Annotated in this window: 165 protein-coding genes, 1 tRNA gene and 1 pseudogene; 83 read left to right on the top strand and 84 right to left on the bottom strand. The window is 67.3% G+C overall.

Annotated elements, in window-relative coordinates; translation table 11 throughout:
- From LC490_RS20225 to LC490_RS20205, 5 genes are all read right to left on the bottom strand, one after another.
- Positions 1-605, bottom strand: a 605-nt coding sequence (locus LC490_RS20225; RefSeq protein ID WP_223621368.1) for a condensation domain-containing protein, incomplete at its 3' end; no start/stop codon positions are given.
- A 660-nt stretch (positions 606-1,265) separates the two neighbouring features.
- On the bottom strand, positions 1,266-2,267 hold the full coding sequence (locus LC490_RS20220; protein ID WP_223621367.1) for a sulfate ABC transporter substrate-binding protein: 1,002 nt from the start codon (positions 2,265-2,267) through the stop codon (positions 1,266-1,268).
- A gap of 79 nt (positions 2,268-2,346) precedes the next feature.
- Entirely contained in the window at positions 2,347-3,807 is a 1,461-nt protein-coding gene (locus LC490_RS20215) for a porin (protein WP_223621366.1), read from the bottom strand.
- Between the two features lie 142 nt (positions 3,808-3,949).
- Positions 3,950-4,264, bottom strand: a complete 315-nt coding sequence (locus tag LC490_RS24615) for a DUF2292 domain-containing protein (protein ID WP_031371272.1) — start codon at positions 4,262-4,264, stop codon at positions 3,950-3,952.
- A complete protein-coding gene (locus tag LC490_RS20205) occupies positions 4,261-4,725 on the bottom strand; it encodes an Rrf2 family transcriptional regulator (protein WP_031371271.1) in 465 nt (154 codons plus the stop codon). The genes LC490_RS24615 and LC490_RS20205 overlap by 4 nt, the downstream gene beginning before the upstream one ends.
- A 458-nt stretch (positions 4,726-5,183) precedes the next feature.
- Here LC490_RS20205 and LC490_RS20200 point away from each other — a divergent pair, with 458 nt between their 5' ends.
- A complete protein-coding gene (locus LC490_RS20200; protein WP_223621365.1) occupies positions 5,184-6,050 on the top strand; it encodes an ABC transporter permease in 867 nt (288 codons plus the stop codon).
- Positions 6,047-7,609 carry an ABC transporter ATP-binding protein gene (locus tag LC490_RS20195; RefSeq protein WP_223621364.1) on the top strand — a complete coding sequence of 521 codons (1,563 nt, stop codon included), beginning with the start codon at positions 6,047-6,049 and terminating at the stop codon, positions 7,607-7,609. Before LC490_RS20200 ends, LC490_RS20195 begins: the two co-directional genes overlap by 4 nt.
- A gap of 199 nt (positions 7,610-7,808) precedes the next feature.
- Here LC490_RS20195 and LC490_RS20190 read toward each other — a convergent pair whose 3' ends face one another.
- The 3 genes from LC490_RS20190 to LC490_RS20180 form a co-directional block, all read right to left on the bottom strand.
- Entirely contained in the window at positions 7,809-8,057 is a 249-nt protein-coding gene (locus tag LC490_RS20190; RefSeq protein WP_031371268.1) for a hypothetical protein, read from the bottom strand.
- Between the two features lie 193 nt (positions 8,058-8,250).
- Positions 8,251-9,252, bottom strand: coding sequence for a pteridine-dependent deoxygenase (locus LC490_RS20185; RefSeq protein WP_223621374.1), 1,002 nt, complete (start codon positions 9,250-9,252; stop codon positions 8,251-8,253).
- Positions 9,253-9,266: 14 nt separating this feature from the next.
- The gene (locus tag LC490_RS20180) at positions 9,267-10,667 is read right to left on the bottom strand and encodes an NAD(P)/FAD-dependent oxidoreductase (RefSeq protein WP_223621363.1); all 1,401 of its coding nucleotides are present in this window, start codon (positions 10,665-10,667) and stop codon (positions 9,267-9,269) included.
- Positions 10,668-10,896: 229 nt separating this feature from the next.
- Here LC490_RS20180 and LC490_RS20175 point away from each other — a divergent pair, with 229 nt between their 5' ends.
- The 9 genes from LC490_RS20175 (at position 10,897) to fabG (ending at position 18,297) form a co-directional block, all read left to right on the top strand.
- Positions 10,897-11,166 (top strand): phosphopantetheine-binding protein, encoded by a 270-nt coding sequence (locus LC490_RS20175; protein ID WP_031371265.1) that lies wholly within the window; start codon positions 10,897-10,899, stop codon positions 11,164-11,166.
- 59 nt (positions 11,167-11,225) lie between these two features.
- Positions 11,226-11,927, top strand: a complete 702-nt coding sequence (locus tag LC490_RS20170) for a ketosynthase (RefSeq protein WP_223621362.1) — start codon at positions 11,226-11,228, stop codon at positions 11,925-11,927.
- 163 nt (positions 11,928-12,090) lie between these two features.
- Positions 12,091-12,396: a dehydratase gene (locus LC490_RS20165; protein WP_031371263.1), complete on the top strand. Its 306-nt coding sequence runs from the start codon at positions 12,091-12,093 to the stop codon at positions 12,394-12,396.
- Positions 12,393-13,370 carry an acyltransferase gene (locus LC490_RS20160; protein ID WP_031371262.1) on the top strand — a complete coding sequence of 326 codons (978 nt, stop codon included), beginning with the start codon at positions 12,393-12,395 and terminating at the stop codon, positions 13,368-13,370. The genes LC490_RS20165 and LC490_RS20160 overlap by 4 nt, the downstream gene beginning before the upstream one ends.
- The gene (locus LC490_RS20155; protein WP_305067588.1) at positions 13,285-14,019 is read left to right on the top strand and encodes a LolA-related protein; all 735 of its coding nucleotides are present in this window, start codon (positions 13,285-13,287) and stop codon (positions 14,017-14,019) included. The genes LC490_RS20160 and LC490_RS20155 overlap by 86 nt, the downstream gene beginning before the upstream one ends.
- The gene (locus LC490_RS20150) at positions 14,019-16,361 is read left to right on the top strand and encodes an MMPL family transporter (RefSeq protein ID WP_031371260.1); all 2,343 of its coding nucleotides are present in this window, start codon (positions 14,019-14,021) and stop codon (positions 16,359-16,361) included. Before LC490_RS20155 ends, LC490_RS20150 begins: the two co-directional genes overlap by 1 nt.
- Entirely contained in the window at positions 16,348-16,779 is a 432-nt protein-coding gene (locus LC490_RS20145; RefSeq protein ID WP_031371259.1) for a phosphotransferase, read from the top strand. The genes LC490_RS20150 and LC490_RS20145 overlap by 14 nt, the downstream gene beginning before the upstream one ends.
- A gap of 149 nt (positions 16,780-16,928) precedes the next feature.
- On the top strand, positions 16,929-17,438 hold the full coding sequence (locus LC490_RS20140; RefSeq protein ID WP_223621361.1) for a hypothetical protein: 510 nt from the start codon (positions 16,929-16,931) through the stop codon (positions 17,436-17,438).
- 118 nt (positions 17,439-17,556) lie between these two features.
- The gene (fabG, locus tag LC490_RS20135) at positions 17,557-18,297 is read left to right on the top strand and encodes a 3-oxoacyl-ACP reductase FabG (protein WP_031371257.1); all 741 of its coding nucleotides are present in this window, start codon (positions 17,557-17,559) and stop codon (positions 18,295-18,297) included.
- 99 nt (positions 18,298-18,396) lie between these two features.
- Here the strand turns inward: fabG and LC490_RS20130 are convergent, their stop codons facing one another.
- Positions 18,397-19,650, bottom strand: coding sequence for a hypothetical protein (locus tag LC490_RS20130; protein ID WP_152566141.1), 1,254 nt, complete (start codon positions 19,648-19,650; stop codon positions 18,397-18,399).
- 408 nt (positions 19,651-20,058) lie between these two features.
- Here LC490_RS20130 and LC490_RS20125 point away from each other — a divergent pair, with 408 nt between their 5' ends.
- A complete protein-coding gene (locus tag LC490_RS20125; RefSeq protein ID WP_223621360.1) occupies positions 20,059-20,538 on the top strand; it encodes a hypothetical protein in 480 nt (159 codons plus the stop codon).
- Between the two features lie 420 nt (positions 20,539-20,958).
- On the opposite strand, the gene LC490_RS20120 is transcribed toward LC490_RS20125, so the two are convergent.
- The 3 genes from LC490_RS20120 to LC490_RS20110 are packed head-to-tail and all read right to left on the bottom strand — an operon-like array spanning position 20,959 to position 23,871.
- Complete coding sequence (locus LC490_RS20120; RefSeq protein ID WP_081930681.1) at positions 20,959-21,849, bottom strand: glycosyltransferase family 2 protein; 891 nt, start codon at positions 21,847-21,849, stop codon at positions 20,959-20,961.
- Positions 21,842-22,630 carry a beta-ketoacyl synthase chain length factor gene (locus LC490_RS20115; RefSeq protein WP_223621373.1) on the bottom strand — a complete coding sequence of 263 codons (789 nt, stop codon included), beginning with the start codon at positions 22,628-22,630 and terminating at the stop codon, positions 21,842-21,844. Before LC490_RS20115 ends, LC490_RS20120 begins: the two co-directional genes overlap by 8 nt.
- Before the next feature lie 38 nt (positions 22,631-22,668).
- A complete protein-coding gene (locus LC490_RS20110; RefSeq protein WP_223621372.1) occupies positions 22,669-23,871 on the bottom strand; it encodes a beta-ketoacyl-[acyl-carrier-protein] synthase family protein in 1,203 nt (400 codons plus the stop codon).
- A 278-nt stretch (positions 23,872-24,149) separates the two neighbouring features.
- Here LC490_RS20110 and LC490_RS20105 point away from each other — a divergent pair, with 278 nt between their 5' ends.
- Positions 24,150-24,833, top strand: a complete 684-nt coding sequence (locus LC490_RS20105; protein WP_036148235.1) for a YdcF family protein — start codon at positions 24,150-24,152, stop codon at positions 24,831-24,833.
- A 230-nt stretch (positions 24,834-25,063) separates the two neighbouring features.
- Here LC490_RS20105 and LC490_RS20100 read toward each other — a convergent pair whose 3' ends face one another.
- Positions 25,064-25,771 carry an XRE family transcriptional regulator gene (locus LC490_RS20100; protein WP_081930678.1) on the bottom strand — a complete coding sequence of 236 codons (708 nt, stop codon included), beginning with the start codon at positions 25,769-25,771 and terminating at the stop codon, positions 25,064-25,066.
- Between the two features lie 513 nt (positions 25,772-26,284).
- Positions 26,285-26,854 carry a hypothetical protein gene (locus tag LC490_RS20095; RefSeq protein ID WP_223621359.1) on the bottom strand — a complete coding sequence of 190 codons (570 nt, stop codon included), beginning with the start codon at positions 26,852-26,854 and terminating at the stop codon, positions 26,285-26,287.
- Here LC490_RS20095 and LC490_RS20090 point away from each other — a divergent pair.
- Entirely contained in the window at positions 26,847-28,844 is a 1,998-nt protein-coding gene (locus LC490_RS20090; protein WP_223621358.1) for a serine hydrolase domain-containing protein, read from the top strand. The genes LC490_RS20095 and LC490_RS20090 overlap by 8 nt on opposite strands.
- Before the next feature lie 107 nt (positions 28,845-28,951).
- On the opposite strand, the gene LC490_RS20085 is transcribed toward LC490_RS20090, so the two are convergent.
- From LC490_RS20085 to LC490_RS20070, 4 genes are all read right to left on the bottom strand, one after another.
- Positions 28,952-30,781, bottom strand: a complete 1,830-nt coding sequence (locus tag LC490_RS20085) for a DUF885 domain-containing protein (RefSeq protein ID WP_223621357.1) — start codon at positions 30,779-30,781, stop codon at positions 28,952-28,954.
- Positions 30,782-30,956: 175 nt separating this feature from the next.
- Positions 30,957-31,373 carry a cytochrome c oxidase assembly factor Coa1 family protein gene (locus LC490_RS20080; protein ID WP_031371246.1) on the bottom strand — a complete coding sequence of 139 codons (417 nt, stop codon included), beginning with the start codon at positions 31,371-31,373 and terminating at the stop codon, positions 30,957-30,959.
- A gap of 33 nt (positions 31,374-31,406) precedes the next feature.
- A complete protein-coding gene (locus LC490_RS20075; protein WP_343223028.1) occupies positions 31,407-33,572 on the bottom strand; it encodes a S9 family peptidase in 2,166 nt (721 codons plus the stop codon).
- Positions 33,573-33,717: 145 nt separating this feature from the next.
- On the bottom strand, positions 33,718-34,428 hold the full coding sequence (locus tag LC490_RS20070; RefSeq protein ID WP_223621355.1) for a glutathione binding-like protein: 711 nt from the start codon (positions 34,426-34,428) through the stop codon (positions 33,718-33,720).
- Positions 34,429-34,634: 206 nt separating this feature from the next.
- On the opposite strand from LC490_RS20070, the gene LC490_RS20065 reads away from it, so the two are divergent.
- Positions 34,635-35,279, top strand: coding sequence for a TIGR00645 family protein (locus LC490_RS20065; RefSeq protein WP_031371243.1), 645 nt, complete (start codon positions 34,635-34,637; stop codon positions 35,277-35,279).
- Between the two features lie 25 nt (positions 35,280-35,304).
- On the opposite strand, the gene LC490_RS20060 is transcribed toward LC490_RS20065, so the two are convergent.
- The gene (locus LC490_RS20060) at positions 35,305-36,312 is read right to left on the bottom strand and encodes a hypothetical protein (RefSeq protein ID WP_223621354.1); all 1,008 of its coding nucleotides are present in this window, start codon (positions 36,310-36,312) and stop codon (positions 35,305-35,307) included.
- 64 nt (positions 36,313-36,376) lie between these two features.
- Between LC490_RS20060 and uvrD the strand changes: the two genes are divergently transcribed.
- Complete coding sequence (uvrD, locus tag LC490_RS20055; RefSeq protein WP_223621353.1) at positions 36,377-38,557, top strand: DNA helicase II; 2,181 nt, start codon at positions 36,377-36,379, stop codon at positions 38,555-38,557.
- A gap of 339 nt (positions 38,558-38,896) precedes the next feature.
- Positions 38,897-39,316: a hypothetical protein gene (locus LC490_RS20050; RefSeq protein WP_152566139.1), complete on the top strand. Its 420-nt coding sequence runs from the start codon at positions 38,897-38,899 to the stop codon at positions 39,314-39,316.
- Positions 39,317-39,428: 112 nt separating this feature from the next.
- Here the strand turns inward: LC490_RS20050 and LC490_RS20045 are convergent, their stop codons facing one another.
- Positions 39,429-40,025 carry a hypothetical protein gene (locus tag LC490_RS20045; RefSeq protein ID WP_223621352.1) on the bottom strand — a complete coding sequence of 199 codons (597 nt, stop codon included), beginning with the start codon at positions 40,023-40,025 and terminating at the stop codon, positions 39,429-39,431.
- A gap of 185 nt (positions 40,026-40,210) precedes the next feature.
- On the opposite strand from LC490_RS20045, the gene LC490_RS20040 reads away from it, so the two are divergent.
- Positions 40,211-42,295 carry a S9 family peptidase gene (locus LC490_RS20040; RefSeq protein ID WP_223621351.1) on the top strand — a complete coding sequence of 695 codons (2,085 nt, stop codon included), beginning with the start codon at positions 40,211-40,213 and terminating at the stop codon, positions 42,293-42,295.
- Between the two features lie 283 nt (positions 42,296-42,578).
- Here the strand turns inward: LC490_RS20040 and LC490_RS20035 are convergent, their stop codons facing one another.
- Together LC490_RS20035 and LC490_RS20030 are read right to left on the bottom strand one after the other, a co-directional pair.
- The gene (locus LC490_RS20035) at positions 42,579-43,004 is read right to left on the bottom strand and encodes a GNAT family N-acetyltransferase (RefSeq protein ID WP_031371237.1); all 426 of its coding nucleotides are present in this window, start codon (positions 43,002-43,004) and stop codon (positions 42,579-42,581) included.
- A 158-nt stretch (positions 43,005-43,162) separates the two neighbouring features.
- Positions 43,163-43,495: a DUF2782 domain-containing protein gene (locus LC490_RS20030; RefSeq protein ID WP_051884641.1), complete on the bottom strand. Its 333-nt coding sequence runs from the start codon at positions 43,493-43,495 to the stop codon at positions 43,163-43,165.
- 109 nt (positions 43,496-43,604) lie between these two features.
- On the opposite strand from LC490_RS20030, the gene polA reads away from it, so the two are divergent.
- A complete protein-coding gene (polA, locus tag LC490_RS20025; protein WP_223621350.1) occupies positions 43,605-46,376 on the top strand; it encodes a DNA polymerase I in 2,772 nt (923 codons plus the stop codon).
- 377 nt (positions 46,377-46,753) lie between these two features.
- Here polA and LC490_RS20020 read toward each other — a convergent pair whose 3' ends face one another.
- Complete coding sequence (locus LC490_RS20020) at positions 46,754-48,736, bottom strand: TonB-dependent receptor (protein WP_223621349.1); 1,983 nt, start codon at positions 48,734-48,736, stop codon at positions 46,754-46,756.
- A 267-nt stretch (positions 48,737-49,003) separates the two neighbouring features.
- On the opposite strand from LC490_RS20020, the gene LC490_RS20015 reads away from it, so the two are divergent.
- Positions 49,004-49,492, top strand: coding sequence for a YetF domain-containing protein (locus LC490_RS20015; protein ID WP_031371234.1), 489 nt, complete (start codon positions 49,004-49,006; stop codon positions 49,490-49,492).
- 55 nt (positions 49,493-49,547) lie between these two features.
- On the opposite strand, the gene hemF is transcribed toward LC490_RS20015, so the two are convergent.
- Both hemF and LC490_RS20005 read right to left on the bottom strand, forming a co-directional pair.
- Entirely contained in the window at positions 49,548-50,459 is a 912-nt protein-coding gene (gene hemF, locus LC490_RS20010; protein WP_223621348.1) for an oxygen-dependent coproporphyrinogen oxidase, read from the bottom strand.
- A 136-nt stretch (positions 50,460-50,595) separates the two neighbouring features.
- A complete protein-coding gene (locus LC490_RS20005; protein WP_223621347.1) occupies positions 50,596-52,986 on the bottom strand; it encodes a S9 family peptidase in 2,391 nt (796 codons plus the stop codon).
- 570 nt (positions 52,987-53,556) lie between these two features.
- Between LC490_RS20005 and LC490_RS20000 the strand changes: the two genes are divergently transcribed.
- From LC490_RS20000 to LC490_RS19985, 4 genes are all read left to right on the top strand, one after another.
- On the top strand, positions 53,557-54,957 hold the full coding sequence (locus LC490_RS20000; RefSeq protein ID WP_223621346.1) for a cytochrome ubiquinol oxidase subunit I: 1,401 nt from the start codon (positions 53,557-53,559) through the stop codon (positions 54,955-54,957).
- 63 nt (positions 54,958-55,020) lie between these two features.
- Positions 55,021-56,025 (top strand): cytochrome d ubiquinol oxidase subunit II, encoded by a 1,005-nt coding sequence (gene cydB, locus LC490_RS19995; protein ID WP_031371230.1) that lies wholly within the window; start codon positions 55,021-55,023, stop codon positions 56,023-56,025.
- Between the two features lie 207 nt (positions 56,026-56,232).
- Positions 56,233-56,490 carry a YcgL domain-containing protein gene (locus LC490_RS19990; RefSeq protein ID WP_031371229.1) on the top strand — a complete coding sequence of 86 codons (258 nt, stop codon included), beginning with the start codon at positions 56,233-56,235 and terminating at the stop codon, positions 56,488-56,490.
- On the top strand, positions 56,483-59,824 hold the full coding sequence (locus tag LC490_RS19985; protein WP_223621345.1) for an ankyrin repeat domain-containing protein: 3,342 nt from the start codon (positions 56,483-56,485) through the stop codon (positions 59,822-59,824). Before LC490_RS19990 ends, LC490_RS19985 begins: the two co-directional genes overlap by 8 nt.
- A 1,221-nt stretch (positions 59,825-61,045) precedes the next feature.
- Here LC490_RS19985 and LC490_RS19980 read toward each other — a convergent pair.
- On the bottom strand, positions 61,046-62,878 hold the full coding sequence (locus LC490_RS19980) for a monovalent cation:proton antiporter-2 (CPA2) family protein (RefSeq protein ID WP_223621344.1): 1,833 nt from the start codon (positions 62,876-62,878) through the stop codon (positions 61,046-61,048).
- A 439-nt stretch (positions 62,879-63,317) separates the two neighbouring features.
- Here LC490_RS19980 and LC490_RS19975 point away from each other — a divergent pair, with 439 nt between their 5' ends.
- The gene (locus tag LC490_RS19975; protein ID WP_223621343.1) at positions 63,318-63,458 is read left to right on the top strand and encodes a hypothetical protein; all 141 of its coding nucleotides are present in this window, start codon (positions 63,318-63,320) and stop codon (positions 63,456-63,458) included.
- Between the two features lie 250 nt (positions 63,459-63,708).
- A complete protein-coding gene (locus LC490_RS19970; protein ID WP_223621342.1) occupies positions 63,709-65,505 on the top strand; it encodes an XVIPCD domain-containing protein in 1,797 nt (598 codons plus the stop codon).
- A gap of 264 nt (positions 65,506-65,769) precedes the next feature.
- Here LC490_RS19970 and rho read toward each other — a convergent pair whose 3' ends face one another.
- Together rho and trxA are read right to left on the bottom strand one after the other, a co-directional pair.
- Entirely contained in the window at positions 65,770-67,539 is a 1,770-nt protein-coding gene (gene rho / locus LC490_RS19965; RefSeq protein WP_031373277.1) for a transcription termination factor Rho, read from the bottom strand.
- 271 nt (positions 67,540-67,810) lie between these two features.
- Complete coding sequence (gene trxA / locus LC490_RS19960) at positions 67,811-68,143, bottom strand: thioredoxin (protein ID WP_031373276.1); 333 nt, start codon at positions 68,141-68,143, stop codon at positions 67,811-67,813.
- A 256-nt stretch (positions 68,144-68,399) separates the two neighbouring features.
- Between trxA and rhlB the strand changes: the two genes are divergently transcribed.
- Positions 68,400-70,190 (top strand): ATP-dependent RNA helicase RhlB, encoded by a 1,791-nt coding sequence (gene rhlB / locus LC490_RS19955; protein ID WP_223621341.1) that lies wholly within the window; start codon positions 68,400-68,402, stop codon positions 70,188-70,190.
- Positions 70,191-70,285: 95 nt separating this feature from the next.
- On the opposite strand, the gene LC490_RS19950 is transcribed toward rhlB, so the two are convergent.
- Positions 70,286-70,720, bottom strand: coding sequence for a hypothetical protein (locus LC490_RS19950; protein ID WP_031373274.1), 435 nt, complete (start codon positions 70,718-70,720; stop codon positions 70,286-70,288).
- A 288-nt stretch (positions 70,721-71,008) separates the two neighbouring features.
- Between LC490_RS19950 and ftsE the strand changes: the two genes are divergently transcribed.
- The 4 genes from ftsE to ung all read left to right on the top strand — a co-directional run bounded on the left by ftsE (position 71,009) and on the right by ung (position 74,412).
- Entirely contained in the window at positions 71,009-71,695 is a 687-nt protein-coding gene (ftsE, locus tag LC490_RS19945) for a cell division ATP-binding protein FtsE (protein ID WP_223621340.1), read from the top strand.
- The gene (ftsX, locus tag LC490_RS19940; protein ID WP_223621339.1) at positions 71,692-72,705 is read left to right on the top strand and encodes a permease-like cell division protein FtsX; all 1,014 of its coding nucleotides are present in this window, start codon (positions 71,692-71,694) and stop codon (positions 72,703-72,705) included. Before ftsE ends, ftsX begins: the two co-directional genes overlap by 4 nt.
- A gap of 154 nt (positions 72,706-72,859) precedes the next feature.
- On the top strand, positions 72,860-73,711 hold the full coding sequence (locus LC490_RS19935) for a response regulator (protein ID WP_031373271.1): 852 nt from the start codon (positions 72,860-72,862) through the stop codon (positions 73,709-73,711).
- The gene (gene ung / locus LC490_RS19930) at positions 73,708-74,412 is read left to right on the top strand and encodes a uracil-DNA glycosylase (protein ID WP_223621338.1); all 705 of its coding nucleotides are present in this window, start codon (positions 73,708-73,710) and stop codon (positions 74,410-74,412) included. Before LC490_RS19935 ends, ung begins: the two co-directional genes overlap by 4 nt.
- A gap of 343 nt (positions 74,413-74,755) precedes the next feature.
- Here ung and LC490_RS19925 read toward each other — a convergent pair whose 3' ends face one another.
- On the bottom strand, positions 74,756-75,619 hold the full coding sequence (locus tag LC490_RS19925) for a LysR family transcriptional regulator (RefSeq protein WP_223621337.1): 864 nt from the start codon (positions 75,617-75,619) through the stop codon (positions 74,756-74,758).
- A 131-nt stretch (positions 75,620-75,750) separates the two neighbouring features.
- Between LC490_RS19925 and LC490_RS19920 the strand changes: the two genes are divergently transcribed.
- Entirely contained in the window at positions 75,751-76,158 is a 408-nt protein-coding gene (locus LC490_RS19920; protein ID WP_223621336.1) for a 4-oxalocrotonate tautomerase family protein, read from the top strand.
- 36 nt (positions 76,159-76,194) lie between these two features.
- On the opposite strand, the gene gcvA is transcribed toward LC490_RS19920, so the two are convergent.
- Entirely contained in the window at positions 76,195-77,097 is a 903-nt protein-coding gene (gcvA, locus tag LC490_RS19915; RefSeq protein WP_223621335.1) for a transcriptional regulator GcvA, read from the bottom strand.
- Between the two features lie 138 nt (positions 77,098-77,235).
- Here gcvA and LC490_RS19910 point away from each other — a divergent pair, with 138 nt between their 5' ends.
- From LC490_RS19910 to LC490_RS19895, 4 genes are all read left to right on the top strand, one after another.
- Positions 77,236-77,928: an NAD(P)H-dependent oxidoreductase gene (locus LC490_RS19910; protein WP_223621334.1), complete on the top strand. Its 693-nt coding sequence runs from the start codon at positions 77,236-77,238 to the stop codon at positions 77,926-77,928.
- Between the two features lie 139 nt (positions 77,929-78,067).
- The gene (locus LC490_RS19905) at positions 78,068-78,844 is read left to right on the top strand and encodes a HipA family kinase (RefSeq protein WP_031373265.1); all 777 of its coding nucleotides are present in this window, start codon (positions 78,068-78,070) and stop codon (positions 78,842-78,844) included.
- Entirely contained in the window at positions 78,822-79,223 is a 402-nt protein-coding gene (locus LC490_RS19900; RefSeq protein ID WP_031373264.1) for a DUF3037 domain-containing protein, read from the top strand. Before LC490_RS19905 ends, LC490_RS19900 begins: the two co-directional genes overlap by 23 nt.
- 108 nt (positions 79,224-79,331) lie before the next feature.
- On the top strand, positions 79,332-80,237 hold the full coding sequence (locus LC490_RS19895) for an EcsC family protein (protein WP_223621332.1): 906 nt from the start codon (positions 79,332-79,334) through the stop codon (positions 80,235-80,237).
- Between the two features lie 278 nt (positions 80,238-80,515).
- Here the strand turns inward: LC490_RS19895 and LC490_RS19890 are convergent, their stop codons facing one another.
- Both LC490_RS19890 and LC490_RS19885 read right to left on the bottom strand, forming a co-directional pair.
- Positions 80,516-81,835, bottom strand: a complete 1,320-nt coding sequence (locus tag LC490_RS19890) for a HAMP domain-containing sensor histidine kinase (protein WP_223621331.1) — start codon at positions 81,833-81,835, stop codon at positions 80,516-80,518.
- Positions 81,819-82,526: a response regulator transcription factor gene (locus LC490_RS19885; RefSeq protein ID WP_031373261.1), complete on the bottom strand. Its 708-nt coding sequence runs from the start codon at positions 82,524-82,526 to the stop codon at positions 81,819-81,821. The genes LC490_RS19890 and LC490_RS19885 overlap by 17 nt, the downstream gene beginning before the upstream one ends.
- Before the next feature lie 391 nt (positions 82,527-82,917).
- On the opposite strand from LC490_RS19885, the gene LC490_RS19880 reads away from it, so the two are divergent.
- Positions 82,918-83,697 carry a phosphatase PAP2 family protein gene (locus LC490_RS19880; protein ID WP_223621330.1) on the top strand — a complete coding sequence of 260 codons (780 nt, stop codon included), beginning with the start codon at positions 82,918-82,920 and terminating at the stop codon, positions 83,695-83,697.
- Positions 83,694-85,367 carry a phosphoethanolamine--lipid A transferase gene (locus LC490_RS19875; RefSeq protein ID WP_223621329.1) on the top strand — a complete coding sequence of 558 codons (1,674 nt, stop codon included), beginning with the start codon at positions 83,694-83,696 and terminating at the stop codon, positions 85,365-85,367. The genes LC490_RS19880 and LC490_RS19875 overlap by 4 nt, the downstream gene beginning before the upstream one ends.
- Positions 85,368-85,391: 24 nt before the next feature.
- Here LC490_RS19875 and LC490_RS19870 read toward each other — a convergent pair whose 3' ends face one another.
- From LC490_RS19870 to LC490_RS19860, 3 genes are all read right to left on the bottom strand, one after another.
- Positions 85,392-86,660, bottom strand: coding sequence for a patatin-like phospholipase family protein (locus LC490_RS19870; RefSeq protein ID WP_223621328.1), 1,269 nt, complete (start codon positions 86,658-86,660; stop codon positions 85,392-85,394).
- A gap of 269 nt (positions 86,661-86,929) precedes the next feature.
- The gene (locus LC490_RS24610; RefSeq protein ID WP_051885250.1) at positions 86,930-88,282 is read right to left on the bottom strand and encodes a glycosyltransferase; all 1,353 of its coding nucleotides are present in this window, start codon (positions 88,280-88,282) and stop codon (positions 86,930-86,932) included.
- 10 nt (positions 88,283-88,292) lie between these two features.
- Positions 88,293-92,309 (bottom strand): non-ribosomal peptide synthetase, encoded by a 4,017-nt coding sequence (locus tag LC490_RS19860; protein WP_223621327.1) that lies wholly within the window; start codon positions 92,307-92,309, stop codon positions 88,293-88,295.
- Between the two features lie 772 nt (positions 92,310-93,081).
- On the opposite strand from LC490_RS19860, the gene LC490_RS19855 reads away from it, so the two are divergent.
- Entirely contained in the window at positions 93,082-93,705 is a 624-nt protein-coding gene (locus tag LC490_RS19855) for a TetR/AcrR family transcriptional regulator (RefSeq protein WP_051885249.1), read from the top strand.
- Between the two features lie 21 nt (positions 93,706-93,726).
- On the opposite strand, the gene LC490_RS19850 is transcribed toward LC490_RS19855, so the two are convergent.
- From LC490_RS19850 to LC490_RS19835, 4 genes are all read right to left on the bottom strand, one after another.
- Positions 93,727-94,170 (bottom strand): hypothetical protein, encoded by a 444-nt coding sequence (locus tag LC490_RS19850; protein ID WP_223621326.1) that lies wholly within the window; start codon positions 94,168-94,170, stop codon positions 93,727-93,729.
- Between the two features lie 102 nt (positions 94,171-94,272).
- Positions 94,273-95,649 carry an ATP-binding protein gene (locus LC490_RS19845; protein ID WP_223621325.1) on the bottom strand — a complete coding sequence of 459 codons (1,377 nt, stop codon included), beginning with the start codon at positions 95,647-95,649 and terminating at the stop codon, positions 94,273-94,275.
- A complete protein-coding gene (locus LC490_RS19840) occupies positions 95,650-96,348 on the bottom strand; it encodes a response regulator (RefSeq protein WP_031373252.1) in 699 nt (232 codons plus the stop codon). It lies immediately after the preceding gene.
- A gap of 557 nt (positions 96,349-96,905) precedes the next feature.
- Complete coding sequence (locus LC490_RS19835; protein WP_223621324.1) at positions 96,906-97,889, bottom strand: alpha/beta hydrolase; 984 nt, start codon at positions 97,887-97,889, stop codon at positions 96,906-96,908.
- A 142-nt stretch (positions 97,890-98,031) separates the two neighbouring features.
- Between LC490_RS19835 and LC490_RS19830 the strand changes: the two genes are divergently transcribed.
- From LC490_RS19830 to LC490_RS19820, 3 genes are all read left to right on the top strand, one after another.
- A complete protein-coding gene (locus LC490_RS19830) occupies positions 98,032-98,874 on the top strand; it encodes a helix-turn-helix transcriptional regulator (RefSeq protein WP_051885252.1) in 843 nt (280 codons plus the stop codon).
- A 117-nt stretch (positions 98,875-98,991) separates the two neighbouring features.
- Complete coding sequence (locus LC490_RS19825) at positions 98,992-99,447, top strand: SRPBCC family protein (RefSeq protein WP_223621323.1); 456 nt, start codon at positions 98,992-98,994, stop codon at positions 99,445-99,447.
- The gene (locus LC490_RS19820; protein WP_223621322.1) at positions 99,437-99,796 is read left to right on the top strand and encodes a metalloregulator ArsR/SmtB family transcription factor; all 360 of its coding nucleotides are present in this window, start codon (positions 99,437-99,439) and stop codon (positions 99,794-99,796) included. Before LC490_RS19825 ends, LC490_RS19820 begins: the two co-directional genes overlap by 11 nt.
- Before the next feature lie 47 nt (positions 99,797-99,843).
- Here LC490_RS19820 and LC490_RS19815 read toward each other — a convergent pair whose 3' ends face one another.
- From LC490_RS19815 to LC490_RS19805, 3 genes are read right to left on the bottom strand one after another with little or no spacing between them, the layout of a single operon-like run.
- A complete protein-coding gene (locus LC490_RS19815) occupies positions 99,844-100,317 on the bottom strand; it encodes a cupin domain-containing protein (protein WP_081931146.1) in 474 nt (157 codons plus the stop codon).
- A 45-nt stretch (positions 100,318-100,362) separates the two neighbouring features.
- Complete coding sequence (locus LC490_RS19810; RefSeq protein ID WP_223621321.1) at positions 100,363-101,169, bottom strand: MBL fold metallo-hydrolase; 807 nt, start codon at positions 101,167-101,169, stop codon at positions 100,363-100,365.
- 41 nt (positions 101,170-101,210) lie between these two features.
- Positions 101,211-101,915: a glutathione binding-like protein gene (locus LC490_RS19805; protein WP_223621320.1), complete on the bottom strand. Its 705-nt coding sequence runs from the start codon at positions 101,913-101,915 to the stop codon at positions 101,211-101,213.
- A 107-nt stretch (positions 101,916-102,022) separates the two neighbouring features.
- Between LC490_RS19805 and LC490_RS19800 the strand changes: the two genes are divergently transcribed.
- Positions 102,023-103,486, top strand: a complete 1,464-nt coding sequence (locus tag LC490_RS19800; RefSeq protein WP_223621319.1) for a PLP-dependent aminotransferase family protein — start codon at positions 102,023-102,025, stop codon at positions 103,484-103,486.
- Positions 103,487-103,493: 7 nt separating this feature from the next.
- On the opposite strand, the gene LC490_RS19795 is transcribed toward LC490_RS19800, so the two are convergent.
- Positions 103,494-103,940 carry a hypothetical protein gene (locus tag LC490_RS19795; protein WP_223621318.1) on the bottom strand — a complete coding sequence of 149 codons (447 nt, stop codon included), beginning with the start codon at positions 103,938-103,940 and terminating at the stop codon, positions 103,494-103,496.
- Between the two features lie 458 nt (positions 103,941-104,398).
- Between LC490_RS19795 and rpoH the strand changes: the two genes are divergently transcribed.
- The gene (gene rpoH / locus LC490_RS19790; RefSeq protein ID WP_031373242.1) at positions 104,399-105,277 is read left to right on the top strand and encodes an RNA polymerase sigma factor RpoH; all 879 of its coding nucleotides are present in this window, start codon (positions 104,399-104,401) and stop codon (positions 105,275-105,277) included.
- Between the two features lie 164 nt (positions 105,278-105,441).
- Positions 105,442-105,909 carry a DUF1203 domain-containing protein gene (locus tag LC490_RS19785; RefSeq protein ID WP_223621317.1) on the top strand — a complete coding sequence of 156 codons (468 nt, stop codon included), beginning with the start codon at positions 105,442-105,444 and terminating at the stop codon, positions 105,907-105,909.
- Between the two features lie 120 nt (positions 105,910-106,029).
- On the opposite strand, the gene LC490_RS19780 is transcribed toward LC490_RS19785, so the two are convergent.
- Complete coding sequence (locus LC490_RS19780) at positions 106,030-107,310, bottom strand: NAD(P)/FAD-dependent oxidoreductase (RefSeq protein WP_223621316.1); 1,281 nt, start codon at positions 107,308-107,310, stop codon at positions 106,030-106,032.
- 16 nt (positions 107,311-107,326) lie between these two features.
- Complete coding sequence (gene tal / locus LC490_RS19775; RefSeq protein ID WP_223621315.1) at positions 107,327-108,277, bottom strand: transaldolase; 951 nt, start codon at positions 108,275-108,277, stop codon at positions 107,327-107,329.
- Between the two features lie 171 nt (positions 108,278-108,448).
- On the opposite strand from tal, the gene LC490_RS19770 reads away from it, so the two are divergent.
- Positions 108,449-109,321 (top strand): NYN domain-containing protein, encoded by an 873-nt coding sequence (locus tag LC490_RS19770; RefSeq protein ID WP_223621314.1) that lies wholly within the window; start codon positions 108,449-108,451, stop codon positions 109,319-109,321.
- Positions 109,322-110,084: 763 nt separating this feature from the next.
- Here the strand turns inward: LC490_RS19770 and LC490_RS19765 are convergent.
- Positions 110,085-112,337 (bottom strand): primosomal protein N', encoded by a 2,253-nt coding sequence (locus LC490_RS19765; protein WP_223621313.1) that lies wholly within the window; start codon positions 112,335-112,337, stop codon positions 110,085-110,087.
- 542 nt (positions 112,338-112,879) lie between these two features.
- Between LC490_RS19765 and LC490_RS19760 the strand changes: the two genes are divergently transcribed.
- The 3 genes from LC490_RS19760 to LC490_RS19750 all read left to right on the top strand — a co-directional run bounded on the left by LC490_RS19760 (position 112,880) and on the right by LC490_RS19750 (position 114,855).
- Positions 112,880-113,812 carry a hypothetical protein gene (locus LC490_RS19760; RefSeq protein WP_051885000.1) on the top strand — a complete coding sequence of 311 codons (933 nt, stop codon included), beginning with the start codon at positions 112,880-112,882 and terminating at the stop codon, positions 113,810-113,812.
- The gene (locus tag LC490_RS19755) at positions 113,799-114,443 is read left to right on the top strand and encodes a DUF3106 domain-containing protein (protein WP_031372115.1); all 645 of its coding nucleotides are present in this window, start codon (positions 113,799-113,801) and stop codon (positions 114,441-114,443) included. The genes LC490_RS19760 and LC490_RS19755 overlap by 14 nt, the downstream gene beginning before the upstream one ends.
- A 94-nt stretch (positions 114,444-114,537) precedes the next feature.
- On the top strand, positions 114,538-114,855 hold the full coding sequence (locus tag LC490_RS19750) for an antibiotic biosynthesis monooxygenase family protein (RefSeq protein WP_223621312.1): 318 nt from the start codon (positions 114,538-114,540) through the stop codon (positions 114,853-114,855).
- 54 nt (positions 114,856-114,909) lie between these two features.
- Here the strand turns inward: LC490_RS19750 and LC490_RS19745 are convergent, their stop codons facing one another.
- Together LC490_RS19745 and LC490_RS19740 are read right to left on the bottom strand one after the other, a co-directional pair.
- Positions 114,910-115,239 (bottom strand): DUF4286 family protein, encoded by a 330-nt coding sequence (locus LC490_RS19745; RefSeq protein ID WP_161786116.1) that lies wholly within the window; start codon positions 115,237-115,239, stop codon positions 114,910-114,912.
- Complete coding sequence (locus LC490_RS19740) at positions 115,236-116,714, bottom strand: DUF3667 domain-containing protein (protein ID WP_223621311.1); 1,479 nt, start codon at positions 116,712-116,714, stop codon at positions 115,236-115,238. The genes LC490_RS19745 and LC490_RS19740 overlap by 4 nt, the downstream gene beginning before the upstream one ends.
- 121 nt (positions 116,715-116,835) lie before the next feature.
- On the opposite strand from LC490_RS19740, the gene LC490_RS19735 reads away from it, so the two are divergent.
- Positions 116,836-118,266, top strand: coding sequence for an MATE family efflux transporter (locus LC490_RS19735; RefSeq protein ID WP_081930882.1), 1,431 nt, complete (start codon positions 116,836-116,838; stop codon positions 118,264-118,266).
- Positions 118,267-118,378: 112 nt separating this feature from the next.
- Entirely contained in the window at positions 118,379-120,265 is a 1,887-nt protein-coding gene (sppA, locus tag LC490_RS19730) for a signal peptide peptidase SppA (RefSeq protein WP_031372119.1), read from the top strand.
- A 75-nt stretch (positions 120,266-120,340) separates the two neighbouring features.
- Here the strand turns inward: sppA and LC490_RS19725 are convergent, their stop codons facing one another.
- A complete protein-coding gene (locus tag LC490_RS19725; protein WP_223621310.1) occupies positions 120,341-120,577 on the bottom strand; it encodes a hypothetical protein in 237 nt (78 codons plus the stop codon).
- Between the two features lie 84 nt (positions 120,578-120,661).
- Between LC490_RS19725 and LC490_RS19720 the strand changes: the two genes are divergently transcribed.
- Together LC490_RS19720 and LC490_RS19715 are read left to right on the top strand one after the other, a co-directional pair.
- Positions 120,662-121,438, top strand: coding sequence for an SDR family oxidoreductase (locus tag LC490_RS19720; RefSeq protein ID WP_031372121.1), 777 nt, complete (start codon positions 120,662-120,664; stop codon positions 121,436-121,438).
- A gap of 110 nt (positions 121,439-121,548) precedes the next feature.
- Positions 121,549-121,872, top strand: a complete 324-nt coding sequence (locus tag LC490_RS19715) for a YbaY family lipoprotein (protein ID WP_031372122.1) — start codon at positions 121,549-121,551, stop codon at positions 121,870-121,872.
- Here the strand turns inward: LC490_RS19715 and LC490_RS19710 are convergent.
- The 12 genes from LC490_RS19710 to LC490_RS19650 form a co-directional block, all read right to left on the bottom strand.
- On the bottom strand, positions 121,815-122,813 hold the full coding sequence (locus LC490_RS19710) for an MvdC/MvdD family ATP grasp protein (RefSeq protein WP_051885004.1): 999 nt from the start codon (positions 122,811-122,813) through the stop codon (positions 121,815-121,817). The two genes, LC490_RS19715 and LC490_RS19710, sit on opposite strands and share 58 nt — an antisense overlap.
- Before the next feature lie 15 nt (positions 122,814-122,828).
- Positions 122,829-124,088, bottom strand: coding sequence for a Dot/Icm T4SS effector Zinc-dependent metalloprotease LegP (gene legP / locus LC490_RS19705; RefSeq protein WP_051885005.1), 1,260 nt, complete (start codon positions 124,086-124,088; stop codon positions 122,829-122,831).
- Between the two features lie 500 nt (positions 124,089-124,588).
- Positions 124,589-125,251, bottom strand: coding sequence for a DUF4124 domain-containing protein (locus LC490_RS19700; RefSeq protein WP_223621309.1), 663 nt, complete (start codon positions 125,249-125,251; stop codon positions 124,589-124,591).
- Entirely contained in the window at positions 125,251-126,027 is a 777-nt protein-coding gene (locus LC490_RS19695; RefSeq protein WP_031372126.1) for a DUF4124 domain-containing protein, read from the bottom strand. Before LC490_RS19695 ends, LC490_RS19700 begins: the two co-directional genes overlap by 1 nt.
- 159 nt (positions 126,028-126,186) lie before the next feature.
- Complete coding sequence (locus tag LC490_RS19690) at positions 126,187-126,753, bottom strand: Sua5/YciO/YrdC/YwlC family protein (RefSeq protein WP_223621308.1); 567 nt, start codon at positions 126,751-126,753, stop codon at positions 126,187-126,189.
- 131 nt (positions 126,754-126,884) lie between these two features.
- Positions 126,885-127,886: a lytic polysaccharide monooxygenase gene (locus LC490_RS19685; protein WP_223621307.1), complete on the bottom strand. Its 1,002-nt coding sequence runs from the start codon at positions 127,884-127,886 to the stop codon at positions 126,885-126,887.
- Positions 127,887-128,101: 215 nt separating this feature from the next.
- Positions 128,102-130,630, bottom strand: a complete 2,529-nt coding sequence (locus LC490_RS19680) for a DNA topoisomerase I (protein WP_031372129.1) — start codon at positions 130,628-130,630, stop codon at positions 128,102-128,104.
- A gap of 239 nt (positions 130,631-130,869) precedes the next feature.
- Positions 130,870-131,910, bottom strand: coding sequence for an RDD family protein (locus LC490_RS19675; RefSeq protein WP_223621306.1), 1,041 nt, complete (start codon positions 131,908-131,910; stop codon positions 130,870-130,872).
- Positions 131,911-131,984: 74 nt separating this feature from the next.
- Positions 131,985-132,752, bottom strand: coding sequence for a pilin (locus tag LC490_RS24520; RefSeq protein WP_305067587.1), 768 nt, complete (start codon positions 132,750-132,752; stop codon positions 131,985-131,987).
- A 261-nt stretch (positions 132,753-133,013) separates the two neighbouring features.
- Positions 133,014-133,502, bottom strand: a complete 489-nt coding sequence (locus LC490_RS19660; RefSeq protein WP_031372132.1) for a DUF494 family protein — start codon at positions 133,500-133,502, stop codon at positions 133,014-133,016.
- Between the two features lie 101 nt (positions 133,503-133,603).
- Positions 133,604-134,794, bottom strand: coding sequence for a DNA-processing protein DprA (dprA, locus tag LC490_RS19655; protein WP_223621305.1), 1,191 nt, complete (start codon positions 134,792-134,794; stop codon positions 133,604-133,606).
- A 101-nt stretch (positions 134,795-134,895) separates the two neighbouring features.
- Positions 134,896-136,047: a LysM domain-containing protein gene (locus LC490_RS19650; RefSeq protein WP_031372134.1), complete on the bottom strand. Its 1,152-nt coding sequence runs from the start codon at positions 136,045-136,047 to the stop codon at positions 134,896-134,898.
- A 158-nt stretch (positions 136,048-136,205) separates the two neighbouring features.
- Here LC490_RS19650 and def point away from each other — a divergent pair, with 158 nt between their 5' ends.
- The 5 genes from def to LC490_RS24605 all read left to right on the top strand — a co-directional run bounded on the left by def (position 136,206) and on the right by LC490_RS24605 (position 142,318).
- The gene (gene def / locus LC490_RS19645; protein WP_223621304.1) at positions 136,206-136,718 is read left to right on the top strand and encodes a peptide deformylase; all 513 of its coding nucleotides are present in this window, start codon (positions 136,206-136,208) and stop codon (positions 136,716-136,718) included.
- Positions 136,719-136,877: 159 nt separating this feature from the next.
- Positions 136,878-137,801, top strand: a complete 924-nt coding sequence (fmt, locus tag LC490_RS19640) for a methionyl-tRNA formyltransferase (RefSeq protein ID WP_223621303.1) — start codon at positions 136,878-136,880, stop codon at positions 137,799-137,801.
- A gap of 44 nt (positions 137,802-137,845) precedes the next feature.
- On the top strand, positions 137,846-139,159 hold the full coding sequence (gene rsmB, locus LC490_RS19635) for a 16S rRNA (cytosine(967)-C(5))-methyltransferase RsmB (protein ID WP_223621370.1): 1,314 nt from the start codon (positions 137,846-137,848) through the stop codon (positions 139,157-139,159).
- 120 nt (positions 139,160-139,279) lie between these two features.
- The gene (locus LC490_RS19630; protein WP_223621302.1) at positions 139,280-141,034 is read left to right on the top strand and encodes a glycosyltransferase family 39 protein; all 1,755 of its coding nucleotides are present in this window, start codon (positions 139,280-139,282) and stop codon (positions 141,032-141,034) included.
- 3 nt (positions 141,035-141,037) lie between these two features.
- Positions 141,038-142,318, top strand: a complete 1,281-nt coding sequence (locus LC490_RS24605) for an O-antigen ligase family protein (protein WP_223621301.1) — start codon at positions 141,038-141,040, stop codon at positions 142,316-142,318.
- Between the two features lie 11 nt (positions 142,319-142,329).
- On the opposite strand, the gene LC490_RS19620 is transcribed toward LC490_RS24605, so the two are convergent.
- Entirely contained in the window at positions 142,330-143,154 is an 825-nt protein-coding gene (locus LC490_RS19620; RefSeq protein WP_031372140.1) for a glycosyltransferase family 2 protein, read from the bottom strand.
- Between the two features lie 167 nt (positions 143,155-143,321).
- On the opposite strand from LC490_RS19620, the gene LC490_RS19615 reads away from it, so the two are divergent.
- A complete protein-coding gene (locus tag LC490_RS19615) occupies positions 143,322-144,392 on the top strand; it encodes a CDP-glycerol glycerophosphotransferase family protein (RefSeq protein WP_223621300.1) in 1,071 nt (356 codons plus the stop codon).
- A gap of 10 nt (positions 144,393-144,402) precedes the next feature.
- On the opposite strand, the gene LC490_RS19610 is transcribed toward LC490_RS19615, so the two are convergent.
- From LC490_RS19610 to LC490_RS19595, 4 genes are read right to left on the bottom strand one after another with little or no spacing between them, the layout of a single operon-like run.
- The gene (locus LC490_RS19610; RefSeq protein ID WP_223621299.1) at positions 144,403-145,914 is read right to left on the bottom strand and encodes a PH domain-containing protein; all 1,512 of its coding nucleotides are present in this window, start codon (positions 145,912-145,914) and stop codon (positions 144,403-144,405) included.
- Positions 145,914-146,489: a PH domain-containing protein gene (locus LC490_RS19605; protein ID WP_223621298.1), complete on the bottom strand. Its 576-nt coding sequence runs from the start codon at positions 146,487-146,489 to the stop codon at positions 145,914-145,916. The genes LC490_RS19610 and LC490_RS19605 overlap by 1 nt, the downstream gene beginning before the upstream one ends.
- Entirely contained in the window at positions 146,489-147,928 is a 1,440-nt protein-coding gene (locus tag LC490_RS19600) for a hypothetical protein (RefSeq protein ID WP_223621297.1), read from the bottom strand. Before LC490_RS19600 ends, LC490_RS19605 begins: the two co-directional genes overlap by 1 nt.
- Positions 147,929-147,961: 33 nt before the next feature.
- A complete protein-coding gene (locus tag LC490_RS19595; protein WP_223621296.1) occupies positions 147,962-148,882 on the bottom strand; it encodes a lauroyl acyltransferase in 921 nt (306 codons plus the stop codon).
- 154 nt (positions 148,883-149,036) lie between these two features.
- Here LC490_RS19595 and dtd point away from each other — a divergent pair, with 154 nt between their 5' ends.
- On the top strand, positions 149,037-149,477 hold the full coding sequence (gene dtd, locus LC490_RS19590) for a D-aminoacyl-tRNA deacylase (protein WP_057916320.1): 441 nt from the start codon (positions 149,037-149,039) through the stop codon (positions 149,475-149,477).
- A 71-nt stretch (positions 149,478-149,548) separates the two neighbouring features.
- Complete coding sequence (gene rpoD / locus LC490_RS19585; RefSeq protein WP_031372147.1) at positions 149,549-151,414, top strand: RNA polymerase sigma factor RpoD; 1,866 nt, start codon at positions 149,549-149,551, stop codon at positions 151,412-151,414.
- Between the two features lie 280 nt (positions 151,415-151,694).
- Here rpoD and LC490_RS19580 read toward each other — a convergent pair whose 3' ends face one another.
- From LC490_RS19580 to LC490_RS19560, 5 genes are all read right to left on the bottom strand, one after another.
- Positions 151,695-152,060 (bottom strand): nuclear transport factor 2 family protein, encoded by a 366-nt coding sequence (locus LC490_RS19580; protein WP_031372148.1) that lies wholly within the window; start codon positions 152,058-152,060, stop codon positions 151,695-151,697.
- Between the two features lie 850 nt (positions 152,061-152,910).
- Positions 152,911-154,125 (bottom strand): AGE family epimerase/isomerase, encoded by a 1,215-nt coding sequence (locus LC490_RS19575; RefSeq protein WP_031372149.1) that lies wholly within the window; start codon positions 154,123-154,125, stop codon positions 152,911-152,913.
- Positions 154,122-155,132 carry a carbohydrate kinase gene (locus tag LC490_RS19570; RefSeq protein ID WP_051885011.1) on the bottom strand — a complete coding sequence of 337 codons (1,011 nt, stop codon included), beginning with the start codon at positions 155,130-155,132 and terminating at the stop codon, positions 154,122-154,124. Before LC490_RS19570 ends, LC490_RS19575 begins: the two co-directional genes overlap by 4 nt.
- Positions 155,132-156,430, bottom strand: a complete 1,299-nt coding sequence (gene fucP, locus LC490_RS19565) for an L-fucose:H+ symporter permease (RefSeq protein WP_031372151.1) — start codon at positions 156,428-156,430, stop codon at positions 155,132-155,134. Before fucP ends, LC490_RS19570 begins: the two co-directional genes overlap by 1 nt.
- Positions 156,427-157,479 carry a LacI family DNA-binding transcriptional regulator gene (locus tag LC490_RS19560; protein ID WP_031372152.1) on the bottom strand — a complete coding sequence of 351 codons (1,053 nt, stop codon included), beginning with the start codon at positions 157,477-157,479 and terminating at the stop codon, positions 156,427-156,429. Before LC490_RS19560 ends, fucP begins: the two co-directional genes overlap by 4 nt.
- 239 nt (positions 157,480-157,718) lie before the next feature.
- Here LC490_RS19560 and LC490_RS19555 point away from each other — a divergent pair, with 239 nt between their 5' ends.
- The gene (locus LC490_RS19555) at positions 157,719-160,100 is read left to right on the top strand and encodes a GH92 family glycosyl hydrolase (protein ID WP_223621295.1); all 2,382 of its coding nucleotides are present in this window, start codon (positions 157,719-157,721) and stop codon (positions 160,098-160,100) included.
- A gap of 248 nt (positions 160,101-160,348) precedes the next feature.
- A tRNA-Ile gene (locus tag LC490_RS19550) sits at positions 160,349-160,424 on the top strand.
- A gap of 549 nt (positions 160,425-160,973) precedes the next feature.
- On the opposite strand, the gene LC490_RS19545 is transcribed toward LC490_RS19550, so the two are convergent.
- Together LC490_RS19545 and LC490_RS19540 are read right to left on the bottom strand one after the other, a co-directional pair.
- Positions 160,974-161,420: a hypothetical protein gene (locus LC490_RS19545; RefSeq protein WP_223621294.1), complete on the bottom strand. Its 447-nt coding sequence runs from the start codon at positions 161,418-161,420 to the stop codon at positions 160,974-160,976.
- Between the two features lie 561 nt (positions 161,421-161,981).
- Positions 161,982-162,344: a hypothetical protein gene (locus LC490_RS19540; protein WP_223621293.1), complete on the bottom strand. Its 363-nt coding sequence runs from the start codon at positions 162,342-162,344 to the stop codon at positions 161,982-161,984.
- 919 nt (positions 162,345-163,263) lie between these two features.
- Between LC490_RS19540 and LC490_RS19535 the strand changes: the two genes are divergently transcribed.
- From LC490_RS19535 to LC490_RS19525, 3 genes are all read left to right on the top strand, one after another.
- The gene (locus LC490_RS19535; protein ID WP_031370198.1) at positions 163,264-163,686 is read left to right on the top strand and encodes a hypothetical protein; all 423 of its coding nucleotides are present in this window, start codon (positions 163,264-163,266) and stop codon (positions 163,684-163,686) included.
- Positions 163,687-163,806: 120 nt separating this feature from the next.
- Positions 163,807-165,579 carry a hypothetical protein gene (locus LC490_RS19530; protein ID WP_223621292.1) on the top strand — a complete coding sequence of 591 codons (1,773 nt, stop codon included), beginning with the start codon at positions 163,807-163,809 and terminating at the stop codon, positions 165,577-165,579.
- Positions 165,580-165,794: 215 nt separating this feature from the next.
- Complete coding sequence (locus tag LC490_RS19525; protein WP_223621291.1) at positions 165,795-166,376, top strand: hypothetical protein; 582 nt, start codon at positions 165,795-165,797, stop codon at positions 166,374-166,376.
- Between the two features lie 26 nt (positions 166,377-166,402).
- On the opposite strand, the gene LC490_RS19520 is transcribed toward LC490_RS19525, so the two are convergent.
- Positions 166,403-167,029 (bottom strand): HAD-IA family hydrolase, encoded by a 627-nt coding sequence (locus tag LC490_RS19520; protein WP_223621290.1) that lies wholly within the window; start codon positions 167,027-167,029, stop codon positions 166,403-166,405.
- 265 nt (positions 167,030-167,294) lie between these two features.
- On the opposite strand from LC490_RS19520, the gene LC490_RS19515 reads away from it, so the two are divergent.
- The 7 genes from LC490_RS19515 to LC490_RS19485 all read left to right on the top strand — a co-directional run bounded on the left by LC490_RS19515 (position 167,295) and on the right by LC490_RS19485 (position 174,248).
- Complete coding sequence (locus LC490_RS19515; RefSeq protein ID WP_081930524.1) at positions 167,295-167,537, top strand: YegP family protein; 243 nt, start codon at positions 167,295-167,297, stop codon at positions 167,535-167,537.
- A gap of 58 nt (positions 167,538-167,595) precedes the next feature.
- On the top strand, positions 167,596-168,195 hold the full coding sequence (locus LC490_RS19510; RefSeq protein ID WP_223621289.1) for a hypothetical protein: 600 nt from the start codon (positions 167,596-167,598) through the stop codon (positions 168,193-168,195).
- 306 nt (positions 168,196-168,501) lie between these two features.
- Positions 168,502-169,782, top strand: coding sequence for a urate hydroxylase PuuD (locus LC490_RS19505; protein WP_223621288.1), 1,281 nt, complete (start codon positions 168,502-168,504; stop codon positions 169,780-169,782).
- The gene (locus LC490_RS19500) at positions 169,772-170,731 is read left to right on the top strand and encodes an aromatic ring-hydroxylating dioxygenase subunit alpha (protein ID WP_081930523.1); all 960 of its coding nucleotides are present in this window, start codon (positions 169,772-169,774) and stop codon (positions 170,729-170,731) included. Before LC490_RS19505 ends, LC490_RS19500 begins: the two co-directional genes overlap by 11 nt.
- A gap of 106 nt (positions 170,732-170,837) precedes the next feature.
- Positions 170,838-171,839, top strand: a complete 1,002-nt coding sequence (locus tag LC490_RS19495) for a urate hydroxylase PuuD (protein WP_223621287.1) — start codon at positions 170,838-170,840, stop codon at positions 171,837-171,839.
- 59 nt (positions 171,840-171,898) lie between these two features.
- Positions 171,899-173,200, top strand: a complete 1,302-nt coding sequence (locus LC490_RS19490) for an MFS transporter (protein ID WP_255611031.1) — start codon at positions 171,899-171,901, stop codon at positions 173,198-173,200.
- 61 nt (positions 173,201-173,261) lie between these two features.
- The gene (locus LC490_RS19485) at positions 173,262-174,248 is read left to right on the top strand and encodes a Rieske 2Fe-2S domain-containing protein (protein WP_036147804.1); all 987 of its coding nucleotides are present in this window, start codon (positions 173,262-173,264) and stop codon (positions 174,246-174,248) included.
- A 180-nt stretch (positions 174,249-174,428) separates the two neighbouring features.
- On the opposite strand, the gene LC490_RS19480 is transcribed toward LC490_RS19485, so the two are convergent.
- Positions 174,429-174,848, bottom strand: coding sequence for an H-NS histone family protein (locus LC490_RS19480; RefSeq protein ID WP_223621285.1), 420 nt, complete (start codon positions 174,846-174,848; stop codon positions 174,429-174,431).
- Between the two features lie 671 nt (positions 174,849-175,519).
- On the opposite strand from LC490_RS19480, the gene LC490_RS19475 reads away from it, so the two are divergent.
- Positions 175,520-175,915 (top strand): hypothetical protein, encoded by a 396-nt coding sequence (locus tag LC490_RS19475; protein WP_223621284.1) that lies wholly within the window; start codon positions 175,520-175,522, stop codon positions 175,913-175,915.
- 543 nt (positions 175,916-176,458) lie between these two features.
- On the opposite strand, the gene LC490_RS19470 is transcribed toward LC490_RS19475, so the two are convergent.
- Together LC490_RS19470 and LC490_RS19465 are read right to left on the bottom strand one after the other, a co-directional pair.
- A complete protein-coding gene (locus tag LC490_RS19470; protein ID WP_223621283.1) occupies positions 176,459-176,803 on the bottom strand; it encodes a 5-carboxymethyl-2-hydroxymuconate Delta-isomerase in 345 nt (114 codons plus the stop codon).
- A 64-nt stretch (positions 176,804-176,867) separates the two neighbouring features.
- Positions 176,868-177,362, bottom strand: a complete 495-nt coding sequence (locus LC490_RS19465; RefSeq protein WP_031370187.1) for a lipocalin-like domain-containing protein — start codon at positions 177,360-177,362, stop codon at positions 176,868-176,870.
- A 110-nt stretch (positions 177,363-177,472) separates the two neighbouring features.
- Here LC490_RS19465 and LC490_RS19460 point away from each other — a divergent pair, with 110 nt between their 5' ends.
- Positions 177,473-178,312: a LysR family transcriptional regulator gene (locus tag LC490_RS19460; RefSeq protein ID WP_031370186.1), complete on the top strand. Its 840-nt coding sequence runs from the start codon at positions 177,473-177,475 to the stop codon at positions 178,310-178,312.
- A 232-nt stretch (positions 178,313-178,544) separates the two neighbouring features.
- Here LC490_RS19460 and LC490_RS19455 read toward each other — a convergent pair whose 3' ends face one another.
- Positions 178,545-180,773 (bottom strand): S8 family serine peptidase, encoded by a 2,229-nt coding sequence (locus LC490_RS19455; protein WP_223621282.1) that lies wholly within the window; start codon positions 180,771-180,773, stop codon positions 178,545-178,547.
- Positions 180,774-181,451: 678 nt separating this feature from the next.
- Here LC490_RS19455 and LC490_RS19450 point away from each other — a divergent pair.
- Positions 181,452-182,660 (top strand): urate hydroxylase PuuD, encoded by a 1,209-nt coding sequence (locus tag LC490_RS19450; protein ID WP_223621281.1) that lies wholly within the window; start codon positions 181,452-181,454, stop codon positions 182,658-182,660.
- A 134-nt stretch (positions 182,661-182,794) separates the two neighbouring features.
- The gene (locus LC490_RS19445; RefSeq protein ID WP_223621280.1) at positions 182,795-183,835 is read left to right on the top strand and encodes a hypothetical protein; all 1,041 of its coding nucleotides are present in this window, start codon (positions 182,795-182,797) and stop codon (positions 183,833-183,835) included.
- Between the two features lie 193 nt (positions 183,836-184,028).
- Here the strand turns inward: LC490_RS19445 and LC490_RS19440 are convergent, their stop codons facing one another.
- Entirely contained in the window at positions 184,029-184,556 is a 528-nt protein-coding gene (locus LC490_RS19440) for a hypothetical protein (protein ID WP_152566020.1), read from the bottom strand.
- Positions 184,557-184,994: 438 nt separating this feature from the next.
- Between LC490_RS19440 and LC490_RS19435 the strand changes: the two genes are divergently transcribed.
- The 4 genes from LC490_RS19435 to LC490_RS19420 all read left to right on the top strand — a co-directional run bounded on the left by LC490_RS19435 (position 184,995) and on the right by LC490_RS19420 (position 190,997).
- On the top strand, positions 184,995-185,345 hold the full coding sequence (locus tag LC490_RS19435; protein ID WP_031370181.1) for a hypothetical protein: 351 nt from the start codon (positions 184,995-184,997) through the stop codon (positions 185,343-185,345).
- A 359-nt stretch (positions 185,346-185,704) separates the two neighbouring features.
- Positions 185,705-186,940: a WG repeat-containing protein gene (locus LC490_RS19430; protein ID WP_223621279.1), complete on the top strand. Its 1,236-nt coding sequence runs from the start codon at positions 185,705-185,707 to the stop codon at positions 186,938-186,940.
- 306 nt (positions 186,941-187,246) lie between these two features.
- The gene (locus LC490_RS19425) at positions 187,247-187,387 is read left to right on the top strand and encodes a hypothetical protein (protein ID WP_223621278.1); all 141 of its coding nucleotides are present in this window, start codon (positions 187,247-187,249) and stop codon (positions 187,385-187,387) included.
- Between the two features lie 763 nt (positions 187,388-188,150).
- On the top strand, positions 188,151-190,997 hold the full coding sequence (locus LC490_RS19420) for a pre-peptidase C-terminal domain-containing protein (RefSeq protein ID WP_081930520.1): 2,847 nt from the start codon (positions 188,151-188,153) through the stop codon (positions 190,995-190,997).
- 257 nt (positions 190,998-191,254) lie between these two features.
- On the opposite strand, the gene LC490_RS19415 is transcribed toward LC490_RS19420, so the two are convergent.
- From LC490_RS19415 to LC490_RS19400, 4 genes are all read right to left on the bottom strand, one after another.
- A complete protein-coding gene (locus LC490_RS19415; protein ID WP_223621277.1) occupies positions 191,255-191,851 on the bottom strand; it encodes a hypothetical protein in 597 nt (198 codons plus the stop codon).
- A 115-nt stretch (positions 191,852-191,966) separates the two neighbouring features.
- Positions 191,967-192,476, bottom strand: a complete 510-nt coding sequence (locus LC490_RS19410) for a hypothetical protein (RefSeq protein ID WP_223621276.1) — start codon at positions 192,474-192,476, stop codon at positions 191,967-191,969.
- Between the two features lie 57 nt (positions 192,477-192,533).
- The gene (locus LC490_RS19405; RefSeq protein ID WP_223621275.1) at positions 192,534-195,389 is read right to left on the bottom strand and encodes a hypothetical protein; all 2,856 of its coding nucleotides are present in this window, start codon (positions 195,387-195,389) and stop codon (positions 192,534-192,536) included.
- A gap of 754 nt (positions 195,390-196,143) precedes the next feature.
- Positions 196,144-197,337: an XVIPCD domain-containing protein gene (locus LC490_RS19400; protein WP_223621274.1), complete on the bottom strand. Its 1,194-nt coding sequence runs from the start codon at positions 197,335-197,337 to the stop codon at positions 196,144-196,146.
- A 746-nt stretch (positions 197,338-198,083) separates the two neighbouring features.
- Here LC490_RS19400 and LC490_RS19395 point away from each other — a divergent pair.
- Both LC490_RS19395 and LC490_RS19390 read left to right on the top strand, forming a co-directional pair.
- Positions 198,084-198,587 (top strand): MepB family protein, encoded by a 504-nt coding sequence (locus LC490_RS19395; protein ID WP_223621273.1) that lies wholly within the window; start codon positions 198,084-198,086, stop codon positions 198,585-198,587.
- A gap of 1,571 nt (positions 198,588-200,158) precedes the next feature.
- Positions 200,159-204,074, top strand: a pseudogene (locus LC490_RS19390) (DUF11 domain-containing protein); the annotation flags it as partial.

Genomic DNA, 204,074 nt, shown 5'->3' with positions numbered 1-204,074 from the left:
AAGGCGTCGCGCCAGGCGCTGCGCGCCGCGGCCGCATCGCGCGAGGTCAGCCAACGCATGTAGTCGCGGTAGGGCGTGACCCGCGGCAGCGCCTGCGCGTCGGCGCCGTTGCGGTACAGCGCGAACAACTCTTGCAGCAGGATCGGCGAAGACCAGCCGTCGAGCAGGATGTGATGGCTGGTGAACACCAGGTAATGCCGCGTCGCCGACTCGCGCACCAGCACGAAGCGCAGCAACGGGGCACGGGTCAGTTCGAAGCGTTGCTGTTGGTCGTCGGCGATCGTCTGGGCCAGCGCATCGGCACGCTCATCCTCAGGCAAACCACTGATATCGATCGCGCGCCAGGGCAGCTCGACCTCGCGCTGGATGACCTGCACCGGCTCCTTGATCTTGTGATGAACGAAGGCCGCGCGCAGGCTGGCGTGGCGCCGCAACAGCGCTTGCGCCGCCGCTTGCAGCGCCGCTGCGTCGAGCGCACCGTCGAGCGCGAACACCATTTGCACGACATAGCTGTCCTGCACCTCGTGGTCGTAGAGGGCGTGGAACAGGAAGCCGTGCTGCAACGGCGACAGCGGCAGCAGGTCTTCGATCTGGGCGTTGCGCATGGAGCGGTTCCAGGATGAGAGCCCGCGCAGCGCTCGGCATGCGCAGGGGGCAGCCGATGCGGCGATGGGCGAGCGATGAAGTCGCGTGCCGCGATCGGAGCGGCGAGCACCGAACCGCGGCAGGTATCGCAAGCCGCGATGCGGACGCCCCTGCTCGTCGCATGAGCCGCGTCGATGACGAAACGATGACGGCGCGGCTTGCCATAACGCGACCGGCCGCACAGGCTCGTTGCGATGCGCCGCGAGTATGCAACGCGTCGTTGACGCGTCCATGTCCCTATCCGCGCGTAAACGGATAACTGTGATGGCCGCGGGACTCCATGCTTCGAATCCGACACGGAAGTGCCCGGCGCATCGCGTCGGCAATCGCAGAAACGCTGCTTCAGAGCCGGCCTCGCGAGGCTAGGGTCGGTCTCGCATTCGCACGCGATCGCCGCTCTCGTGATCGCGGACACGCGAACGATGCGTGCATTGCCGCAGTCTCGGATGCAGGCGCGACGTCAGCCGACGGGCTGCCGCGCAGCCGGTCCAGTGCGTTCATGGATCGCACAAATGAAAGAGCCGCGGCACCGTTCGGTGTCGCGGCTCGTGCCGGCGTCGCGATGCGCGAGGCCGGCCGCCTGCCCTTTGCGAGGGCAAGCCATGTCCCGTCGGTACGGTTTACTTCGGCAGATAGATCTTGTCGAAGAAGCCGCCGTCGGAGAAATGCGCGGCCTGGGCTTTCTTCCAACCGCCGAACGCGCCGTCGATGGTGACCTGCTTGACCGCAGGGAACTTGGCGAGCTCGGCGACCGGCACCTTGTCCGGCTCGGCCGGGCGGTAGCCGTGCTTGGCGGCCAGGCGTTGGCCTTCGGGGGTGTACAGGAAGCGCAGATAGGCCTCGGCCTGCTTGCGGGTGCCGTGCTTGTCGATGTTTTTGTCGACCCAGGCCACCGGCGGTTCGGCCTTGATGCTCAGGCTCGGCACGACGATCTCGTACTTGCCGCGGTTGGCCGGCTGCTCCAAGGTCAACAAGGCCTCGTTCTCCCAGGCCAGCAATACGTCGCCGATGCCGCGATCGACGAAGGTCGTGGTCGAGCCGCGCGCACCGGTGTCGAGCACCGGTACGTTCTTGAACAACTGGGTGAGGTAGTCGACGACTTTGTCGCCATCGCGATATTTGGTCGAGGCCCAGGCCCAGGCGGCCAGGTAATTCCAGCGCGCACCGCCGGAGGTCTTCGGGTTCGGGGTGATCACGCCGAGGCCGGCCTGGGTCAGGTCGCCCCAGTCCTTGATGCGCTTCGGGTTGCCCTTGCGCACCAGGAACACGATGGTCGAGGTGTAAGGCGAGCTCTGGTGCGGCAGACGCGTCTGCCAATTGGCCGGCAACTGCTTGGCGTTGGCGATGGTGTCGATGTCGCCGGCCAACGCCAGGGTCACCACGTCGGCTTCGAGGCCATCGACGACCGAGCGCGCCTGCTTGCCCGAGCCGCCGTGCGAGGCGCGCAGGTTGAGGGTCTCGCCGGTTTGCTGTTTCCACTGCGCGGCGAAGACCTGGTTGACCTCGGCGTAGAACTCGCGGGTGGGGTCGTAGGACACGTTGAGCAATTCGACGTCTTTGGCCGATGCGCAGGCGGCGGAGAGGGCCAGGCCGAGCAACATCAGGCGGAGGGTGGTTTTCATCGGTAAGTCCTGTGCGTGGGGCGAACTGGGGCTGATTGGGTGTGGGATGGTCGAAAGCGGGGTCTTGCGATCGCCGGCGTCAGAAGGCGAGTTGGGCGCGGGTGAAGAAGGCCTTTTCGTCTTCCCTGTCGCGGCCGGCGGCGGCCCCGCCGTCGAATTCGGTCTGGGTGTAGTTGGCGACCAGCTTGAGGTTGCCGGTCAGGTACCAATTCAGGCCCAGGCCCCACGAACGCGCCGCGGCGGCGACGGCGTTGCGATCGGCGAAGCGCGGGAAAGCGGCGTCGTCGATCTCCAGGCGCCCGTAGCGTGCGACCAGTTCGAACGCGCCCCAGCCTGCACCACCGACCGTAAACGGATGGTTAGGCCGGGCCACGCCCTTGTAGCCGGCGTCCTCGCCGGTCAGCACGTAGCCGGTGGTGACTTGCCAGGCGCGATGGTCGAGTTCGTTGGCGAACGCACCGACGCGCACCTCCTGGCTGGAGCTGACGTACTCGCCGAGCACGCTGAAGGCGTTGCGGTAGTACCAGGCCTGCGGCGACCAACGCGTGTGTGCGCCGTCGGCGAGCGCGGTACCGCGGTAGTTGAAGAACTGCGTCTGCCCCGGGGTGCGGTAGCGCGGCAGGAAGTTATTGCCGCTGCCCTGCTTGTCGCCGCGGCTGCCGGACAGGCCGAAGCCCAGGCCGGAGAGTGCGTTGCTGTCGTTCTTCCACGGTTCGAAGAACAGGCGTGCGGCGAGTTCGAAGTCGTTGTCGGGGTTCACCGTCGGGCTGTCGCGGCCGTCGACCGCGCCGTTGTAGACGCCGAGCGCGTACGACACCGTCGACTGCGCGAACTCGCCTTGCAACTGCACGCCGAGGTCGCGGTTGGGCGTGAGTTCCGAAGCCAGGCCGAGTTCGATCAAGGCGGTCGAACCGCTGGACTGCAGGCGTTCCAGCCCGACCGGGCTCTTGAACTTGCCGATGCGCACGGTCGCGCGCGGGTCGAACTTCAGATCCAGGTAAGCGTCGGCGATGGTCGCGCTGTCGCCGGCGAATTCCGGGGTCAGGCGGAAGCCGACCAGCGAACCCCAACTGCCTTCGATGGTCGGCATGATCCGGCGGAACAGAAACGTGTCGTTCTGCGGCACCGTGTCGTCGCCGATGAAGAAGCGGCCATCGGCCTGGACCAGCGCCTTGAACTTCAGTTCGACGTCGCCCGGCGGCGGCGATTTCACCGCCAGCCCCTTGCTCGCGCTGAGCGTCACCGTCGGCGTGCTCGCGGCCTTGGCCGCGCTTTCCTCGGCTTGCAGTTCCAGGCGGCGTTCGATCACCCGCAGGCGTTGATCGAGATCGCTCAGGTTGCCGCTGTCGGCGGCGGCGCCGGCGACGGCCTCGCCGCCGCCCAGGCGTCGTTCGATCTCGCGCAGACGCTGGGCCAGCTCTTCGACCGTGGGCGGAGCGGTTTGCGCCTGGGCCGGCAAGGCGAGCGCACACGCCAGCGCGCCCCACAGCCAAGGGGTCGCGGTAGGCGTTGCGTTCGCAAGTCGAACCCGGGTTTGCATGTTGTGCTCCTTCAGCGGTGACTGGACAGTCGGCGGGCCCATCGATCGGGCCGATAGCGGGTGGGTGGAGGTCGAGCGGCCGCGGCGACGGCGGCGGAGATGGATTAGCGGCGTCGACAGCGCGTGCCGGTGGCTGCGCGGCTCATGGACGCGGGGCCCGTGTCGGCGCCACCGGCAGGCGTTGGCTGCGGGTGATCTGGACGATGCGCGAGCTGTGCACGACGACTTCGATCTGGCCCTGGCCGAGTTCGCGCACCGCGGTCAGCAACTGGTACTCGCTGTCGCTGAGGTTGACGATGTTGATCTCGGGTTCGACGGTCGGTGCCGGCCGGTCGGCGGCGGCATCGGCCCGGCGCGCGGCGGCGCGTTCGGGCTGGCGCTGATCGTGCTGGCGCGGTTCGGCCGGCGTGCGGACCCGGCGGCCGGCGCCGCGCTCGCCCGGCACATGCCGGCTCACGGGCCGTCTCCGGCCAGCGCGGCCAAGCTCGAACCGGGCGCCAGGGCCAGCTCGTGCAGGCTGCGCCGGTCGAGTACGTCGGAGATCGCGTCGCGCGCCTCGCGCATCAGCGAACGCAGACTGCAGGCGTCGGGGTCGGGACAGTCGGAGCAGGGCTGGTAGGCGCTGACGCTGGCGCAACGCACCGGCGCGAGCGGCCCGTCGATGGCGCGGATCAGGTCGCCGATCATGATCTGGTCGGCCGGGCGGGCCAGGGCGTGGCCGCCTTTCTGGCCGCGCCGGCTGTCGATGAAACCGGCCTGGCGCAGATCGACCAGGATGGTCTCGAGGAACTTGCCGGGTGCGCGGCTGTGTTCGGCGATCGTGCGCGCCTGCAGCCGTCCGCCCCGGAGCCGGCCGCCGTCGGCACGCGCCAGCGCGCACATCGCGCGCAGTGCGTACTTGGCCTTCATCGTCAGCATTTCCCATTCACCATGTAGGGAATGTGGCCGCGACCGGTGGCCTAGGGGAAAAGGTATTGCCTCATCTGCTTATGACCTGGGGCTATGTGGGGCCGCGAGGGGGAACAGAGCTAAAGGCAAATCCCCCCCTACCCCCCTTTTCCAAAGGGGGGGCATGCTTCGGCCGGATACGGACGATCCGAGGGGCGCGGCCGATCTGGGGCGCGCAGATGATTCGCCCCCTTTGCAAAAGGGGGCTGGCGCCTGCGTTGCATAGCGAAACTAGGTTGCGGCTGCGCCGGGGGATTTACGGGCAGGTCGCGGTGATCCGGTCGAAACGGGAGCAAGGCTAAAGGCAAATTCCCCTTAACCCCCTTTTTCAAAGTGGGGAATGGAGTAGGTCGATAGGAAGTAAGGCGCGGGCACATCGCCGCTCTCGCCGGACCCGCTCGCCCGCGAAGCCGTTAGGATGAGCGCCCATGCGTTCTCTCGCCTCGCTTCCGCCGCTCGCCCGCACCTGCTTGCTGGTGCTCGCCGCGCTCGCCGCCGCCTGCTGGCTCGCGCCGGCGCTGGGTCGCTACGGGCCGATCCTGCCCGACTGGGACGCGCTGTCGGTGCGGCCGGGCACGGCCGGGCACTGGTTCGGCACGGACGCGATCGGCCGCGACGTGTTCGCGCGCACGCTGGCCGGCGGCCGCCTCTCGCTCGGCATCGGCTTGCTCGCCAGCGTGGTTGCCCTGGTCATCGGCCTGGGCTACGGCGCCATCGCCGGGCTCGCCGGCGGCCGCGTCGAGCGCGCGATGCTGCGGGTGCTCGATGTGTTCTCGGCGCTGCCGTTCCTGCTGGTGGTGATCTTGTTGCTGACCTTGTTCGAGCGCTCGCTGTTGCTGCTGCTCGCGGCGATCGGCGGGTATGTCTGGATCGACCTGGCGCGGGTGATGCGCGCCGAGGCCGCGCGCCTGCGCGAGGCGCCGTTCGTGCTCGCCGCGCAAGCGGCCGGGGCGAGTTTCGGCCAGCGCCTGCGCTGGCATGTGCTGCCGAATCTGTTGCCGCTGGCGTTCGTGTATCTCGGTTTGATTTTGCCGCAGGCGATCCTGGTCGAAAGCTTCCTCGGCTTCCTCGGCCTGTCGATCGACGAGCCCTCGTCGAGTTGGGGCGGCCTGCTCGCCGAAGGCGTGCAGGAGCTCGACAGCGCACCGTGGACCTTGTTGTTCCCGGCCGGGTTCCTGGTCGCGACCCTGGCGGCGTTCCAGTTTCTCGGCGACGGCCTGCGCGATTGGCTCGACGTGCGCGGCGACGCCCGCGACGGCGACGGCGGCGCCAAGGTCGGGGCGGCGGCCGCATGAGCGCGTTGTTGCGTTTGCAGGCGCTGACGGTGGCGACGCGCGCGCGCGGCTTGCTCGGGCCGCTCGATCTGCAACTGCACGCCGGCGAATGCCTCGGCGTGGTCGGCGAAAGCGGCAGCGGCAAGAGCCTGACCGCGCTCGCGCTGCTCGGCCTGTTGCCGCCGGAGCTGCGCGGCGAAGGGCGCCTGCAGGTCGACGGCGAAAGCATCGCCCTCGGCGGCGCCGCGCACGCGCGCCTGCGCGGCCGCAGCCTGGCCTGGGTGCCGCAGGACCCGCTTGCGGCCCTGCATCCGCTGCGTCGCGTCGGTGCGCAACTCGACGAAACCCTGCGCGCGGTCTGCGGCTTGTCGGCGGCGGCCGCGCGCGAACGTGCGCTGGCCTTGTTCGAGCGCGTGCAATTGCCGGACCCGGCGAACGCGCTGCGGCGCTATCCGCACCAGTTTTCCGGCGGCCAGCGCCAGCGCATCGCGATCGCTTTGGCCTTGGCGACCCAGCCGCGGGTGTTGATCGCCGACGAACCGACCTCGGCCTTGGATGCGCGTATCGCCCGCGACATCCTCGACCTGCTCGACCGCCTGCGTCGCGAGGATCGCCTGGCGTTGTTGCTGATCAGTCACGACTTGCCGCTGGTCGGCGCCTACGCGCAGCAATTGCTGGTGCTGCAGCGCGGTGCGGTGGTCGAACGCGGCGACACCGCCGCGGTGTTCGCCGCGCCGACCCAGGCCTACACGCGCGAGCTGCTCGCCGCCGACCGCATCGAGGCTTTACCGGAGCGTGCGTCGGAAGAGCCGGTGTTGCTGCGCGGCGAAGGCCTGCGCATGCGCTATCCGCGTGCCGCGCACAGCGCGCTCGACGGTGTCGACATCGAGCTGCGCCGCGGCGAGGGCCTGGCCCTGGTCGGCGAGAGCGGCAGCGGCAAGAGCACGCTCGGCCGCGTGTTGCTGCGCCTGTTGCGCGGCGCGCAGGGCCGGGTGTCGATCGACGGCACCGATCTCGGCGGTCTCGACGCGCGCGCCTTGCGCCGCTTGCGCGCACGCACCGGGGTGGTGTTCCAGGACCCCTACGCCTCGCTCGATCCGCGCCTGCGCATCGGCGAGATCGTGGCCGAACCATTGCGCATCCACGCTCGCGGCGATGCCGCCGCGCGTCGCCGTCATGCCGCCGCATTGATGCAGGCGGTCGGGCTGGACGAGGCCATGCTGGATCGTTATCCGCACCAGTTCTCCGGCGGCCAGCGCCAGCGCATCGCGATCGCGCGCGCACTGGCGACCGATCCCGACCTGTTGGTCTGCGACGAAGCGGTGTCGGCCCTGGACGCGCATCACCGCGCGGCGATTTTGGCTCTGCTCGCGCGGCTCAAGCGCGAACGCGGCCTGGCCTTGTTGTTCGTGACTCACGACCTCGCCGCGGCGGCGGCGGTGGCCGAACGCATCGCCGTGCTCGAAGCCGGCCGCATCGTCGAGACCGGGCCGACCGCGCAGGTGCTGCGCGCGCCGCAACACGCGCACACGCAGGCCTTGCTCGCCGCGCGTCCGAAAACCGCGCTCGACCAGGCCTGAGCCCGAGCTTCGCGCTCACGAACCGTCCGAACCGGATTTCGGCCCGGAGCATCGATAGCGCAGGATCGGGCGCGACGATCGCGCCGCTGCATCGCCGTATCGGGCTGAGCGGCGCGGTCGCGGCTCAGCGAACGGATTCGAATGCGGTCGCCGCTCAGGCGATCGCTCTCGAATGAAGCCTCCGCTCAGGCGGTTGCGCTCAGACGATGCCGCCGCCGATGCCAAGGCGGACCACGCCGACCACGATCACGATGGCGTTGAGCAGCAGGCCGGTCTTGGCGCGGCCGTTCTTTTCCGAACTCGTGAACAGCACTCCGATCGCGGCGATGATCGCGCCGACCGCGGCGAACGGGATCAGGAACCAGTTGCCCCAGCCCAGCAGCGGGATCAGGGCGAGGATCATCCACAGCAGCGCGACGATGCCCCAGAGCAGGCTGATCAATCCCATCGTGTCGTACTCCGCAGTCGGCCCGTTTGGCCACATGCGCAACGTAGCGTCTGGCGGGGCGATTTCAAGTGCCACAGGTGGCCGGGACCGATGGGCGTCGGCGCGAATTCAGGCGCAAACGGCGCCCTGAGGCGCCGCTGCATCGAGGTGGCCATGCCGTGAACGAGCCCGACGGCGCTTGCACGGCGGCGCGTCAGCCGTGCGAGCCGTCGATCTCCACGCGCAGTTCGTAGCGGCAGATCGCCGCGTGCAGCAGGATGCGCGGCACCCGATCGCCGAAGCGGCGGTCGAGCGCGGCGGCGACGTTGTCGATCTCCTCGACGTCGCGCACGTACACCTTCAGGCAGGAGCCGCCGCCGAACGCGCTCGACAGCTGCGGCTGGCGCTGGCGGGCGACGCCGAGCAGGCTGTCGAAGTTGGCCAGGGTTTCGTCGAGCTGGGCCAGCACCGAATCGGCATGCTTGGACTCGTGCCCGACCACCGCCGCGGTGCCCGACAACAGCAGCGGCATCGCCGCCGGCTGCGGCGGCAGCATGGCGCGGGCGAAGCTCGGCGGCTGCGGGCCGTACTGGCGCGGGTAGCGATAGGCGCTGACCTGGCGCGGGTTTTCCAGCGGCGTGCCGGGCGTGCGCGAGGCCAGCCAATACACCTGCAAGCGGCGCGCGCCGTCGACGCGGCCGATCGCGGTCGCCGCCGGCAGGCGCGCGATGTCGAAATCGCCCAGGCCCTTGGCGCGGCCGACGCAGAACACGCGGTAGCGCTCTTCGTCGCCGTGGCCGAGGGTGATGCCGTCGAGGTAGTTCCAGATCCGCAACAAATGCGGATAGCCGCGCGCTTGCGTGAAGGCGAGCAACTTGCGGTACAGGTATTCGGCGGCGCGCGCGATCTCGCCGTTGGTGGCTTCGCCCGGCAGCGGTTCGGGCTCGTCGAATTCGATCACGCCGAACTGCAGCGCGCCGTCTTCCGACCAGGCCAGGTCGCCGTCGCGGCCCTTGATCACCGGGCCGCGGCCGCGCCAGCGCTCCAGGCGCCGGTCGCCGAACGGTTCCAGGGCCACGCGCAGATAACGCGGGTCGTCGTGCTGCGGCGCCTGCGCGCCGAAGCCGAATACCGCCAGGGTGTCGTCCTGGGCGAGCAACTCGGCCGGCGTGGCCGCGACGTAGTCGACCTGCAGTTGCGGCGGCATCGCCAACATGGCTTCGGCCGCGCTCACGGATTGCCCCGTTGCAGGGTGTCGCCGCGGAAATCGACGCCGACCTGGCGCTTGCGCCGCCACCAGCCGCGCAGCGCCTGCGGCGCCATGCGCAGCGCCGTCATCGCATAGACGAAGCGGAACACGCGCAGGCGGCGCAGCACCTCGCGGTTGTCGAACACGTCGCCGGCCAGCATCGAGATCACCGCTTGCTCGATCTGCCAATAGTTGCGCGGGGCGTTGAACAGCTCGCGCATCACCGGCGTGGTGAAGCGATAGATGAACCATTGGAAATGACGCAGGCCGCGCTTGAGGCGTTTGACCATCGCCGCCTGCAGTTCGGTCTCGCGCGCCGGCTCGCGCAGGGCGCCGTCGACCACCGAGGCGGCTTGTTCGCCGCTGTTCATGCCGAGGTAGACGCCGGAGGAGAACACCGGATCGACGAAGGCGTAGGCGTCGCCGACCATGACCCAGCCCGGGCCGGTCATGCGCGAGCAGGTGTAGGAATAGTTGCCGGTCACATGGACGTCGCCGCAGCGCTGTGCGCCCTGCATGCGCCGCCATACCGACGGCTCGGACTCCAGCGTCTGCATCAGGAAGCCTTCGCTGTCGCCGCGGCGTTGCTTGAGGTATTCGGGGAAACACACCGCGCCGACGCTCATGACGTCGCGCTGCAGCGGGATCAGCCACATCCAGCCGTGGGCGAAACGCTGCACGGTGATGTTGCCGGCGTCCTCGCCGTCGCGGCGCTGCACGCCGGTGAAGTGGCTGAAGATCGCCGCCGACTGGTGCAGCTGATTCTTCTGCTTGAGCTTGAGCTGGCCGCCGAGGAAGGTGTCGCGGCCGCTGCCGTCGACGAGGTAGCGCGGGCGCACCCGCAGCTCGCGGCCGTCGTCGCCGCGGGCGTGAACCATCGCCGGGCGGCCGTCGGCGCCGAACTCGATCTTCTCGACCTTGACCCGTTCGCGGGCGTCGACGCCGTTGGCCTGGGCGTGGCGGAACAGCAGTTCGTCGAATTCCTCGCGCTTGACCTGGAAGGCGTAGCCGTAGACCGGGTTGAGCGCGCGCTCGAAGCGGAAGGTGTTGTAGCGCTCGGCGTCGATCGGGAACTCGGCGCCGGGCTTGTGGATGCCGATCGCGCGCACCTGTTCGAGCACGCCGAGGCGTTCGAGGATGGCCAGGTTCATCGGCAGCAGCGACTCGCCGATGTGGAAGCGCGGGTGGCTGCCTTTTTCCAGCAGCAACACCTTCCAGCCCTTGCGGGCGAGCAGGGTCGCCGCGGTGGTGCCGGCCGGGCCGCCGCCGATCACCAGGACATCGGTGTCGATGGTCTGTGCGGCGTGGGAGGGGCTGGCCGTGCTGGAAGCAGCGGTGGCCGTCGGTGCGGCCGCGTCGGGCGCGGAGTCGGGCGGATTCATGCGCAAATGATAGCCTGCCGCCTCGGCCCGCTGCGCAGCGGCGGCGGGGCGCCGGCGTCGTCGCGCCGCTTCCGCACATTGCCTCAAGTGCCTGATAACGCAGGTCCGCCGCAGGCCGAAGCGGCTGCCGGGTGGGGCCGAACAGCGGGCTCGCCGCACCCGGCGGTTGCGCCTGCGGCGCCGATGGCGGATCGTTGCGCCCCTTGTCCCACCGTGACCGGATCGCCCGATGTCTGAACAAAGCCCCGCCGAACGCGAACTGGCGCAGCTGCTGGTCGAGAGCCTGAACCTGGAAGACGTGGCACCGGAGCAGATCGATCCGGAAGCGGCGCTGTTCAACGAAGGTCTCGGCCTGGATTCGATCGACGCACTGGAACTCGCCCTGGCGATCACCAAGCGCTACGGCTTCCAACTGCGCTCCGACAGCGACGAGAACCGCCGCATCTTCGCTTCGCTGCGTGCGCTGTCGGCGCATATCGAGCAGCAGCGGGCCGCCTGAACGCCGGCGGCCGGCGCGGTGTCGAACCGCCGGTGCATGCGCCCGTTCCCGGAGCCGACGTGAACCCTCCTTCGTCCAGCGCCCTCGCGCGCCTGTTGCTGGCGATCGCCTACCCGGTGCTGGCGCATTGGGCCAGCCACGACGGCGGCGGCGCGCTGGCGGCATTGGCCCTGGCCGACCTGGTCGTGTTCGTGACCATCGACGGCTTGCTGGGCCTGCGCTGGCGTGCCTGGGCGGCGACCGTGGTCCTGCTCGCGGCCCTGGCCGCGTCGGCCTTCACCCCCTACGCGCAGATGTTGTTGCTGGCGCCGCCGATGCTGTTCAACGGCTGGCTGGCGTGGTGGTTCGGGCGCAGCCTGCGCGCGCCGCGCGAGGCCCTGATCACGCGCATCGTCGCGGCCCTGCACGAAGGCCCGGTGTCGGCCTTGTCGCCCGAGCTGTATCGCTATACCCGCCGCCTGACCGCGCTGTGGGCGGTGGTGTTGACGGTGCTGGCGCTGGTCAACGGCGCCCTGGCGATGATCGCCGTGCCCGACGGCGTGCTGGCGCGCCTGGGACAGGTGCCGCCGGTCGCGATCAGCCAGGAGCAATGGTCCTGGTTCGCCAACCTGATCAACTACGGCATCGTCGGCGGCATGTTCGCCGGCGAATACCTGGTGCGGCAGCGCCGTTTCCCGGTGCGCCCGGAGAGCGGCTTCTTCGACTTCATGCACCGCATGGCCAAGCTCGGCCCGGGCTTCTGGCGCGAGCTGTTCTCCTGAACGGAGCCGTTGGCCGATACCGCGCAGGCGCTGCGTTTGGGCACCGTCGCACACTGCGAATTCCAGTAATTCAAGGGCCGCCGTCGCATTTCGACGCCCCGCTGAATGCGCGTGCTTTATCCTGTGACCCTCGCCGCAACCGCCGACCCCGCCGCCCGCCTGTATGCCGTTCTCGATCCCGTCCGATCATCCCTGCCTGCCCGGCCATTTCCCGGGGCGCCCGCTGGTGCCTGGCGTGGTCCTGCTGGAGCAGGTGATCGCCGCGGTCGAAGCCGCGCACGGGCCGCTGAACGGATTGCGTCTGCCGCAGGTGAAGTTCTTGCAGCCCTTGTTGCCGGAGCAATCGGCGCAGGTCGAACTGGACGCGCTGGGCGCGGCGCGTTGGCGCTTTCGCGTGCGCCGCGGCGACGACCTGCTCGCCAGCGGCGAAGTCGTCGCCGATCTGCCCATCACCGAGGCTTCGGCATGAGCGGCGAGCACTGGAAGCAACGCCCCGAAGGCGGCGGCCGCCTCGCCTTCCGCCTGATCGGCTTCATCGCCCGTCGCGGCGGGCGCTCGATCGCGCGCCTGACCCTGTATCCGATCGTCGCCTACTTCCTGATCGTGCGCGGCCCGGAGCGGCGCGCCTCGCGCGACTATCTGGCGCGGGTGCTCGACCGTCCGCCGCGCTTGCTCGACATCGCCCGCCACATCCACACCTTCGCCGCGACCATCCTCGATCGCCTGTACATGCTCAGCGGCCGCATGGCGCCGTTCGACGTGCGCGTGGATGGCCTGGACAAGCTCGAACCCTATCTCGACCGCGGCCAAGGCCTGCTGCTGTTCGGCTCGCACCTGGGCAGCTTCGAGGCCTTGCGGGTGCTGTCGCGCAGTCGGCCCGGCCTGAAGCTGCGGGTGGTGTTCGACCGCGGCCATAACCCGGCCCTGACCGAGATGCTCGACGCGCTGGATCCGCAGATCGCGCGCACCGTCATCGATGCCGGCCAGGACGGCCCCTCGATCGTGTTCGCGATCAAGCAGGCCACCGACGAAGGCGCGATCGTCGCCTTGCTGGTCGACCGCGCCGCGCCGCACGAGCCGCATACCACCGCCTCCTTCCTCGGCGCGCCGGCCGAGTTCCCGAGCGCGCCGTGGCTGATCGCGGCGGCACTGAAAGTGCCGGTGGTGCTGGCCTTCGGCCTGTACCGTGGGGGGGCGCGCTACGACCTGGTGTTCGAGACGTTCAGCGAGGGTGTGGCGATCGAGCGGCATAACCGCCCGGCGATCCTTGCCGCACTGGTCCAGCGTTACGCCGAGCGCCTGCAGGCCCAAGCCCGCAGCGCTCCCTACAACTGGTTCAACTTCTACGATTTCTGGCATGCCGATGACGCTGATCAAGCCTTGCACGTGGACCCTGGCGCTGATGCTCGGCGCCGGGTCGCTGCGCGCCGCTCCGGTTACTGAGGCCGCCGCCCAGGGCGTGCCGGCCGGGGCATCGGCCGCCGAAGCCGCGGTCGCGGCCGATCCCGACTGGATCCTGCCGCGCCTGGCGCAGCCGGTCCCGGCCCGCACCGACTTCGTCGAAGTGCGCGGCTCGGCCCTGCTCAAGGCGCCGTTGCGCCTGTCCGGCGAGTACCGTCGTCCCGACGCGACCACCCTGGTGCGCGAAGTGCGCGCGCCCTACGCCGAGACCACCAGCATCCGCACCGGCGCCAAGCCCGGCCAGGGCGAGGTCGCCATCGTCCGCCCCGGCAAGCCGCCCAGGCGTTTCTCGCTGGCGCGCGCGCCCGAGCTGGTCGCCTTGCAGGCCAGCTTCGGCGCCTTGCTCGGCGGCGACCGCGCCTTGCTCGAACAGCATTACCGGCTGGTCGCCGAGGGCACACGCCGGCAGTGGACGATCAGCCTGATCCCGAAGGACGCCAGTCTGGCCGCACGCGTGCGCGAGATCGTCCTGCTCGGCCGCGACGATGAGCTGCGTTGCATCGAGACCCGGCCGGCGCGCGGCAACGAGCAACAGCGCACCTTGTTGGCCAGCGCCGCGCGCGCCGCCGCCGGCGTCGCCGACGCGAGCCAGTTGGCGGCGCTGTGCCGCGGCCACGGCGCGGCGCGTTGATGACGCCCGCGCGCCGTCTCGCCCTCGCCCTGCTGTGGCTGGCCCTGCTCGCGGTCGCCGGCTGGGCGATCGGCAGCCGCCTGCAGCTCAGCGGCGATCTGCGCCGCTTCATGCCGAGCGCGCAGACGCCGGCGCAGAAACTGCTGATCGACGAACTCGGCGAAGGCCCGGGCTCGCGTCTGTTGTTGTTGGCGATCGAAGGCGATGAGCCGGCCACTCTCGCCGCGCAATCGGCGGCGATGCGCGAACGCCTGACGGCGCAGCCGCAGTTCAAGCTGGTCGCCAACGGCGCCGGGCAGGGGCTGGAGGCGGTGCCGGAACGCCTGCGTCCGTACCGCTATCTGCTGACGCCGAGCTTCGACGAACAGCCGCTCGACAGCGCCTATTTGCGCGAGCAACTCGACAGCCGCGTGCAGGACCTCGGCTCGCCGGCCGGCGAGCTGATCGAGCCGCTGCTGCCGAGCGATCCCACCCTGGAGATGCTGCGCCTGGCCGAGGCCTGGCAGCCGGCGCAGGCGCCGCAGACCGAGCACGGCGTGTGGTTCGACCGCGCCGGCAAGCAGGCCTTGCTGGCGATCGAGACGCGCGCGGCCGGCTTCGACCCGACCGGCCAGCAAGGCGCGCTCGATGCGATCCAGGCCGCGTTCGCGCAAGCGCGCGGCGCCAGCCCGGCGCGGCTGACGATCAGCGGCCCGGGTGCGTTCTCGGTCGAAATCGGTGGCCGCACCCAACGCGAAGCGAGCCTGATCGGCACCATCGACAGCCTGGTGTTCGTACTGTTGCTGTGGCTGGCCTACCGCAGTTGGAAGGCGCCGCTGCTCGGCGGCCTGCCGCTGGCGACCGCGGGCCTGGCCGGGCTCGGTGCAGTCGCCGCACTCTTCGACGGCGTGCACGGCATCACCGTCGCCTTCGGTTTCACTTTGATCGGCGTGGTCCAGGACTATCCGATCCATTTGTTCAGTCATCAACGCCCCGGCCTGTCGCCGTGGGCGAGCGCGCGCAGCCTGTGGCCGACGCTCGGCACCGGCGTGACCTCGACCTGCATCGCCTACCTGACCTTCTTCGTCTCCGGCGTCGACGGCCTGCAGCAACTCGCGGTGTTCACCATCGTCGGCCTCGCCACCGCGGCGCTCGCCACGCGTTTCGTGCTGCCGGCGCTGATCGATCCGGCGCCGCGCGACGCCGCCGGCTCGCCGGCGCTGGCGCGGCTGTGGACGCGGCTGGCGCGCTGGCCGCGGCTCGGCGTGGCCGGCGTGTCGCTGATCGCCGCGCTGGCCTTGGCGGTGATCCTGTTCGTGCCGGGCGCGTTCTGGCAGAACGACCTGGCCAAGCTGACCCCGGTGCCGCCGGCCGCGCTCGCCCGCGACGCGCAGTTGCGCGACGAACTCGGCGCGCCCGACGTGCGCTACGTCATCGCCATCGAGGGCCGCGATGCCGAGGCCGCTTTGCAGTCCTCGGAAGCCTTGTTGACCGAGCTGCCGGCGCTGCGCCGGCGCGGCGCGATCGCCGGCTACGACCTCGCCGCGCGTTATCTGCCGAGCGCGAAGACCCAGCGCGAACGTCAGCAGCGCCTGCCCGATGCGGCGAGCCTGCGCACGGCGCTCGACACCGCCGTCGCGGCGACGCCATTCCGCAGCGATGCCTTCGCCGATTTCCTCGCCGACGTCGAACGCGCGCGGCAGGCGCCGCCGCTGACCCCGCGCGACCTCGCCGGCACGCCGCTCGCGGTCAGCGTCGAGGGCCTGCTGCTGCAACGCGGCGACCACGCCACCGCGCTGGTGTCGTTGACCGGGCTCAACGATCCGGCCGCGGTCGCGAGCGTGGTGCGCCGTCACGGCGGCCAGTTGCTCGATCTCAAGCAGGCTTCCGAATCGCTGGTCGCCGACTACCGCGGCCGCGTGCTGATGGCCTTGGGCCTGGCCGGCGTGCTGCTCGCGGCGGCGGTATGGGTGGCCCTGCGCTCGCCGCGGCGGGTGCTGCGCGTGCTGGCGCCGATGGCCTTGAGCAGCCTGCTGATCCTGGCGGTGCTGCGCGGCCTGGGCATCGAACTCAACCTGTTCCATCTGGTCTCGCTGATCCTCGCCGCCGGCCTGGGCCTGGATTACGCGCTGTTCTTCGATCATGCCGGCGACGACCGCGCCGAACAGCTGCGCACCCTGCACGCGGTGATCGTGTGCAGCCTGACCACGCTGCTGGTGTTCGCGTTGCTGGGCCTGTCGTCGATTCCGGTGTTGCGCGCGATCGGCAGCACGGTCGCGCTCGGCGTCGTTTTCAACTTCGTGCTGGCCTTGTTGATCGTGCGCGAACCGGCGGCGATGGAGGCCGGCGATGCGCACGCGTGAGGCCATCGCCGCGCTGATCCCGCACCAGGGCCTGATGTGCCTGTGGCAAGAAGTCGTCGAATGGGACGAGGAGCGCATCGTGCTGCGCACGAACGGGCATCGCGACCCCGCCCATCCGCTGCGTCGCGACGGGCGCCTGCACGCTGTGCATCTGTGCGAATACGGCGCACAGACCATGGCCGTGCACGGCGGTTTGCTCGCGCGCCGTGACGGCGGCGTGGCCAAGCCCGGCGTGCTGGTGGCGCTGCGCGGCGTGCAGTTGCACCTGGCGCGTTTCGACGACCTGCCCGGCGCGATCGAAGGCCGCGCGCACAAGCTGATCGACACCGGCCAGAGCTGGCAGTACGAGTTCGAGCTGCACCACGCCGGCGTGCCGATCGCGCAGGGGCGTGCCGCGGTGATGGCGCGGCCGGACTGAGTCCGCGCCATTGAATCCGCTCCACTGAGTCCGCGCTACCGAATCTGCGCTGCGGCGCATCGCGCCGTCTGCATTCACACCCTGCCGGCGCCGGCGTTTCCTAGTGCAGATGCGGCGGCCGTGCCGCATCGCGCCCGGGAGCGTCGCGCATGTCGCTGCAGTTCCATTTCGAGGACCTTGGCCCGCATCGCGCCATCGACGAGGGCCGCATCGGCCATCGCTTGCGCCTGCGCATCGCCCTCGGCCGCCGCGAAGGCGCGCGCCTGCACTGGCTCGAACGTTGCGACCGGCCCTACGACGAAGACATGCCGGCCGATACCTGGGTCGATATGTTCCGCATCGCCGGCGGGCGTTCGGCGATCTTCGCGCAATGGCTCGGCACCGCTACCGACGAAGGCCGGATCGAACTCGATTTCGACGCGCTAGCGACGATGCGGTTGGCGCCGGATGCGCAGCGCACCCTGGAATGGTGGGTGGTTGCCGTCGACGGCGAGGACGAGGACGGCGACGAGCGCGCCTGGGCGGTCTGGCGCGGCGAGCAACGCCTGCGTTGCGACGGGCAGGGGCAGGCGATCGAGCACAGCCTGGTGCAGATCGACAACCTGCACGGCCGCGAGGGCGACCCGCCGTACCCGGACGGTTTCCGCGTTTCGACCTGAGCCGGAAGCCGTGCCACAGACCGGCTGGCCAGGAGCGGCGACTCCCCGCTCCGCCGCGTGGCTTTCGCCACGGCGGCGGGGCGGGGACAATCGGGCTTTGCCGCTCGGAGTCGTCCGCATGTCCATCTCGCACCCTTCGCCGCGCCGCGCCCTCGTCACCGGCGGCAGCGGCGACCTCGGCCAGGCGATCTGTCTCGCACTGGCGGCGGCCGGTTGGCAGGTGATCGTGCACGCCAACCACAACCTCGAACGCGCCCAGGCAGTGGTCGCGCAGATCGAGGCGGCCGGCGGCCAGGCCTCGGCGATCGCCTTCGACGTCGCCGACGACCAGGCGGCGCGCACCGCGCTGGAAGGCCTGCTCGAAGCCGGGCCGATCCAGGGCGTGATCAACAACGCCGGCATCCACGACGACGCGCCGATGGCCGGTATGAGCCTGGCGCAGTGGAAGCGGGTGATCGACGTGTCGCTGCACGGCTTCTTCCACGTCACCCAACCGCTGTTGTTGCCGATGGCGCGCACGCGCTGGGGGCGCATCGTCAACGTGTCTTCGGTGGCGGCGGTGCTCGGCAACCGCGGCCAGACCAACTACGCCGCGGCCAAGGCGGCGCTGCACGGCGCCTCCAAATCGCTGGCGCGTGAGATGGCCAGCCGCGGCATCACCGTCAACGTGGTCGCGCCCGGCGTCATCGAAGGGCGCATGGCCGACGGCACGTTCACTGCGGAGGCGATCAAGCAGATGGTCCCGGCCGGCCGTGCCGGCCGCGCCGATGAAGTCGCCGCGTTGGTCGCGTTCCTGTGTTCGGATGCGGCCGGCTACATCAACGGCCAGGTGATCGGGATTAATGGCGGCATGGGCTGAAGCCTGCGGCATGGGCTGAAGCGTGCGGCATGGGCTGAGGCGTGCCGGTGGTTCGGACCGCTTGCGATCCGAACCCGGGTTGCGATCGAAACGCTGCGATCAAAACCCGTTCTGCCAGCTCACGCTGAGGTTGCTGAGGTACAAGGTGTAGTCGCGGTTGGAGGTGGTCGACGGTGCGATGTAGTAACCGGTCTTGTTCGGAAAGCCGCCGATGCCGCCGGGATACTGGTTGACGGCGTTGAAGGTCTGGCCCTGGATCGAGGCCAGGGTGTAGCCGTCGAGCACCGAGTACTGGATCGTGCCCGCGTCGGAGACCTTGATCACCACGCGATACGGATGATGGTTCTCCATCGGGATCGGCGCGAAGTATTTGCCGTTCGGATCGGCCGTGCGGGCCGGACAGGTCGACGCCAGGAAACCGCCGTAGCCCGCGGGCGTGCCCGGCGCGAGCCAGAAGCCTTCGACCTGCGACACGCCGTCGCCGCACATCTGCGACTGCCCCAGGGTGATGCCGAGACCTTCGAGAGTGATCTGATCGGTGCCGACGGTGAGCCCGCCGTGCACGCCGATGACGATGTGCTCGTCGGAGCCGATGAAGAAGTCCGGCGACCACACGTCGAACTGGATTTTCTGCACGTTGCTGCCGGCCGGCTTGACCGTGCTGGATACGCCGCGATAACCATAGAAGTTGTTGCGGTAGTGCGGTTCGCGGCCCGGATGCTGCGGGTTGGAACAGAAGTTCGGTGTGCTGACCGGATCGCAGCGGCGCGCCACGACGGCGCCGCCTGGCAGGGCGGGATAGCCGCTGAGAACGGTGCCGTTGGGTTGCAACAACGCGCTCTGCGACGGGACGTAACCCTGCACGCGATCGTAGCCCCAGCCCTGCTGTACCAGCGCCTGGCGTTCGGCCTCGCTGGTCACGTATTTGTGCATCAGATCGCCGTTGCCGTAGTTGTAGTTGAGCCGATGCACCGGCAGCGAGCCGGGCACTTGCTGGGTGTAGATATAGCCCTCGATGCCTTCGTAGACGAAGCCGTTGTTGAGGACGTAGCTGATCTCTTCCGGGAACTGGTCGGTCAGATAAATGTGGTCGTTCTGCGGCGATCCCTTCCAGTAGCGCCTGAGCGCAACGGTGGACGGCTGCGGGGTCTTCTCGACGTAGGTGAACACGCTCGGTCCCTGATAGCCGGCGGCGCCGTAGGCCTCGTAGTAATTGAGCGTGTAGAAGTAATCGGTGATGGTCGGGTTGTAGGTTTGGTACAGCGGGTAGTAGGCCGGGGGCGGCGCGTAGATCGCTGCGGTGGCCGGCGCGCAGGCCAGCAGGGACAGCAGCAATGCATTCCTGATACGCATGGTTCACTCCATTGAGACGCGTGGGATATCGATGAGTGCGGACCAAGGCGCCGTACGCCGTCGGTAAGCGGGCGGCGCTCGATGGTGAGGGCGGCTGGCGCAAGAGGCTGGCCGTCGACGATCGCTGGGCCGATGAGGCGCGCCCGGGCTCGCGCGCGCATCAGATCACGCTCGCAGCGGAACGTGGGTGACAGGCGTCCGGATGCGGACAAGATTTACCCGGGCGGCGGTTCGGGCGGCGGCGCGCTCGCCGATGCGAGGCTCGTTCCGGCGCGGTCGAGTACGGCCCGGCAGCGTCGCGGCCCGGTCGTCGCCGGCCGGCGACCGCTCACCGGGCGCTCACCCGATGCCGGGCCGGCGGGCGTAGCATGAGCCGATCCGCCGCGAAGGCCGTACGGGAGACCTCCGATGTCGCGCACCCTGTTCATCGCTTTGTTCGCGCTCGCCCTGTCGGCCTGCGCCAGTTCCCACGTGATCACCGGGCGGCCGCGCCCGCCGGTGCCGGTGTCGCAGGTGCGGGTGTATTTCGCGCCGCCGCCTAGCCGCTACGAGGAGATCGCCCTACTCGAAAGCAACAGCGGCGCGTTCACCTACGGCGAGCAGAACAAGATGGATTCGGTGGTCGGCAAGCTGCGCGCCGAAGCGGCCAAGCTCGGCGCCAACGGCGTGTTGTTCCAGGGCACCCAGGACGGTTACGGCGGCAGCGGAGTCAGCGTCGGTGCCGGCGGCGGCAGTTTCGGCGGGCGCCACTACAGCGGTGGCGGCGTGGGGGTCAGCATCAGCCCTCGGCAGAAGTTCGCGCGCGGCGTGGCGATCTACGTGCTGAATCCGCCGCCGATGAACGACCCGGGTCCGCAGGCGCCGCCACTCGATCCGCCGCGCAACTGAGGGCGGCGCGAGGCGTTCTCACCGCGCCTCCAGTCGTCATCCCCGCCTTCGCGGGAATAACGTTCGGGTAGACGACTCGGCTCGATTACTCGACAAACCTGCGCCGGCCGAGATCTCTCAGATCGCGCAAGTCAGCTTTAGCGCGCCCTGCAGCCGGGACTAAGACAGCCAGCAATCGTCATCCCCGCGAAGGCGGGGATCCAGGGCCATTCGGGCGAGAACGCTTGAGGTCTCTGGATCCCCGCCTTCGCGGGGATGACATCGGGTGGGCGACGCGGCTCGGTCACTCAGTGAGCCCGCCACCGCCGCGATCTGCCCGAACGCGGTCGCGGCTTGCGCCGCTCCTACCCTGGATTGTCGGGGCTGAGGCATCGAAGCTTCGCCCGGTGCCTGCGAAGGCGTTGCCGCATCAGCGCAACATCAACGCGTATGCGTCTGCGCCTTGTGCGCGGCCTCGCCGGAAAACTCGCCGCTCGGGTCGTCGATCAACGGCGGGTTGGCGCGGATGCTGCGATAGACCGCGGGGATGCCGCCGCGACGTAGGCATTGGCCGACGATGTGGCTGGTGATGCGGGTGAAATCGCGCAAGGGTTTGAAATGGCTGGCGCGGAATTCTTCCTGCGAGTCTTCGTTCTGGTAGCGCGATTCGATCGGCACCGAGACGCAGCGCGTGCCCAGTTGCTGCGCCGCCGACATCAGGATCTGCGCCTCGAACACGAAGTCTTCGCCGGGTACGTCGTCGAGGGCGATCACCGCGGCCGGGTACAGGCGCTGGCCGCTCTGGCTGTCGGCGATCTGGTAGCCGGTGCCCCAGGCCACGCCCCAGTCGCCGAAGTTGTTCGCAAGGCGCCGATAGGTCGGCTGCGAGGCGCGCTTGCGCAGGCGCGCGCCGATCACGATGTGGCCGGGATGACGGTTGGCGCTGTCGATCAGGCGCGGGATGTCTTCGGCGGCGTGCTGGCCGTCGCCGTCCATGGTCAGCACGGCGAGAAAACCGCGGCGCAGGGCTTCGGCGAAGCCGTCGCGCAGGCTGGCGCCCTTGCCCTGGCGTTGCGCATGGCGCAGCAAGGTCACCGGCAGGTCGGCGATGCGTTCGGCGGTGCCGTCGTCGGAGCCGTCGTCGATGACGATCACGTGCGCGCACTGGGCCAGCGCGCCTTCGACCACGCCGCGGATGCGCAGCGCCTCGTTGAGCGCCGGAATGATCACCGCGACGTTATCGCGATCCAGGCGCAGCGGACGGGTCCTGTGCGCGGTTGCCTTACCTGGCGTCTGGCCGTCGCGTCCTGGCGAAACGGGTCTTTCAGTCATGGACGAGCTCCACCCGCAGGGTTCGGCCGCCACCGGCCGGTAATGCGAGCCGATCATGGCCCGAGGCCAAGGCGTCGAACAAGGGCAGCATCGCGGCGCTGGCGTTGCCGGTTTCGCGGCGAGACAGCTTGCCTTCGAGCGGCGACGGCGGCTCGTCGCCGAGCCAGGCGCGCAACAGCGGGCCGGTCGCGCGGCGATCGGTCGGCGCGCGCGCGAGCACCAGCGCCGCACCGAGCAGGCCGTCGCTGCCCCACATCGTCTGCAGCGGGCCGGTCGCGGCACCGTCGTAGCCGACCAGCAGCACCGCCTCGTCGCCGGCGGCGATCTGGGCCAGCGCTTCGATCAGGCCCTGGGCGAAGCTGGCGTCGAGCGCGCTCAGCGCGGTCGCCGGCTGCATCGCGCCGGCGCCGATGGTCCAGTAGCCGGCGGCGGCGTTGTGCACCGAATTGTGGAAGCGGGTCGGCGAGATCGTGCGCGGTTCGCGGGCTAGGGTGGCGCACATGTAGTCGGTGATCGCCATGTCGCCGTGGCAGGACACGAATACCGACGGCAGGCCGGCCGGATCGCGGTTCGCGGCCTGGCAGGCGGCGAGTGCGACTTCGAGCGCCACCGCCACCGTTTCCGGTGCGCGCCGGCGTTCGTTCGGCGCCAGCAATTGCGGCGACGGCCGCGACGGCGCGTCGGCGGGGAGATCGCCGTGCACGGCGTAGGCGCGCGCGGCTTCCCACGAGGGCAGGCCGCGGCTCCAGTAGCCGACGCTTTCGACGACGGCGGTGAGCACCGGCGAGCGTGTCGCCGGTTGGGCGAAGTCGGAGGCGGTCATGGGCGCGCGAACACCAGCGAGCAGTTGTTGCCGCCGAAGCCGAAGGAATTGTTCATGGCATAACGGATCCGGGTGTCGGCCGAATCGAAGCGGATCTGCGGGCCGTTGGCCGGGTCGGGCAGCACGCTGTTGAGCGTGCCCGGCAGATGCTCGCGTTCGAGTGCGAGCAAGGCGAACGCCGACTCGACGATGCCGGCGGCGCCGAGCGTATGCCCGGTCCAGCCTTTGGTCGAGGAGGCGTGCAGGGTGGCGGGGAACAGCGCGGCGATCGCCAGCGCCTCGATCTTGTCGTTGGCCGGGGTGGCGGTGCCGTGCAGGTTCAGATAACCGACCTCGGCCGCGTCGATGCCGGCGCGGGTCATCGCATCGCCCATCGCCAGGCGCGCGCCCAGGCCTTCGGGATGCGGCGAGGACATGTGGTGGGCATCGCTGGATTCGCCGTAGCCGCGCAGTTCCAGTGCGGCGCGTTCGCCGGCGTCGAGGCGTTCGAGCACGGCGTATCCGCCGGCTTCGCCGAGCGACAGCCCGATGCGTTCGGCATCGAAGGGGCGGCAGGGTGCGTTGGAGACCAGTTGCAGCGAGTTGAAGCCGAACAACACGCTGCCGCACAGGGTGTCGACGCCGCCGACCAGGGCCGCGTCGGCGACGCCCGCGGCGATCAGGCGCGCGGCCTGGGCGAACACCTTGGCGCTCGACGAGCAGGCGGTGGCGACGGTCACGCAGGGGCCGCGCAGGCCGGTCGCGGCGGCGACGAAGGCGCCGAGCGAGTGCGGCGTATGCAGGGTCGGCCGGGCCAGGTCTTCGGGGAATTCGCGTCCGTCGTTGCGCAGGCGGCTATAGGCCTCTTCGGTCGCGCCGATGCTCGAGGTCGAAGTGCCGAGGATCACCGCGACCCGCTCGGCGCCATAGCGCGCGACCACCGCGTCCAGCGCCGCGCGCACGCCGTCGTGCTGCAGGCTAAGCCAGGCCAGGCGGTTGTTGCGGCACTCCCACTGGCTCAGCTCGGCCGGCAGGGCGGCCTGTTCGAGCCCGTCGACGCGGCCGATCCAGCAATCCAGCGGCGCCTCGCCGGCGGCGAGCGGGGCGAAATCGTTGCGCCGCAGGCCGCTGCGCCGTTCGCGCAAGGCGCTCGCCTGGGCGTCCAGGCCGCGGCCGAGTGCGGTGGTCGCGGTGTAGGCGCGGATCGCCAGCGGCGGCATCGGTAAAGGTGGGGACGTCACGTAGTCGGTAGAATCGCGCGGTGGGGAACGCCCGCAGTATAGCGAGGGGCGCTCGGGCACCGCCGGGGCCGGGCCGCACGGGCCAGGGCGGCGGCCGCAGGCGCTGCGAGGCTGAATGCTTCATGCGCGGGCGATCGAATACGTCTGCGCCGGAGGCTGTGCCGCGGCGTCGTGCTTGCGCTCGCCGCGCTGCGCCCTCATACCGCTGTCGTACCGCCGTCCCCGTTTTCCTTCCCATGCAGGTCGCGCCCGCTTCCATGTCCAATCGCCTCGGCCACCGCCTGTCCCTGTTGGGCGATCGCGACGTGCTGCATGTGGCCGTGGTCGCCTCGGCCGCGTGCGTGCTCAGCGCCGGGCTGGTCTATGTCGGTTATTTCGTGCACGTGCTGCGGGTCGCGCGCAATGCGCCCTGCCAGCCCGAACGCGGCGAATGCGTGTTGTTGTTCGGCAAGCATGCGCCGGGTGGGCGCCTGGACCAGGACTTCGAGGCGCGCCTGGATCGCGCGGTGTCGCTGTGGCGCGAACGTCCGCCGCGCAACGTCGTGTTGCTCGGCGGCGGCGCCGCCAACGAACCCAGCGAAGCCGAGCTCGCGCGTCACGGCTTGCTCGCGCGCGGCTTCGCTTCGGATGCGCCGATGCAACTGGAATCGGAATCGCGCGACACCTTGCAGAACCTGCGCAATGCTCGGGCGATGCTCGGCGAGGGCATGCGCTCGCGCGTTACCCTGCTGAGCAGCCGCTACCACCTCGCGCGTTGCGCCTTGTTCGCGCGCCAGCTCGGTTACGACTGGGAGCTGTGCGCCGCCGAGCCGCGCCTGAACCTGAGCCCGCGCATGCTGTGGCGCCTGGCCGGCGAAGCGGCCTACGTGTGCATGAGCGACATCGGCGCGCGCTGGGCGCGGCTGACCGGCAACCGGCGCATGCTCGCTCGCGTCAGCTGAAGCGACCGGGCCGCGCGCATCCGGCGCGCCGGCTTCGAGCGGGTTGGGTCCGGGCCGGCTTGGTCCGGGCCCGCTTGGTCCGGGCGGGGTGGGCCGGGCAGTTTCGCAATGGGAAAATCCGACGTCGTGACCGGCGTTTGCGGCCCATGTGACCGTTATCCGCAGTTGCCTGGACGAAAGGCCCTTGCGCGCGAGCGTTCGCCGCCGGGGCCATGCCCTATCCGCAGCGCTCAGAGGCTGGCGCTGCGCCGGATTTTAGGCGGCCGCGCAGCGGACACGCGGATCGGCTCGGACGCGATCTTGCGCGACAGCGCTTCGCGCAAATGCGCTTCGTTGCCCGAACACACTGCGAGCACGCGGCACGGACTCGCCGATGCGGCGATGTAGGCATGGCCCATCGCGCTGTCGAAATAGATCGAATCGCCGACGTCCAGGCGCGCCGGCGCATACAGCTCGCTGTGCAGTTCGATCGTGCCTTCCAGGACCAGGGCGAACTCTTCGCCGGTGTGGCGGATCAGGTCGCCGAACTCTTCCAGCGAACGCGCGTGGACCTCGGCGATGATCGGCACCAGGCGCTTGTTGAGCAGCTCCGAGGCCGGATAGAAGTGGTGGTAGTGCTCGGTGCGGATCGCATAGCCCTCGCCGGCGCGGGTGATGCTGCGGCGCCCGCTGAAGTTTTCGTTGACGCCCGCCGGCGGCGACGAGAACAACTCGCCGATGTCGACTTCCAGGCCTTGGGCGATGCGCGTGAGCTTGTCGAAACTCAGCGACATCTTGCCGTTCTCGATCTTCGACAAGGTCGAAATCGGCAGGCCGGTGCGCGCGCCGATCTCGGCCAGGGTCCAGCCCCGCTGACGACGCAGCATCCGCAGCGCGATCCCGGGATTCGGGACCGCGGGTGCGGCCGTGGTTACGTTCTGGCTGCGCTTGGCGGGCATGAAGGCGGCCGAGAGGGGTCACGGACGACTCTAGGCGGCCCCCCGGGCCTTGCCAAGCCGCGAAAGCCAACCGTTGTTTACTTATTGAAAGTAATTTGCCGATTCGGAAAAACGATCCCGGAATCCGGCAGCCGGTCGAAGCAGGCCCGGGCCGTTGCTGCCGCTGCGGTAAGCGGCCGCCGAATCGGCCATGCCGGGCGGATTCGGGTGCGACCACCGTCGCGGTTTCCGGCACTCGCAAGACCTGCACATCATCGATGGCGGCGTTGGCGCGCCGACCGACGAATCTCGCGGCCGAGCGCCTCCTCCTTCAACCGTCCGAGCGACCCTCCCGTTCAAGCGCGCGACTCCCCAGACGATCCCCCTTTGAAGGGGGTAGGGGGATTTGCTCCAGCTCCTGCGCGAATGAACCCCGGGCCCGAACGCGTACACTCGCCGCGAACGTCCGCGCCTGGAGCGACCGGCAACGCATGCCGGCGGAATACCCGGCGACGGTGCAGCTGCTTTCGGGGGTTAGATGAAGTCCAAGCGTTCGATGCGCGGCATCGCGATGTCCGGCGTCGCGGTGATGATGTTGGCCGGTTCCCTGTGGGCGCAGTCGCCGCCGCCGGCCGAGGCTGCGATCGGCGCCTCGCCTCGACCGGACCAGCCCGAGGCGGTCAAGCCGGAGCCGACCCAAACCCCGCCCAAACCCGCGCCGGCCAAAGCCGAGCCCGCGAAAGCCGAGCCGGTCAAAGCCGCGCCGGTCAAAGCCGCGCCGACTCCGGCGCCCATGCCGACCCCGGTCAAGCCGGCCGCGTCGTTGGCGTTTCCGGCCACTACCCGTGCCTTGCCGCTGTCGAACGCGGCACCCGCGATCGACGCCGGGCAAGCTGCGCCCACAAGCACGGCCCTGCCTACGCGCGTTTCGCCGGTGCCTTCGAAGCTGCCGGCGAAGACGCCGGCCGCCGCCGACACCGATGTGGCAGCCATCGCGGTGAAGGCTGCGCCGGCCAAGCCGGCCGTCGCAAGCAAACCGGCGCAGCCGGTCGCGGCTGCCGCAGCGAACGCGAACGCACCGGCCAGCTTCGCGCCCTTGCCCACACCCCTGCCGGACGCGATCGCCGATGCCGTCGACCCAGCGCCGGTGGCGCAGGCGACGGCGGCCGCCGGCTACCCGGTCGAAGCCTCGCTCGTTCGCGATAACGAAGCATTGAGCGAAATCCTGGTCGAGCCCGGCGCGGCCGCACCGATCCCGATGCTCAGCGCGCCGGATCTGGAGGCCTATGTCGACGGCCTGGTGCCGCTGGCGATCGCGCGCGGCGGACTCGCCGGCGCGGTCGTGGTGGTGGTTCGCGACGGCCAGGTGCTGTTGGCGAAAGGCTATGGCTACGCCGATGTGGAAAAGCGCAAACCGATGGACGCCGCGCGTACCCTGGTGCGTCCGGGTTCGATCTCCAAGTTGTTCGTCTGGACCGCGGCGATGCAGTTGGTCGAGCAGGGCAAGCTCGACCTCGACGCCGACGTCAACCGCTACCTCGACTTCAAGATCCGCGACTACGCCGGCCAGCCGGCGACGATGCGCCAACTGATGACCCACACCGCGGGTTTCGAGGAATCGGCCAAGCATCTGTTCGCCGCCGACGAATCGCGCCTGCTGCCGCTCGAGCGCTATCTAAAACAGGTGCAGCCCGAGCGCGTGTATGCGCCAGGCAAGGTGCCGGCGTATTCCAACTACGGCGCCGCGCTCGCCGCCTACATCGTCCAGCGCATCAGCAAGCAGCCTTTCGACGACTACATCGAAGCCAACGTGCTGACGCCGCTGCGCATGCGCCAGTCGAGCTTCCGCCAGCCGCTGCCGAAGGGCCTGGCCGGCGATATGGCCAAGAGCTACAGCAGCGCAGGCGGCGCACCGATTCCGTTCGAACTGGTCAACCCGGCGCCGGCCGGCAGCCTGTCGGCGACCGGCCTGGACATGGCGCGTTTCATGATCGCGCAGCTCGACGAGCGCGGTGCCGGCGCTGTAAGGATCTTGCAACCGCACAGCCTGCAGACCCTGCATGCGACCGCGTCGCGGCCGATCCCGGGCCTGGATGCGATGGCGCTGGGGTTCTTCCGTCGCGACACGCGCGGGCCGGTGGTGATCGGCCACGGCGGCGCGACCGAAGCCTTCCAGAGCAATCTGGTGTTGCTGCCGGCGCACGGGCTCGGCTTGTTCGTGTCCGCCGACGGTCCCGGCAGCGCCGGGCGCGCGCTGCATCGCGACCTGATCAAGGGCGTGATCCAGCGCTATTTCCCGGTGCGCGCGGCGCAGCAGCCGACTCTGCCGACGGCGCGCCTGCACGCCGAGCAACTCGTCGGCCGTTACGAGAACAGCCGAGCTTCGAGCAGCAACTTCCTTGGCATCGCGCGACTGCTAGGCAGCGCCAAGATCGAGGTCAACGACGACGACACTCTGAGCGTGTCGGCATTCCGCACGCCCGACGGCCGGCCCAAGCGTTGGCGCGAAGTCGAACCCTATGTGTGGCGCGAGGTCGGCGGCGACAGCCTGCTCGCGGCCAAGCTCGACGGCAACCAGGTGATCGCGGTCAGCAGCGACGACGTGCCGGCGGCGATGTGGCTGCAGCCGGTGCCCGGCTGGCGTTCGCCGGGCTGGATGCTGCCGCTGCTGTGCCTTGCGCTCGCGGTGCAGGCGTTGGCGGTGTTGCTGTGGCCGGTCGCGGCCTTGGTGCGCCGCCACACCCAACGGCGATTGCTGTTGAGCGAACGCGATCGCCGCCTGCGCCTGCTGAGTTTCCTCGGCCCGATCGGCAATCTGGTCCTGGCCCTGCTGTGGCTGTGGATCATCACCCGCATCGACGCGTCGGTGCGCATGCTCGACGGCGCGCTCGATCCGTGGGTTCGCGTCGCCCAGTTGCTGGGGCTGGCGAGCGTGGCGACCGCGGTGGTCGCCGTGCTCAACGCGCGCGCGGTGTGGCGTTCGTCGCCGCAGCGTCTGCGCCGCGTCTGCGCGATCGCGGTCGCCGCGGCCTGCGTGGCGATGGTCTGGTACGTGTTCGCGCTGCGGACGATGAGCTGGTCGCTGGTGTATTGAATCGCGGCGGCGAGCACCGGTTGAAACGACGAGGCCGCGGAGCGATCCGCGGCCTCGTCGTTTGTTGCGAAGGCGACCGGTGCAGCGCCGGATAACGCGGTTTCGCCTCAGCGCTTGTCTTTCTGCGCCGGCACGAAGTCTTCGCGCACCGCCTTGCCGAGCAAGTCCGGCGGCAGCAGGCCCTGGTCGAGCAGGTAGTTGTTGAACTTGAGCCGGTCGAAGCGATCGCCGAGCGCCAGTTCGGTTTCCATGCGCAGTTCCAGGATGCGGCTGTAGCCGTAGAAATAGCTGCCGGCCTGGCCCGGCGCGCGGAACATGTAGCGGTCGAGTTCCTGCTTGGTCATCGCTTCCGACAGGCCGACCTGTTCGGACAGCACGCGGCCGGCGCTGGCGCGGTCGGTGAGGCCGAGGTTGAGCATCGGGTCGAGGATCGCGCGCGCTGCGCGCAGCAGGCGGAACTGCAGCGCGATCAACTGCCCGTCGAGCGGCTCGTACGGCACCATCTCGGCTTCGGCGTACAGCGCCCAGCCTTCGACGTTGACCGAGTTGAAGGCGAACATCGAACGCGCCAGCGAGATGCCGCGTTCGACCATGGCGGTGAACTGCAGCTCATGGCCCGGGCGGCCCTCATGCGCGGACAGGGTCCAGGCCACCGACTCGTAGTTGAAGTCGTCGTACTGCAGGGACTTGCCGTCCGGGCTCGGCACCGACAGCGGCAGCACGAACTGGCCTTGCTGACCGGTATTGCCGACCAACGGCGCCGGCAGGAAGTGCGGCGCCGGCTGCGCCGCTGACTCGGCCTCGCTGCCCAGGCGCATCACCATCGGCCGCTGCGGCACGTCGACGATCTGCTGCTTGCGGATGATCGGGTCGATCGCGTCGATGACCTTGCGGTAGCGCGGTTCGAGCTGATCGTTGGGGATGGTGTCGCGCTTGAGCGCGCGCATCACCTGCACATAGTCCTGCGGGTCGGCGACCTTGAGGCCCTTGGCCTGTGCCACCAGCGGCGCGAGCTGGGCCATCGCCGCCCGCGTTTCCATGAACTCGACCTGGGCGCGGCGGATCAGCAATTGCGGATCGACGTCGATGCCGAATTGCTTGAGCGAGTAGGCGTACAACTCGGGCGGCAGGCGCGCGTCGCTGCGCGCCTTCGGCAACACCGTGCTGCGGGTCCACTGGCCGTATTCGCGCAACTGGGTTTCCATCGCCTTCAGCGCCGGCTCGGCGCCTTTGATCTGGTACTTCTCGAACAGCTTGCGGATGCCGGCGGCGTAGGTATCGACGTTGCCGAGCGCCTGCTCGACTTCGAGCTTGGTCGGCTGCAATAGATTCGTGTCGCCGAGGCGCTCCTCGTAGCGCTGGCGCGCGAGCACGGTCAGCGGTTCGCTGCCCGGCGCCAGGCCGACATAGGCGTTCAGGCGCGCGAGCGCGCTGGCGCGGCGCTCGGCCGGCGCCTGGTCGGACAGCAACGCCTGCATGCCCGAGAACACCGTTTGCGGCGCGTCGAACCACGGCAGCACCAGGCGCTCGTTGAGCGCGCTGCCTTCGATGTTGTTCTCGGCGGCCTGGATCATGATCTGCAGGTCCTGGCGCACGTCGGCGTTGCGCTCGACTTCGAGCTTGCCCTGCAGTCCGCGCTTGGCCTCGGCCATCGCCGCGCGGAAGCGCTTGCCGACCTCGGGCTTGAGGTCGCTGACCTTGTCGTCGTAGCCGGGCACGCCGAAGAACGACATCTGCTCGGGCGCGAATTGTCCCTGCGCCTGGATCAGGATCTTGGCGTATTCGTTGCTCTGCGCGACCCAGGCCGGTACCGGCTTGGCCGCGGTTTGCGGCGCGGAGGCCGGGACCGGCTTGGCTGCGCCTTGCGGGGCGGAGCCGGCGAAGGCGAGAGTGGGCGCGGACAGCGCCAGGGCGACGGCGAGAACGAGCGGCTTCATGAGGTGGCTCACTGGGTTGAAGCGGCCAGCATCGGCGCGACGGCCCCCGGAGCCAAGCGCCGAAGGTCATGCGGCGCGCGAATGCCTTGAACGAGGCATCTCGAATGCAGCGCCTTGCGAGGGGCTCGGCATCGAAGCGCCGCCGCGCGATGGCGGCGGCACTTCGACACGGCGGTCACAGCAGATCGATCGAGGTCTTGTTCGCGTCGAGGTTCACGCGCATCACTTCATAGCGCCAGGCGCCCTGCTCGTTGACGGCTTCGATCTGAACATCGCCCTTGCCCTTCGGGCCTTGCACGAAGATGAACAGCTTGGCCACGCCCTGATCCTTCGGCTCGACCGCGCCGAGCACGAACCTGTCCTCGAGCGGTTCGCCGAGCGCGGCTTTCACCTCGGGATTCGCACGGGCCCGCTCCATCGCCTCCATGAAGGGCGGCGTGTACCTCATCGAATCCATGACCGAATACGTCATCCATGCGCCGATCGCCACGCTCAGCGTAAACAACACGCCCAAGGCCAGCAGCAGGGTCAGGATCCAGTGACGCTGTACCCAGGGCTTGCGGTAGGGCGCGGCGGGGCGGGAGGCATTCATGGCAGGGCATCCATTCGGTGGGCGTCAGTGCGCTCAGGGCTTGAGGCAGCGATCGAAGAAATCTTCGGTAAGGCGCAGGCGGTGCAGGTTGTCGCGGCCGCGCAGGCCGTGCTTGGCGCCCGGGTAGGTCATCAATTCGAACGGCTGGCCGCGTTGTTGCAGGGCGCTCATCAGCACGGTCGAGTTGGTGAACAAGACGTTGTCGTCGGCCATGCCGTGGATCAGCAGCAGCTTCGAGGTCAGGCCGTCGATGTGTTCGAGCACGCGGCCCTCGCGATAGCCTTCGACGTTGCCCTTCGGCAGGCCCATGTAGCGCTCGGTGTAGTGAGTGTCGTACAGGCCCCAGTCGGTGACCGGTGCGCCGGCGACGCCGCAGGCGTAGCGGTCGCTGGCCTTGGCCAGCAGCATCAGGGTCATGTAGCCGCCGTTCGACCAACCGTAGACGCCGATCTTGTTGCCGTCGACCCAAGGCTGCGACTTCAACCAGTCGACGCCCTTGAGCTGATCGGCGACCTCCACGGTCCCCTGCTTGCCGTACAGTGCGCCGCCGAAGGCCGCGCCGCGCCGCGGCGTGCCGCGGTTGTCGATCGAGAACACCACGTAGCCGCGCTGGGCCAGGTACTGGTTGAAGTCCGGCGACCAGGCGCGCTTGACCGTCTGGGTGGCCGGGCCACCGTAGACGTAGACCACCACCGGATAGCGCTTGCCCGGGTCGAACCCGGTCGGCTTGATCAGGCTGTAATGCAGGGCCGTCTTGCCGTCGGCGGCGGGAATCGTGCCGTATTCGATCGGGCGCTGCGCGGCGCGGTAGGGCGCGAACGGATGCGCAGCGTCGTCGAGGTTATTGTCGATCAGCGCGGCGATACGGGTGCCGTCGTTGCGGTACAGCTCCAGTTGCGGCGGCGTCTGCGGGTTCGACCAGGCGTCGACGTAGACATTGGCCTTATGGGCGAAGCTGGCCGAGTGATAGCCATCGGTCTTGGACAGGCGTTCGATCGGGCCGCCGGCGAGGGCGACGCGATAGACCTGGCTGTCGAGCGGCGAGTCCTTGCCGGCGGCGAAATAGACTTGGCCGGCGTCTTCGTCGACCGCGAGCACGCTGTCGACCGGCCAGTCGCCCGAGGTCAGCGCGGTCGCCTTGCCGTCGTCGCTCAGCAGATACAGGTGCTCGTAGCCGCTGCGTTCGCTGTTCCACAGCAGGCGGCCGTCCTTGAGGAAGCGCAGGTCGTTGTGCAGCGGCACCCAGGTCTTGGAGCGCTCGCTGACCAGGGTGCGCTGTTTGCCGTCGCCGAGGTCGGTTTCGATCAACTCCAGCAGGTGCTGGTCGCGCGACTGGCGTTGGAAGGTCAGGTGCTGGGCATCGCGCCAATCGACGCGGGCCAGGTAGATGTCCGGGTTCTTGCCGAGGTCGATCTCGCGCGGCGCGGCCTGGCTTCCGATCGCGGCGACCAGCAGGCGCACGCCGACGTTGGCGTCGCCGGCGGCCGGGTAGCGTTGCTCGACCACGTCGGTGCGATCGGGATACACCTCGTAACGCTTCTGCACCGGCACCGGCGATTCGTCGATGCGCGCATAGGCGATGGCGCTGTCGTCGGGCGCCCACCAGTAACCGGTGTGGCGGTCCATTTCCTCGTCGGCGACGAATTCGGCGACGCCGTTGCCGATGGTGTCGCTGCCGTCGCGGGTGAGCTGGCTCGCCTTGCCGTCGGCCAGGTCGATCACCCACAGGTTGCGGTCACGGACGAAGCTGACGTAGCCGCCCTTCGGCGACAGCTTGGGGTCGGTGGCGAAGCCTTCGCCGTGGGTGAGCTTGCGCACCGCGGCCTTGCCCGACTTGCCCAGGTCGTACAGATACAGCTCGCCGCCGAGCGGGAACAGCAGGCGCTTGCCGTCCGGCGACCACTGGTAGTCGACGATGCCCGACAGCGCGGCGATGCGCTGGCGTTCGCGGCGCGCCTTCTCGGCGTCGCTGAGCACTTCCGCGCCCGGCAGCACGTCGTCGGAATCGACCAGCAATTCGGTCTTGCCGCTGGCGATGTCGTAGGCCCACAGATCGAGGCGGTTCTTGTCGCGCTGCTTGCCACGCAGGAAGCCGACCTTGCTGCCGTCGGGCGCGATCTTCGGCTTGACCAGGCTCGGCCCCGACAAGGGCGCATCGCCGGTCAAGGCTTCCAGGGTCAGCTGGCCCGGCGCCGGCACGCTGTGCGCAGCATCGGGCGTGGCGGCGAGGGCGAAGCTGGGCGTGGCGATGATCGACATGGCGAGCAGGCAGAAAGCGAGGCGGCGGGGCAGGCGGTTGTTCATGCGGGCGATGGTTCCGGAGCGTGGCCTCGACGGCGAGGCATCAGGTGATGGGGGCCGGCGTGCCGAACAGATGGCGGCGCATCTCGTCGGTCATCGTACGGTCGGCACGGTAGGCCTTGCCCATCTCGTAGACGCGCCCGAACGCCGGCCGCGACGACAGCGCGTCGTGCCAGCGCTGCACGTTCGGATAACGGCTCAGGTCGACGTAATGCCATTCGTGCTCGCGGGTCCAGGGGTAACAGGCGAAATCGGCGATGCTGAGTGTATCGGCGGCGACGAACTCGCGCCCGGCCAGGCGCCGGTCGAGCACGCCGTACAGGCGCTCGGTCTCGCGCTGGTAGCGGTCGATCGCGTAGGGCACCTTTTCCGGCGCATAGCGGTTGAAGTGATGGTTCTGGCCCAGCATGGGGCCGTAGCCGCCGACCTGCCAGAACAGCCATTCCTCCACTTCGACCCGGCCGCGCAGGTCCTGGGGCAGGAACAAACCGGTCTTGGCCGCCAGATACTGCAAGATCGCGCCGGACTCGAACACGCTGATCGGCGTGCCGCCATCCGCCGGGGCATGGTCGACGATCGCCGGCATGCGGTTGTTCGGCGAGATGCGCAGGAACTCGGGCTTGAACTGGTCGCCGGCGCCGATGTCGACCGGCTTGATCGCATAGTCGAGCCCGGCCCCGGCCTGCTGGGCCTCTTCCAGGAACAGGGTGATCTTGTGGCCGTTCGGGGTCGGCCAGTAATAAAGGTCGATCATCGGCAACTCCGCGTCGAAAGGCCGCAGTGTAAGCGTGGCCCCGCGGCCGCGGCGGCCTTGCCGATGGAATGGCGTGTGCCGGCCGCGCCCAGTCGCGGCAAGGCCTGCGCCCACTGCAGCTGAACCCTCGGGCCGGCCCGACGTGGCGGCGTCATCCGCGCCCGGCTACTCTTGGCCCCCTATATCGCATCAGTTACGGGCTTCGCATGACCGATCCAAAGAGCAACCGCCTCAATCCCCTGCCGGCGCTGATCTTCAGCTCGCGCTGGCTGCAGCTGCCGCTCTATCTGGGCCTGATCGTCGCCCAGGGCGTGTACGTCTTCCAGTTCGTCAAGGAACTGATCCACCTGGTCCACGACGCGGCGACGCTGACCGAGCAGGGGATCATGCTGATCGTGCTAGGCCTGATCGACGTGGTGATGATCTCCAACCTGCTGGTGATGGTGATCGTCGGCGGCTACGAGACCTTCGTATCGCGCCTGCGCCTGGAAGGGCATCCCGACCAACCGGAATGGCTGAGCCACGTCAATGCGAGCGTGCTCAAGGTCAAGTTGGCGATGGCGATCATCGGCATCTCCTCGATCCATCTGCTCAAGACCTTCATCGGTGCCGGCAGCCTCGGCCTGCCCTTGTGCGGCACGCCCGAAGCCTTCGCAGCCGCGCAGGCCGCCGCGCTCGCGACCGCCAACGGCGTGGCCAACGCGACCGCGCGTTGCTCGGACCTGACCTCCGAAGGCGTGATGTGGCAGGCGCTGATCCACTTCCTGTTCATCGTCTCGGCGATCGGCATCGCCTGGACCGACAAGCTCATGAGCACCACGGTGCAGAAGCCGGGCAAGTCCGCGCACTGAGCCCGGCGACGACGCGGCCGCCCGCTCAGCGCGCGGCGGCCGCTCGCGGTTGCATGATCGCGCGCCGCAGCCGCACCGCGTCGGCGCGATCGGAAAAACGCAGGCGGCCGTCCTGTTTGTCCAGCCCGAGCGCGCGATACGCGTTCTGTGTCGGTGGGAACTCGCGCATCGCCGCATAACGGCGGAACTGCGCCGTGAACACTTTGCCGCCGCCGAGCCGGTCGAGTTCGGCGACGAATTCTTCCGGCGTGGCCTCGCTGTTGCTGCCCAGGCAACAGCGCGAATAGCGCGACAGCACCGTATCCAGGTCGAGGCGGCGTTCGCGCCGCAGCGCCAGGTCGGCTTCGAGCCAGAACATCGCCCCGCCCCAATAGATGCGCATGGTGCTGGCGCGGCTCCAGCCGATCTCGCCCAGCGGCATGCCGGCACCGCTGTTGCGGCCGCGCGCGAAGCCGGCATCGAGCCGGCGCCAGGCTTCGTCGCCGTCGAGCTGGCCGGCGCGGGCGCGCAACACGTTCTGGTAATAGCTCGCCAAGCCCTCGGCGAGCCAGCGGCCGTCTTCGCCGAGATAAGGATGGAACAGGTGCGAGAGCTCGTGCACGGCGGTCCAGTCGTCGCGCAGCTCGTCGATGCCGGCGTCCGGGCGCACGTACAGCAGCACCGAGACGCCGTCGTCGCGCCGGGTCTGGCCCCAGGGCACCGGGCTGGGATCGCCTCGGCGGCCGCTCTGGCCGGGGCTGCCTCGACCCGTGCCGCGACTTTGCCGGATCAGCACTTTGGCCTCTCGCAGCGGCAGGCGGCCGTAGGCGGTCAGGGCGGCGTCGGCGCATTCGGCGATCCAGCGCTGAAGCTCGTCGACGCGCTCGCGGTCGGCCACGCCCTCGACGATCACCCGCAGGCGCGCATCGCCGACGCGGATCACCCGTTCATTGTCTTGAGCAACGTCTTGAGCAACGGCCGGCGCCGCGCCCGTCCCGCAAGCGAGCAGGGCGCAGACGAGCAGGGTCGGCAACGACGGCAGGCGGGCGGCCATGGCCTGCATTGGAACGCGATGCGCTGCGAAGGTTCCCGAATCCATCGCAGCTACAATAGCCGGCATGGACGTATCGCATTTGCTCGACGCACTCAATCCCGCCCAGCGCGAAGCCGTTTCGGCACCTCCCGGTCATTACCTCGTGCTCGCCGGCGCCGGCAGCGGCAAGACCCGCGTGCTGACCCACCGCATCGCCTGGATCAACGAAGTCTTCGGCGTGCCGACCCACGGCATCCTCGCGGTGACCTTCACCAACAAGGCCGCCGGCGAAATGCGCGGGCGCGTCGATGCGCAGTTGCGCCACGGCGCGCGCGGCATGTGGATCGGCACCTTCCACGGCCTGGCCCACCGCCTGCTGCGCCTGCACTGGCAGGAGGCCAAACTGCCGGAAGGCTTCCAGGTGCTCGACAGCGACGACCAACTGCGTCTGGTCAAGCGCGTGGTGCAGGCGCTGGAGCTCGACGAGACCCGCTTCCCGCCGCGCCAGATCGTGTGGTGGATCAACGCCCAGAAGGACGAAGGCCGGCGGCCGCGCAACATCCAGCCGGCCGGCGACGAGTGGGCCGACGTGATGCTGCGCTGCTACGAGGCCTACCAGGAGCGCTGCGAACGCGCGGGCCTGGTCGACTTCGCCGAACTGCTGCTGCGCGCGCACGAACTGCTGCGCGACAACGCCGCGCTGCTCGCGCATTACCGCAACCGTTTCCGCGAGATCCTGGTCGACGAGTTCCAGGACACCAACGCGATCCAGTACGCTTTCGTGCGCGTGCTCGCGGGCGACTCCGGCCGCGTGTTCGTGGTCGGCGACGACGACCAGGCCATCTACGGCTGGCGCGGCGCCAAGGTCGAGAACGTGCAGCGCTTCCTGCGCGATTTCCCCGGCGCCAGCACCATCCGCCTGGAACAGAACTACCGCTCCAGCGCCAACATCCTCGACGCCGCCAACGCGGTCATCGCCCACAACCCCGACCGCCTCGGCAAGAAGCTGTGGACCGACACCGGCCACGGCGAAGCGATCGACCTGTACGCGGCCTACAACGAGATGGACGAGGCGCGCTTCGTGGTCGAGCGCCTGCGCCAGTGGGTGCGCGACGGGGGCAGCTACGGCGACGTCGCCGTGCTCTACCGCAGCAACGCGCAATCGCGCGCCTACGAAGAAGCCCTGCTGTCCGAACAAGTGCCGTACCGGGTCTACGGCGGCCAGCGCTTCTTCGAGCGCGCCGAAATCAAGGACACCCTGGCTTATCTGCGCATGATCGCCAACCGCGCCGACGACGCGGCGTTCGAGCGCGCGGTCAACACGCCGACCCGCGGCATCGGCGAGCGCACCCTCGACGAGGTGCGCAAGCGCGCCCGAGCCGATGCGGTCTCGTTGTGGGAGGCGGCGCGGCGGATCTCGCAGGAGACCGGGCTCGCCGCGCGCGCCCGCAACGCCCTGGCCGGGTTCGCGCTGTTGATCGACACGCTCGAAAGCGATGTGGTCGAGATGCCGCTGCCGGAGAAGATCGATCACATCCTGCAGCGTTCGGGTCTGCGCGAGCACTACGCCAACGAATCGCGCGGCCAGCTCGATTCGCGCACCGACAACCTCGACGAACTGGTCTCGGTGGCCTCGCGCTTCACCCGCACCGACGAAGACGAAGCCGCGGCGATGCCGGAGCTGATCGCTTTCCTCAGCTACGCCGCGCTCGAGGCCGGCGAAGGCCAGGCCCAGGCCGGCGAGGACGGCGTGCAGTTGATGACCCTGCACAGCGCCAAGGGCCTGGAGTTTCCGTTGGTGTTCCTCGGCGGCCTGGAAGAAGGCCTGTTCCCGAGCGGGCGTTCGACCGAGGAGTCCGGCCGCTTGGAGGAAGAGCGCCGCCTGGCCTATGTCGGCATCACCCGTGCACGCGAGAAGCTGGTGCTCAGCTATGCCGAGACCCGGCGTATCCACGGCATGGACATGTTCGGGGTGCCCTCGCGCTTCCTGCGCGAGATTCCGCCGGCCCTGCTCAACGAAGTGCGGCCGAAGGTGCAGGTGTCGCGCCCGGTGTACGGCGCCGGCCCGCGCCGTGCCGACTACGGCCATGCCGCGATCGAGGCGCCGCCGGTCAAGCTCGGCTCGCAGGTGCGCCATGCCAACTTCGGCACCGGCACGGTGACCGACTACGAAGGCACCGGCACGCATGCGCGGGTGCAGGTCAACTTCGACGACGCCGGCAGCAAGTGGCTGGTGTTGGCCTATGCGAACCTGCAGCCACTCTAGCTAAACGTTCGACGCGCCAATAAAGAAGCGAGACTCTCTCAGGCCGCATCCCCACGATGAGTTGCCGGCCCGGAGTCTTCGTTTCGGCGCAGCCGAATACCCAGGGCTTCACCGAGGCATTACTCTGAAGTCTCTGGATCCCCGCTTTCGAGGGGATGACGGCAGGCAAGATCGCCGCGATTCCTTCAGATCGTCATCCCCGCGAAGGTGGGGATCCAGGGGTTTCCGCCGAATGACTCCGAAGTCTTTGCGCCCCCGCCAGGGCGTACAGTTCGGATGCGGGGATGACGGTTCAAAGCCACCGTCCATCGAACCAACGCTCAAGCAATGGAGTGCACGATGAAAAGAAACACAGTCGGATTTCTGCTGAGCCTGTCGGCGCTGTCGATCGCGGTGTTCGTATTCCGCGACATCTATCTGTTCTCCAAGGTCTCGATCCGACCGGACTGGGCGCAGTTCCTGCCTACTTGGCTGGGCGTGTCGGATTTCATCGGCCTACTGTGTCTGGCGCCTGCGGCTCTGATGCCAGAGCGTCTGAAGTCGGTCGCGGCGGCGCTGGCGAAGTGCGTCTTTCTGGCGCCGCTACCGGTCTTGATCGTTTACTCGAACGATCACGCCCATTCCGGCCTGTGGATGAATCTGCTGTTCAACTACGGCTGGGTCGGCCTGCATTGCCTGATCCCGGCGGTGATGCTGTTCGTCGTCCGCGGTATCGTCGACGGCGCGCGTGCGCTGGCGAAGCGAGCGTCCAGCCGCTGAGCGGAATCTCCGCAGCTCCGTTCCCCCTTTGAAGAGGGGGGCAGGGGGAGTGCTCTCGCGACGGCATCCGGTCGGCGATCGTCGGCCTGGTTCCGCTTAGCCTCGCGCCGCTTCAGCGCGTGGCGTCGCCTGGGACCGCACGTGGCCCGTCGGCGAGCTTGAACGATTTCAGCAGCAGGTCGAAACCGGGCTGGGTCTGCGGCAGATCTTCGTCGGCGCTCTGGGTGATCAGGAACGCGGTGCGGTGGGCGCCGGTGATCTTGCGGTACTCGCGCCGGTGCGGGACCTTCACTCCGCCCATGCTCAGCGTGTAGTGCTCGCGGATCGTGCCCTCGGCGAAGGCCGAGCGGTCGAAGCGGCTGTGTCCATTCATCGCCGATGGCGTCGCCTTGTCGGCCTCAGCGGAGAAGTCGCGGGCGAAGTCCTCCAGTTCGGCGGTCGTGTCGGCCTGCACGATGGCGACGAACATCGCCGCGCCCGGGCTCTCCACGATCATGTAGTGGACGGCGTCGACGCGCTTGTCCTCGGCCATGCTCCAGTTGCCGGGGATGCTCATGTGCACGCCGAGGCGGTCGTAGCTGAGCGGTCGCGAGACGTCGGCGGCGGGTTCGCCGCAGGCGCACAACGCGACGGCGCAGGCGCCGGCCAGCCACCCACGGTATGAGCACCAGCGGGACAACAACGAATGCAGCGCGGATTCGCGAGCCATCGACATCTTCCCTGAGTGTCGCCACCCCTGTGGACACGGCGCTCACCCTAGCAGTTCGCCGCCGATTCCTCGCCTGCCGTTGGTCTTGCGACGCAGGGCCCGGCGGACACGACCAACGACACTGGGAGGCGGCGGCGATGCCGGCCTAGGCTGCGGTTCATTCGTCTATCGAAAGGGGCCCGCCGATGTCCTTGCGTTTCGTCCTTGCCGCCGCGCTTGCCATCGGCGCGCTGCCGGCCACCGCCGCCGACCTGCACGCTGACCCGCGCAATCTGCAACCGACCGATCTGTTCGATCTGGAGTGGGCCGATCAACCCGCACTGTCGCCCGACGGGCGCCGCATCGTCTATCAGCGCAAGTTCTTCGACCGGATGAAGGACCGCCGCCGCAGCAATTTGTGGCTGGTCGATGCCGGCAGCGGCCAGCAGCGGCCGCTGACCAGCGGCGCGGCCAGCGACGGTGCCGCGGTGTGGTCGCCTTCGGGCGATCGCATCGCCTGGGTGTCCGATCGCGACGGTTCGACCCAGGTCTGGGTGCGCTGGATGGACAGCGGCCAGCAATCGCCGATCAGCCGCCTCAGCGAAGGCCCGAGCGGTTTGACCTGGTCGCCGGACGGGCGCTGGCTGGCCTTCACCATGCACGTCGCCGCCGACACCACGCCGCTGGCGAAGTTGCCGGCCAAGCCCAAGGGTGCGGAGTGGGCCGAGGACGTCAAGCTCATCGACAAGATGAACTACCGCGCCGACGGCGCGGGTTACCTCAAGCCCGGCTACGAGCATGTGTTCGTGATGCCGGCCGACGGCGGCACGCCGCGCCAGGTCACCCAGGGCGATTTCCAGCACGGCTCGACCCTGGCCTGGAGCCACGACGGCCGCTCGCTGTTCGTCGAGTCCAATCGCCGCGACGATTACGAGTACCACCCGATCGAGAGCGAGATCTACCGCATCGACGTCGCCACCGGCGCCGCGGTCGCGCTGACCGATCGCACAGGGCCCGACCGCGCGCCGGTGTTGTCGCCGGACGGGCGCAAGATCGCCTACCTCGGCTACGACGACCGCAAGCGCAGTTATCAGATCGCGCACCTGTACGTGCTCGATCTCGACAGCGGCGTTTCGCGCGCTTTGACCGAGGGCTTCGACTACGACATCGAAAGCCCGCAGTGGGACCGCAACGGCCGCGGGCTTTACTTCGGTTACGACCGCGACGGCGTCAGCCGCCTGGGCTGGATCGCCGCGAGCGGCGGCAAGGTCGAACCGGTGACCGGCGACGTCGGCGGCACGGCGGTCGGCCGGCCCTATCCCGGCGGCAGTTTCTCGGTCGCCGCCGGCCGCGTCGCCTACACCCACGGCACCGCCGCGCGCATGGCCGACGTGGCGGTGGTCGAACGCGGCGCCAAGCCGCGCGTGCTGACCGAGCTCAACGCCGACTCGCTGGCGCGCAAGCGTCTGGGCGAAGTCGAGACCCTGTGGACGAAGTCTTCGGCCGACGGGCTCGATGTGCAGGGCTGGATCGTCAAGCCGCCGCAGTTCCAGCCGGGCAAGCGCTATCCGCTGCTGCTGGAGATCCACGGCGGCCCGTATCAGAACTACGGCCCGCGCTTCGCCGTCGAAACCCAACTGTATGCCGCCGCCGGCTACGTCGTGCTGTACGTCAATCCGCGCGGCAGCACCAGCTACGGCCAGGCCTTCGCCGACCACATCCACCAGAATTATCCGAGCCACGACTACGACGACCTGATGAGCGCGGTCGACGCGACCATCGCCAAGGGCTATGTCGACCCGCAGCAGTTGTTCGTGACCGGCGGTTCCGGCGGCGGCGTGCTGACCGCGTGGATCGTCGGCCACACCGACCGTTTCCGCGCCGCCGTGGTCGCCAAGCCGGTGATCAACTGGACCAGCTTCGCCCTGACCTCCGACGGGCCGTCCTACGTCACCCAGCATTGGTTCCCGAGCGGGCCGTGGGAGGCGCAGGAGCTGTACTGGAGGCTGTCGCCGCTGGCCCACGTCGGCAAGGTCGTCACCCCGACCATGCTGATCACCGGCGAGAACGACTACCGCACGCCGATCTCCGAGACCGAGCAGTACTACACGGCGCTGAAGCTGCGTCGCATCGACAGCGCGATGATCCGCATCCCCGGGGCGTCGCACGGCATCGGTGCGCGCCCGAGCGAGACCTTGGCGCAGGTGCTCAACACCCTGGAGTGGTTCGAGCGCTATCGCAACAAAGCGGCGGCCGATCCCGCCGCAGGTTCAGCCGGAAACGGCCGCTAAGATTCCACCCTCATGCTATTCCCCCCTTTGCAAAAGGGGGGAAGGGGGGATTTGCTTCTACCGGCAAGTTCGACCATTCAGTGCATCCGAAGCAAATCCCCCACGCTACGATTCGCATCGGCCCAGCCGATTGCGCCGGGCGTCTGCCCCCTTCTTCAAAGGGGGCAGAAGTTCGCGATGGCGTTGGTAGGACAGCCTCGTCGCCGCCTAAACCTTTGTGCAACTTCACGGGACGCAGTCGAAAAGGCAGTGTCGCCGCCCCCATATTTCGTGCAGGCTGGGTTCAATCCAGCTTCACGCCGAAATGGAAGGCCTCGATGCGCAGCCGCTCGCGCAGGTAGAAGGCGTGCGCGTCCTGGCGATGGGTGCCGGAATCCAGTTGCAGGCGCGCGCAGCCCAGGCGCTTGGCCTCGGCCTTGAGCCAGTCCAGCATGGTCTTGCCGTAGCCGCGGCTGCGCACGGCCTGGTCGGTGATCAGGTCGTCGACGTAGACGTGCAGCCCGACTGCGAGCATCTCCATCACTCGCCAACAGGCGAAGGCGCGCGGCACCCCCTGTTCGTCGTAGAGCACCGTGGCGCGACAGCCCTCGGCGATCTGGCGGTGCATCTGGGCGACGAAGCCGGCCTCGTCGAAGTGCGGGCGCAGTTGCGAGACCAGCGGCCAGACGGCGCGAAGCTCGGTGTCTCCGACGATGGTTCGAATGTCCATGGGTTCGGGGGCGAGGAGTCAGAAGTGAGGAGTTAGACGGGAGAATTGAGGGCAAGCTTCGGCTCGCGCGCATTCCCCACGCCTCGGCGCAGGTTGGAACGACCGCTGAGGATGGAGACGAGGCTTTGCTCACTCCTCGCCACTCGCTCCTCAGCCGGTCACCAACTGAAGAGCTTGTAGTACACCGGCGAGACCGTGCCTTCGCCCTTGCTGGTGTCGAGGCGGCCGTCGCCGTCGTTGTCGACCAGGTAATAGGTCGGGCCGCGGGTGGGGGTGACCTTGACCGCGCGCAGCTGTCCGGCGATGCGGTATTCCTCGATCACGTCGCCGTTCTCGACGGTGCGGGTGCGGACATCGGCCCCCTGCAGGGCGGCGGTCGGGTCGTCGTTGGCGCCCCCGGTCGTGGCGCAGGCGGCGAGCAGGATGGCGATCAGGGAAGGGACGAGCAGGCCGGCGGCTTTGCGGGCCGGCGAGGCGGTGGGGGCGCGCATGGCGGTTCTCCGTGTCTCAGGCCGACAGCATACGCTGCGCGCCCGTTAAGCCGCTGCATCCGCGGTCACGGTCGCAGCCCCGGCGATGGGGCAGCGTAGAATCGCCGGCATGAAAAGACTCGTCCTGATCGATGGTTCCAGCTACCTCTACCGCGCCTTCCATGCGCTGCCGCCGCTGAGCAACGACGCCGGCGAACCCACCGGCGCATTGTTCGGCGTGGTCAACATGCTGCGCTCGACCTTGAACGAACGGCCCGACTACGTGGCCTTCGTCGTCGACGCGCCGGGTAAGACTTTCCGCGACGACCTCGACCCGCAGTACAAGGCCAACCGCCCGCCGATGCCGGACGACCTGCGCGCTCAGGTGCTGCCGATGTGCGCGATCGTCGAAGCGCTGGGCCTGCCGATCCTGCGCGTCGACGGGGTCGAGGCCGACGACGTGATCGGCACGCTGGCGCTGCAGGCCGCGAACGCAGGCATCGACGTGACCATCTCGACCGGCGACAAGGACTTCGCCCAACTGGTGCGCCCGGGCGTGTCCCTGGTCAACACCATGAGCGGCAGCCGCATGGATTCGGACGAGGCGGTGTTCGCCAAGTTCGGCGTGCAGCCCAACCAGATCATCGACCTGCTCTCGCTGATGGGCGACAGCGTCGACAACGTCCCCGGCGTCGACAAATGCGGGCCCAAGACCGCGGCCAAGTGGCTCGGCGAGTACGGCACCCTGGAAAACGTCATCGCCCACGTCGGCGACATCAAGGGCAAGATCGGCGACAACCTACGCGCCGCGCTCGGCCGTCTGCCGCTCAACCGCCAGCTGACCACGATCAAGACCGACGTCGCACTCGACCGCAGCCCCGAGCAGCTGGCCCTGCGCGAGCGCGATGCCGAGGCGCTGCGCACCTTGTATGCGCGTTACGGCTTCAAGCAGGCGCTGCGCGAGCTCGAAGGCGGCGCCAATGCGGCCGCCAACGAACTCGCCGCCGACCGCGCCGGCTTGCGCGCGACCGCGGCGGGCCACGCGCGCGCCTCGGCGAGCGCTGAGAATCCGGATGCGGCCCTGTCGGCCAAGGGCGAGTACGAGGCGGTGACCACCCAAGCGCAGCTCGACGCGCTGATCGCGGCCCTGCAGTCGGCCGACGAGTTCGCCTTCGACAGCGAGACCGATTCGCTCGACCCGATGCGCGCCAACCTGGTCGGCCTGAGCTTCGCCACCGAGACCGGCCGCGCGGTCTACATCCCGCTCGGCCACGACTACCCCGGCGCGCCGGCCCAGCTCGACCGCGCCGCGGTGCTCGACGCGCTGCGGCCTGTGCTGACCGATCCGGCGCGGCGCAAGCTCGGCCAGCACGGCAAGTACGACCTGCACATCCTGCGCCGGCACGGCATCGACTTGCTCGGCTATGCCGACGACACCATGCTCGAGAGCTTCGTCTACAACGCCACCGCCAGCCGCCACGACATGGATTCGCTGGCCAAGCGTTACCTCGGCTACGACACCATCAAATATGCCGACGTCGCCGGCAAGGGCGCCAAGGCGATCGCGTTCTCGCAGGTCGCCATCGACGACGCCACCCGCTATGCCGCCGAGGACGCCGACGTGACTCTGCGTCTGCACCGCGTGCTCGGCGCGCGCCTCGCCGCCGAACCGGAGCTCGAACGCGTCTACCGCGAAATCGAAATGCCGCTGGTGCCGGTGCTCGAACGCATCGAGGCCAACGGCGTGATGATCGACGGCGACGAACTGCGCCGGCAATCGCAGGACCTCGGCAAGCGCATGCTCGACGCGCAGATCAAGGCCACCGAGCTGGCCGGGCGCACCTTCAACCTGGATTCGCCGAAGCAGTTGCAGGCCTTGTTGTTCGACGAGTTGAAGCTGCCGGTGCTGGTGAAGACGCCGACCGGGCAGCCGAGCACGAACGAAGAGGCGCTCGAAGCGATCGCCGACCAGCACGAGCTGCCGCGGGTGATCCTCGAATACCGCGGCCTGGCGAAACTGCGCAGCACCTACACCGACAAGCTGTCGGAGATGGTCAACCCGGACACCGGGCGCGTGCACACCAGCTATCACCAGGCCGGCGCCGCGACCGGGCGCCTGGCGTCGAGCGACCCGAACCTGCAGAACATCCCGATCCGCACCGACGACGGCCGCCGCATCCGCCGCGCCTTCGTCGCGCCCGAAGGCCGGCGCCTGGTCGCCTGCGACTATTCGCAGATCGAGCTGCGCATCATGGCGCACCTGTCCGAGGACGTCGGCCTGGTGCGCGCGTTCGAGTCCGGCGCCGACGTGCACCGCGCGACCGCGGCCGAAGTGTTCGGCAAGAAATCGCTCGACGAGGTCAGCGGCAACGAACGCCGCGCCGCCAAGGCGATCAACTTCGGCCTGATGTACGGCATGAGCGCGTTCGGTCTGGCGCGCCAGCTCGGCATCGGCCGCGGCGAAGCGCAGGATTACATCGCCCTGTATTTCAGCCGCTATCCCGGCGTGCGCGACTTCATGGAGCGCACCCGCCAGGATGCGCGCGATCGCGGCTACGTCGAGACGGTGTTCGGTCGGCGCCTGTATCTGGAGAACATCAAGGCCACCAACCAGGGCTTGCGCGCGGGCGCCGAACGCGCGGCGATCAATGCGCCGATGCAGGGCACCGCGGCCGACATCATCAAGCGAGCGATGATCGACATCGACGCCTGGTTGGCGTCGCATGCCTCCCGCGCGAAGATGATCCTGCAGGTGCACGACGAACTGGTATTCGAAGTCGAAGCCGATTTCGTCGATACCCTGGTCGGCGAGGCTTCACGCCGGATGGCGGGGGCGGCCAGCCTGAGGGTGCCGTTGGTCGTCGACAGCGGGGTCGGAATTAATTGGGACGAAGCGCATTGATTATGCGGAAACCATTGATTTTGCTGGAATTGGTTTAATGAATCAGTCCTGAATCCAACAATTTATTAACTCCCATCTTCACGAACTATCCATGTGCGGGATGGTCATATAGGTCGCGACAGATGCAACGTCTGTCGCTGATCTCTCCCTCCCCTGGAGTGATCCCCCGGAGCGAACGACCCCTCCCCAGGTCACGCTCCACCAGCCCCGCCGGCCCCCCCTGCCTGCGGGGCTTTTTATTTGCGCGACAGAAAGTTTACTGAACACGCTTAACGTAGGCCAGGCCTGCGTTTCGCGGGCGACGCCAGGCGTCGTCGCTATCTGCGCTATTAATCACCGATGCGTATGCAGCGCGCCGCCTCGGAATCGATGCATCCTCAGAATCGATACGTCAGCGACAACGACAGTTCGCGACCCGGCGACGGGAAACCGATATAACTTTTCGAACCGGCCTGATAACCGTAAGTGCCGTGGTCGTAATAAAAACGATCGAACAGATTGTTGACCGCCGCGCCGAGTTTCAGGCGATCGTCGCCGAGCAGATTCCAGTTCGCCATCAGGTCGACCACGGCGTAGCCCGGCTTGTCGGGCGCATCGGCGGCGATGCTGTTGCGTTCGTCCTCGACCAGGCGCGCGCGCACCGCGTAGTCGGCCTGTCCGGACGCGGGCTGCCAGTCGTAGCGCGCGGTCCAGGTGCGGCCGATGCTGGTGCCCAGGCCGAGGTCCGCATCGTTGAGCGGGCGGTCCTCGAAGCTGTTGTCCGACTGCCACACGCCGACGCTCACGCCCATGCGCTGCCAGCGCTTGCCGATCTCGGCCTCGTAGCCTTCGACCTTGGCGTCGCCGATATTCTCCCAATAGCCCCAGGCGGCCTGGCCCGAATACACCGCCGAGATGTAGTGCTCGATGTTCTGGCGGAAGGCGGTGGCGCGGGCGAAGTAACCGTTGCGCTCCCAGGACACGCCGAATTCGAGGTTGTCGGCGCGTTCGCCTTCGAGATCGCCGCGGTGGGTGTAGAGCGCGCTGAAGAAGGCTTCGCGGATGGTCACGCCGCGGAAGGCTTCCGAATAGGCCAGGCGGAAGGTCAACGGCTCGATCGGCGTCCACGCGATCGACAGGTTCGGGCTGAGCTTGTCTGCGTCGTTGGCGGCGCCGGCGCTGACGCCGGACACGCCCCTGTGGCGGTAATCGTCGTAACGCAGACCGGCCGAGAGCTTCCATTGCGGCGACACGTCCCAGTCGCCCTGGGCGTAGGCGCCGAACACGCGCGCGGTCTGTTCGGTGCGGCCCCAGAACGGCGGCGGCGTGGCCTGCTGGCGCGCATGCAGGCGGTCGCTGCGGTAGTCCAGGCCGTAGGTCAGCGATAACGACTGCCACAGCGCGGTGTTGCGCAGGTCCAGGCCGGTGCTGGTCTGTTCGCCGGCGCTGTAGAGCAGGCCGGTGGTGTTGCGGCGGTTCTGGTATTCGCTGCGGGTGCGGTAGGCGTTGATGCGCAGGTTCAGTGCGTCGCTGTCGGGGTCGTAACGGTGCTCGTAGGACACCGTGTCGCGGCGCATCTGGTGATCCGACAGGACGAAACGACCGCTGAAGTTGGTCATGTGCGGGCGTTCGTAATACGTGCCGGTGTCGTCGAGGTGTTCGGCCGACAGGTCGAAGCTGTGCGCATCGAACAGGCCGCTGAGCTTGAACTGGGCGCGTTCGTGCCGGTAGGCGGTCGGCTTGACCCGGTCGCCGTGGCCGTCGTCGTAATCGCCGCCGTCCTGATAGACGTAGGTGGCGAGCACGCCGAGCCCGTCGGACAGGCGGCCGTAGCCGGCCAGCACGCCCTTGTAGCTGTTGCCGCCGTTGAGGCCGGCCGCGGCCTTGACCAGGAAGCCCGCGTCCTGGCCGGGGCGCAGCAGGTCGAAGGCGTCGCGGGTGCGCACGCGCAACGCGCCGGTCAGCGCGCCGGCGCCGCTGGTGGCCGCACCGGCGCCGGCATCGAGTTCGATCGACTTGATGAACTCCGGCTCGATCTGCACCCGGGTCTGGTGGTGATACAACTCGGCCGGCTCCTGTGCGCCGTCGATGGTGACGTTGAGCATGGTGTCTTCGAAGCCGCGCACGTAGATCTTCTGCGCGACCGGCGAGCCGCCGCCGACGGCGACGCCGGATTCGTTCGACAACAGGTCGCTGAGGTCGGAGGCCTGGCTCAGCTCGATCTCGCCGCGGTCGAGATCGAAATTGCCCGGCTCGCGTTCGGCGACCACGGTGATCGAGTCCAGGGTGCGCGCCGCGTCGCCGCTCTCGGCGGCATGGGCGAGCGGGGCGCAGGCCAACAGGGCCAGACCGGACAGCAGACGCGAAGACGGAGCGGACATGAGGCGGCGTTCCTTCGGATAGGCGCGCAAACGCCTGCGGCCGGAACGGCGCAGGCGGACGCTGGATAGGGAAGGCTTCGCGCTGGCTGGAGAACCCCGGGCGGGCGAAGCCTGTGCATTCTGCGGTCCCTGTCCCCAGGATGCAAATGCGAATCATGATCAACAAGTGTGGATTCGCGCCGGCTGTCGCGCCCTGTCGCCGGCGATGACGCCCGATGCACGGCCGGTCGGGCCACAATCGGCCCTCGCCTTGCCGGAGCCGAGTTCATGACCGACGCCTTCGATCTGTCGATGCCCTGGTGGCAATACCTGGTGCGCGCCTGCATCGTCTATTTCGTCTTGCTGGCCATGATCCGGCTGTCGGGCAAACGCACGATGGGCCAGTTCACCTCGTTCGACATGCTGCTGATCGTGTTGCTCGGCAATGCCGTGCAGAACGCCTTGCTCGGCACCGACACCTCGGTCGGCGGCGGCCTGATCCTGGCGGCGACCTTGATGCTGTTGAACTGGGGCGTGGGCTATATCGCCTCGCGCAACGACCGCATCGAGCGCGTGCTCGAAGGCGTGCCGGTGGTGCTCGCGCGCGACGGCCACGTGTTCCGCGACGTGCTGCGCCGCGAACTGGTCAGCCGCGCGGATTTCGACAAGGCGATGCGCGAGAACGATTGCGCGCAGATCGACGACATCGCGGTGGCGATGCTGGAGACCAACGGCCACATCACGATTTTGAAGCGAGGAACGAGTAACCAGTTGTGAGTAGTTGGTAGAGGCGAGAGTGCGGCGGTTTTACTCGCTCCTCACTCCTTTGCGCTCACTCCTCGCTCCCAAGCCAATCGCGCGGCACCAGATACGCGGCCAGCCGCGCTTCGTCGCTCTCGGCTTCCGGCGTGTAGCCGTATTCCCAACGCACCAGCGGCGGCAGGCTCATCAGGATCGACTCGGTGCGTCCGCCCGACTGCAGGCCGAACAGGGTGCCGCGGTCGAACACCAGGTTGAATTCGACGTAGCGGCCGCGGCGATACAGCTGGAACTGCCGCTCGCGCTCGCCGTAGGGCATGTCCTTGCGGCGTTCGACCAGCGGCAGGTAGGCGTCGAGGAAACCGTCGCCGACGGCGCGCTGATAGGCGAAGTCGCGTTCGAAGTCGCCGTGCAGGTCGTCGAAGAACAAGCCGCCGACGCCGCGGGTCTCGTTGCGGTGCTTGAGGAAGAAATACTCGTCGCACCAGCGTTTGTGTGCCCGATAGCGTTCGTCGCCGCCGAACGGCTCGCATAGTTCGCGTGCGGTGCGATGCCAGTGGCGCACGTCTTCGTCGAAGGGATAGAACGGGGTCAGGTCGAAACCGCCGCCGAACCACCAGGCCACGGTCTCGCCGTCGCGCATGGCGCGGAAGTGGCGCACGTTGGCGTGGGTGGTCGGCAGATAGGGGTTGTGCGGGTGGAACACCAGCGACACCCCGACCGCACGCCACGAGGCGCCGGCGAGCTCGGGGCGCGCCGCGGTCGCCGACGGCGGCAGGGTGGTGCCGGAGACGTCGGAGAAGCCGATCCCGGCCTGCTCGAAGACCTTGCCGCCGCGCAGGATACGGGTGCGTCCGCCGCCGCCCTCGGCGCGTTGCCACAGGTCCTCGGCGAAGCGCGCGCCGCCGTCGGCTTGTTCGATGGCGGCGCACAGGCGGTCCTGCAGGCCGGAGAGATACTCGCGTACGCGGTCGAAATCGTTCATGGGCCCATTGTAGTGGGCCCGGGCGCGATGAGCCTTGGACAGATTGCCCGAGGCTGCGAGCCGGCCATTGGCCGTGACGGTCGGATGCGGCCGCCGGCGCGGGCGCGGGTCGTGGCGACGACCCGCGCCGGCCGCGCTACTTCAAGGTGCGATTGAACAGCTCGTGGATGCGGCGGTACTCGTCGTACCACGAGTCGGCGCGCACGAAGCTGTGGCGCTCCATCGGGTAGGGCGCGAGTTCCCACTTGTCCTTGCGCAGCTCGATCAGGCGCTGGCTCAGCATCACCGAGTCCTTGAAGAACACGTTGTCGTCGATCATGCCGTGGGCGATCAGCAGGTGATCCTTGAGGCCGCTGGCGTATTCGATCGGCGAGGACTTCTTGTACGCCTCCGGGTCGAGCTCGGGCGTGTTGAGGATGTTCGAGGTGTATTCGTGGTTGTACTGCGACCAGTCGGCGACCGGGCGCAGTGCGGCGCCGGCCTTGAAGGTGCCGGGTTCGCGGAACAGGGCCATGAAGGTCATGAAGCCGCCGTAGGAGCCGCCGTAGATGCCGGCGCGGTCGCGGTCGCCCTGCTTGTTGGCGACCAGCCATTCCAGGCCGTCCAGATAATCCTCGAGTTCCGGGTGGCCCATCTGCCGGTAGATCGCGGTGCGCCAGTCGCGGCCGTAGCCTTCGGAGGCGCGGTAGTCGAGATCGAGCACGACATAGCCTTCCTGGACCAGCAGGTTGTGGAACATCTGCTCGCGGAAGTAGTTTGGGTAGCGCGCGCTGACGTTCTGCAGGTAGCCGGCGCCGTGCACGAACATCACGATCGGGTACTTCTTGCCCGGCTCGTAACTCTTCGGCCCGTAGAATTTGCCCCAGACGGTGCCGGCGCCGTGCTTGGACGGCACCTGCACGTACTCGGGCTGGATCCATTCGCGTTCGCGGAAGCCCGGCTTGCGCGTGTCGGTCAGGGCGACGGTGTTCTCGCCGCTGCTGTCGACCACGGCGAGCTGCGGCGGGGTGTAGCTGTCGGAATGGCGCACCAGCACCTTGCGGCCGTCGGGCGAGAGCATGAAGTTTTCGACGCCGTCGAGCGCGGTCACTTCGCGCACCGCGCCGCCGTTGCGGTCGACCGCGCAGACTTCGTAGTCGCCCGGCCACTTGCGGTTGCACAGGAAGAAGAAGGTCTTGCCGTCGGCGCTCAATTCCGGCTCGGAGACTTCCCAGCGGCCGGAGGTGATCGCGCGCGGCGCGCCGCCGCCGCTGGCGACGTACAGGTGCGAGTAGCCGCTCTGTTCCGACAGCAGCCACAGCTCGCCGTCGCCCTTGCCGGTGTCGGGCAGCCAGCCGAAATCGTTGAAGTTCCAGCCGATCCAGGCCGCATCGGTGAGGCGGTGGCAGGGCTGCAGCGCGGCCTTGCCGAGGTCGACCGAGGCCAGCCAGCGGTCCTTGTTGTCGATCGCGCGCACCAGCACCGCGGCCTGGCGGCCGTCGTCGCTCCAGCGGATCGAGACGCCGCTGCCGTCGCCGTCGGTCTCGATGCGGACCGGGCGCTCGCCCTTCAGCGGGTCCTTCTTGGCGGCCTTGCGCAGCGCCGCGAGCGGGTCCTCGCCGATGCCGGGCAGGCCGCCGAACTTGAGTTCGCTGGCCTTGGCGTTGGCGACGTCGACCAGCCACAGCTTCTGCGGCAGCGGTTCGTTGCGGCCGACGCGGGTGCGCACTTCCTCGAATTCCTCGTAGCCCGACTCGGTCACGTACTTGGGCATCTTGCCGGCGGCGCCGGCATCGCCCTTCTTGGCCTGGGTGACGACGAGCAGCCAGCGCGCATCGGGCGACAGCGCGCTGTCGACGATCTCGACGTCGTCGCCGAGATAGGTCGGCTTCGGCGCGCGGCTGCCGTCGCTGCGGCGCCAGGCGTCGTCCTGCTCGCGCGCGGCTTCGCGCTGGGCGCGGTCCTCGCGCAGGGTCTGCAGCATGGCGAGCTGGCGTTCGCGCAGGTCGTCGGCTTTCGGCGCCTTGGCCGGGTCGTTCTCGGCACGGACCTGGGCGGCCTGGCTGAGGCCCTGGCCGGCACGCCACTGGTACCACTGGTTGTCGACGCGGAATACCAGGTTGCCGTCGCGGCTCCACTGCGGCCGCGACTCGGTGTCGTTGCTGCGGGTGACCTGGGTCAGCGCGCCGCTGCGCAGGTCGCGCACGAAGATGTCGCCGTTACGCACGAAGGCCATGCGCGTGCGCTGGGCGTCGTAGGCCGGATTGGCGCCGTCGAGATCGTTGCGCGCGGCGCCGTCGAGCCGCAGCGGCGTGCCGCCGGCGACGCCGACCTGCCAGGTGTCGCGGATGATCGAGTCGTCGCGCTTGAGCTGGTACTGCACGCGCTGGCCGTCCCAACTCCACCAGGCGCGTTCGACCGGGGCTCCGATCCAGTCCGGGTTGGCCATGGTGTCGGCCAGGGTCAGCGGCGCGGCGGCCTGGGCGAAGGCGGCGGAGGCGAACAGCGCGCAAGGCAGCGCGGCGAGCGTGACGAAGGAAAGGCGCATCGAGCGGGCTCTGGGACAAAAGTCCGCGCAGGGTAGCAGCCGGATAGCGTCCGACGGGCCGGCCGTTGGTCATGCCCAGGCCTATGATCGCCGGTCCGGCGAGGGTCGCGGCCGATGAATCGGCGGCGGCGTGGCGGGCCCGTTCTCGCGGCTTGTCCGAGCCCGCTCGCCGGCTTTGCCGAAACCGGCCCCGGCGCGTCGCCGCGCCGGCAAAGATTGCCGTTCGCGTCGCCGCACCGGCGCGGATCGCCCTTCGCAGGGGCCGCGCGTCCGTCATGGCCGCGTGTCGCATTTTGTCGCACGAGGCCGGCCGGATTCGGGCGGTTTCGTGATGCAGTCCCGGGCCCGGCAGGCGCGTTCGCGATCTCATCGAGGCCTTGAGGCGACGCGCTCTTGCCGCGGTCGCCAGTGGCCAGCGCCGCCGTACCCGGATCGCATCAACACGTCGCGATCACGTCTTTGCGGTTTATGTGATTCGACGAAATCGCCGTAATCCGCGTTTACCGCGCCCACGCTGCGGCGCAAGATGAACAGGCCGGCGCACTGTATGGCGCCGTGGAGGCAATACACGTGGACGCCCTGCTGCTGTCGCGTATCCAGTTCGGCTTCGTGATCTCGTTCCACATCCTGTTCCCGGCCTTCACCATCGGCCTGGCCAGTTGGCTGGCCTTCGTCGAATGGCGTTGGCTGCGCACCCGCGACACGCTCTGGCGCGATCTGTATTTCTTCTGGACCAAGGTCTTCGCCGTGTCGTTCGGCATGGGCGTGGTCTCGGGCATCGTCATGAGCTTCCAGTTCGGCACCAACTGGGCGGTGCTCAGCGAACAGGCCGGCAACATCCTCGGCCCGCTGCTGTCCTACGAGGTGCTGACCGCGTTCTTCCTCGAAGCGACCTTCCTCGGCGTGATGCTGTTCGGCTGGAGCCGGGTCAAGGAACGCATGCATTTCCTCGCCACCTGCATGGTCGCGCTGGGCACGCTGATTTCGACGTTCTGGATCATCTCGGCCAACAGCTGGATGCAGACGCCGGCCGGCTACAAGATCGTCGAAGGCGTGTTCGAACCCGACAGCTGGTGGGCGATCGTCTTCAACCCCTCGTTCCCGTACCGCCTCGCCCACATGGTGCTGGCGGCCTTCATCACCACCTGCTTCGTGATCGGCGGCGTCGCCGCGTCGTATCTGCTGCGCGGTGTGCACGTCGAAGCCGGCAAGCGCATGCTCAAAGCGGCGGTGATCTTCGCCGCGATCACCGTGCCGGCGCAGGTCTTCGTCGGCGACCTGCACGGTTTGAACGTGCGCGAACACCAACCGATCAAGGTCGCGGCGATGGAGGCGCACTGGGAGTCGGGCGCGCCCGGCGAAGGCGTGCCGCTGATCCTATTCGCGGTGCCGAACGAAAAAGCCGAACGCAACGACTACGAAATCGCGGTGCCGAAGCTCGGCAGCCTGATCCTCACCCACACCCTCGACGGCGACATCCAGCCGCTGAAGTCGGTCCCGGCCAGCGAACGGCCGCCGGTGAAACCGGTGTTCTACGCCTTCCGCATCATGGTCGGGCTCGGCGTGGCGATGCTGCTGCTGGTGCTGTTCTCGCTGTGGCAGTGGTGGCGCGGGCGCTTGTACCAATCGCGCGCGGCGCTGTGGGGCTGGCGCGTGCTGACCCTGAGCGGTTTCGTCGCCTTGCTGTCGGGTTGGTACGTGGTCGAGATCGGCCGCCAGCCCTACGTGATCTACGGCTTGTTGCGCACCGCCGATGCGGTCAGCCCGATCGCGGCGGCCAGCGTGATGACCTCGCTGATCGTGTTCGCGGTGGTCTATTTCGTCGTGTTCGGCGCCGGCATCGGCTATCTGGTCAAGCTGATCCGCAAGGGCCCGCATCCGCACGAACCGCCACCGCGCAGCGAGCAGGGCGAGAAGACCCCGGCGCGGCCGTTGTCGTTGCCGGACGAATCCAGCGAAGCCGGCGCCTAGGCGCGGCCCGGTGCGCGCCGGCGAGGCCGCGCGCGCTCATGCAAAGCACGATGGAGTAGGACGATGGAATACTGGCTGCCCGTGATCTGGTTCGGCGTGATCGGCTTCGGCGTGCTGATGTACGTGTTGCTCGACGGTTTCGTGCTCGGCCTCGGCATCCTGGCGCCGTTCGCCGAGGACGAAGGCCAGCTCGATCACATGATGAATACCGCCGCGCCGATCTGGGACGGCAACGAAACCTGGCTGGTGCTCGGCGGCGCCGGCCTGCTTGCCGCGTTCCCGAAGGCGTATGCGCTGGTGCTGTCGGCGCTGTACTTGCCGGTGTTGCTGATGCTGATCGCGCTGGTGTTCCGCGGCGTCGCCTTCGAGTTCCGGTTCAAGGCGCGGCGCGCCAAGCCGGCCTGGGGCGCGGCGTTCGCGCTGGGCTCGATCTTCTGCGCCTTCGCGCAAGGCTTGATCCTCGGCGCGATCGTCGAGGGCATGCCGATGCAGGAAGGCAAGTACGTCGGCGGCGTGTTCGACTGGTTCAGCCCGTTCTCGATGCTGACCGGCGCGGCGGTGGTGTTCGGTTATGCGCTGCTCGGTTCGACCTGGCTGATCCTCAAGACCGACGGCCGCATGCAGCAGATCGCCCGCACCCTGGCGCGGCCGCTGGTGTTGGTGGTGGCGGTGTTCATCGGTCTGGTCAGCGCCTGGCTGCCGTTCCTGGATTCGCGGATCATGGCGCGCTGGTTCGAGGGCGGGAATTTCTACTGGCTGTTCCCGGTGCCGCTGCTGGTGATCGGCAACGCTTATGCCCTGTGGCGCGCGGTGATGCGCGAGGGCAACGACGCCCAGCCTTTCGTCTACGCCTTGTTGTTCTTCGTGCTCGGCTTCCTCGGCCTGGTGCTGGGGATCTGGCCGAACATCGTGCCGGGGCTGTCGATCTGGGATGCGGCCTCGCCGCCGTCGTCGCAGGGCTTCGTGCTGGCCGGGCTGGTGGTGCTGCTGCCGGCGATCCTGGGCTACACGTATTGGTCGTATCGCGTGTTCCGCGGCAAGATCGCCGCCGACGCCGGGTATCATTGATACGGCCCGGCGTTCGCAGATAGGACCGGGACGCTGCCCATCGGGGCCGCCGTCCGCACGACTGGATCGTCGACGGGGCGGTCCTAACACTTCGGCTTGCGCCTGGCGCTGAACGCCCAGGTTCGCGACACCCGGACGGGCGGGTATGCTGTACATCACATCTGCGGCGCAGAAAAACCCGTCCCCCGGCCGTACCCGCCCGCCCTAATGCAAGCCTACGTTTACAAAAGTCTCCGCAAGGCAGACACCTATGTGTTTTTGAGCGAGCGCGACGATTTCGCCCGTTTGCCCGACGCTGTCCGCGATCAACTGGGCACCCTGCAATTCGTGCTCGAAACCGCGCTGACCCCGGAACGCAAACTCGCCCGCGCCGATGCCGCGGCGGTCCGGGAGAATCTGCGCCTGCGCGGTTTCCATCTCCAGTTCCCGCCGGCCCTCGAGGAGGCGCGGACACCCGATGCCTGACGCCCAGACTCCGCGCGCCCCGTCCCGCGATCTCGCCCTTGTGCTCGCCGCCGGCCTGGTGCTGGCCCTGGCGACCGGTTTCGGCGGCAGCGTCGGCGGTGCGTTGGCGGCGCTGATCGGCGGCGCGCTGGCGCAGCCGGCGTTCGCGATCGCCGCGCGCCTGTGGCAGCGGCGCGACGCCGCGCCGCAGTGGCGCAGCGAATGGCCGGTGCTGGCGACGCTGTGGGGCGGCGCGACCGCGGCCACCGCGGTGCTGGTGGCCTGGCCGCTGAGCGCGTTGTTGCAGAGCGGCTCGCTGCTGGCGGTGCTGGGCCTGAGCGTGGTCGCCGGGCTGGTGCTGCTGGCGCTGTGGCGGCTGTGGCCGCTGTGGCAGGAGGCCGAGCGCGAAGGTGCGGCGCTGGCGCCGCAATGGGCGCGCTTGCCCGATCTCGATCTCGGCGCCTGGCGCGGCCTCGGCGTGGCGGCGATCGTCGCCGGCCTGGTCGGGCTGATCCTGGTGCTGGCCTGGCCGGGCCTGTTGAGCGATGGCCTGCGCTGGACCTTGGCGGTCGTGTTCGCCCTGGTCTCGCCGGCCCTGCACGTGCTGTTGCAGCGGATCGCCCCGGCCGACTACCTGCCCGGCGTCGATTTCGACCCGGAACTCGACACCGTCACCCAGGTCGACGAACTCGGCGACGACGAAGCGTTGGAGCCGGCCCTGTACGCGGCCGCGCGCGCCGGCAAGGTCGAGCGCGCGCTGGAGCTGATCGAACTCGGCGCCGACGTCAACGTGCTGCCGGCCGCCGAGGATCGCGACCGCCGCAGCCTGCCGGTGCTGGCCGCGGTGCTGCCCGACCTGCGCCTGCTGCGCGCCCTGATCGGCGCCGGCGTCGATCTGAACGCCGCCACCGCCGGCATGACCCCGCTGCTGGCCGCCACCCGCGACAGCTGGCACGGCCGTCCCGACGCGGTCATGACCCTGCTCGCCAACGGCGCCGACCCGCGCCTGGCCGATCACGAAGGCAACACCCCGCTGCACCACGCCGCGCGCAGTTCCGACCCCGGCGTCGCCGCCTTGTTGCGCGACGCCCAGGCCGAACTCGACCCGGTCAACCACGACGGCTTTTCCCCGCTCGGCGTGGCCTGCGCCAGCGGCAACTGGCGCCTGGCCAAGTTCCTGCTCGAACGCGGCGCCAAGACCGAACAGCCCGGCGGCGCCCCGGCGCTGCTGGCCGCGGCCGGCGGCGACGAGGACGATCCGGCCGGCGTGCAATTGCTGCTCAAGCACAAGGCGCGCATCGACGCCCGCGACGGTCAGCGCCGCAGCGCCCTGCACGTGGCCGCGTTCGCCGGCCACCTCGATATCGTCACTGCCTTGCTCGCCGCCGGCGCCGATGCCGGCGCGATCGACACCCAACAGCGCACGCCGCTGCTCGAAGCCGCGCGCGGTGCGCGCCCGGCGGTGCTCGAACGCCTGCTCGAACACCTGCCGCAGGGTGGCGTGGCCGAAGCCGCGGCGCTCGATGCCGACGGCGCCAGCGCCCTGATCCTGGCCTGCCAGGCCGAGACCGCCTCGCCGCCGCTGGTGGTGCGCTTGCTCGACCTCGGTATCGACCCGGAACTGCGCGACCGCCACGGCAAGCGCGCGGTCGACCGCGCCGCCGAGGCCGGCCGCTGGTCGTTGGTGGCCGCGCTCGACCGCGCCTATCCCTTGCCGGCCGCGGTCAGCGGCGAAGGCGACAGCGAGGACGGCGAGGGCGAGCGGGTGATCGTCGACCGCATGCCGGCCGCGCTGCTGCGCGACGGCCTGCGCGAAGGCCGCGCCGCCGAACTGACCGGCCTGGCCAAGTTGCTGAGCCCGAGCGAGCTCGGCGCGCAGTTGCACGAAGAAGACGGCCAGATCCCCTCGGCCGAACGCATCGACTGGTTGCTCGGCCAGGGCGCCGACGTCAACGTGCGCGACACGAACGGCGACACCGTGGTGTTCGCCCTGCTCGATCGCACCCCGGCCGCGATGCCGGCCTTGCAGGCCTTGCTGCGCCACGGCGTCTCGCCGGCCGGTCGCGGCGGCCTCGGCCGCTTCCTGGCGACCTGTTCGGCCGGCGATCAGGCCACCCGCGGCCTGGAGCAGTTCGCCCTCGACCTGATCGAGCGCGGCGCCGACGTGTTTTCGCCGACCCCGGCCGGCGATCCGCCGCTGGCGATCGCGGTGCGCTTGGGCTGGTCGCGTTTGCTCGAACGCCTGCTCGCCGCCGGCGTCGACCTCAATACCCGCGACAGCCACGGCATGAGCGCCCTGCACCTGGCCGCCGCGTTGGGCCGCGAGAGCATGCTCAAGCGCCTGGTCGCCAACGGCGCCGCGCCCGACCTGCTCGCCGCCGACGGCCAGACCCCGCTCGGCGTGGCCCTGTCCTCGGGCCGCCGCGATCTGGCCGACTGGCTGGATTGGCGTGGCTGGGCCCTGCCGCGCCGCGCTCTGCACGCGCAGGACGTCCCGGCCGCGGCCATCGTCGGCGACGCCGATGCGGTGCGCCGCCTGCTCGATCTCGGCCTGCCGGTCGATGCGCTCGACAGCCAGGGCTGCACCGCGCTGCTGCGCGCCGCCGGTGGCGGCCATCGCGCGGTCGTCGACCTGCTGCTCGCGCGCGGCGCCGACCCGCAGCTCGCCGCGCATTCCGGTGCGACCCCGCTGTCGGCCGCGGTCAGCATGCGCCATGCCGAAATTGTCGACCGCCTGGTCGCCGCCGGCGCCTCGCTGGAACAGCGCCTGCCCGGCGACCTGACCGTGCTGATGGTCGCTTGCGCGCTCGGCCTCACCGACCTGGCCGCGCGCCTGCTGACCGCCGGCGCCGACGTCCATGCCCGCGACGCGCAAGGCCGCATGGCCCTGCATTGCGCCGCGATGTTCGGCTTCACCGCGCGCGAGCGCAGCCGCCTGGTGGCCTTGTTCGACACCTTGCTGCTGGCGGGCGTCGATGCCGATCAGTCCGCGGCCGGCGCGACGCCGTTACTGTTGCTGCTGGGCGCGCGCGCCGAACCCGGCACCGCGGCCGACGAAGACGTGTTGATCGCCGGCCTGGAACTGTTGCTCGATCACGACGCCTCGCTCGACGTGCAGGACCCGCGCGGTTTCGGTCCGCTGCACCTGGCGGCGCTGCACGGCTTGTTGCGTGTGGTGCAGCGCCTGATGCGCCACGGCGCCAACCCGGACATGCGCGATGCCCTCAACCGCACCCCGCGCGAGATCGCGGTGATGCGCGGCTTCATCGACATCGCCGCCGAGTTCACCCCGCCGGCGCCGGGCAACGGCAGCAACGTGTCGATGGCGCGCTTCCTGCGCGGCCCGGGCGGCTGAGCGGTTCGCCGCGAGGGGTTTTCTGTAAGAGCGGCGTGAGCCGCGACCACGGGGCGCGCAGAGACAGCAATTACGCCGTTACTGATCGAAGCGAAACTCCACAGGGTAGGAGCGGCGCGAGCCGCGACCGCGCGGCCACGGTCTCGCCTCGTATCGCCGGATGTCCCTGTAGGAGCGGCGTAAGCCGCGACCGCGGAACGCGCAGAGACAGCAACTACGCCGTTATTGATCGAAGTGAAACTCCACAGGGTAGGAGCGGCGCGAGCCGCGACCGCGTGGCTTGCCCTCGTGGTGTTTGTTATCACAGAGCGGTGAAGCAACATCAATAGCAAAGCTTCCGTCCGCTGACGCGGCCGGGTTACTTTCTTTTGCTAAGCCCAAAAGAAAAGTAACCAAAGAAAAGGGCTCTCCTTGCAAGGGCACAGGCCACGAGTACGCAGCTAGCGCCGGGATTTTCCGATAAGACATCCCTGTCTTATCGGAAAACGGCGCACGTCCTGTGCGCCGCCCTCCGGGTCTCCAGGTGTTCTCGCAAATTCGGAACTGCGCCAAGCTCATTACGACCACGGTTGCCGTGCTCTTAGGGTAGGAGCGGCGCAAGCCGCGACCGCGAATCTACGGCCGCCGGCGCGGGCGATCGTGACTGCGTGGTCGCGGCTTGCGCCGCTCCTACCCCTTGAATCGTCGTGGACGCAGGATCGCTGTTGCCGTGCGCCATTTCGAACTCGCGAAGGCCATCGAAGACCCGGAGGGCGGCGCGCAGGGATGCGGGCCGTTTTTCATCGGGACAGGGATGTCCCGTATGTAGATCACTGCGTCGACATCGATCGTGCGGGCCCTTGATTCAAAGAGAGCATTTTTCTTTGGTTACCTTTCTTTTGTTGCTTTAGACAAAAGAAAGTAACCCGCCGCTTTAGTGGCGGAAGCTCTTAGCGTTTGATCCTGATCCTGATCCTGATCTTGCGTGAGCGTTACGCCGCGAGACCGAAACGACGCGGTCGCGGCTCGCGCCGCTCCTACCCTGACGGGCTTCGGCCCGCATCGACGCGAGATTGAAACGAGGCGGTCGCGGCTCATGACCGAAGCAAATCCAGTAGGACGCCGCTCCTACAGGGATGGATTCGCGGCGCTGCATTGCTCGAGCAAGAGCAGAGCATCCATCCGCATCGGTTCAATGCGATGCGAATCGGTGCGCACCCTTCCATCGACGCCGCCGCACCCTCAATGCCGCGTCACATGCTCTGGCACCGGGCCCTGTTTCTCGACCATATCGGCGAGCATGCCTTCGCCTCGGTCGGCGTCGAACAGCTCTTCCAATTCCTTACGCGCATCGCGTGCGGTCTGGATCAACGCGTCCTCGTCGTCGTGGACCAGGTACTGGGCGTTGAGCATGCGCTCGTCGAGTTCGCGGAAGCGTTCGACGTGGTCGCGCGCGGTCTCCGGGGCGACGCCGAGTTCGACCAGCACGTCTTCGCCGAGCTTGAGGCTGGAATGGAAGGTCTCGCGCATCGGCTCGGCGCCGAGGTCCATCAGGTCCCAGGCATGACGACGGTCGCGGGCGCGGGCGAACACTTTCGCCTTCGGGTACAGGCGGCGGATCGTGCGCACCGTGCGGATGCCGCTGTCGCGGTCGTCGATGGCGATCACGAAGATCTTCACCTGCGCCGCGCCGGCCGAACGCAACAACTCGGGCCGGGCCGGGTCGCCGTAATAGATCATGTTGCCGAAGCGGCGCATGAAGTCGACCTGGTCGGCGCTGTTCTCGATGGCGATGAAAGGCGTGCGGTGCGCCACCAGCAGGCGCGCGACGATCTGGCCGAAACGGCCCATGCCGGCGATCAATACCTGCGGGTGATGGTCGGGAATGTCGTCGTAGGGACGCTTGGGCTTCTCGGCCGGCGCCGCGTCGAGCATGCGCTGGGCGCCGATCATCAACAGCGGGGTCAGCGCCATCGACACGCCGACCGCGGCGATCAGGCGGTCGCGGGTCGGGTCGTCGAGCAGGTTGGCCTTGACCGCTTCGTTGAACACGATGAAGGCGAACTCGCCGCCCAACGACATCACCGTCGCCAATTGGAAGGCCCCGCGTTTCTCCAGCCCGCCGGCGCTGATGCCGACGCCGAACAGCAGGATGAACTTCACCGACAGCAGCACCAGCACGATGCTGGCGATGGTGCCCGGCTCGGCCAGCACGCGCTGCAGGTCGATGCTCATGCCCACGGCCATGAAGAACAGGCCCAGCAGCAATCCCTTGAAGGGCTCGATCTGCGATTCGAGCTCGTGGCGGAATTCCGAATCGGCCAGCAGCACGCCGGCGAGGAAGGCGCCGAGGCCGGCCGACAGCCCGGCGGTCTGCAGGATCCAGGCCGAGCCGAGCACGGTCAGCAGGGCCGCGCCGGTGAACACCTCGGGCATCTGCGTGCGCGCGACCACGCGGAACACCTGGCGCAGCAGCACGCGACCGCCGAACACCACCGCGGCGATCGCGCCGACCGCCTTGGCCACGGCCATCCAGTTCAGGCCTTCGACCGCGGCGGCCTTGCCGAGCAGCGGAATCGCGGCGAGCAAGGGAATCGCGGCCAGGTCCTGGAACAGCAGGATGGCGAAGGCGAGGCGGCCGTAATCGGTGGCCAGGCCTTTGCGTTCGGACAACAGCTGCAAGCAGACCGCAGTCGAGGACAGGGCCAGGCCGAGGCCGACCACGGTCGCCGCCTTCCAGCCCATGTGGCCGCCGAACATCGCCAGTGCGCCCAGGGCCAGGCCGCTCAGCAGCACCTGCAGGCCGCCGGCGCCGAACACCGGCTTGCGCATCACCCGCAGGCGCGCCGGCGACAGTTCCAGGCCGATCACGAACAGCATCATCACCACGCCGATTTCCGACGCCGCCAGCACCGGCTCGGCGTCGCGGATCACCTTGACTCCGTAGGGGCCCAGCACCACGCCCGCGGTCAGATAGCCGAGCACCGCGCCCAGGCCGAAACGACGGAACACCGGCACGGCGATGACCGCGGCCAGCAGGAACAACAACGCGAGTTCTAGACCGCCACCGTGCATGAGCACCTCCGGCTGGGATTATGGCGCGATACGCCGGGGCTGCGACGATCGGGCCTGCGCTGCATTACGCAACGCTGCATAGCCGGGAAGGATGACGTCGGTACTTTGCAATGGTTGCCCGCTGCCCGGATTTCAATCGCCGCGGCGGTAACCTCGTTCGAAAGCGCGCTGACCACGGATCGCGATGGACGCGATGCCGCTGGCGTGCTGGTACCCGGGCGACCCTCTCCATCACCTGGACGGCTTCGATCGGAGCGTCTTTTCAAGGCCATTTTGGCGATGAGACGAATGCCGCGGCACAGCCGTTCGGCGCGAGCGTCGTTCTCAATCGCAGTCTCTGCGAGGGCTTCCCAGGACAATGACGGGCGAGCCGCCGGACGCATCGGAGCGTGCGGCGGCGCGCAGGAGCGCAGTCCGTCTTCGAACAGGGAGGTTCATCATGCGAGCGTTGCTGGCGGTGTTGACGTTGATGTTGTTGAGCGGTTGTCAGCCGGGTTGGGAGGAGCAGTCGCGCGAGGCGGTCGCGTTCGCCGCGCAGGATCGGCAGATCGGCAGCGAGCCCGCGCGCGGGCTCAGATAGTGCGGCGGAGCGGATGCTTCGGCCCCGACCGGGCCTCCCGGCCCCGCGGTCGGGCCGGGAGGCGGCGCAAGCTCAGCAAGGGGGCGGGTCGGGGCCTGCCCGGACCCCTGCCCGGGCCGCCGGGGGCTGCTCCATTCGGCACCGAATTGCCCTCGAAGCTGAACGAGAGGCATGATGCGGGTCCGCCGGCGGCCTGGCCGCGGGCGACCGGGTTCTAGGGGACCCGGGTCACCGACAAGGAGCAGTGCATATGAATGCAGCAGTCGATTCGAATCCCGGCGGCCGTACGCCGACCGGCGCCTCCCACCCACCGCGCTGGTACGCCGGACAGCCCGCAGCGCAGGACGGGACCTCGGGCTATACCGCTTTGCTGCCCGCCGACGACGAGTGGTCGCGCGACACCGTATTGCGGGCGATCGTCGCCGATGCCTTGCAGCGCAACGGCCAGGTGGTCGACGAGGACACCCTCGAGGCGACCGTGGCTTCGGTCGCCGCACCCGGCGGCGCGCTCGCACAGGCCGCGCTGAGCTGGAAGTTGCATCCGGGCGAAACCCGCGCCGACGGCCGCGTGTCGCCGCCGTTCCATGGTTATGCGGTGGAGGTGCCGGCCGAACTGCAGACCTCGCTGGTCGGCTACGCCAAGACCTGGTCGGCGCAGCGCGATGCGGCGCCGCCGGCGCCGATCGACGGCGCGGTGATGGAGCTCAAGACCCTCGCCCGCAGCGGCGGTCACCGCGATATCGAACAGACCCTGGAAGCGATCGACGCCGCGATCAAAGCCGGCAGCGCGGCCAGCCAGGCCGGCCGTCCGCTCGATGCGGTGGCGATGAGCGCGGTATTGGAATTCGCGACCCGCAGCGGCCACGAGCGCCAAGCGGCGAAACTGCTGGAACGCTACAGCGCGATCAAGGACGTGACCGCTGGCGTCAAGACCCTCGGCCAGAACGCCGGTCGCGTGTTCAACGGCCGCGACCCGGTCACCGGCAAGGCGCTGCGCACCGACGATCGCGTCGACGCCGCGTTCGACCTGCTCGACGGCGGCTTCAAGCTTGCCGGCGGCATCGGCAACGTCGCCCTGATGATGGGCGCGCGCAATGCCGGCCTGGTCGGCACCCTGATCGGCATCGCCCCGATGGGCGCCGCCATCGTCGCCTTCGCCGCGGGCGCGTTCGAGTTGATCAAGCGCGCACGCGAAGCCCTGCTGGCGCCGCGTTGGGACGAGTTCCGCGAGCGCTTCCCGTTCGCCGAAGGCATGGAGCCCAAGCGCGCCATGAACGGCGTGCTGCGGCAGATCGCCGGTATGCCGGTCGATGCCGGCAATGCCTTGTCGACCGCGACGCGCATCCTCGACGGGCTCGGCCAGAACCCGGAAACCCGCGAGCGTTTCCTCGCCTTCCTCAAGCAGAAGGTGCAGCCCGAGTCGCTGGTCGACACGCTCGCCCGTGGCGACCTGGGCCGTTTGAATACGCAGGAGGCGATGCAGTTGGCGCAGGCGGCCAAGGGCTCGGCCAAGGAGTTCATGGATCTGGAGCTGCAGGACGTGAAGCGCTACGTCCGCGATCGCGACGGCGATCGCGAGCGCGGCACGTATCTGTTGCCGCCGGAACTGCGCGACGTCGCCAATCGCAACAACAACCCGGTCGGCGGCGCGGTCGAGGACGGCCTGCGGGTGGCGGCGATCCTGAGCAGCGGCGCCAACGCCCTCAACGGCATGTACAAGGAAATGCTGGGCAAGGTCCAGGGCAGCGAGCTGGGCCAGGGCAAGCTCAACGAGCAGCAGCAGAAGAACCTCGCCGCGGCCTTGGTGCCGGCCATGCGCGACGGCGGCCTGACCCAGGTCGATCATCTGCTGGCGAGCAAGGACGGCAGCAAACTGTTCGCGGTGCAGGGCGATCCGCAGTCGCCGACCCGGCGCATGGTCACCCTCGACGTCGCCGCCGCCTCGCAGCAGAGCGTGGAAGCCAGCAGCCAGCTCGCGGCGCGCGCGATGGCGACGGCCGAGGCGCCGACGGTGCAGGTCAACCAGGGCGGCGGGCGCGGGTTCTAAACGTTCGTTCGCGCACGGGCCGCATGCGGATCGTGCATGCGGCCTGTGGGAGAAGCGGAGCAGTAGTTTCGTCGCGACCCGGAGGCTGCGTGGTCGCGGCTCGCGCCGCTCCTACCCGAGGAGCGGTGTCGCATTGGGGTAGGAGCGGCGCAAGCCGCGACCGCCATGCCAAAACGTTGACGCCTCTTGCCAACGCAAGAACGCTCTCCCACCAACGAAAACGCCCCGCATCGCGGGGCGTTTTCTTTACCGCGCCGGTGAAACTCAGCGCTTCATCGAACTGAAGAACTCGTCGTTCGACTTGGTCGTCTTCATCTTGTCGAGCAGGAATTCCATCGCGCCGATTTCGTCCATGCCGTGCAGCAGCTTGCGCAGGATCCAGATCTTCTGCAGCAGTTCCGGTTCGATCAGCAAATCCTCGCGGCGGGTGCCGGAGCGGTTGATGTCGATGGCCGGGTACACGCGCTTTTCGGCGATGCGGCGGTTCAAGTGGACTTCCGAGTTGCCGGTGCCCTTGAACTCTTCGTAGATCACCTCGTCCATCTTGCTGCCGGTGTCGATCAGCGCGGTGGCGATGATCGTCAGCGAGCCGCCTTCTTCGACATTACGCGCGGCGCCGAAGAAGCGCTTCGGACGGTGCAGGGCGTTGGCGTCGACGCCGCCCGACAGCACCTTGCCGGAACTCGGCACGACGTTGTTGTAGGCGCGGGCCAGGCGGGTGATCGAGTCGAGCAGGATCACCACGTCCTTCTTGTGTTCGACCAGGCGCTTGGCGCGCTCGATCACCATCTCGGCGACCTGGACGTGACGCGCGGCCGGTTCGTCGAAGGTCGAGGAGACCACTTCGCCGCGCACGGTGCGCTGCATTTCGGTCACTTCTTCCGGACGCTCGTCGACCAGCAGCACGATCAGGTGCACGTCGGGATGGTTGTGGGTGATCGCGGTGGCGACCTGCTGCATCATCATCGTCTTGCCGGCCTTGGGCGGCGAGACGATCAGGGCGCGCTGGCCTTTGCCCTGCGGCGCCATCAGGTCGAGGATGCGGCCGGTGATGTCTTCGGTCGAGCCGTCGCCGCGCTCGAGCTTGAACTTGCGGCGCGGGAACAGCGGGGTCAGGTTCTCGAACAGGACCTTGTTCTTCGACGCTTCCAACGGCTCGCCGTTGATGCTGTCGACCACCGACAGGGCGAAGTAACGCTCGCCGTCCTTCGGGAAGCGGATGCGGCCCGAGAGATGGTCGCCGGTGCGCAGGTTGAAGCGGCGGATCTGGCTCGGCGAGATGTAGGTGTCGTCCGGGCCGGCGAGGTAGGAAGCCTCGGCCGCGCGCAGGAAGCCGAAGCCGTCGGGCAGGATTTCCAGTACGCCGTCGGCGGCGACGCCTTCGCCGTGGCGGGTCAGCACCTTGAGCAGGGCGAAGATGACGTCCTGCTTGCGGGCGCGGGCGACGCCTTCCTGGATGCTGAGCTGGTCGGCCAGATCCAGCAGCTTCGGCGCCGGCATGCGCTTGAGGTCGCCCAGCGAGTACTGCGGGAAGCCCTCGGGCACCTGCGGGTGCGGGCGCGGGACGAAGTTCTCGCCGTTGCCGTTGTCGAAGGAGCCGTCTTCGTCGCGCTGCTGCGGGCGGTTGTTGCGGTCGCGGTCGCGGCGGTTGCGGAAACGGTCGCGACGGTTGCCGCCGCGGTTGTCGAAACCGCCGTCGCGCTGCTGGCCCTGCTGCGACTGCGGGTTGCCGCGGTCGTTGCCTTGGCCTTGCGGCGCGGCGCTCTCGGCGCCGGAGGCGGCCGGGGCGGACTCGCTGGCGCTGGCGGCCGGAGCAGGTGCGGGGGCGGGAGTGCGGGGTGCGGCGGCCACGGGAGCCGGTGCGGCGGGAGGCGGCGCGACGGACGGCGCGGCAGGCGCGGCAGGTCGAGCGGCAGGAATCAGGGGGCTGGCATCGCTGGCAGCGGCCGGAGCGGACTCGGCGGCTTTGCTGACGCGCGGCTTACGCACGCGCTTTTCGGCGGTATCGCCAGCGTCGGGGGTCTTATCGGACAAGCGGAGGTTCCTCGCTAAGCGGCGAGCGCTCGCATCGGGCGAGCGGGACGTCAGGGACGTGGGTTGATAGATGGGTATCAGACGGGGTGCGGCGGGTGGGACGCGAGGTCCGACGCCGGGTGTTGCGAAACTAGCACTGCTGCTGCGTGGCGGCAAGCTTCCCGAGCCGGGCCGTTCACGTTACCGGGCAAGGCCCGGAGCGCTTGCGCCCGCGCGGGGCGGGCGTAAGCGAGGCGGCTTCACATGGCGGGCCGCTTCAGAGCAGGCCGCCTCAGATGGCCTTGTCGATCATCTGGGTCAACAGCGACTTGATGTTCGGCGGCGCGCCGAGCTGGCTCGAATGGACCTGGCCGTCCTTGAACATCAACAGCATGGGGATGCTGCGCACGTTGTAGCGAACGCCCAATGCCGGGAATTCCTGCACGTCGACCTTGACCACCTTGGCCTTGCCTTCGTACTGGTCGGCCAGCTGTTCGACGATCGGGCCGATGGCCTTGCACGGGCCGCACCAGGGCGCCCAGAAATCGACGAGGACGGGTTCGGACGACTGCAGCACGGTGGCGTCGAAGTCGGAATCGCCAGCATGCAGAACTTTTTCGCTCACGGGGGTCTCCTGCGGGGGTACTCGCCCGTACGGAACGGGCTATTCTTGAACGGAACCCCGGGCGGGCCATGCCGGGCGGGGGCTTACGCTAAACTGGGGCGTTACGCGGCACCTTCAAGGGCTGCGCCACGGTCTCATCGAGCCTGCCTTCAGAGTTCAACTCGGGCGCCGGCTCGGCCCCGGCAGTCTGCTTCGCCGACGCCACCCACGCAAGCGACCACCTACTGCGCCCAGTGCGCGCGGATCTCTGAGAAGCATGAGCGACAAGCCTTTAACCGATATCACCTTTTCTTCGTTCGACCTGCACCCGAGCCTGTTGGCCGGCCTCGAGGCCGCCGGGTTTTCGCGCTGCACGCCGATCCAGGCGCTGACCCTGCCGTTGGCGCTGACCGGGCGCGATGTCGCCGGCCAGGCCCAGACCGGCACCGGCAAGACCCTCGCCTTCCTGGTCGCGGTGATCAACCGCCTGCTGACCCGCCCGGCCCTGGCCGAGCGCAAGCCCGAAGACCCGCGCGCGCTGATCCTGGCGCCGACCCGCGAGCTGGCGATCCAGATCCACAAGGACGCGGTCAAGTTCGGCTCCGACCTGGGCCTGAAGTTCGCCCTGGTCTACGGCGGCGTCGATTACGACAAGCAGCGCGAACTGCTGCAGAAGGGCGCCGACGTCATCATCGCCACGCCCGGCCGCCTGATCGACTACGTCAAGCAGCACAAGGTCGTCTCGCTGCACGCCTGCGAGATCTGCGTGCTCGACGAAGCCGACCGCATGTTCGACCTGGGCTTCATCAAGGACATCCGCTTCCTGCTGCGGCGCATGCCGATCCGCACCGAGCGCCAGACCTTGCTGTTCTCGGCGACCTTGAGCCATCGCGTGCTCGAGCTGGCCTACGAGCACATGAACGAGCCCGAGAAGGTCGTCGTCGAGACCGAGTTCATCACCGCCGCCAAGGTCCGCCAGAAGGTCTACTTCCCGGCCGACGAGGAAAAGGTGCCGCTGTTGCTGGGCCTGTTGTCGCGCAGCGAAGGCGCGCGGACGATGGTGTTCGTCAACACCAAGGCCTGGGTCGAGCGCGTCGCGCGTTCGCTCGAACGCGGCGGTTACCGCGTCGGCGTGCTGTCGGGCGACGTGCCGCAGAAGAAGCGCGAGTCGCTGCTCAACAAGTTCCAGAAGGGCCAGCTCGAAATCCTGGTCGCCACCGACGTCGCCGCACGCGGCCTGCACATCGACGGCGTCAGCCACGTCTACAACTACGACCTGCCGTTCGATGCCGAGGACTACGTCCACCGCATCGGCCGCACCGCGCGCCTGGGCGCCGAGGGCGACGCGATCAGCTTCGCCTGCGAACGCTATGCGATGAGCCTGCCGGACATCGAGGCCTACATCGAACAGAAGCTGCCGACCGCGCCAGTCGACGCCGAACTGTTGATCGCCCTGCCGCGCACGCCGCGCGAGATCCCGGCGGCCGAGGAAGGCGAAGAGAACGAGAGCATCGGTTCGATCTTCAAGGAAGCGCGCGAACAGCGCGCCGCCGACGAACAGCGCCGTGGCGGCGGTGCCGGCGGCCGCAGCGGCAGCCGCAGCGGTTCCGGCCCGAGCCGCGGTCCGCGCAGCGAAGGCCGTCGCGATGGCGCACCGCGTCGCGAACGCGCGCCGGTCGAGGCCGGTGCGGCCAAGCCGGCCGAAGCCGGTGTCGCCGCGGCAGTCGAAGCTGCGCCGCGTCCGCCGCGCAAGCCCAAGCCGGAAGGCGAGGCGACCGCGACCACCGGCGTGCCGGCGATCGAGGGCGAGCGCGCACCGCGCAAGCGCCGTCGCCGTCGCGGCGGCCGTCGTATCGAAGGCGCCGAGACCGACAACGGCGCGCCGACCGCGAGCCAGGGCGAGAGCGCGGCCGCCAAGCCGGCGCCGTCGAAGCCCGCGCACAAGCCTGTGCACAAGCCCGCGGCGGCTGCCGCGGCGCCGGCCGGCGAGGCCAAGCCCTCGCTGTTGGGCCGCATCGGCCGCAAGCTCAAGTCGCTGGTCGCGCGTCCGCCGCGTTCGCAGCACTGATCAGCGCATAGCGATCCGTCGACGGCAGGCCCGCGCCTGCCGTCGAGCCCGCACGCGAACCTCGTCGCTTCGACGAGGTTCGCGGCGGTCTTTCGTCACAGGGTCCTGCTGACGAACACCGACCAGGTATTGGCCGAGGTCTCGACGAGTTGGAACACGTCGAGATCGCCGTCGATGTCGATGTCGAGCAACTGCAGCTGATTGCTGTAGTTCGGCGAGGCCGGCCAGCCGATGCCGAAGGCGCCGCCGGCATACGGCCAGGTGGTGTACACGCCGCTGCTGCCAGGCTCGAAGTGGCCGCGGCGGCCGCTGCCGCCGGCGCTGCACCAGATCGTCAAACGCCAGTTCGGCGGCGCGCTGCCGAACGAGGGAAACACGATGAAACGGGCGTTGCCGTAGCCGGTCGAGCCGGCCGGGCAGGCCAGGGTGGCGACGTTGAGCGGCGGGTCGTATTGCTCGGCGCGGGCGCTCTGCGCGTACAGGCCGAGGGCGAGCAGGGCGAGTGCCAGGTGGGCCTTGGTCGTTTGCATGGTGGTGCTCCTTGATGAAGTCGACGACGGTCCGCGCCGGCCATCGGGGCCGGCGGCGGTGCTTCCTGTGTCGGACGATCAAGGTGCTGCAAGGCATTGCGCGGGTGGCTCGGACGGCTGTGCCGAGATCGGGCCCGCTGCGGTCGTGCTGCGCCGGCCGGCCTGCGAGGCCGGTCGGTGCCGTCGATTCGTCGTCGAAGCCGCGCGACGACCGCAGCGCGAACATAGGCCAAACGCCGGAGCCAAAACGTGATGTCTCCGGCGATTCGCTCTGCGATACTTCCGGCCATGACCGTATTGCGCTTCGACAACGTCAGCAAACGCTACAGCAGCGGGCACGAGGCCCTCAGCGAAGTCAGCTTCGAGGTGGCTCCCGGCGAGATGCTGTTCGTCACCGGCCACTCCGGCGCCGGCAAAAGCACCCTGCTCAAGCTCATCCATCTGAGCGAACGCCCGAGCCGCGGCGCGGTGTTGTTCGGCGAGCGCAACCTGCTTAAGGTCGGCGGCCGTCGCATCGCCCTGCATCGGCGCGAGATCGGCGTGGTGTTCCAGGATCACCGCCTGCTCGCCGACCGCAGCGTCGCCGACAACGTCGCCCTGCCGCTGTTGCTGCGCGGCCTGCGCCGCCCCGACATCGGCCGGCGCGTGCGCATGACCCTGGAGAAGGTCGGCCTGGGTGCGCGCGCTTCGGCTCTGCCGGGCGAGCTGTCGGCCGGCGAGCAGCAACGCGTGGGCATTGCCCGGGCGATCATCGGCGAGCCTCGGTTGTTGGTGGCCGACGAACCCACCGGCAACCTCGACCCGACCCTGTCGGCGGAAATCATGACCCTGTTCCAGTCGCTGCCCGAGCGCGGCACCAGCGTGCTCGTCGCCAGCCACGACCTGGCCCTGGTCAAGCGCATGAAGAAGCGCGTGCTGGTGCTCAACCAGGGCCGCCTGGTCGACGACATCGCGCCCGAGGACCTGGCCGAATGAGTTCCTTTCCGACCCCAGAGTCTTCCCATGGCGGGGCGCCTTCCCGCATCGAGGCCCCGGCGTCGCACGACGACGACCTCGCAGTCGAGTCGGCGGTGCAGTCGCGCTTGGGGGTGTGGTTCGATCATCACCTCTACAGCCTGGTCGCCAGCGTCGGCCGATTGCTGAGCAAGCCCTGGGCGGCGTTGCTGACGATCGGGGTGATGGCGGTCGCCCTGGCCCTGCCGCTCGGCCTGTGGGCGGCGCTGAGCAACATCGAACGCTTCGCCGGCGAAGTGCAGCAGTCGCGCCAGATCAGCCTGTTCCTCAAGCCCGAGATCAAGCTCGAACGCGCCCGCGCCCTCGCCGAAGAGCTGCGCGCGCGGCCGGAGATCGGCGCCATCGAGCTGCGCACGCCCGAGCAGGGCCTGGCCGATCTGCGCGAGAAGAGCGGCCTCGGCGACAGCCTGAGCGCGATCGAAGGCAATCCGTTGCCCAGCCTGTTGCTGGTGACGCCGAAAGGCGACGAACTGGCCCTGGCCGAATCGCTCGGCACCCTGGCCGAGACCGACGTGGTCCAGCACGACGCCGGTTGGCGCCAGCGCCTCGACGGCTGGCTGCGGTTCGGCATCCGCCTGGCCTGGTTGCTCGCGGCGATGCTGGGCCTGGGCGCCCTGCTGGTGGTCGGCAACACCGTGCGCCTGGACATCCAGTCGCGGCGCGAAGAAATCGGGGTGCTGCAATTGCTCGGCGCCACCGACGGTTTCATCCGCCGGCCCTTCCTGTACCTCGGTGCCTGCTACGGCCTGGCCGCCGGCGCAGTCGCGCTGGCCCTGCTGACCGCGGCCGACCGCACCCTGCGCGAACCGCTGACGGCCCTGGCCACGAGTTACGGCAGTCATTTCGAGCTGCAGGGCTTCGACCTGCCGCAGGCCTTGGCGATCCTGGCCGGTGCGGCCGCGCTGGGCTGGCTCGGCGCCGGTTTCGTGACCGGCCACTACCTGCGCCAGAACCGCTCCGGCCAAGGCTGAGCGGTCCGCGCCTTGTCGCGCGGTTGTCAGGATGTTGCTTGAGACTCGGATTCGGCGGCCGCTTCCGCCTAGAATCGGGTTCCCCCGCCTGTGCGCTTGGCGTCGATGCCCTCGGGCGTCGGCCCTGCGTCGCCGACACGGTACCGTTCCTGATATGCAAAGCCAGAATCTACGTCACTTCGAAAACACCGCACCGCGGGTGATGGTGGTCGACGGCTCCAAGCTGGTGCGCAAGCTCATCGCCGACGTGCTGATGCGCGAGCTGCCGAACACCCGCATCGTCCAATGCGGCAGCATCATCGAGGCGCGCGTCGCCCTCGACCACGGCGAGGTCGATCTGGTCACCACCGCCCTGGTCCTGCCCGACGGCGACGGCATCGCCCTGGCGCGCGCCGTGCGCGAAGCCGCGGCCCAGGCCTATGTGCCGGTGATCGTGGTCTCCGGCGATGCCCAGGCGCATCTGGAAGCGCGCCGCTTCACCGAAGACGTCACCGATTATTTCGACAAGGCGCTCGGCCCGAACGCCCTGGCCGAGTTCATCCGCGGCTATGTGCAGCCGCAGCCGATTCCCGGCGCGCGCGTGCTCTACGTCGAAGACAGCCGCGTGGTCGCGGTGGCGACCAAGCGCATGCTCGAGCGCCACGCCCTGCAGGTGCTGCACTTCATCGGCGTGGAGGAAGCGCTCGAACATCTCGAGGCGCACCGCGCCAGCGGCGCGGCCGGCGGCGATGCCGGCGCCGACCTGGTGCTGACCGACGTGTATCTGAAGGGCGAGCTCGGCGGCAAGGATCTGCTCGCCCGGCTGCGCAACGATTTCGCTTACGGCAAGCGCCGTCTGCCGGTGTTGGTGATGACCGGCGACGCCAACCGCGACAACCAGAGCGAGCTGCTGCGCGCCGGCGCCAACGATCTGGTGCTCAAGCCGATCGAGGAGCGCCTGTTGGTGACCAAGACCCTGTTCCAGTTGCGCCTGTCGCGGCTCGAGCCGACGGCGTTGCCGGCATGAATGACGCCGACCGCGAGCCCAAGCTCGAAGCCTCCTGGAAAGCCCGCGTCGGCGACTGGTTCGCACGCGAGGACATGCAGTCGCTGTCGCGCTTCCTGCGCGAACGCAAGACCGCCGGCGCGCGCATCTTCCCGCCCGGTGCGCAGATTTTCTCGGCGTTCGATGCCACCCCGTTCGAACAGGTCAAGGTCGTCATCCTCGGCCAGGACCCGTACCACGGTTACGGCCAGGCGCACGGGCTGTGTTTCTCGGTCCAGCCCGGCGTGCCGGTGCCGCCGTCGCTCGACAACATCTTCAAGGAAATCCAGCGCGACCTCGGCATCGCCCGGCCCGATCACGGCTGCCTGCTGCCGTGGGCGCAACGCGGCGTGCTGTTGCTCAACGCCGTGCTGACGGTCGAGGAAGGCCGCGCCGGGGCGCATCAGGGCAAGGGCTGGGAAGGCTTCACCGACCACGTCGTCGACACCCTCAATCGCGAACGCGAGGGCCTGGTGTTCCTGCTCTGGGGCAGCTACGCCCAGGCCAAGGGCAAGGTCATCGACGCCGGCCGCCATCGCGTGCTGAAGGCGCCGCATCCCTCGCCCTTGTCCGCGCATCGCGGCTTCATGGGCTGCGGGCATTTTTCCACCGCCAACGAGTACTTGTCGCGCCACGGCAAGGGCCCGATCGATTGGACCCTGCCGGCGCGCGATGCGCTTTGAGCGCGTAAGCGTGGCCGAAGGCTCCAAGGGGTAGGAGCGGCGCCAGCCGCGACCGCGCTATGCGACGTGCGGCGTAACAACGAGGTCTGCATGCATTGCCGCCCTGCCTTGCGTGGCGGTTTTGGCGCGATCGGATGCATCGCGGTCGCGACTCACCTCGCTCCTACACCCGCTGCCTTTGTAGGAGCGGCGTAAGCCGCGACCGCCATATCCGGCGCGCGGCGTAATCACGATATCTGGATGCATGCGTGCCGCGATTCGCGCTGCTATCGGCGCGATCGGATGCGCCGCGGTCGCGGCTTGCGTCGCTCCTGCCCTGAAAGCGCGTGCCGCTTTTCTTCGCTCAGGCGAAATACGCCTGCAGGGCCTCGCCGGCTTCGCGCAGGGACGGGTTCGCATCGGCCGGCGGCGGCAACAGTCGGAATACGCAGGACGGCAAGGCCGGCAGTCGGCTCGAACGCGCGACCATCAGGCCTTCGCCGATCGCCGAGGCATTGAGGCAGCCCAGGCCCAGGCCCGCACGCAAGGCTGCCTGCACGCCGGCCACGCCGCTGCCGAGGTGGGCGATGCGATGGCCGACGCGCTGTCGTTGCAGCACACGTAAAGCGGTCTGGTGCAGGCTGCAGCTCGGCGGCAGCAGCACCAGCGGCAAGCTCGCTTCATTGCGCAGATCCAGTCCGGCCGCCGCTGCCCAGGCCAGCGGTTCGCGCCGCAACTCGCCCTGCGTCGCGCGACGGCGCGGTCGCGCGATCGATTCGACCTCCATCGTCAGCGCCAGGTCGAACGCGCCCTCGGCATGGCCCTGCGCGAGCGCCGCGCTCTGGCCCATCGTCACCTGCATCTGCAACTGCGGGCAGTGGCGGGCGAGGTGGCGCAACAGGTCGGCGATCTCGTCGGGGCGGAAGTAATCGCTGATCGCCAGCCGCACTTCGGTGCGGCGCAGCTCGCGGCGCACATCGTGCAAGGCCAATTCGCCCAGGGCGAGCATCTGCCGCGCGTGGCCGATCAGGCGTTCGCCGGCCGGGGTCGGGACGACGCCGTGGCGCGAACGCAGCAGCAAGGCGGTATCGGCCGCGCGTTCGAGTTTCTGGATCTGTTCGCTGACCGCCGACTGCGAACGGAACACGCGTTCGGCGCCGCCGGAAATGCTGCCGGCCTCGGCGACCGCGACGAAGGCCTTCAGCTGTTCCAGGTCGAGGGTGCTCATGGCGATCCTTTAGCCATCGGCGAATCCGATGGATAGGGCCGGATCTTCCCGCTATTCCGATGGCGGGCGCAAGCCTAAGCTGAGCCCATCGAATCACGCCGAACCGTCTCGGCCCTGACAGGAACGCCGCAATGCCGCACATCAACCTGCAACTCTCCGGAACCCCCGATGCCGAGCTCAGCCGTCGCGCCGCGGCGGTGGTCGCCGATCTGACCGTCGAGATTCTCGGTAAGCCCCGCGAGTTGGTCGCGGTCGCGATCCACTACGTCGACCACCCGCATTGGTTCATCGACGGTCGTTCGCTGGCGCAGTGGGGGCGCAACGCCTTTCATCTCGATATCAGCATCACCGACGAGACCAACACCAAGGCCGAGAAGGCGCGCTATCTGCAGCGGATGCATGCGGAGCTGTCGGCACTGATCGGCGAGGTGCACGAGACCTCCTACATCCACGTCATCGATGCGCGCGCCGCGGCCTACGGCTATGGCGGGCTGACCCAGGAGCAGCGTTATCAGGCGGCGCGGATCGCTGCGGCCTGAGGCGATCGGGCGCGTTCCGATGTGCCGTCCGCGGTCTCAGCCCGCGGGCGCGCTTTCGACCTTCGCCTCGCTGCGCAGCCAATCGCGCAGCGCCAGCACTTCCTCGCTCGGCGGCGTATCCGGCCGCAGGAGCCAATGCGGATAGCCGTCGAGCGCCGGGCCGAAGGGCTGCACCAGCGTGCCGGCGGCGAGATCGTCGGCGACCAGTGCCAGACTCAGCAGGGCCACGCCGTGGCCGGCGATCGCCGCCTGGATCGCATGGCTTTCGTCGGTGAAACGCAGGCCGGCCTCGACATCGAGCCCGGCCAGGCCGGCGCGCGCGCACCAGGCTTGCCAAGTCGGCGTGTCCTCGGTCGGATGCCGCCATTCCGAATGCAGCAGCGACTGCGCGCGCAGGTCTTCGGGACGGCGCAGGCCCAGGCGCGGGCTGCATAGCGGAGCGAAGCGGTTCTCGATCAGGCGTTCGGCGACCAGTCCCGGATAGGGGCCGCGGCCGTAGCGGATCGCCGCATCGGCGATGCCGCCATGCAGGTCGACCGGGTCGTCGGAGGCGTGCAGACGCAGGTCGAGATCGGGGTAGGCGGCACGGAACGAGGCCACTCGCGGCACCAGCCATTTGGCGGTGAACGACAGCGGCGCGGACAAGGTCAGGGCGCGCCGCTGGCGCCGCGCCGCGATCGCCGCGATCGCTCCGGCGAAGGCGTCGAAGCCGTCGCGCAGCACCGGATACAGCGCGGCCGCTTCGGCGGTCAGCGCCACCTTGCGGGTCTGGCGCTCGAACAAACGCACGCCGATCTGCGCTTCGAGCGCACGGATCTGGTGGCTGATCGCGGTGGGGGTGACCGACAGCTCCTCGGCGGCGCGCTTGAAACTGTGCAGGCGCGCTGCCGCCTCGAAGGCGCGCAGGGAACCGAGCGGGGGCAGGCGGCGTCCGGACATGGATGAGAAAAATTCTCTTATCGGCTGAGTAATCGGAGTTTGTCGGGTTCGTAAGCCGGGATCAACATGGCTGCATCCAGTGCCACTCCGGCCTGAACATGATCAGGGCTCATCCATGGGCCCGCCACGAGAACCGCCATGACCCGACTCCTGCACATCGATTCCAGCGCCCGCCCGCACGCCTCCGACGCCGCGGCCCACGGCTCGCACAGCCGCCGCCTCAGCGCCCGCTTCGTGCGCCGCTGGCGCGAGCGCCATCCCGACGCCCCCATCGTCCAGCGCGACGTCGGCGTCGCCCCGGCGACCCCGGTCAGCGGCCGCTGGATCCATGCCGCCTTCACCCCGCTCGCGCAGCGCGAGGACTGGATGCACGAGGTGCTGGCCGAAAGCGATGCCTTGATCGACGAGTTGATCGCCGCCGACCTGATCGTGATCGGCGTGCCGATGTACAACTTCGGCGTGCCGGCCCCGCTCAAGGCCTGGATCGACAACGTCGTCCGGGTCGGCCGCACCTTCGGCTTCGACCGTTCGCGCGAAGGCGAACCGTACTGGCCGATGCTCGCCGATGCCGGCAAGCGCCTGGTCCTGCTCAGCTCGCGCGGCGACTACGGTTACGGCAAAGGCGAACGCCTGGAGTCGATCAACCACGTCGAACCTTCGGTGCTGACGCCGATGGGTTACATGGGCATCACCGACGCGCACGGCGTGGCCATCGAGTACGACGAATTCGGCGGTGAGGACCTGCGTCGCTCGATCGAAAGCGCCGAAGCCGAGGTCGATGCGCTGGTCGAGCGTCTGTCGCGCCAAGGCGAAACGCGCAAGGCGGCTTGAGACGGTGGAGGCGGACCTCGGTGGCGAATCCGAACCGCGGATTTTGCTTTTGGCCTCGCTCGACCTAAGGTGGGCGGCCTGATCGCGCATCGCCGCGATCGCCCGTCACCGCCGAGCCGACCGCAATGGAACGTCCGTGTTGAGGACCGTCTGCGCCACCCGTTACGTCACGCCGCTGCGCGAAGGCGGCTCGCTGCCGGCCGTCGTCGAAGCCGACGACGACGGCCTGTACGTGATGAAATTCCGCGGCGCCGGCCAGGGCCGCAAGGCCCTGATCGCCGAGATCGTCGCCGGCGAGCTCGCGCGCCGGCTGGAACTGCCGGTGCCGGAAATCGTGCTGATCGAGCTCGACGCCGACATGGCCCGCACCGAGCCCGATCCGGAGATCCAGCACCTGATCCGCGCCAGCGCCGGTCTCAACCTCGCGCTCGACTACCTGCCCGGTTCGGTCAACTACGATCCGCTGGTCGACCGTCCGAGCGACGAGCTGGCCTCGCGCATCGCCTGGTTCGACGCCTTCGTCACCAATGTCGACCGCACCGCGCGCAACACCAACATGTTGCTGTGGCATCGCCGCCTGACCCTGATCGATCACGGCGCCGCCCTGTACTTCCATCACGACTGGGCCAACGCCGGCAACGCCGCGGGCAGCCGCTTCGCGCCGGTCAAGGACCATGTGCTGCTGCCGTTCGCCAGCGACATCGCCGAAGTCGACGCGGCGATGGCCGCGGCGGTCACGCCCGCGCTGGTGCGGTCCATCGTCGAGCTGGTGCCCGACAGTTGGCTGACCGACGAACCCGGCTTCGCCGATGCAGCCGCGCACCGACAGGCCTATGCCGATTATCTGAACCGCCGCGTGCAAGCGCCGCGCGCATTCGTGGAGGAGGCGATCCATGCCCGCTCGCTCTCCGTATGACTATGCGGTGATCCGCGTGGTGCCGCGGGTCGAACGCGAAGAGTTCGTCAACGTCGGCGTGCTGGTCTCGTGTCCGGGTTCCAGTCTGCTGGTCGCCGGGATCGAACTCGATGCGGCGCGGCTGCGTGCGCTCGACCCCGGTGTCGACATCGAGGCGGTGCGATTGCACCTGCAGGCGATCGAACGCATCTGCCGCGGCGGCCGCGATGCCGGCCCGATCGGCCAGTTGCCGGCGCGGGCGCGTTTCCACTGGCTCACCGCCAAGCGCAGCTCGATCATCCAGATGTCGCCGGTGCACACCGGCCGCTGCCTCGAACCCGAGCGGATCGTCGAGCACCTGCTCGAACGCATGGTGCGGCCGATCCCGGCGCGGGACTGACGCCGCGCCGGCGCGGGCTTGTTGCGCGGCGCCGGCGCCCCTATGTTCGCCTTACCGCGATCGTCCGATCGCGGCAGCGAGCGACAAGCCGAGACGGAGCGAGAGCGAATGGAGCAGGGCCAGGACATCTTCGACGACACCGCCGACGCGGCCGATCTCAAGCGCGCGGTGGCGCTGCTGGAAACCCCGTCGATCACCGCGCGCATGACCGCCTTCGTCGGCGCGCCGATCGAGTTCGGCATGTCCAAGCTGCCCGGCTTCGTCAGCCGCAGGATCCAGAACATCGTGCATGGGGCCCTGCACAAGGCGGCCGCGGCGGCGCTGTGGACGGTCAAGGATCAGCCGAGCAAGGCCTCCTCGACCAAGAGCCACAAGCTCGTCGCCGGCGCGGTCGGTGCGGTCGGCGGTTTCTTCGGCGCGGCCGGGCTGGCCGCGGAGCTTCCGGTGTCGACCGTGGTGATGATGCGCGCGGTCGCCGACATCGCCCGCAGCGAGGGGTTCTCGCTGTCCGATCCCGAGGTGCAGGCCGCGTGCGTGGAAGTGTTCGCCTTCGGCGGCGGCAGCGACGAGGACGATGCGTCCGCGTCCGGTTACTACGCCGTGCGTACCGCCCTGGCCGAAGTCGGCCGGCTGGAACTGGCCGGGCTGGCCGGCCGGCGCGGTGCCCAGCACGCCACCCATGCCTACGCGAAGAAGCAGGCCACGGCGTGGATGAGCAAACTGGTCGACGTGGTCGCCACGCGCTTCGGCGTGGTGGTCGGCGAGAAAACCGCGGCGCAGCTGGTGCCGGTGATCGGCGCGGCGACCGCGGCGACGATGAACATGCTGTTCACCAATCACTATCAGGACATGGCGCGCGGCCATTTCATCGTCAAGCGCCTGGAACGCAAGTACGGTCACGCCGAAGTCGCGCGCGCCTACGAACGCCAGCGTACCGCGCCGGCGTCGCTGTCGGCACCGGTAGCGGCGCGGGCTTTGCCGGCGCCGCCGGCGGACGACGCTGCGGGCGATTAACTGGACGAGTGAGACCGGCGGCATTGACCGGCTGGCGGCATCACTTCCCGCAGCCAAGGGCAGGAGCGGCGCGAGCCGCGACCGTGCACTTCCACGTGTCGATGGCGAGTGGTCGAGCAGTCGGATTTTCGTGCGGGAACACCTGAGGTCTCTGCGAGCCGGCCAGGGCGCATAGCGCCCTGGCGTTCGTGGATGCGCGAGCCAGTGGCTCGCGAGCGGCATCCATTCACTCCGCCTTCGCGGGGATGACGGTTGGAGGTATTCGTAGCGGCTGCCGTTCAATCCGGCCGCAAGCGTAGCGTGGTGCGCGTGCCGCGTTCGGTGGCATCGAAACGCAGGCTCCAGCCCAGGTGCTCGCACAGGCGCGAGATCAGGTCCAGGCCGATGCCGCCGCCTTCGCGGCCGCCGCGCGCGACGCGCGCGTAAATCGCGCTGATCTCCTCCGGCGTCATGCCGTGGCCCGGGTCTTCGATGATCACGGTCGCATCCGCGGACAGGCGGATCGCGATCTCGCCGCGGTCGCTGTTCTCGATGGCGTTGCGCAGCAGGTTGCCGATCGCCGCCTGCACGATCGGCAGCGGCGCGACGATCTCGCAATGCGGCATCGGCGCCAGCGCCAGGCTCAGGTCTTTGTCGCGGGTCAGGTGACGGTGGTCTTCGACGATCTCGGGGAGCAGCTGATCCAGGGCGACGCGGTCGGCGCTCGCGGCCAGGCGCTGCGGATCCTTGGCGAGCACCAGCAACAGCGAAATCAGCTGCTCGACGTCGCGGGCGGTGCGACGGATCCGTTCCAACTGCAGTTGCGCGCCCGGCGGCAGTTCGCGTTGTTCGAGCGCGAGTTCGGTCGAACCGGCGATCACCGCGATCGGCGTGCGCAGTTCGTGGCTGGCGCTGTCGATGAAGGCGCGCTCGCGTTCGACGAAGCGGTCGTTGCGTTCGAGGTAGTCGTTGACCGCATCGGCGATCACCACCAGTTCCGAACTCGCCGCTTCAGGCACCTCGATGCGCTGGCCGGCGCGATCGGGCTGCAGGCCGCCGATGCGCTGGGCCATGTGGCTGAGCGGGCGCACCAGGCGGTGCACGCCCCAGGCGATCATCACCGCCAGCAGCAGCAAGGTCGTCAGTGCCGCGCCGGCGATGGTCAGCGCCATGTCGAATTCGCTGTGCTCCATGTCGGTGATGTCGAGCGACAGGGTCAGGCGTCCGCCGTCGACGTCGCGCACCATCACCACGCGCTCGCCGCCGTCGACCAGGATGTCGTCGTGCACGCCGGGGCCGAGCGCCTGCAGGTCGGCCGGGATCGGGCGGTCGCCGCGGCTGTCGTAGAGGCTCAGCGATTCGGTGTCGATCCAGCGATAGTCGGGTTCGATCCGGCGGCGCTCGATGAAGTGATCGAGCTCGGAATCCATCAGCGAAGTCCACACCAGATGTTCGGCGTGCTCGTTGACGACGAACCCCTGCACCACCACCGCGATCGACAGCAACGCGGTATAGCCGAGCACGCCGAGCAGGATGCGGCGCTGCAGGCTCGAACGGAATCCGCCGCGAGCGCCTGCGGTCCCGGCGGCGGGCCCGTTGAATTCAGTCGGCGTGGGCATCGTTGTCGCGCTCGGCGGCCGGCACGGCGATGCGATAACCGACGCGCGGCAGGGTCTGGATCAGCTTGACCGGATAAGGGCCGTCAACGGCGCGGCGCAGTTCGTAGATATGCGAGCGCAGCATGTCGCCGTCGGGCGGGCTGTCGCCCCACAAGGCGTGTTCGAGGCGTTCGCGGGTGACCGCGGCCGGGCTCGACTGCATCAACACTTCGAGCAATTTGCGGCAGGCCGGATACAGGTGCAGCGCGCGCCCGCCGCGGCTGACTTCCAGGGTGGTCAGGTCGAGTTTGAGATCGGCCAGTTGCAGCACCCGGCTGCGGCCGCGTCCGGCTGCGCGCGCGGCCAACGCTTCCAGGCGCACTTCGAGTTCGGGCAGGGCGAAGGGCTTGGTCAGGTAGTCGTCGGCGCCGGCGCGGAAGCCGGCGATCTTGTCGGGCAGTTCGTCGCGCGCGGTCAGCATCAGCACCGGCACGTCGGAACCGGCTTCCTCGCGCAGGCAGCGCAGCACCTCGCGCCCGTCCAGGCGCGGCAACATCCAGTCCAGCACGATCGCATCGTAGTGTTGGGTCACCGCCAGGTGCAGGCCGGTCGGGCCGTCGGGCGCGGCATCCAGGGTGTAGCCGCGCGCCTCGAAATAATCGAAGAGGTTGGCGACCAGGCTGCGATTGTCTTCCACCACCAACAGGCGCATGCGCCGAATCTCCCGCCGCCGTTCGCGGCTCGTTGCGATAGTGCCCGATTCGCACCGGCGCGGCCCGTGGCCGCCGCCGGCCGTGATCGGCCCGACCTGGCCCGGGCGCCGGGCCCAAACCACCGCCAAACCACCGGACCAAACCACTGGACCAAACCGCCAGGGTCGCCCAGGTCGCGTCGGAGCGATGTCGGAGCGCCTCGCAAAGCACGCCGCCGCCCACGCCGGCAGCTGAACGCCGGCGGTTGCGGCCTGCGCCATCGGCTGCGCTTTAACGAAGCGCGAACCTGGCTCCGACCGCTCTCCGACAGCGGCGCTTCGATGATCGCCGCCGGTCCGGCCGATCCCATCGCGGGACCGCCTTCGCCGCCCTGCGAGCCCGCCGCCGTCGATGAACCCCTCCGCCTATTTCCTCGCCCGTTCCGCGCTCTCGCCGCGGTATTACCCGTCGCATCGCCGTTTCCTGCGGACGCATCTCGCCGCGCCGCTGCTGCTCTGGTTCGCCGTGACGGCCTGGGCGACGACGGGCGGCGACTTCTGGCTGGCCGACCGTTTGTATGCCTGGCAAGGCGGGCGTTGGGCGTTGCAGAACGCCTATCTGACCGAGCATCTGGTCCATCGTTTCGGCCGCGACGCCAGCACCGCGGCCTGGTTCGGCGTGCTCGCATCGTGGCTCGTCGCGCGCCTGCGCCCGGGCTTGAGCGAATGGCGGCGGCCGCTGGCGTATCTGTTGCTGTCGACCGTGCTGGCGATCGCGCTGGTGTCGGCGCTGAAGTCGCTCACCGACATGGATTGCCCCTGGGACTTGAGCCGCTACGGCGGCGCCAACGAGTTCTTCGGCCTGTTGTCCCAGCGCCCGTCGGGGCTGGCGCGCGGACGCTGTTTTCCGGCCGGCCATGCCAGCGCGGGTTATGCCTGGGTCGCCTTGTACTTCTTCTTCCTGGCCGTGCAGCCGCGGCTGCGTTGGCTCGGGCTGTCGGCCGGCCTCGGCCTCGGTTTGCTGTTCGGTTTTGCGCAACAGCTGCGCGGCGCGCACTTTCTTTCGCACGATCTGTGGACCCTCGGCATCGCCTGGTCGGCGGCGCTGACGCTGTACCTGGCGATGGCGCCGCTCAAGCGCGCGGCGCCCGCGGCGGTCGCCTTGCCGTTGGCGCCGGGGGCCGGCCGATGAACGCGATCGTCCGGTCGCGGCTGCGTTGGCCGGCCTGGTTCGCTTACCGGCCCGAGGCCAGCGTCGAGAGCATCGCCCTGGCCGCGAGTCTGTTCTTCGCGGTGTTCGCCAACGGCGCGTTCTGGCGCGCGGCTTCGGCCGCCGGGGCGCTGAGCGCCGGCGACGGCGCCTGGATCGCCGCCTGCATGTTCGTGGCGATCGTCGCGATCACTCTGCTTCTGCTCGGGATGCTGTTGAACCGTTGGACGGTGAAGCCGCTGCTGACCCTCCTGTTGTTGATCACCGCCGCCGCCGCGCATTTCATGAGCCAGTACGGGGTGTACCTCGACACCGGCATGGTGCGCAACGTGCTGCAGTCCGACGGCAAGGAATCCGGCGAACTGCTCAGTGCCGGTCTGATCCTGCCGATGCTGCTGTACGGCGTGCTGCCGTCGCTGCTGCTGTGGCGGGTGAAGCTGAAACCGCGGCCGCTCGGACGCGCCGTGCTGGTGCGCCTGGGCACGCTGTCGGCCGCGCTCGCGGTCGGCGTGCTTGCGCTGATGCTGTCGTTCCAGGACGTATCGGCGCTGATGCGCAATCACAAGGAGATCCGCCACCTGGTGACGCCGGCGAATTATCTGGTCTCGCTGGCGCGGGTCGCGCTGGACGACTCGGCTTCGCGGGTGCGCGGACGCGCGCCGATCGGCACCGACGCGCGCGTCGGTGCCCGCGCGCCCGGGGCCAAGCCGCGCCTGCTGGTGCTGGTGGTCGGCGAGACCGTGCGCGCGCAGAACTGGGGCCTCAACGGTTACCAGCGCCAGACCACGCCGGAGCTGGCGCGGATCCAGCCGATCAATTTCCCCGACATGACCGCCTGCGGCAGCAGCACCGAGGTGTCGGTGCCATGCATGTTCTCGCCGTACGGCCGCGAGAACTACGACAAGCGTCGCATCGAGAGCTCGGAGTCGTTGCTCAACGTGCTCGAATACGCCGGCATCCAGACCCTGTGGCGCGACAACCAGACCGGCTGCAAGAACGTCTGCAAGGGCCTGGCGTTCGAGTCGTTCGAGCACGACCGCGATCCGGCCTTCTGCGATGCCGAGCGCTGCTTCGACGAGGTCATGTTGCGCGGCCTGCGCGAACGCCTCGACGTGCGCGGCGGCGATGCGGTGGTGGTGCTGCATCAGCTCGGCAATCACGGGCCGAGTTATTTCCGTCGCTATCCCGAGCGCCTGCGCCGCTACACCCCGACCTGCGACACCAACGAGCTCGGGCGCTGCAGCCGCGAGCAGATCGTCAACGCCTACGACAACGCGGTGTTGGCCACCGACGAATTCCTCGCCCGCACGATCCGTTACCTGGCCGGCGACGCCGGTCGCGACACCGCGCTGATCTATCTGTCCGACCACGGCGAGTCGCTCGGCGAGAACGGCCTGTACCTGCACGGCGTGCCGTACGCCATCGCGCCAAAGACCCAGACCCGGGTGCCGATGGTGATGTGGATGTCGCCGGGCTTCAGCACCGCGCGCGGCCTCGACCTGCGGTGCCTGCGCAACGAAGCACGGCGGCCGGCCAGCCAGGACAACCTGTTCCATTCGGTGCTCGGCCTGATGCAGGTCGAGACTTCCGTGTATCGCAAACGCCTGGACCTGTTCGCGCCGTGCGAGCGTGGAGCCACGGCCTCTGCTTGAGGGGGCGCGCCGAACGCGATCGGCTCAGCTCGCGCCCCACCAGCGCCGGTGCAGCACGCGCCGGTGGCTGTGGCGCAACAGACGCCGGACTTCGCTCTCGTCGGCGCGCTGCGGATACGGCCAATTCGCGCTCTGGGTGCTGTCGGGATGCCAGCCGTTCTGCCGCCACATCGCGTCGACGGCAGCGAAGTAGCCGTGATTGACCAAAACCTCGAACTCGGGGTCGAGGAAGCGATCGAGATCGGTGCGGAACCGGCCGATCACCTCGCGCACCAGCGCCGGGCTGTAGCCGTCGGCGCCTTCGTCGCGCGAGCCGTTCAAGCTCCAGTACACGCCGGTCAGCGAGCCGCTCTCGGCCTGACCGAAGAACAGCCGCTTGCGCAGGGCCTCGGCCTGATTGCCGACGACCTGGGTGTAGCGCAGCAGCCGCTGCAGCCACCAGCGCCGGGTCTCGAACGCGAACGGGCCGCCGGCGTCGGACACCAGCACCTCGCGGTAACGGCGCAGCGCCGGCTCGGTGGCGAGGTTGTCGTAGACACCGCCGTCGCTGAGCTCGATGCGTGCGCGCAGTTCGTCGCCGTCGTCGCCCTGGTAATGACCGTGCTGGTAGTCGCCGGCTTCGGTGTCGAAGCGGACCGGGCCGAACACCGGCGGAAACGATGAGGACGCGGCGACCGCGCAGGCCAGGCCGACGCGCCGTGCGCCGTCGCGCAGATAGCCGGCGAGGTAGTCGCCGACGCGGCGCCGCGAGAACTCCCAGTTCACTCCGAAAGTCAGATCGGTCGCGCAGAACACGAAGGCCGGCGACTCGGGCAATTCGTCGAGCGTGCGTTCGCCGAAGACCCCGGCATAGCGGCGCTCGAGCAGGGCGATGCGGTGCGAGGGCCAGAGCCAGTTGTAGGCGACGGTGGCGAGCACCGGTGCGGTGCGGATGTCGCGGGCGACGACGGCGCGGAACGGCTCGACCACCACCGCGCGGAAATCGATGCGGTCGCTCCAGGCAGCGAAGGCTTCGCCGTCGAGGCGGGTGTCGAGATAACGGCAGGCGAGCCAGGCCGAGACGATGCTGCCGCCCGAGACCGAGCTGAACATGGTCACCCCGGCCAGCAATCCGCTCTCGTGCAAACGCAACAAGGCGCCGAGGTGGAACAACGCGGCGCGATAACCGCCGCCGGACAGGCAGACGGCGCGGCCCTCGCGTTTGACCGCGACGCGGGTGTCGGCGGCGAGCGCGGCGCGGCGCGCTTCGCGGCGGATGCGCAGGCGCTCGAGTTCGACATCGGTGCTTTTCATGGAGGACGCCTCGGCGGTTTGAGGCGCGACGAGAACATCGCGCGATCAGCCGCTCATTCTCGCCGAAGCGCGTCTTGCAGGTTGCGATGGCTGGTCGGCGCCGTGGGGAGCCCGTCGCAAGCCGGGCCCGCCTCTGCGAACGCCTCGCCTTGTGGCTTCAGGTGCTTGCGACGGCGACGGCGCCTTCCTTCTCCCGTTTGCGGGAGAAGGTGGCCCGCAGGGCCGGATGAGGGCGGCGGGCCGCGAGGCCGACGCCGATGGGCCGCGCCTCAGGCCTCCAAGGCTTCCACCGCGCGCAGCCGCGCCGGTGTTTCCTTCGCCGATGCGGCCTGCGCGGCCGGGCCCGACGCGGCCGGCAACAGCCCCCACTCGGCCAACGCGCGCACCGCGGTCGCGCCGCCTTCCTCGGCGCGGATGCGTTGGCCGAGTTGCGCGGCGGCCTGCACCATCGGCGCCTGCAGCCCGGCGCCGATCGCCTGCGCCATCTGCGTCGCGGTCACGCTCACGCGGTCCAGGGCCGGCGGCGCCGCGCCCAGTTCGTGCATGCGCCGCGCCCAGAACGGTTGATCGCCGAAGAACGGCACGAACACCGAAGGGATGCCGGCGCGCGCCGCGGCCGCGGTGGTGCCGGCGCCGCCGTGATGCATGGCCAGGGCCATGCGCGGGAACAGCCAGTCGTGCGGCGCGTTGTCGATCACGTAGGTGCGCTCGTCGCGGCGCCCGGGTTCGCCGCGCAGGCCGCCCCAGCCGGTCGCGAGCACCGCGCGGCGACCGCTCATGCGCGCGGCCTCGAGCACGGTCGCGGTGAAGGCCTCGGCGTTGTTCGCCAGCATGCTGCCGAAGCCGATGTAGATCGGTTTCTCGCCCTCGTCGAGGAAGTCCTGCAGCGCCTGCGGGGGCTGCCACTGCTCGGCCTGGTCGAGGAACCAGCCGCCGGTGACGCGGGCTTCTTCGGGCCAGTCGCTCGGGCGCGGCAGGATGTGGCGGCTGTAGCCGTACAGCACGCGTTTGCGCAAGCGATCGCGCTCGAAATAAGGGCCGTACCAGGGATAGCGCGGCAGGCCGAGTTGCGGGCGGATCACGTCGTTGACCGCGGGCTTGAGGGTGTACCAGGCCAACAACTTCATGAGTTGGTACAGGCCCAGGTTGACCGCGCCCGGGAACCGCGCCTTCGACCAGAACGCCAGCGGCGAGAGTTCGCGCGAGGGCGTGAACGGTTGCAACTGCGCCTGCACGAAGGCGATGCCCTCGGCCTCGCCGAGCGCTTTCGCCAATTGGGTCGCGATGCCGTTGCCGATCAGCAGCGCCGCGCCCTCGCAGGCCGGCCGCGTCTCGCGCACCCAGGTCGCGGCCATCGAGGCGAATTTCTCGCGTGTGTGCTTGACCAGGAACAAGGGGTTGAGCGCCTTGTCGACGGTTTCCGGATTGTTGGTCAGCAGATCGCTGAAGTCGGCGCTGAGGGCGAAGAACTCCAGCCCCGCTTCGCGCACCATGCCGGCGAAGTTGTCGCTGGTGACGATGCGGACCCGGTGGCCGGCCTGGCGCAGGGCCACGCCGAGGGCGACGCAGGGACGCGCGTCGCCTTGGGTGCCGACGGTGAAGATGACGATGGCATCGGACACGGGCGTCTCCTTACGAGTACGCGACCGCGAGCGCGGCCGGCGTCGATGGCGGGGAAGGCAGCGGCCGCGAGTCCAGCCGCTCGCGCAGCACGCGGCCGATGTGGGCGGCCGCGCGCGGCTCGAGCATCGACTGGTGATGGCAGTCGACGTCGTGGATCTCGATGCGCCCGCCGATGAAGGGCTGCCAGGCCGCGGCGTGGTAATGCAGCAGGCCGTCCAGGTCGACGTGCTCCTTGAGGCCGGCGTTGAAGAACACCACGTCGGTCTCGATCGGCGCCGGCCGGTAGCGCCGCGCCAGCATCAGGTTGTTGCGGGTCACCGCGGTGACGTTCTCGATCAGGCGCGCGTCGGCCTTCATGATTTCCTGCACCAGCGGAATCGAGAACACCTCGTACTCGCGGCACAACAAGTCGGCCAAGCTGCGCATGTCCTGCGGCGGGTTGTCGCGGGTGCGGTGGTGGAAGCCGAGGAACTTGAGCACGGCCACGGCCTGTTGGGCTTCGCTCTGGGCGTCGTGGGCATCGGCCACGAACGGATACGAATCCATCATCGCCAGCAGTTCGATGCGTTCGCCTACCTGCTGCAACTGCGCGGCGATGGCATGCCCGATCAGGCCGCCGAGCGACCAGCCGAGCAGGCGGTACGGCCCCTGCGGCTGGATCCGGCGCATCTGCGCGATGTAGTCGGCGGCGATCTCCTCGATGCTGCCGGGCAGGGCGCCGCCGCCGCGCAGGCCGCGCGACTGCAGGGCGTACACCGGCAGGGTCTCGTCGAGGTGGCGCAGCATGCCGGCGTAGGACCAGCTGAAGCCGGTCACCGGGTGGATGCAGAACAGCGGCCGTTCGCGGTCGGACAGGCGCAGCGACAGCAACGCGCCGAGCGGATCGTTCTCGCCGCCGCTGCGTTCCAGATACGCGGCTAGGCCGGCGATGGTCGAGCCCTCGAACAGGGCGCCGAGCGACAGCTCGCTGCCGAAATGCTGCGGGAAGGCGGCGACCAGTTCGGCGGCGGTCAGCGAATCGCCGCCGAGCTCGAAGAAGTTGTCGTGGATGCCGACGCGTTCGAGGCCGAAGATCCGCTGCCACAGCGCCACCAGCTTGCGTTCGATCTCGCTGCGCGGCGCGGCGTAGGCAGCCTGGCGGCTGCGTTCCGGCGGCGCCAGCGCCTTGCGGTCGAGTTTGCCGCTCGGCGTCAGCGGCAGCGCCGCCAATTCGACGTAGACGCTCGGCACCATGTGGTCGGGCAGCTTGGCGGCGAGACGGCGGCGCAGGCCGTCGCTGTCGAGGCGCAGGCCGGTCGCGGGCACCAGATAGGCGGCAAGCAGCGCGTGCCCCGCGGTGTCGCTGTGCAGGGCGACCGCGGCCTCGGCTACGGTTTCTTCGGCGCCGAGATGGGTTTCGATTTCGCCGAGCTCGACCCGGTGGCCGCGGATCTTGACCTGCTGATCGGCGCGGCCCAGGTATTCGATGACGCCGTCGTCGCGCCAGCGCGCGAGGTCGCCGGTGCGGTACAGGCGCGCATCGGTGGCGCTGAGCGGATCGGCTCGGCGGGCGGCGAAAGGATCGGCGATGAAGCGCTCGGCGGTGAGCTCGTCGCGGCCCAGATAGCCCTTGGCGACGCAGGCGCCGCCGATGTAGAGCTCGCCGACGCTGCCGGTCGGCACCGGACTCAGCGTGGTGTCGAGCACGTAGGCGCGGGTGTTCGCCAGTGGCTTGCCGATCGGCGGCGGCGCACCGTCGGCGAGGTCGGCCGCCGTGATCTCGATCGCGCTGGCCCACACCGTGGTCTCGGTCGGCCCGTACAGATTGGTCACCCGCGCGGCCGCGGCGACCAGACGCTGGGCGAGTTCCGGCGGCAAGGCTTCGCCGGTCGACAACGCGTGCACGCCGTCCAGACGCAGCTCGGGGTTGGCCAACAGCATGCGCCACAGCGACGGCGTGGCCTGGACGAAGTTGAGGCCGTGCTCGGCGATCAAGCGGGCCAGCGCGAGCGGATTGCGCACCACCTCGGCGGTGGTCACGACGATGCGCGCGCCGACGCTGAGCGGCAGGAACAGCTCGAAGCAGGCGATGTCGAAGGCGACCGTGGTCTGGGCCAAGAATCGATCGGCCGCGGTCGGCGCGAACAGGCGCTGGGTCGCGAGCAGAAAGTTGCCGAGATTGCGCTGAGTGACTTCCACGCCCTTGGGCCGGCCGGTCGAGCCCGAGGTGTAGATCAGGTAGGCGGTGGCGTCGAAGCGCGCGCGCGGCAGGACGGCGTCGACGTCGATCTCGTAGGCCTCGTCCTGCTCGTGGGCGAACAGCAGCGGCAGCGCGCGGCCGGCGAAGGCCTCGGCGAAGTTCGAGGTAGTCAGCAGCAGGCTCGGTGCGGCGTCGTCGAGGGTCAGGGCGATGCGCTCGGCCGGCGCTTCCGGGTCCAGCGGCAGATAGGCCGCGCCGGCTTTCCACACCGCGATCAGGGCCGCGATCAACACCTCGTCGCGCGGCAGGGCGATGGCGACGATGTCGCCGGGGCGCACGCCCTTCGCGATCAAGCGGTGGGCCAGGCGGGTGCTGCTCTGGTCGAGTTCGCGATAGCTCAGCACGGTGTCGCCGGCGATCACCGCGACCGCATCGGGCGTGCGCGCGGCCTGCTGCTCGAACTGGTCGAGCGCGGTGCTGTCCGGCAGCGGTGCGTCGGTGTCGTTCCAGCCCAGCAGCAGGCGCTCGCGCTCTTGATCGCCGAGCACGTCGATGGCGCCGAGGCTCAGCGACGGATCGGCCGACACCGATTCGATCAACCGCATCAGGCGGCGCCGGTGTTCGTCGAGCTCCGCGGCCGGGTACAGGGCCGGGTTGGCATCGAGGTCGAAGCTCAAGCCTTCGCCGTCGTCGCGGTCGTAAACGAACACGGTCAGGTCTTCGGCCGAGCCGTTGTGCAGGTTATGCCCGGTCGCGCGATGGCCGCCGAAGCTGCCGTAGTCGAAGGGCTCGATGTTGATGCCGAGCCAGGCCAGATGCTGGTCGGGATTGACCAGGCCGAGGTCGCGGCGCAGGTCTTCGTAGCGATACTGCTGGTGGCGCAGCGCCTGCTTGACCACGCGCGAGACCTGCGCGAACAGTTCCGGCATGGTCGTCTGCGGGCTCATCGCCAAACGGATCGCGACCACGTTGGCGACCATGCCCGGGGTGCTGCGCAGGGCGTGATTGACGCGGCCGGTGACCGGCATGCCGAACACCAGGTCGTGGGCGCCGGTGGCGCGGTGATAATAGGCGGCGATCAGCGCGATCAGCACCTGCGGCAGGCTCACCCCGCAGTCGCGCGCGATCTCGACCAGGCGTGTGCGCGCCGCGTCGTCGAGCAGGCCGCGCGCACGGCGCAGGCCGCCGTTGTTGCGCACGCGCCGACGCGCCAAGGTTACCGCCTCGGGCAGGGCCGCCAGTTGCTCGCGCCAGAACGCGCGGTCGCGCTGGAAACGTTCGGAACCGCGATAGGCGGCTTCGCTTTCGACCAGCGCCGCCAGCGAGCCGTAGCCGCAGGGCTCGGGCTCGCGGCCTTCGACGTAGGCGCTGTACAACTCGCTGATGCGGCGCACGGTCATGCCGCCGCTGTAGCCGTCGTAGATCGTGTGATGGGCGCGCTGGTACCAGCAATAGCGGTCGTCGGCGAGCTTGAACAGCGCGCTGACCCAGAGCGGGTCGTGGACGAAATCGACCGGCTTGGCGAGTTCGGCCTGCATCCAGCGTTCCGCGGCCGCGCGCGGTTCGGCTTCCAGGCTGAGGTCGAAATACGGGAAGTCGCTTTCGTATTCCTCGCGCACGATCTGCCGCGGCAGGCCGCCTTGTTCGACGATGCGCACGCGGGTGGCATCGGCTTCGCGGGTGAATTGGCGCAGTGCACGCAGGAACAGCTCGGTATCGACCGGGCCGCAAATCTCCACGGCTTCGGCGATGTTCATGGAGGCTTCGGCCGAGGCGATCTTCTGCCCGACCCACAGTCCGCGCTGGGCGGTGGTCAGGGGCAGGGCGGGGGAGTGGGATTCATTCATGGCGCGCATCCTTTGAGGCGGCCGTTGGCCGCACGCCGTCAGCGGCCGGCGGGCGCGATGCCCGACGACGCGTTGTTTTCGCGCGCGATCCCGCGGCCAGCTCGTCGTTACGAGTGGCCCCCTCTCCATGTTTGTTTCGAAATAAAACTACGTCGTCGCCGCGGCGCTTGGCGCCGGGGCTGAGCCCTGTCCGTAGCAGCTGGCTGCGCTATTCGCGCAGATGGCGGGCTTGAGTTCTTATGTGGTTCGCCTGCGGCAGCGACGATCCGCATCGCACTTCGCTGCCGCTTCGGATTCAATATCCCTGAGCGCTCCGGCGCTGTCCATCGAGATCGGTGAGAGCCGGATCACAAGTCGAATATTTACGAAGCCGCCGTTGAGAGCCGGATCACAAGTCGAATATGTGAAGCTTTTTCTACAGGCGACAAGATCGCGCGAATATTCTCGCCGCAGCGATTTTTCGCGTTTGCGCCTCTGAAATATCGGTATCCGCGCGGTATCGCAACGCGGTTCGAAATCACGATCCGCCTGTGATGCCGCGCGGCATCGAGGCGCTTTCGATTTTCGCTTTAGCGAACGAATTTTCCGCCAGCGAATATCCATGGCGCGCAGACCGCCGCGTCGAGCGATGCAGAACGATCGAACTGCGACGCGCGGCCGGCTCGGATCGCGACGCCCGGGTGAATGCGGTCAGGCGGTATGGCCGGTCTCGCCGGCCCGCGCCGTCGTGGCCTGGGATATGATGAGAGCCATTCTCATTTGAGGCCGGTCGATGCCGTCCCCGTCAGCGTTTGCTCTGCCCCAGCCCGCCTTCGCCGCGGCCGCCGCCCCGACCCGCGAAGCGCTGCTGGACGTCGCCGCGCGCCTGTTCGTCGAGCGCGGCACCGAGCGCGTCGCCCTGGCCGACATCGCCGCCGGCGCCGGCCTGGAACTGCGCGTGCTGCGCGACCACTTCGCCAGCCGCGAGCATGTGCTGCTGGCCTTGCAGCAGCGTTTCGTCGAGGGCTTTCGCGTCCGTCTCCACGAGGCCATGGACCGCTGCCGGCCCAACGATTGGCCGGCACGCCTGCGCGCCTGGGTGCAGAGCGCGGTCGAAGGATATCTCGACCAGGTCGCGCTGCACGACGTCGTCTTCCACGACCTGCGCACCCACGACCGCCATGCGATGCAGGAGAACCCGGTCGTCGATCAACTGGTCGAGTTGCTCGAAGGCGGCATCGCAGCGCGGGTCTGGGCCGCGCCGGACCCACGCCTGACCGCGGTGATCTTCTTCACCGCCATGCACAGCGCGGTCGACCGGGTCATTGCCTGCGGCGAGCCGCAGGACCGGCAACGCCTGGTGCAGACCCTGATCGGTTACTTCGAGCGCTCGGTGCAATGGTGGGCGCGCTTCTGAGCCCGCCGCGCAGCCTCGCGATCAGGCGGCGCGGGCGGTCATGAGCTCGGCGATGGCGTCGCGATGGGCGTGGTCGATCGCGTCGAGGAACTCCGCGCCGATCATGCCGCGCGCCTCGTCGAGGGCTTCCAGCGCCGCCTGCACGCGTCCGCTGCGGTACAGCGCCTGACCCAGCAGCAAGGCCGCCAGCGGCGCCTGGTTCTGCCGGCACCAGGCGCGCGCCTCGCGCGCCGCGGCGATGCAGGCTTCGTCCTGGCCGAGCCGGTAGTGGGCGTCGGCGATGCCGCTGCGCAGCCAGTAGCGGATCTCGTCGTCGTGCATGCCGGTGTCGGCCAAGGCGATGGCCTGCGCCCAGTGCTGGGCGGCCTGGTGGTAATCGCCGCCGGCCTGATGGCCGATGGCCTGGTTGGCGAGGTCGAGGACCTGCGACTCGACGTCGTCGAGGGCATTCATTTCCATATGCATATCGGTTCCTTCCCGGCCGCCGTCATTGGCGGCCTGCGCATGGGTTAACGCACTGCGCCGGAAAAAGGGGTCAGCGCTCGGCGCCGATCCTTTCGGTGCCGATCATTGCAGATGAAACGAATGCTCGAGGTGGCCGGCGTCCGCCGCGGGCTCTTCGCGCGGGGGGCGGTTGCGGCCGCGCCACTCGCCGGGCTGGTGCCAGGGAATGCGCATGACGAAGCGCGCGCCGCCCAGCGGCGAGCTCTCGATGTGGACCTCGCCGCCGTGGCGGTCGATCACCTGGCGCACGATGCTGAGGCCCAGCCCGAAGCCGCCGGTGGCGCGGTCGCGGCTGCGGTCGAGGCGATAGAACGGTTCGAACACGCGCAGGCGGTCTTCCGGCGGGATGCCGACGCCGTCGTCCTCGACCACCAACTGCCAACCGTGCTCGACCGCTTCGGCGCCGACCCGGATGGTGCCGTCGGCATAGCGCAGGGCGTTGCGCATGAGGTTGGAGAAGGCGCGGCCGAGGCTGCGCGGCTCGACCACGACCTCTTTCAGCGCCGGGGCGAGCGCCCATTCGATATGGGTGGTGCGGATGCGCAGCTCCTCGGCCGACACGCCGGTCGAGGCGCGCAGGAACGCGGACAGGTCGATGCGCTCCAACGCCGGCATCGGGCCGCTGCGTTCGAGCATGCCCAGGGTCAACAGTTCGCCGACCAGCAGGTCGAGTTCTTCGACGTCGCAGCGCAAGGCGTGCACGCGCGCACGCGCCACCCGGTCGTCGAGGGTGTCGCCGAGGTTGGCCAGGCCGAACTCCAGGCGGGTGATCGGCGTGCGCAGCTCGTGCGAGGCGGCGTTGACCATGTCGCGCTGCGACTGGATCAGGCAGCCGATCTGGTCGGCCATGTTGTTGAAGTAGACGCACAGCTGGCGGATCGACGAGCCGCCCGGCAGGCGTGCGCGGGCGTTGAGGTCGCCGTCGCCGAAGCGCGCGGCGGCGTCGCGCAACTGCTCCAGGTCGCGCCAATGCGGCTGCAGCCAGATCATCAGGCCGACCAGCACCATCGCGAACACGGTGGCATAGGCGATGTAGCGGATCGGGAAATCGCTTTCGTCGTAGCTGATCTGGACCACGTCGCCGTGGTCGAGGCGGACATAGACGTGGTGATGCTCGGTGCTGACGTGGTCGCTGGCGGTGCCGGTGGCGGCCAGTTCGGCCAGCACCCGCGACGGCAGGCGCAGCGCCATCGCCGGCGACAGCACGCTGTAGCGGTCCGGGTTGCTGCGGTTGAGCGCGGCGATGCGCTCGGGCAATTCGCCGATGCCGACGCCGCGCAGGTGCTCGCGCAGCAGCGCCAGCTCGCCGCTGAACTCGTGCCGCGCCGATTGCGAGTACTGGTCCGGGAACAGATACGGAAAGGCTTGCTGCACCAACAGCATCGAGCACAACAGCAGGCCGGCCACGGTCAGATACAGCCGCACCAGCATCGCGAACATTCAGTCCTCCCAGGCGATCGGACTGAACAGGTAACCGCGGCCCCATACGGTCTTGATCTTGCGCGGCTCGTTGGCGTCGTCGCCGAAATGCCGGCGCAGGCGCGAGATGCTGACGTCGACGGTGCGGTCGACGCCGTCGAAGCCGATCCCGCGCCAGCGCCGCAGCAACTCGTCGCGATTGAGCACGCGGCCGGCGGCCTGGGCCAGGATCACGAACAGGTTGTAGTCGGCGGTCTTGAGGTCGATCTCCTGGCCTTTCCAGCGCACCTGACGCGCGGTCATGTCGATCTGCAGGCCGCCGTACAGCAGCATCGAGGAGCCGTTGGGTTGCGGCCGCGCCTGGCTGCGGCGCAGGATGGCGCGCAATCGCGCCAGCAACAGCCGCGGCTCGACCGGCTTGAGTACGTAGTCGTCGGCGCCGACCTCCAGGCCGGTGACCTGATCGAACAGATCGCCGCGCGCGGTCAGCATGACGATCGGCAGGCTCGATTGCTTGCGGATCTGGCGACAGACGTCGAAGCCGTCCATGCCGGGCAGCATCAGGTCGAGCACGATGACGTCGGGTGGATCGTCCTCGATCGCGGTCAGCGCCTGGTCCCCGCGCAGTACCACCGAGGTTTGAAAGTCGTAGCGTTGCAGGTATTCGGATATCAGCCCGGCCAGTCGGGCGTCGTCCTCTATCAGCAGGACTTTATTCATGGCCACCTCATGCGAGCCGGCATGGTAGCGCCGGCGGGTGGTGCTCGTCGGGACCGTACAAATAAACACATCCGGGTATCGAAGCCGGGGTCGGGCGGCGCGCGCGGCGGGCGCCACGGCGGCGGACTGGCGCGCGCGTCCGTAACCGGGTCGGGCGAATGACGTTCGTTTCGGAAACGCAGCGGTGAGGGCATCGAAGGCGGCGCAGTGAGTGGGCTTGCTGACATTGATGCCGCGATCGTACGCAGGGTTGCAAGCGCGATGCGCGGACGGCGGCGTGAGCGGCGACGCGATGGCGCGGCGACCTTGCACGACAGCGTAATGGCGGTTGCTGTACGCAGAGACAAGGCGAAACCGATGGACGGATCGCAAGAGCGTACCAGCGGCGCATCGGTGGCCGCTGCGATACGCGCGACGGCGGCATTGCGCCGCCGTCGTAGTCGAGACACGAGCCTGGCGATGGCCAGGCATGAACTTCATCGTTGTCGTCGCAACGCGCCGGCGCGGCCACGATTGATGACAAACGTCATACGGATACGACGCAGATTTCGCTGCGATCAGAGCGTCGCCCAGAGCTGGCGCGCTTCGTGCGCGATCACTTCCGGAAACTCTTCCGGGTAGAACAGTTTCGCGCCTTCGATGAAGCGGATGCCGCGCGAGTTCGGGAACAAGCGGTCCAGGTAATGCGGGCTGGCCGGCGAGAAGATCGTGTCGCCGGTGCCCCAGACGATCCGCACCGGTTGCGTGCAGCGCTTCAGTGCCGCCTCGATGCCGGCGAGCGGGTTCGGGTCCAGCCCCATCGCATAGGCGTCGGTGAGCTGCACGCGTTGCGGCGTGCTCACCAGCGGGGTGAAATAGGTCTCGATCGCTTCGTCGCTCGGATGATCGGGATAGGTGAAGCACTGTACGCCGATGCCCTTTTCCGAACGGGCGAAGGCATGGTCGGCCAGTTGCGGCGGAAACGTTTCCAGGGCGAAGCGGCCGCGGCGTGCGGCTTCGATCACCGGCACCACCGCGGCCGGCGGGCTGTCGTTCTCGACGTCGCAGTTGGTCAGCAGCATGCTGCGCACGCGCTGCGGATACTTGACCAGGAACATCTGCGCGACCGCGCCGCCGCTGTCGTTGGCGATCAGGTCGACGCTGTCGATGCCGAGCCGGTCGAGCAAGGTCGCGAGCATGTCGACCTGCGCGTCCGGCGCGACGCTCTGGCCTGCGGCGACCCGCGTATAGCCCAGGCCCATGAAGTCCGCGGCGATGCAACGGCGGTACGGCGCCAGATAGGCCATCGCGCCGCGCCACTGGAAGCTGTTGAGCGGGAAGCCGTGCAGGAACAGGGCCGCCGGCCCCTGGCCGCGCTCGACGTAGGCGATCTCGCCGAACGAGGTCGCGACGAAGCGGCGCGCGGCATGGAACGCCGCCGCGTTCCACGGCGCGGTATCGGCGGCGGTGGCGCCGGCGCCGGTCAGGCCGGTGGCGCAAGCGCCGAGCAGGCCGACGCTGGCTGCGCCGACGCCGAGTTGGATGAAGGTTCTGCGGTTCATGTCGTCTCCCAGGCCCGGACGGGCGTTTCGATGGGAGGCGATGATCGAGATCGGCAGTCATGCCGGCAATGACGTCGCAGGTGCAATTTGCATGACCTGCGAGGTCATGGTTTTGACTGAAGCCGGCTCCTATCATGGCCGCATGAACATGGCCCTCGCTACGAATCCGAAGACCGGCCCGCGCAACCAGAGCGTCGGCGCGCTGTTGCGCGAGTGGCGCGCGGTCCGGCGCTGGAGCCAACTGGACCTGGCCCTGGACGCGGGCGTATCGGCGCGCCACCTGAGCTATGTGGAGACCGGCAAGTCGCAGCCGAGCCGCGAGATGATCGTCAAGCTCGCCGACGCCCTGGACATGCCGCTGCGCGAACGCAATGCGTTGCTGGTCGCGGCCGGCTTCGCGCCGAAATACCCCGAGACCGCGTTGGCGACGCCCGAGTTCGCCCAGATCCGGCGCGCGATCGAATTCATCCTCAAGCAGCAGGAGCCGTATCCGGCGTTCCTGTTGAACCGGCACTGGGACGTGTTGATGGCCAACGAGGCCGCGGTGCGCACCAATGCCTTCGTCATGCGCGGCCGTCCGAACCGCCACGCCAACATGATCCGGCAGATCTTCGACCCCGAGGATCTGCGTCCGGCGGTCGCCAACTGGGAGGAGGTGGCCGGCGAGCTGATCCGTCACTTGCACACCGCCGTCGCGGCCACACCCGGCGACAGCGCGGCGCGCGCCTTGCTCGACGAAGCCATGGCCTATCCCGGGGTGCCGAGCCATTGGCGCCGGCGCCAGTTCGATGCGGCGCCGTCGCCGTTGCTGACCACGATCCTGCGCCGCGACGAACACGAACTGCGTTTCTTCTCCACCATCACCACCTTTGGCACCCCGCGCGACGTCACCATCGACGAATTGCACGTGGAGTGCTGTTTCCCGATGGACGAGGCCACCGCGCAGCTGTGCCGCGCCCTGCAGGACGGATCGCTCGGGGCTTGAGCCGGGGCGCGGGTCCGGTGGCTGCGAGCGGCCTGATCGCCGCGGTGGCGATGTAAGGCAACCAAATGGTTGCATTTCGTTGCGGACGGGACTAGCCTCCGGCTCGGAGGTACGACCATGAACGCATCCACCGATCGCATCGAGAAGCAGATCCTGCTGAAGGCGCCGCGCTCGCGGGTCTGGCGGGCCTTGGCGGACGCCGAGTCCTTCGGCGAATGGTTCGGCGTCCGCCTCGAAGGCCAGCGCTTCGTGCCCGGGCAGACCACCCAGGGCTACATCACCTATCCGGGCTACGAGCACCTGCTGATGCAGGTCGAAGTCCAGCGCGTCGAGCCCGAACGCCTGCTGTCCTTCCATTGGCATCCCTATGCGGTCGATGCCGAGGTCGACTACTCGCAGGAAGCGCCGACCCTGGTCGAGTTCACTCTCGAAGAGGTCGACGGCGGCACCTTGTTGCGCGTGGTCGAGTCCGGTTTCGACCGCGTGCCGGCCTCGCGCCGCGACGAAGCCTTCCGCATGAACAGCGGCGGCTGGGACGAGCAGATGAAGAACATCGAGCGCTATGTCGGCTAGGGCCGCGTTGAAAACGCCGGCGCTGCGCAAGTCGGCGTTGGATAAATCGGCACGGGTCTTCGCCGCGCTCAGCGACGAGACGCGGCTGCGCCTGGTCGTGGCTTTGTGCGCGGGCGGTGCGATGTCGATCGCGCAACTCACCGGCGGCACCGACATCAGCCGCCAGGCGGTGACCAAGCATTTGCAGGTCTTGGCCGAGGCCGGCCTGGTGCGCGACCTCAAGGCCGGGCGCGAACGTTTGTGGGAGTTCGAGCCCGCACAACTGGACGAGGCGCGGCGCTCGCTCGATGCGATCTCGCAGCAGTGGGACCAGGCCTTGCTGCGGCTTAAATCCTTCGTCGAAGACTGAAACCCCGAGGCCGCCGAGGCTCGCCGGCGCAGCGCCGGCGGCGCCGGTCATCGCTCCATCAGATCGCGCGGCGGCAGCCCGTGCTCGCGGCAGTACTGCTCGTACTCGGCGCGTTGGGTCTCGGCGGTAGCGCGCATCCGCACCACGCCGCCGGGGCCGAGGAATTCGACCGCGCCCATGACCACGACCAGGGCGATCATCGGTTCGTCGCCGACGATCTTCCACCAGTCGGTATTGCCCGGCGGCTCATAGACATAGTCGCCGGGGCCGATCAGCTCGCCGGTGCACAACAGCCGGCTGCCGCTGAGGTTGTAGGCATGGATCTCGCCGGTGTGGCGGTGCAGCGGCATGACCACGCCCGGGTCCATGCGCAGCAGTTCGACGAAGCCCTGGTCGCCGGCGAGGAAGCGCAGCGGCTTGGCGGCCTTGCCCGGGGTCGAGGACGGAATCCACGGCAGGTCGGCGCTAGTGCTGAAACGTGCGGGCAGATAATCGTGCAGGGCATCGAGTCCGTGCGGCATCGGGTATTCCTCGGAGGATAGGGAAGGCAGCCAGGCGCGGCCGGCTCAGCAGGCGACCGCATCGAGGAAGCGATCGAAGGAGTCGTCGACCGCCTGGCGGCCGCCGCCGATGATGTTGCGGCCCCAGGTGTAGCCGTAGACGTCCTCGAATGCGTAGCCGGCGACGCGTTCGCGCATCGCCCGCACATCGCTGGGTTTCATCGGGATGTAGTTGGGATAGCTGTACATGAAGGTCACGTGGCGGCGGTCGAACACCACCTGCAGCGCATCGCCCGGGAACAGCGCGCCGCCGTCGCGCGGGCCGCGCTTCCAGTGCAGCGCTGTGCTGCCGGGGAAGTGGCCGCCGCAGCGGATCAGGGTGACGTCCTCGGAGAGTTTGTGTTCGTCGCCGCTCCAGTAGCGGATGCGTTCGGACGGGCGCTGCACCCATGCGCGATCGGCTTCGTGGATCAGGATCGGCACGCCGCCGAGCGCTTCGCTCCACTCGACCATCGAGGCGTAGAAATGCGGATGCGAGATCGCGATCAGGTCGACGCCGCCGCGCGCGCGCAGCTCGGCCACGGCCTCGTCGGTGACCAGGGCCAGGCATTCCCACAGGATGTTGCCGGCGTCGGTCTGCAGGTACAGCGCGCGTTGATCGATCGCGAATGCCGGCGCCAGGCCGATGCCGGGCACGCCGGCATCGTCCTCGAGCCGCAGCGTGTAGCGTTGCGCCAGCGCTTCGTGGGTGGTCCAGGTCTGGCCTTGCCAGCCGACGTACTGGCGATCGTCTTCGCAGATCGGGCAATGCGCCGGCACGCCGGCATGAGGGGCGAACTGGGTGCCGCAGGTTTCGCAGATCGGCAGGGACATGACAGGCCTCATGCAGGTGGGCTGTGCGGGTGCGCGACGAGTCAGGACTTCGCGTTCGTCGCGCCCTGGTTGAACAGGACGTTTCGCGCTTCCTCCGACAGCACCGGCGCCTTCGTGTAGGGGTCGTCGATGCCGGCGTAGACGCGCTGGGTGGCCGGACGTGAGGCGATGCTCTGGAACCAGCGCTGCAGGTGCGGGGTCGCGGCGAGGTCCTGGCCGAGCCCGACGTGCGGCACGATCCAGGGGTAGCAAGCGATGTCGGCGATCGAATAGGCGTCGCCGCCGAGATAGGCGCGGTCGGCGAGGCGGCGGTCGAGCACGCCGTATAGGCGCTTCACTTCCTGGGTGTAGCGCTCGATCGCATACGGCAGCGGCTCGGGCGCATAGACGCGAAAGTGACCGGCCTGGCCGGCCATCGGGCCGAGCCCGGCCATCTGCCAGAACAGCCACTGGGTGACTTCGAGACGGGCGCGGGCGTCCTTGGGCAGCAGCAGGCCGGTTTTCTCGGCGAGATAGAGCAAGATCGCGCCCGACTCGAACACCGCCACCGGCTCGCCGCCGTCGCGCGGGGCGTGGTCGACGATCGCCGGGATCTTGTTGTTCGGCGAGATCGCCAGGAATTCGGGGGCGAACTGCTCGCCGGTCGAAAGCTGCACCGGCACGATCCGGTGGGCCAGGCCGGACTCTTCCAAGAACAGGCGCAGCTTCAGGCCGTTGGGGGTCGGGCTGTAGTAGAGGTCGATCATCGGCAGGGGCTCGTCTGGGAGGGGCGGTGCGGCGGCGTCGTGCCGCTTCCATGGACTCAGCTTAGGAGTACTCTGGCGCCCTGGATGAGCCAAAACGGTGATATTTCATGGGGCCAGTTTTCCCGTTTCCTCTCGCCCTGCCGGACCGCGGCCAGGGCACCCTGACCCAGGAACTGCACCACCAACTGCGCTCGGCGATCCTCGATGGCCGCCTCGCCGCCGGGGCGCCGCTGCCGGCGACGCGCCAGGTCGCCAACGAACTCGGCGTCGCCCGCAACACTGTCGTCACCGCCTACGACCTGCTGATCGCCGAAGGCTATGCGCTGCCGCGCAAGGGCGCGAAGACCGTGGTGGCCGACGTCGCCGGACGTCGCGAACGGCGCGCGCCCTCGCATCTGGAGCAGGGGCTGGAAGACCCGCGCCTGAACCCGCTGTGGCGCACGCCGTTCATGCGTCCCGCGCCGCCGCGCAGCCTGCCGGAACGCTGCTTCCGCCTCGGCATTCCCGACCATCGCCATTTCCCGCACGACGTCTGGCGGCGTCTGTCCGCGCAGAGCCTGCGGGAATGGTCGAAGACCCATTTCAGTTATCCGCCGTCGGAAGGCATCCCGGCCCTGCGCGAAGCGATCGCCCAGCACGTCGCGTTCGCGCGTGCGGTCGCCTGCGCGGCCGACGACGTCATCGTCACTTCCGGCGCGCAGCAGGCTTTCGATCTGCTCGCGCGTTTGCTGGTGACGCCGGGCGTGACCCAGGTGGCGGTCGAAGAGCCGGGCTATCCGCCGGTGCGCGCGGCCTTCGCCGCGGCCGGCGCGCGCCTGGTGCCGATGCCGGTCGACGACGAAGGCTTGTGCGTGGATCGCCTGCCCGAGGACGTGCGCGTCGTCAGCGTCACCCCCTCGCACCAATCGCCGACCGGCGTCGCCTTGTCGCTGCGCCGGCGCAAGGCGTTGCTGGAGTTCGCCCGCCAGCATCATGCGGTGGTGATCGAAGACGACTACGACGGCGAATTCCGCTTCGGCGGGCGCCCGCTCGATGCGCTGCAGACCCTGGATCGCGACGCCTTGGTGTTCTACGTCGGCACCTTCTCCAAGAGCCTGTTCCCGTCGCTGCGCAAAGGCTTCGTGGTCGCGCCGGCGTGGGCGCGCGACGCTCTGATCACGGTCAAGCAATGCGCCGATTCGCATTGCGACACGATCACCCAGTCGGTGCTTGCGGCCTTCATCCGCGACGGTCATCTCGCCCGGCACGTGCGGCGCATGCGTTCGATCTATGGCGAGCGCCGCGACGCTCTGCTCGACGGCCTGCGCCGCGAACTGCATCCGTGGCTGGAGCCGATTCCCTCGGAAGCGGGGCTGCATCTGGCCGCGCGCATCCGCGACCCCGGGTTGGCGCCGGCGATCCTTACCCGCATGCTGCGCCACCTGCCCGGTGCGCAGTCGGTCGGCGACTATGCGATCGGCGCCTTGGAGCGGCCGGCGCTGACCTTCGGTTACGGCGTCATCGATACCGACGAGATCGCCCCGGCCCTGAAGCGTTTCCGCCGCTCACTGGAGGAACTCGGCGGCGCCTGACGCCGGCTCAGGCGGGGGCCACCGGGATGAAGCAGCGCGGCTTCATCCGGCCGAAGTCGGTCCTGCGTTCGCTGCGCACGCGCGGATTCGGGTCGAGCACGCAGCCGCCTTCGTCCGAGTGCAGATAGACCACCCAGTGCCAGCTGCCCTCGCGGCGGTTGGGATTGATGCCGGCGATGCCGCTGCGATCGAGCGCCTCCCATCGCGCCAGGCGGCGTTCCGGCCCCGCGCGCAGGCCGAGCAGCTTGAGCATGCGCCGCAACTGTCTGGCGTCGCTGAAATAGGCATTGCGCACCGTGCGCGCTTGGTCGCCGCGGCCTACGACCCGGTCGTGCGGGCCGACGCCGAGCCGGCGCGCCAGCACACGCGCCTGCGCATAGCCGATGCCGCCGAGCATCGCCACGCAGGCCAGGCCGCAGCCGGTGGCGTCTTCCTGGGTCTTTCGTCGGATCACGGGCAGTCCGGGGCGGGCGGCGTCGCCTCACTGTAGTGGCGCGCCGGTCGCGGGCGCGAGCAGGGTTGCGGGGTGAACCTTCGTCGGGACCGGGGGTCGAAGCTCCGGTCGCCGCCCTCGACCCGGCGCCGGTTTTGCGATCTGGGACCCCGGTCCTGATGGAATGTGCGCCCGGATCAGGCCGATAGTGGCGTTTCGCCACGCCGGTTCAGGCGGCCGAAGGCGCCGCGGGCGGATATTCGAGCGCCCGGGCCCTGGGCTGAATGGCGCCGGCGGCCGGTTCGCTTTAATAAGTTATTAATTGCAAAGGGTATGTTGATGTCCGCGCCGCCGTCTCATCGGTACGGCGCTCCGCCGCCCGGGCCGGTCGAGGCCCGGTCGCCCGTTCCAGTACCGCAACACTGTGGAACTTTCCCCACCTTTAGCAGTCATATATCGCGACTGCTAAGATGACCCCCATGACCTCTATCGCCCAATCCACTGCTCTAGTCGCCAACAACCTGCCTGTGCCCAGCGCGCTCGGTTCGCTGGACGCGTATATCGGCGCCGTGCACCAGATCCCGGTGCTCAGCGTGGAAAACGAGCAGGCGCTGGCGCGCCGCTTCCGCGAAGGGGAAGACCTCGACGCGGCCCGTGAACTCGTTCACTCGCATCTGCGCTTCGTCGTCCACGTGGCCCGCGGCTACAACGGCTACGGTCTGCAGATCGGCGACCTGATCCAGGAAGGCAACATCGGCCTGATGAAGGCGGTCAAGCGTTTCGACCCCGACCAGGGCGTGCGCCTGGTCTCGTTCGCGGTCCACTGGATCCGCGCCGAGATGCACGAGTTCATCCTCAAGAACTGGCGCATCGTCAAGGTCGCCACGACCAAGGCGCAGCGCAAGCTGTTCTTCAACCTGCGCAAGAGCAAGACGCGCCTGGGCTGGATGAACGCCGAGGAAGTGCGCCTGGTCGCCAAGGACCTCAACGTCTCCGAGCGCGAAGTGCTGGAAATGGAATCGCGCCTGTCCGGCCGCGACATCGGTTTCGATGCGCCCTCCGACGAAGACGACGATCATGCGCCGCCGTCGCCGGCCGCGTACCTGCGCGCGAGCGACGAAGATCCGTCGCAGTCGTACGAGCGCGAGGACGAGGAAGACAACCAGCTCGGCCTGCTGCGCGAAGGCCTCGCCGGCCTGGATGCGCGTTCGCGCGACATCATCAAGCGTCGCTGGCTCGATGCCGACAGCAAGATCACCTTGCAAGAACTGGCCGACGAGTACGGCGTCAGCGCCGAGCGCATCCGCCAGATCGAAGCCAATGCCCTGAAGAAGATGCGCGGCCTGTTCGTCGCCTGATCGGCCACCAGCAAGCTTAGCGACGACGGCCCGGGAAACCGGGCCGTCGTCGTTTGCGGCGCCGCAAACGGCTGCAGCGTTCGCGACCGCGCAGCGCAAGAAGCGGATATCGCCGCGCGCGCGCGGCATCTAACTTGGGGCCCTGTCTTCCAAGGAGTTACCCCATGTCTCGCTACCGCATCGCCGGCCTGTCGCCGGAACCCTTCGCCACCCTCGGCGCGCTCGACGACGCCAGCCTGCGTGCCCACGGCATGCGCCGCATCGTCGCCGACTCGCCGAACGGCTACCCCTGTCGGATCAGCCTGGCCGACGCCAAGCCCGGCGACTCGGTGTTGTTGCTGACCTTCGAGCACCACGCCTGCGACGGCCCCTATCGTTCCAGCGGCCCGATCTACGTGCGCGAGGGCGCCACCGCGGCCTCGTACGACGACGCACTGCCGCCGTTCCTGCGCACCCGTCATCTGTCGCTGCGCGCCTACGACGCCGACGGCTGGATGCGCGGCGCGCGCGCGATCGATGGCGCCCAGGCCGATGCGGTGCTGGCCGAGCTGCTCGACGATCCGGACACGACCGAAGTGCACGCGCACAATGCCCGCACCGGTTGCTTCATGTGCCGGATCGATCGCGTCTGACGCGTCCCTGCAGACAGCCACCGAGTCCGCAGTAAACACGAAGGGCGCCGCGAGGCGCCCTTCGTCGTCGTTACCGCTGCAGCCGAGGCGATGCGTGCGCACCGCCTCGCCTTCATGCCTTCATGGCGGCGGCGTGTCGGCGCGGGCAGGCTCGCCGGTGCCGAAGATGATGCGGGCGTGGCGTTGGTAGGTGAAGTAGGCCCACGACCAGTTGAGCATCACGATCAGCCGGTTGCGGAAGCCGATCAGGAAGAACACGTGCGCGGCGAGCCAGAACACCCAGGCGACGAAGCCGGAGAACTTGAAGCCGCGCAGGTCGACCACCGCGGCGCGGCGGCCGATGGTGGCGAGGTTGCCGAAGTCGACGTAACGGAAAGGTTCGAGCGTGCGCCGATCGAGACGTGCGCGTATCGCACGCGCGACGTAGGCGCCCATCTGCTTGGCGCCCGGCGCGACCCCGGGCACGGGCTGGCCGTTGGCTTGCTTGACGCTGGCCAGATCGCCGGCGACGAAGATCTCCGGATGCCCGGGCACGCTGAGGTCGGGTTCGACCAGCACGCGCCCGGCGCGATCGTGCGGCGCAGCGAGCAGGGCGCCGAGCGGTGAAGCGGCGACGCCGGCCGCCCACAGCACCGTGCGCGCCGGCACGAACTCGGTGCCGAGTCGGTAGCCGCGCGCGTCGATCTCGGCGACCGGGGTGCCGGTGGCGACTTCGACCCCAAGCCGCTGCAATTGCGCGCGGGCTTTTTCCGACAGCGACTCGGGAAAGTTCGCCAGCACGCGCGGGCCGGCTTCGATCAAACGCACGCGCGCCTGTGCCGGGTCGATGCGGCGGAACTCGCGGCGCAGGGTCTTGCGCGAAATCTCGGCGAGGGTGCCGGCGAGTTCGACCCCGGTCGGGCCGCCGCCGACCACGGCGAAGTGCAGCCAGGCCGAGCGTTCTTCCTCGGTTTCGGCCGCTTCGGCGCGTTCGAAGGCGAGCAGGACGCGGCGGCGGATGTGCAGGGCGTCGTCGAGGGTCTTCAGGCCGGGCGCATCGTCGGCCCATTCGTCGTGGCCGAAATAGGCATGGGTCGCGCCGCTGGCGAGCAGCAGGTAGTCGTAGTCGATGACGTCGCCGTCGGCGAGGCTCACCTGGCGCGCGTCGGCGGCGATGCCGGTCACTTCGCCCAGGCGCACTTCGACATTCTTCTGATTGCGCAGGATGTGGCGCAAGGGCGCGGCGATGTCCGGCGCCGACAGGCCGGCGGTCGCGACCTGGTACAGCAAGGGCTGGAACAGATGATGGTTGCGACGGTCGATCAGGGTAATGCGCACCTCGGCCGAAGCCAGGGCGCGCGTCGCCCACAGACCGCCGAACCCGCCGCCGACGATGACGACGTGCTTGCGGGAGTCGCTCATGACGATGGAGCCTCGATCAGCTGAGATGGCGGGTGAGCAGGTCTTCGAGCTTGCGCTGGTCGGCGGCGAAACGGCGGATACCGTCGGCGAGCTTGTCGGTCGCCATCGCGTCCTCGTTGTGCTGCCAGCGGAACCCGGCCTCGTCGAGCTTCGCGCTCGGCGCGGCGCGTTGGCCGTCGTCGTTGAGCGCGCGCGCGACCGTGTCGTGGCCGGCTTCGAGTTCGCCGAGCAACTCCGGCGAGATCGTCAGGCGGTCGCAACCGGCGAGCGCGAGCACTTGCCCGGTGTTGCGGAAGCTCGCGCCCATGACCACGGTGGCGTAGTCGTGGCGCTTGTAGTACTGCCAGATACGCGCGACCGACTGCACGCCGGGGTCGTCGGCGGGCGTGGCCGGCTTGGGCGTGCCGTTGGCGAGATGCCAGTCGAGGATGCGGCCCACGAACGGCGAAATCAGGTATACGCCGGCCTCGGCGCAGGCCACGGCCTGGGCGAACGAGAACAGCAGGGTCAGGTTGCAGTGGATGCCTTCGCGTTCGAGCTGCTCGGCGGCGCGGATGCCTTCCCAGGTCGAGGCGATCTTGATCAGCAGGCGCTCGCGGCCGATGCCGGCCTGGTCGTACAACTCGACGATGCGGCGGGCCTGGGCCAGGGTCGCTTCGGTGTCGAAGCTCAGGCGCGCATCGACTTCGGTGGAGACGCGGCCGGGGATCAGCTTGAGGATTTCGCCGCCGATCGCGACGGCCAGGCGCAGCCCGGCGTCGCCGACGCGCGCGGCGGTGTCGGCGCCTTGCGCCGCGGCGACTGCGGCCTCGATCAGCGGCGCATAGGCCGGCAAGGCCGAGGCCTTGAGCAGCAAGGAGGGGTTGGTGGTCGCATCGAGCGGACGGAAGCGGGCGATGGCTTCGATGTCGCCGGTGTCGGCGACGACGGCGGAGAGTGCGCGCAGTTGTTCGAGCTGGTTGGTCATGGGGGTGGGGTCATGTCGTGTCGTTAGGGTCCCCGCCATTCTCACTGATCGAGGTTAGCGCGTCATGACCGTGGCGCTCGTTTCGGTGCCGGCACGGCGTCGAGGCGCTGACGGCGGGGTTGCGCTAGGCTGGGCCGCGACAGGGCCGGGACCGGCCCGCGGGGGAATCGCATGGCCGCAGAGGAAAAACGCATCGCGCTGCTGATCGACGCCGACAACGCGCCGGCGGCGAAGATCGACGTGATCCTGACCGAGGTGGCGAGTTACGGCGTCGCTAACGTCCGCCGCGCCTACGGCGACTGGAAGAGCCCGAACCTCAAGAGCTGGGAAGCGGTGCTGCACGACTACGCGATCCGGCCGATGCAGCAGTTCGCCTACAGCAAGGGCAAGAACGCCTCCGACATGGCGATGGTCATCGATGCGATGGACTTGCTGTATGCGCGCAACCTCGACGGTTTCGCGATCGTCTCCAGCGATGCCGATTTCACCCCGCTGGTGATGCGCCTGCTGACCGAGGGCGCCAAGGTCTATGGCTTCGGCGAGCAGAAGACGCCGGAGCCCTTCGTCAACGCCTGCTCGAAGTTCACCTATGTCGAGGCCCTGGCCCAGCCGGCCAGCGTCGACGGTGCGCCCGACGACAGCGCGGCGACGCCGGTGCGCAGCGCCAAGGACCTGCGCAGCGATACGCGTCTGGTGCAGATGCTGCGGCGCGCGGTCGACGCCGCCGGCGGCGACGACGGCTGGTCGCGGTTGGCCACGATCGGACAGCAGATCGGCAACCAGGCCTCGTTCGATCCGCGCAATTACGGTTACCGCAAACTCAGCGACCTGATCGAGGCGATGGGCCTGTTCGAGATACGGCGCGACAACCTGACCGTGTGGGTACGCGACAAGCCCAAGGGCGGCGCGAAGAAAGCCGCCGAGAGCAAATCGCCCGCGAACAAACCGGCGGTCAATCCTGCGTCGGCCAACCAGCCTGCCGCGAACAAACCGCCGGTGAACAAGCCGGCGGCGAGCAAGCCGAAGGTCAAGGCCAAGACCTGATCGAAGGCGCGATCCGCGACGCAGCTGGGGTAGGAGCGGCGCGAGCCGCGACCGCGAATCGTGGGCGGCGACGTTCTTTCCTTGACGGCGTCGAATCCCATCCCTGGCCTTGGCCTTGGCCTTGGCCTTGGCCTTGGCTTTGGCTTATGACTGTTGCTGTTGCTGTAGCTGTAGCTGTTGCTGTTGCTGTGCGCAGCTTCGCACTAGCGAAGGCCACAGAAGACCCGGAGGGCGGCCCGCATGGATGCGGGCCGTTTTTCATCGGGACAGGGATGTCCCGTATGAAAAATCCCTGCGTCGGCATCGCTCGTGCGGGCTGGTGATTCAAAGCAAAAGCATTTTTCTTTGGTGACTTTCTTTTGTTGCTTTAGACAAAAGAAAGTTACCCGCCGCTTTAGTGGCGGAAGCTTTTATCGTTTGATCTTGCTGGTATGAAAGCCATAAGCAAGAGCAGAGCTTCCGCCCGCTACGCGGCCGGGTTACTTTCTTTTGCTAAGCCCAAAAGAAAGGTAACCAAAGAAAAGGGCTCTCCTTGCAAGGGCACAGGCCACGAGTGCAATGCTGTCGCCGGGATTTTCCGATAAGACATCCTTGTCTTATCGGAAAACGGCGCACGTCCTGTGCGCCGCCCTCCGGGTCTCCACTTGACCGGTAAAGCCGCAAAGCAGATCAAAATCACGGCAACGGCAACGGCAACGGCAACGGCAACGGCAACGGCAACGGCAACTCCACAGCCCCTTTTCAAAGGGGGCACAAGCGCGGCTCAGTACAAATCGATCGGATCGACGTCCAGCGACCAGCGCACCTTGCGCGCTTCCGGGCAGGCGTAGATCGCCGGCAGGGCGGCGTCGAGCGCCGCGTGCAGATGGCGCCGTTCCAGCGCGGTCAGGATCAATTGCGCGCGCTGGTAACCGGCGCGGCGCGGCATCGGCGCCGGCAAGGGGCCGTTGATCTCCAGGGCGGGGCGCTGTCCCGGTGCGGGGCGCCGGCGCGGGTCGGCGAAGGCATCGATCTCGCGCCGTGCCTTGGCCAAGAACGCATTGGCGACGTCGACCTCCTGCGCTTCGGCGCGCAGCAGGGCCATGTGCGCGAACGGCGGAAAATCGGCGGCTTCGCGTTGCGCGAGCTCGGTTTCGGCGAACGCGGCATAGCCGCCGGTCAACAGCGTATGCAGCAGCGGATGCTCGGGATGATGAGTCTGCAACAGCACTTGCCCGAGTTTGTCGGCGCGGCCGGCGCGGCCGGCCACCTGGATCAATAGTTGGGCGAGTTTTTCCGGCGCGCGGAAGTCGGCGCTGAACAAGCCTTCGTCGATGCCGACCACCGCGACCAGGGTCAGGTTCGGCAGGTCGTGGCCCTTGGCGAGCATCTGCGTGCCGACCAGGATGCCGGGCGCGGTGCCGAATTCGGCCAAATGCTGTTCGAGCGCGTCGCGGCGCTGAGTGGTGCCGCGGTCGATGCGGCGCACGGGGTAATCGGGGAAGCGCGCGCTCAGGGACTCTTCGATGCGTTCGGTGCCGGCGCCCTGCGATTGCAGGGCCAGGCCGCCGCAGTCGGGGCAGGCGTTCGGTGCGGGCCGGCGCGTACCGCAGTGGTGGCATTGCAGGCGCCGGCCGCCGCCGTGCACGGTCATCGGCGTGCCTTTGAGCGGGGTGCTGCAACGCGGGCAGTGCGCGGTCCAACCGCAGTCGTGGCACAACAGCACCGGCGCATAGCCGCGCCGGTTCTTGAACACCAACACCTGGCCGCCGGCGTGGAGCGCCTGGGCGATGGCGTCGACCAATTCCGGCGACAGGCCGGCCTCGATCGGGCGCTTGCGCACGTCGACCACCCGCACCTGCGGCGCCTGCGCCTGGCCGGCGCGGCGTTGCAGGCGCAGATGGCCGTAGCGCCCGGCCTGGACGTTGCGCAGCGACTCCAGCGACGGCGTGGCGCTGCCGAGCAGGATCGGTATGTTCAAAGCCTTGGCCCGGACCAGGGCGAAATCGCGGGCGTGGTAACGGATGCCGTCCTGCTGCTTGAAGCTGCCGTCGTGTTCCTCGTCGATCACGATCAGGCCCGGCTGCAGCAGCGGCAGGAACACCGCCGAGCGGGTGCCGACCGCGACCCGCGCTTCGCCGCGCGCGAACGCGGCCCAGGTGCGGGCGCGTTCGCCGTCGGACAGGCCCGAGTGCAGGGCGTGGATCGGCACGCCGAGGCGGGCGCGGAACCGCGCCAGGGTCTGCGGGGTCAGGCCGATCTCCGGCACCAGCACCAGGGCCTGCTTGCCGCGCGCCAGGCAGTCGGCGATCGCGTGCAGGTAGACCTCGGTCTTGCCGCTGCCGGTGACGCCGTCGAGCAGGAAGGGCACGAAGCCGTCGGCGGCCAACACCGTGTCGACGGCGTCCTGCTGTTCCTCGTTGAGCGCCGGCCCCGGGCGCGGCGCCGGCGCACGCGCGCTGGCCGGGACGGCGATGCGCTCGGCCAGATCGCGCTTGGCCAGGGCGCGCGCGGCGCTGCGCCACTCGTCCAGGGCCTCGTCGAGACGGTCCTCGTCCTGGGGGCCGTCCTGCAGCAGGTCGGCGAGGCGGCGCGGGCGGCCGGCGCGCAGGCCTTCGCGGCCGGTGCGGCCGGCCTCGGTCAGACACCAGGCCCAGGCATGGGTGTCGGGCAGCGGCTCGCCGTGGCGCAGCGGCCCGGGCAGGGCGGTCGCCAGGACCTCGCCGAGCGGGGCATGGGTGTAGCGGGCCAGCCAGCGCAGCGAGTCGAACAGCTCGCCGTGCAGCAGCGGGTCGGCATCGATCCGGCCCAGGGCGGTCTTGAGCGCGGCCGGGTCGGTCTCGTACTCGGGCGCGCCGACTTCGGCGACCACCCCGACCAACTCGCGGCGGCCGAACGGCACCCGCACCCGGTGGCCGACCGCGGCGTCGCCGTCGGCCTGGCTCGCAGGCGGCAGATAGTCGAACAGCCGCGGCAACGGCAGCGGCAGGGCGACGCGCCAGACGGTCGACGGCGGTGGAAACAGGGCCTCGGGCATGACGCCAGTCTAGCGACCGGGAACGATCGGCGGCAGCCGAAGGAGTTGCAGGCCATAGCTCGCTATTACGTGACATTAATCACGTAACTTGCGGTATACCAAGGGAAATCCCCCTTATCCACACGGGCTGTGGATAAATCTGTGCATGGCGGGTCGGCAGCGATGCGCGAGAGCGTTGAAATAAGCCCTCGGGTTAGGTTGGTGAAAAAAGTGCCAACGCGGTTATTAGTATATTTATCAAAGCCTTAGCCGTGAAACATGGCTGTCATGCGGTTCTCGCCGCCGGCAAACCGAGGCTTGATGACGTTTCCATTACTGCTGTGCACAACCACTTTTGATCGCAGGCCGCGTCCTGCTTCGCGCTGGCGCGCGTCGGCGCTTTGTCAAGCGGTTTTGCACGCCGCCAGCCTCGCTATGATGGAGCGTATGGTGAAGTCGTTCCGATGAGTTCCAGACCCCCGTCCCCCAGCTCTACCGCCCCCCGGCAAAACGCTCCGGCAGCCCTCTCGGCCTTCCTTCGGGGCGTCGAACGGCGCGGCGCCGTGCTGGCCGAATTGCAGGCAGGCGATGCCGCCGCCGGCGACGCCGCGCTGGCTTCGGCGATGGCCGGTTTCCGCCAGGTCGCTGCCGACGCCTCGCTCAGCGACTGGCCGACCCGGTTCTGGGCGCTGCTGCTGACCCAGCCCGGCCTGCGCCACCGCACCCCGGTCGCGATCGCGGTCGAGGCCACCGACCGTCTCGCCGACCTCGGCAGCGGCCCGCGTGCCGCCCTGTTGCTGCGTCTGGCCGCCGGGCTCGGCGAGGGCGAGGCCGCCGCGGTGCTCGGCGTCGCCCCGGCGACCTATCGCCTGGCCCTGCAACGCGCCCTGCCGCGTCATGCCGACGGCCGCGCCGATCCGCAGGCCTGGCAGCAACTGCGCGAGCAGGTGCACCGCCGCATCAAGACCCTGCCGGCCGAGCGCCTGGCCCGTCTCGGTCAGGTACGCGAAGCGGCCCTGCAGGGTGTGGCGGTAACCGCCACCGTCGGGGCCCGTGCCGAGGCCGCGCCGCGCTCGCGTCCGCGCTGGCTGATGCCGCTGTTGTGGAGCCTGCTGGTGCTGTGCGTGCTGGCGTTCGCGGCGACCTTCTGGCCGTTCGGCGGGTTCGCCGGCGGCTGGCTCGGCGGCCCCGACGGGGTGCGGGTCAGCCCCTTGCCGGAGGCCGCCGCGCCCGCCCAGCGCTACAGCCACGAGGCCGGGCTGATCGCCCACCGCGATTTCGCCTTGCTCGCCGACCCCGACGGTCAGGCCGCCGCGGCCGAGGTCGACTTCCACAGCTGGCTCGCCGCGCGCGACGCCGGCACCATCCCGCTGCTGGCGCCGGCTCCGGCCGACGCGCCGGTGGCCAGCGACGCCCCCGCCGGCGCGCCGGCGCCGGGTTCGGAAACCGACGCCCCCGAAAGCGAAGGCCTGGAGAGCAGCGATGCGCCGCAGTGATTCCCCGCGCCGTTGGGTATGCGGCCTGGCCCTGGCTGCGGTTGCGGCGCTGACCCCGGCCGCGGCCCTGCCGCCCGATCTCGGCGAGATCCTGCAGCGCCTGCCGCCGTCGGTACAGGCGCGGCTGCAGGAAAACGCCAAGCGCTGGGCCGGCTGGAGCCCGGATCAACGCCGCGACTTCAACCATCGTGCGGCGCAGTGGGATGCCCTGAGCGTGCAGCAACGCGGCGAGCGCCGCGAACGCTATCTGGCCTGGCAGGTCTTGAGCGCCGAGGAACGCGCCCAGACCCAGGCCGCGGCGGCACGCTACGCGGCCCTGCCGCCCGACCAGCAGCAGGCCTTGCGCGCGCAGTTCGACGCCATCGACCGCAGCGATCGCCGCGGTTGGTTGCTCGGGCCTGCGCTCGGCGCCGACTACCCGGCCCTGCAGCCCTTGCTGGCGCAGATGCCCGAAGCCCAGCACGGCGCCATGCGCGAGGCCTTGCGCGCGATGACGCCGATGCAACGCAAGGACCTGGCGGTGCTGGTCCAGCGCACGCCGCCGCACGACCGCCAACGCCTGCGCAGCGGGCTGCTGGCGACGCCGGCGCCGAACCGCGGCGCCTGGCTCAGCGAAGAACTGCAGCGCTGAGCGTTGTGACGGCGGTGGCGGCGGCAAGCCTTGTTACATCCGCCGTCGCCGCGGCCTGCTAGCGTCGGCACGACCCTCCGCCAGGCCTGCGCGCATGATCGTCGAATACATCCGCTATACCCTCGAGCCCGACGCCTGCGCGGCCTTCGAGCGCGACTACGTGCGCGCCGCTCTCGTGCTGGACGCATCAAAGCATTGCCTGGCCTACGAGCTCTCGCGTTGCCTCGACGAACCGCATCGTTATCTGCTGCGGATCGAGTGGGACAGCGCCGAGGGCCATCTGCAGGGCTTTCGCGGCAGTCCGGAGTTCCGCGACTTTCTCGCCGCGATCCGCGGCTACATCGGTGCGATCGAAGAGATGCGGCATTACGCGCCGACGGCGGTGGTCGGGGCGAAGACGGCGACGGCCTGAGCGTCGCGCCGTCGTCGCCGCAACATCAGTGCTACCGCGCAAGCCGCCCGCGAGTCAGCGCTGCAGCGTCCGCAGCACTCGGCGCGAGGCGTTGAAGCGGCCGCCGAAGCGCGCCATGCCGTCGGCGCGCAGCCGTGGCGCATGTTCGCGCAGGTAGTCCTCGAGCGCGGCCCGGTCGCGCAGGCGGTACTGCACGCACAAGCCGACGCGGCCGTCCGGCGCCGAGGGTTCCAGGGTTTCGTGCAAGTCGGCGCCGAGAAAGCCGGGCAGGGCGCAGATCTCGGCGATATGCGCGCGCAGCCACTGCAGATACTCGTCGGCGATGGCGCCGTCGAGGTCGAGCGTGACCTCGTAGACCACCTCGCCGGCGGAATGCGCGCTCACATCCGCACCACGGCGGCCACCGCCAGGATCATCGCGGCGAAGGTCAGCAGGAAGAAATACAGCGTGCCGATCACGCTGTAGCGCAACAGGGTCACCAGCCAACCGTTGCCGTATACGCGCTTTTGCATGATCAGCAGATAGATCGGCATCCACGCCCACAGCAGGCCGATGCCCCAGCCGCCGATCCAGACGAAGCCCGGCCAGTGCGGGGTGATCGCGCCGCCGAGCAGCATCAACACGAACATCGCCAGGATCGACAGGCACAGGTAGACGTGGCTGTAGAGCGCGACCGCCAGGTGTTCGAGATAGCCGCGCCCCGAGCCCAGGTAGGCGATCTTCAGCAACAGCGCGAACAGCGGCACCATCAGGAACAGAGCGGTCGGCACCGCGCTGATCAGCGTGTGCACATAGCGCCAGGGTTCCTTGCGCAGGCGCTTGATGTTGGCTTCGCCGCGGCCGACCTGTTTGTTGAGCCAGTCGTTGGCGGCCTTCGGCCACCAGCTCACGGCCAGCGGATTGGTCTGCGCGTTCCAGGCCTTGCCGTTGAACGACAGCGGGTCGCCGATGTCTTCGCAATCGGTCTCGCCGTAGCGCTCCGGATCGGACTTGCGCGCGACCGGGCCTTCGCTGGCCAGCGCATGCAGTTGTTGCAACTGGGCGGCGCGGCAGCCGGCTTCGGCGTTGACCAGGCGGATCTTGTTGGCCTGCTCGATCGCCGCGGTGGATTTCGGCGCCAGCTTGGCCAGTCCGGCCTGCAGCGGCGCGATGCGCTCGTCGCGCACCCGTTCGACCTCGGCCAGGGTTTTGGCCGCTTCGAGGGTGCCGCTCTTGGGCACGAACGCGTCGCGCACACCGGCCGCTTTCTGCTCGGCGACCTGCTTCGCGTCCAGGCCCTGGTCGATGCGCAGCTTTTCGATGCGCTTGTCGGCCTGGCGGTTGATCGTGTTGATCGAAGTGTCGATAGCGTTGCGCGCCTCGGCCGGCACCGCCTGGCTGGCCGCCTGCAGTTCCTTGACCGTGCGCGCGCGCAGCGCTTCGACCTCGACGATGCTGTCGGCGTTCTTGATCTGCTTCTTGCTGTTGCCCAGGCGCACCGTGGTGTTCTGCATGGTGTGCACGTCGAAGCCCTGAGCGCCCTCGTCGATGTGAATCGCGAACTGGGCGACGAAGAAGGTCAGCACCGAGACGATCACGAACAGGCGCAGCGGCGCGACATAGCGAACGCGATGGCCGCCGATGTAGTTGCGGGCGACCCGGCCCGGAGACAGCAGATCGCGCAAAGTGCGGAAAATGCGCCCGTCGAGGTGCCAGAACGACTCGAACACCTCTTCCAGGGCGTGGCCGGCGTGGCGGATCGGGTTGACTACCGACTGGCTGCAGACATGGCAGTAATGCCCCTGCAACAAGGTCTGGCAGTTCTCGCAATGAGTCAGGTCGCCATGGCCGCCGGCGGCCGAAGATGAAGAGTCGGTCATCTGGAATCGATCAGGCTCCCCGGCCTTCACTTTCGAGCGGGTAAGATAGCCGTCCGCCGCGACCCGGCGCCAGCGCCCTAGACCGGATGCGCGGCCGCAGTCGTGCTGTTGGTCCTCTCCCATGTCTGCGTCATCTCCTTCCATCTCCCGCGCCGGTCTGGCCGGGGAGATCCGTACTACCGTCGTCCTGGCCGCGCCGCTCGTCGCCGGCCACGTTTCCACCGGCCTGATCGGCTTCGTCGACAACACCCTCGCCGGCCACCACAGCACCACCACCCTGGCCTCGGTCACCATCGGCACCGCCTTGTGGTGGCTGCCGATGATGGTGCCGATCGGCACCCTGCTGTCGGTGCCGCCCTCGGTATCGCAGCTCGAAGGCGCCGGCCGCCGCGGCGAAATCGGTGGCTTGTTCCGCCAGGCATTGTGGATGGCGGTGCTGTTGAGCGTGTTTTTGTTTGCGTTCCTGACCCTGATCCCGCACGCGCTGGCGGCGATGGGGATCGCGGCGGAGATCATTCCCGGCGCGCGCGACTTCCTGCACGGCATCCGCTGGGGCGTGCCGGCGCTGACCCTGTTCTTCTGCATGCGCTATCTCAGCGAGGGCCTGCACTGGACTCTGCCGACGATGTTGCTCAGCGCCGGCGGCCTGTTGATCCTGCTGCCGCTGGGCTACGTGCTGACCTTCGGCAAGTTCGGCCTGCCGGAAATGGGCGCGGGCGGGCTCGGCATCGCCTCGGCGGCGATGCTGTGGGTGCAGGCGATCGGCTTCTTCCTGGTGCTGCGCAAGGCCAGGCGCTTCGCCGACCTGCGCCTGTTCGAGCGCTTCGACCCGCCGCATTGGCCGACCATCCGCGGCCTGCTCGCGACCGGCCTGCCGATCGGGGTGACGGTGTTGATGGAGGGCAGTCTGTTCATCGTCACCGCCCTGTTGATCGGCCGCCTCGGCGAAGTGCCGGCGTCGGCGCATCAGATCGCGATCAACCTGTCGGCGCTGTGCTTCATGGTGCCGATGGGCCTGGCCGAGGCGACCACGGTGCGGGTCGGCCATTCCCTGGGCCGGCGCGACTACCACGGCGTGCGCAACGCGGCGTTCGCCGGCTATGCGATCGTGGTCGGCACCCAGTTGCTTTCGGGCATCCTGCTGCTGACCGCCAACGATCTGCTGGTGAGCTTCTACACCGCCGACGCCGCGGTCGCGACCCTGGCCGCCTCGCTGCTGCTGTACGCCGCCGCGTTCCAGTTCCCCGATGGCATCCAGGTGCTGTCGGCCGGCGCGCTGCGCGGGCTCAAGGACACCCGCAGGCCGATGATCCTGGCCGCGCTGGCCTATTGGGGCGTCGGCATGCCGGTCGGCGCCGGCCTCGGCCTGGGCCTGGGCTGGGGCCCGAAGGGAATGTGGATCGGCCTGATCGCCGGCCTGACCGTGGCCTCGGTGCTGCTGTGCACGCGCTTCATGCGCTCCAGCGAGCCCGAGCGCCTGGCCCGGCGCATGGCCGAGGAGTCGCCGCACGAGGTCGATCCGCGCGAGACCGGTTGCACCCGCGAAGCCTGAACGACGGGCGCGCTAAAAGCCCATTACCGCTTGAAAATCTGCGTTACGAATGGCGGATGAAACCCGGCACCGCGCCGGGTTAGTCTGCGCCTGTACACATGGAGCCTGTGCAATGAACGATACCGCCCCGCGTCGCGGCCCCTTGGCCCGTTTCTTCGTCGGCGCCTGGGACACGATGAACTTCACCCGCCGGTTGATCTTCAACCTGGCGTTCTTCGGTTTCCTGTTCTTCTTTCTGCTGGCCGTGGTCTTCGGCGGTCGGGCACAGCCTCTGCTGGATCGCACCACCCTGGTGATCGCGCCGGAAGGCGCGCTGGTCGAGCAATACAGCAGCGACCCGGCCTCGCGCGCGCTCGGCCGCATCTTCGGCGACAAGAACGAGGAAGTGCAGCTGCGCGACCTGTTGCGCGCGCTGGACGCGGCCAAGGACGACAAGCGCATCGAGCGCGTCGTGCTGCGCCTGGACAAGCTGCAGACCTCGGGCATGGCCTCGATGCGCGAGCTGTCCGAAGCGGTCGCGCGCCTGAAGGCGAGCAAGAAGGAAGTCATCGCCTTCTCCGAGAGCATGGACCAGAAGCAGTACCTGATCGCGGCGCAGGCCAACGAGGTCTTCCTAGACCCGATGGGCGGGCTGCTGATCGAAGGTCTCGGCCGCTATCGCCAGTACTACCGCGAAGGCCTGCAGGACAAGCTCGGCGTCGACGTGCACCTGTTCCGCGTCGGCGAGTTCAAGTCGGCCGCCGAACCCTACATCCTCGACGCCGCCTCGGAAGAGTCCAAGACCGCCGACCTGTTCTGGATGAACGACCTGTGGTCGCGCTACCTCGGCGACGTCGCCAAGGCGCGCAAGCTCGATCCGGCCCAACTCGCCGCCGGCATCGACGAATTGCCGCAGCGCCTGGCCGCGGTCAAGGGCGACCTGGGCAAGTACGCGGTGCAGCAGAAGCTGGTCGACGGCCTGAAGACGCGCGAGGAAGTCGACACCCTGCTGACCAAGCGCGGCGTCGCCGACGAAGACGCCGACGGCGGCTTCCGTCAGATTTCGTTCGAGGCCTATGTCGCCGGCCTCGACCGCGTGGTCAATCCGGCCGACACCCGTCCGCAGGTCGCCATCGTCGTCGCCGAAGGCGAGATCTCCGGCGGCGAGCAGCCGCCGGGCACGATCGGCGGCGTCTCCACCGCGGCCCTGCTGCGCGAGGCGCGCGACGACGATCACGTCAAGGCGCTGGTGCTGCGGGTGGATTCGCCCGGCGGCGAGGTGTTCGCCTCCGAGCAGATCCGCCGCGAGATCGTCGCCCTCAAGGCCGCCGGCAAGCCGGTGGTGGTGTCGATGGGCGACCTGGCCGCTTCCGGCGGTTACTGGATATCGATGAACGCCGACAAGATCTACGCCGATCCCTCGACCATCACCGGTTCGATCGGCATCTTCGGCATGATCCCGACCGTGCCGCGCGCGCTGGAGAAGATCGGCGTGCACACCGACGGCGTCGGCACCACCCGCCTGGCCGGCGCTTTCGACATCACCCGTCCGCTGTCGCCGGAAGTCGGCGCGGTGATCCAGAACGTCATCGACAAGGGCTATGCCGATTTCACCGGTCGCGTCGCCACGGCGCGCAAGCGCCCGGTCGCCGACATCGATGCGGTCGCGCGCGGCCGCGTGTGGAGCGGCGCGCAAGCCAAGGAGCGCGGTCTGGTCGACGCCCTCGGCGGTCTGCCCGAAGCGATCGCCGACGTCGCCGCCCGCGCCAAGCTCGGCAAGGTCGAGGACTACCGCGTGCGTTACGTCGAGAAGATGCCGACCCCGTTCGAGCGTTTCTTCGCCGGCTTCGCCCAGAGCCGCGCCGGTGCGGCGTTGCTCGGCCAGTCCGATTTCGCCCGTGGTCTGCTGAGCGAGGCGATGCCGCAGGCGGCCGCCGACCTGCGCTTCCTGCAAAGCTCGGTCAAGCCGACCAGCGGCGTGCCGATCAAGGCGCTGGCCTACTGCTTCTGCGAGCTCTGAGCCGGGTTCGCCCCGCTCGCCGAGTCAACCAAACGGGCCGCATCGCGGCCCGTTTTTTTTGCGCCCCGCGCCGGCTCAGCCGCCGGCGGCTTCGATCGCCGCGCGCTGCTGCTGCGCGGCTTCGTCGACCGCGGCCTCGGTCGACTTCGCCCGTTCGATCGGTTGCTGGATCGCATCGCGCAACTGCGTCGCCTGCGGTTCGACCGGACGCTCCTTATCCGGCGGTTGCGGCTTGGAGCAGGCCGCCAGCGCGCACAGCAGCGCGGCGGTCGCCAGGGATGAGGCTATCGGTACGATCCGGTGAGGCGTCATGGCGGCGTCCTGGGTCGGCGAACGCCGTTATGCTACGCCCGTCGCGCAGCTCGCGCGTCGATCCGAGACTGGTTGGAGGACGGCATGGACCCGAAACGTTGGCGATTGGACGGACAGCTCGCGCTGGTGACCGGCGGCAGCGCCGGGATCGGCCGCGCGATCGCCCGCGAACTGCTCGGTTTCGGCGCCGACGTGCTGCTGGCGGCGCGCGACGCCGCGGCGCTGGAATCGGCGCGGGCCGAGCTGCTCGAGGACTTTCCCGAACGCGAGGTGCAAGGCTTCGTCGCCGACGTCGCCGACGACGAGCAGCGCCGCGAGCTGCTCGACTGGGTCGAGGATTTCGGCGAAGGCCTGCACATCCTGGTCAATAACGCCGGCGGCAACCGCAGCAAGCCGACCAACGACTACACCGAGGACGAGTGGCGGCAGATCTTCGAGATCAACCTGTTCTCGGCCTTCGAGCTGTCGCGCTATGCGCACGCCCTGCTGACCCGCCACGCCTCGTCGAGCATCGTCAACATCGGCAGCGTGTCGGGCAACCTGCACGTGCGCACCGGCGCGCCCTACGGCATGAGCAAGGCGGCGATGCACCAGATGACCCGCAACCTCGCGGTCGAATGGGCCGAGGACGGCATCCGCGTCAACGCGGTCGCGCCGTGGTACATCCGCACCCGCCGCACCTCCGACAAGCTCGCCGACCCGGATTATCTCGACGAGGTGCTGCTGCGCACGCCGCTGGGCCGGATCGGCGAAGCCGAGGAAGTGGCCGCCGCGGTCGCCTTCCTGTGCCTGCCGGCGGCGGGCTACATCACCGGCGAATGCATCGCGGTGGACGGCGGCTTCCAGCGTTACGGTTTCTGAACCCGGCGGCGCCGGTCGCGCCGAAAGATGCGGCCGCTCAAGCCTGCCCGCGCCCCGTTGCTGGGCGCGGTTTGGCAGTTGCGCATGAGCGGCGGGCGTATACTTCGGGCATGCGCGTTTCGCTGACCATCGTCGCTGCCGACGGGGCCGAACTTCCGGCCGGCAGCCCCGTGCGGGTGCAGTTGCGCGATACCTCGTTCGAGGACGCACCGGCGCGCACCCTGCAGGAATGGCAGGCGGTCGTGCCCGAGCACGCCAAGGCCGTGCCGCTGAGCATCGAGATCGATACCAGCGCCGACGAAGCCACCTTCTGGGTCCACGTCGATCGCGACGGCGACCGCCGAGTCACCGTCGGCGACTACATCACCACCCGTGCCTACCCGCTGCGCACCGCCTCCGCCGAGATGACCCTGGTCGTCAGCCGCATCGACTGAGCTCCGGCCAGCCATTCGGCCACCGCGCGCCCGATCGGCTGCCCGGTGCGCTGTTCGATGAAGAGGAATTCGCCGGCGGTGTTGATCTCGAAGAAGTAGTACTCGCCCTGCGGGGTGAGGCGCAGGTCGATCGCGCCGTACTCCAGGCCCAGCCGTTGCATCAGCGCCAGCAGCCGTTGCCGCAGCGGCAACGGCAGCGCGTGCTCGCGCACCGTCGCCGCGCCGAGGTTGGGACGGAAATCGATCGAACCCGGCACCGGGTCGAGCTTGATCTCGGCCGGGAACAAGCGCCCGCCGACCGCGGTGACGCGGATGTCGGCCGCGGCCGGCACGAACTCCTGGAAGATCACCGGCGCCAGCCTGACCGTGTCCAGGTGGGCGAGGTCGTCCTCGCCGAGCAGGCGCGTCTCGCGCCACACCGCATGGGTGCACGAGAAGGTCTTGTGCACGGTCGCGCCGGGCCCCAGCGCGTGCACGAACTCGCGCACGCGCTGCGGGTCGGAACTGATCAGGGTGCGCGGCACCTTGAAGCCGAGTTCGGCGGCGATGCGCAACTGCGCGGCCTTGCGCGAGGCGGCATCGTCGCGGCCGGGCTCGTTCATCCAGCGCGCGTCGCCGAGCAGACGCCACAGGCCGTTGAGCGCCTCGTTCCATTCGTTGGCGGTGAACAGATGCGCCTGCGCATCGGTGACCGAAGACAGGTCCGGCGCCTGCGGCCGGCGCCACCACACCGAGCCCACCTCGTCGAGCGCATGGCGTTCGCCGCCGGCGCGCGCATAGTCGATGCGCGGACGCGCGCCGTCGGCGTAATCGATCGAGAGCGTGGCGCGATCCGGAAACTCGGCCAGATCGAACAGCAATGCCGGTCGCTCCATCGCCTGCAGATGGTCGAGCACGCAACGGGCATGGGCATCGGCTTGGTGCGAAATCAGCAGGATCACGGCACGCTCTCCCGGTCAGCCGTTGCCGCCGCCGGCGCCGGATTGGGCCAGTTGGGCGAGTACCGCGGCGGTTTCGTCGTACTGCGACTGCAGCGCGGCCCGGGCCATGTCGGCGCGGGCGAGTTCTTCGGCGAGCTGCTGCAACTGGGCATCGAGCGCGGCCACGGTGTCGGCGTTCTCGTCGCCGACGTCGCCGGCCGAGGTCGCCATCGCGAACGGCAAGGCGCCGCGCGCGGCCGGATTGACCAGCAGCGGCGGACGTCCCGGCAGGGTCAGGTTCTCGGCGATGGTCGGCCCCGGGTCGAAGATGCCTTCCTTGCGCGTGTCGGTGACCTGCTCCTTGATCGTGTCGGTGATGATGTCCTTGCGGATTTCCTTGAGGGTGTCGCTGAGCTTGTCGCGCACCGCTTCCTTGATGCGTTCCTTGAGCGTGTCGGTGGGCGATTCCTTGATCGTGGTCAGCGGGCAGAACGAATTGACCGCGGCGATGTCGCCGGCCGACAGGCTGCTGCGCTGGCCGATCACCGTGCCCGGCGGCACCGCGCCGATCGGCACGATGGTGTCCTTGCCGTTGGAGGAGAACGCGTTGCGCGGGTAATGCATGATCGAGCCGTAGTCGTAGCTGCCGATGTCGTCGCCGTCGCTGATGTGCTGGTTGAAATTGTGCTCGTAGCCGGCGGTGATGTTGGCCCACTGGATGCTCACGAACGAATCGCGGTCCTCGCGGCTCTGCTCGTGCCACAGGCCGACGACGTGGCCGATCTCGTGGATGGTGTTGCCGAGGCTGCAACTGCTGGCGAGGTTGACGAATTGCTGGCCGCCGCGCCGGCCGACCTGGGCCGAGCAGCCGCTGCCGGGGCGGAAGGTCACGTAATCGGCTTCGGTGGTGCGCAGGATGAAGCGGAAGCGAGTCTTGGCTTCCCAATGCGCGATCGCATCGGTGACGCGGGCCGTGTTGGGCAACGCCGGGTCGATGGTGTAGGGGATCCTGCAGCCGGGCCAGCGGAACTGCGAGCCGCTGATCGCCACGGCCATCGCCACGCCCGAAGTGGATTCGGAGCGCAGCATGTCCGAGATGCGTTCGACCTCCTCGACCGTGCCGAGCACGATGTCGCCTTCGAACATCGCCATGCCGTCGATTTCGACGTACTGCACGGCCTTCGCGCGGAAGGTCTCGCCGCGGATCAACGCGGTGCGCACGGTGCCGCCGCCGCGGAATTCGCCTTGTTTGGCCGGCTTGGCTTTATCGCCGGCGGTGCCTTTCCTGGTTGCCATCTGCCGTCTCCTGTCGCCGTCGCGGTGACACGGGCGCGGGCCCGTGCCGGCGAAGGCGCAGGACGCCGCGTGTCCGTCGCCGCGGCGGCGGGCTTCGGGCCGTGGGTGGCGCGCGATGGCGCGCCGATGCCTCGGCGATTGCTGATGTGGACTAGCGGCATGCGTGCGGCGGCCAGGGCCTGGCCGCGGCGGGCGATCGCGTACGACGCTTGCGCCAAAGAGGCTGCGATCGACGCGTGGGTGCGCTCGGCGCACTCGGCGTGTCGATGGCCGAGCGCGCGAACGAGTTCGCATGTCCGTTCGAGTGGGATGCCGGCCCGTGCTTGGCGTCGTCCACCGTGGTCCAGCGCGTCGTGTCCCTCGACGAGGCGGGGCCGTCCTCGCTGCGGCGGCTCCAGCTATAGGAACGCGCCTGCGGTGCGCGGCCGGACAGATCCGATCGCGTTTATGTGCGCTGTGTCGGCGATCAGGCGATGCCGGTGCAGCTCGGCCGGCGCGGCTCAGCGGCCGCAGGTGCTCTCGGTGACGATGCGCTGGATGCGCGCGACTTCGGCGGCGGAGGCGTCGCGGCTGTCGCTGCGACCGAAACGCAAAGCCGATTCGGCTTCGCGCAGGCGCTGCTTCCAGTTTTCGCACAGCGCTTCGTCGGGCAGGCGCTGGCATTGGTCGTCGACCATCTGGCAGGCCACGCCGGCGCCGGAGGCGGTGGTGCCCAGGCCGGTGGTCTGCAGCGCCGCACAGCGCTGCGGCGGACGGCCGTCGTCGCTGAGGTAGCGGCCGTTATCGTAGGTGCGGCATTCGAACAGCACCGGCGGCGGCAGGCGGTCGCCGTCGGCGATGGTGGATTTGGGGGCGGCCGGCTTGGCCGCCGGCGGCCGGCTGACCGAAGGCAGTTGCGAGGACACCGGCGGGTGCGGCGGCGGGGCGTTGGCCGGTGCGATCGGCGGCACCGGCGAGGTGATGAACAACGGCGGCGCCGCGCTCGACGGCGCCGAATCGATCACGCGCTTGTCCTGCGTGCTGCCTTTCGGGCACGGCGTGTTGTTCTGCACGGTCAACTGGCCGAGGGCGTCGGTGCAGCGGTAGATCACGACCTTGCCGGGCTGGGCGGAAACGCCGGCGCAGGCCAGCAACAGGACGGACAAGCACCACCACACACGCATCAGTAAGCTCCGCAATCGGCGTTCAGGCGCGCATCGATGCCGCGCTGTTCTTGGGTGATCTGGGCGCGCTCGCTCTGCAGCGCGCTGTTGTAGCGGCGGTCGCCTTCGTAGCGGCGGTCGCGCAGACGGCTGCAGACTTCCTGCTGCGGCAGTTGCTGGCATTCGTCGCGCACCAGCTGGCTGCCGTAGTAGACACCGTAACCGTAATCGTAGCCGCCGGAATAATAGCCGCCGGAGCGCGCGGTGCCGGCGTAGGCGACGTTGCCGTGGCGGCCGGCGATGGCGATGCGCGCGCTCGGATCGCCCAGGCGCGGGGTCGGCGCACCGATGCGGCCGCCGAGCGAGGTGCGGTTGTTATAGACCGGCACGCCGTAGCCCAGGTCGACGATCGGCATCATGCGCGGATTGCCGTCGCCGTTGTTGCTGGTGTAGCTGCTGCCGTCCGGGCGGACGCATTCGTACATCGGCTGCGGCGTGTGCACGATCAAGCGCTGCGGCCGGCGTTCGGAGGCGACCGGCGCCGGTGCGGCGACGGCGGTGTCGAGCGGGCGCGGCGGCGGGTCGACCGGCCGCATCATGGTCATCGTCTGCTGACGCTGGCCGCCGGTGCACGGCGTATCGCGCAGGCTGATGTGGCCGCGCTCGTCGGTGCAGCGGTAGATCAATACCTCGGCGGCATGGGCGCTGCCGGACAGCGCGCCGCCGCACAGCCAGGCGGCGAGCACGCTGGACAAGAGCGCGGCCGGTACGAGGCGGAGGCGGCGGGCACGGGACATGCGCGCATCTTGCGCTTCCGCTGCGTTACGGGAAAGTCGAATCCGCGGCCGAGCTGGCGTGTGGTGAGTACCCGATGGCGAGGCGTTCGGCAGCGGAGCGGGACGCGGCCGGGGCACGGGCCGGTGCCAGTTCAGCCGTGCACGGTCAGCTGCGCATGTTCAGCCCCGCACGACCTCGCCGCTGAGCGCCACCCGGATCGCGGTCGGCGCGGCCAGGCCGCCGGTCTCGCCCTCGCAGACGCCGTCGCTGAGCGCGAGCAGGGCCGGGTCGAGTTCGCCGCGGCGGAACGCCGGCGGATGGCCGGCGAGGTTGGCGCTGGTCGAGACCAGGGCGTGGCCGAAGGCCTCGCACAGGGCACGCGCCTGCGGGTGCGCGGTCACCCGCACCGCGACGCTGCGATGGGCTCCGCTGATCCACGACGGCAGCGCCGCGGTCGCCGGCACCGCCCAGGTATGCGGCCCCGGCCAACTGGCGAGCACGGCTTCGCGGCGCGGCGCCGGCAGGGCGTCCCAGTCGACCCAGGCATTGAGTTGGGCGATCGACGCGGCGATCAGGATCACCCCCTTGTCGACCGGCCGCCGCTTGATCGTCAGCAGGCGATGCACCGCGGCTTCGTCGCGCGGATCGCAACCGATGCCCCAGACCGCTTCGGTCGGGTACACCACGACGCCACCGCGTGCGAGCGCGGCGGCGGCATCGGCGATGGACAGGGCAGGGGCGGGCATGACGGCTCCGGGCGGTGGCAACCGCGAGTGTCGCATGCACGCGCGAGGCCGCTCCAGGGAGCGGCCTCGCAGGCGGCCGGGCCGTTCAAGCCACGACGACCGCAAAGCTTCCGTCCGTTCGAGCGGACGGATCAGTGGCCGTGGTGGGCGTGTTCGTCGGCGTAGGGTTGGGCCGACTCGGGCAGGCGCACGTCGAAGGCGTAAGAGCGGTTGCCGGTCAGCCAGACGTGGTTGCCGGCGCTGCCGGACTTGGCCTGGATCAGCTCGGCGCCGCGCTTCTCGCCGATGCGGGCGAAACGCGAACGCGCGTTGACCTCGTCGCCGACCCGGCGCGGCCAGTCGATCACCGAGGTCTCGCCGGCGCGCAGCACGGTCTCGACCTTCTCGGCGTCGGAACCGTCGGCGTTGAACACGCGCAAGGTGACCGTGGTGCCGACCGGATAGTCGTTGGCGACGTTGAGGTTGCCGGCATCGCGCCAGGCCGAGTTGCGCTCGGCCAGCGCGTTGCTGAAGTTGACGTCCATGCAGGTGTAGAAAGCTTCGGTCGAGTCCGAGCGCTGCCAGGTGTTGTAGATCACGTGGCGGCCGGTGCGGTTCGGCAGGGTGCAGGTGATGTGGTAGTTGTTGCCGCTCGACAGCGGCACCTTCGCGCTCTTGCAGAACTGCTGCATGCTGCTCCACTGCAGCGCGGTGCTCGGGTTCCAGCCCTGCGGCGTGACATAGAACGTCCATTCCTTGGTCGCGTGCGGTGCGGTCGCATAGAAGGTGAAGGTGTGGCTGGCGCCGGAACGCAGCGTGGTGGCCTGCCAGTCGCTGCGCAGCACGTCGAGGCCGCGGAAGGTCGGGTTGCCGCCGCTGCACAGCTTGCCGTTGGGCACCACCGCCTGGTGGTTGCTGTTGGCGTTGGCCTGGTTGATGCCGTTCCAGTCGTAGAACAGCTGCGGTCCGGCGACCGCCCAGGCGGCGCGGCAGGCCGGGTCGGCCGGGTTCTCTTTATTGCCGAGATAGCACTTGTAGATCCGGCTTTGCGGATTGACGAAGGTGCCGTGCGCCCAGACGGCGGACACGGGCGACAGCGCTGCGCACAAGGCGGCGCCGGATACGAGGAGAGAGGTACGGGCAATGCGGTTCATGGCGACTCCTGTCGTCGGGATAGGTGAAAGACACCCCCCAACAACTTCGGTCGTCCATCGATCAGCGCGATTTCGATCGCGTCTTGAATGCGCACGATCCTAGACGGCGCTTCGGCGCGAATCTGTGCGTGCGGTCGCCATGCGAGGAGACGCCGGCGCATGGAACGGCGGCGGAAAGCCCGAAAGCGGGCTTTCCGTCACGCCGTGCGGTCGCCTCAGGCGACCGCTTTCTTCACGACTTTCTTGGCCGCCTTCTTGGTCGCGGTCTTCTTGGCGACCTTCTTGACGGCTTTCTTCGCCGCTTTCTTGGCCGGCGCTTTCTTGGTCGCGGCCTTCTTCACGGCTTTCTCGGCCGGCGCCTTCTCGGCGACCGCTTTCTTGGCCGCGGCGGTCTTCTTGGCCGCCTTCTTGGCCGGTTCCTTCTTCGCCGCGCCCTTCTTGCCGAAGCGGCCGCGCATCGGCTTGCCGGTTTCTTCCATCAGCTTGACCACTTCCTCCAGGGTCAGCGAGGCCGGCTCGCGATCCTTCGGGATGCGGCCGTTGAGCTTGCCGTCGCTGATGTAGGGGCCGAAGCGGCCGTTGAGGACCTGGATGTCGCTGCCCTCGAACTCCTTGATGATGCGGTTGCGGGCGATCTCTTCCTTCTCTTCGATCAGGAACACCGCGCGCGCCAGGTCGATCGTGTAGGGGTCGTCTTCCTTCTTCAGCGAGGCGTACACGCTGCCGCGCTTGGCGAAGGGGCCGAAGCGGCCGACGCCGACGCTGACTTCCTCGTCCTTGTCCAGGCCGAGCTTGCGCGGCAGCTTGAACAGTTCGAGCGATTCCTCCAGCGAGATCGTGTGCATGCTCTGGCCGGGACGCAGGGACGCGAAGGTCGGCTTGTCCTCGTCCTCGGCGGTGCCGATCTGCGCATACGGCCCGTAGCGGCCCAGGCGCACGCTGACCGGTTTGCCGCTCTTGGGGTCGGTGCCGAGTTCGCGCGCGCCGGTGGCTTCGCTGCGGTCGACCGATTCCTTCTTCTCTTCGACGAGCTTCTTGAACGGCCCCCAGAAGCGCTCCATCAGCGGCACCCACTCTTCCTCGCCGCGCGACACCGCATCGAGCTCGTCCTCGAGCTTGGCGGTGAAGTCGTAGTCGACGTACTGAGTGAAGTGGCCGGACAGGAACTTCGACACCGCGCGGCCGACGTCGGTCGGACGGAAGCGGCGGCTGTCGAGTTCGACGTACTTGCGGAACAGCAGGGTCTGGATGATCGAGGCGTAGGTCGAGGGGCGGCCGATGCCGTATTCCTCGAGCGTCTTGACCAGCGAGGCTTCCGAGAAGCGCGGCGGCGGCTCGGTGAAGTGCTGGTCGGCGTGGATGCGGTCGAGCGGGATGCGGTCGCCGGTCTTCATCAGCGGCAGCTTGCGGCCTTCGTCCTCGTCCTCGGCGGCCTTGGCGTCCTTGCCTTCCTCGTACACGGCGAGGAAGCCTGGATCGATCACGGTCGTGCCGGAGGCGCGGAAGCTGTGCTCGGAGCCGGCGGCGAGATCGACGCTGACCGTGTTGAGCGTGGCCGGCACCATCTGCGAGGCCACGGCGCGCTTCCAGATCAGTTCGTACAGGCGGCGGCCGTCGTCGTCGAGGAAGCGCGAGACCTGCGATGGCGTGCGCAGCGCCGAGGTCGGGCGGATCGCTTCGTGCGCTTCCTGCGCGTTCTTGGACTTGGTCTGGTAGGTGTTCGGCTTGTCCGGCAGGGCCTTGGTGCCGAAGTCGCGGGCGATCACGTCGCGGATCTCGGCGACGGCCTCCTGCGACAGGCTGACCGAGTCGGTACGCATGTAGCTGATCAGGCCGACCGTGCCCTCGTCGCCGAGCGCCATGCCCTCGTACAGCTTCTGCGCCACGCGCATGGTGCGCGAGGTGGTGAAGCCGAGCTTGCGCGAGGCTTCCTGCTGCAGGGTCGAGGTGGTGAACGGCGCGGCCGGGCGGCGCTTGCGTTCCTTGCTGGTGACGTCGGTAACGTGCAGGGCGCCGTTGGCGGCCGCGACGATCCGCTTACGCGCGCTTTCGGCGGTTTCGCCATCGGTGATGGTGAACTGCTCGAACTTCTTGCCGTCGAATTTATTGAGCTTGGCGGTGAACGACTGCTGCGGATGCGCGCACTCGGCCTCGATGCTCCAGTACTCGCGGGCGACGAAGGCTTCGATCTCTTCCTCGCGCTCGACGATCATGCGCAGCGCCGGCGATTGCACGCGGCCGGCCGACAGGCCGCGCTGGACCTTGCGCCACAGCACCGGCGAGAGGTTGAAGCCGACCAGGTAGTCGAGCGCGCGACGCGCCTGCTGCGCATCGACCAGGTCGCTGGCGATGGCGCGCGGGTGGCTCATCGCCTCCTTGATCGCGCGCGGAGTGATTTCGGTGAACACCACGCGCTGCAGCGGCTTGCCTTCGAGCAGGCCGCGCTCGCGCAGGATCTCGCCGATGTGCCAGCTGATCGCCTCGCCCTCGCGATCCGGGTCGGTCGCCAGGAACAGGTTGTCGGCGCTCTTGGCGGCCTTGGCGATCGCGTCTACGTGTTTCTCGTTCTTCTCGATGACGGCGTAGTCCATCGCGAAGTGGTTGTCGGGATCGACCGCGCCCTCTTTGGGCACCAGGTCGCGGACATGGCCGTAGGAGGCCAGGACGGTAAAGTCCTTGCCGAGGTACTTGTTGATCGTCTTGGCCTTGGCGGGCGACTCGACGATGAGGAGGTTCTTGGCCATGGGTACTCCGCAGGCCCGGTGCGGGCGCTGCACGGCAGCGGTGCCTCGTGAGGCAGGGGTTAAGAAGGCGACGCCCGCAGCGTTCGGCTGCGGGCGTTCAGGTTTCCTTTTTCTAGTGGAATCATGAGCCGGCCGCAGCTGTCAAGCGCGGCCTGCCGGAAACGCCAATAAATTGGCACTGAAACACTTGAAGAGGGCGTGATGGCGTACAGCCTGTTCAGCTTACAGAGCGTTGCGGCTCAGTTCCCGAACATCGGTAGCAACGCCATCGCGAGCACGACGCCGACATAGAGTAGCCATAGCAGGCCGCCCAGTACGAGCACCACGATCGCGACCGGCCCCAGATCGCGGCGCTGCATCTCCGGACGCCCGGTGTAGGCCCAGCGATCGACCACCTGGGTCTTGGCCAGGATGTCGTGCAGGCCGCGCTTGCGGTCGGTGAAGGCGATCATCAGGAAGCCGACGCACAGGCTCAGGTAGGACAGCAGGCTCGACGCCCAGCGGCCGAGCGCGCGCATCCGGGTCAGGCGGCGGCCTTCGGCATCGACGACCTTGATCCCGACCGCGAGCTTGCCGAGCGTGGCCTGCATCGACGAGGACTCGAAGCCGACGTAATAGGCCGCGCTGATCAGGCCGATGCAGGTGTAGACCACGCCCATCAGCACCGCGATGGCGACGCCGGGGTTCTCCAGCCAGGTCGCCGAGGACAGCCCCGAGGCCGACGACATGCCGAACCCGATCAAACCGACGGTCAGGACCATGCTGACGGCGTAGTAGGCGATGCCGACCAGCAGCGAGTCGATCATGTAGGCGGCCAGGCGCTTCCAGAAGCCGACATGGACGACCTCGAAGCCGTGGACGACGGTGGTGTCGTCGGCGACGCCTGCGCGCGGCGCGGCATAGGGCGAATCGGATTCGGCCGCTGCGCCGCTGCCGTCGTAGGCCGGTGCGGCAGGCGCCGCAGGGGCGGTCGCGGCCGTCGCCGGCGCGGCGCGCACGCTGGCCGCGGCGTGGGCCTGGGGATCGGCGACTGGGCTGTCGGCTGTAACCGCCGCTGCGCCGGGTTGGGCTTGCTGCGGACGCTCGGGCTCGGCCGCGAAGCCGGGCTCGGCGACCAGTTCATGGGCGAGTTCGCGCCAGGGACGCCACTGCGCCAAACCGTCGCGCCAGACCAGGGTGTCGGGGCCCAGCTCGCCGCTGCGGTGACGTGCGGCCATGTCGGCGCCGTCGAGCGGCCCGTGCTGGTTGCGCTCGTTGTCGCTGTAGTACCACTGGCTCATCGCGAATCTTGGTCCTGTCTAGGGGGCGGTTCTACTGGGTCGGGCGGCGATGCCGGCATCGCCGCCCGGGTGCTTCAGCCGCGGCAGCTCTGCGGCAGCAGGCGGTCTTCGATCTCCGAGCTGCAGGTCCACTCGCCGCTGGAGGGGTCGAGTTCCAGCCAGATCTTCTGGCCGTCGGCCTTGCTGCCGATGCCGCGCAGCTCGATTTCGATGCCGCAGCCTTCGAGTTCGCCGAACTTGACCGAAGCCACGCGCGGGCCGGCGTAAGCGACCGCGGGCTGGAAACCCTTGCTGTCGTTGCCCGGGCATTCCTCGTTGGCGGCCACGTACTCGGCGACCTGGAGCTTGTACTGGCCCGAGCCGTTGATGGCTTCGGTGACCTTGGCCCGCACCGTGTAGTCCTGATACGCCGGCAAGGCGATCGCGGCGAGGATGCCGACCATCGGAATCGCGAGCACGGCCAGCACGATCGCGACGATCGCGCAGCCCGACAGGCCGCGCCGCGGCGGCGGCGCCTGGCGCTGGTTGAAGTGCGCGGCGGCGGCGTCGGCCGGGTTGGCCGAGTGTGCCGAGCGCGTGGAGTACGGCGGCGGACCCGACGCGGTCGGGGTCTGCGGCGGTAATGGCGGCGGCGCTACCGGACGCGGCGCCGACGACAGCAGGTCATCGTCCAGGCCGAGTTCGCCCGACAGGCGCTCGAGCGGCTGCCATTCGCGCAGGCCTTCGCGCCACAGCAAGGTGTCGCGATGGATGCGGCCCTCGCGGTAGTGGCCGCGCACGGCGTCGGCGTCGATCGGACCGACACGGCCCTGGGCTGCGTCGTGGTAATACCAATTGGTCATGCTGTCCCCCTGATCTCGCGATCGTCCTTGTGAGTGAGCCGCCGGCGCAGTCGGGCTCCGCAAGGGTGCCGTCGGCCGGACATGGCTATGCCCCCGCGGCCGCCCCAGGCGCGCGGTGGACGCAAGAAACTAGCATGCCGGCCGGCTTATCGGCCTGGCGATCGGCGATAGCGATCGGGAGTCGCGAGCGGCGATGCCGGCTCGCGCCGCAGCAGGGCCGCGGCTTGGGGGCGTCGCCGGTGCGGCGACGCGATGCCGGTGTCAGTGCACCGGCTCGGGTTCGTCGGCGAACATCTGGGTTTCCATCCAGGCGTAGGCCGCCTCGGAGCCGGGCTGGTTGAACAGGACCATCAGCACGACCCATTTCAGGTCGTCCAGGTCGAGTTCGTCCTGGTCCAGCGCCATGGCCCGGTCGAGCACGAGCTCGCGCTGGCCGGCGTCGAGGATGCCGTGCTGTTCCAGGAACAGCAGGAAGCCGCGGCATTCGACGTCGAGCTTGTCGAGTTCGGGACCGAAATAGACCCGGGTCGGACCGCCGGTGCGCGGCGGGCTGACGGCCGGCCGCTGCAAGGCCAGCGCATCGAGCCACTCGAAGGCTTTGTTGATCTCGGCGGGGCTGAACCCGGCCTGCCCCAATTCGTCGAACAAAGGGCCGCTGCGGAGCGAATCGCGGTCGCGGACAAGGTCCGCATCGTCGGTGAAGTAATGCTCGAAAAGGTACAGCAGGACGTCCAGGATGCTCTCTTTCATTTCCCTCGGCCTGCGCCGCATGCGGCGCGGTGAGTAGGAGTTGCTGATTGACCGTCGGACGGCCGACTTGCCTCAGTCGGACCGCTCGGCGATGGCGTGGTTCAGCGGTTGCGGAAGTAACGGCCGTGCTGCGCCGCGACGCGACCCTCAAGCTCCATGACCAGCAGCATGGAGGACAGTTCCGCGGTCGTCAATCCAGTCCGTTCGACGAGTTGATCCATACCGGTTGGGTCGTGGCCCAGGGCGTCCCACAAGGACTGGTAGTCGGGATCTGCGAAATCCGGGCGGCCGTTAACTCCGTGAGCCGGGTCGTCGCCATCGTGATCGCCCTCCATGACGGCCGCGTGGCTGGCAGAGATGGGGATGCCCAGGCGACGGCGCAAGTCGTCGGCTAACTCGGCCGCGAGCGGGGCCAGGGCGGCGGCGACTTCACCCGCGCTCTCGACCAGGCCGGCGCCCTCGCGGATCAGGCGATGGCAGCCGCGCGCGAGCGGGTTGTGGATCGAGCCGGGCACGGCGAACACGTCGCGCCCGCATTCGCTGGCCAGGCGCGCGGTGATCAGGGCGCCGGAGCGCTCGGCCGCCTCGATCACCAGGGTGCCGAGGCTGAGCCCGGCGAGGATGCGGTTGCGGCTCGGGAAGTGCTCGGGCTTGGCCTGGGTGCCCGGCAGGTGCTCGCTGATCAACGCGCCTTCGGCGGCGATGCGCGCATGCAGGTCGGCGTTGTTGCGCGGATAGGCGATGTCGGGGCCGGTGCCGAGCACGGCCAGGGTGACCCCGCCGGCGTCGAGTGCGGCGCGGTGGGCGGCGGTGTCGACCCCGGCCGCCAGGCCGCTGGCGACTGCGAGTCCCGAGCGCGCCAGGGCGCGGGCGAAGTCGGTGGCGTTGTCGCGCCCGGCCGGAGTCGGCGAGCGGCTGCCGACCACGGCCACGGCCGGATGCCAGAGCAGGGCGGGTTCGCCGGCGACGAACAGCGCCAGCGGCGGATTCGGCGCGCGCCGCAGCAGGCCGGGGTAGTCGGGGTCGTGCCAGCCGACCAGGTGATGGCGCGGGGCGTGCAGCCAGTCGAGCGCCCGCGTCAGGGCTTCCTCGTCCGGGGCGCGCAGGGCGTCGATCTGTTTGGGGGTGAGCCCGGCGGCCTGCCACTGGCCGGTCCCCGCCGCCAGGGCGGCGGCCGGACTGGGGTAGAGCTCGAGCAGTTGCCGCCGGGAGGCGCTAGCGCCGCCGGCGGCGATGAGGGTCAACAGGGCGTGGAGGTCGTCGTCGGACAACTGGATCTGGGGCGAAGGCATGCACCAGCCTAGCCTGCAAACGACGACGGCGCCCGAAGGCGCCGTCGTGGATCGCTGTAGGAAAAGCCCGCAGGCCTTTCCTCAGTGATTAAACAAACCGATCAATAGGCCGAGTCGGGATGCTTGAGCTCGTAGCCGACCTTGGTCTGGCGCACGCCGTCCATGATCAGGCCGTAGCTGACCTTGTCGAAGGTGCGGAAGACCATCACGTGACCGGAAAACTCGTCCGGCAGGCGCACGCGCGAGGCCTTGCCGACCAGGGTCGGATCGCGGTCCGGACCGACCTTGACCCGGTCGACGGCGCGGGTGCCGACCCGCCAGGTCGAGAACACCGTGCCGTTGTCGACGCCGTCGCGGGCACCGACCGACAGGGCGATCACGTCGCGCGGGCCGCCGTGCTTGACCAGGTCGGCCACGGCCAGGACCTGGGCGCGACCGTAGTCGAACTGGGCCTTGGGCGGGTGCGGGAAGAACTGCAGGTCGTAAGGCTGGGCTTCGACCGGGATCAGACGGTCGCCGACGCGGATCTCGCGGCCGGTGTCGTCGATGACCAGGGTGCTGGCCTCCATCCCGTTCTCGGCGCCGCGGCTGACGGTGCCGGTCGAGACCTGCATCAGCTCGTAGCCGAGCAGCTCGCGGCCCTTATCCGGCACGACCACGTCGGTCCAGATGGCCTCGAAGTCGACCGTGCGGCGACCGCGGAAGTCCAGGTCGGCGGCGCGCATGATGTCGCAGCAGGCCACGCGATCCAGGCGGGTATAGCGCTGGGTCGGGCGGACCACGGCGTAACGCGTGCCCGGGGTCTGGTTCGGCAGGTTCTTGATGTAGGCGACCTGACCCTGGGTGACGCGCAGGCGGTCCTCTTCAAGACCGACCACGTAGGGCATCTGCTCGAACTCGTCGACGACCCGAAGGTTCTTCAGGAACGGCTCGATGTCCGACAGCGGGATGCCGCTGATCGGGGCCTCCTGGCGCGGACCCGGCTTGACCTGGGCCGCGACGCGGTCGAGGTAGGCCAGCGAGATCACGTCGCCCGGATAGATCAGGTGCGGGTTCTTGATCTGCGGGTTGGCCTGCCAGATTTCCGGCCACAGCCACGGCCGCTTCAGGAAGCGAGCCGAGATGTCCCACAGGGTGTCGCCCCGTTTCACCACGTAGGTGTCGGGGTGGTCGCCACGCAGTTCCGCCGCAATGGCGTACGTGGCAACAGTCAGCAACGCGGCGGCGAGAACCGCGCGGATCGGTTTAAACATGGCGGCCATCTACCTGATTCCCCTTCCAGGTTTGCCCTCTGCGGGCACCCGGACTATAGCCCAGAAGGTGCGAACGTTAGCAGGCCTTTGCAGCCTATAACGGGGTTACAATGCAACCAAAGCTTGCGTATGTGACCCACGCCCCCATTTTCGACGCCATGGCCCTGCTCCCAATCCTCGAATTCCCCGATCCCCGTCTGCGGACGAAGGCCGTGCCGGTCGAAGCCGCGCACGTGACCTCGCCGCAGTTCCAGAAGCTGCTCGACGACATGTTCGAGACCATGTACGAATGCCCCGGCATCGGCCTGGCCGCGAGCCAGGTCGACGTGCACCAGCGCTTCATGGTCATCGACGTATCGGAAGAAAAGAATCAGCCGCTGGTGTTCGTCAACCCGGAGATCGTCGCCAAATCCGGCGAGCAGGTCTACCAGGAAGGCTGCCTGTCGGTGCCCGGCATCTTCGCCGACGTGACCCGCGCCAACGAGATCACCGTCAAGGCGATCGGCCGCGACGGCGCGGTGTTCGAACTCAGCACCGACGGCCTGCTCGCGGTCTGCATCCAGCACGAGATGGATCACCTCGACGGCAAGCTGTTCGTCGACTACCTCTCGCCGCTCAAGCGCGAGATGGTGCGCAAGAAGCTCGCCAAGCAGCGCCGCCAGTCGGCCTGAGGCCGGCTCTCGCGACGGGAGCGGGGAATCGGCGCGGCGCCGTGTGGCGCGCGCGGGTTTCCGGCTCCCGTTGTTCGTTTCTGTAGGCTTGTGCTTGCAGCGTTGGTCCAGGCGCGATGATGCGCGCCGACGCCCCCACTCGATCTCATTCCCGAACCTATGCGCATCGTATTCGCCGGTACCCCCGACTTCGCCGTACCGAGCCTGCGCGCCGCCGCGCAGCGCAACGAGGTCGTGGCCGTCTACACCCAGCCCGATCGTCCTGCCGGGCGCGGACGCGAGCTGGCGCTGTCGCCGGTCAAGCGCGAAGCCTTGTTGCGCGGCCTGCCGGTGATGCAGCCCGAGAATTTCAAGAGCGCCGCTGCGCGCGAGGCGCTGCGCGAACTGCAGCCCGACCTGATGGTGGTGGTGGCCTACGGCCTGATCCTGCCGCAGTCGGTGCTCGACATCCCGACCTACGGTTGCTGGAACGTGCATGCCTCGTTGTTGCCGCGCTGGCGCGGCGCCGCGCCGATCCAGCGCGCGATCGAGGCCGGCGACCGCGACAGCGGCGTGTGCCTGATGCAGATGGAAAAGGGCCTGGACACCGGCCCGGTGCTGCTGTCGCAATCGCTGGCGATCGGCGAGGCCGAGACCGGCGGGCAGTTGCACGATCGCCTGGCCGCGCTCGGCGCGCAGGTGCTGGCCGACGGTCTGGGCCTGTTGCGCGCCGGCATGCGCCCGGTCGCGCAGCCGCAGCCGCAACAAGGCGTGAGCTATGCGCACAAGCTCGACAAGGCCGAGGCGCGCCTGGATTGGGCGCAGCCGGCGCCGGCCTTGGCGAACAAGGTGCGCGCCTTCAATCCCTGGCCGATGGCCGATGCGACGATCGCCGGCGAACGCGTGCGCGTGCACGGCGCGATCGCGCTGCCGTTGGCGCATGACGCCGAGCCCGGCACGGTCTTGCTGGCCGGGCGCGAGGGCATCGACATCGCCTGCGGCGAAGGCGCCTTGCGCATCCGCGTGCTGCAACGCGACGGCGGCAAGGCGATCACCGCCGCGGATTATTTGAACGGCCGGCGCGACCTCGCCGTCGCCCGCTGAGCATGTCCGACCGGCGCACCGGTTCCGACGGCCCGCATGGCGGCATGCACAACGCCAGCCTGCACGGCGGCAGCCGGCCGCGCGCGATCGCCGCGCGCGTGCTCGACGCGGTGATGCACCGCGGCCGTTCGCTCAAGGCCGAATTGGCGACCGCGCTGCCGGGCTTGCCCGACCCGCGCGACCGCGCCCTGGTCGAGGCGATCTGCTTCGCCGTGTTGCGCCAGCCGTTGCGCTACGAGGGCGCGCTCGCCGCCTGGATGGCGCGGCCGCTGACCCGTCGCGACGGCGAATTGCGCGCGCTGCTCTACGTCGGCCTGGCCCAGCTCGATCCGTTGCAATTGCCCGCGCACGCCGCACTCGATTCCACCGTCGAGGCCGCGCGCGGCCTCGGCTATCCGCACCAGGCCGGCATGGTCAATGCGCTGCTGCGTCGCGCCCAGCGCGAAGGCCTGCCGGCGGTCGACCCCAGGCATTCGCACTGGCCGAGTTGGTTGCGCGGGCGTCTGCGCCGCGACTGGCCCGAACACTACGACGCGATCCTGGCCGAAAGCGCGGTGCCGGCGCCGATGTGGTTGCGCGTCAATGCGCGCCGCGGCACCCGCGAGGCTTATCGCGAACGGCTCGTCGAGGCCAGTATCGAAGCCGAGGTGGTCGACGGACTGCCCGATGCGCTGCGTCTGCAAGGCTCGGCGGCGATCGCCTCGCTGCCCGGGTTCGCCGACGGCGCGGTGTCGATCCAGGATGCCTCCGCGCAATTGGTCGCCGATGCGATCGCGGCCGCACCCGGTACGCGCGTGCTCGATGCCTGTGCCGCGCCCGGCGGCAAGAGCGCGCATCTGCTCGAACGCGACGCAGCCCTGCGCCTGACCGCGCTCGACGTCGATGCGGCGCGCCTGCAACGGGTGCGTAGCGGCCTGGTCCGTCTGGGCCTGGCCGAGCGCGCCGAACTGCGCGTGGCCGACGCCGCCGACCTGCAGGCCTGGTGGGACGGCACGCCCTTCGATGCGGTGCTGCTGGATGCGCCGTGTTCGGCGACCGGCATCGTCCGCCGCCAGCCCGACGTGGTCCTGCACCGGCGCGAATCCGACATCGCCGCCTTGATGCTGCTGCAGGCGCGCCTGCTCGATGCGCTTTGGCAGACCGTCGCCCCGGGCGGCGTGCTGTTGTATGCGACCTGCTCGATCCTGACCGAAGAGAACGAGCGCCAAGTGCGCGAATTCCTGGTGCGCACCGCCGATGCGCGCGCCGAGGCCTTGCCGGCGCAGTTCGGCCACGACCGCGAAGTCGGCCGCCAGCGGCTGCCGGGCGAGGGCGGCGGCGACGGCTTCTTCTACGCCCGTCTGCGCCGCGAGGCTTGAGCCCAAGAGTGAGGGCGCAAGAGTGAGGGCAAGGGTGAGCGCAGGCCCAGATTCAAGGGCCGGCCTTTCCACCTGATGCGGGCCGCCGCTTATGATCTGCGCACGTTCAAAGGCCCGCGCATGTTCAAAAGCGCCCGTTCCCACCCTGCCTGGTTGTTCTGGATAGTCGCCTGGCTGGTGCTCGGGGCCGGTCTGGGCCTGCGCGATCCCTGGCCCGCCGACGAACCGCGTTTCGCCCTGGTCGCCATGCAGATGGTCGAGAGCGGCCAGTGGCTGTTCCCGCATCGCGGCGGCGAGTTGTACTCGGACAAGCCGCCGTTTTTCATGTGGATGCAGGCGCTGGCCTATCTGGCCACCGGCCAGTGGCGCGTCGCCTTCCTGCTGCCTTCGCTGCTCGCCGCGCTGGGCACCTTGTGGTGCGTGGTCGATCTCGGCCGGCGCCTATGGACGCCGCGGATCGGTTATTACGCCGGCTGGGCGCTGCTGCTGACCGTGCACTTCGTCTATCAGTCGAAGAAGGCGCAGATCGATCCGCTGGTGGTGTTCTGGATCACCTTGGCCAACTACGGTCTGTTGCGGCATCTGCTGACCGGCCCGTCCTGGCGCTGGTGGGTGCTGGCGTGGTTCGCCGCCGGCATGGGCACCATCACCAAGGGCGTCGGCGCGCTCGCCTTGTTGATGCTGGCGCCGCTGGCGCTCGCGGCGGCGCTGCGGCCGTTGCGTGCCGCGCTGGCGCCGGGCGGTGCGGCGCATCGCGCCCTGGCCTGGGTCGAGATGCCGGTGCGCGCCGGCATCGGCCGCGGCTACTTCTGGCTCGGGCCGCTCGCGTTCGCGTTCGCGGTCGCGTTGTGGATCGCGCCGATGGCGGCGGTGGTCTTGACCCATCCCGATCCCGCCTACCGCGGTTATCTCGACGACTTGCTGCTGCGCCAGACCGCCGTGCGCTACTCCAGATCCTGGGACCATCACAAACCGGTCGGGTATCACTTCGGGGTGATGTTCTCGATGTGGCTGCCGTTGATGTTCGCCTTGCCCTGGGCGTTGCCGGCATGGCGCCGGCGCCTGGCCCGGCTCGATCCGCGCTATGTGCTGCCGCTGGCCTGGTGGCTGCTGGTGATCGTGTTCTTCTCGATCCCACAGGGCAAACGCGACGTCTACATCCTGCCGGCGTTGCCGATGGCCTGCCTGATGTTCGCGCCGCTGTTGCCGGGCATCCTGCGCCGGACCTGGCCGCGCCGGATCGGCTTCGCCTTCGCCGCGCTGATCGTCCTGGCCTTGCTCGGCGTGGGCTTGTCGATGTGGTTCGGCAACCCGGGTTTCGAGCGCAAGCTGATCGCCGAGCGCGATTTCACCGACGGCGCGCGCGGACTCGCCGCGGGCGTGTTGGCGATCGCTTGCTGGGGCCTGGCCGCCCTGCTGTGGGCCGGGCCGCGCCGGCCCATCCTCGGCATGGCCGCGACCCTGTGCGGGCTGTGGGTATTGAACGGCGTGCTGGTCGCGCCGGTGCTCAACGATTCCTCGTCGGCGCGCGGGGTGATGAGCAAGGTCGCCGCGCGCATCGGCCCCGAGGCCGAGCTCGGCCTGGTCGCCTGGAAAGAGCAGAATCTGTTGCGGGCGCAGTCGCGCACCACGACCTTCGGCTTCAAGATGCGGTGGCCGGAACAATTGAAACAAGGCCTGGCCTGGCAAGCCCAGGCGCCGCGGACGCGCTGGTTGTTGGTGCAGGATCCGGCGCTGCCGGCCTGCGTGGACCGCAACCGCGCCGAAATAGGCGGACGCTCCAATCGCCGCATCTGGTGGCTGGTGCCGTACGCTGCGCGCGAAACCTGTCCCGCCGCACCGCCGCTGCGGCCACATGAAGACGATACGGACTGATCCGTGCCCCAACCGCAAGTACCCGACGTTTCTTTCCGCCCCGAGGCCCTCGCGGGCGAACCGCGCCGCTTGGCCCTGGCCCGCCGCACGTTCGAGATCGCCCTGTTCTGCCTGCCGGCGCTGTTGATCTCCACGCCGTGGGGGCTGCTGCCGTTCACCGCGCTGGCGCTGGCCGCGTTCCTGATGGCGCCGGGCCGGATCGCCCAGGGTTACCGCGAGATCGGCGGCGCGTTGCGCCCGCTGCTGCTGATGGCGGTCGCGGTGGCGGTGATCGTGGCGGTTTCGACCTTTCTCCACGACGTGCGCTGGCGCGAGGCCGACAACCGCCTGCGCCTGCTGACCCTGCCGTTCTTCGCCCTGATGGCCTATGCCTACCGGCCGTCGCGGCGCTGGCTGTGGGCCGGCGCCCTGGTCGGCCTGGCCGGCGCCTTCGCGGTGGCGGTCTATCAGGTCGGCACCGGCATGGACCGCGCCGCCGGCTGGACCGCGAACGCCATCGTCTACGCCGAAGCGGTGATCGCCCTGATCGTGCTGGCGGTGTTCTGCCGGCCTTCCGGCGAGTTGCTGTGGACCACCGCGGCCTGCGCGCTCGGCGTGGTGACCGTCGCCCTGAGCGGCAGCCGCGGCACCTGGCCGGGCGTGTTGATCGTGCTGCTGATCGGTTTGCTGGTCAGCGGCGGCCGTGCGCGCCGGGTCTCGTGGGCGGTGTTGGCGACCTTGGCATTGGGCGCGGTCGCGGCGTTGTGGATCGGCCCGCTGGCCGAGCAGACCCGCATCGAGGAACTGCGCTCGGACGTCCACCGGCTCCGCGAGGGCGACAGCGCCTCCTCGCTCGGCGCGCGCCTGAGTCTGTTGTCCCTGGCCGGGCAGACCTTCGTCGAGCATCCGCTCGACGGCATCGGCGTCGGCAGTTTCGGCCGCGCCGTGAGCGCCTTGCCGGAATGCCGTCCGCCGGCGGCACGGGTCGGTTTCTGCCGGCTCAGCCATGCCCACAGCGACGTGCCCGAGTGGGCCGCGACCATGGGCCTGCCGGGCCTGCTCGCGATCCTGGCGGTGTATTTATTGCCCCTGGTGCTGTTCGCCCGGCGGTTGCGCGCGCTGCCGGCCGGGCGCTCGCGCAGCAGCGCGCTCGGCGGATTCGTGCTGGTGCTGGTCTACATCGCCAGCGGCCTGACCCAGTCGATGTTCGCGCACCAACTGGTCGCGTCGTTCTATGCGGTGGCGGTCGGCCTGTTGTACGGCTTCAGCCTGCGCGAGGCGCGCAGCGACGACGGCGGACCGTAAGCGAGCCGCGCTCAGGCGCGCGGCGTACCGTCGTCGTCCTGGCGCGGCGGCGTGGTCAGCGCTTGGCCGCGTTCGAGCATCCACAGCATGATGGTCTTCTGGCGTACGTAATTGGCGCGCACATAGGCGTAGACCAGGCCGTGCCAGCCGTCGAGGAAGCCGGCGCGCAGCACGTAGCCGCGCCAGAACCGCCATGCCGGCGCCAGCACCAGTTTGCTCAGGCTCGCGCGCTTGCCGCGCGCATGCTCGTGCTCGGCCATCATCCGCGCATAGCGCTCGGTCTTGCTGAGTTGCTGTTCGAGCGAGCGGTAGGGGTAGTGGATCAGGTCGCCGGCGAGCGTCGCCACGGCGCCGTCGACGCTGGCCGCTTCGTGGATCTCGCGCTGGCCGCGCCAGCCGCCGCGGCGGCGGTCGAACAGGCGCAGGACCCGGTCCGGATAGGCGTTGCCGTGGCGCAGGAACTTGCCGAAATACTCCGACAGGCGCGCGAAGCGGTAGCCGGCGGCGTCGTCGAAACCTCGCGCGCGCGCCGCCTCGATCGAAGCGCGCAGCCGCGCGTCGACGCGCTCGTCGGCGTCCAGGCACAGCACCCAGTCGTGCGCGGCCTGTTCCACCGCGTAATGCTTCTGGCTGCGGAAACCGTCGAAGGCGCGTTGCAGCACGCGCGCGCCGGCGGCCTGCGCGATCGCCGCGGTAGCGTCGGTGGAATAGGAATCGACCACGACGATTTCGTCGCAGAACGCCAGCGAGGCGATGCAGTCGCCGATACGGTCGGCTTCGTTGAACGCGATGATGCAGGCCGACAGGCGCGGTCGTTCGGCGACGGGCGAGTGCATGTCGATGGCGGCGGTCCGGGCGGCTGGATCGACAGCATAGAGCCAGTAGCGAGTTTGGAGGAGTGAGGAGCGAGTGAAAGCGGGAGCCGCGGCGGCTGGGGCTCTCACTCACTGCTCACTCCTCTAAACTCACTTCTCGCCCCGCCCCCCGCCCCGACTCCACCCCCATGTCCGATTACCTGCTGTTCGCGACCGAGCGCTACGCCTTGCCGATCCTGCGGCCGCTGGCCGATGCGCTGCATGCGGCCGGGCACACCGCCCACGCCTGGTTCGCCGATGGCGCCGCGGCTTCGACGCTGCCGGCGCCGGTGCGCATGCTCGCGCCCGGGCGCGAAGGCCTGCGCGCCGCGGTCGCGCTGAAGCCGCGCGCGGCGTTCAGCGCCGCGAACTGGGTGCCGCCCTTCGTCGCCGGCGCCAAGGTGCAGTTGTTCCACGGCTTCAACGTCGAGAAACGCGAAGACGCGCGCGGCCATTTCCGCGTACGCGGCCTGTTCGACCTGTATTGCACGCAAGGCCCGGCGACGACCGCGCCGTTCCGCGCCCTGGCCGCGCAAGCCGGGCATTTCGCCGTGGTCGAGACCGGCTGGCCCAAGCTCGATCCCTTGTTCGGCGACGACGACGGCGGCGCGGCGAAATGGCGCCGTCTCGCCGGCCGCCGCCAGACCGTGTTGTTCGCCTCGACCTTCACCGAGCGCCTCAGCGCCGCGCCGCACCTGCTGGAGGCGATCGCCGCGCAGATCGCCACGGGCGAGCGCTATTGGCTGTTGACCCTGCATCCCAAGTGCGCGCCGGAGCTGTTCGAGCGTTATCGCGCGCTGGCCGGCGCGAACGCGACCTTCGTCGAGACCGAAGACCTGATCTCGGCGCAACGCGCGGCCGACGTGCTGGTCGCCGACACGACCTCGGTGGTGTCGGAGTTCGTCGTCCAGCGCAAACCGGTGGTGACCTTCCGCAACCGCGCGCCGAAGCCGCACATGATCGATTTCGACGATCCGACGGCGCTGGCGGCGAAACTCGAGCAGGCGTTCGCGCCGAGCCCGGAGTTGCAGGCGGCGATCGACGCCTATGCCGATGCGATCCATCCCTATCGCGACGGGCGCTCCTCGCAGCGCGTGATCGCCGCGACCGAGGACCTGCTCGCAGGCCGTCTCGGCCGTCTGCAGCGCAAGCCGTGGTCGTCGCTGCTGCGCGGCCTGCAGATCCGCCGCGAACTGGGTTACTGGGGGCGCGGCGCCTGAGCGATGCGCCTCACCAGCGCAGCGGGCGTTGCGAAAGGATCGCCGCGAGCCGGGCGTAAATTTGCCGGGCCTCGTCTTCGGGCAGGAAGCGGATCCGCAGCGGCGGCGCCAGGGCGCCGGCGCCGGCGGTGTCGAGCCACAGGGTCGCGGTGCCGCAGCTGCGGTCCAGCGGCGAACGGGTGAGCTGCAAGGCCTGCAGCTTGTCGAGTTCGGCGAAGCGCCAGGAACGCCGCCACCAGCCTTCGCGCACCGCGATCAAGACCTCGCCGAACGCGTAGCCGATGCGTCGGGTGCGCCGCTGCGCCTTGAACGCCGCCCATGGCAGCCACAGCAAGGCGAGTGCGCTCCAGGCGCCGACCTGCCAATACAGCGAGAACACCGCGAGCAAGGTCCACGGCACGTCGGGCAGAAACAGCCGCCACCAGGCCGCATCCGGCAGGGCACGCCATTCCAGGCGATCCCAGTCGGCGCGCGGCAGCAAGCGTTCGATCAAGGCATCGCAAGCCTGCGGCGTCGCGATCGGCGCGAGCTCCTTCAGCGAACGGCCGTCTTCGTTGGCTTCGGCGCCGACCGTGTCCACGCTCAGGCCACGGCGCTTGAGCAAGCGGTGCATCAGGCCTTCCTCGAGCGTCCAGGCCTGGATGCGCCGGCGCGGCACGGTGGTGCGCCAGCGCCCGAGCAGGCCGCGTTCGGCGGTCAGGCGGCGGCCGTGTTCGCTGAGTTCGAAGCCGTAGTAGCGCAGCAGCGCCAGCACGATCGACAGCAGCTTGAGCAGGCCGGCGATCAGCGCGATCAGGGCCATCGCGATCAGAGCCACGCCGATCGCGTCGAGGTGATAGGCCTCGACATGGCCGGACAGCCAGTGCGTCGCCTGGCTGCCGATGCGTCCGGGAACGCGCGCGTTGAAATCGGGGGTGTACTGCGACAGGCCGGCCAGGGCGGCGCCGATCAGGACCAGGCCGCCGTTGGAGACCAGGCCCAGGCGCAGCACTTCGGCCGGCGGCAGCCGCAGCAGCACGTCGGCGCTGTCCTCGGCCTGGCCTTCGGCGACGGCCGCGCCGCGCCGGCGCACCAGGGCTTCCAGCGCCAGCGCGTCGTCGAGCTTGAGCACGCGCATCTGCGCTTCGGGCTCCTTGCTGCCGGCCGATTCCATGCGCACTTCGGCGACGCCGAACAATCGGTGCAACACGGTCTGGTGCAGGGCCACATTCTGGATCCGCACGAACGGGATCACCCGCAGGCTGCGGTTGAACAGGCCGCTGCGCACCACCACGGCATTGCTGCCGATGCCGTAGCGGTAGGTGAAATAACGCCACAGCGCCACCACCACCAGCGCGCCGACGCCGATCAGCGGCCACAGCTCGTTGCGGTCGCCGCGACCGAAGAACACCAGCGCGGCCAGCGGCACGATGAACTGCTTGAGCTGCTGGATCAGCACGAACAACCACGACATCGGATGCAGGCGGCGGTCGGCCCGCGTGCTTTCGTCGTCCGGCGATACGGTCGAACCCGGCGCGCTCATCAGGCGTCTTCGTCGTGGTCGAGCTGGCGGCCGAGGCGCTCGCGCAGGCGCTCGGCGTCCTGCGCGTCGAGGTGATCGATCGAGACCGCGTTGTGGCGGGTGCCGGCGGTGTGCACGACCAGGGTCGCCAGGCCGCGCAAGCGTTGCAACGGGCCGTGCTTGAGGTCGAGGTGTTGCACCCGGGTCAGCGGCACCAGGGTTTCGCGTTGCCAGGCGACGCCGCGGCGCACCGCGAAGCCGTGCGCGTCGAGCCGCCACAAGGTGTTGCGGTAGCGGCGCAAGCCGATCCAGGTGCCGATGCCGGCGCCGAGCAGGGCGCCGCTGAGGCCGCTGGCGATGCCGACCCAGGAGCCGACGGTGAGCACGCCGAGGACGACTCCGGCGATCGCGAACACGACCGCCAGCGAGAGGCTGACGTCGATCGTGCACAACAGCACCGCACGTGAGGGCAGTTTCTGCCAGCCGGTCGAGTCGGTGTCGGGCGTCGTCGCGGCGGACGCGGCTGCGGGTGGCGCCGGGCTGGGCTCCCTGGAGGCAGGCTCGGTGGAGGCGGTGGGGTCGGGCGTATCCGTCATCAGGGTTCTTTGGCGTACAGCGGTTCGGTTTCGGTGTAGTCGCGGCCCTGACGATACAGCGCGAGACGGCCCTGCATGCGCTCGCGCGACTTCGGGTCGAGCTCGCCGTCCTTGAGCCGGGCCAGGGCATCGGTCTGGAACGCGATCGCCTGGGCGAAGTCGCCGTTGGCGGCGAGCGCGGCGGCGACGGTGTCGAGTTCGGCGGCGCGCAGTTGCTCGCGCCGGGCGATCATGTGCTGGCTCAGGGCCAACGATTGCTTGGCGTCGCGCTGGCCGGCGATCGGGCAGGTGGCCAGGATCCAGACCCGGTCGTTGCGTGCCTGCGCCATGCCGGCGTCTTCGGCCTTGCGCAGCCATTCGATGGCTTGGCTGCAGTCGCTGGTCAGGCCGGCGGCGCCGGCGCGGATGAAATCGGCGTAGCCCATCATCGCCTGCGGGTTGCCGCTTTCGGCGCTGCGGCGCAGATGCGGCAGGGCGCGGCGCAGGGTTTGCGGGCTCAACGACAGGCGGTCGTTGGTCGACAGCAGGATGTTCGCCACCGCCAACGCCGATTCGGCATGGCCGCTGTCGCTGGCGCGTTCGAGCAGCGCCAGGGCGGCGTCGCGGTCGGCGGCAATGCGGCGCGACTCCAGCCCGGTGTAGAGCAGGCGTCCGTACAAGTACTGCGCCAGCGCTTCGCCGGCATCGGCCTTGCGCTTGATCGCGGCGATCTGGGTGTCGACGTGGGCCTGGTAATCCGGCCAACGCTCGTTGAGGCGATTGCGCTGCGCGGCGTCGTCGCGCGGCGCCAGTTCCAGCGCGCTCAGGTTCGACGGCGCCTGGCCGTCGCCGAGGAAATCGCCGAGCAGGTGCTGCAACAGCGCGGTCTCGCCGCCCGATTGCGCGGCCACCGCGGTCATGAACTTCGACAGCTCTTCGGTCTGGCGTTCCGGACGGGTCTTCCAGCCCCCGCCTTCGCGCACGAATTCGGGGCCGAACACGTAGCGCTCGCCGGTCGGCGGCTGCACTTCGCCGAGCGCGCTATCGGCATCGATCATGGCGACGTGGCTCAGCGACGGAAAGTTGCCGTCGGCGTGGCGCATCACCACGTGGCAAAGCTTGTCCTGCACGCAATGGCGATACGTCGCGCGGCCGTCCCATCCGGCCAGCACCGGCGCTTCGTACTTCGCGCGCAGGCCGTACACGGTCAGGCGGTCGGCGAGCGGCAGGCGGCGGACTTGTTCGGTCGAGGCGTACAGGGCGACGTCGCGCAGGAAGGCGTAATGCTGCGCGGTCGATTCGGCGATCAGCTCGGCGCTCGCGCCGTCGTCCTTGGCGGCGAGCCGGGTGTAGCGGTTCCAGGCCGCATCGACGGCGTTGACCTCGGCCTGGTCGTCGCCCTGCGAGGCGGCCATGGCCGGGCCGCACAGCAGGGCAAGCAGCAATAGCGCATAACGCATGAGGCGTCCTTGTCGAGCCGACGGACCGGCGTCCTATCTCGAACGATAGGGGTTGTCGTCGCCATTGCCGGATGGGCGCAGCGTATAGCGTTTGTAGGTCCACTGGTATTGGGCCGGATCGCGGCGCGCAATACGTTCTACCGCCGCGTTGAGGGCGATGCAGGCGCGTTGCGGATCGGGATCGGCGATGCCGTCCGGCGCGGCTTCGATGCGCAAGGCGAACGCCGGATGATCCGGATGCGTGTCGATGCGTTCGCAGTATGCGAACAACACCGTCGCGCCGGTGCGTTCGGCCAAGCGTCCGAGCAGGGTCATGGTCAGCGCGGGCACGCCGAAGAACGGCGCGAACTCGCCGTCGCCGGCCTTGGGCTGCTGGTCGGGCAGGATGCCGACCACGCCGCCGGCGTTGAGGCGCTTCCACAACTGGCGCACCGCCGAGCCTTCGGCGCGGACCTGGGTCACACGTTCGGCTTCGGTGTCGGCGCGCACCAGGTTGAGGAAGGCCTCGCCGATCGGCGACTCCGGCGGGCGATACAGGATCGCCAGCGGGGTGCGGAAGGCCAGCCACTGGTTCAGCAGCTCCCAGTTGCCGTAATGCGGCGCCGCCACGATCAGGCCGCGTCCGGAAGCGAGCGCGGCGTCGAACAGCTCGGTGCCGTGCTGCTCGCGCAGCAGTCCGAGATTTTCGGCATGGGGCCGGGTCCACAGGCGCAGGGTCTCGACCGCCTGGCGCGAGGTGGTGCGCACGATCGCGCGCTGCCACTGCTCGCGTTCGGCCGGCAGCAGTTCCGGGTAGGCCAGCTCCAGGTTGACCCGGGCGACCCGGCTCTCGCGGGCGTTACGGCGCTGCCACAGCGCGGCGATGGCGTCGCCCAGGCGCATCTGCCAGGACCAGGGCAGGCGGCCGAGCGCGCTGGCGAAGACATACAGCAGGCGGGCGACGAATCGGGTCATCGCGCGAGTGTAGCCGCTGGCCTGTACGCGACCGTGGCGGCCGGACCGTCCGATACGTGCCGGATGCGGCGCAGATCGGGCCCGGCACGGCGCCGATGCCGGCACGATGCAGGCTTTACACTCGCGTCCGACTTTCCAGATCGTACGAGCCCGCATGCTGAGTCTGATCCAGCGCGTCACCCAGGCCTCGGTCGTCGTCGACGGCGAAACCGTCGGCGCGATCGGCCCCGGCCTGCTGGCGCTCGTCGGGCTTGAACCCGGCGACGGCGAACCCCAGATCGCCCGGATGGCCGAACGCCTGCTCGGGTACCGGGTCTTCGCCGACGAGGCCGGCCGCATGAACCGCGGCCTGGCCGACACCGGCGGCGGCCTGCTGTTGGTCAGCCAGTTCACCCTGGCCGCCGATACCAGCAGCGGCATGCGTCCGGGCTTCAGCACGGCCGCCGCCCCGGGCCTGGCTGAACCGTTATTCAACCGTCTGGTCGAAACCTGCCGGCAACGTCATGCCGGAGGGGTGGAAACCGGCCGCTTCGGCGCCCATATGGTCGTCAACCTGGTCAACGACGGCCCGGTCACCTTTCTCCTCCGGTCCTAAGACCCGGCCTCCCAGGCCGGACCTGATATACTGGAGCGTTCCCTACCCTCAATAGCGCGGTGGCGCAGCCCATGGCCAACGAACGTCAGCCCCCTCCGTCCGATATCAAGCTCCTGATCAGCAAGGGCTTGGAGCAGGGCTATCTGACCTATGCCGAGGTCAACGATCATCTGCCCGACGATCTCGTCGACGCGGAACAGATCGAAGACATCATCGGCATGATCAACGGCATGGGCATCGAGGTGCACGAAGTTGCCCCCGATGCCGAAACGCTGTTGCTCGCCGACGGCAACACCGGTAATCGCGAAGTCGACGACACCGCGGCTGAAGAAGCCGCGGCGGCGTTGACCGCACTCGACGGCGAAGGCGGCCGCACCACCGACCCCGTGCGCATGTACATGCGCGAGATGGGCACGGTCGAGCTGCTTACCCGCGAGGGCGAAATCGCCATCGCCAAGCGCATCGAAGAGGGCCTGAACCAGGTCCAGGCTTCGCTTGCCCTGTTCCCCTCCACGATCCAGCTGATCCTCGAAGACTACGAGCAGCACAAGGCCGGCAAGAAGCGCCTGGCCGAGATCGTGGTCGGCTTCAACGATCACCTCGACGAAGAGCCCGAGCCGCCGGCACCGCCGGTGGTGGTGGCCGACGCCGATGCCGACGCGGACGACGACGAAGAAGTCGAAGCCGCCGGCGACGATGCCGAGACCGAAGAGACCACCTCCGGCCCGGACCCGGTCGAAGTCGCCGCGCGCATGGAGGCCATCGCCGACCTGTACGGCAAGTTCCTCAAGGCCCAGGGCAAGGGCGGCGCCGGCGCCAAGGCAGCGACCAAGCTGCGCGAAGACATCGCCGCCGTGTTCGTCACCCTGAAGCTGCCGCTGGCCCTGACCGACAACCTGATGCGCAACCTGCGCGACGTGGTCGGCTCGATCAAGGACCACGAGCGCAAGATCCTCGACCTGGCCACGCGCATCGCCAAGATGCCGCGCAAGGACTTCATCCGCGCCTGGGAAGGCAACCAGACCAATCTGGAATGGGTCGACGAGCTGCTCAAGCGCAAGCAGAAGTGGTCGTCGGGTCTGCGCGACGTCAAGGACCAGATCATCGTCGAGCAGCAGACCACGATCGAGATCGAGCAGGCCTCGTTCCTGACCCTGGCCGACATCAAGGAAATCAGCCGTGCGATGGCCTATGGCGAAGCCAAGGCGCGCAAGGCCAAGAAGGAGATGGTCGAGGCCAACCTGCGCCTGGTGATCTCCATCGCCAAGAAGTACACCAACCGCGGTCTGCAGTTCCTCGATCTGATCCAGGAAGGCAACATCGGTCTGATGAAGGCGGTCGACAAGTTCGAGTTCCGCCGCGGCTTCAAGTTCTCGACCTACGCCACGTGGTGGATCCGCCAGGCCATCACCCGTTCGATCGCCGATCAGGCGCGCACCATCCGTATCCCGGTGCACATGATCGAAACGATCAACAAGCTCAACCGCATCTCGCGTCAGATGCTCCAGCAGTACGGCCGCGAGGCCACGCCGGAAGAGTTGGCGAAAGAGATGGACATGCCCGAGGACAAGATCCGCAAGGTCATGAAGATCGCCAAGGAACCGATCTCGATGGAGACGCCGATCGGCGACGACGAGGATTCGCACCTCGGCGATTTCATCGAGGACACCAACGTCGAGTCCCCGGTCGAAGCCACCACCAACATCAACCTCTCCGAGACGGTCCGCGACGTGCTCGCCGGCCTGACCCCGAGGGAAGCCAAGGTGCTGCGCATGCGCTTCGGCATCGACATGAATACCGATCACACCCTCGAAGAGGTCGGTAAGCAGTTCGACGTCACCCGCGAGCGTATCCGCCAGATCGAGGCCAAGGCGCTGCGCAAGCTGCGTCACCCGAGTCGTTCGGAACAACTGCGCAGCTTCCTCGACATCGATTGATCGGCGTCGCTTCGGTTGCGTAAGGAAACAGGCCCCGCTCGCGGGGCCTGTTTCGTTTGCGGGGTCGGTTTCTATCCGGTGCCTCGCGGCGCGCGGTTTAGCGTGCGGATGACGGCATCAGGTCGTCGTTGCCGATGTCGCGGGCGTTGCGCTGAGGCATGGGGCGCGGAATCCTCTCAGCGCATCACATCTCATCGCACAACAAAGCACTGCGCTGTATCGCGCCATGCCGGGCCGAGCGAATGAGCCGCGTCGCTGGGTGCAGGTTCCGGTGCCGCGCTCAGCCGTAGAAGAACTGCTCGTGCACGATCTTGCCGTCGCGCACCTTGTACACCGCGACCTCGGCCATCGGCATGCGGCCCATGCTCTTGTAGGTCGCGTCGATGCTCATGGCCAGGCTGAACCAGTCGCCGCCGACGGCCGGGTCGCTGCACCAGCTGTCGTGGATCTCGATCACATCGGCCATGAAGTCGCGGCCTTTCTGGCGGATCGCGGCCAGGCCTTCGACGTTGCCGAGCGGGCCGCCCTGATTGCCGGGCGCCTCGATGCTGACGGCGTCGTCGGCATAGAGCTCGTCCTGGATCTGTTCGTGCTTGCCTGCGCGGCACAGCTCGACATAGCGGTTGGCGATTTGCTGGGTGTCCATGGCGGGCGATCCTTGGGGGGGGGCTCAGGATAGGGCCGGGTTCGCCCGCTAGTGGCGGGGAGCGACACGATTGCAGGCCCTCTCCCGACGAGCGGGAGATGAATGCGTCGTGCCGGCCGGCGTCGGCCTGTTGCGATTCGCATCGGGCCTACAGAAAACGACGCAACCAAGGGTAGGAGCGGCGCAAGCCGCGACCGCGATGCATCGATCTCGCGGCGTTACCGACGGAAATCCCCTGTAGGAGCGGCGTAAGCCGCGACCGCGACCTTGCATCTGCGGCGCAACCGTCGGTTCGCGGTCGCGGCTTGCGCCGCTCCTACCCAGAAGCAGCATGCCAAGGGGTTCGCAGCTGCAACCGCCGTTGCAATAAGAATTTCGTGGATGCTGTGCGTCGCCTCGCACTAGCGAAGGCTATCGAAGACCCGAGGGGGGGCGGCCCGCATGGATGCGGGCCGTTTTTCGTCGGGACAGGGATATCCCGTATGTAGAGCCCTGCGTCGGCATCGAACGTGCGGGTTGGTGATTCAAAACAAAAGCAACTTCTTTGGTGACTTTTGACCGAAGGGAATCCAGACGGACTTTTGTTGCTTTAGACAAAAGAAAGTTACCCCGCCGCTTTAGTGGCGGAAGCCTTTGGCGTTTGATCCTGGCCTTGATCTTGCTTGATATAAGCGGCGCGAACCCGTCGCAGCGTGGTCGCGACTTACGTCGCTCCTACAGAAGTCTCAACAGTGCAACGTGAGTTGAGGCATGGCGGTCGCGGCTCGCGCCGCTCCTACCCCGAAGCAAAGGCCGCAACGCAAACGGGGCGCATTGCGCCCCGTTTCGATCCCGCGATAACGCCACGCGGTCAGCCCTGGCGCAGCAACCGCATCACTTCGTAGCACGCGCCCATGGTGTGGTAATCGGTCTTGCCGGCTGGGCTCTTCTCGTCGCTGTACTTGCGGTTCTCGCGATCGAGGATGCGGTACCAGGCGCCGTAGCGGTGATCGACCATGTGCTGCCAGGCGTAAGCCCACAGCTTGTCGTACCACTGCCAGTACAGGTCGTCGCCGGTGCGCGCCGCGAGCAGCGCCGCGGTCGCCAGCGATTCGGCCTGGACCCAGAAATACTTGTCGTCGTCGCAGACCGAACCGTCCGGGGCGAAGCCGTAGAACAGGCCGCCGTGTTCGCTGTCCCAGGAACGCGCCACCGCGAGGTCGAACAGATGCCGTGCGGTCGGCAGCAGCCACGCCGGTGCCTCGCCACTCGGCGTCAGATGACGGTCGAGGATCAGCAACAGCTTGGCCCACTCGGTCTGGTGGCCGGGCTGGAAACCCCAGGGACGGAACAGGTGCTTGGGGTCGTCGCGGTGGTAATCCCAGTCGATGTTCCAGTCGCGGTCGTAGTGCTCCCACACCAGGCCTTCGGACTTCGCCGCCTGGCGCTGGGTCATGTTCTGCGCCAAGGTCAGCGCGCGGTCGAGGTAACGGCGCTGGCCGCTGGCCTCGTAGGCGGCCAGCATCGCCTCGCACATGTGCATGTTGGCGTTCTGGCCGCGGTAGTCGCTGAAGTTCCAGTCGGCGTCGGCTTCGTCGCGGTACAGGCCGTGCTGCGCCTCCCAGAAGCGCTGTTCCAGCAAGTCCCAGGTCTCGTCCATCCACGCCGCCGCCTCGTCGATGCCGGCCTTGAGCGCGGTCGAGTAGGCGAGCAGCACGAAGGCGCCGCCGTAGCAGTGGTTCATCCGGTCTTCGGGCTGGCCGTCGCGGAGGGTCCAGGCGTAGCCGCCGGTCTCGGCGTTGCGATGCTTTTCGCGCAGATAGCGCAGGCCGTGACGGGCGAGCTCGCGATAGTCCTCGCGCTCGAATTCGATCGCGGCCATCGCGTAGTTGAAGACGAAACGCGTGCTGCTGACCAGGTGCCGGTGCGAAGCGTCGTAGACCGAGCCGTCGTCGCGGAAATAGTGGAAGAAGCCGCCGTCCGGGTCGCGCGCGACCGGGTCGTAGAACGCCATCGTGTCGGCGATGTGCGCGCGCAAGGTGTCGGCCTTGCGGAAATCGGGAAGCGGGTGCAGCGGAAGATTCATGACTGTTCCTGCATCAGGCGTTCGACATCGGCCGCGCTCGGCATCGCCGCGAAGGCGCCATGTCGGGTGGTGGCGAGGGCGCCGGCGGCCGCGGCATAGCGCAGCGCGCCGATGAAGTCGGCCTCGCGTTCGAGGAAATCGGTGAAGCCGGCGGCGTTCACGCCCAGGGTCGACAGCCGGTGCAGCAAACCGCCGACGAAGGCGTCGCCGGCGCCGGTGGTGTCGGAGGGGGCGACGCGGAAAGTCGGCACTTCGCCCTGGCGCGTGCGCGTGTGCCAGCGGATCGGCGTGGCGCCGTCGGTGATCAGCACGCAGGTGGCGTAACCGTGCCACAAGCGTTGCAATGCGGCTTCTTCGCCGCCGAGGTGGCGGGCCAGGAATTCGAACTCGCTGCCGCACAGTTTGATCAGGTCGGCTTCGAGCAGCGCCGCCAGCAGGCGCGGCGCCGGGTCGAAGCCGGCCGGCCACAGCGACGGCCGCAGGTTCATGTCCATGCTGACCAAGGCGCCGGCCATGCGCGCGCGGCGCATCCCGGCCAGCGTGGTCGCAGCGATCGATTCCTCGGTCAGGCTGTTGGAGCAGACGTGGAACACGCCGGCCTCGGCGAAGCTGTCGCCGCTGAAGTCCGAGTCGCGGAACAGCAAGTCGGCGGCAGGCGGCCGGTAGAAGCTGAAGCTGCGTTCGCCGTCGCCGTCGAGCGAGACGAAAGCCAGCGCGGTCTTGGCCTCGGCGGTGCGCAGCAGGTGGCGGGTGTCGACGCCGTAGTCCTGCAACTGCGCGGCGATGAAGTCGCCGAACATGTCTTCGCCCAGCATGCCGACGAAGCGCGCGTTGCCGCCCAGCCGCGCCGCGGCCACGGCGACGTTGGCCGGCGCGCCGCCGGCGTATTCGACGAAGTGACGCGGCTCGCCGGCGACCGACGAGGGACGCGCGAGAAAATCGATCAGGGCCTCACCAAAGCAGACGATTGCGCCGTTGCGCGGTTCTGCGGATAGCACAACGGACATCAATGCATCACTCCCGAAGCCTGGGCGGTGACGTGCTGGCCCTGGCCGGCAAGCACGCGCGAACCGCGCCAGCCGTACCAGACGATGAAGGCGTAGCACACCACCGGAATTACGAACGAAGGTTGGATACCGATCCGGTCGGACAACACGCCCTGCAACCACGGAATGACCGCGCCGCCGACGATGCCCATGATCAGCAGGCTCGAAGCCTTGCTGGTCATCGGCCCGAGGCGCTCGATGGCGATGGTGAAGATGGTCGGGAACATGATCGAGTTGAACAGGCCGATCGACAGCACCGCCCACATCGCGACCGAACCCTTCGTGCTCATGGTCAGCGCCAGCAGCGCGATCGCGGCGACCGCGAACAGCGCCAGCAGGCGGCGCGCATCGAAGCGGCGCAGCAAGGCCGCGCCGATGAAGCGGCCGACCATCGCGCCGCCCCAGTAATAGGCGAGGTATTCGCTGGCCTGGGCGTGGTCGATGTTGCCGATTTCCGGTGCCGAGATGTAGTTGATCAGGAAGCTGCCGATCGAGACCTCGGCGCCGACGTAGACGAAGATCGCGACCACCCCAAAGAACAGATGCCGCTGGCCCAACACTTCGGCGAAGCTGTGGTGCACCGGGTCGGCGCTCTCGGTGGCTTCGGCCAGCGAGGGGATGCGCATCTGGTACACGAACACCGCGAGCAGCAGCAGACAGCCGGCGATGATCATGTACGGCATCTGCACCGAAGCCGCTTCATGCGCGCGATACGCGGCTTGTTCGGCGACCGACATCGCCGCGAGTTCGGCCGTGCCGAGCACCGCGGTCGACAGGATCAGCGGGCCGATCACGTACGGGAACAAGGTGGTGCCGAGCGAATTCAGCGCTTGCGCGAGATTGAGGCGGCTCGGCGCGCCGGCCGGGTCGCCGAGCAGGCTGATGTAGGGGTTCGCCGAGACCTGCAGCAGGGTGATGCCGCTGGCGAGCACGAACAACGCACCCAGGAACAAGGGATACGAGGGTATGCGCGCGGCCGGGAAGAACAGCGCCGCGCCGGCCGCCGCCACGATCAATCCGATCACGATGCTGTTCTTGTAGCCGACCTTCGCCACCACCTTGCTCGCCGGCAGCGACATCAGGAAGTAGGCGCCGAAGAAAGTCGACTGGATCAGCATCGACTGCGCGTAGTTCATCTGGAACACGGCTTTCAGATGCGGGATCAGCACATCGTTGAGGCTGGTCAGGCCGCCCCAGGTGAAGAAGATCGTGGTCACCACCGCGAGTGCGGCGGTGTAGGACATGTCGCGACGGGTCATGCGGACTCTCCGGGCGGCGGAACGAGCACCTCGCTGCTGCTGCGTGCCTGCAGCCGGACGGGGGCGACGGTATGGGCGGGCGGCATGTCGGGATCGCGCAGGCGCTTGAGGATCAGCTCCGCGGCCTGGCGGCCGCGTGCGCGCGGGTCGACCGCGATCGTGGTCAGGGTGGGCGAGGCGACCGAGGCTTCGGGAATATCGTCGAAGCCGATGACGGCGAAATCGCCGCCCGGGCGGCGCCCGCGTGCGACCAGGCCGGCCATCAGGCCGAGCGCGACCGCGTCGTTGTAGCAGACCGCCGCGGTCGGCGCCGGATCGCGCACGAACAGCGCACCGGTCTGCTGCGCCGCTTCCAGACGCGTCGGCGCGCATTCCACCAGCCACTGCGGCTCGGGATCGACGCCGGCCTCGGCCAAGGCTTCGCGATAGCCCTGGCGGCGTTGCCGGCACGAGCTCGAATCGCGATGGCCGCCGAAAAAGGCGATGCGGCGGTGGCCGCGTTCGAGCAGATGGCGCGTCGCCAGGCGCGCGCCGTGGGTGTTGTCGAGGGCGAGGAAATCCCAGTCGGTGGAATCCAGCTCGCGGTTGAACACCAGCACCGGCGTGCGTTCGCCGACCTGGGCGCGCACGCGCGCGCCGTCGCTGCCTTCGGCGGGCGACAGGATGATGCCGGCCGGGTCGTGCTCCATCAGCGAAGTCAGCACCGCCTGCTGGCGTTCGACCGATTCGTTGGTGCTGCCGAGCAGGGTGACGAAGCCGGCCGTGGCCAGCCATTCGTCGACGCCCGCGGCGAATTCGGCGAAGAAGGGGTTGGACAGGTCGTTGATGACCAGGGCCACGCCGGTCGAGACCTTGCGCCGCAGATTAGCCGCGCCGCGGTGGTAGACGTAGCCTTGGCGCTTGAGTTCGGCCTCGACCCGGGCGCGGGTGTCGGCATGGACCAGCGGGCTGCCGCGCAGGACCAGCGAGACCGTCGCACGCGACAGACCGCAGGCACGGGCGATGTCGGCCAGGGTGACCCGGCCGCGGGGAGCGGGCGCGTCGTTCATCGTTGACACCTCACAAGGGGTGGTCGGTCGGCAATCATGGCGTTCGGCGGCTTTTGGATCGTTCTAAATGCCGTCATCCTGCGGCCTCAGGCCCGTCCCTGCATTCTGCATTGCAGCATGAAGGGGCCTGGATCGCGTGTTAGCTTGCCCGCATTTAGAACGATCTAAAAGTGGCCGCCGGGATTTTTGCCGGTCCGGCCGTGTCCGGGCTCCTGTGCCCTATAGACGGAGTGCCCCGGATGACCCGGCCGACCCAGCCTCTCACCTCCCGCCGCGCCTGTCCCGCCCTGCGCTGGCTGGCCGCCGCCGCCCTGGCCGCCTGCGCCCTCGGCGCGAGTGCTGGTCCGGCTGACGAAGCCGGCCGCCGGGCCTACGAATCGGTCGACCCCTTCATCGGCACCGGCGGCGAGGGCCACACCTTCCCCGGCGCGGTGGTGCCCTTCGGCATGATCCAGCTCAGCCCGGATACCGAGATCCAGCCGCGCAAGCAGGCCTACGGCTGGGCTGCCGGTTACCGCTACAGCGACAGCAGCATCGTCGGCTTCTCCCACACTCACTTCTCCGGCACCGGCCATTCCGACCTCGGCGACGTGCTGCTGATGCCGATCGCCGGCGAGGTCAAGCTCGAACGCGGTGACTCTAAAGTGGCGCGCAGCGGCTACCGCTCGCGCTTCCGCCACGACGACGAAGTCGCGCAGCCGGGCTATTACGCGGTCACCCTCGACGACTACAAGATCCGCGCCGAACTCACCGCCACCGAGCGCGTCGGCGTGCATCGCTATCGCTTTCCGAAAGGGCAGCCCGCGCACGTGCTGGTCGACCTGCGCACCAGCCTGTACGACTACCCGGGCAAGATCCTGTGGTCGCGACTGCGCCTGCGCGCCGACGGCACCGTCACCGGCTACCGCGAAACCCGCGGCTGGGCGCCGGGCCGTCAGCTGTATTTCGCGATGCGCTTTTCGCGCGCCGTCAGCGGCCACGGCTTCCACGACACCGAAGCCGACGTCGCCTACAAAGGCTTCCCGCCGCCGGGCGAAAAAGACTCGACGAAACGCGCGCAGATCGAAGGCCGCCAGGTGGTCGGCAGCCTCGATTTCGCCGACGCCGACGGCAAAGACCTGGTCGTCAAAGTATCGATTTCGCCGGTCAGCGAAGACAGCGCCATCGCCAACCTCGACGCCGAAGTGCCCGGCTGGGATTTCGACGGCGTGCGCGCGCAGGCGCGCGCGACTTGGACCGAAGCGCTGTCGGCGATCGAGGCCGACGCGCCCGAGCCGGTGCGCAAGAGCTTCTACACCGCGCTGTATCACACGCTGATGGGGCCGAGTCTGTTCATGGACAGCGACGGCCGTTATCGCGGCCCCGACAACGCCGTGCACCAAGCCAAGGGCTTCCGCTACCACTCGACGTTCTCGCTGTGGGACACCTACCGCGCGCTGCATCCGCTGCTGACCCTGGTGCAACCGGAGCGACGCAACAACGACTTCGTCAATTCGCTGCTCGCCTCGCGCCGCCACAGCCCCTACGGCATCCTGCCGATCTGGTCCTTCCACGGTCAGGAAACCTGGTGCATGGTCGGCTACCACGCCGTGCCGGTGATCGCCGACGCCTACATGAAAGGCATCCGCGGTTACGACACCGGCGAAGCGCTCGACGCGATGGTCGCCAGCGCCAGCTACGGCCCCTACGACGGGATCGCCCAATACATGCAGCTCGGCTACGTGCCGATCGACGAAGAAGGCGAGGCCGCCTCGAAGACCCTCGAATACGCCTTCGACGACTGGACCATCGCGCGCATGGCCGGCGACATGGGCCGCCAGGACATCGCGGCGAAGTTCGAAAAACGCGCCGGCAACTGGAAGCACGCGTTCGACCCGAACAGCGGCTTCATGCGCGCACGCAAGCGCAACGGCGCCTTCCGCGAACCCTTCGACCCCACCGCCAGCGGCTACGGCACCGACTACACCGAAGGCAACGCCTGGCAGTACTCCTGGTACGTGCCGCAGGACGTCGCCGGCCTGATCGACGCCCACGGCGGCGACGCCAAGCTCGTCGCCAAACTCGACCAGGTCTTCGACGCCAAGGTCGACCCGAAAGTGTTCGAACACATGGAAGACATCACCGGCCTGATCGGCTGGTACGCCCACGGCAACGAACCCAGCCACCACGTCGCCTACCTCTACGGCTACGCCGGGCAACCCTGGCGCACCCAGGAGCGCCTCAAGCAGATCATGGCCAGCCAATACGCCCCGCGCCCCGACGGCCTGGCCGGCAACGACGACCTCGGCCAGATGTCGGCCTGGTACGTCTTCACCGCGCTCGGCTTCTACCCGGTGGCCCCGGCCAGCAACGAATACGCCATCGGCCGCCCCTTCCTGCCCAAGGCCACCCTCAACCTGCCCAACGGCAAACGCTTCACCGCCATCGCCGACGGCCTGGACGACGCCCACACCTACATCGGCGCCGCCACCCTCAACGGCCAGCCGCTGGACCGCAGCTTCCTGCGCCACGAAGAGATCATGGCCGGTGGGGAACTGCGGTTTACGATGCAGGGAGAGCCGAATAAGGCTTGGGCCAGCGATCCGGAGCAGCGGCCGTATTCGATGAGTGTTGGGCGCTGAGGGGCGGTGGTCGCCTATCCCTTTACCTCTGCGCCGATGAGCGCCTTTGGTGAGGCGCTTCGACTGGTGAGGCGCCTCGATTGCGCCTCGATACGGTCCATCGATTGGCAGGAATCGACGAAGCAGACCACACCGCTGCTGCGCGCCGTCTCTGCGTCGAGGGGCATGGGCTCCCCGTGCGACGGCGCTGGCACATAGCCGCGCCGCTTACGCCCGCCCCGCCCAACCATTAGAATCCCTGCTCGCGCGGGCCTATAGCTCAACGGTTAGAGCAGAGGACTCATAATCCTTTGGTTCCAGGTTCGAATCCTGGTGGGCCCACCACTGCTTCTCCAATCGCGTTTATCTCCCGCACCGCGGGTCGAGAAACACCCTCATTTTAGTGGGTTTCAGCGTAAGCCGTGGTTCCGGAGAACCGGCGAAAAACGCGGTTTGGCGAAAAATTCGCCAGTCAGTCCTCTGTCTTCTCCCTACCTGTGGTCTCGGAACCGAAGGTCTGAAAATTCGGGCCTTACGAATCAATAGCTTAGCCGTGGACTATTTGCGAGTTTTTCGGCGATCAACACTGCAATCGAAACACAAAACCGCTCTCCGAAACCAGAGATGGCAACTAGAGCTGCGCATGCAGTTCCTGCAAATGTGATCGATCTTCACCAGAGCACATAGTCTTCGGTGAGACACCCGGCTTTCCAAGCGGGGCTAGGTGCGATTTAGATATGCCCGAGGCTCCCAGGTCCAAACTAGTCTCTTCACGGATGGGAACGCGCAGGCATCACGGTCGCCTTTTAGCCCCACCTCAAAGGTTATCCTGGCCACTGAAAGATGCCGGGCCAACATTCGCGCCGCTTCGCCGCTGTCCTTGGCGACCATGGATCAACGATCTTTGCCTTTCTTTCCTCGGCATTCGATGGGAAAGCCGCTGCCGCTCATCGAATCTACGACAATCCATCGTCCATCCCCCTGCGAAGCAAGATGGAACGCTCCGCACAAGTAAACTTTCGGCGGGGGCTTTGATTCGACCTGTGAACGCAGCGCCATTTCATAGAAACGCGGATAGGTTGAGCGCATCAACTTGTCAGTCGGTTCAAGCGGAATCCCGATTTTTGTAGAAGAGCAGTTGATTATCTCCATCCCGTGAGGGTTCGCGCGAAGGCACGCGGCTATCGCGATATCCTTCCCATTCAATAAGCGTCCATCACGTGTCAGGGTGTCGAAATCAGCTTGCGCAGATACCTCGTTAGCATCGTAATCGCACGAGCTAAGGCATATCACGCCTGCGGCAAAAATGCCTGATAGTCCTAATCTTGTTTTGGTCTTCATGGTCCGCATCCATAACGGCACGTTTCGCGTACCGAACTGGCAGCTTGATCCTCGATTTTTCCCATGTCGAAGCCTCCTTTTCGAGTCCAAAAATCTTGTGGGTGGTCGAACCTAAGACCCTGAGCCAGAACGGCCTCAGAGATGCTTGCACGACGTTCGTCATCTGTATGGAAACTTCTGCTACCAAGCTCGTAGGTACCCGCCGCACGACTCAGTTGCTCCCACCGCCCATGCCAGCCCTCATGGGTAGTCGTTGCCGCAACCATGAAGTCTTGTCCCCTTTGGCCCAAATTTGAGGCTGATTTATTGAGGACTGAAAAGTTAACTTTAAGAATGCCGCCTTTGGCAAGGCCAGTCCACGAGCCTGCATATTTGTTCGTGTCCTTAACTATTACCCCGTTCCCATCACCTCGAGTGCGCTGCCAGATTGTCGTGCCGTCGTGCCGTCGGGCCGCGCGGAAGTGCAGGTGCCGCCGATTCGGCAGATCGCGGGAAACAAGCCCGCCGAGTGGCGGGCTTGTTGCGTGATGGGATCGACTTAATTGCGGCCCCTTTGTTTCCCTACAAGCCGAGGTTACTTTCTTGGGTTATGATTCGATCAACGCGACCATTTTGATCGAACACGACGATTATTCTCGTAATTTTCGTGATCGCATCCACTGGCGGCTCGAAAACGAAAAAAGTGAGGGTAGGCGATTCGAGCGCCTCCTCTTGAATAATTTCAGTCGGGAATGTCGAGGTGTCGGCCAGCGGAGGTCTGAACTCGAACTTTATGCCGCGGCCTTTCAGTAGAAGTTCGACGTTGGCACGAGTTTCTCCGACTCTAATTCCTTCAGTCGCAGCCTCGGCAGGTCCATGCCTCTGGCAAGAGGCCGAGTAGATACTGAAAAATGCCAACAGCAATCCATTGATAGCGCGTTTCACTGATTAGGCCCCTTTGGTTCGAACGGCACTCCAGTTGTAAGGTTGTTTCCCAAGGCGTTGTTGTTAGGGTCAGGCGTGGCAACAGGTCTAGTTCCAGTAAGACCTTGCGCAGCATCAAATGCAAATGAATTTGAGTTTACGCCGCGCGCATTGTAGTTAACGCCCGCAGCATTCACGGCATTACTATCGCAACGACCCCGCTCAGCCCGATCACCGCGGCGATGCGCTAGCCAATCCCGAGCCGTATTCGGACTGAAAGACGACGACGCATCGCCGCTGCGGTGGAGGCTGGCTGGTACCGAAGCTCAACGCCCCTGGAACAATTATGGCGGCGGCTACACCGCCGCCGGGTACCGGAAAGATGGCGGCCGCGTGTCACTGCGGGGACTGATCAAGGCGTGCTGGCGGCACGGCCCCACTCGTGCCGCCTGCGGGCTTTCGGCCCGCCAGCCGCCACCTCTATCCACCGATCTGCGATCACGACACGAGTCTTTCGCTCGCGGCGCCTCAGCGCGCGGACTGGTTCAACTGCCTCAGTTGCGTTGAAGCATCAGCGCCGATCTGGCGACTGTGCGCACGAAACTTCTCATTCATCGGCTACTGATGCTTTTGTGAGTCAAGTCGCATTGACGCGAAATAGAAGCCGAATTCTGTGAGACCTATCAAGCATCGATCAAAGAACTTGGCCGCAGCTTCCGCCTGACAGCGTAGTAGCTGGCGATGCGCTAAGACGCAGATGCTTGAATCCAAGACGACGGCACTTCCGTCGAATCACGATCCACAAACTGCTCGACGACACTGTTGCGGTAAGCAATGCCATGCGCATCGGTCCCGTGGAGCCAGCGGCATGACCGCCGGTGAAGGCGGCAGCGGCGCCTCATCCAATCCTGGAAGCCAAACAAGATAAGGAGATTCCATTATGGCAGGCATCAAATGGTCGGACCCCCAATCCCTGGAGTACATCCCCGACGGCAAGCTGGTGACGTTCACGGCGATGCATCAGGCCGAATACACGCAGTACGTCCAGGTCGTCGACTCCGGCGGTAACCCCATCAGTTTCTATTGCCTGGATGGCACTCAGGAGACCTTCCCGATCTCGGGTAGCGGCGTCAACGTCGGCTTCCTCCAGAACGGAGCCGGCAGGTTCACCATGGCGCACGGGATGCAGGTCCAGTTCGGCAGCAGCGGGCCGTACGTTCCGAAGGTCTCGGCGGGCAATCCAGTCGTGTTCTTCATCAACAAAACACTCGGCGGGGGCAATTTATACGTGACGGAAGACGGTACCGATAACGATTACAACGATACCAACTTCGTGATCCAGTGGTACCAGTACGTGGGCTGATCCGCCTTCGCCCCCGTTCCCGACTGAGGTGAGGGCGGCACGATAACTCATGAATTCCCATGGCTGCCGCGATGGATCGCATGGATTCACCACGGGGCGCAACAATGACGGAGTGCAGCAATGAAGACCCGTATCATTATCTTCGGTGCGCTCGCCGGTACGCTGGCGATGACCGCATCATGTACGAAAACCGAGCCCACTGTCGCCGCTTCATCGATCTCCAAGGATCAAGAAACATCGTTTCCGGGCGGCGCACCGATCACGGCGGCTGACCTGACCGCGACTCCGGCGGCTCTGCCCGTCGCCCCGCCGGCGTACAACTACGACCCCTACAAGCCCAACATCACTCACGAGGAATACGCCCGCTTTGCCTGGCGGCAGTTCATCCACTTCAATTCCCCCGCGCAGAAAAACGGCGTCGATGCCGCCGGCAAGTCTCCGGTAGTGCGGGGGAGCATCGATCCGAGACGCAACTTCGCCGCCTCCGGCGCCAGCGACTTCCATCAAAGCGGCAGAACCGCCCGTTCCAACTTCAGCAGCAATCAGCTGCTCTGGGAAACCTTTGCTCACCGGTCCGAGCTGTTCCCCGTGGGATCGGCCCCCAGAGGGAACCTAGCTGCTTTGGATCCTGAGTACGCCTTCCAAAATGTCAATGTCGCCTCAACCGACGCCCGATTCAACAATCTCGACGAAAATACCCAGATCGGCCAGAACCAGATCTTCTTTCCGAAGAGCGGCAGCACGCCGTCGGCCAATCCCCAGGACGATCACATCATATTGTTTCAGGCCAGGGTGAACCCAGTTGAATATGATTATGTAAAGTCCATCTACAACGCCGAGAAGCCCCCGACTGCACTGGAATTGCCTCCCAACGGGACGAACCCGGGAGAATCCGTGGAGGTCAAGTCGGCATGGCGGGAAATGACTCCCGAGTTGATCGCGTCCGGCCGCTATCACACGGCCGAGGCCCTGTACTACTACAACGAGAATGGTCAGATCCAGGCTCGGGTGGCCACCTTCGGTCTGGTCGGCGTGCACATCCTGCGCAAGATGGAGAACTACCCGACGTTCGTCTACACCACCTTCGAACAGGTGGACAGCCTGACCACGCCAGACAGCAAAGACACCGGGTTGTATCTCGTCAACCTCTATGACCAACTGCAATACGATGCATCGGTACCGCCAGGGACGAGGCCGTCGGCCATCCTCAATACCGGATCCAACCGGACCCTGGTCCCGCTGCCCTTGGCGGGCGCGATAGACAGTGCCCACGGCTACGATGTCATTCCCGGCAAATTCACCGTGCCTAAGGGGTTTTCGGGGCCGATCAAGGTCCAGAATCCACCGGTAGGAACAAGCGCTGTCTATAACGTCAACACCGAAGTCCAGAAAGCCATGGCCAGCACGCCCGAGTTCAAGAATTCGGTGTGGCAGTATTATCGTCTCGTGGGGCTGCAGGTGTTGCCCACGAACGAAGACAGCTCCATCACGCCGGCTAAGCCTAATCCGCTTACCCAGGACTATTACCTGGCGAATATCGTGATCGAGAGCAGCCAGCCTGGCATCCAGCTGTTCAAGGGCGGAGTCAAGGATCCCCACCCCGACCAGCAGGACTTCACCCTGCTTGCCAAGCGCGGGCTGCCAAGTATCCTGGGCGTGAAGGCGAAGGGGTTGCGTCCGAATACTCCGACCGACCAGCTGGTGATGGGTGGATGCATGGGGTGCCACGGCAACGCCCAATACCCCAGGGACAAAGTTTCCGGCAAGGGGCCGAGTATCTTCAGCTTCCTGATCGACGGGAACACCATGAGCGGAAAAGGCTTCAGTGCCGACGTGCGGAACGAATCGGCTGCGGAGTTGAGCGCGAAACGTCTGGAGTATCTGTCCTATTAGGTAAGGCGCGGGCCCGGAAGCGTTCGCGCTTCCGGGCGATGCGTGACGGTCGCGTGGCGCCTAGAGCCTGGGGCCAAGCTGCGGAAAGTCGGGGTGGCGGCACGCGGGACTATTGCAGCGCCTAAGGGCGGGTTTAACCGTGCATTCAAGCCGAAGCCGCTTCGCTTCGCGGCGTAGCGCTGCTTAGGCATAAGCACTCAGGGGGGCTCGCCAATATGAAAAACTTTGTCGTATCAATGGTCGTGACGACATCGCTCTTGATGGCCTGCTCCGGTGACGATCCAAATCCGTCGCCAAGTAAGCTGGATCCTCCGGCTGCAGATGCAAAATCGCAACCTGAACTGCCGGCAGTAAGCGTTGGCTGGGTGCCAAGCGAGGCTTGCTCGTTCTTGGATCCGGCGTTGGTTACGCGCGGGTATAAGCATGACTTCGAGGATGAGTATCACTGTTCCTCGTCATACCAAGAGCTTGGTGCGACGGCACGTGGACTGCCTAACAATCTGGCGTATTACGTAACAGGCACATCATCGATCGCTGACACAGTAAAGCTCGTCCTTAATTACAATCAGCCGACCGACGCACGCGCTGCTACGGATCAGCTTGTTGCCGAATCAAAGACTCTGGCTATCAAAGCCACAGGCAATGAGATCCCGGAAAATACTCTTGTTGCCATCGCAGCGGGACGCTCAGCAGTTGAGACGTCGGGACAGTTCAAGCACGAGGTTAAGCGAGACGACTGGCCGACCGGACGTGGCTACGAGATACATTACGTTGTCACCAAAGTCGAACGTCGATAGCCGAAGCCCGCTTCGCGGTCGGCCTCCTACGATCCAGCCAGAAGGCGCAATTCGTCCACCGAATCGAAGAGGTGCTGTGCGCCCGCCGCGCGTAGCGCGCTCGCGTGCGCATAGCCCCAGCCGACTGCTCCGAAGGCTACGCCCGCGCGGAGCGCCGCTTCGCCGTCGCTGACATGGTCGCCGACATAGATCGCCTGCGATGCGTCGACTCGAGCCTGTTTCAACATCCGTGCGATGCGCCGGTGCTTGCCGAGCATATGGACCCCGCCGTCGACCAGTTCGAGGGTGTCCATCAATTCCGAACCGAGCGCACGCCGCACGTTGTCGGTGGAGTTGGACGTCAGGATCGCCAAACGCACGTTGCCGTCGCGCAGATGGTGCAGCATGTCCGGGATGCCCGGAAACAGCGGCATCGGCGGCGCATCGCGCATGGTGCGCACGAAGTCGGCCGCCACGATCGGCAGCTTCCACTTGGGGAACCCGATCTCCTGGAGCAACTCACGCGTGCCCAGCCTTCGCATCTCGTCGACGCGATCCTCGGCGATGGCGTTGAAGCCGTGGCGCTGCGCCAGCGCGTGCTGAGCTTTCACGAAGAAGGTGAACGAGTCGGCGAGCGTGCCGTCGAAATCGAAGATGACCAGTGAGTAGCGCATGGCCGCGGCAAGTGGAGGCGAAGGCGCATCTTGCCGGCAATTGCGACCGCGGTCATGACCCCGCTCAGCCTTCTGCCGGAATCGCTCACTGGCCCCCGGTTTACGTGCCTGGCCGGACTGCCCTTTCCGAGTATTCCGGGCGCAAGTCCCGGCGGGCGGGAACCCCGACCGGTCGCCCACCGCCATGGCTCCGAGCGCTTCCAGCGACGCTTGGCCGCAAGGACCATCGAGCACCGTTGTCCCAGTAACCAGGGGAGGGAGCGCCATGGCTGGTAAACCGCATTTCGAGGTTTATCGGGAAGGCATGAAAGCCGGTGGGCAGCGCTCGTTGTCCAATGCGTTCTTGGCGGGATCTCCGACCGATGGACAGTGGCATTGGCGACTGGTCGGTGGAAATGGGGAGCCGATGGCCTATGGCGAGTCCTACCCAGACAAGGACTCGATGCTGCGGACCATTACCCTCATTGCGAACTTGGGAGGCGCTGAGATATTGGAAGTCAACGGCTAAGGAATTAGCAGCCCTTGTTCCTTCTGTGCGCTCGGCCAGTCTAAGGACGGAACCATTCATGAGGATTCACGTCAGCTATCACCCGTTTGCGCCGGCCGACGCGCACAGCTTTTGCTTCGACGATATGGGCCGCGATGCATGCATCGAGCGCTTGACCCAGCAGCTAGGGCTGGAGCCGGACGCCTCGGTCACGCTGAAAGCCGTCCTGTCGCACGGCGGTTGCGTTCGCCCCGAGGGGATGAGCCTTCGCCAAACGCATGCATACAACATGGCGAAGGTGTCGGACTTGCTATGCAACTGCTGGTATACGAGTAACTACCGCTTTTCCGCGTTGCTGGAGTTTCCCGATTTCGGCCGGTACGTGACCGATTGGCGGTACCTCATGCCTGAGGGGAGTGTTCGCGAGCCTTCTGCCCATGAGAGGTTCGTGCCCCGCAACGACGTTGTTTTTCTAAGCTGCGAAGGGCTGAAGCGGTTGCGTGCCGATTACGCCGAACATGGGGCCGTGCGCTCGCAGTTGCATCGTGCGTTTCCACGCGGCTGGCTGCCGATTTTCTGGGCGGCGGCGGACTACGCCGTCGCTCGCGATCGTGGGCTGATTGAAGCGATAGACCTTGTACGCCCTGATGCCATCGCGCCGTCGTCGCTTATGGCGTAGTGAGAAATGGTGAGCGTCCGACGTTATGAGGATGGGTGCACAGAAGTGTCCAGCGTCCTGTCCTATAGCGTTGCCACACGTACCGCATCCGCAGCGCGGACCTGGCAGGGAAGGGGGATAGAGGGGGTTTGTAAAACGATCAGCGCAGCTGCTGCAAGCGGCTCGAACGGTTGCACTCGTTTCCCGGGGCTCCAGAAGTCGTCTCTCGCCGTGGCTACAGCGGCCGAGCGTTAAGTCCGCATGCCGAGCCCTCGGCGCGCCGGGGCCGTGCTTGAGTCGCCCTGAGATAGGCTAGGAGATTGCGCAATGATAGGCACATTGCTTGACTTGACGGCCGATGTGGCCCGTTGGCTGCATGTACTCGCTGCGTTCGGTTGGTTGGGTGCCGGCCTTTGGATAAGGCGCCTGACGCTGCGGGCCAAACCGCTCCTGGATCAGCGCTCCGAGCTGGAGGTCTGGGACACGCACAGCCTGTCGTTCTGGCGGACCTCAAAAGTCGCTGCACCGACTGCGGAAGAGTTGGACGGCCTGGTTTGGTCGTTCAATCAGATTCGCTGGCTGGTCGGCTCTGGCATCGTGTTGTTTTGCCTAATCTACTATCGGCAACCCCTGGCGTATTTGGTCGACCCGAGCATCGCTCCGCTATCGGCTCGGGAAGCGATTGTGGCCTCGCTGCTTGGCCTGGTAGGCGCGCCTGCGATCAACGAGCTCGTCAATCGCATACCGCTGCATTTCAAAACTCTATACATGACCGCGACCATCGCCCATGTCCTCGGTTGGGTGGGGCTGTACGCGAACCTGTTCTCCCAGCACGGCGCCATGATCCAGATCGGCGCCATGCTGGGTGTAGTGATCGCGTCCAATGTTATCTGGTGGCTCTATCCCAGGATGCGTAAGGCGTATAACGCGGTGCTGAAGAGCGAGCAGCCGGATCCCATCGACAGGCTGTACTGGGATCGGCGGGGCCGCCATGCGTACATCACTTTAGCGATCGTCTTCCTGATGCTTTCCAGCCACATGGGAAGTCTCGTCCGGGCTAACGGCCACCCTTTCCTTACCATCACCGCCGTACTCGCTTTGAGCGTGGTGGCCCGATGGGTCCTCGACGCCACCCACCAGAACGGCGGGGTCACGCCGATAGAACCCCGCTGGATCGCTGCGACAGCAGTCCTGGCGCTCGGCCTGGGGATAACCTGGATGGCTTTGCCGCGGATTCCAGCCAAACAGGTCGGCACTCCCGCCAGTACCCAGGTCTCGGCAAGCATCGCTACGCACCCGGCCATGCACCGGCCTGAGCACCCGATAGCGAGTTCGATCGCGAGCTCCGCCGCCATGAGCGCCGTCCCATTGCGCGCCGATGCGATCGTTCAACGGCGCTGCGCGGTTTGCCACGCCGCGCAACCCAGCTACCCAGGCATGGCTTCGCCTCCGCGCGGAATCGTCTTCACGTCCGAAACCCTGCCGCTGTATGCAGGCCTCATCGCCGCTGTAGTGCAGAGCGAACGCATGCCGCCCGGCAACGCCACGGACATGCAGCCGGACGAGCGCAAGGCCGTGACTCAATGGGCGAGCGAGCATGCACGCTGAGCTGCTCCCCTATTGGTACCCGATAGCGCGCAGCGAAGACGTGCGCGAAGGTCCCGTCAGCGTATCTCTGTTGGAAACCGATCTCGTGCTGTATCGGTCCGGCCAAGACATCGTGGTGGCCGCCGATCGTTGCCCGCACCGCGGCATGCGGCTCAGCTTGGGACAGCATCGAGAGGGTGCCTTGATATGCCCCTATCACGGTTTGGCATTCGGGCAGCAGGGGCGCTGCGTCCATATACCGGCGCATCCGCACCTCACGCCATCGCAGCAGTTCCGGCTCTCCACATATCCTGCGGTGGAGCGCTATGGATTGGTCTGGACCTGTCTTGGCACTTCGCCTTCGCCGTTTCCGGAGCTGAGCTCCGATTGGGCCGATCCCGCATTTCGCAAGGTGACGCCCGATCCCGTACCGATCGCCGCCAGTGCGGGGCGACAGGTAGAGGGCTTCATAGACGTGGCGCATTTCGCACACGTGCACACCACGACGTTTGCCGATCCCGCCAACACCGCGGTGCCTGCCTACGCGGTCCAGGTCGACGAAGATGGGTTGCGTTTCGATTACTGCAGCACGGTCTCGAACTACGCCGTCGGCAGTGGGATGACTGCGGAGGGCTTCGTGTGGCGTCGAAGCTTCGATGTTCGCCTTCCATACCTGGCTCACCTGACCGTGCATTTCCCAAACGGGCGCCTGAATATTTTGAACGGCGCCAGCCCGGTGGCGAGCGATCGTAGCGTGCTGTTCTCGCCGGTGTGTTTCGATTTCGAGATCGGCACCGACGAAGCGGTCAAGGATTTCAACGCCCGCATCTTCGCCGAGGACCGTCTGATGGTCGAAAACCAGCAGCCGCGCCATCTTCCGTTGGACGCCGCCGAAGCCTCCTTCGCCGCGGACCTCGCATCGGTTTATTACAGGCGCCTGTTACGACAAATGGGGTTGTCCACCGCATGAGCAGCACCTCTCCACTTCGGTCGAATTCTTAGTGCCGACGGAAGTGGGGTGGCACCAACGCAGCAGGATAGAACGCCTGCCGGATTACCCGGAGGAGGCCATCACGATGGATGCTTTGATCGATTTCATGACCGACATCGTGCGCTGGCTGCATGTCATTGCCGCGATCGCCTGGATGGGCTTCGTGCTGTGGCTGCGCAGGCTGGTGATGAGGGCCCGTCCATTCGCCAGCCCGCCGGCGGATCTCGAGGTCTGGGACACGCATAGCCTCGGGTTCTGGAAAACGGAAAGAATCGCTCATCCCACAGCATCCGATCTCGAAGGACTTATCTTGTCTTTCAATCTGATCCGTTGGCTGTTCGCTACCGGCCTGGTTCTTTTCGCGCTGATCTATTACCGGCAACCCCAGATCTACCTGCTCGACCCCAGCGCCCCGTCGCTGTCGTCTCGCGCGGCAATCGCCCTTTCGTTGGTCGGATTCATTGTCGCTCCGCTGATCAATGAGGCGATCAATCGTATCTCCCTGCAGCGCAAGGCCCTCTATTACTTCGCATGCGCCGTTCATCTTCTGGCCTGGACCTCGCTCTACGCGAATTTGTTAGCGCAGCAGGGTGCGATGATTCAGATAGGGGCGATGCTTGGAATAACCGTATCGGTCAACATACTGGGTAATCTTTATCCGGCGACGCGTGAGGCGATGGCCGCGGCGATACGGGGCGAGCGAACCGATCCGGCCAAGAAGCAGTACTGGGATCGACGCAACCAGCATTCATTTCTGCTGCCCGCTATCGTCTTCCTGATGCTTTCCAGCCACATGGGCAGTGCCATAAAGGCCAATGGCCATGCGTTCTTGACCATCGTTACCGTACTGGTCCTCAGCCTGGCTTCGCGCCATGTGCTGGAGATAATCCATCGCAACGGTGGCACGTTGCCGACGCGACTTCGCTGGGTGGCTGCCTCCACCGCGGTCGTTCTGGCGATGGCAGTGGCGTGGTTGCTAAGCATCGAGCACAAGGCCGATCCCCAAGCCAGGATATACGCCCCTTCCGGCGTTGCCGAAGCCAGCACACCTTCCGCAAGGACGGTCCCGCGCAGATCCGCTTTATGAGCCCCCCGCGCGTATCGCGACGAGTGTGGTCTATCGGTCTGGTGTCCGGGATGGGCGGCATGCTGGTGATGCTGGACGCCACCCTCGCCGCACTCGCTCTTATCGCTGTCCAGGCGGATCTGAACGCACCTCTCGAAGACGCGCAGTGGGTCGTTTCCAGCTATCTGATATCCATGGCCGTTTCGCTGCCGACCTCGACATGGTTCGGCAACCGGTTCGGGCACGGCCGCATCTGGGGCGCCGCGCTGGCCGTCTTCATTGCGGCGTCGATAGGCTGTGCGTTTGCGGCCAGTCTCGAAACACTGATTGCCGCTCGTATCGCCCAAGGGCTGGCTGCCGGCATCTTGCTGCCGACCGGGCATGCCATCCTGATAGCAGGCGCTCAGCGCGACCAAATAGGCCGTGTCTTAGGCGTTGTCGGCACCTTGATCAGCCTGGCCGCTGCGATCGGGCCTGGCATAGGCGGTTGGTTGGTCGACGTCGCCTCGTGGCGCTGGCTGTTCTGGATCAACGTGCCGTTAGGAGCGATCGCCGCGGTGTGGGCGGCGAAGGTGATGCCGGGCGGCGTCGCCCAGCACGGCCTTAAACTTCCTCTAGGGCAGCTTTTCCTCATCGTGACCGGGCTGCCTTTGGCTCTGTACGGCGCGTCGGAGATCGCCTCCCGCTATCCATCCGGAAACGGTTGGCTGTCTATCGGCGGCGGCGCCCTGTTGCTGGCCCTCTTCATCGCGGTTGCCCGTACGAGCAAATCGTCGCTCCTGGCGCTCGAGCTGATGCGAAATCCCCAGTTCCGCGCGTCGTCGCTGCTGGCCGTGGGAAACAGCGCAAACCTGTTCGGAGGATTGCTGTTGTTCCCGCTGTACTTTCATGCCAAGGGGATGAGCCACTCGCAGATCGGCGTGATGTTGCTATTCATGGGGGCCGGAACGTCATGTGCGCTGTATCTCGCCGGCCACTTTGTGGATCGCTTCGGCCCCCGGCCGGTGGTCCTGGCCGGAGCCGCCATGCTGGCGGTGTCTGCGGCGCCCTTTGCCCTGGTATCCGTGCCGTCCGACATCGCTGCGGTGTTCATGTTCGTCCGCGGCATCGGGCTGGCCTGGACTACAAACCCGACCACCGCGGCCGCCTATGCCGCGGTGGACCGAAAAGACATCGGCGGTGCGGCCACGCTGGTCAACATCGTGCAACGCGTCAGCGGCGCGCTGGGCGCGGTAGCGGTAGTCGCAATTATCGGATGGCTGGACGGAGGCGGGGGGCATGGCGAAGTCCGTGCGATGGGACTCATGGTCGTCCTGCCTCTGCTGCAGGCCTGGTGGGGAACCTATCTGACCGGATATCGCGCCATGCGCGAACCGGGTTAACCCTTCCTCGCGTCAAGCCGCACGCTGTCGAGGCGTTACCGACAAAGCGGTCGGAGGCTTTATGAGCTACTCGCAGAAACTCATGGATTACTATTACCCGGTTGCCAGACTGCAGGATCTCGAGGCAGCCACGATAGAGGGTAAGCCGCTGGCGGCCGTGCTGCTCGGCAAGCCCCTGGTGATCTATAAAATTCAAGGCGAAGTGGTGGTTGCAGATGACCGCTGCCCGCATCGCGGCGAAATGCTCTCTGCAGGAGCCGTGAGCGAAGCAGGGTTGCAGTGCCCTTACCACGGCTTGCAATTCGCCCATCTGGGGGCATGCGCAAGAATTCCAGCGCATCCCCAAGTGCAAAATTTGAAGCGGTTCGATCTCTGCTCCTATCCGGCCGTGGAGTCTCACGGGCTGCTGTGGACCAGTCTTGGAGCAGGCGCATTCTATGAGCTTGGGCTTGGGCTTGGGCGCGAGAGCGAAAGCCAGCGGCTGGTCGTGGCGCCACCGGTAAACGTCAATGCTTCCGCTGGCCGACAGGTCGAAGGCTTCATGGATATTTCGCACCTGCCATTCGTACATCGCACAACATTCAGCGAATGCACTGCAGAGGCTATGCCGGCGTATAAGGTCGAATCGTTCGGTCGGGGTTTTAGTTTCGAATACAGTAGCTCGCTTGGAAATTATCCGTTTGAGCATGCGTCGCCAAAGGATTTCACCTGGCGCCGCGCCTATCGAATACACGCGCCTTTCATCGCCATTCTGGATATCTATTTTCCGGACGGGCTATTTACCATCTTCAACTGCGCATCCCCCGTCAGCGAGGAGCAGTGCGTCTGGTTTTATCCCATCCAATTCGATGAATCGTTGGGGTTGGGCTCGGATGCGGAGGTCAATGCATTCTCGCAAAAGGTGCAGACGGACGATCTTACTGTCGTGGAAAGGCAACGCCCCAGATACATCGATCTGACCAGCGACTCCGAGCAATCCTTCGGCGCAGATTTGGCATCCACTGCCTATAGGAAAATGTTGCGAAACCTTGGGCTGGTCAAAGCCTGAGCTTCTGCGGCATTGCCGGATTATTCAGATCAACGGGCACAGCTAAAGCTCCGTGATTTTGACGGTTCACAGCGTTGCTGGGTTGGCACATCGACTGAGCGGCGATCGCGGCGCGCTTGTCGATGCATAAGAGACCGAATGGAGCCCGCGCGAGCTTCCTCGCGCATCAAGAATTCTGCGTCAACCCTGCTTGATGAGCGTTCGTTGGCCTATTGGACTGTTCTTACGGGCGGTGGGCTTTGCCAGGCCGGGAATCAGGAAGTCAGTGACGCTCCGGCCATACTTCGTCTTCTGGGCCAACCACACCGGCATCCGGCCACGGCCCGACCAAGTGTTGCGCTTGTTATCCGGGTCGCGGTACTTGGCAGCCACCTTGCCCGTCTTTCGCCGCGGCGCCCGCTTCTTGCCGGCAATCTCGGTTACCGGCCGATCTCCAAAGAGTTCCTCGATCGTGTAACCGTGCTGGGCGGCCAGTGCGATCACGTTTCGACGCACCAAGGCAATGGGCCGGCGGCTGGATATCAACTGCCTCCGCCGCTCCGCGGCGGTCAGAAGGGACGTCAGTTCCGACAGGCTGAGCTTTTCGATATCGATATTCATAGCGCGCAGGGTCCAGCTCTACCCGGCAACCTGTCAAGCAGCAGCGCCGATGGCCCGGGAGAATGCGTTTCGGCCGGAAGCCGCAGCCGGCCGGAGCTGGGTTGCGCAAGAGGGGCGCAAGTGTCGGTACCGAGCCGCCTGATACGATCCCTTTTGGCGAGCAAAAGCTCTGAATTCAGGGCCTTACGAATCAATGGGTTAGGCGTGGACTTTCCTGCGAGTTTTCCGGCGATCAGTATGTCTGCCAAGATGAGAGCTCGGCACTACGGTCCCGACCCGTCAACACCTTTCAAGGAAAGATTCGGTGTTCAGCGCATTCCATACGTCAGCATCTTTGCGGCTCCGCTGTGCTCTCGGCTTGGCTTGGCCTTTGGCAATAATCGCTTTGTACCTGGCGATCGCTTGGTTCCCGTCTGACCCGTACTCCGCAGCTGGGGATCTGTCCTGGGTGACCCCCACCAGCGCCACCATCGCGGCGATGGTGGGTTCGACTCATGCGCTTCTGATAGCGGCGCCGCTCTTTGGGCGACTTTCTCGCAAATGGCGTTTGGCAGCCACGTTGCCGATGGCCGTGGCCTTAGTCTCGGCGCTAACTACGTACGTTCGCGCCTGATGAGCCGTTCGCGTCGAGGCCGCTTCGCGGTCTGGCTTAATTCCGGCAGAAGGCAGCTATGAAACTCTCTCGCGTTTTGTTCCATCTAGGCCTTGTCTTCCTCCTGGCCGGCTGTGGATGCGGCGGAAACGAAGACGCAATTCGCGCAATGCGTGCGTTGCCGAAAGAGCGGCTTGCTGAGCTCTATCAATATATTCAGTCTGTTGATGCCAGGCGGAAAAACTTAGATCCAATCATCATGGACTTCCCAAGGAATCCGGTTCCAAAAAAAATTTCCGACCTTAATCCAAAATTCCTTCGCGTCTGGGACGGTAAGGCGTACATACATATTTCAGGCTGTTTCGACGACAAAATTGATCTGCATTTCCAAGGGCTTAACTCCCCAGGCAGAAAAAAGAATATCTCCCTTACTCTAGGCGATCATAAGGGGTCAGAGACACTGTGGGAGCAGTAGAGCCGCCAGCGAACAATTCATTCGAGCCGAGCGCGTTTCGCGACTCGGCGTAGCTCAGGCGTCAGACGGCAGGGAGAGATCAATGAAGCCTGATCCAGCGAAAGCGACGAAGGGCGGTACGTCGGGCCGCAAGCTCTGGATAGCGGCTTTCTGCGGTGGCGCCGTCACTCTGATCTGCTGCTTGGCAGCGATCGTGATTCATCCAGTCGTCGCGTCCTCGGCGAAATGGATCTTTTGGCCGGCGCTCGGATCCGCAGCCCTGTGTACGGCGGCTGCAGTGCAATTGAGGAGTCCAGGCAGGTTGGACGCGGCAGATGAGGCTGCTTGGCTCGCGCGGGTAGGCTCGCGCGGCTCAAAGGATGCATGGGATGATTTGGACGGCATTGACGACTAATGGCTAATCCCGCCGTAGCCTTGCATGCGAGTAAGTAGGAGCGGCCGTCTAACAATTCGTTCAGGCCGAAGCCGCTTCGCAGCCCGGTGGCATATCCATCAATCGGTGCGGATCCCTAAATCCAGCCGCAACAGAGACTGACCGCTCAGTCACATCATTGCGCGATTGAAGTAGGTCGCCTGCTCGAACTCGGCGATGTTCGTGGCAATACGAGGAAGCTGGGGGAACATCTCGGCCAGCTCGCTGACGATAGCCTTCGACAAGGCAGTGCGTTGCTCGACACTGCGTCCCTGCATGATCCAGGCGAAGGTGTGAATGAAATCCTCCCGCCCACCACCGACGGCATGAACTCCGAAAGGGCGTACGCGGACTTTGATGTCCGCTTCCTCGAACAATCCCGAAGAGCTCGCCACTCGATGCAGCCGAGCGATGATCGATTCTTCGTCGTGGATCTGAAGTATTCCCTGAGAACAATCGACTACGAAGTGCGGCATGAGGGTTCCATCGGCTAAAGGGTGAATCGAGGGCGCGATCGCCTCAGAACGAGGCGGGCAGGGCTTAATCGAGCCGGCGCCACACCGACACCGGGATACTCCCATCCGCCCGCGGCGGCACCTTGTAACGCAGTTCCGCGCCGTCCAACTTGTATTGGCGCTTCTGGGTCGTGCCTTCCCAGTTCGGGAAGGACGAGCCTTCGATCGAGAACGCCAGCAACCCCGCCCGATCGTCGATCGCCATCGTGCCGTAATGAGTGCTGCTGCCCATGACCGCGGACTTGAACTCGTCGACGCTGCCATCGGCCTTGCTGTCGCTGGCGAAATGCAGGCGTTCGGACTTGAAGATCTGCAGCGAATACCGCCCCTTGGTATCGACGACGAGCCTGCCCTTGGGGCTCTCGCCGTAGTCCCGCGTCGTCTTCCCATCCGGCAACAGCTTGTCCGCGGCGACCAGTGTCCAGGTGCCTTGCAATGGGAAGACGTTCGTCGGCATTGGCGCGTCGCGCGCGGCCAGCCCCGCCAGCATTGCGAGGAATGCGCCGGTCAATGGTTTCATCGCGATAAGTCCTTATGGGTTGAGATCGACCGGCCCATCCTAAGCCGCTTGATCGATATGAAAAATGCATTTACAAAGATATCTGGCATTTCAAAATCGAATCCTTACAGATGAAAGCGATGGACGTGGACGCGGTCAGGGCTTTCCTGCTGGCGGCCGACTTGCAGAGCTTCACCCGCGCGGCCGACGTGCTGGGCACCACCCAGTCCGCGGTCAGCCTCAAGCTGCAGCGTTTGGAAGGGCAACTCGGCCGCCGCTTATTGGAACGCACGCCGCGGCACGTTCGCCTGTCGGTCGAGGGTCTGGCCTTTCTCGGTGTGGCGCGCGAACTGGTGTCGTCACACGACCGCGCGGCCGCCGCCTTCGAGACCGAGCAGCGTCGGTTGGCGATCGGCATCAACCAGCAACTGGTCGGCAGCGAACTCCCGTTTCTGCTGCGGCAGATACGCGACCACGATCCGAACCTGCTGGTCGAGATGCGCATCGGCGGCACCAAAGAACTCATGCAAGGCCAGGAGCGCGGGGAACTGGACGCCGTGTTGGTGCTGCGCCCCGAGGATCGCGGCAAGCGCGGCAAGATCGTTTTCGCGGAGCCCTTTTCGTGGTTCGCGGCGGCCGGCTGGGAGCCGCGCGCCGGTCAGCCATTGCCGCTGGCGACGCAAGGCGAGTCGTGCCGCATCCGCATCGAGGCGGTGCGTGCGCTCGACCGGGCCGGCGTTGCATGGCGCGAAGTCTTCGTCGGCAAGGGCGCCGCGATCCTGGGGGCCGCCGCCGTCGCCGGCCTTGCGGTGGCGCTGCTGGCGCGGCGCGCCGCGCCGCCGGGCACGGTCGACGTCGGCGGACTCCTGTCGCTGCCGCCGATTCGCTCGCAGGACGTGATGCTCTATAGCAACCTCAGCGACCGGCGAACGCGCGATGCATTGCGAGTCCTTACGTTGGCGTTTCAGTGAAGGATTTGGGTCGCGGCGCAGGGGTTGTGTCAGCAGCGACTCGTCGCCCATATGGAACGGCAATGACAGTGAATCTGTGCTGGCTGTCCGGACCGACTAAGGTGTTCCGTCGCATGGCTACGCCTTCACCTTCGAACTTTTCAAAAAGAAACCCCGGCCGAAGCCGGGGTCCTTTACCTCATCTGCAAGCGCAGTGATGGAATCGCTTCACGATTCCTGTCGGCTGCCGTCATCAGAACTTGATGCTCCAGCTCTCGAGCGTGCCGATGTCGTTGGTCGCGTTGTCCTGCACGCGCAGCTTCCAGGTGCCATTCAAGCCTTCGGTGGTCAGGCTGAACGTCTTGGTGCCGCGAACATCGTCGGCGCTGTCGTTGGCATTGAAGCCCTTGATGGAATAGAGCGAGCCGTCCGGCGCGACCAGGTCGACGCGCAGGTCGCCGCGGAAGCTGTGGTCGATCGCCACCGTAACCAGCGCGTTGCTGGGGGCGTTGCCCGTGCGTCCGGCCACCGTGATCGGGCTTTCGATCGTGGTGTTGTCCTTGATCGCATAGTCGGCGTCGTTGGTGTAGGTCTGCACGCCGCCGCCCGGGGCCGCCACCGTGACCGAGGCGGTCTTGGTGTGGGTGGCGCCAGCGTTGTCGGTGACGGTCAGGCTGACGTTATAAGTGCCGGCCGCCGTATACGTGTGGCTGGGATTGGTGGCGGTGGAGGCCGCGGTGCCGTCGCCGAAGTTCCAGCTGCGCGAGGCGATGCTGCCGTCGCTGTCGGTCGAGCTGTCGGTGAAGGTCGCCGTCAGGCCGCTGACGGCGGAGCTGAAGTTCGCCACCGGCGCCTGGTTGCCCGGGCCCGGGCCGCCGCCGATCAAAGCGTCCACGGCTTCGAACGCGCGCACCATGCCGAAGCCGTACTCGTTGTCGCGACCGGCCGTGCCCAGGTCGAGTGCGCTGCTCGTCAGCGCATTGCGCACTTCCGTGGCGGTCGCGCTGGGCTTGGCGCTGAACAACAACGCAGCAACGCCTGCGACGTGCGGGCTCGCCATCGAGGTGCCGCTCAGCACGGCATAGGCGTTGACGTCGAAGGTGTAGCTGGGGGTGATGGAGGCGGTCTGGCCGGCCAAGCCGCGCAGCGCTTGCCCGCTGCCCTGACTGACGGCGACGGCGCTGAGGGTGGTGGTGGCCCCACCGGGAAGGCCGGTGTTGTAGGGGAAGGGGTCGGAGACGTTGTTGTACAGAATGATGCCGCGACCGCCGCCGCTCTTGACGAAGTTCACCTTGTCGGAGGTCGTGTTGTCGCCACGCTCGCACAACACGATCTTTCCGCTCCAGGCGCCGGCCGCGGCGCAACGTCCGCCATCGATCAGGGCGCCGCTTGCGGCCGCCGAGGCCGAACCCACCATCGGCAGGCTGTCGAAGCTTTGGCTGCCGACGGTGACGGGCTGGCCGATCTTGGGATAGGTGCTCGAAATATCGGAGCCCGGCGCGGCGATATCCACCGCATCGTTGTACTGCGAGAACGAGGCCTTGGCCTTGTTGGCGTCGATCGCCGCGACCGAGATCACATCGGGATAGGAGGCCGGATAGCTCTTGGTGGTGTTGCCGGAGTTACCGGCGGCGGCTACCGACACGATGCCCTGGTTGAACAGATTGGTGAACGCCGTGCTCTCGTTGCTGCTGGGCAGGCCGCCGCCCAGGCTCATGTTGATGACCTTGGCGCCGGCCTGGGCGCAGCGGTTGGCCGCGTTGACCAGGTCGGAGGCGTAGCTGAAACCGCAGCTGGGGCCGTCGAAGTACTTGACGATGTGCAGGGAGACTTTGCCCGGGCTGACGCCGATCACGCCCTTGCCGTTGTTGCCGACCGCGGCGATGGTGCCGGCCACATGGGTGCCGTGGCCGCAGGTGTCGGTGTTCCAGGTCTGGCCCGTGCTGGCATATCCGCTGACGGTAATGCCGGCGAAGTCCTCGTGGCTGGCGCGCAAGCCGGAGTCGATCACGCAGACTTTGACGCCGTTGCCGCCGGCGCCGCTGGCGACGGTATCGGGCGCCTGCACTTGCGGAATGCCGTAGGGCAGGTACTCCGCCATCGGGTATCTCGGTACGTCGCGCTCCACCACCAGGTTCGGGTTGCTGCGCAGCTTGCGCAGAACCTGCTCGGGCAGCGACACCACCATCGCGTTGAGATGGTCGAATTCGTAATGCGTCTTGCCGTTGGAAATGCTCGGCGCGGCCGCGCCAGCGGCTCGCGCCATGCTGGCCGTCTCCGCGCGCACCGCGCTCACGGTCTGCTGGATCTGCGTCTTGACCTGGGCCTTCTGGCCCGGTTGGAAGCGGACCCACACACGGTTGGGATCTCCTCCTTCCGGCCGGTTTTCCGGCAGCTGCGCGCCGGCGATGCCGGAGACGCACAGCGCTACCGCCGCCGAAAGCGCGCAAATGCGCGGATGTCGCTTGAATGCACTATTCATATTCACTCCCCTAGAGTTTGTTTTATGTAGTTAGTAACGCAGCGATTGGATTGGCCGCGCAGTGCTGGAAAGATCGGGTGGCACGATCTGAATCCATACTTCGGGAGGGTGTGCGCGATTAGAAGACCAAGACACCGATGACAATCACAGATAAACGCGGGATCAATCACACTTGCGGAAGGAGATGTTTCGCGTGCGAACGCTCGTCTTCTCGATTGCGATTGCGGCCATGAAGCAATCTGTGCCAAGACTTGCACATGAGCGGCGAGGGCGACCGGTGATTGCACTCGCGGTTACATCCGATCCTGCAGCGGAGGATCAAGCGGGGCTATCGGTCAATGACTAGACGCCGATATATGTGTGTGGGTGAGATCCGGCGAACGCCTGAGAACAATCGCCGCTGCACCGCATCGGATTTCATTGGCGATAAGTATCTCAACTTGCCAGGTGGCCGACCCAATCCAGGCAACCGATTCTTGGCCAAAGTTCAAGGCACCTGTGCGGATGCTTTAAATGGCGATTCTGTGCGACGACCCCATTTGTAGGGGGTAGCGAGAATGCGTGCAGTGAGAGTGCGTGAGTGAAACGCCGCGCTGTTCGGCAGTAGCGTTTTGCAGCGATAGGAGCAGGGACCAGGAAGCGCTCGATTATCGAGACAGGGTTGAAGGAGATCTCGTGATGGTGGACGCCTTGCTCGATTTCGCTGCCGACATAGCCCGCTGGTTGCATGTGCTTGCTGCGGTGGCATGGATGGGGTTCGGCTTGTGGCTTAGGCGCCTGGCATTCCGGGCTCGTCCACTGATCGGTCCGCAAGCCGAGTTGGAGGTTTGGGATACTCACAGCCTGGGTTTTTGGCGGACCACGAAAGTGGCCGCGCCGACGGCTTCGGAGCTCGAAGGCCTGGTCTGGTCGTTCAATCAGATCCGCTGGCTGTTCATGACGGGCCTGGTGTTACTCGGCCTCATCTATTACCGCCAGCCGCAAGTCTATCTGATCGATCCCGGTGTTCTTTCCATGTCGGGGCGAGCGGCCGTCGCTTTCTCGTTGTTGGGGTTGTTGGGCGCCCCGTTGATCAACGAGGCCATCAACCGCATTCCCCTTCGTTATCGGCGCACCTACATTCTTTCTTGCGCGATCCATGTCCTGGCCTGGGTCTACGCATACGCCAGTTTGTTCTCGCAGCAGGGCGCCATGATCCAGGTCGGCGCGATGTTGGGTGTGACCATCACCGCCAATATTCTGTGGTACCTCCACCCGGCGACGCGCGAAGCTGTGGACGCCCTGATCAGGGGCGAGCGTCCCGATCCGGTAAAGAAGCAACTCTGGGATCGGCGTAATTATCATTCGTTCCTCCTGCCGGCGGTGGTCTTCCTGATGCTGTCCAGCCATATGGGGGCCGTCGTGCGGGCCAATGGCCACGCATTTCTCACGATCGCCACGGTCCTCGTCCTCAGCGTGATCTCGCGTCGGATACTGGAAGCGACGCACAAGAACGGCGGCGTGATGCCGGCGCGATTTCGCTGGATCACCGCTGGTGCGGTGGTGACCCTGGGCTTGGGAGTTGGCTGGCTTGCATCGGCCCGGCACGGGTTCGATCGAGTTCGCGTCGAGGCCCGTGCGCATAGTGCCGCAACCGATAAGCGCCCATTGCACGCAGAAGAGATCGTTCTGCGCCGGTGCGCGGCCTGCCACGCTGCGCAACCCAGTTTTCCGGGCATGGCCTCGCCGCCTCGCGGGATCGTCTTTACTCCCGATAACTTGCCTCGCTACGCCGGTCAGATCGCGATAGCGGTGGGAAGCGAGCGCATGCCGCCCGGGAATGCCACGGACATGCTGCCGAGCGAGCGTAGGGCGCTGACAGAATGGGCGATCCGTCATGCGCGATGAGCTCTCGCACTACGGCCCGCGCGGCGTCGGGCTCCGCGTGGCCGGATAGGCCACGTCAACCGTTCGCTTGGTGGTGCGTTGGATGCGATGTCGGCCGCGTCCCGCGCGCCGGCGATCAATCATGGAGCGAAACGATGATTCTGGAAAAGGAAGCAACGAGGCGTAATACGAAGTCGCGCCTGTGGGCGGGCCTGGTGTGCGCCGGGGCGGCGTTGGCCTTATTTGCCACCGGTGCCAGCGCGTGCGTACCGACGAAATTACCGATGGGCGCGAAGGGACCGGGGCTTTGCTACGGGGCGGAGGTCTGGACGGAGCCGACGCTGGGAGGGCGAGCGCTGGAGCAGGAGTTCGACTTCTACCGGACGCCCTCGACAACGCCGACACCGTTGATCGTCTGGGCGCATCCGAACGGGATGAGCAAGGCGTTGCCGGAAGACTCGCCGATGTATCAGGCGCTGATCGTCCCGGCGCTGCGGGCGGGCTTCTCGTTCGCGTCTGTCGAGTTCCGGCATCCGGTGACCAACGATGCGCTGCCGAACAGCGATACCGATCCGCGCGTTCCGCATTACGATCTCGCCTATGCGCTGCAGTTCATTCGCGCCAACGCCGATGCGTTGAATATCGACAAACGCAACGTGTTCTTCGTCGGGCAGTCGCGTGGGAGCTTGGCGGTGTGGACGGCGCTGCAGGACGACATGCGCGATCCCGACAGCCCGGACCCGGTCGTGCGTCAATCCACGCGAGTGAACGCGGTCTATGCGGTGAACGCGCAGACGACATATTCTGGTACGGAATTCGCCAATCGGTTCTTGATTGCAGGCGATCGGGCCAAGTTCATCGCCGCGTTCAATCAGCAGCACCCGAAGCACGTCCAATTCGGCAGCGCGATAGGCAGCGTCAACGCAGGCGTCAAGGCGGATCCTCCGGTCCGCTTGATCTACGACAGTCCGGAGGTGGGGCGGCTGTTGTCGCTGGAGGAAATGAGCAAGCGCGATCCGATCCACTACCCGGATTTCGGACCAGCGCTTTGTCGCGCGTACGCGAAAGCGTTCGGCAGCAGCGCCCACTGCACCTACGATGCGGACACACGCTATGAAGGCGACCCGATAGCGGCATACGCCGGCTATGTCGACTTCTTCAAGAGGTATATCCGCCCCGGCGCGTCCAGCCCTTAAGGCGTCCGTGGCCCAGCCTGGGGCCGGAACGTTGAGTCATTGCACCGAATAGCTGGGCGCAGGCTGGGGGCAACCGAGTCACGCTCCCTGTGTCCCCCAGGACGCCTTTAGGTTCCGGCCCCCCGGGCCAGCGCAGCTATGGCGCTGGCCCGGGGTGTCGGTCGCATCGAACCGACTAGGGTGCTTGCGTGTCCTAGCCGAGGTACCGGAGCGTGAAATCCATCTCGGCGTTATTGCCGTCGATCGAGCCCGGCATGTCGAGTTTGTACCGGTTGTTATCGCTGACGCCGCCGCCATCGGAATTTCTGCCGTTATAGGGATCATCCCAACTCACCGATACCGAGTTCCGCGACTGGTCGAGGATGTAGTAGCTCACCGATCCATACGTCCCGGTCCCGAAGCGGTCGGACTCGGACTTCCACTCGCCTCTTTCTCCGGACCTGATGACCGTCGGAGGATAGTCGTCCCATTTCCCGTCCGGCAGGCTCTCCGAATTGCTGTTGAGTTCCAGGTCGTAAGGCGTGTTGTTCTGCAGGGTCACGACTACCGAGCGTGCGGCGTCCTTGGACTGCTTGCGAGAGGTTAAGTCCGACATGGCGGCTGTCTCCTTCTTTGGGGGCGAGGGTGCGATCTCTCTCTCGGCATCGGCGAGCGCCGACCGGTCGCGTCGCGATCGTTGCCTGGCAGGATGGAAGCACTGGCCGGCCGTAATGTTGCTCACGAATCTTCATTCTGTGATCGCGTGAGCTGGATTCAGATTGCGTCCTCCTCGTGTAGCGGCCATCGCAGGGTCTTCCAACGGGTGCCTTGTGCCGCGTCTGCAAGGAGGGCCACCCCGCAGCGATCGCCTGGTCGCGACTTGTGCGCTGGGCTCGCAATCGACTGTGACCTCGGCCCTGGAACCGAATACCCGTGTCGTCGGAGGTAGGGGATCCGTTAGTTCGAGTTCGTCTGTATAGGCGATGTGGATCTCCACATCCGGCGCCACACCGACTCCGCGTGCAGTTCTTGAACCGGGCCGCTCGCAGGCCCGGAAAATAATTGTCGTCGCAAGCTTGTTCCGCGGATTCCGGCGTCCGACCTACGTCACGAAGAACGGAGCCGTCGCACCTCCAGTGCGGTCTATTGCTCGCTGTTCTTAATCACATGGAGCGTAACTATGAACATCACGAAGATCGCTTTTGCTGGCGCGCTCGCTATCTCAACACTGCTGGGCGCGAACAACGCAGCGGCTGCAACGCCGTATCCCACGGCGACAGTGCCGACCTCGGCGAAGGTAGCCCCATCCCCCGAATCGGTCGAGTTCTTCCGGCAACTGTGGGATAACGCGATGCTTTTTGCATACCGCGGATACGGGAACTTCGCGCAGTCCACCTGCGATATCTATCGGTCGCAGGTTTGGCCGGACCCCGGCGCCAATGAGGTCGTACCGCTCCTGCATCATCAATGCCGGATCAGCGTTGTCAACATTTACATCCACCACACCAATCCGCTGCCGTTCCCCCTGTGAACCGCGCCAGTCGCCCAAACGCTGATGTCGCGGCATTGAGGGCGACAGTCCGATGGCACCGATCGGATCGAAGGGCGAGGACGGCCACCGTTCTCGCCCTTCGCCCTATCGCGAACCCGCGCCGCTCAACCGGGCGATGTTCTTCATGCCTGGTTGGAGCGTTAACCTGGGCCAGCACCTTGCCGACAGTTCTGGCGTCGCTGGCAACCCTCCCGGTCGGCGCGTTTCGGGCGATCTTCCCGGCGCCTTGACCGCCTGTGTGGCGATGCGCCGGTTGCGACTGCCCTTTCACAGGCGTTGAGATTCATGCTAATCATGGCAGCCTTCCGTGATTGGTTACGCGCCCAAGGATCGAGCGTATGTCGAAGGTAGTGCAGGTGCTTGCAATCGCGCTGGTGTGTTCGATCTCGGGTTGCGCCCCTGTTCGCTACTATCAGGCGCTCTCCGGAAAATCCGTCGCGGAGCCGGAGCCGCCGAAGATCGTGGAGCGCGGACAGCGCGCGCCGTCGCACGAGAAAGTGTCGGCGATGAGCGACGGTTTGTATCTTGCGCGGATTCGTAAACACGGTGAGCAGCGGTTCGGTGTGGTCGACCGCTCCGGGCGCGTAGTGATCCCGATCGGCTACCAGTACCTGACCGATCTCGGCGGCAAGGGCTTCAAGGCCATCGGGTTGCAGAGCCTGCGCGGTTTCGACCGGCAAGGCAACGAAGTGTCGACGATGCTGTTCGAGCGCGAGCTGCATTTCGAAAACGGCCAGGCGGTGGCCGTGGTCAAGTCGGCAGCGGGCGATTCGACCGAAGAGCGTTACGGCGTCATCGACGCCCGTGGAGACACGGTGATCCCGTTCGAGTACAGCGGCATCTTCGAAAGCGCCACGGATGCGAACCCTGCCGTGTCGTGGTATCGGGTCCGGCGGGATATCGCCGGCCCGGACGAGCCCAGGAAGATTCGCGATGGCCTGCTCGATGCCAAGGGGCGGTCCGTTCTGCCGATCGCGTACTACGACATCTCCCCAGGCATCGATCGCCAAGGCCTCGATCAAGGCTGGGCGATGGTGTTCGAGCAGGAATACCAAGGCGTGGCGGTCAACTTCGTCACCGGTTTGCGCATGCCGCGCAGCGGCGGCAGCTTCTATGGGCGGACCGTCGCTTACCGCGCCTTGCTCAATCCGCCGCCGGAAGCGCTCAATCCGTACGAGAGGATGCAGTACCGGAAAGCGCATGAAGAACGGTATCGGCTGGAGTTGTTCGATACCCACGGCAAGCTGGTGTACGACCAGAGCGACATCGGCGCGACTTGGGACCTGCACGGGCTCATCGCGGTGTCCAGGATGAAGAAGTTCGCCTTGCTCGATGCGGACGGGCGGCCACTGACGCCGTTCAAATACGACGAAGTGAAGGATTACGGTGGCGGCCAGGCGTTGATGATCGTCGCCGGGAAGGTGGTATGCATCGATGCCGCCCTGGTGCCGGGCACGGAACGGTCCGCGCGCGAATGCACCAGGGCGACGACCAAAAAGGTAGGCGGGGAACGAAAGCGCCGACAGCGCGATCCCATCGCGGTTCCCGCGGTCTACCCGCGTTACGGTGGTTGAAACCCTGTGCTAGGGAGCATGTGAATGCCACTGCAGATTAGGGCCGGAGCCGTCGTCTACGATACCTGTTCATGAAACGCAGGCTCACGCCTGCTCGATGGGCTCGATGTAGGCCAGGAACATGTCGGATTTGGCCACCGCATAGGCCTTGATCTCCGGGGCGGTTCGCGGCGATTCCGAGAATCGTTTCCCCCCGGGTGCCGAGGGGCGCGATGATGAGGTCGCCCGCGCGTCCGCGAGCCGCTCTCGAGGTGTTCGGCAGCACCTCTCGCATGAAGGCCTGGAGCGTGTGTTCGTCCGTAGCGCGTGCTGGTGGAAGCTCGCTTGCGGGCGGGCGCGCTGATCGTGGCCGACAATTCCGATTACAGCCCGGAGTACCTGGCGCATGTGCGTTCGCTGGCGTCCGGCTATCTCTCCATTCCCTTCTCCGGCGACGTCGAGCTTTAGATGCGGGTTGGATAGGTTGGTGCAGATCTTAACGGTGCGGTCGATGCGGATCCGCTGGTGCGGTCGATGCAGGCAGCTATGGGTAGATCGAACAGGAACGGCACAGATCCTTTATTTGATCGGAAGACGGCCCGTCGAGCAGTGACTGTTCGACGGGCCTCTTTGTGTGCAGGTTCTTGCGGTTGACCGATTTTCCGTAGCCAGTCGCACGTTGGCCGGTATAAGCGCGCATACGGGGCTGCACAGCGAGCCGATGAACTGCGAGAGCGAATGGCGCCTCGCCGAGCGTCCGCCCTCACGCGGCTCGACGCCGCGGAAGCGCAGTTCATCGGCGGCGTGCGAATAGCCTCGACGCCAGAGCCGTACGAGTCCACAGGTGGCTGGCGCGACTGCCGATACGATCCAAGTTTAGCGGCGACTTATCGTGCCCCGCGTGCTTCGATGTCGCGCCTGAATCCAGACTGAGTAGAGCGTCGATGATCAGTATGTGTGTTGCTCGCATAGATCTGCGATCGGAATCGGTCGGGCGGCAATCACAGAATGGTCTTACTTCCGTTTCCGAGTGCTTTCATGAAAGGTAGCGAGGATCGAGCGCGGTTGTCCGAATGGGAACGCGGGGTTCGTGTTTTGGATTCTAGGCGGGGCGGCTGGTCGTTGTTAGAAAGAATTGCCGATAAATCCGAAGCCCTGAATCTTTGTCGGCATTTTTTCTCCTCATTGGTTAGGGAATTCAGTTCTCAACGACAAAGGAATACAGCAAGCCATGACCTCTCGAAGCAACACTCTAATGCGGCCCTTACTCACGTTAGGTGCGCTCACTCTTTGCGCGTCCGCGTATGCGGGCGAGCCGTTATTCGTAGGTGAAATCGAACCATCTCCATCGGGTTTGCGCGCTGCCGCCGCCGCGTTGCCGGGCGCTTCAAGTCGCCACATCGTGCGAGTCAATGCGGCTGCGGTGTCGGAGAAGGTCTCCGAGATCGAAGCCGACCTGGATGGTCGTCGGGTGACGTTGGTACTGGAGAACGCACGCAGTACCGACAGCGGCAGCCTGGTATGGATCGGCCACGTGCGCGAGACGTCCAAGACGCGCAGGATGACCGGGCGCGAGGTGGCCCACGACTCGCTCAACTCCGTGGTCCTGGTGCGGCGTGGGAACACCGTGACCGGCACGATGAGCATGGACGGCCGCTCTTTCGGTATTCGCCCGCTGCCGAACGGTGAGCATGCGCTGGCGGAAATGGAAGAATCGCCTCCTATGCAGGACGATGTGCTCATCCCCTCGGCGCCCTCGCCCAGGCCATCGGGGCAAAGCTCGGGGATTCGTCCTGCACAAAGCTCAGTGAATCCTCAATCGTCGGGATATGCCGGGCCGGGACCCGCTGCGCTTAATGCGGGCGAGGACGTTACCGTCCGGGTCATGGTCGTTGTCACGAAGGATGCCAAGGAAGCCATCGCCGCAGCGGGCGGAGATATCCGTTCGGATGTGGAAGCGGGTATCGCCAACGCCAATCTTGCCTATGTCAACTCCAAGGTAGGGATGACGCTCGATCTGGCGCATATCCTGGAGGTGAACTACCCGACGGAAAATCCGTTTCTCGATCTGGATCGTGCAATCAAGCGCGGCGATGGATACATGGACGAAATCCACGCCGCCCGGGATGCGAATGCCGCGGATATCGTCTTGTTGATCAACAACTCGAATGGAACAGCTGGCTTTGTCACTAAACTTCGCCCCGACGAATCGGAGGCGTTCGCTTTCATCGGCAAGTCGAACATACTTAGTATGAGTACGATTGCTCATGAAATCGGCCATTTGCTGGGTGCGGCTCATGATGAGTTCACGGCTAACAATGGTAAGTACTACAGTTATGGACAGGGCTATTGCACCCCGGACAACAGGTTCTACACGATCATGTCGTACGGATTATGTTCGGCCCCGAATGGCCAACGCCGGCAGCTGAGGTATTTTTCCAGTCCGGAGCTGACGTTCGGCGGCACGACCTTGGGTACCGCGGATCTTAACGATAATCGGCGAGTGCTGATCGAGAACAAGAGGCGTGTTGCTGCATTTCGTGGAGACCCGGCCACGGCGAACTTGCGCCCGGTGGCCGATTTTTCGTTTGCGAGAGATGTCTCCGGCGGCTATGCAAATAGATTGCATTTCACCGATAACTCGACCGACCCGGACGGAAGCATCGTTTCACGCTATTGGGGCTTCGGCGATTACGCAACGTCCGCGGAGGCGAATCCTGCGCACAATTTCCTCGACGGCACCTGGAATGTCACCCTGGTCGTTACCGATAATAAGGGCGCCATCTCCACCGTTACCAAGACGGTAACGGTCCCGGATCCCGGGTCGGCGAATTCGCCGCCGACCGCGGATTTCTCGATTTCGAGCAACGGCCTGACGGCCGCGTTCTCCGATCGTTCGGTCGACCGCGACGGCAGCATCGCATCGCGCAGTTGGAGTTTCGGCGATGGCGCCACGGCGACCGGGTCCAGTGCCAGCCATACCTATGCCAAGGCCGGTACCTACAGCGTGGCCTTGACCGTGACCGACGATAAGGGAGCCAAGCATACCGTCGCCAAATCGATTGCCGTCGCCGCTCCGGTGTCGCCCACGGGCACGCTGAGCAACGGAATTCCCGTCGATAGCATTTCGGGGGCCGCGGGCAGCTATCGATACTGGACCTTGGTCGTTCCGCCGGGAGCGTCGAAGCTGAGATTCGCGACCAGCGGATATGGCGGCGATGCCGATCTGTACGTCAAGTACGGCGCTGCGCCGAGCACGAGCAGCTACGACTGTCGCGCGAATCTTGGCAACGGCGCGGAGACGTGCGACATCCCGACCGCACAAGCGGGAACCTACCACGTGATGGTGAACGGCTGGTCCGCGTTCTCCGGAATGCGCCTGGTCGGCAGCTACCAAGAGGGCGGGGCCGACAGCTTGGCCAACGGTGTCGCGAAGACCGGCATTTCCGGCGCGGCAGGCAGCTATCGGTTCTGGACGATGCAGGTTCCCTCGGGAGCGACCGAGCTGCAGTTCGCCACGAGCGAGTACAGCGGCGACGCCGATCTGTACGTCAAGTACGGTTCCGCACCGACGTCCACTAACTACGACTGCCGAGCGAATCTGGGCAGCACGTCGGAAACCTGCCGTATAGCCGAGGCCAAGGCCGGCACCTACCACGTGATGGTGAACGGTTGGTCCGCCTACTCCGGAATGCGTCTGCTGGGCAGCTACCGGGCGGGCAGTGGGGGCGGTGGTTCCTTCGGAGATATCGGTACGGGAGTCGGCATCCTGAGCAATGGCGTTTCGGTAGGCGGCATTTCCGGTTCGACCGGCAGCTATCAATACTGGGCCTTGAGCGTGCCGCTCGGCGCTTCGGATCTGGAGTTCATCGCCAGCGGGTACGGGGGCGATGCGGATCTGTACGTCAAGTACGGCTCATCGCCGACGACGACCAATTACGACTGCCGTGCAAATCTGGGCAGCGCCATGGAAGTCTGTCGCATCGCCAACGTCCAAGCCGGGACGTACTACGTCATGGTCAACGGCTGGTCGGCCTTTTCCGGAATGAACCTGATCGGCACCTATCGTTCCCGGTAATGGCGGCAATCGGACTAAGAGACTTCCGATCCGGATGATCTGTCCGGGTACCGCGCAGCGGCTGCTGCGCGGTGCTTGCCGGTTGCCGGTTGCGAGGCAGCAGGGTTCTTGAATGGCCCCGGCCCACTAGGGGCCAGGGCGTCTCCCTGAAAAATTCGATTCGCCCGTGGGCTTACACTCGTTCGTTCGCGATCGACATGCCCGTCGGGCTAGGGTTGAGAATCGCCGACGGTGGGCTTGCTTGCGTATGCGTGGATCTACTTCGTACCGCCGGCAGCGCTCACTTCGACGAGCAAGGCTCCATCCCATCGAAACTCTTTGGAAGCCATGTTCATCGGGTCGTCCGCAGTCGGCTCCCCGGGCTGCCTTTCGCCATAGCTGATCCAGAATTGCGACGGCCTCTCGGGGTCGGCCTTGAAGTCTTGAACGGTAATTCTGTCGCCGATGAACACCGCATTCGTGCCTTGGTAGCCTTGCGGGGTCTTCAGCGCCGCAGCGGCGTAGTAGAAGGTGCCGCTGCCGCCGCTGTCCTGGGTCAACAGGACAACTTGGTCTTTCTGGCCGTCGTCGTTGAGATCCATCTCGAACGCATGCTCGGTATAGCGCGTCACTTGCTTGGAAGCCGAGCCGGGCACGATGGTTTTCTCCTCGACACCGTCGACCAGCGTGGCCGGCTCCCCGTCGATCATATAGGTCGCATTCTTGGCGTCTTTACCGGGTCGGACGGCGGATGCGGCAGGCGCGGCCTTCGGCGCCGAGTCGGGGGGGACATTAGCCGCAGTGGGCTGTTCCGGCGCGCACCCGGTGATGGCGACCAAAAGAATCAACGGCAAAGCATTTTTGAGTCTGGACAAGGTCAGCGGCCTCGAATCGTCGTGGCTGAATTGTGGCAGGGCAGGCCCGATACTGGGTTAACGAAGGGCGACCGCGCGGGGCGAGGGCGTGGCGAGTCGTGCCGCGCAACTTGATTCATCGCCGCTCTGGATCGCGTTCGACGATGGTCCCCGGCGGGAGATTGGGGCGACTCGGACCATCGTCCGTTATCAGCCAATATCTGCCGTCGCTTTGTTTTTCGATCCGGGCCGTGGGGATGTTGTAGCGAGCGCTTTCGCTCGGGGTGGGCGCAATCCTGGGGCCGAACCGCTCGCGGGCCAGATACGCCATCCGCTCGGCCTCCGGTAGTTTTTCCAGGTCCTCCGGCACGACGCTCGCTTCGGCAGGCGCGGACAAGGCGGCGCCCGGGTCTTGGTCGGCCAAATGCCTGGTGAGCAACTCCTCGTCTCGCACAGTAAGCCCGACGGCCTGCTTGCGCGCGTTGTCGGTGCGGTGCTCATCGGTTGCGGATGGAGATGTCGATCGGCTCGCGTCCTGATCGAAGAACCCTGTAAGCGTTCGCTGCAACGGATCGGAAACGGCCACGAACACCGACCCGACCAGCGCCGCTAGAACGACGAGCCATAACCACTTTGCCTGCATCATTCGTCAACCTCATCGGTAGGCAGCGCCTCGTCTCCGAGGCGCTGCTTGGGTCCGGCATCACTCCACGAGCTTGCCCGGGTTCTCTCGTACGTACTGATCCTTGGCGTTGCGCATGTTCTGCGAGAACGCTGCTTCGTAGCTATCCCGCAAGCCGCCTGCGTAGTAGTCGTTCGCGGCGGAGTAGCGTCCGGACCGCTTGAGGTCGTTGATGTAGTCGAGCTGGGCGGGGTCCTTATCGATCAGATGCTTGTAGATGCTGGTATTGATGTCGTAGACGCAGCCGCCGCGGTTCTTGCAAAAGGCGGGGTCGTCATAGCGCGCGCCCGCCAGCCAGATGTCGGATGTCGACTTCGCGGCGACCGTGCCTTGGGCGGCATGCACCAGGAAAGAAACCGGACGGCCGGCGGTCTTGGTGGTCAGGTATCTGCTGTCGGCCAGGCGGTCCAGCTCTTCGCTCAGATAGGTTTGCACCACTTCCGCCAGGCCTTCGGTGATCGAGTCCCTCGGCCAACCGGTGTACGAGGCCACATTGGTGTCGTTCGAGTGCTTCAGGAACAAGCTCTTGCGATCCAGTTCGTGCGCGGCCTCGTGGCCGAGCTCCCAGGGAACGTAGTTGCCGGCGCGGTAGGACGGATTATCGGCATACGCATAGATCCAGAAGCCGCGATCCAATGCCGCTTCCGAGCGGTCGGAGAACTGGCCGTACGAGGTGCCGCCCGCGAAGGTGTTGTTCTGGTGATACTCGTTGAAGTCGAAGATACCTTCCACGAACGGCTCGAAGGTGGTTTGCCAGTTGTATGCGTTCGCATTGATGTATAAATCGCCGGCGCGATAGCTATGGCCGTTCTTCTCCGATTCGCTCCAGCGGTTGTTCAACACCTTCTTGTAGAAGTACTCGTGCGCCAGATCGAGCTCCTTGGTGATCCGCTCCTGAATGTAAGCATTGGAGACCGTAACCAGGTCGCTCGGCTTCTGTGCCCAGATGCGCCAGAGATAACCGCCGCGGTTGTATGGGAACTTGACATCGTAGTAGTAGTCGTCGGCGCTGCTTCTGTCGCGGTAGGGGCGGCACATGCTGTAGTGCTCGCAGTTGCCGAGCAGGCCGGTATAGCTCAGGACGTAGCTCAGAGCCATCACCATGCCCTTGTGCCGGGTACGCCCGGCAACGAGTTCGTCGCTGACGGCCTGGGTTATCGGCTTGATCCGGCCCTTCCACCACTCCAGCACCCCGGTGTCCTGGATGGCGGTCTGGTAGCGCGAGGAGAACTGGTACGTTCCATAGGCCTCCATCAGTTCGCGCATCAACGCGGCCTGCGCTCCGCCGGATTGATACGGATTGTCGGAAAGGATGGCGCTGCGTGCGGTGTCGAAGGCCGCGTTGTAGGTGTCGAAGAACGCGCTGCGCAATGTGGGTTCGTTTCTGATCCGAGCGGCCGCGACCTGTCCCTTCGTCGTCCGGCAGTCATACCTGAACTTGCCGACGCTGACTTCCGACTGGTTGTAAGCGCCGCGGCTGTCCGTAGCCAGCAAGGTTCCGTCGCTGTTCCTGTATACCGGCGAGCCCGGCAGCAGCTGGATGTCGAAGGTGCTCAGGGGATACTCGACGGCGTCGATGCCGCTGCCGGCATTGAGCTTGAACGTCGCCGAATAGTAGAACTTCCCGTCATGGCCGTCCGATGCCTGCAGATAGACCTGCTTCGGCAAGCCGCCCGGGCTGGTCCCGTAGGACAGATTGGTATCGATCTGCTTCTTGTCCTTGGCGTCGTAGTACCCCGCCGATCGGACATTCAAGGTCAGAGGGAAGTAGAGGGGGTTGTCGCCAGCGGATTTCGGTGCGTAGTTAGGCTTGTACACCAGCTCGAAGTGCACGGTGTCGCAATGCGGCGCTACCGCGTTCACCTCGACGTTCGGATTCTGATAGCTCTGATCGTAAGCGCGGTTCGACAGGTTGAAGTATGCCCAATCGCGTGTCGGCAACACCTGGCGGTAACCTTTGTCCGTACCGGTGGAGAACGGAACGTCGACGCGATCGTCGACGCTGGGAAGCGCGCCTGTACCGTTCATGCGCTTCGGATAGCGCACCTCGGTGGTGAATGCCTGGGCATTGTTCGCCAGCTTGGTCGAGAGCAGGCTTTGCCGAAGCGTCCTCATCAGGTACCCGGGAAGCCGGTTCATGAAGGCGTTCGCATTGAGGTACTCATGCGCCCTGTGTCCCGGCGCGTTGGCCGGGACGAACAGGGACACGTAGTTGTTCATGTACTTCAAACGCTCGATGACCGCCTTGGTGGTGGTGATCAGATAGTCCTTGCGCGCATTGTCGTAAGGCAGGGTGTCGGCGCCGTCGGCGAACAGCAGCGCGATGTTGCGGACCAGTTCGCTATTGGTCGCGGTTGGGAAGTTCGCGGGAGTGTCGCTGTTGAACGCATAGATGTACTTGTTCGGCTCGCCCGAGCCGTAGACCAATGCGTCCATGGCGAGCTGAATCTTCTCGATCAGCCAACTCGGCTGACTGGAGATCGGTCGGTCGATCGGTTGATTGACCAAACCCATGCGCAGGAACGCGACCAGACTGTTCAGTTCGTTGAGTTTCGAGTTGAACGCATCGGCGTCGCTCCTCAGGCCCGGCAGTTCCCTTGCCTTGACGGCGATGGCGTCCGCGACCCAGTACATGTGATCGGCGGTATAGACGTCGCTCGCCGAAACCTGGCCCGCGGCCATGCCCACGTTCGCGTTGATGCAGACGATCCCGCCGCTGAAGTTCATCTGCGCCACTTTGGCGGCGAAGTTGGAATCGTTCCAGAACTTGGATACGTTGTTCTCCGGGCGACTGCAACTGTCGTCGCGCGGATTGCTTATCGGTGCCGCCGTCGATACCGCCGGCACGGCGCTCACTGCCATCAGCAGCAGCGCCAATGAACCATTTTTCGCTCGCATGATCGAACCCCTGTTGTTGAGATCCGCCCGGAACAGGCCGATCTCGGATACGTTTAGAAACGTTCTGTGGGCACATGCAGTTGCCGGATTACCCCGTTTCGGAGATGCCCCGAAAGGGGTGTCCCAGCCGGTTCCGATGCCGCGACGACGCATCCCACGCGCACACAAGCCTCGGCCGGCGGATGCGGCCCGGTTTTCAAGGCTTGGTTACGCACTCAGGCGTTATTCGTAGGCGCAGTCCATCGATTCTCCGTTCCCGGGAGCGGCGCTCTGCTCCCGGGCCTTTGAGCCCGATGCATTAGGACAGACTGTCGTCCAAAATCGTATACGGAATACTCTTAGCTGCACTGCAGCAGGGGCGGCCTTGCCGATCGCGCTAGCGACGGATTCGAGGCGGCGTTCGCCCGGTGCTGCCTGCGAAGAAAGCCCAGGACGCAGTACCGGCCGGTGTTTGCTCTGTTGATCGAGCAACAGCCGAGAGTGATTCGTCTCGCCCGTCGATCAGGCGATGTACGTCTGGCGCCGTCGGGGCGCGCGAGCGAATGCATCGGCCCCGCGCTTTGGTCGGGGCCAAACCCACAAACGTTCTCTGCGGGCATCGCGAAGCAAGGGTTCCCAACTCCATGCATCCACCGGCGCCAAGTATCGCCAGGACGCTCCCGGTCGTGCCGATACGTACCCCGACAAGCGTGGGGCTACAGCACGACCCGCTTGAGGCCGGCCTGCGCAGAGATCAGTGCCGACGTGGGGCTGGAGCCGAGGCGGGAGAGGATTCCTGTACGGAATCGAACATCTGCCGCAACGCGCTGACGGATGGCTGCGGCGCGCCAGGTTCGGGTGCGGCGCGTTGCGTTGGAGCGGGTTGCGGGTTGGTCGGAGGTGCAGCGGGAAGTGCGGCAGGCTTGTCCAACAGTGCGTGCCTGCTGGCCGGGTCGTTTTGCGTGCCCTGTATCGCGAACAGGCCACCGCTCTTTCCCAGAGCGACCGAGTCGATCCGCTCCAACGGCGGCGACGCCAGCCGGGCTACGTCGACCAACAAGGCTGCGTTCTGTCTTCGGTCCGATGGCGATAGATTCGCGATGGCGGGGAGTGTGTCGATGGCGCCCAGGGCCTGATGGTACAGGGCGTTGAAGCCATGGGTGGGATTCGCATACGGATGAGTGTCTGCGACTCTGCGCTCCGGCATGCTGTCGTGCGCGGCCGCGGCGGCCGGGGAAGTGCTCGACGAATGCCCGGATTGAAGAGGCGCGGCTTGCATGGTTGGACCAGTTGCCGCTTGTGCCACTGCCTGTGGCATGGCTTGCCAGGGGCTGCTGTGTTCGAGGCTCCGCGATTGGCCGATCCATTCCTTAGGGATACCCGTCAGGAACGCGACTTCGCCGTCTCCGCTCGGGCTGGAGATGGCGATGATTCGGGACGCGTCGATCGTAGGCGCATCGGTCAGCAACACCGGCTTGCTTGAGGCAATTCCAGTCTGGGGATCGCGGGCGGGACGGGTTTGATCGAGGTCGGATATCGCCCTTGGCTTTGCGACGATGCTATTTTTTCGCGAAGGATCGATCTCCCACGCGTACATGTGTTCGACAGGGAGCTCGATCCGGTACATGTTTTTGCGATGCTCGAAGCCGCCGACCCCCGTGCTGGGGGATGTGGATACATGCATGGTCGTGCCGCTGGTCTCTTTGCGGATCTGGTCGTAAAGAGCAGGCAGGCCGACTAGCGCGGGTCGCTCCTTCGTCGCATCGAAGTACTCGGCAATCGTGTTCCCGCGCGCTTTGGGGAGTTGCACAGGGGCGTTCGCATCGACCAGCGAGCGGTTGATCAATTGGCGCGCCGTTGCCTCATCCAGCGGCACTCGGGCTTGAAATCCCGTGGCGGCGATCTGCTCGGGGTCTCGATTGTCTGCGCGATAGACTGCAAAGGGCATGGGGCGTTTCCGGTTGCGTGTTGGTTTTATGCATGCCGTCCAGGCGTTGAAGCGAGCGCTTCAATCACCGTCGAACAAGAGTGGATTCACATGCTGCCGGGCCTGTTTGAGCGCCGAGCGATGCCGATCGAGCGATGCGCGAGTCTGACCCTGAAGCGCTCGTGCACGCGGCTGGCTGATGCACAGCGCGCTTCGGCTGCTTCTGTGAGTGATCGGCACGAAGTCTTCAGCTATGGCCGCCTCGGCCCGAAGTAAAGACCTCCGCAGATCGATGCGGCCGCGAGTCCATCCGTCCGGCATCTAGAGGGGAGGTGGCTCGGATTGTCGATCAAGGCGGCTGTCGGCGACATAGGGAAAAATCTTAGCTGCCCGATCCCGCCTGGACGCAGCGATACTCGGCTTGCTGTAATCGTCCCGGCTAGCCAGGCGAATACTGCGGGCGCAGCCGGCCGGACGTGTGTTGCGCGTGCGGAATCGATTGCGCACGCGATCGCGCGGGCCGGCTGCGTCGTGAGCGCCAGCTGGGAACGTGGAAGTGGCTCGCCACTTGGCCGGCCATCCACGGGTCTGATGCGATCCCTGCGGTGTCTCGGTTATCGATGGCTGCGATTGATTGCCGATAGCCTGCCAGGCCGATCGCCCGCCGGCAGCAGCGCGTACGTTGCCATCGACGTCGTTGGCATGGGCGATGCCCGGGCCTGTTGGGCGTTCCGTCAACGAATCTGTCGTTTCATAAAGGAGGTTTCATGCATAGCGATCTCATTGCCGCGAAGGCGCTCGTCTACGACCCGGGTCAGTACGAACTGAGCGAGTTTCGCCTGGAAGCCGAGAGTTCGGAGTATGCCGCTTGTACATTCCGGCTCGACGGGGCTTCGATTTGCTTTCGCGCTGCGAAGACGACGCCGGTGAAGGTCGGGCAATTCGTGACGCTATGGAAGCGCATCGGCGCCGGTCCGATTCGGCCGTTCGACTCATCGGACGATGTCGATTTCTATATCGTCAGTGCGCGCTGTCGTTCCGGCTTCGGGCAGTTCGTGTTTCCGAAGCGGGTGTTGAGCGAGCGAGGCGTTCTGTCGTGTAGCGGCAAGGGCGGCAAGCGAGCGATACGCGTGTACCCGCCTTGGGCCATGACGAAGAGCGGGCAGGCCCGGGCCACACAGGATTGGCAGTTGCGCTACTTCCTGGAAATAGGCGGAGACGCTCGGTTCGATCGCGATCGTTGTCGAATGCTCTATACGCCAGGAAAGTAGCCGGCGAACCTCTCCAAATCGATAGATCCCGAGCGGTCGTTCGCGGGGAACTTCAACAATGCCGCGGTCCGCGCGGACCTGTGTGTTCTCCTGTCCCAGCTAAGTAATCGGCATCGCAGATGCGTGCCGATTCCGAAAGTCAGCGCTTTGTGCCCGTTCTCATCGAAGCTGTTGAAGATGCGCAGGCATCGACCTGGCGCAACGACTCATTCGTGCGTTGCCGCCGATCGCTGCGTCGGTCGGATAGGCGGCGACCGCATCATTCATCGCCTGCTTGAGACGAGCGGCACGCGAGCGATCGACGCGACTCCAAGCCTGCAGTCGATATGCCCGCCGAGCGGGCTAGGCGCTTTGGCAATACCGCGAAAAGGGCCGGCCCAATGCCGTCGGCACGCGCCGGGAGGCACCGGTATCGACGATGCCCCCGAGGGGGCGTCTAAGACTTTTCTTAGTCCCTCCAACTGGCACTAAGACATTTCCCTATATCAATGCCGCCGGATCTGGCGAAAATGTGCCGCCATGAGACTAATGTCACATTATTTTTGGACTTAATTGGCATTGGCCTCACGGCATGGTGAGCCGAACTGGGGACCTGCAGCCGGCGCATCGGCCAGCTGCAGGTATTTGGGACTGAGGGCAGTGAGGGTGGTGAGAGCTGGCGCCGATTGGCGCGCAGTTCGTCTCCGTCCCGACTGCACACCATGACTTCCACGCTCGATGTGGGCGCTCCTGCCAACTCAGGGGGCGCGCGCTCGTCCGAGCTGTGGGCGAAGTTCCGATCAGGAATCTCTTGACTGCGTGCGCGCAGTCGGGAGGTGAGGCGGTATCTGTTTTCCGGATGACGAATACGCGCTGTGCCGGCAGCTGAATAATCAAATGGGCGGCGAGAAATGAATATCTCTGGGCTAAGAGTGGTTGGAGCTGTTAACAGGTGGGGAGGCATGCTGTGCGCGCCTCTTAGGTCGCTGTTGCGGCAACGCGTGGCTGCTTCGCAGCGAAGCTGGCGACAAGGGCTCGTATGGAGCGTCTTGTTGCTGGCGCAGTTCGCGGCTGGCCAAGCGCTGGCCCAGGAAAATTTCTGCGCCGTAGTCGGTGGGGAGCAAGCGATTTATTCGCTGCAGGAAGCCAACGCCGGGCAAGCCCTCACCATCAGAAAGTTCTTTCCGAATGGCACCGAAACGACCGTCTTTTCGCTGCCAGACCCTCTCGGTCCGGGAACTGCCAACGGGTTGATGATCGACACGGAGGCTAACTCTAACCAGGGGCGCCTGCTTTTCGTCACGAAGTCCTCGGGGTCTGTCCAGTTGAAGGGTGTGAACCCTGATGGCGTCATGTACGACGCGGCTCTGCCGTTCCCCATCAACGGAGATATCGTCCGCGGGGCCTGGGCGAAGGGTACTCCTGGCACCGGATATATTGCCTCCGGCAATAACCCGATGAGGCTGTATACCTTTACCGCCAGCAGTCCCACGCAATATACGTTTAGTACGACGCCCATCACTCTGACTCCCGACTTTCCGCCCGAAGGGGGCGGTACGGGCGACCTGATATTTTCCGGCCCGGATTCGGGCATGGTGGCGATCGGCAAAGACTTCTATTCCTTCGACATCGGTGATGGCACTTTGACGCGCCTCACCCGGCCGTTGTTGGCCGACGGCTCGCCGAACCTGCTCGAGTGGTTTTCTCTGGCGGCGACCAGCAACTCCGTCTATGCGTCCAACAACAGCGGTCACTATTTCTATAACCGCACCACGGGTCGGTACAGCCCGGTGATTACGGGCGGGACGACCAACGACACGGCGTCCTGCGCCGTGCCGCTCAATTTCCCGCTGAGGCCGAATATCTCCGGCCTGGAGAAGACGCTCGCTCTGGTCAACGACGTGGCCTATGTGGTGGGTCAGCCGATCAAAGCCGGGGACAAGCTGACGTACAAGCTTATGTTTCGCAATACCGGCGATGACGCGGGTACGGTGTATGCCAATAACGTGACCGAGACCATTCCGCCTAATACCACGGTGGAAACCGGCGATGCGGAGCAGGACTTCGGCAACTGCAACAGCACTAGCTGTTCGAACATCAATACCGCCACAGTACCGGCGCGCGGCACGGCCGATTTGATGTTCGTCGTCCGGGTCAATAGCCCGCTGCCGAGCAGTGCCGTGGAGATCAACAATGTCGTGGCGGCCACCATCGGTCGGCGCCCTGACGGTACTGGCGGTACGCCCATCGATTGCACCCCGGGCAGGGGCAACGACTGCACCGAGGTGACGCCGATCGTCAGGGTCGTGAAGACGCTGCAGACCGGCGGCCCGACGGCTGCGGCCGGCGAAACGCTCGTCTATCAGATCCAACTGATCAACGACGGCACGACCTCAGCCACCATTCCGGCTGGCCGCATAACCGAGACGGTGCCGACCGGGACCACCGCTGCAGCGGGCGACAGCTTCAACTGTGCAGTCAGTGCGCCGGCAGCCACCGTGTGCACCAACACGGCGGAAGTGACGGTGGCCGCGAGCGGCACGCAGAATCTGACCTTCCGGGTGACGGTGGACAATCCGCTCGCCGCGGGCACTGCGAACATTCTCAATACGGTCGCTATTCCGCAGTTCGTCGATTGCGCATCGCCGGGCAACGACTGTGCGGAAACCACTCCGACCTCGCGGGCGACGCTGACCCTGGTCAAGACGGTGACCAACAACAACGGCGGCACCGCGACGATCAACAACTTCCCGTTGAGCGCGAACGGTCCGACTCCGATCAGCGGCGTCAGCGGCACCTCGACGGTGACCAACGCGTCGGTCGCCCCGGGCGTGTATGCCTTGAGCGAAACGACGATGGCCGGCTATGCCGCCGGCCTCTGGAGCTGCAACGGCGGCACGCTTGGGGGCAGTGATCTGACTTTGGCCGATGGCGATGCCGCGACGTGCACCATCGTCAACGACGACCAGCCCGCGACGCTGACCCTGGTCAAGACGGTGACCAACGATAACGGCGGCACCGCGGTTGCGACGGCCTGGACGCTGCAGGCGGCCGGGCCGACCAATATCGGCGGTGCCACCGGTGCCGCGGCTGTCACCAATGCCCCGGTCAGCCCGGGCAACTACATCCTCTCCGAAACCGGCGGCCCGAGCGGCTATACCGCCAGCACCTACAGCTGCATCGTCAATGGCGGCGCCGCGGTCGTGTCCAACAGCCTGACGCTCGCCCTCGGCGATACCGCGACCTGCACGATCAATAACAACGATCAGGCCGCGGTCTTGACCTTGATCAAGAGGGTGGTCAACGACAACAGCGGTACCGCGGCTGCGACGGCCTGGACGCTGCAAGCGGCCGGCCCGACCAATATCAGCGGTACCACCGGCGCCGCGGCTGTCACCAATGCCCCGGTCAGCCCGGGCAACTACGCCCTCTCCGAAACCGGCGGCCCGGGTGGCTATACCGCCAGCACCTATAGCTGCATCGTCAATGGCGGCGCCGCGGTCGCGTCCAACAGCCTGACGCTCGCCCTTGGCGATGTCGCGACCTGCACCATCGTCAACGACGACGTGCCTCCGCCGACCCAGACGATCGCCAAGGCGGTGACCGCCAATGCCGACCAAGACGGCACCGGCACGGTGACCTTGGGCGACACGCTGACCTACACGGTCACGGTGACCAACACCAGCACGACCACGAATCTCGATAATGTGGTCATCAGCGACTCCAAGATCACCCCGACGGGCGGCACGACGCCGTGCGCGAGTGTGGCGCCGGGCGGCATCTGCACCCTGATCGGCACCTATACGGTGGTCGCAGCGGACGTGACCGCGGGCAACATCGTCAATACCGCGAGTTCGACCAGTTCGATCTGTCCGCCGGGCAGTACCGATCCGACTTGCACCACGACGCTGACCACGCCGGTCTCGTCGCTGAGCCAGGGTCTGGCCAAGACGGTGACCGCGAATGCCGACGAGGACGGTTCGGGCACGGTGTCGGTGGGCGATACGCTGACCTATGCGGTCACGATGACCAACACCAGCACCACTTCGACCCTGCGTAACGTGGTGGTGAGCGACAACAAGATCACCCCGAGCAGCATCACCTGCGCCACGGTGGCGCCGGGTACGACCTGCGTGCTGAGCGGCACCTATGTGGTGACCGCGACCGATGCGAGCGCGGGTTCGATCGTCAACACCGCGACCGTCACCAGCCCGGTCTGCCCGACGGGCAGCACCGATCCTGGCTGCACCACGACGGTCACCACGCCGGTGCCGCCGCGTAGCCAAACCCTGGCCAAGGCGCTGACTGGCAATGCCGACGAAGACGGTTCGGGCACGGTGTCGGTGGGCGACACGCTGACTTACACGGTCACGATGACCAACACCAGCGCCAGCGGCAACCTGAGCAACGTGGTGGTGAGCGATAGCAAGATCACCCCGAGCACGATCACCTGCGCCACGGTGGCGCCGGGTGCGACCTGCGTGTTGACCGGCACCTATGTGGTGACGGCGGCGGATGCGACCGCAGGCAGCATCGTCAACATCGCAACCTCGACCAGCCCGGTCTGCCCGGTGGGCAGCACCGACCCGGCCTGCACCACGACGGTGACCACCCCGGTGGCGTCGCTGAGCCAGACTCTGGTCAAGGCGCTGACCGCCAATGCCGACGAGGACCGCTCGGGCACGGTGTCGCTGGGCGACACGCTGACCTATACGGTGACGGTGACCAACACCAGCACCGGCGGCAATCTGACCAATGTGGTGGTGAACGACAACAAGATCACCCCGAACAGCATCACCTGCGCCACGATGGCGCCGGGCGCGACCTGCGTGCTGACCGGCACCTATGTGGTGACGGCGGCCGATGTGACCGCCGGCAACATCGTCAACACCGCGACCTCGACCAGCCCGGTTTGTCCGGTGGGCAGTACCGGTCCGGCTTGCACGACCACGGTCAACACGCCGGTGATACCTGCCTCGGTGCGTTACGCGAAGGCGGCGAACACCGCCGGCCCGGTGGTCGTGGGCGACACGATCACCTACACCCTGACCACCACGATCAGCGGCGGCAAGACCCTGGGCGTGACCACGCTGACCGATACCCTCGGCACCGGCCTGGATTTCGTCGCGGTAACCAACGCCGCCGGCTACAACTGCAACGCAGCCAACCCGCTGGTGTGCACCTTGCCGGCCGGTACGGTGCCGGGCACCTACACGGTGAGCTATACCGCGAAGGTCAACGAACAGGCGTCGGAAACGGTCAACAACACCGTGCTCGGCGCCGGTACGGACAACCCGGCGTGCCAAGGCAGCTGCGCCACCAGCACTCCGGTGACGCTGACGCAGAGCCTGCGGGTGATCAAGCAAGCCTCGCCGCGCGACGTGAAGATCGGCGACCTGGTCCGCTACACGGTCACGGTCGAGAACACCGGTATCGTCGACGCGATCGATGCGACCCTGGTCGACACGCCGCCTGCAGGCTTCACCTTCGTCGACGGTTCGCTGTCGG

The sequence above is a fragment of the Lysobacter sp. ESA13C genome (genome assembly GCF_019970005.1).
GTDB classification, from domain to species: Bacteria; Pseudomonadota; Gammaproteobacteria; order Xanthomonadales; family Xanthomonadaceae; genus Lysobacter; species Lysobacter antibioticus_B.
Note: the sequence above shows the minus strand (reverse complement) of the source record. Positions and strands in the feature narration are given on the sequence as shown.

What these genes read in the sequence shown, in the direction of transcription:
- LC490_RS19920 (WP_223621336.1), top strand. Translation starts at nt 75,751, where the DNA reads ATGCCGCACATCAACCTGCAACTCTCCGGAACCCCCGATGCCGAGCTC.
- LC490_RS19515 (WP_081930524.1), top strand. Translation starts at nt 167,295, where the DNA reads ATGGCTGGTAAACCGCATTTCGAGGTTTATCGGGAAGGCATGAAAGCC.
- LC490_RS19430 (WP_223621279.1), top strand. Translation starts at nt 185,705, where the DNA reads ATGTCGAAGGTAGTGCAGGTGCTTGCAATCGCGCTGGTGTGTTCGATC.
- LC490_RS19490 (WP_255611031.1), top strand. Translation starts at nt 171,899, where the DNA reads ATGCTGGTGATGCTGGACGCCACCCTCGCCGCACTCGCTCTTATCGCT.
- LC490_RS19575 (WP_031372149.1), bottom strand. Translation starts at nt 154,125, where the DNA reads ATGAATCTTCCGCTGCACCCGCTTCCCGATTTCCGCAAGGCCGACACC.
- LC490_RS19735 (WP_081930882.1), top strand. Translation starts at nt 116,836, where the DNA reads ATGTCTGCGTCATCTCCTTCCATCTCCCGCGCCGGTCTGGCCGGGGAG.
- LC490_RS19500 (WP_081930523.1), top strand. Translation starts at nt 169,772, where the DNA reads ATGCACGCTGAGCTGCTCCCCTATTGGTACCCGATAGCGCGCAGCGAA.
- LC490_RS19465 (WP_031370187.1), bottom strand. Translation starts at nt 177,362, where the DNA reads ATGAAACCATTGACCGGCGCATTCCTCGCAATGCTGGCGGGGCTGGCC.
- LC490_RS19810 (WP_223621321.1), bottom strand. Translation starts at nt 101,169, where the DNA reads ATGTCCCTGCCGATCTGCGAAACCTGCGGCACCCAGTTCGCCCCTCAT.
- LC490_RS19980 (WP_223621344.1), bottom strand. Translation starts at nt 62,878, where the DNA reads ATGCACGGTGGCGGTCTAGAACTCGCGTTGTTGTTCCTGCTGGCCGCG.
- LC490_RS20065 (WP_031371243.1), top strand. Translation starts at nt 34,635, where the DNA reads ATGACCGATCCAAAGAGCAACCGCCTCAATCCCCTGCCGGCGCTGATC.
- LC490_RS20005 (WP_223621347.1), bottom strand. Translation starts at nt 52,986, where the DNA reads ATGCGCCTTTCCTTCGTCACGCTCGCCGCGCTGCCTTGCGCGCTGTTC.
- LC490_RS20165 (WP_031371263.1), top strand. Translation starts at nt 12,091, where the DNA reads ATGCCGTTCTCGATCCCGTCCGATCATCCCTGCCTGCCCGGCCATTTC.
- LC490_RS20060 (WP_223621354.1), bottom strand. Translation starts at nt 36,312, where the DNA reads ATGGCCGCCCGCCTGCCGTCGTTGCCGACCCTGCTCGTCTGCGCCCTG.
- LC490_RS20150 (WP_031371260.1), top strand. Translation starts at nt 14,019, where the DNA reads ATGACGCCCGCGCGCCGTCTCGCCCTCGCCCTGCTGTGGCTGGCCCTG.
- LC490_RS19860 (WP_223621327.1), bottom strand. Translation starts at nt 92,309, where the DNA reads ATGAATGAATCCCACTCCCCCGCCCTGCCCCTGACCACCGCCCAGCGC.
- LC490_RS20220 (WP_223621367.1), bottom strand. Translation starts at nt 2,267, where the DNA reads ATGAAAACCACCCTCCGCCTGATGTTGCTCGGCCTGGCCCTCTCCGCC.
- LC490_RS19975 (WP_223621343.1), top strand. Translation starts at nt 63,318, where the DNA reads ATGCGAGCGTTGCTGGCGGTGTTGACGTTGATGTTGTTGAGCGGTTGT.
- LC490_RS19780 (WP_223621316.1), bottom strand. Translation starts at nt 107,310, where the DNA reads ATGAGCGACTCCCGCAAGCACGTCGTCATCGTCGGCGGCGGGTTCGGC.
- LC490_RS19695 (WP_031372126.1), bottom strand. Translation starts at nt 126,027, where the DNA reads ATGTCCCGTGCCCGCCGCCTCCGCCTCGTACCGGCCGCGCTCTTGTCC.
- LC490_RS19765 (WP_223621313.1), bottom strand. Translation starts at nt 112,337, where the DNA reads ATGCCCGAGGCCCTGTTTCCACCGCCGTCGACCGTCTGGCGCGTCGCC.
- LC490_RS19485 (WP_036147804.1), top strand. Translation starts at nt 173,262, where the DNA reads ATGAGCTACTCGCAGAAACTCATGGATTACTATTACCCGGTTGCCAGA.
- LC490_RS19660 (WP_031372132.1), bottom strand. Translation starts at nt 133,502, where the DNA reads ATGAAAGAGAGCATCCTGGACGTCCTGCTGTACCTTTTCGAGCATTAC.
- LC490_RS20040 (WP_223621351.1), top strand. Translation starts at nt 40,211, where the DNA reads ATGTCCTTGCGTTTCGTCCTTGCCGCCGCGCTTGCCATCGGCGCGCTG.
- LC490_RS19545 (WP_223621294.1), bottom strand. Translation starts at nt 161,420, where the DNA reads ATGAAGACCAAAACAAGATTAGGACTATCAGGCATTTTTGCCGCAGGC.
- LC490_RS20130 (WP_152566141.1), bottom strand. Translation starts at nt 19,650, where the DNA reads ATGCGTATCAGGAATGCATTGCTGCTGTCCCTGCTGGCCTGCGCGCCG.
- ftsE (WP_223621340.1), top strand. Translation starts at nt 71,009, where the DNA reads ATGACCGTATTGCGCTTCGACAACGTCAGCAAACGCTACAGCAGCGGG.
- LC490_RS24520 (WP_305067587.1), bottom strand. Translation starts at nt 132,752, where the DNA reads ATGACCAATTGGTATTACCACGACGCAGCCCAGGGCCGTGTCGGTCCG.
- LC490_RS20200 (WP_223621365.1), top strand. Translation starts at nt 5,184, where the DNA reads ATGCGTTCTCTCGCCTCGCTTCCGCCGCTCGCCCGCACCTGCTTGCTG.
- LC490_RS19435 (WP_031370181.1), top strand. Translation starts at nt 184,995, where the DNA reads ATGAACATCACGAAGATCGCTTTTGCTGGCGCGCTCGCTATCTCAACA.
- LC490_RS20195 (WP_223621364.1), top strand. Translation starts at nt 6,047, where the DNA reads ATGAGCGCGTTGTTGCGTTTGCAGGCGCTGACGGTGGCGACGCGCGCG.
- LC490_RS19830 (WP_051885252.1), top strand. Translation starts at nt 98,032, where the DNA reads ATGAACATGGCCCTCGCTACGAATCCGAAGACCGGCCCGCGCAACCAG.
- LC490_RS19700 (WP_223621309.1), bottom strand. Translation starts at nt 125,251, where the DNA reads ATGCGTGTGTGGTGGTGCTTGTCCGTCCTGTTGCTGGCCTGCGCCGGC.
- LC490_RS19495 (WP_223621287.1), top strand. Translation starts at nt 170,838, where the DNA reads ATGGATGCTTTGATCGATTTCATGACCGACATCGTGCGCTGGCTGCAT.
- LC490_RS19875 (WP_223621329.1), top strand. Translation starts at nt 83,694, where the DNA reads ATGAACGCGATCGTCCGGTCGCGGCTGCGTTGGCCGGCCTGGTTCGCT.
- LC490_RS19970 (WP_223621342.1), top strand. Translation starts at nt 63,709, where the DNA reads ATGAATGCAGCAGTCGATTCGAATCCCGGCGGCCGTACGCCGACCGGC.
- LC490_RS19620 (WP_031372140.1), bottom strand. Translation starts at nt 143,154, where the DNA reads ATGCACTCGCCCGTCGCCGAACGACCGCGCCTGTCGGCCTGCATCATC.
- dtd (WP_057916320.1), top strand. Translation starts at nt 149,037, where the DNA reads ATGCTGAGTCTGATCCAGCGCGTCACCCAGGCCTCGGTCGTCGTCGAC.
- LC490_RS19400 (WP_223621274.1), bottom strand. Translation starts at nt 197,337, where the DNA reads ATGCCCTTTGCAGTCTATCGCGCAGACAATCGAGACCCCGAGCAGATC.
- LC490_RS19870 (WP_223621328.1), bottom strand. Translation starts at nt 86,660, where the DNA reads ATGAAAAGCACCGATGTCGAACTCGAGCGCCTGCGCATCCGCCGCGAA.
- LC490_RS20140 (WP_223621361.1), top strand. Translation starts at nt 16,929, where the DNA reads ATGTCGCTGCAGTTCCATTTCGAGGACCTTGGCCCGCATCGCGCCATC.
- LC490_RS19595 (WP_223621296.1), bottom strand. Translation starts at nt 148,882, where the DNA reads ATGACCCGATTCGTCGCCCGCCTGCTGTATGTCTTCGCCAGCGCGCTC.
- LC490_RS19895 (WP_223621332.1), top strand. Translation starts at nt 79,332, where the DNA reads ATGGAGCAGGGCCAGGACATCTTCGACGACACCGCCGACGCGGCCGAT.
- dprA (WP_223621305.1), bottom strand. Translation starts at nt 134,794, where the DNA reads ATGCCTTCGCCCCAGATCCAGTTGTCCGACGACGACCTCCACGCCCTG.
- LC490_RS20155 (WP_305067588.1), top strand. Translation starts at nt 13,285, where the DNA reads ATGCCGATGACGCTGATCAAGCCTTGCACGTGGACCCTGGCGCTGATG.
- LC490_RS19900 (WP_031373264.1), top strand. Translation starts at nt 78,822, where the DNA reads ATGCCCGCTCGCTCTCCGTATGACTATGCGGTGATCCGCGTGGTGCCG.
- LC490_RS19530 (WP_223621292.1), top strand. Translation starts at nt 163,807, where the DNA reads ATGAAGACCCGTATCATTATCTTCGGTGCGCTCGCCGGTACGCTGGCG.
- LC490_RS20180 (WP_223621363.1), bottom strand. Translation starts at nt 10,667, where the DNA reads ATGAATCCGCCCGACTCCGCGCCCGACGCGGCCGCACCGACGGCCACC.
- LC490_RS19855 (WP_051885249.1), top strand. Translation starts at nt 93,082, where the DNA reads ATGCCGTCCCCGTCAGCGTTTGCTCTGCCCCAGCCCGCCTTCGCCGCG.
- def (WP_223621304.1), top strand. Translation starts at nt 136,206, where the DNA reads ATGGCCCTGCTCCCAATCCTCGAATTCCCCGATCCCCGTCTGCGGACG.
- LC490_RS19755 (WP_031372115.1), top strand. Translation starts at nt 113,799, where the DNA reads ATGCGCCGCAGTGATTCCCCGCGCCGTTGGGTATGCGGCCTGGCCCTG.
- LC490_RS20145 (WP_031371259.1), top strand. Translation starts at nt 16,348, where the DNA reads ATGCGCACGCGTGAGGCCATCGCCGCGCTGATCCCGCACCAGGGCCTG.
- LC490_RS19460 (WP_031370186.1), top strand. Translation starts at nt 177,473, where the DNA reads ATGAAAGCGATGGACGTGGACGCGGTCAGGGCTTTCCTGCTGGCGGCC.
- ung (WP_223621338.1), top strand. Translation starts at nt 73,708, where the DNA reads ATGAATGACGCCGACCGCGAGCCCAAGCTCGAAGCCTCCTGGAAAGCC.
- LC490_RS20120 (WP_081930681.1), bottom strand. Translation starts at nt 21,849, where the DNA reads ATGACTGAAAGACCCGTTTCGCCAGGACGCGACGGCCAGACGCCAGGT.
- LC490_RS19525 (WP_223621291.1), top strand. Translation starts at nt 165,795, where the DNA reads ATGAAAAACTTTGTCGTATCAATGGTCGTGACGACATCGCTCTTGATG.
- LC490_RS19935 (WP_031373271.1), top strand. Translation starts at nt 72,860, where the DNA reads ATGCAAAGCCAGAATCTACGTCACTTCGAAAACACCGCACCGCGGGTG.
- LC490_RS19925 (WP_223621337.1), bottom strand. Translation starts at nt 75,619, where the DNA reads ATGAGCACCCTCGACCTGGAACAGCTGAAGGCCTTCGTCGCGGTCGCC.
- LC490_RS20215 (WP_223621366.1), bottom strand. Translation starts at nt 3,807, where the DNA reads ATGCAAACCCGGGTTCGACTTGCGAACGCAACGCCTACCGCGACCCCT.
- LC490_RS20080 (WP_031371246.1), bottom strand. Translation starts at nt 31,373, where the DNA reads ATGAATGCCTCCCGCCCCGCCGCGCCCTACCGCAAGCCCTGGGTACAG.
- LC490_RS20185 (WP_223621374.1), bottom strand. Translation starts at nt 9,252, where the DNA reads ATGTTGGCGATGCCGCCGCAACTGCAGGTCGACTACGTCGCGGCCACG.
- LC490_RS19480 (WP_223621285.1), bottom strand. Translation starts at nt 174,848, where the DNA reads ATGAATATCGATATCGAAAAGCTCAGCCTGTCGGAACTGACGTCCCTT.
- LC490_RS20110 (WP_223621372.1), bottom strand. Translation starts at nt 23,871, where the DNA reads ATGCCGCCGCTGGCGATCCGCGCCTACACCGCGACCACCGCACTCGGC.
- LC490_RS19850 (WP_223621326.1), bottom strand. Translation starts at nt 94,170, where the DNA reads ATGCATATGGAAATGAATGCCCTCGACGACGTCGAGTCGCAGGTCCTC.
- LC490_RS19845 (WP_223621325.1), bottom strand. Translation starts at nt 95,649, where the DNA reads ATGTTCGCGATGCTGGTGCGGCTGTATCTGACCGTGGCCGGCCTGCTG.
- sppA (WP_031372119.1), top strand. Translation starts at nt 118,379, where the DNA reads ATGAACGATACCGCCCCGCGTCGCGGCCCCTTGGCCCGTTTCTTCGTC.
- LC490_RS19835 (WP_223621324.1), bottom strand. Translation starts at nt 97,889, where the DNA reads ATGAACCGCAGAACCTTCATCCAACTCGGCGTCGGCGCAGCCAGCGTC.
- LC490_RS19685 (WP_223621307.1), bottom strand. Translation starts at nt 127,886, where the DNA reads ATGAACCGCATTGCCCGTACCTCTCTCCTCGTATCCGGCGCCGCCTTG.
- LC490_RS19475 (WP_223621284.1), top strand. Translation starts at nt 175,520, where the DNA reads ATGAAACTCTCTCGCGTTTTGTTCCATCTAGGCCTTGTCTTCCTCCTG.
- LC490_RS19815 (WP_081931146.1), bottom strand. Translation starts at nt 100,317, where the DNA reads ATGCCGCACGGACTCGATGCCCTGCACGATTATCTGCCCGCACGTTTC.
- LC490_RS20035 (WP_031371237.1), bottom strand. Translation starts at nt 43,004, where the DNA reads ATGGACATTCGAACCATCGTCGGAGACACCGAGCTTCGCGCCGTCTGG.
- cydB (WP_031371230.1), top strand. Translation starts at nt 55,021, where the DNA reads ATGGAATACTGGCTGCCCGTGATCTGGTTCGGCGTGATCGGCTTCGGC.
- LC490_RS19950 (WP_031373274.1), bottom strand. Translation starts at nt 70,720, where the DNA reads ATGCAAACGACCAAGGCCCACCTGGCACTCGCCCTGCTCGCCCTCGGC.
- LC490_RS19395 (WP_223621273.1), top strand. Translation starts at nt 198,084, where the DNA reads ATGCATAGCGATCTCATTGCCGCGAAGGCGCTCGTCTACGACCCGGGT.
- LC490_RS19455 (WP_223621282.1), bottom strand. Translation starts at nt 180,773, where the DNA reads ATGAATAGTGCATTCAAGCGACATCCGCGCATTTGCGCGCTTTCGGCG.
- LC490_RS19880 (WP_223621330.1), top strand. Translation starts at nt 82,918, where the DNA reads ATGAACCCCTCCGCCTATTTCCTCGCCCGTTCCGCGCTCTCGCCGCGG.
- LC490_RS20015 (WP_031371234.1), top strand. Translation starts at nt 49,004, where the DNA reads ATGACCGACGCCTTCGATCTGTCGATGCCCTGGTGGCAATACCTGGTG.
- LC490_RS19510 (WP_223621289.1), top strand. Translation starts at nt 167,596, where the DNA reads ATGAGGATTCACGTCAGCTATCACCCGTTTGCGCCGGCCGACGCGCAC.
- LC490_RS20175 (WP_031371265.1), top strand. Translation starts at nt 10,897, where the DNA reads ATGTCTGAACAAAGCCCCGCCGAACGCGAACTGGCGCAGCTGCTGGTC.
- fmt (WP_223621303.1), top strand. Translation starts at nt 136,878, where the DNA reads ATGCGCATCGTATTCGCCGGTACCCCCGACTTCGCCGTACCGAGCCTG.
- rhlB (WP_223621341.1), top strand. Translation starts at nt 68,400, where the DNA reads ATGAGCGACAAGCCTTTAACCGATATCACCTTTTCTTCGTTCGACCTG.
- LC490_RS20105 (WP_036148235.1), top strand. Translation starts at nt 24,150, where the DNA reads ATGTCCAATCGCCTCGGCCACCGCCTGTCCCTGTTGGGCGATCGCGAC.
- LC490_RS19675 (WP_223621306.1), bottom strand. Translation starts at nt 131,910, where the DNA reads ATGAGCCAGTGGTACTACAGCGACAACGAGCGCAACCAGCACGGGCCG.
- LC490_RS19715 (WP_031372122.1), top strand. Translation starts at nt 121,549, where the DNA reads ATGCGCGTTTCGCTGACCATCGTCGCTGCCGACGGGGCCGAACTTCCG.
- LC490_RS19910 (WP_223621334.1), top strand. Translation starts at nt 77,236, where the DNA reads ATGACCCGACTCCTGCACATCGATTCCAGCGCCCGCCCGCACGCCTCC.
- gcvA (WP_223621335.1), bottom strand. Translation starts at nt 77,097, where the DNA reads ATGTCCGGACGCCGCCTGCCCCCGCTCGGTTCCCTGCGCGCCTTCGAG.
- uvrD (WP_223621353.1), top strand. Translation starts at nt 36,377, where the DNA reads ATGGACGTATCGCATTTGCTCGACGCACTCAATCCCGCCCAGCGCGAA.
- LC490_RS19690 (WP_223621308.1), bottom strand. Translation starts at nt 126,753, where the DNA reads ATGCCCGCCCCTGCCCTGTCCATCGCCGATGCCGCCGCCGCGCTCGCA.
- LC490_RS19825 (WP_223621323.1), top strand. Translation starts at nt 98,992, where the DNA reads ATGAACGCATCCACCGATCGCATCGAGAAGCAGATCCTGCTGAAGGCG.
- LC490_RS19750 (WP_223621312.1), top strand. Translation starts at nt 114,538, where the DNA reads ATGATCGTCGAATACATCCGCTATACCCTCGAGCCCGACGCCTGCGCG.
- ftsX (WP_223621339.1), top strand. Translation starts at nt 71,692, where the DNA reads ATGAGTTCCTTTCCGACCCCAGAGTCTTCCCATGGCGGGGCGCCTTCC.
- LC490_RS19520 (WP_223621290.1), bottom strand. Translation starts at nt 167,029, where the DNA reads ATGCGCTACTCACTGGTCATCTTCGATTTCGACGGCACGCTCGCCGAC.
- LC490_RS19680 (WP_031372129.1), bottom strand. Translation starts at nt 130,630, where the DNA reads ATGGCCAAGAACCTCCTCATCGTCGAGTCGCCCGCCAAGGCCAAGACG.
- LC490_RS20045 (WP_223621352.1), bottom strand. Translation starts at nt 40,025, where the DNA reads ATGGCTCGCGAATCCGCGCTGCATTCGTTGTTGTCCCGCTGGTGCTCA.
- LC490_RS19555 (WP_223621295.1), top strand. Translation starts at nt 157,719, where the DNA reads ATGACCCGGCCGACCCAGCCTCTCACCTCCCGCCGCGCCTGTCCCGCC.
- fabG (WP_031371257.1), top strand. Translation starts at nt 17,557, where the DNA reads ATGTCCATCTCGCACCCTTCGCCGCGCCGCGCCCTCGTCACCGGCGGC.
- LC490_RS19985 (WP_223621345.1), top strand. Translation starts at nt 56,483, where the DNA reads ATGCCTGACGCCCAGACTCCGCGCGCCCCGTCCCGCGATCTCGCCCTT.
- LC490_RS20205 (WP_031371271.1), bottom strand. Translation starts at nt 4,725, where the DNA reads ATGCTGACGATGAAGGCCAAGTACGCACTGCGCGCGATGTGCGCGCTG.
- LC490_RS19420 (WP_081930520.1), top strand. Translation starts at nt 188,151, where the DNA reads ATGACCTCTCGAAGCAACACTCTAATGCGGCCCTTACTCACGTTAGGT.
- LC490_RS19800 (WP_223621319.1), top strand. Translation starts at nt 102,023, where the DNA reads ATGGGGCCAGTTTTCCCGTTTCCTCTCGCCCTGCCGGACCGCGGCCAG.
- LC490_RS19600 (WP_223621297.1), bottom strand. Translation starts at nt 147,928, where the DNA reads ATGCGTTATGCGCTATTGCTGCTTGCCCTGCTGTGCGGCCCGGCCATG.
- LC490_RS19990 (WP_031371229.1), top strand. Translation starts at nt 56,233, where the DNA reads ATGCAAGCCTACGTTTACAAAAGTCTCCGCAAGGCAGACACCTATGTG.
- LC490_RS20100 (WP_081930678.1), bottom strand. Translation starts at nt 25,771, where the DNA reads ATGCCCGCCAAGCGCAGCCAGAACGTAACCACGGCCGCACCCGCGGTC.
- LC490_RS19615 (WP_223621300.1), top strand. Translation starts at nt 143,322, where the DNA reads ATGTCCGATTACCTGCTGTTCGCGACCGAGCGCTACGCCTTGCCGATC.
- LC490_RS19505 (WP_223621288.1), top strand. Translation starts at nt 168,502, where the DNA reads ATGATAGGCACATTGCTTGACTTGACGGCCGATGTGGCCCGTTGGCTG.
- LC490_RS19740 (WP_223621311.1), bottom strand. Translation starts at nt 116,714, where the DNA reads ATGACCGACTCTTCATCTTCGGCCGCCGGCGGCCATGGCGACCTGACT.
- LC490_RS19580 (WP_031372148.1), bottom strand. Translation starts at nt 152,060, where the DNA reads ATGGACACCCAGCAAATCGCCAACCGCTATGTCGAGCTGTGCCGCGCA.
- LC490_RS20030 (WP_051884641.1), bottom strand. Translation starts at nt 43,495, where the DNA reads ATGCGCGCCCCCACCGCCTCGCCGGCCCGCAAAGCCGCCGGCCTGCTC.
- LC490_RS20050 (WP_152566139.1), top strand. Translation starts at nt 38,897, where the DNA reads ATGAAAAGAAACACAGTCGGATTTCTGCTGAGCCTGTCGGCGCTGTCG.
- LC490_RS19605 (WP_223621298.1), bottom strand. Translation starts at nt 146,489, where the DNA reads ATGACGGATACGCCCGACCCCACCGCCTCCACCGAGCCTGCCTCCAGG.
- LC490_RS19560 (WP_031372152.1), bottom strand. Translation starts at nt 157,479, where the DNA reads ATGAACGACGCGCCCGCTCCCCGCGGCCGGGTCACCCTGGCCGACATC.
- LC490_RS19840 (WP_031373252.1), bottom strand. Translation starts at nt 96,348, where the DNA reads ATGAATAAAGTCCTGCTGATAGAGGACGACGCCCGACTGGCCGGGCTG.
- LC490_RS20125 (WP_223621360.1), top strand. Translation starts at nt 20,059, where the DNA reads ATGTCGCGCACCCTGTTCATCGCTTTGTTCGCGCTCGCCCTGTCGGCC.
- LC490_RS20070 (WP_223621355.1), bottom strand. Translation starts at nt 34,428, where the DNA reads ATGATCGACCTTTATTACTGGCCGACCCCGAACGGCCACAAGATCACC.
- LC490_RS19535 (WP_031370198.1), top strand. Translation starts at nt 163,264, where the DNA reads ATGGCAGGCATCAAATGGTCGGACCCCCAATCCCTGGAGTACATCCCC.
- LC490_RS19725 (WP_223621310.1), bottom strand. Translation starts at nt 120,577, where the DNA reads ATGACGCCTCACCGGATCGTACCGATAGCCTCATCCCTGGCGACCGCC.
- LC490_RS20160 (WP_031371262.1), top strand. Translation starts at nt 12,393, where the DNA reads ATGAGCGGCGAGCACTGGAAGCAACGCCCCGAAGGCGGCGGCCGCCTC.
- legP (WP_051885005.1), bottom strand. Translation starts at nt 124,088, where the DNA reads ATGGCAACCAGGAAAGGCACCGCCGGCGATAAAGCCAAGCCGGCCAAA.
- LC490_RS19610 (WP_223621299.1), bottom strand. Translation starts at nt 145,914, where the DNA reads ATGAGCGCGCCGGGTTCGACCGTATCGCCGGACGACGAAAGCACGCGG.
- LC490_RS19805 (WP_223621320.1), bottom strand. Translation starts at nt 101,915, where the DNA reads ATGATCGACCTCTACTACAGCCCGACCCCCAACGGCCTGAAGCTGCGC.
- LC490_RS20085 (WP_223621357.1), bottom strand. Translation starts at nt 30,781, where the DNA reads ATGAAGCCGCTCGTTCTCGCCGTCGCCCTGGCGCTGTCCGCGCCCACT.
- LC490_RS19570 (WP_051885011.1), bottom strand. Translation starts at nt 155,132, where the DNA reads ATGTCCGTTGTGCTATCCGCAGAACCGCGCAACGGCGCAATCGTCTGC.
- LC490_RS19470 (WP_223621283.1), bottom strand. Translation starts at nt 176,803, where the DNA reads ATGCCGCACTTCGTAGTCGATTGTTCTCAGGGAATACTTCAGATCCAC.
- rpoH (WP_031373242.1), top strand. Translation starts at nt 104,399, where the DNA reads ATGACCTCTATCGCCCAATCCACTGCTCTAGTCGCCAACAACCTGCCT.
- LC490_RS19820 (WP_223621322.1), top strand. Translation starts at nt 99,437, where the DNA reads ATGTCGGCTAGGGCCGCGTTGAAAACGCCGGCGCTGCGCAAGTCGGCG.
- LC490_RS19630 (WP_223621302.1), top strand. Translation starts at nt 139,280, where the DNA reads ATGTTCAAAAGCGCCCGTTCCCACCCTGCCTGGTTGTTCTGGATAGTC.
- LC490_RS19410 (WP_223621276.1), bottom strand. Translation starts at nt 192,476, where the DNA reads ATGATGCAGGCAAAGTGGTTATGGCTCGTCGTTCTAGCGGCGCTGGTC.
- LC490_RS20190 (WP_031371268.1), bottom strand. Translation starts at nt 8,057, where the DNA reads ATGGGATTGATCAGCCTGCTCTGGGGCATCGTCGCGCTGCTGTGGATG.
- tal (WP_223621315.1), bottom strand. Translation starts at nt 108,277, where the DNA reads ATGACCAACCAGCTCGAACAACTGCGCGCACTCTCCGCCGTCGTCGCC.
- LC490_RS19770 (WP_223621314.1), top strand. Translation starts at nt 108,449, where the DNA reads ATGGCCGCAGAGGAAAAACGCATCGCGCTGCTGATCGACGCCGACAAC.
- LC490_RS19890 (WP_223621331.1), bottom strand. Translation starts at nt 81,835, where the DNA reads ATGCCCACGCCGACTGAATTCAACGGGCCCGCCGCCGGGACCGCAGGC.
- LC490_RS19450 (WP_223621281.1), top strand. Translation starts at nt 181,452, where the DNA reads ATGGTGGACGCCTTGCTCGATTTCGCTGCCGACATAGCCCGCTGGTTG.
- LC490_RS19650 (WP_031372134.1), bottom strand. Translation starts at nt 136,047, where the DNA reads ATGTTTAAACCGATCCGCGCGGTTCTCGCCGCCGCGTTGCTGACTGTT.
- polA (WP_223621350.1), top strand. Translation starts at nt 43,605, where the DNA reads ATGAAAAGACTCGTCCTGATCGATGGTTCCAGCTACCTCTACCGCGCC.
- fucP (WP_031372151.1), bottom strand. Translation starts at nt 156,430, where the DNA reads ATGACCCGTCGCGACATGTCCTACACCGCCGCACTCGCGGTGGTGACC.
- rsmB (WP_223621370.1), top strand. Translation starts at nt 137,846, where the DNA reads ATGCACAACGCCAGCCTGCACGGCGGCAGCCGGCCGCGCGCGATCGCC.
- LC490_RS19720 (WP_031372121.1), top strand. Translation starts at nt 120,662, where the DNA reads ATGGACCCGAAACGTTGGCGATTGGACGGACAGCTCGCGCTGGTGACC.
- LC490_RS19785 (WP_223621317.1), top strand. Translation starts at nt 105,442, where the DNA reads ATGTCTCGCTACCGCATCGCCGGCCTGTCGCCGGAACCCTTCGCCACC.
- rpoD (WP_031372147.1), top strand. Translation starts at nt 149,549, where the DNA reads ATGGCCAACGAACGTCAGCCCCCTCCGTCCGATATCAAGCTCCTGATC.
- LC490_RS20020 (WP_223621349.1), bottom strand. Translation starts at nt 48,736, where the DNA reads ATGTCCGCTCCGTCTTCGCGTCTGCTGTCCGGTCTGGCCCTGTTGGCC.
- LC490_RS19885 (WP_031373261.1), bottom strand. Translation starts at nt 82,526, where the DNA reads ATGCGCCTGTTGGTGGTGGAAGACAATCGCAGCCTGGTCGCCAACCTC.
- hemF (WP_223621348.1), bottom strand. Translation starts at nt 50,459, where the DNA reads ATGAACGATTTCGACCGCGTACGCGAGTATCTCTCCGGCCTGCAGGAC.
- LC490_RS19445 (WP_223621280.1), top strand. Translation starts at nt 182,795, where the DNA reads ATGATTCTGGAAAAGGAAGCAACGAGGCGTAATACGAAGTCGCGCCTG.